The following is a 230,686-nucleotide window of genomic DNA, read 5'->3' on the forward strand; positions in this document are numbered from 1 at the left end:
GCAGCTTTTGCAGAATCAGTCATATTCCATTGATCATGATCGGTTAAGCAATCGATAAAGTGCCCTGCACCGTAAAAGTCCTCCAAACTGAGTTCCCCCGAATTTCCTGAGCATACAACGATGACTGTCTCAGCTTCTCCCTTTACGGATTCTGCAACTGCCCGATTGTTTAATAGCGAGCTGATATAGACTTTTGAGGCACAGGCTGATTTTCTTAAAGCTACCGTTCCATTTGTTGTTGTCAGGATCAGTTTCCTGCCATCTATCACTTCACGGATGCGGCTCGGAATGGGATACACGCATCCTTCAATCGGCTTCCCATGAATCTCGCCGGCAAGGACAAATGTCTCCGGCTTCATGCCTGCTGTAACAGTCATCCCTTCCGTAACATCCAATACAGGGATGACTTCTGCAGCTCCTTCTGAAAGAGCTGCAGTAATCGTCGTGGTCGCGAGAAGAATATCCAAAACGACAGCCACTTTACTGCTTTCTCTTAATTTCTCTTCTGAAATATCCTCTTTCTTTAAAATCACATGAACTTTTTTCATCTCAGTTTTTCTCGTTTGCAGCCTTTACAGCATGTTTCAGGAGCACTTTAACAAATGTATGGAATTGTGAAAAACGAGCATCGCCTGTTTGGCCTTTCTTGTAGCGATAATAGATTTGCTGGCAAATGACGGCGAGCTTGAAGTAAGCAAATGTTAAATAAAAATTCATGCAGCTGAGATCTCGGCCAGTCTTTTTAGCATATGCCTCCATAAATTCTCTGCGCGAGTAAAAGCCGTTTAGAACAGTTACTGGCGGTTTGCCTAAGCCAAACTTCAGCAGATCTGGATCATCCCCCTGAATCCAATAGCTCATCGCTGCACCAAGGTCTGCCAGCGGATCGCCAACAGTTGCCATCTCCCAGTCAAACAGGCCTGCCATTTCTGTCAAATTTTCATTAAACATTGCATTGTTCAGTTTGTAATCATAATGGATGATGGAAGGTTCCGGACTTACTGGGATATGATTGGTCAGCCACTTTTTCAATGTATCCGCCTCAGAAACTTCCTCCGTCTTGGCCCGTTCATACCGGCCAATCCAGCCATGCACCTGCCTTTCCATAAATCCATCAGGATTGCTGATTTCAGCTAAACCTGTCCTTTTATAGTTAATGGAATGAAGTTCGGCAAGTTTATCAACCATAATTTGAGACAGCCCTCTGCAAACTCCCTCGTCTGGTGCAACTCCTTCAGGGAATGAGGTATCTAAAACAATTCCATGCCTTCTTTCCATAATGAAAAAAGCTGCACCGGCAATTTCTTTATTATCTGTGAAAAGAAGCGGCTTCGGAGCTTCCTTGAAAAAGGGGCTGATCTCAGAAATCACTCTGAATTCCCTCTCCATGTCGTGAGCTTTCGGTGCAACAGGTCCAAGCGGAGGCCTGCGGAGCACAGCTTTCCATTCTCCCATTTTCAGCTGATATGTCAGGTTGGAGTGGCCAGTGGAAAACTGCAGAATCTCGAGTGGTTCATTTGGAAGGTTCCCAATCTCGCTCCGCAGGAATTTTTCCAGTGCAGCTGTATTTAATTGTTCCCCTTTTCTCACAGGAATGGTATCCTGGCTCATTTGCTGGGGCATGTAACTCCTCCTTTTTAAACGAAAATTCAGTTTCTTTAAGTTTAAGTTCCGAATTTTGGTTAAGACCTTCGCGAAGAAGATCAGGTATGACAGCACTCTCCTGTTTGCTGAAATCAAAATAGACGATGATGGCGCTCCCTTTGGCAATGAGACCGCCCGTCTGGCTACAGACAATTTCATGGTTCAGCTGAAAGCTTTTCCTGCCGATTCTTGATACCCACGTTTTTACCGTAAGGATTTGGTTAAAATACCCCTGGCTTAGAAAGTCGCACTTAGTGGAGGCCAGGCTAAAGCTCCAATTTTTCACATCCATGCTGTAGCCGAGTGTCTCGAAATACTTTACACGCGCTTCTTCAAGATATATAAAATAACTGGTATTGTTGATATGGCCAAGTGCATCAGTCTCGCAAAACCTCACTGTTACCTGCATTTCGTGCATGGTGCCACCCCTTAACTCTTAATCTTACTCGAATGATATTCGTACCACCCCTTGCCTGTCTTTCTGCCTAATTCTCCCTTTTCCACTTTTTCAGCAACACAGGCAAACGGTTTATCGGCAGGATCTCCCGTCTCCCGATAACGCTGATCCATTACATAATAGGCGACATCGAGTCCGGATAAATCCATAAGCTCAAAAGGGCCAATTGGGTGATTCAATGCTTTCCGGCAGATGACATCAATATCTTTATAGTCTGCAATTCCCTGTTCAAACAGAGCCACTGCCTCTTTTTGGAGCGCACCGAGAATGCGGTTTGCTACGAATCCGGAAATTTCCTTTTTCAAAAGGACGGCTGTCCTATTGATTTTTTTACAGACTTCCATAGCTATTTGGGCGGTTTCTTCAGATGTCTGTTCACTCATTACTACTTCCACACAATCCATAACGAGAGGCGGGAAGAAGAAATGCATATTAACAACTTTTTCTGGCCGCTCCGTTTTACCAGCTATTAGACTATTCACGATTGTTGAACTATTGGTCGCAAAAATGGCATGTGGATCAGCATACTGCTCCAGCTTGCTGAAGACCTCCTTTTTTACATCAAGTTTTTCGGTTACTGCTTCAATAATCAAGCCGGAATTCCTTACACTTTCTTCAAGGCTGGTGGAAAAGCGCAGCCTATTAAATGCAGAAGCTTTAGCATCTTCGGCAAGTTTCCCCTTGGAGACCCATTTAGACATAATCGTTTGAAGCTTTGCCTCAGCATCCTGCAATGCGTTTTCGTTCAAATCCTGAATAATTGTTTCAAATCCTCCAAGCGCACAAAGCATTCCGATCTGGTGGCCCATCTGCCCGGCACCGATAACCGTAATTTGCTTAATATCATTTACATTCATCTTTTCTCCTCCTTATACTGACCAGTTGGTATGTCTTAAAAATTATGTTTTAATAGATTGTTATAGCTTATTTATACTGCCCGTTGATTTCCGCTGCAGTCACTTGCTTTCCGCGGGGAGGAACGGGAGCCTCCTCGGCTTCGCCTGTGGGGTCTCCCGCTCCCTCTCCTCCCGCAGGAGTCAAGTGTCTTCCGCTACAATCAACTCAGTATCTTAAAATATAGTTCCCGTCCTATGTTGTTACCTACTAAAAAATAGAGACAAAGAATTATCTTTATTTTCCCTACTTTAAAAGAATTTCGATTTACATCTCGATCCCCTTTAAGATCATTTCCGTAAATATCTCCGCCACTTCCCGGTCAGATATAGATCCATCCGGATTGAACCACTGATAGCTCCAGTTAGTGACGCCCAGGATGCCAAAGGCAATAATCGGAGAGTTGAGATTCGCACGGAACTCTCCGTTCTGTTTGCCTTCTTCTATTAATTTTTCGATATTCAGCCTGAACTGATCTCTTTTCGGAATGATTTCCGATAAACTTTCGTCACTGAGGTTGCGCATTTCTCTAAAAAAGACTTTCGCGCTGGCTCCCTGTGTTTTGATATTGCTGAGCAGCATTTGAACAATCGCAAAGAGTTTTTCTTTGCTGGATTTTGAATCATCCCCGAGGATTTCGTGCTGATTGTCCAGCATGTCATCAATGTAGCGAAGATGGATGTCCATCAAAAGTTCTTCTTTGCTGGAAAAATAGTAATAAAACGTCCCTTTCGTCACACCAATACTGTCGACAATATCCTGAATTGATGTCTCGCTGAAGCCTTTCTGATCAAATAGCCGGATGCTCTTTTCAGTAATTTTTTCTTTCAATGTTAGTCCCCGCTTCTGTTAGAAAATATCGACAGAATTATATCATAAAAATCAGTGGCTCCGGACCTCATCCCGCAAAGCCCGGCGAAGGATTTTTCCGACATTTGTCTTTGGAAGCTCCTGGCGGAATTCTACGGCCGATGGAATTTTATAGGCAGCCAGGTTCTGCTTGCAATATGAAATGATATCTTTTTCGCTTGACGATTTGCCAGCTTTCAGTACGATGAAAGCTTTTACTGTTTCACCCCGGTACGCATCCGGGACACCAATGACTACTGCCTCCTGAACTGCAGGATGCTCATAGAGCACTTCTTCGATATCGCGAGGATATATATTATATCCGCTTGCAATAATCAGGTCTTTTTTACGGTCGACAATATAAAGGAAACCGTCATCATCCATTCTTGCAATATCACCTGTGTAGAGCCATCCATCCCGTAATGTGACGGCCGTCTCCTCAGGCATATTCCAATATCCTCTCATGATCTGCGGTCCCTTGATGATGACCTCTCCGAGTTCTCCATTCGGAACTTCTTCTGTTCCTGTGGCCAAATCGACTACTTTATAATCAGTTGAAGGAAAACCAATTCCGACACTTCCAGGCTTTCGTTCTGAAAAAGGAGGATTGCAGTGGGTTACTGGGGAAGCTTCGGATAAACCATAGCCTTCGAGTATTTTGGCTCCTGTCTTTTGTTCAAAATCGCGAAGCAGTTCGACAGGCATTGGCGCGCTTCCGCTATTGCAGGTTTCAATGCTGTCAATGCCATATTCCTCTGCACGCGGATGATTGGTGATAGCCACATACATGGTTGGAACACCCGGAAATACAGAAGGCTGCTCATTTTTAATCGTATTAAGCACTTCCTCCAAATCAAAGCGAGGCAATAAAATAGATTCATTGGCGGTATAAATGGCAAAGTTCATGCAGGCAGTCATTCCAAAAACGTGGAACAGCGGAATGACGGTTAAGAATTTTTCCCCGCCTATTTTGGTTCTTTCTTTAAAAAATTCATAGGACTGAACCACATTTGCGAGAACATTGTAATGTGTCAGCATGGCTCCTTTAGATCGGCCGGTTGTACCGCCCGTATATTGAAGGACGGCTATTTCCTGTTCAGGCTCAATGTTTACCGGGGTGAATTGTCCTTTGCCTTCATGTAAAAAACCATCAAAGGTTTTATCAGGAGAAAAATCTGCATTTGATTGCTGGAGACTGACAACAATTATATTACTTAATTTCGTTTTGCTCTGTACTCCTTTTACGCGTGGATATAACGCATCAAAGACGATAAGTGTCTCAGCACCCGAATCATTCATAATATACTCTATCTCGCGCTCAACCAGCATCGGGTTTACTTGAGTAACGATCGCTCCCGCTGCAAGGGTGCCATAATACGCAATTACATATTGCGGGCAATTGGGCAGCATGATGGCAACACGGCCGCCTTTTTGGACACCATTTTTCTGCAGTGATGCAGCAAATCCATAGACGGCTTTTTGAAGTTCCGCATAAATCATTTTTCGGCCATAAAAAGATAAAGCTGTATTCTGCGGATACATCGCTGTCACTTCCTGCAGCATCTCAGGCATCGACTTGCTGGGAATGCTAACATCGGCTGCAATTGATTCAGGATAGTGGGCATGCCAGGTTTTCTTCTTTCTCATTATTAATCCCTCCAAAATTTGCCGTTTTTACATTGCATGTGTTCCGCCATCGACAATTAATACGTCTCCCGTCACATAATTTGAAGCATTGGAAGCCAGGAACAAAGCGGCGCCTTTCAAATCGTCAGCAGAACCAAAGCGTCTGAGAGGTGTCGCCTCCAGAATTGGATTTTTCCCATGCTCAATAATCGCTGCTGACATTTTAGTAGGGAAAAACCCTGGGGCTATGGCATTCACATTGATGCCATACCTGCCCCATTTTACAGCCAGATCCTTTGTCATCGTAATAACAGCGCCTTTGCTTGTGTTATATCCGATCGTATCCATCACCCGGGGATCAGTACCGCCAAGTCCGGCAACAGAGGCAATATTAATGATTTTTCCGGACTTTTGCTCAATCATGATCTTACCTGCAGCCTGGCTCATTAAAAACGTCCCTGTCACATTCACATTGATAACTTTATGCCAGGCTTCAAGCGGCATTTCTTCGGCAGGTGCTCCCCAGGTGGCACCGCTGTTATTGACAAGAATATCAATGCTTCCAAATTCCTTAACCGTTCCTTCGACCACTTTATGGACGTCCTCGGGTTTGCTTATGTCGCAGGATAGAGCTAAAGTTTTCACGCCAAGTTTGGCGAGACGATCAGCTGTTTCCTGACATGCCTCCACCTTTCTTGAACAAAGAACGATATTCGCCCCTGCCTCGGCAAAGCCTTCCGCAATCTGGGCACCGAGCCCTCGGCCTCCTCCAGTAATCAGTGCCGTTTTCCCGGTTAGGTCAAATAAATCCATTACGTTCATATGGCTCCCCGCTTTCCCTATTGGTATTTTTTCAACTCAAGCTTAGCAATCTGTGCCCGATGGACCTCATCTGGCCCGTCTGCCAGCCTCAACGTCCTGGCATTTGCCCACAAGGCCGCAAGCGGAACATCGTCAGAGACTCCTGCTGCGCCAAAAGCCTGAATCGCCCGGTCAATTACCTTAAGTGCCATGGATGGAGCCACGACTTTGATCATAGCAATCTCTGTTTTCGCCGCTTTATTTCCGGCTGTATCCATCATATGGGCCGCTTTAAGCGTTAATAGTCTTGCCTGCTCAATTTCAATTCGGGAATCCGCAATCCATTCCTGGATGACTCCCTGATTAGAGAGCGGTTTTCCAAAGGCGACGCGATTTTGTACACGCTTACATAGTTCTTCAAGAGCACGCTCTGCTGCCCCTATTAGCCTCATGCAATGATGGATGCGTCCTGGGCCAAGCCTTCCCTGCGCAATGGCAAATCCTTTCCCTTCACCCCAAATCATATTTTCAGCGGGAACTCTGACATTGTCGTATGTAATTTCAGCATGACCATGGGGAGCGTGATCATAGCCAAACACCGGAAGCATCCTCTCTATTTTTACTCCTGGCGTATCAAGTGGAACAAGAATCATAGATTGCTGTTCATGTCGGCTGGCTGCTGGATCGGTTTTTCCCATGACGATCGCTATCCTGCATCTCGGATCTCCCGCCCCTGAGGACCACCACTTCCGACCATTAATGACATACTCCGTACCTTGCCTTTCAATCCGTGCTTCAATATTTGTAGCATCAGAAGAGGCAACATCCGGCTCTGTCATTGAAAAACAAGATCGTATTTCCCCTTCTAAAAGAGGCTGCAGCCAATCACTCTTTTGCTGATCGGTGCCATATCTTGCGAGCACTTCCATGTTTCCGGTATCAGGTGCATTGCAATTGAAAATCTCCGGTGCAATCATGGAACGCCCCATAATTTCGCAAAGTGGAGCATAGTCCACGTTCGTGAGACCAGCCCCATACTCGCTTTCCGGTAAAAATAGGTTCCATAGCCCAGCATCTTTCGCCTTGCGTTTCAACTCTTCCATAATGGGCGGAATAGCATTCCAGCGGCTTTTCTGTTCATTCAATTGCTGTTCATACAGAGTTTCGTTCGGATAAACGTTTTCTTCCATAAACACATTTAATTTCCTTATGAGCTCCTGTACTTTTGATGAGTAAGAAAAATCCAAATTCCATCCCTCCTTCACTTACTGACCGGTCGGTATGTTACAAATTTAGTATAAACAATCTCGGAAAAAATTCAACTTATTTTCAGAAAATTTATAATTTTATTGTTTTCCACTCCCAGCCAAAGCACTGTTTTTATCGAGTAAAAGCTAGGGAATTTTCGCTAGTTACCTGCCATTCTATTTCGTTTTCCGAATAATATTAGAACTAAGCACCTACAATTCCTTCTTTTTAAACAATTCATCCATTAAACTCCTCAATTTATACTATTCAAAATTTTTTGACACTTAAAACATTCTTCATCTATTATTGATTTGAAATTAGAAGAGGAGGAAATTAGCCGATGAAAAAACTAGTAAAAAAACGCACTATTCCTGTACTCCTGTCTGCTGCATTATTGGCTGCACCTGCAGTTCAGGCAGAAACTCCCTATTACGGGAAATCATACAGCCAGCCTGAACAAGTAAGACACCTCTTTCCTGAAATTGAGGTGATAGACAACACTCCTGCCTTTTCAAGGGACGGTGATGCTTTTACTTCTCAAGAAGAAATGATGGCCTACATAAAACAGCTCAAAGCTAAAAGTCCTTACCTAACTGTTAAAACAATCGGAACCTCTCAAGAAGGCCGTGAAATACCTGCCCTTTATTTCACAAAGGATAAGCATATTAGGTCGGGCTATTTATCAAAAAAGCCGATTGTATGGGTTCAGAGCCAGATCCATGGCAACGAGCCTGCCAGCGGTGAATCTATCCTGGCCTTGGCCAACAGACTTGCCGGTGAATTGGGCAAGGAGATTTTGGACGATATCAATGTGATCGTTATTCCAAGGGTAAATCCTGATGGCTCTTATGATTTTAAAAGACAGCTGGCCGATGGGCTGGATGGAAACCGTGATCATATAAAACTTGAATCTCCAGAAGTACAGGCCATTCATGAAGAATTCAATAAATATTCACCTGAAGTGGTGATTGATGCTCATGAATATTCTGTTTACAGCAGTGCTTTTAATCAAGTTGGTGAACAGGGCGCTTTGAAGTACCACGATATTCTGATCCAGTCTGGCCGGAACCTCAATATCCCTGAAAAAATCCGTCAAGCATCTGACAGTTTATTTGTCGAGCCTGCCATGGAAGAGCTTGAGAATAATGGTATTTCCGCAGAAATTTACTATACAGCAGGCCTGGATGACCAAGGTGAAATTGAAATTATCGAGGGTTCCACTGAGCCAAGAATTGGCCGGAATTCATTCGGACTTCAGCCAGCATTCTCCTTCCTCGTAGAAAGCAGAGGCATTGGCATCGGCCGTGAAGATTTTGCGCGCAGAGTGAACGCCCAAATTGCCACTCATGAAAGCATTCTTAAGCAAACGGCCAATCATGCAAGACAAATTAAAAATCTAGTAGCATTAGAAAGACTTAATCTTATCAAAAAAGGCTTAATGCCAAATGACAATGATCCAATAATCATTGATAGCGAAAATAAAGAACTGGAGAATGAAACACTGGAAATGGTAGACATAGCAACGGGCACTGTTCAGGATATCCCAGTTAAATACTTAAGTGCTACTGATGCAGAACCAACATTGGTAAGGGATAGACCTACCGCCTATTTAATAAAGCCAGGTCATGAGGAAATCGCTGAAAAATTAATGGATCAAGGTTTAAAGGGCTTTAGACTTCCGAAAAATGTCAGCCTTCCAGCTGAAGCCTTTACAGTAACTTCTAAGGAACCGGCAGGGAATTATGAACACAGGGAGCTTGTTGAGGTTGAGACTGAGGTGACTAAGAAGGACATCACCTTCCCGAAAGGAACTTATGTATTTCTGACCGCACAGCCTCAAACAAATCTGCTTTCCCTGTCGCTTGAGCCTGAATCAGTAGACAGTTATACGACCTTCGGCTACGTCCTTTCTGAAGTTGGGCAGGAATTGCCGATTTACCGCTTCACCATTGATCCGAAGAAATCAAACATGAAACCGTTTATGAAATAAAAGAAAAATGACTGACGCATCATGATAATTAGTTCTGTTTGTGTGAAGAAACTTTGTAAATAGTATATAAATTAGCATATCAATTTGTAATTGATATGCTTTTTTCATTGGTACATCAACTTTTATAAGGAAATATATTTAAATAGCAATGTAAATAATGAAATTATATAAAAAAATGCACTTTTACTAACGAAACCGGATTGTAACTTTATATTTAACGGAAATGCGTTCCGATATATTCCGTATAGAAAATATCGAGTGAATTATGATTTTTATCGTTATTATATATTTGTGAAGGGGGGGGAAATGAATGTTACAAGAATTCAATCATTTGATGGATTATATTGAGACACATTTAACCGAAGAAATTTCCGGAAAGCAAATATCAAAAATTGTAGGGCTATCTGATTATCATTTCAAAAGAATGTTTTCATATATGGCTGGAATGTCATTGAATGAGTACATCAAAAATAGGAGATTATCAGTTGCAAATGTTGAACTGATTAACGGAGCAAAAGTAACAGATATTGCCTGCAAATATGGTTATCAATCCATTGAAGGTTTTTCAAGAGCCTTTCGTGAATGGAGCGGATTCTTGCCTTCAGAAGTAACTAAAAACAAAATTCAAAAATCATTTCCCAAATTCTCATTCTTTATTGATATAAGAGGAGGAATTTCAATGGAATTCAAGATTGAAAAGAAAGAGATGTTTAATATTGTTGGTGTATCGAAAAGGGTGCCTATTCAATTCGAAGGTGAAAATAATGCTATCATAGAACTAGCGAAGACAATTACCGAACAACAAAGAAATCAAATGCATCAATTAGCGGATTTATATCCTCATCAAGTGTTGAATGTATCGTATGATTTTGATGATGGTTTTTTAGAAGAAAAAGGGTATTTAACACATATGATAGGATTTGCAACTACAAAAGAAAATCCATTCGATCATTTAGAGCAAATTCCTATTGAAGAAAGTTTATGGGCCATTTTCCCTAACCAAGGACCATTTCCTTCTACACTTCAAGAAACTACCGCAAAAATTTATTCTGAATGGCTGCCTTCATCAGATTATGAACCAGCAGAACTACCTGGGATTTCATTTACAAAGTACAACGGTACATCGGAAAATGTATATAGCGAGGTTTGGATGGCAGTAAAAAAAAAAGTTAACGATACACCTTGATGATTATTCTATTTACAGAAATGTTTTTCGAATATCTCACATTAAAATAAAAAAGGTTGGGGTTTCCTTTAATGTTGACCCCACCCTTTTTTTATCTCAACTGTTATTTACCCTGTGTTTTCGGATTTGCTACACATTATCTGAACTACTTTGGATTATTTATCAGCCTTTTTCTGTATTAGTGCTTTATGGCCTCAGTTGCTGCTTTATATTCTTCATACCAATTTTTCCATTCGTCTTTCCGGCTGCCATCTATTACTCCATCAAGCAGACGTCCAATCACATTTAGACACACATGCCATCCTGCAAGATCCTTTGGTGTATGATCTGTGATTTCACTGATTTTTTCAATTAAAATCAGCTCTGTCCCGCCCATGAATTCATTAAGCTCAAAGCGGACAATATCATCACCCCATGTGTATTCAAGGATCGCAGGCTTTTCAAACCCGAGGATTTCCATTTCCTCAAAGCTGCCATCACCCATATCAAATTTGAATTTTCCACCATTCTTTAATTCCTCAGCCTGCAGCTCCGGAAACCATTTTTTCAGCTGATTATTGTCAGTAAGCATCGCCCAGATTTCTTCCCTGGGATGTTTCAGGTTTCGTTCAAAGACAGCAGTATAGCCATTTGTTTCTTTTTTTAATAAAGCTTTCATACTCTCGTCTCCTTTTTTGCATGATTTGTCCTCAAAATACTGCATAAAATTAACCTTTAACCAATTGGCGTCCTTTTTCCTTTATTAACCCTGCACCCATCAATCCAATCAATGAAAAGATGACCGGAATAATAAATCCATACTGGTATCCTGCTTCAAATGTATCCAAAACTTTTCCGAAAATAAATGGCAGCAAAACTGCGCTCAGAAAGCCGCCGGTGTTGGCAAAACCTGAAACGACACCTACATCTCTAATGTCAAATGATTTTCTGACAATCGCAAAAGTCAGTGTACTTGCACCATTCCCATAACCCATGATCAGGAAAAGAACAATCAGGAGCAGATATGGAGGTTTGCCCTGGAATACAAGAAAAACTGCCCAACCGAGAACGACGATTATGTGGGCAAAAAGATAAGGGCGTTTGATGCTGCCCATCCGTCCTGATATGAAGCTCATTAACGGAGCACCAATAATTGCCCCAATCAGTCCAATCATGACTAGCTGGCTGGATTCGGAACGGGTCAAATCATACATTTCCATTCCATATGGCACTGCCCATGAACCGATGAAGCCAACATAAGTACCAACCACGCCAAAGTGACACAAAAACGTGGCCCATGCCTGACGGTCAGAAAAAATTCTCTTTAATATGTTTGCTGTTTTCTCTGCTGGCTCCTTTTTACCTTTTGTTTTCTTAGGTTCTATGCCCATCCGGGAAGGCTGCAAAATTAAAATGAAATACAGCAATAAGGAGAGGATGGTCAAAATAATGCCCACTGCCAAAAACGGAATGCGCCAGCCCCATATGGAAATCCAAATGGAAAATGGCACAGTCGCGAGCAAAAATCCAAAGCTACCCGACATGCCCGCAAAACCAAGCAATTTTACAAATTCATTTACCTTAAACCATCTGCCTAAAATGATGACAACGTTAATCCAGATTGTCGCATCACCTATTCCGACTAGCATTCTTGCCGCGAAAAGGATGTATTCATTCGCAGCAAAACTGAATAATAAAGTCCCGATTCCGTTAAGAAGAGTCCCGGAGATTAAAAACACATTAGGACCAAAACGGTCGGATAATATTCCAATGGGAACCTGCAGGCTGGCATAGGCGAAAAATTGGATGCTCGTCAGGAGCCCAATGGCCGCAGCTGTCACGCCGAATTCCTTCATTAATTGATCAGTAATTAAACCGGGAGCTGTCCTTTGGCTCACGATTAAAAAGTATGTAAATAAAACCGCTCCAAAGACAAGCCACCTGTATTTGCTTTTATGTTTCTCCACTGCCCTCTGCTCCTATTTTCTAAAGAATACCCTCCATTATACGCTAAAAAAAGGCAACTGTCCTCCACTGCGTTAAAGCAATGGAACGACAGGTGCCTTTGGCCTAATTATTCTTTTACAAGATTCTTTGTGCTTCTTACTGTATCGATCGGACGGACATAGCTTTCGATTTGGTCCCTTTTCGGCTCCAGGAATGGCGGCAGGGACAATTTTTCCCCAAGTGTTTCATATGGCTCGTCACCCATGAATCCAGGGCCATCCGTCGCGAATTCAAATAAAATCTGCGGAGCAACCCGGGAATATAAAGAACCGAAGAAGAAGCGATCCACAAATCCTGAAGTCTGGAAGCCAAAGCCTCTCAAATGCTGATCCCATTCCTCGAGAACAGACTTATCTTCCACGCGGAATGCTGCGTGATGGACTGTTCCATAGCCCTGGCGCGCCTGGGGAAGAGACGGGTTATATTCCACTACCACCTGTGCCCCATTTCCCCCTTCACCCACTTCGAATAAATGGAAATCTCCTTCTTGAGCAATTTCCTTAAAATGCAGCACCTTTTCCATCATTTCCTTAAAGTAATCAAATTGAGCTACTCTTACAAAAAGCGGTCCCAGACCAGTGATCGCATATTCTAGCGGAACGGGCCCGTTCTGCCAAGGTGTGCCTGATGGTACTCCTTTATTGTCCTCATCCGAGATCAATTGGTATTTCTGATCATCAAAATCCGTGAATGACAGGGTTTTTTTGCCGAACTGCTCTTTGATGCCTGAATGTGGAACCTCTAAGCGGTCAAACCGCTTTACCCAATAATTGAGTGCTTCATCTGTCGGAACCCGGAATGAAGTTTTCGATATTTCATCCGTTCCGTGAGATCCCTGTGGAATACCAGGAAAATCAAAAAATGTCATATCCGTTCCCGGACTTCCTGTATCATCCGCAAAAAATAAATGATACGTTTGAATGTCATCCTGATTTACGGTCTTCTTTACTAAACGCATTCCTAATGTATAAGTGAAAAACTCATAATTTTTTTCCGCACTGCTTGTAATGGCTGTAACATGGTGAATACCTTTTAAATGATTCAAGTGAACTTCCTCCCCGTTGTTATTTATCTTAAAATAAAATATCTTTAATTCGAGATAATTTTACTTTATCACGGCTTACTGATGGTGTCAATATCACCGGGGCTTTAAAAAAAGGATTTTATGATGTCTTCCTCATGATGGCATTCCTTACAGATGTATTCAATTTCCAGTGCATCTTCCCTGGCGATGTGGACAGTTTCTTTTCCGCAGACTTCGCAAAATCTCTTTTCCGTAATTTCTTTCATTTTTACATCTCCTGTTAAATATGTCGTTTATCTTGGTTTAACCAGAATTTTGATTTCTAAACACAAAAAAACCAGCTCCCCTTGGGAACTGATTCAGTTTACGTATGTACAGCCGCCATTGCCGTAAATAATGATAAGAAAGTTTTAAACCACCACTCCTCAAAGTGGGTGTTCGCAGAAACATTCCTGCCTGTCCTCCTTGTCGTATAGACGGAGGCCTGTCATTCCCGTTTCAATGTAAAACTCCCTATTACAGCTTAAAGGTTAAAACTTTATTATGATTACGAACAATGCAGCTTGTATTAATATATTAACGGATTCTGGCGGATTTTTCAATGGGCATGCTCATTCATTTGTTATAAACAATAATTTGAGTTCTTTAACAGGGGTTTAAAGTTGTTTGTTGAATATTTTACACTAATGAAACGATCGGGGGATTCTATATGAAAAAACTCCATAGCCTGGTATCCGCAATTGCCATCTTTCTTCTTATCGGATGTTCAAAGGATGTCCCAAATGAGCTTGACCTGAGCCAGCTGACTAGAGTTGATTTTACAAGTGGAAACAGTGATGAAGAAATCATAATAACAGAAAAAGAAAAGATTAAAACCATAAGAGATATAATTGGGGAAATTGAATGGGAGGAAAACATAAAGCCCCAAATGGATGAAAATGAAGATGCTATAGCCACTTTATTCTTTACATACGATAAAAATATGCCAGAAAGTTTAACTGAGTATTTAATATGGTTCAACAAAGAAGAAGGATCTGCAGTGATTTTTGACAGAGACAAGAATGCTTTAGGAACCTTAGGGAAAGAAAAGTCTCAAACATTAAAAGAGCTCCTGATTAAAAAGTAGAGAGCAGGTCTGCCATGAGACCATCACGGCGACCATTTTCTCTGCTTCCTCTCAATTTTCGGCTTCATGAGCGCTCCATGGCGATCGTTTTCTCCGCTACCTCTCATTTTTGGGCTTCATGAGCGCTCCATGGCGACCGTTTTCCCCACTACTTCTCATTTTTCGGCTTCATGGGCCTTCCATGGCGACCATTTTCTCTTGCTCTCCTTATTAGGAAGTCATAGGCCCTTCTATAACAACTGCTTTTTTTGCTCTGCAACAAGCAGGGGATCTTAAGCCGTCCCCTTGGCAAGTCCAGCCAATTTGCAATCCATCCACCATTATTAGCAATTACCTTTTTAATACATCTCAAGAATAGGCTTCAGAATAGACGCAGATACTTTACCTTTTCCTTTATGAAAGGAAATCGGTGCTACTCCTTCAATTATTTAGTGACAGCTGCCCGCTTGCTCTTTTTTGCATCTTTGCAGTTCTGATTTTCTTGATGTCCCGCTTCATCAGCAGTGAGACGATGAAGCCGATGGCAAGCATGGTGCCAAACACATAGAAAGTAATCGTATAGCTTTGCGTATTTTCATATATGCTGGATACGAGCATTGGGCCGACTACTCCCGCGATGGACCACGAGGTAAGCAGATAACCATGAATCGCGCCAAGCTGTTTGGTTCCAAACAGGTCTCCAATAAAGGCCGGAAGGGATGCAAACCCGCCTCCATAGCATGAAACAATGATATAAAGGAATACAGAGAAGATAAAAGAGTTTGTGATGAATGGAAGAATGAAGAATGCAGCAACCTGTATCAGGAAGAAGGTCATATATGTATTTCCTCTTCCAAGGTAATCCGATGCAGATGCCCAGCCAATTCTTCCCCCTCCATTAAAGAGGCCCATTATGCCGACGATGCCTGCAGCCGTGATCGCGCTTGCCCCAGTGATTTCCTGGGCCATTGGTGCGGCAACTGAGAGAATCATGATGCCTGCAGAAATATTGATGAACATCATAATCCATAGAAGCCAGAAACGCTTCGTCTTAATCGCTTCATTGGCAGTCAGCTGTGCCAGATCTGCCTTTACCGGCCGCTCTTCCCTGTTCTCCTCCATTCCTTCAGGTGCCCATCCTTCAGGCGGTTTTACAATATAAAGCGCTCCCAAAATCATTAGAATAAAATAACTGATTCCCAGGACATAGAAGGTTGTCGGAATCGAAGTTGCAATCATTAATCTGCTTGCAATGGGGCTTGTGATCAGGGCCCCTGCACCAAAGCCCATAACTGCCATTCCTGTGGCAAGTCCCCTTCTGTCAGGAAACCACTTAACCAATGTGGAGACAGGTGCAATATAGCCGAAGCCGAGGCCCAGTCCCCCAATGACACCGAAGAAAATGAGGAATAGGACATAGTTCTCCAATTGTATGGCGAATCCGGACCCAATAATCCCAATTCCAAAGAAGACTGCGGCAATCATGGCTGAAACTCTTGGTCCCCGCTTTTCCACAAACCGGCCAAAAAAAGCTGCCGCAATCCCAAGGATAAAAATCGCAATGGTAAATGCCAGTGAGACGTCGGTTTTTTCCCAGCCAAGCGTTTCTTTCAATGGGTTTTGATAAACACTGTACGCATACACCGAACCAATTGATAAATGAATGGCGACAGCTGAAAGGGCAATCAGCCATCTATTCTTGTTCGCCATAAATAACCCCTTTCCTGAATATTGTTTTATTTATAAGCTCCATGCTATTTTTTACCTTCCCAAAAAAGCCTGCCTCTAATCCTTTTAGAGACAGGCTTTCCGAAAATCATCCTGAGACAAACCCTTTTTTTAATAAATAGATTTCTGTTCTGTAATTATTTACAGCTTCCTCGAATGGCAGTTCTCCCGCAAATTTTTTCACGATATTGTGGAATGTGACAGAGGAAATGATCTGCATCATATGAAAAATTTCATGCTCGTCCTGTATATTCAGCCGCTCCTTATTAATCAGATTGCTGATTTTCTTGAAATCCTCATTCAGGTCATTTTCACCGAAGCTTCTTGCCATAACATTTTCGATTCGATGCGTCATATTAAGAAATAAGTTCCTCAGAAACTGCAGATTTTCTTTTTCCTCTGTAATGATGGTTGTATAAAAGTCGATCATCGCATCAAAAATATCGCCATTATTTTTGCGCAGCATTTCAAGAAAGTGTAGCTTATAAGCAGAAACATGGCTATTCAATAAGTAGAAAAACGCATCTTCTTTGTCATCAAAATACTGATAAAAGCTGCCGCGGGGGATTTTGGCATCTTTTATGATATTGGATATGGATGCCTGATAAAGCGGGACGCGGGCAAATTCCATTTTGGCCGCATGGACTAAGTTTTCTCGTTTGTCTTCAGCCAAATTGAAAAAAGTTATTTTGGGCAATTCCGGTTCCTCCTTACTGCCAGTCTCTTTTTTCCTCCTTTAAGAATTGGATAAAATAAGGGACTGCCTTTCTGGGATTCTCATTGATCAATGCTTGATATCTCGTTTTAATAGGGTCAGAAGCCCATTGGCTCTTAGTAATCCGTTCTTTAATATACTGTGAGCTCAGCTTTTGAATTTCCAGCTGCTGATGTTTCCCTTCTTTAGAAAGCGCGAAACCGAGCGCACCAATGATGGCGTAAATCAGAATGGTTAACGGCGAAGTTTTCTCATCCTGAACGGTGAAAAACAAGGTCATGAGATTGATTAATGACAGAATAATCAAGGGTGTTGACCAAAAAATATATCTGGATGCTTTTTTCATAATGGGAGATATTTTTTCTTCTAGCTGCTCCAGTTCTCTTTTTACGAAATTCGGCATATCTGTCCACACTTGCATCTATTTCGTCTCCTTTAAGTTTTAATCCCTTTATTGGCCAGCAGAAATTGCAGGCTTTCAGGCGGGAAAATCATGGCTTCATCATCTTCAAGCTGTTTCAGGCCAATCACTTCCTCATGGATGTTTTCCATTTTCCGATCGAGGCGTGAAGCCGTGTCAGCTGCCTCTTTCAGTTCATTCACTATTCTTTGCGGAATTTCTTTATTGTACTTGTAGTAAATCTTGTGCTCGAGACTTGCCCAGAAGTCCATGGCAATCGTCCGGATTTGAATCTCTACAGGAACCAGTTCTTCCCTGTCAGACATAAAAATGGGGATCTGGACAATCAGATGAAGGCTCTGGTAGCCATTTGGCTTTGGATGCTGAATATAATCCTTGCATTCGAGCACAGTTATATCTTTCTGGCCTTCAAGCATGGCTTTGATTTTATAAATGTCTGATATAAAGGAACATGTAATGCGGACGCCCGCAATATCCCTAATATTTTGCTTAATGGATTCTAAGGAAATCTCCAATTTTTTTCTTTGCAGCTTTTTAGATATACTATCTGGAGATTTAATTCGTGATTTTACGTGCTCGATCGGATTATAGTCATGCACATACTGAAATTCTTCTTTCAGAATATTTATTTTCGTATTTATTTCTTCCAATGCGAACTTGTGGGACATCATAAAACGCACTAAATCTGTCCTAAGCTCCTTTAATGTAATTTGTTCAGGCGTATTTGTGACCATAGGGACTCCTTTGAATTTTAGCCTTATTTTTTGGTGGCTTAAAACTGGACGGCTTTTTGCAGATTGCCGCATTTACTCCCTGTTTCTGCAATTTTGAAATAAGCAATTGAATTTTGGACAATGCTTTCACCTCAATGTGACACTGTGTCATCCTTACAATTGAATTGTATATGACATCGTGTCACACGTCAACTGAATATGACACGATGTCACAAATTTGCCTTCTTTTGATTATGGATAGCTGTTTTAGAAACAAAGATCTTTCCTATTTACATGTTAACGATTAAAGCTGTATAATAAATAATTAGTTACTCTCGATAACTATTACTCAAAGTAACTAAATTGGGAGGTTTTTCAGATCGAAACATTTCAGAAGTTTTTTCACCAGCTTGTGCTATTGTATCGCCCATTTGAGAATAGGCTGAACCATGCGTTAAGCAAGCATCATTTATACCGGGCTCAATGGTCCATCATGTATTACTTGAATAATGATGCTTCAGTTACATTGGTGGAGCTTTCACATTACCTTGGCGTTGAAAAACCAACAGTGACAAGGACGATTGCAAAATTGGAGGAGATGGGCTATTTAGAACCTGTTCCGACTAAAGACAAACGGGAAAAAAGAATGCAGCTGACTGATACTGGCAGGAAGGTTTATCAGGAAGTCCGCGCAGCTATTGATGAATTTGAACGGGAAATTCTAAGAGGAATTTCAGAGGAGGAACAGCTCGAAGGGATTCGTCTGATGAGCGAAATCCGCAATAATTTAATGCAGGGAGAGTTATAAATTGAATCAGCCTAGACCGAAGCTTTGGACAAAGGATTTTATTATCGTGTCATCTGTTAATTTTTTCTTAACATTGATTTTCTATTTGCTGATGGTGACCATTGCTGTCTTTGCAGTGGATTACTATAGTGCCACAACTAGCCAGGCAGGGCTTGTGACGGGCATCTTTATTATTGGAACGCTCATTGGCAGGCTTTATATCGGGCGAGCCATTGATAACATAGGGCGTAAGAAAACACTTTTTATCGGATTGATCTTTTTTACACTGACGACTCTTTTATATTTCGTGAACATTGGAATTGCTTTCCTGCTGGTTACCAGGTTTATACACGGCATTGCTTTAGGTGTGGCAAGTACGGCGACCGGGACTATCGCTGCACAAATTATTCCGGCAGCACGCAAAGGGGAAGGAATTGGCTACTTCAGCATGAGCACAACGCTGGCGACAGCTGTTGGGCCATTTATTGGCTTATTGATGATGCAAAAAGTTTCTTTCCAAATGATTTTTGTCTTCTGTTTGGCCATTGGCATCATTGCTTTGATTACATCCTTCTTTTTATACGTTCCTTCAATAGAAGCCTCAGGTGTGAAAAAGCAGGGCTTCCAAATTTCCAGTTTTATCGAGCCAAAAGCAGTCCCGATTGCGTTCATCACACTGGCAATCGCATTCGGTTATTCCGGAGTCCTCTCTTTTATCAATTTTTATGCGATAGAAGTCGATTTAGTCAAGGCTGCGAGCTTTTTCTTTCTCATCTACTCGGCCGCTGTCCTGGTTTCACGCCCATTTACCGGGCGTCTGATGGATCTTAAAGGAGCAAATTATGTTATGTACCCAGCTTTTATCTTATTTGCGGCAGGCATGTTTGTGCTTAGCACAGCAAACAGCAGTTTTACCTTGCTTTTGGCTGGAGCGCTAGTTGGGCTTGGCTTTGGCAACATGCAGTCCTGCACCCAGGCAGTGGCCGTCAAGCTGACACCCGCTCATCGGATGGGATTGGCGACGTCAACATTCTTTATCTTTCTAGATGCAGGCTTGGGATTCGGTCCCTATTTGCTGGGATTCATTATTCCAATTACAGGCTATGGCAAGCTCTATGGAATGATGGCAATCTTTGTTTTATTATCAGCCATTTTGTATTATTTCCTTCATGGGAAGAAGGAAGCTGCAGCCTTAAAAAAAATGAATACATCTGTTTCAGCTTGAACCTGAGGCATTGCAAAATTGGAACAGCCATGGACCTCTAAACCGTCCATGGCTTTTGATGTTTTAGTTCTGAACTACTGTAACTGTTTTAGGACTCGTAGTCACTGTAAAGCCCTGCTTACTTGATACATCCGCACTAATGGTATAAGTCCCATTCGGAAGATCTGCATCTGGAGTCCACTTCAAGTGAATTTCATGTTCGTTTTCCACATTGATTGTGTCAACGGTTTTTCCTGCTTCATCTTTAATGTTCACTGTCCAGTTTACGCGGTTGTTTGCAAATGCATTGATGCCGGCAGGCGTGTTTGCATTCACATTTTTATTAGGATAAACACTGAAGTAGCTTACCAGCATTCCTTCATTAATATAGGAAGGATCCCCCCATACAGCATAGCTCTGGTTAAATGCATGGTCGATGCCCAATACGACAACGCTCTTCGGTTCTTCTTTTATAAGGGCTGAAGTTTTTCCAGGTTCAAGCGGCATATACTTCCCGTTATACCAGATGATTGCACCATTATAGCCGCTTCCCCCTTCGTTATCTTCTGACTTAAAGGAAATCTCATATTGGCCGTCCTTTGGCTGTACCTGAATATCCGAGACTAAGGGTGCAACTGAGTCTACGTGAACCGGGAGCCTTACTTCCTGAGGTTTGGCATCCTTGTAATCAAGTGTTGTTTTGATTACATACTGATAGGTTCCATCTTCAACGAATTGCCCATTTTGATTCTTAACATCCCATAAATATCCGTTAATCAAATAATCCCCGAATGCCATAATATTTTTTCGGAACTTCCATGGCTTGCCGGTATATTCACTGAAGTCGCCTAAATAATTGATCATTTCACCTTTATCATTCTCAACGAACATTTCGGTTTTTTGTAAGTTGCGGAGAGCTGTAAAGGATGGGAAAACACCCGGCAAAATAGCATTGGGAGAAATGACAATACGATCCATATTAAATGTTCCGGTATTCGGATCATATCCCATCGGGAACTGTGCCCCTTCATCGTTCCATAAGACTGTATATCCTAAGAAAGCATCTTTCTCCCAAGCAGCAGGGTCCAGGTTTTGCGGCTTATCCCACTCACCATAGTAGCCCATGTATGGTACTGTTAGCGGCACAGCTTCATTACTGTTTTTCCCTGATGGCACAAGACGGACATACCCTTCGACAAATGAGCCCTTCTTTAAGCTTGATGGGAATTGAATCTGTACATCCAAACTCTTATTTTGTCCTGGCTTAATTTTAAGCGTTTTTCCTTCTTTGCCGGTTACTTTTTCACCATTTACGATGGCAGAAGCACCTGAAATCCGCTTGCTGGTCATCGTTAAATATTCTTTGGTATCCAATTTACCGTCATTATCCAAGTCGAACTCTTTTGTTTCAGTTTCGTCTGTTAAAACATCAACGAACACTTTATATTCCAAATCTTTCACATCAGTATTTCGAAGTGCTTCGACATTCAGTTTGAAGTGTGCTTTCTCATTAATCTCCTTTAGAGCAACCGCCCCTGCCTGTTCCAAAGGAGCATTTTTATTTGTGAGAAGTACAGGTGTTTTGATCGCATTTTCTATTTGCATTAATCCGGATCCCTGTACGCGTGGTGAGTAAGGGACCTGGCTGTTTGCCCGCGGATCCTGAATGATTTTTGACGTATTCATTAAGGCGATTTTCGCTTTTAAAGCCGTTTCTTTGGATTGCGGCAATCCTTTTTCATATAAAGCCTGAAGCAGCAGAGCTGATCCGCCTGCGACATGAGGTGCTGCCATGGACGTACCGCTCATTATTTCATATTCATTGCCGGGAACAATGGAATAAATCCCTCCGCCTGGTGCTGATAGCTCAGGTTTGAAGTCAAGTGTGTGCGGCGTTCCAAAAGATGAAAAGTCTGACATGTTATCTTTATCAGCATTATCCACCCAAACACCTTTGCTCATCTGCATCTTCACTGTTTGTCCCTTGGACAGCTGCGAAATTAAGGCATTCCCATCCTCCTTGCTGGTTGTTGCTGCAGGAGTTAAGTAGGGGCTAAAATACAAGAAAGGATAATCAGCTTCGTCATGAGGCGGTACAAGGATAACCGCCTTGGCACCATTTTTTCTGGCTTCAGATTGTACATATGAATATAAACCATATTTTTGATTTGGTTTTGCTACGACTATTTTGCCGGCAACATCTTTCCCGGCAAAATCAGCCGTCTTCCCTTCCCCTACATATACCATTTCATAGCTTTCTCCAGATGATAGTACTTTTGATAGCTTGAAGTTTACATGGGTCTGATCCTGGTATGGAAGCTGCAAACCGTTTTCATCACTAAATGCATTCATATGCAATTTAGTATTTTCATAGGATGCTACTGATAGCGCAAATGGGCTGACAGAAGGTTCTCCTGCTGTTCCGATATCCGGATTTTCTGCATACGGCTTGGCAGAGGCCTCCATAATATTATTTTTTGTGCTGTAAGATGAGTTGCCTCCAGCTGCTACCACGAGGGTGCCCCGTTCAGTTGCTTCCCGGATTGACTTTTGGATCGGATCATTTTCTTCTCCAACAAAGCCGGCATCTGATCCAAGGCTCATGTTAATGACGTCAGCCCCCATTGCCACAGCGTGTTCAATTCCAGCAATAATATCATCTTCATAAGCTCCTCCGCCATTATCAGAAAATACTTTTTCAGCTAATAACTGTACACCAGGAGCAATCCCCTTAACCCCATCATTGTCTTCATCGCCATTAGCACCTACAGTACCTGCAACGTGCATACCATGCGGACTTCCATATTGTCCGCGGGGAATGACATCCGTATCTTCATCGGCCCAGTCATAGCCTGTCGGGACTTTGTCACTATACCAGACATCATTAATAGCCGTTTCAGCGAGTTTTGCGTTGAATTCTCCCTCAGACCATTTCTGCTTGTCTTTCCCTTCATCCGTCAATGTCATATCCTGGTGCGTATAGTCCAATCCGGAGTCAACTACAGCAACAAGCAGCCCTTCTCCTTCATAGCCATGCTGCTCCCAGACTTTTTGCGCCTGCACTAGCTCCTTGCTGGCACTCATGGATGGCTGAAATGTTCTCGCAATATGCACGTTCGTGACACCAGGAAGCTCCTGAATTTCTTTTAAATTACGAAACTCAGTTTCCAGACTAAAACCATTAAACCCTTCAAAAAAGCGATGCTTCACTTTCTTGATAGATTTTTTCTTGGTAAGCTTAGAAATAACCTCGTCTTGTTTTGCCTTCATTTTACTTTTTTTGCTTTGTTTCGTTTTTTCAGTACCTGCTGGCTGTTCGACCTCAACAATTACACGTAAAATTTCATTTGGCTTATATGGCTTCGTTAACCCTTTTTCTTTCAGATCCTTATATCCCAGCTTGTCCACTGCATTTGCTTTAGTCTGATATTGGTGGTCCAAAAATATTTTCTGACCCTGCTTAACAATGTCTTCGACACTTGGAGCCTGGATCTGATCTTCTTGAGCTCCTTGTGCCGAGACTGTTCCCCCGAAAAGCATTGCTGCTGCCAATGCAGAAGCCAGCACTTTATAGGGTACCGCTTTTTTCAATTTCATTTCTCTCCCGCCCTTTCCCCTGGAAAAATTCAATATTTTTTAACTTTTCTTAAAATTTATTGTAGTGCCGGGCCTGAGAGAAGTAAATTGGGGGAATCCTAAAAGAGGGATCCGTTTAATTTTAGATCTTTATATCCAGATCGAAGGATCTCTTTCTATTTAAACAGTATAAAAGGCACATTTCTGTATCTATTTTCTATTAACCTTATCACCTTGTGGTAAAAAAGGCTTTCTGAATTACCCCAAATTGAAATCTTTAAAAACCTCTTAGGAATAATATCCCACTAACCCTTGGGAAAAACAGACATCTGACATTTCCTGGCTATCTGTTTCTAGCTGATAAGGTATGCTACGATAATACTTAGAAACACAGGGGGGATGCTGTTTTGAAGGAAGGTTTAATTATAAAATACTACCGGGAACGGGCTGGATTGACCCAAACGCAGCTGGGCGAAGGGATTTGTTCTGTGACTCATATCAGTAAAATAGAGCGGGGACATACACAATATTCGTCTGAAATTACTAATCTGATCTGTAAACGGCTGAATATAGATCTTATTAAAGAGCTTCAAAAGTTTAATATGCTGGAGACAAAACTTCATGAGTGGCTGGAGGCCATGGTTAAACAGCAAAAAGAAGATATAGAATCGATTAAAGAGGAATTAGCCAAAAATCCTTACCTGCATTTTTCGGAAACAAAATATTTTCATTCAATCCTTTTGGCTCGCTGCCACCTCATGCAAGGAGAGCACGAAAAAGGCAAATCGCTTTTAGACAGCTGCCAAAAAGCCTGGAACACCCTTGACCGTTTTGAACTGAATCTTCTCGAGCATACATGGGGCATTTATTTTCTAAACTTACATAATTGCAAAGAAGCCATTGCCCATTTAAAGAATATTAACCCTAAAGAATATAATAACCATGAATTTTATTTTCACCTCGCAACCTCTTCTCATTTGATGAATGATAGGGTAAAAGCCTATCACTATGGTACTCTTGCACTATCCTATTTTCGGGAAACCAATAATTTTAAAAGAATTCTTGATACAGAAACCGTTTTACTGATACAAATGGGTACATACGACCTTTGCCAATTTGAAGAAACCGTTAAGCAGTATCATACATTAATCAAATCCTGCCGGGCTCATAAAGAAGAAGCCAGGGAAATGAACCTTTGGCATAATCTTGCCGTTGAATACTTTGCAAAAGGCTTTTATTCAGAAGCGAGCGAGGTTTACAAAAAGCTATTGGAACAATCCGAGGTTAATCCAAACCCACCTTTAAAATTAAGCGCTATTAGAGGGTATGTTCATAGCTGCCTTAATCTGGATCATTATAAGAAACAAAATCTCAGATTCTTGCTGGACGATGGCCACAGACTGGCTGAACAATTTCAAAATAAAACCTATCAATATGTTTTTTATATGCTCGATATCCTTTTAGAAGATAAAGACATAAATGATTACTATCTCTTTTTAGAAAATACATTCCTTCCCCACCTTCATGAATTAGGGAATAGCACATTAATCTCTCTCTATGAAAAAGAACTGTTTCATTATTATAGGACGTCGTCACAGCATGAAAAAGCAAGCGCGCTTGCAGCCAAATACTTTGAACCCCACGTTCATTAAATATAATTGAGTGAGGAAAGTCTTCTATAATCCCATAGAAGACTTTTCTGTTTGTACTTTTTTTTCCGCTCTCTCCCAGTCCGCCTTTTGGACTAATCCATGGTTCGTCTCCCCAAAAGGCGCTATGTCTTATGCCCCTAAAAATTCCCCCAAAAAGGAAAATATTAGATAAAAGATAATTAAGTATTTAAGAACAGCTGCCTGGCATAATTCACCTATTATTAATAGATAAGGAGAGGATCACATGCTGGAGGGGGAAATTATTAAATTCTACCGGGAAAAGTCTGGTCTTACACAAGCTATGTTAGGAGAAGGGATTTGTACTCCTACCCATGTAAGCAAAATCGAAAGAGGGAAAACAGCCTATTCACCGGAAATTATTTCACTTTTCTCTGCGGTTCTAAATATTGACATTCAAAAGGAAGTTGAATATTTTCGGGATTTGGATAAGCGCCTGCAGGAATGGCATAAAGCCATCATTATGTATAGATTAGCCAGGGCTGAGGAAATAAAAAATGAACTGGAAAGTACACCTTTTATTCAGTCTTCTAAATATGCAGCCCACTATCTGCTTTTAAAGGCAAGATACCATTTGCTGCATCAGGAGTTAGAGGATGTATCCCGGATTATTAAGCAAATTAGCCATGAGTTTCATCACCTCTCCCTTTTTGAGAGAAATTTATTTTACCATGTTCAAGGGATGTATTATATTAATCAAGCAATAAAACCTGATTGCACGAATCAGCAAAAGGCACTTCAGGTCTTAAAAAATATCGATATAAATGAATATGGCAATGAAGAATACTTTTATCACTTGGCAATTGCCTATCATTATATTGACTCAAAAATCATGGCTTACATGTTTGCAGAAAAATCTTTGCAGCACTTCAAAAACACGAATAACTATACGATGGCGATAAAAGCTGAATCCATTATCCTCCTGCAGATCAGCAGTGATATCTTAACCGACATGGATAAACTGGCAGAACGTTATCATCATTTAATCTGGGACTGTGAACGAATTGGATATCATGACTATAAAGGGCTCCTATACAATAATTTAGGATTTGAGTATTTTAACAGGGAACAATATGCTAAGGCAAAGGATTGCTATAAACAGGCTTTGCGTTTAGCTGACAGGAATACAATCATTTATCTTCAGCGATTATACTCTTACCTTAATTCCTGTGTAGAAGGTAAATTATCCGGCAAAACAGCTCTCCTTAAAAAAGCATGCGAAGGGATTCAGGTTTCAAAGGAGCTTAAAAGCACTTTATACTTGTCGTTATTTAAACTTTCTAAGTATCAGCTTTATCATCAGCGCGAGAAATATTTTAAGTATTTGGAAGAAAAGGCTTTCCCTGAATTTGTTAAAATTAAGCATATAATTCTTATGCGCAGGTATGGCAAAAAGCTTTATGAATATTACATCGAGACAGGTCATCATGAAAAAGCCATTCATCTGAACCGGCTGCTTGAAGGCAATGAATTAATTAATGTGTAAAAAAATCCCTTGAATATTCTTTCAAGGGATTTTCCGTCCATTTCTATTTTACTGTTCCTTCAGCCTGTTCTGCATTGAATTTCCATTCCACCTGCAGCGCATCTCCCTGGAATTCGTTTTGATCCCCTCCGTTATCGACAAATTCGAACAGCACAATAATTTTATCGGTTTCCCCAGGGGCCAGGCCATCCGGCGCTGTTCCCCCGCCTATAAAGTTATCAATGGCTGTTAAATCTGGAGTTTGTGATTGCAGTTCATGCAAAGTCGTCTCTGCAACCTGTACGGTTGCGTTGGCCTGATTATATAGGATGGTCACTTTTATATGCTTCCCGAAATCATCTGCATTTGCAGCTCCATTTAATTTTGCATCTTCTACCTGGTAGTTTGTATGCAGCAATATCTTGGAAATATCAAGAGTGCCGCTATTTGTGATGGTAAATTCACGTGAAACTTCATCACCTGGTTTTAAATCGCCAATATTGACGATTGTTTCAGGGTTTACCGCCAAATCCAGGGTACCTGCTGCAAACGTGTTATTCGTAATCTCCGTATCGCTGAAGTAAGCGTATGTACCCCCACCCATTAATGAAAAACCTAAAGCAGCTGTCAAAAGTCCTTTACTTACCTTTTTTGCAAATCCCATGTTTCTTCCTCCTTTGGATCTTATAAATTTATTTAACTCTTATTACCTGTGGCAAATAAGAGGCATAACCGGAGTATTAAGCGTTTTTAGTTTCGTATTCTTTAAGAGCCAGAAAAATTGTCCTCGCAGCAGATAGCAGCAGGAGCAGTCCCGGGATAAACAGCAGGAGTGCGGAACCTTCTTTGGATGCTGCAAACTCAGCCGCATAGCCTGCATATGGGATGGTAAAACCTACATATTTACCGGCTATATTTTTAGGCTGGACATATTCCATATCCGGAGCGTCATTGTTGTCGCCTTTTGTTTGATATAAAACCCCGGCTTTCGTTTTCTTTACTTCGACAATTCTATGGGTAATTAATTTATCTCCTGATTTAAATGTAATAATATCTTCCTTTTTTAAATTTCTGTCCGGCTGTTTCACTACAATGATGGACCCTGTCATGAAAGTCGGTTCCATGGATCCCGATAAAACAGCTTTTGCCTGATAACCTTTAAGGGACGGTTCTCCTCCGGATGCTTTTGAGGATATCACCCAAACAGCAAGCAGACACAGGAGCATCAATCCTGCTGCACTGATACATTTACTCAGTATTTTCAGGATTTTCTTCATTGGGTATTTCCTCCTCTTCATCCTTCTGTGTTTTGTCCTTGCTGACAGTCTGTTCTTCCGCTGGATTCGCTTGTTCCTCAGCTGGCTCTTTGTGTTCAATCATCTGATTTTCCTGCTCCCTGATAGGCATTTCTAATTTTTCATCCGTTTCCAATTCGTTTGTCTTAATGTCCTCTCCCTGCTGCTTTTTCTTTTGCTCCTGCCATTTTTGATAAAAAAGCTGTTCCAGCTCCTGAAGGTTAAGAGAATCATTTATTCGCAGAAGGAGTTTGTCTACTTTAATGAAACCCTTACTTACAAACTCATATCCTTCCTTTTTTTCTGCTTTTAGAAACAGTTTTTCCAGTTCAGCTCTTATTCTATGAAGTTTCTTCAAGCTGGCTGTTATCTGTTCTTTTTTTCTCAAAAATTCGGAGGACGGATCTGCGGTCTCATTTAACAGCCCGTTCTTCACAAATGTTTCTAAACCGGCGTGTTCTTTTAGTATTTGTTCACTGTTTATCCTGGCTTCCTCTTCAAGCCCGTGAATATATGATGGGAAAACAAAAGCAGTGGAAATTATAATAGGCTTTGCCTCTGCCTGGCTTGTAAAGGCAGCTTCTGTTTTCCCGACAAGCTGAGTGCCTGTATAAAAACTCAGGCAGCAAAGACACGGCAAAATGAGTTTATTCAATCCCTTCTTCATCCCCCGCTCTCCTCCCGAAAAGGTGTCTGTGGAACAAGCATACGAGAGGTCATGTGCAAAGTAAATTGGGTTATTTTGCGGTATTCCAAGGCAAAATACAGGCTATTTTGATTTCCGAATTCATAAAAGACAGGCATATCACTGATCCCTATAACCCAATTGACCATTCGTGGAATTTTCAGAATAATTGACCTTGAAATACCAATCCAAACTAAGAGGTGATCAGTTTGAAAAGAAATAAGCTAAAAAAGAAAGTACTCCCTGCAGTTCTGGCAGCTTCGTTTTCCATCTCGGGACTATCACTGCCCGCAAAAAATGTGCTGGCAAATGAAGAAATCGTTAAGTATCATCAGGAATTAAAGACGCCTTCCTACATAATTGGGACCTGGCAAGCTCCTGAAGGACTGAGCAAGGAAGAAGCTGTATATGCATTCCTTCAATCCAAGGCGAACTTATTCAAAAACGCCGGCTACGAGGCCAAGGATCAATTCAAAATCATTGATCAATTCGATGATAAGCAGACAAACACACACCATTTCAGAACAGTAGAGCAATACAACGGAATACCAGTATACGGAGCACAGCAGACCATTGCTTTGGACGACAAAAACAATGTGACAGCCTTCTTCGGTAAAGTTACACCAAATCTGGCACGTTCCATTATTCCTACAGAGGCGAAACTGGGCGAAGATGAAGCATTGGAAAAGGCAAAGGAAAGCATTGAAGATAAGATCGGAGAAGTGAAGAGTTATGATGGTATAGAAGGAGAACTTGTTATTTATCCGCATAACGGGCAAAAGCATCTGGCTTATTATGTAACAGCTTCCACCTCAGCGCCGGCACCAGGGTATTGGCATTATTTTGTAGATGCTGTAACTGGAAACATCATTCATAGCTATAATGCCATCACGGAACTGACACCATCTTTACCTGAACAACCTGAGGCACAGCAGACTGCTTCTTCCCAGCCTGAACCGAAAGCACTTCCGACTGTTTCAGAACCTGTTCAAGCAAGAGGAATGGATATTTTCGGGACACTTCAATCATTCCAGGCGGTTAAAGACCCGGAAACAGGAACGCACTATTTATTCGATGGGACAAGATCTGAAGGTGTCCATACATTTAAAGCGAACCGCATGCCTGAAAACGCGTTTATAATCCTTTCAGCCCTGCTTGGAATGACCGGATTCGAGGTGGAAAGCAGAAACAACTTCTTCTATGATCCTTCAGCGGTGTCTGCCCATGTGAACGCAGGAAAAGTTTATGATTATTATAAAAAGGTACATGGCCGGGATTCCCTTGATGGCGAAGGAATGAAATTAGTTTCAACTGTCCATATCGGTTCGAAGTGGAATAATGCTGCATGGAATGGCAAGCAAATGCTATACGGAGATGGAGACGGAACCAGGATGATTTCCCTGTCCGGGGGCCTGGATGTAATCGGGCATGAAATGACACATGGAGTGATCACCAATACAGCCGATATAAATTATGAAAATGAATCCGGTGCGATCAATGAATCCATTGCAGATATTTTAGGGGCTTTTGCTGAAAATAAAACAGGTGAAGACCTATGGTTATTGGGCGAGGATATTTGGACGCCAACTACACCAGGTGACGGTCTCCGTTCCATGAGTGATCCAGGTTCGGTCTATATCGGCGGCTATACAGAATCAGGCTACTACCCTGATCATTACAGCAAACGTTATATTGGAGAACTTGATAAAGGCGGTGTCCATATCAACAGCAGCATCAACAACAAAGCAGCCCACCTGATCACAGATGGAGGCACTCATTACGGTGTTTCGGTTACAGGCATCGGAAAAACAAAAGCCGAGAAGATTTTCTACAGAGCACTTACCCATTATCTGACAGCAAGCTCCGACTTCAGCCAAATGCGCCAGGCAGCCATCCAGGCAGCAAGAGACCTGCATCCGGATCGAAACGGACAGCCTTCCGCTGAGGTAAACGCAGTCATGGCAGCATATGATGCTGTTGGCGTCCAATAAAACTGCCTTCTAAAAAATAAAGAGAAACTCGCCACGCTTCGGCGAGTTTTTTAATATATATTTGTCCTTCTTATAGCTGAAAGGATGCCTAAAATGACGGTTACGATATGGGATAAGAAAAAGGTATAAACATTAAAGTAAAGACTATTTGTGTATTGATTGAACCAGCCAAAACGGTAAATTCTTGAATCCGGGTTATCCGGCGTCCCGCCTAGAGCAGTGATCAGCTCACTTGTGTAATCATTCATTTCAATCATCAGCAAAACACAGCCAGCAAGTGAAAAAAGCAGAATTCCTACAGTTATTTTACCATCTTTCACCATCTTTGTTTTTACAAGCTTAAAAGTATTGACCCAGCTGGAAATAAAAACAGGTGTAAAAAGAAAGATTACGAGGATGCCTAAATTTCCATTGCCGGAAGTCACATGCGGATTTACCGTAAAAAGGTGTTCTATCAGGTAAAAACCAAAGAATGAAAACAGGAAGGACAGGATCCAAAAGATCAGTTTTTTACTCAAGAACAGACCCCTTTTCGTGATTTGCTTAATTCTAATTAGCACTATTTTATTAGCCCCGCCTTTCTTTTCATGCCGGCTTCCTACCTCACACTCTCAACCAGCATGTAAATCCCTGTGAAAATCAAGATACTGTATGTAAAAACCTTGAAAAAACGCTGATTGATTTTAATAAATAAAATTTGTCCCAAGTATAGACCCAGCAGCACCAGTGGCAAAGCATACAAACTTGAAAGCCAAATCGTCTTATTGGTCCCTGCAAAGATTATCTGAAATACCAGACTTGCGGAGTAGATAAACAAGTAAAAAGCCAAGGTAGTTCCCCTAAGCCGCTCTTTTTGGGTATCAGTTCCTGAAAAATACAACAGGAGCGGCGGGCCGGGCATGCCAATGCTGGTTGTCATTATTCCTGACAATCCGCCCACTGAATAATCCCTGCGGCTTGTTTCTTTCACACGGAAATTCGCCATCAAAAGGATCGTTAAAAGCAAAATAATGAAACTGACAGCTAACTTCAGCCTGGAAATATCCAAAAATAAAAAAATGGAAATTCCGATAGGCAGCCCGGCTGCACTTCCAATTGCAAACCTTTTCAAAACTCCAAAGTCTGTATCCTTCTTGATTTTTGAAAATAATGCGGCAGAAATCATTAAAGATAAAATCAAATTAATTTGAATGGCTTCTCTAGGTTCAAAAAGAAGCAGCAAAAACGGTGTGGCCAGGATCGAGAAACCAAATCCCGTGCTTGTCTGCAGAATGGATGCAATTAAAATAATAAAGATGAAAAGAAAGATTTCCATGCACAAAACCTGCTTTTTACCCTATTTTAACACAGCCTGGAAACAATCTGGCACACTTTGGTCTTTTCCTATACAATAATGGAAGGAATATGCAAAAGTGTGGTGAGTTGATTGTTTAAAGTGCTATTAATTGAGGATGATGCCTCCCTTTTTTCTGAAATCAAAGACCGCCTCTCCCAGTGGTCTTATGAAGTCCATGGAATTCATGACTTCAGTGGAGTCATGAAGGAGTTTGCCGGCATTCAGCCCGATTTGGTCATTATCGATATCCAGCTTCCGAAGTTCGACGGGTTTCATTGGTGCCGGATGATTCGATCACATTCGAATGTGCCGATTATTTTCCTGTCATCCCGGGATCATCCAACAGATATGGTCATGTCCATGCAGCTTGGCGCTGACGATTTCGTCCAAAAGCCCTTCCACTTTGAAGTCCTGATTGCCAAAATACAGGCAATCCTCAGACGCGTCTATAACTATAGTGCCGTTCAGAATAACCTAAAGACCTGGTGCGATGCGGCGGTTGATTTCGAAAAGAATACCGTTACAAATGAGAGTGGCTGCATAGAATTAACGAAAAATGAAATTTACATATTAAAGCTTTTGATAGAAAGAAAAAATCAAATTGTCAGCAGGGACGATATCATTAATAGCCTATGGGATGACAAACGATTCATTAGTGACAATACTCTTACGGTCAATATTAACAGACTAAGGAAGAAGCTTGATGACATCGGGCTTGGCGGAAAGATCGAAACAAAGGTCGGCCAGGGATATATGGCAATTGAAGAGGATGCCTCGCATGTTTAGGAACTATATCAGAGAAAGGTTAAGCTGGATCCTGCTGTTCGGTTTCCTTCAGGTGCTTGCCGCCTTTGTAGTATATATGGACTCGGCCATATCCTTTAAGCCCTTCCTTTATTACACCTTTTTATCTGCAATCATTTTCACTGGATTCATCTTTCTCCGTTATCAGAAAGAAACACGATTTTACAGAGAAGTAGCCGAGCGGGAAAATAATTTAGATTTATCGAGCATACCGGAGCCTGAAAGCCCATTTGAAAAAATAATGGAGTCGGGCCTGGTTAGCCAAACCGAACGGTTTAAAAAGGAGTTCACCCAGAACTGGACACTTCTCGAGCAGGAAAAAGATGAACTGCTGTCCTGGATTCATGAAGTAAAAACACCCTTGACTGCCATGCATCTCATGATTGACCGGATTGGGGATCAGAATCTGAAATCCGCCCTAACGTATGAATGGCTGCGCATCCACCTTCTTCTTGATCAGCAGCTGCATCAAAAGCGGATTCCTTCAATGGAAAATGACTTATATATTGAAATGATTCATCTCGAAGACATCCTATTCAGCGAAATCAAATCTCTGCAGTCCTGGTGCATGCAAAAAGGCATTGGCTTTGATATGGAAATGGAAGAAACAGAAGCTCTAAGCGACGCAAAATGGTTCAGTTTTATCATACGCCAGCTTTTAACCAACGCTGTGAAGTATAGTGAGGAAACAGACATTTTGATTTCGAGTTTCCTGCAAGACAGTAAAATATCCTTGAGGATTCAGGATTTTGGCAGAGGCATCGATCAGAGGGATTTGCCTCGAATCTTTGAGAAGGGGTTCACCTCCACTGCAAATCATCATGAAAACGCAGCAACAGGCATGGGGTTATATTTAGCCAAAAAAGCCGCAGACCAGCTAAAAATAAAAATCCATGTAGAGTCTTGTTTAGGCAAAGGCACAATCATGACACTAGTCTTCCCTACGCGCAATGATTTCGTCAGCATAACAGGCATGTGACAAAAATGTCACATGCTTTTGCTGTTTGTTCGTTCAATCGAAGGAATTACATATACGTTACCTTCTATAATAAAGCTATCAAAGAAAGGATGGTTACACATGTTTGTACTAGAAGCCAAAAAAATTCATAAAAGCTACGGCAATAAATTTAATAGGCAGGAAGTATTAAAAGGAATTGATATAAAAATTGAAACGGGTGAATTTGTAAGCATTATGGGCGCTTCAGGTTCTGGGAAGACCACTCTTCTCAATGTACTCTCGTCTATTGACAGTGTTAGCGGCGGAGAAATCAAGATTGAAGAAAAGGAAATGACAAGACTGAAGGAAAAGCAGCTCGCACAGTTCCGCAAGAAGCACCTCGGGTTTATTTTTCAGGAATATAATCTCCTGGATACATTGACAGTGAAGGAAAATATCCTTCTCCCCCTTTCCGTCAGCAAAACACCAAAAAAAGAAGCAGATGAAAAGTTTGCAGCGGTTGCGAGTGAGCTCGGAATATTCGAGTTAAAGGATAAATACCCTAATGAAATTTCCGGCGGGCAAAAGCAGCGGACTTCCGCAGCCCGTGCTTTCATTCATGAACCAAGCATCATTTTCGCGGATGAGCCGACAGGTGCGCTGGATTCGAAATCAGCATCAGACTTACTGAATAAGTTAAGTGATTTAAATCAGAAAAGGAAAGCAACGATTATCATGGTCACCCATGATCCTGTGGCTGCAAGCTTCTGCAGCCGGGTTATTTTCATCAAGGATGGCCAGATTTATACTCAGCTGAATAAGGGTGATCAATCAAGACAGGCTTTTTTCAAAGATATCATGAAAACACAGGGCGTTTTGGGCGGTGTACAGCATGAGCATTAATACCATCATCCTCCGCAATTTGAAAAAGAATCTGAAAAATTATTATCTTTATGTATTCGCCCTCATTTTCAGTGTCGCGCTTTATTTCGCCTTTGTCACCCTTCAATATGACCCATCGATGTCCGAAGCAAAAGGCTCGATTAAAGGTGCAGCAGCAATCAAAACAGCCTCTATTCTGCTCGTGGCGATCGTTTCCATCTTTCTTCTGTACGCCAACACTATTTTTATCAAAAGGCGAAGCAAAGAAATCGGGCTTTTTCAGCTGATAGGAATGACAAAAAATGAAATTTTCAGGCTCCTTAGCCTGGAAAATCTCCTGCTGTATTTTGGTTCTTTGATCATTGGAATCTTTATCGGTTTTTCGGTTTCGAAATTAATACTGATGGTCCTTTTTAAATTGACAGGTGTTGAAGGAATTGCATCATTGCACTTTTCAAGTGAGGCGCTTTTGCAGACTGTCATCGTCTTTACGGTTATTTATATTTTCATCATGCTGATGAACTTTGTTTTTATCAAAAGGCAAACCATTCTATCTTTATTCAGGGTGGTTTCGATTGCAGAAGGAAAAGTCAAAAAGCTGTCCATTTTGGAAATGATATTGGGCGTGCTTGGTTTAGCCTTGATCATTGCCGGCTATTATATCTCTTCCCTTTTATTCGGCGGGGATTTCACATCCATGAACGAGCTGTTCCTCGCGATGGTGGTGATTCTTGCTTCCGTTATCATTGGAACCTACCTTTTCTATAAAGGATCGGTAAGCTTTATCGCCAGCCTGATCCGCAAAAGGAAAGATGGATACCTGAATGTAAACGAAGTGCTTTCATTGTCCTCCATCATGTTCCGCATGAAGTCGAGTGCACTGCTTTTAACGATTATTACAACTGTGTCCGCCCTTGCGATCGGGCTGCTGTCATTAAGCTATATTTCTTACTACTCAGCGGAAAAATCAGCCCAGGATAGCCTCCCCTCCCACTTTTCGTTCACTGACAAGGAAGATGCAGGGAAGTTTACCGGGAGCCTTCAAAAAGAGGGATTAGAATATAAGGAAAAAAGTATTGAGTTATTGCATGTAGATGCTAATATGAAGGACATTCTGGATGTCAATCTGGAAGAAATGAATTTTGATTCACCAAACATGATCTTGCCTGTTGTAAGCGAAACATCCATAGATGGCATTAAGCTTTCTCCAAAAGAAACCGTACTGACAGGATATAATGATGCACTGCAGAAATTTATGACGCTCAAGGACTCAGGAGAACTTGAGTTCATGGGAAAAACAAACACGATTAAACAAAAATATTTAGGGTTAAAAAAAGATTTTGTTCTCCCGTTTTATTTTACATCAGGCGGTCTGCCTGTTGCTATTGTGGATGAGAAGGTATATGAAGACCTGAAAGCTGATCTAAATCCTGAACTCCAGGATGAAGATTCGCTTTTCATCGGAGTGGATATGAAGAGTGACAGCGATATTGAAAAAGCCAATACACTCTTCAAAGAAATGGAATTCAGCGGCAGAGCCGATTCCCAGCAAGAGATGAGCACAAGGCAAAAAATGAACATGGGACTGATCATGTTTATTGTCGGGTTTCTCGGTTTAACCTTTTTGGTCACTTCAGGCTGTATTCTATATTTCAAACAAATGGATCAGAGTGAGGATGAAAAACCAAACTATACAATCCTGCGGAAACTTGGCTTTACACAGGGAGACCTGCTGCGCGGAATTCAATCCAAAATGGCTTTCAACTTTGGAATTCCGCTTATCGTCGGCCTTCTGCACAGCTACTTTGCCGTACAATCCGGCTGGTTCTTCTTCGGAAGCGAGCTTTGGATGCCGATGATCCTGGTTATGGTGCTTTACACAGTGCTTTATTCGATTTTCGGAATTTTGTCTGTAATCTATTCGAAAAAAGTGATAAAAGATGCACTATAATAGAAAAACCGCTCAGGTATGCTGGCCTGAGCGGTTTTATTTGCAGTTTTGCAGAGTTTGTTTGCAAGTTCCCGCTGTTTTTTTGCAGGTTTTCTAAGGTTATTTCCTAATTTCCGATTTGTTTGCAATTTCTTCGCATTTATTTGCAAATTGTCTCATTTTATAACTTTTGATTAGCTGTGATTCAACAATTAACTTATCCAGTTCCCGGCTTAATTTCAAGGTCTTTTCATCAGTTAGTCCCCTTGAATAAATGCAATCAATCATAGCTTGTCTGGTCTGTTCGATTGCCTTTATCAATTCCATTTTTTTATCCTTCCAGCAGTGGAATTCGGGATTTATACTTTTTAACCAGCTCGCGGTTATGCTGTTCTGCTCCGTCTACATTGCCGCTTTTAAAGATAGGCGGTTCATAACCGTTTTTAATCATCACTTCCACTGCTTCCGCCATCAGGCTGTTTACAATTGCAAAGCCAATAATAGATGAAGCGGAGCCAAACCGGATCCCCAAAGCTGAATGCTCCATCATTGCGTCCCCTGGTTCTATATGATTGTCAATTGTTAAATCCACAGATGAATACAGGTATTTTCCGTCTTTGTGCCGGGAGGACTGTGTATTCGCATAACGCGGGGATGTGATCCCAATGACGAATGCTCCACTCTCTTTTGAGATTTCAGCTACATCTACTGGGACTGGATTCCGTCCTGATGTTGATGCTACAATGACCACATCACCAGGCCGGATATCAGCATTTTCCATAAAGCTTCCGGCAAGATCATTTTGTTTTTCCATTAAAGAGGAACGGACCGCTCCTTTATGAAGCATTAAATCCTCTACAAAAATAGGCTTAATCGGGGCCAGCCCACCTGCCCGGTAAAACAGCTCTTCCCCGAGCATATGAGAGTGTCCGCATCCAAATACATGAATAATCCCATTGTTTTGAATACACTCAGCCAATGCACGGGCGGCATTTTTCATTTTTTGACCTTCTTCTTTTTCCACAAGGGTCAATAATTCTTTTACTTCATTCAGATATTTCGCAAGCATTGCTACAACCCCATTTATACCGAGACTTTTGATGCGCTTAGAGCCGCTTCATCGGCAATCACTTTCACGTTTGGATGATTTTTTAAGATGGATGCCGGGAAATGTTCATTAACTCCATTTCCAAGAAGCTTTTGAATGGCATCTGCTTTTGCTTCACCTGAAGCGAGAAGAAGGATCTCCCTGCTCTGCATGATCGTTGAGATTCCCATTGTAATGGCTTGGGTCGGCACCTCTTCGATCGTATGAAAAAACCTGGCATTGGCTTTAATTGTAGAATCTGCTAAATCAACAATATGAGTTTTAGATGAAAAAGACGTTCCAGGCTCATTGAAGCCAATATGTCCATTATTGCCGATTCCCAAAATTTGCAGATCAATGCCGCCATGGTTTTTCAGCTTACTTTCATAATTACGGCATTCTTCTCCCAAATCTTCAGCAGTACCATTAGGGACAAAAGTATTTTCCTTCTGGATGTCCAGATGATTAAACAATACTGAATCCATAAAATAACGGTAGCTTTGCGGATTTTCCCCTGAAAGACCGATATACTCATCCAGATTAAAAGTTGTCACTTTTTTATATGTTGTTTTGTTGCCCTGGTGATCTTCAATCAACCTTTTATAAGTTCCCACAGGAGTGCTTCCGGTTGCCAATCCCAGTGTTGCTTCAGGATGCTGGCGTATCTTCCTGATGATATAATCTGCTGCGGTTTTACTCATTTCTTCATAGCTGTTTACTTTAATAATCTCCATCATGAGTTTCCTCCTTGCTTAAAAAGCTGAATAAGAATATATTTGCACTTTTAAATGCAAAATATAGTAATTAAATAAACCCATTTATAATAAATATCGTATCACCCCAAAGTATAGTTGTCTATACCAATTTCATTGTTAGAAAAGTCTTAACATAAGAACGTAAATCCTGATCTTAAGAATTTTTTATTTTAAAATGGTATAGACAACTATATTTATATTTTGGTATGATTACGACAGTTTAGTAAAACGCTTTCTTATTCATTATTTTTTATTAAGGAGAGATCTATATGTTAGGATTCTTACAAAGAATTGGTAAAGCATTAATGCTTCCGATTGCCGTCCTGCCTGCCGCAGGTCTTTTGCTCCGCTTTGGACAAGATGATTTATTGGGCATTCCGTTTATCGCAAATGCCGGCAATGCCATTTTCGCCAACCTCGCACTTATTTTTGCCATCGGGGTTGCCATGGGATTCGCGAAAGACAGTAATGGAGCAGCTGCCCTTTCAGGCGCCATCGGTTTTCTTGTATTAACAGAAGGAGCAATTGCCATCGATGAAAATATAAATATGGGAGTACTGGGCGGTATTATTGCCGGTATTATTGCTGGATTATTATATAACCGCTTCCATGATATCAAACTTCCGGATTGGCTTGGATTCTTCAGCGGCCGACGCTTCGTTCCGATTATTACTTCCGTAACGATGATTCTGCTGGCTGCCATTGCAGGTTTTGCCTGGCCTCCAATCCAGGGCGCAATCGATTCATTGGGCAACTGGATCATTGGTCTCGGTGCTTTAGGGTCAGGTCTATTTGGATTCTTAAACCGCCTGCTAATTCCATTGGGTCTTCACCACGTATTGAACAGTTTATTCTGGTTCCAGTTCGGCGAATTTGAAGGAGTTAATGGAGATATTGCCCGCTTCTTCGCCGGAGACCCGTCAGCAGGCGCTTACATGACTGGATTCTTCCCTGTTATGATGTTCGGTCTTCCAGCTGCAGCATTTGCAATCATTGCAACAGCTAAGCCTGAAAATAGGAAAGCTGTATCAGGAATGTTCATTGGTCTTGCACTAACTTCATTCCTGACTGGTATTACAGAGCCAATCGAGTTCTCATTTATGTTTATTGCACCGCTTCTATATGGAGTTCACGCCATCTTAACCGGGGTTTCCATGTGGGTTACGTCTCTGTTGGGAATCCGCGATGGTTTCACATTCTCAGCAGGCGCACTCGATTATGCGCTGAACTTTAATATCGCTGAAAAGCCGCTGCTGCTTTTAGGAATTGGCGTCATCTACGCCATTGTTTACTTCGTTATCTTCTATGCCTTAATAAAAGCGTTTAACCTGAAAACGCCTGGCCGTGAAGATGAAACAGATGTAGTTGAAGAAGAAGAGGCACCTGCCAGTCAGGGCAATAATAAGTATGAAGTTATGGCCAGCCATTTTATCAAAGATATTGGCGGAGCTGACAACATCACTTCCATTGATAACTGTGCAACACGCCTCCGCTTAAATATTGCTGATATGGAAAAGGTTAAGGAAAGTGCACTGAAAGCACATGGCGCAAAAGGAATCATGAAATTAAGCAAGACAAACCTTCAGATCATTGTTGGTACAGATGTGGAATTTGTAGCAGATGAAATGAAGAAAATTAAGAAGTAATGACTAAAAAACAGTGTCCCTTGCCGGACACTGTTTTTCTTATAGCAGCTTTATATCTGGTGGAAGCTTTGTGGAGCACAGTATTTCCAGCTCTTTTAACCGCATTAAATTATAAGATGACCCCTCCATTAGCAATTGATCTGCGAATGCCGGATGGCACATGACTTCCACTGTTTCCCCGTCTTCCGCCTTTTCTGCCAGCATGCTGAAATAATCTTCCTGAATGCCATCTCCGTAAAAATCGAATAAGCATCTGTTAGAATAACTTTTGACTCCTTCAAGCGGAAAGTCGCCATTGACTCTGAAAGGGAGATCGTATTTATTGGAAAGGCTTTGAATCACTGGGAGAAACTCTTCGCGTGTATGAACGTGATGATGGCTATCCAAATGGGAAGGCACAATACCAGCCTCGATAAAACGGTCAATTTGTGCAGACCATTCAAGCTCGAGCTCAAGTGCGGATATTCCGTCCAAATCTGCCTGTGATCTGAAGTATCCATCTTTAGTCGTTAAAGTTCTTAAATGGGATAATAACGGCTTCCCGCATGTCAGGACTAAATGGACGCCAGTTCGTAAACCCGGGTATTGTCTGGCCATTGCCAGGGCTTGCCCGGTTCCGGGCATGTTCATCATCATGGTGGCGGAATTGACAATTCCAAATAGATGGCTGTGCAAAATTCCATAGTTAACTCCGGGACTATAGCCGAAATCATCAGCATTGACGATGAGCTTAATCATGGTTATTCTCCTCCGGTTACATAGCTGCAAGGCAGCATGAAACGATCTGCTGCCCTGCCAATTTTCACTTTAATTGCGCTGTTCTCTTTTTTTATTGCGCCGATATTTAAGTCGTTTGCGTCTGACCCTTGCTTTTTTGCGCTTTCGGGATCTGATTGCGACTTGATTTGCTTTAATTGCGCTATTCTCTTTTTTTATTGCGCCGATATTTATGTCATTTGCGTCTGACCCTTGCTTTTTTGCGCTCTCGGGGCCTGATTGCGTCTTGATTTGCTTTAATTGCGCTGTTCTGTTTCTTTATTGCGCCGATATTTAAGTCGTTTGCGTCTGACCCTTGCTTTTTTGCGCTCTCGGGGCCTGATTGTGTCTTGATTTGCTTTAATTGCGCTGTTCTGTTTCTTTATTGCGCCGATATTTATGTCATTTGCGTCTGACCCTTGCTTTTTTGCGCTTTCGGGGCCTGATTGCGTCTTGATTTGCTTTAATTGCGCTGTTCAGTTTCTTTATTGCGCCGATATTTATGTCATTTGCGTCTGACCCTTGCATTTTTGCGCTCTCTGGACCTGATTGCGTCTAATTTATTGAAATTGCGGCAAATAGGTACGATGGGCTTCGAGCATTTCATCCAGTATCTTTTTAGCTATCCTGTCGGAACCCACCAGCGGATTGATTGTCAGCGCTAGAAGAGCAGTATTGTAATCACCAGTCAGGGCGGCTTCTATGGTCACCCTTTCAAAGGATTTAATTGATTGAACCAGTCCCCTTACTGAAACTGGGAGTTCTCCGACCGCTAACGGCTTTGGCCCGTCTTTCGTTATCATGCAGCTGACCTCAACAGCTGATTCAGACGGAATGCCTGCAATGGCGCGATTATTTCGGGTGTTAACCGGCTGTATATCCCTTTTATCAGTATAGATGGAATGAATCAGCCTGCATGCTGCATCACTGTAGTAAGCCCCTCCCCTTTTTTCCAGCTGCGGCGGCTTTTCAGCAAGATCTGGATTCTGATATAACAGGAAGAGCTCTTCCTCCAGCTTTTTAACTACTTCAGCCCGAGTTCCGCCTTCTGATGCTGCCTTTACTTCTTCTTCCACCATTTCACGTGTTTTATAGTAATAATTGTGGTAAGGACAAGGAAGCACATTCAATGCCTGCAAAAATTCCGGTTCCCATCCCATCGCATGGATGTTTTTCATCGTGATCGATTGTTCTTTGTCCGTAAGCTTTTTCAGCAGATCTTCCTTGACGCTCACTCCATCGACATAGACGTCAAGACCGTATACAAGGTGGTTGAGACCCGCAAAGTCAATTCTTACTCTGCTGTGATCCACATTCATTAATTGGGCTGCCCCCATCTCCATCCCAATGGGTACATTGCATAAACCAACCACTTTTTTGATTTTGCTGTATCGCAGGACTGCTTCTGTGATCATTCCTGCCGGATTGGTAAAATTGATAAGCCATGCGTTTGGGCACAATTCTTCTATTTCACGGCAGATCTCCATAATGACTGGAATGGTTCTGAGTGCCTTAAAAAATCCTCCCGGGCCATTGGTTTCCTGGCCCAGCACTCCATATTTCAGCGGAATTCTCTCGTCCTTTGCTCTTGCATCCAATAGCCCGACACGGAATTGGGTTGTAACAAAATCGGCATTCATAAGTGCTTTTTTTCTATCTAAAGTAAGCTCAATCTGTATGGGAACCCCTGCTTTTTCAACCATCCGCTTCGCTAATTGCCCGACAATCTCGAGCTTTTTTCTTCCTTCCTCCACATCTACAAGCCAAATTTCCCTGACAGGCAATTCCTGATGTCTTTTGATAAAGCCTTCAATCAATTCAGGTGTATAGCTTGAACCTCCGCCTATTACGGCTATTTTTATACTATCTGGTTGCTGTGCCATTCGTTTACCTCTCTTAGTCAAGTTTCTTGTATAAGTCGATAAATTCCTGTGCCATGTCTTTAATAGTCAGTGCATTCATCAAATGATCCTGTGCATGGACAAGAATTATCGGCAGATCGAATTGAGCTCCGGAAGCCTCCCCCTGAATTAACTCAGTTTGATGTCTGTGTGCCAGCACAAACTCCTCCTCGGCTTCCCGGATTTTTGCTTCCGCTGCTTCGAACTTTCCGGCCTTTGCTTTCTGGATGGATTCCATTGCCAGACTTCTGGCATTCCCGCTGTGCAAAATAAGCTGAAATGATATTTGATAAAGCTTTTCTTTATCCATTCATTAACCCGCCTAACCTTGAATTGTTGGTGTTTGTTCTGGCTGCACCTGCTTCAGTTTCTTTTCATCCATTTTCCCTGTTACATATACGAATGGAAGATAAATGACAATGGAAATCGCTAAATTCACAAGTGCCAGTACTGCACCGGAGATATGTCCTCCTGTAGCAAGATAGCCGCCAATACCTGCAGGCGTCACCCAGGGAATGCTTGCCACAACGACCGGATAAACAAGCCCCCATTTAATCGCCAGATACGCGACTACAGTCATAATGACAGGTGCCGAAATAAACGGTATTAGCCAGATTGGATTTAACACGATCGGAAGGCCAAATAATAATGGCTCATTGATTTGGAAGATTCCAGGCGGTGTTCCCAATGCCAGCATTTGCTTGTGCCTCTTTCTTCCTGCAATAAACATGGCAATGATAAGGCCAAGCGTTGCTCCAGACCCGCCGAGATAAACGAAGGCATCCAGGAATGGACCTGCCAGAATTGCATATTTATCAAGATCTGCCACACCCTGAGCATATAAATCTGTATTTTTGGTCCCGAGAGATGTGAATAAAGGCGTTGTTACACCTCCAAGAATATTAGGCCCATGAAGGCCAACCGCCCAGAAGCCATGAACCAAAAAGACAATAAGTATCGCAAATGGCAGGGAATCAGCTGCATTTGTCAAAGGTGCGACAAGGGTTGCATTTAGCCAGTCATTTAAGAATTCCCCATTTGTCATTTTTCTGAACAGAAGGCCTGCCACTCCAAATATGAAAATCGTCAGCATGCCCGGCACCAATTTGGCAAATGCTCCTGCAACGGCAGGAGGTACTCCATCCGGGAGTCTGATAATAAAGGCTTTTACCCTACTCAGACGTATAAATACTTCTGTTGCAAGAAGGGCCACCACAATCCCTGTAAATAAAGCCGTAGCATTAAAGTATCCATAGCCAATGAACCCCCAGACCCCTTCTGTATCCGGCACCTGGCCTACCTGAGGGACTAAGAGGAAGAAGCAGGCTGCGGCAACCAGCATCGCCTCGAATCCATCATCCCCATAGGATTTGGCAAGCCTGTGGGATATGCCAAAAACGGCGAATATGGTCAAGAAAGCAAACGTGCCCCACCAAATATCTCCGCCCAGTGTTTTCCAGGATTCGCCGAAAATGCTTTCCATGAGTCTTCCATATGGCTTAATGATTTCCCCTAAATTATTAAACAGAACAGCAAATGATCCTACCATCGTGATGGCAATCATCCCGATCAAGGCATCCCGGATAGCAAGCAAATGCCTGTTATTGCCGAATTTCATAGCATAAGGCATGATATATTTCTCAATAAACGTCATCATCACTATTCACCCTTTATTAATGACATAGCTTGCTTCAATACTTCCTCTCCATTGCATAAGCCATAATGCATGGGGTTTATGGGAGCTACAGGGATCCTGCCGCCTGCCTCCTTCTTCAATTGCTCGGTCATAAACCGGATCTGCGGTCCCAGCAGCAGTACATCTGCCGAATCAATATGATTTCTAACCTCCCCGTTGCCGACAGCCCAAATTTTACAGTCGATTCCCTGGCTTTCAGCGCTTGCCTGCATTTTAGTCACTAGAAGACTAGTAGACATTCCTGCCGAACAGCATAACAAAATATTCATCATTGACCCCCTTTTCTGTGTAAGCGATTTCAAAATAATAGAATGATTGCTTATTTTAATAGTACCATCAATAAAACAGATTATTCAGTTAATTCAATCGAAAAATATTCCTTTTTTGAAGTCATTCACCCCCCTTCAATATCCTATGCTTGAAATTAATTGTAATGACAAATGATTAATTTTTCAATACATCTTTAAAATTTGTTATTACAAATTAATTTGGAATTGATATGACAATATGTTTTATGGAATAATAGAAAGAAGAACAGAGTAGGAGGAACGGGGATGAAAGACGGTTTCACCGAGGATAGTGCCCTGCACTTGAAGGTTAAAGAAAGTATTCTTGAACTTATTCGAAATGGAGAATTCAAACCGGATACAAAATTGCCGACAGAAGCGGAGTTTTGTGAAAAATATGGGGTCAGCCGGACGACCATTAGAACAGCACTCCAGCAGCTTAGCACAGAAGGCCATATTTATCGCCAGCAAGGCAGAGGCACATTTGTATCAAGCAATAAAGTTAAACAGCGGCTGACTTCTACAGTCGAAAACTTTTCAAAGCAAATGGCGATGCAGGGAAAAAACCCGCTTATAAAAGTAATAAACCTTGAAGTCATCCCTGCCGATCCCTTCTTAGCAGATGTCTTTGAGCTGTCAGAAGGCGATCCCGTTAATGTACTCGAACGGATCAGATATGCGGATGACGAGCCGCTTCAATATGAAAAAGCCTTTCTGCCATGGAAAAAGACCCCCAGCTTGAACCGGCAGGCCTGTGAAAAATCCTTATACAATTTGCTGCAGACTCAATACAACCTGAAAATCAAAAAGACAATCGAGCATTTAGAAATTACACTTCCGGAAGAGGAAATTAGTAACCTGTTAAAAATCAAACCTGAAACACCGTGTTTCGCTCTTGAAACATATGCCCATATTGAAGACGGAAGCTTAATCGAGTATTCCAAAACGATGTTCCGCGGGGACTATGCTCATTTTATTATTGAACGGAATTATGAATAATAGTTTGGCGGAGGTACTGTAAATACGGGAATACACTTGTTGATGCCGAATGCGCAGCTGATTTAGAAACCGGGATCTGCGATTTGGATTTTGCTGTCTGAATGCGTAGCTGGTTCGGACAGCGTGATCTGGACTTTGGCCTTTGCTGTCCGAATGCCTGCCTGGGTCGGACACCATCACCTGCGATTTGGCCTTTGCTGTCCGAATGCCTGCCTGATTCGGGCACCATCAACTGCGATTTGGCCTTTGCTGTCCGAATGCCTGCCTGGGTCGGACACCATCACCTGCGATTTGGCCTTTGCTGTCCGAATGTGTGCCTGATTCGGACGAGCAAGCAGCCGTTAGTCTTTTTGCTGTCCGATTAGATATAGGTCCTCATTTTTTTAAATTGATAGATGAATAATGGATTCACTTAGCATAATGCCCCATGCCACTTTATTGCCTTCATCTCAATTTTTCGCACCAGTGCTTCCTTCCCCTTTATGTATGCCTCAATGTTAAAGGGGTACTGTTTCGCTAACTCCATTTTTAAAGCTCCATATTGTTTTGCTTCTTCGCCGTTTAATCTTAAATAATCACGAAATGCAAGATGCCGGGTGATATCAGGATTCCCTTTTTCGTAGATATGGACATGATGGGTCCGCTGATTGCCCCCTTTCTCGAAATACCGCCGGCCAGGCAGTCCGTTTTCTCCGCGTGGTTCATACCCAAGAGAAATCATTTCAGTATTAAGGCGATCAACCTTCTCAATATCATTTACGATTGGCATTATATCAATGACCGGCTTTGCTGCCAGACCTGGAATGGACGTGCTGCCTATATGATGAATGTCTAGAATCTCTGTTTTAAAAATCTTCTTGAGGAGTGCTGCCTCGTTTTTAAATAAGGTTGGCCAATCGGGATTATATGGAGTAACTGCCACTATCCTTGTCATGATCTCCTCCTAATTTGAAAAGTTCTATTTTAGCCTCATTAAGCAGGCCCATAAAAAATCTTCTCCAAATAGATTACTAGGCTGCAGAATCTTTTTCATTTTTCTAATCTCCATGAAATGAAAGTCATTGTGAAAGATCGCTTTCAAGCGTTCTTCCGTATACCCGATGCCTCCCTTTAAGCTGCCGCTGCGATATACCTCCCAGTCCGGAGTAGGAAGCGCGCCATCAGTATTAAAGCAAACAAGTCCGAACTTTCCGCCCGGCTTCAGTGCAGCTTTGATTATTTCCAAATATGTCAGCCTTCTATGCGGGGGAAGATGATGAAACATGCCGCTGTCATAAATAAAATCATAGGTGTGAGGTTCAAAATGGAAGTCAAAAAAAGATACACATTTAAAATTTATATCGGCTTGTGCTTCTTTTGCTCTTTCAGCGGCCCATTTGATCGCCTTTTTGGAAAAATCAATGGCATCCACTTGGGCTCCATTCTTCGCCAGAAAAATGGCATTCCTCCCTGGACCGCAGCCAATCTCAAGGATTTTTCCAGGCCTCAATCCATTTTGAACATACTCATACAGGTTTTCATCCGGCCCCTTCGCTATGAAAAATGGAACCTCTTTGTCCCGGTCTTCATAAAATTTTTCCCAGAAGGCTGTTGGTTCTCTTAACAATCCATCCAGCATTTCCAGTAAATCGTCGATATGTAAAATCGCTTTATCCATGGCAATGACCCCCTTTCCTTTATTTTACTAAAACCCTCATATTCAAGGATTACAGCACCGTTAAAAATAGATTATTTATGCAAAAATGAGCTGCTGTCCCTTCATTATTTTTCCAAATAGCGATCCTGTAAGGGGGTATTTTTAAAACAAAAAGTCTAATAAATACTTAAGGCTTATTACATTTGAAAACGCCCGGAAACGCTCACTATGCACATTTGGCGATCTCACCCTTTCCTATTTCGTCATTTTTGTAATATTTATGAAATACTTTCTTCTCAAAACCTGTCCTTCATTTAGAGCAGCTTACATATAATGACTGACAAGAAGGTATAGGAGGTACATGATGTTTATTTTTCTTGATAAGGCGATTCTTGGGATGGCGATTCTGCGGCTTATTTCTGGAAGCATTGAAATTTTTGTTGCACTATTGATTATAAAAATGAATGATATCGAAAAAGCGCTGGTTGTGAATAGTTCACTTGCCCTGATTGGACCGCCTGTGCTTCTCTTGACGACAGTGATCGGATTAACTGGAATGGCAGATAAAGTTTCACTAAGCAAGATATTATGGGTGCTTTGCGGAGTCGGCTGCATTCTTTATGGGGTAAAAGGCAACTAATCCAATAAAAAAAGAGCTGTACGGACAGCTCTACTTCTGATGTTTCAGCAATTCGGAAACCGTAGTCATATGGTAACCCTGCTCTTTTAATGAAGAAATAATTTTCTTAACAGATTTCAAAGACTCTTCCCGGCTCTCATACATGACATGAAGAAGAATGATGGAGCCTGGTTCTATATTCTCAGCCACATGCTCAGTGATTTTATTTGCATCCCCTTCTATTTCCGGATGACTTTCAGGCTCAACGTTCCATAAGATCGTCTTACGCTCATGTTTAGATAAGTAGTAAGGCAGAAAAAATAGTTTTTTTCCGTATGGAGGCCGAAAATGAATTTCTCCTTCATAGCCTGTCTGCCTGATTAAATCATCTGTTTTCGCAATTTCATCTTTAATAAAAGAGGGAGATTTTAGAACCATCCGTGTATGAGAATATGAATGATTGCCAATTTCATGCCCTTCTCCCGCAATCCTTTTGGCATCGTCCATATGTTGCTCAATCTCTTGCCCTGTTAGGTAAAAAGTGGCTTTAATTTCTTCTTCCCGCAGAATATCCAATATTTCCTCCGTGTTGACGCCTGGTCCATCATCAAATGTTAATGCTGCCACTTTTTCCTCTGTTTCTGCTTTATTTACAAGGCCTCCGAAAAACTGAAAGTTCCTTGACTTGGAAATTTCAAACAGCAAAAAGCAAATCCCCAAAATCAGAATGATAGAAATGCTGATTTTTAGCAGTTTTTTCATAATTCCTCCTGACAGCTATAGTATCAGGGTAATTATAATTTCTATATAATAAAAAAACCAGCCCCCGATTGGAAACTGGTTTGATAATATAAGTATGGAGCCGCTCTTGCCGTAACTGTTATAAGAAAGTTTTAAACCACCACTCCTCAAAGTGGGTGTCCGCAGAAACATTCCTGCATGTCCTCCTTGTCATATAGACAGAGGCTTGTCATTCCTGTTCCGATGTTAAACTCCCTATTTCAGCTTAAAGGTTAAAACTTTAGTATGATTACGTACAATGCAGCTTGTTTTATTATAATAAAATAATTAAGTGATGATTTCAATAGAAATGTTTTCCTGCTCTTTAAAACCCCAGCTAACACTGCCCTATACAAAAATAATGGTTTTTTACAATCGAAACCTCTGGAAATATCGTATAATGCAGGTTAAACAACTTAACAATAAAGGAAGACTATAGGTTGTGTAAAAGGGGGATTAACAATTGGGAAGAAAATTCGAAAGAAATCTATTGCGTTTGTTATTTATATTTGGAATTATGTCTTTCTTTAATTTGATTAGAAAGCCCCCAATGAAGGAATGGCTAATCATATTCTTTTTAAAAAGCTATATTGCCACCTTTTTAGATAATCTGTTAGTGCGTAAAGGCTATCTAAAATACCCGGTAAATCTGTTTAAAACTTTTGATGTCAGCGTGCTATTCAGCTATATAATATTCCCGATAACGTGTGTTTATTTTAATCAGCTAACCATGAAGAATGGAGTTAAGGGGATTTTGTTAAAGTCCCTGATCTTCAGTGCTCCTTCCGCAGTTGCTGAACATTTTCTTGAAAAATATACACAGCTGATCAGATATAAGAAATCATGGAATTCCTATTATAGCTTTGTAACCATTATGGCAACTTTTTTAATGACACGCGGATTGATGGGATTAATTCGTAAATCTTCGGAAAACCAATAAACACCAGCTCCAAAAAAGTAATCGGGAACTGTGTTTATATTTTATCTATGAAGACTTCTTTTCTTCCCCAAAGCCGGGTGGTGAAGCCTTCCTGGCAAGAACACCTCCATCATAAAACTTGCCGAACTGTCTTAAGATATCTTTCACTTCAGCAACGGAAGGGATTGTCTCATTTGCAGAGTATGTAAGATAGTAGTTTTTAGTGTTTTTCCGATGGATGATCCATGTGAAAAATTTCATCGCAAAAGCATGTGTATTGCGATTTCGAAATTTAGGCATCAGCTTTCCGTCCCAAACCGTCATTGTCTGCCCGTTTCCCTTCCATTTCTTTAGTTCTCCATTTAGTTCCGCATAAATAAGACCAGGCGCTTTTCTCATCTGATTCATTACCAATAATGTCAGCACCTGATTAATAAACAGTTGAATGAGATTTAGTCCTTTCCCTCTTGTCAGGGAGATAAATGCCTGTTCTGGCAGCACTTCCGGCTTATCGCCCCAGACCAGCGTATTCGATCCGTCCATTTCCTTTAGCGGTGTCCATTTTTTTTGCTCCATTACCTTCCCTCCTGATTTGGTAAAAAATACCCAGATAAATAAGTATTCTCCAAAAGGAAGAATATTCCTTCAAAAAAAACGGAGGCTAAAGGAGGCCTCCAATTGGGTTATCGATAATTGAGATCGGTTATTTCAAGAAACTGAACAGTGGCTTGATCCCTGTCAATCCGGGCTTTGAGTTCCAAATGATCAAGCTGGTAGGTTAACTCTTCACACTTTGCTGATTCGTAACAAGTTACAGTTTTTGTCTTGTCAGAATCACCGTACATTTTTACTACTTCGTCCTTGGTAAAGGGAAGCGCAGGAAACATACGCGGGCTTAAATATTCTGGATATACAGCTAGACTGCCTATTGTACCATCTTTCTTATTTAAGGTTACCCTTAGCCCGGCCCCATCACTCTGATAGTAAAGGCTTTTAATATTGAGCTGGGTTTCAGTCTTTTTTGGCATGCCCATTCTGGATACTATCTCAGCAAAAGCATCTCCTGGTTTTAAGCCAAAAATATGAAGTTCTTCTTTCGAAAGAATAAAGGCATCTTTAATTCCTGCCTTTTTGACTGCCTCCAGTTGCTTCACAGCATTCTTTTTGTCTTTAAATGCACCAGCCTGCACACGGTAATAGGTTTTGCCATCAATGACAGCGGTGCCAATTGCGGCAGGGATCTCTTTTTTCTTTAGTAGTGCTGCCCGCTTTTCCGCATTCTTTTTTTTGCTGAAAGAACCGGCAATAATCTTATGATATCCAGCTTCCTCTCCGGATAGAATGAGACGCTGTCCCGGATAGATTGTTGTACCTTCTAAATCATTCAGATCCGAAATTTGTGCCACACTCATATGATGCTTTTTAGCCAGGGAATATAGTGTGTCCCCTTTTTTCACGACAGCTATTTCTTTATCTCCGCTGTGGTCCGCAAATACTGCTCCCCCTGTAAAAATAACTGCCAGAGAAATGACTCCTGCTGCAATTGCCTGTTTGATTTTCTTCATTATTTTCACCTCACTATATATGACGAAGTGAAATAATGGATGTCGCAGGATGACGAGCCTATTTTGGAAAATGGGCAGCATTAGTGGTTAGAGATTAACTGCATTTTTTCATCGTTATCATTGGGATTAACTACCGTTTTTTCTAAGGCAGCCTCCTTTCGGCTTTATTCATTCGGATTAACTACCATTTTCCCTATGGCCGATCGATTTTAGGCGTTACTCGCTCGGATTAACTACCATTTTTCCTATGGCAGCTCTCTTTTCGTCGTTATTCTCCCGGATTAACTACCATTTTTCCTGATGCCTCTCTTTTTTGGTCGTTATTCATCTGGATTAACTACCATTTTTCCTGATGCCTCTCTTTTTTCGGTGTTATTCACCCGGATTAACTACCATTTTTCCTATGGTAGCTCCCTTTTCGTCGTTATTCATTCGGATTAACTACCGTTTTTTTATGGCAGCTCTCTTTTCGTCGTTATTCACCCGGATTAACTACCATTTTTCCTGATACCTCTCTTTTTTCGGTGTTATTCATTCGGATTAACTACCATTTTTCCTATGGTAGCTCCCTTTTCGTCGTTATTCATTCGGATTAACTACCGTTTTTTTATGGCAGCTCTCTTTTCGTCGTTATTCACCCGGATTAACTACCATTTTTCCTGATACCTCTCTTTTTTCGGTGTTATTCATTCGGATTAACTACCATTTACTCAAGGTAACTCTCTTTTCGTCGTTATTAATTAAGATTAACTACCATTTTTCCTAAGACAGCTCTCTTTTCGGCTTTATTCACTCGGATTAACTACCATTTTTCCTGATGCCTCCCTTTTTTGGTCGTTATTCACCCGGATTAACTACCATTTACTCAAGGTAACTCTCTTTTCGTTGTTATTCATTCAGATTAACTACCATTTTTCCTAAGGCACTTCCCCTTTCGCCTTTATTCACTCGGTTTAACTGCCATTTTCATTAAGATATTCAATTTGGCCCTCAATCCCCATCTCCTCTTAAAATCACCTCTTCACACAAAGAAGAGAGATGGCCCTAAGCCATCTCTCTCCCCTTTATGCTGGTGCATCTATTTCATCTTCAGCAATGTGTTTTTCGTTATATTCCACATCTTTGCGTGCATTGTAGCGGTCTGCTTTTTCAAGGGTAACCGTGATGTTATAGTCAGGGATACCTGCGAATTTTTCGTAGCGGCCTCTTGGCAATAGGAAGTTTCCTTCCGGGAAGTGGACTTCGACGTTGCCGCGGGCGATGTCGACGAATTTGGCTCTTCCCTGGAATACACCGAATCCATTGTATAGGACAATCCCTTCACCCTCTGCAATGCTTAAGTCCTTTCCATCTTCTGCGTTCATTAATACATCATATCGTCCGGCTCCATTCAGCGGGTCCACCTCTTTATAGACCATGGAATTAAACTGCTTCCCGCGGCGTGACGTAACAATGAATTGCCCTTCTTTCTTTCCAAGGTCTGGAATATCCACAGTAATAAGTGTGCCTTTTCCATCCGGTGTAGGGCAGATGCCGTCCTCGCATAACCATGCTCCGCCCCACTGGAAGACATCTCCTGCTTTTTTCAGATGCTGGATGCCATCATAACTAGGGTTAGCCACAGCAATTTCATCACGGATTTGCTGTGCATTTTTAAATTCAACGAGATGAGCAGTTTCAGGCTTTACACGTTTGGCAAGATCAATGTAGATCTTCCACTCCTCGCGTGCCTCTTCAATTTTATTTTTATTCCCTTCAATTTCCGGACTGAAATACACCATGCGTTCCGTTGAAGTGGACGTACCGCCGCCCTCCTGCTCGTACCTGGTTTTAGCAGGAAGCACGATGACCGCTTCTTTCGCATCAACCAGTGTAGACGTATTTAAAATAATATCCTGGTGAACACGGATATCCAGTTCAGATAGAGCTTTTTCAATAAAATCAGGATCTGGCATAGTCTCAAGGAAGTTGCCGCCTGAAAGATAGTAAAGCTTGATTTTCCGTTCATGGTCTTCTGGAAGCAGGATATTCTCCAGTGTCACCCCGACAATATCACCCTGCCATTTCTCAAGCTCGAATCCCCAAAGATTTTGAATGCGGGTAAAATTGTCTCCGTAAAAGTCACCGCCAGGCAATACGAATGGATCTGCCCCCATTTCACCGCTTCCCTGCACAGATGAATGTCCGCGGAATGGCATAAGCCCATTATGCTTTCGGCCCAGATGACCGCGAAGCAGCGCAAGATTGGCAACCTGTGAGATGTTATCAGTCGCAAAGGAATGCATGGTCAGTCCAAGAGCCCAGGCATAGACGGCATTTTTGCTGTTCGCAAGCAGTTCAGCAAGCTCGATGATACGCTCTTTGCTTACACCAGAAGATTTAATAATCTCTTCCCATGACTGCTCTTTTACTTTCTTTTTCAAATCTTCATATCCATTTACATGCTCGTTCACAAACTTATGATTGATGGCAGAACCGCGCTCCGCTTTCTCCATTTCAAACCAGTGTTTCATAATCCCGTGCATAAAGGCAATATCTCCGCCGATATTTACCTGATAAAAATCATCTGCAATTTTTGTGCCGAACAAAGCAGATTCAGGATTTGACGGAATCCAGTATTTGTCCATTGCCGGCTCTCTGTATGGATTGACGACGATAATTTTTGTGCCGTTCTTCTTCGCTTCAAGCATATATTTGGATGATACAGGCGAGCTGTTTGATGCCACACTGCCCCAGAATAACAGGACATCCGTTCCGATCCAGTCAAGATAGTTGGCTGTGGAAGCTCCTACTCCAATGGAACGCTTTAAAGCGGTTTTAGAAGGCGAATGGCAAATGCGGCTCGCATTATCGATGTGATTCGTTCCAAGGAAGCGGGCAACTTTGCCGGCCACATAATAAGATTCATTCGTAATTCCCCGGCTAGTCAGGTAGAACGCATACTGTTTAGGATCGAGCACCTTCATTTTTTCAGCAATCATGTTCATGGCATCATCCCAAGTAATCCGGGAGAATGTGCGCTCTCCTTTTCTGCGGATCATTGGATAAGGAATGCGGCCCAATTTACGAAGCTCGGTGCTGTCATATTTGCGCAGCTCATCGATATCGGCATGCAGAATTTCCGGTTTGATTGCTCCGGCGGTATTCAAACGAAGGACATTTAACCTTGTTGTACATACGTGCGGCCCCTTAAGTGTCTGGTCATAAAGACCGGAAACGCCAAGGGCACATCCGTCACACACACCTTTCGTTAAAATATTTGCGGCATACCCAATATTATCTTTGTTTTCCCATAGGATTTTTGCTGTATCCCTCATATGTTTCGGCTTTATTTTACCAAGACCAAATGGAATTGGGCTCACCCAATGCTTCGGATCCGGCATTGCCTTTTTATTCTGAGGTCCTGGATGTTTTGTTTTTTCCACCTGAAACACTCCCTTGATTTTTTCTATTTAATAGAGATCCTGAATCTCTTAATTTCCAATGTTCAAATAGCATTTATTATTGTATATGGGTAAATGGAATAAATTTGCCCTTTTTTCATAAAAAACCACCGCAAAAAGCCTCTAATTAATAGTTGCTGATTTCTGCGGCGGTTAGTCTTTAGCAGGTTCGCTGCCAAGTGCCATACCAATGGAAAAGCGGAAGCGGGGCTGAATGCTTTTCCCTGCTGTTTTTATTAAATTTAACCTGCCATACGCTCACTTGCTTCATTTTGCTTGCGCAATTTTTTAATATCAAAACGGATCAGGATTGACACAATGAGTGCAATCACAAAAAGTCCTGCAAAGCTAGTTAGACTTGAAGCATAGCTTCCTGTTGAATCCTTCATCCACGCTGCGAACATTGGACCAGCAAGTCCTGCGGCAGCCCATGCTGTAAGAATGTAGCCGTGAATGGCGCCAAGCTGCTTTGTTCCGAAAACGTCACCGATAAATGCCGGGATGGATGAGAATCCGCCGCCATACATGGTGTACACAATGGCCAGCATAATCTGGAAAAGAATGGCTTCTTTTGTTATCGGCAGCAGCAGGAATAGGGCAATCTGTGATACAAAGAAAATCGTATACGTGTTTGGGCGACCGATATAATCAGAAATGGATGCCCATGCCAGACGGCCAAGTCCATTAAAGATGCCGAGTACGCCGACAAGCGTGGCTGCTTCTGCCGTTGTCAGGCCTATGCTTTCCTGTGCCAGCGGCTTTGCAGCTGACAGAATCGCAATACCACAAGTTACATTAATGAATAGCATGATCCATAAATAATAAAACCGGGATGTCTTTACTGCTTCATTCGCCGTTAACTGTGCCAAATCCTGTTTGATTTTGATTTTTCCGGCTGCAGCTTTTTCTTTCATGCCTTCAGGTGCCCAATCGGCAGGCGGTCTTTCTAAATATAAAGATGATAATGTCATGATGATTAAGTAAGCTGCACCTAAAATAAAGAACGTGTTAGCTGTCCCAACAGATTTAATCAGTCCATCCATGACCGGGCTCGCTACCGCTGCAGCGAAGCCAAATCCCATGATGGCAAGGCCGGTTGCGAATCCGCGGCGGTCCGGGAACCATTTTACCAGTGTAGAGACCGGTGCAATATAGCCGACTCCCAAACCAATACCCCCAAGAACACCGTAGGTTATGTACAAAAATGGCAATGATCCCATATTTACTGCCAAACCGGCACCAAGCATGCCGGCTCCAAAGAATCCTGCTGCCAGAAGGCCAGCCTTTTTGGGACCATGCTTTTCAACAAAGTGGCCAAGGAATGCGGCTGACAACCCCAAAAATAGAATCGCCAAACTGAAGGTCAGCTGTACCTCCTTTGATGTCCAGCCAAACTGCTCAATCAATGGATTGGTAAAGTTGCTCCAAGCGTAAACCGAACCGATTGAGATATGAATCCCTACGGCCGAGGCGGCAATCAGCCACCGATTTTTTGTCTTTTTCACTCTTTTTCCCCCTCATAATGCTCGTATCCTGCTTTTTAAAGCGGTTACAGGATTGTTTCTTGAAATAAAAAAACCGTCAATCTCTCCCGCATTCCCGATTTTGGGTATGCGGAAGCAGGATTGACGGTTAGTATCAAGCAGGATTCGCTGCCTAAAGGACCAACTGTTAATCAAAATGGAATCTGATGACATTTTAACCGACGACAGGTTCGCTATCTCAAATCAAAATGTGACAGATTTTTGAACTATTAAAAATCATATCACTTTGAAATAACATGTTCAAGCCCTTTTTAGCAATTTTTCACTATGGCAGTGTTGGTTATTATACAAAATAACTCCGGAAACGATTCCCGGAGTTCTTTCTATTTATCTCCCTTTTTTTACATCATGCAGCAGATCCGGATGGTTTGTGAACATGCCGGTTACTCCCCAATTAATCAGCTGCTTCATTCTTTCCTTGTCGTTGACAGTATACGGGTGCAGTTCAAGGCCGCTGTTCACAACCTTTTGCACATATTCCTCATTTAGATACGTATGATTAGGACCGATGCCCATTGCATACTGCTTGATTTCCTTAATCTCTGCCTCGGTAATTTCTGCGTTTGCTTTATAAGAGATTAATTGAACCAGCTTAATGGAGGGATCCAATTCATTCATCACTTTAAGACTTTGAGAGCTAAAAGATTGGACAAGCAGTTTCTCTTTATTAATCTTATACTTATCAACCAGTCGAAGCAGTTCTTTTTCCATGCCAGGATAAACATCCGGTGATTTTGTTTCAATGTAGTAGCTGTTGTTTTTTCCAAATTTCTTGAAAACCTCTTCAAGTGTCGGCACCTTTAAGCCTTCGTATTCCGCTTTTGATGCATACGGGTACTTTTCGTTGAACCAGCTGCCTGCATCAAGCTGCTTTATTTCGTTTAAAGTGTAATCCTTTACGGACCCTGTACCATTAGTCGTCCGGTCAAGCGTCACATCATGCATCGCAATGAGATGACCATCCTTTGTCATCTGCAAATCAATTTCAATATAATCCCCATGCAATTTCTCGCCCATGTCATATGAAGCGATGGTATGCTCAGGTGCATAAGCAGAAGCCCCGCGATGTGAAACATTTACAATGTCCTTATGTATATCTTTTGCCAATGCCGCACCTCCTCCAAACGCATTTAGCCCAATAACTGCTGCACCAATAACAGAAATCATTCTCTTCTTCAAAGTCTCCGTCCCCTATCTATAATGGTTTACATATTAAGAATAGGGACGAAATATTAACCCTGTGATAATTCGATGTAAAATCTGGAAGAATAATAGATTACAGGAATATTAATACAAGCATTTCGGAATAGGTCTCTTTCACTAGAAAATCCATATTGTAGAAACTTGTAATCTTTTTATAAGTTTTGTCGAATCTGTTTATTTGCGGTTTAATTTGTCGATAATAGAATATAGTATTTCATCCCCTGATTAGGAGCCGAATCAATGACCACACCTTCGACTGCTATAAAAAAACTTCATCATGACATCGATGCCCTGCGTAAAAAGATGATTTCTGTTGGAAAAAGAAAGGGATTGTCACACCCTGAAACGCTCATGTACTCAGAGGAGCTCGATAAGCTCATTTATAAAGTGCAGCGAAGCAAATTCATCCATTAGAACATCCCCGGTTATTACCTCAAAAGTAATAAATATTCCATAAAACGCACACTCTTATAAAAAGGGTGTGTTTGTTTTATGATTGAGCGCTTAATCGTAGAAAAACATCCTTTCACTTAAGCATTTTTATTGAGAAAAGCTAAAAATATAGCCATAATGATAGGATAACAACTATTAGGAATTGGAGATCTTATGAAGAAAAAATTCATGATTTTATTAGGAATCGTCCTTCTTGTTCTGACAGCCTGCGGTAAAGATCAGGCACAGGAAGCGATCACCTTAAAGGACCAGACCGGTAATGAAGTTACCTTCCCGCAGGACAAGCCAAGTGTTTTCTTCTTTATCACTACATACACCTGAGGACTCTGTCAGCAGCAACTGGTCGAGTTGCATCAGAATATGGATAAATTAGAAGGCTTGGACGTCAACGTGTACATCGTAAGCAATGATCAGCCTGAGCAGCAGCTTGAGCTGTATAATGCTCTTGAAGAAAAAATGGGACACAGCCTCCCATTTGTGTCAGACCCTGAAATGCAGCTCATTGAAAGGGCTGATATGAAAAATGGCGAATCAGCCTATAGAGGCTACGCTTTAATGGATACAAAAGGCAATATTGTGTTCAACAAGGTCAATGACCATTGGGGAGAAGAAATCGATAAAACCGCAGAAGATATTAAGAAAGAATATGAGGGGCTTTCCAAATAAAGACGAAAAAAAACACGCTTGAGAGCGTGTTTATGAATCCCTGTCTCTATTTGTGAACTGGAGCATGGCGATAACAAACATACCGAAACTGATCATCAAAGACAACACTTCAAAGGTACCCATTTATACATCGCCTCCTTATCTTCAGCCTTCCCGGAACCAAACTTGTCCTATACTCAGGATAAGTGCCCATTTGAAAATCCGTCCAAAAGGCCTAAAAAGAGCCAGCCGCATTGCAAAATTGCATGTGACTGGCTCTTTTTTTGTGAAAAGCTTGAATTTACATATGCTTTCCAAATTTATGTGCGGTTAAGTGATTTTTACTTGCGGATAGAAAAATTTATTTGCGGATAAGCGATTTTTACTTGCGGATAGAAAAATTTATGTACGTTTAGCTCTTATACCGACCTTTCCTTTCTGGATGTCAACGGAATCCGGACATGTTTTCTTCTAATTGAATCAACACTTAAATATAATTCAATGATCAATAACATTAAAATGATCCAAACGCCTGTATTCAATATTACTGCCTGTACCGGGGTTTCTATGAAAAAGGTAAACGTAAAGAACATCGCAAAAGTGAAGATTCGGCTCCACTGTGTCACATCGTATGTGAAGATGCCTTCCTTCAAGCCATATATTAGACTGCGGCAAATCGCCCTTGCTATTTCAATAATCTCCACCACAATGAAAACCAGGAAAACGGCAAGCCAAAACCAAGCAGCCGCCTGTTGGGTTACAAGGCCGGATTTGAACATGGCGAGCCCGCTGATGGACAGGGCACCGTGAAAAATACAATTGGTATTATTCCAATCTTTCGCAATGTTCCAGCCGCGTATGGCATAACGTTTAAGAATAAACCACGCACTAATGAAATAAAAAAGCAGCCCTAAAAAAATAAGAGCGGCATTCAGAAATCCAGGTACATCTGCAAAGACAGTATTGAAAAGGAGAACAAGAGATTGTGTGCTGACCGCCGTCAGCAGCAAAACTCCATGCGTCTGCTGACCAATAGATGTATCCTTGAGCTCTTTGAAGCCTATTAAACTAATCCCAATATAAATAATCCATAATCCCGCATTCAGAATGGCCAGCGCCTGGACTTCTGCACCTGCTCCAAATTGCTTGCAGAACATGATTCCGCAAATCGACGTGCCGGCCACCCAGGTTCCAATGCCGAAACGGTTAATTGGATTAATGTAATGCAGCTTCTTAAACTCTCCTTTATAAATGGTCATGCCGATCGAAACTAAGATGGCCATCCATAAGGCTATATCTGCTATGCTGATAATCTTGCCGATGCTCCCCAAAAAGAAGGACAAACCGAAGAAATTCAGTAAAACACCCTGTGTCACAATGCCAAACGCCATCACAGCCGCCATTGCAGCAGTATTAATATTTATTTTTTTACGAATGATAACGAAAACAGCCCCTATAAACAAAAGGCCCAGCAAAATGAAATAAAACACTATAATCACCGTTAGAATGGATTTTATTTTAATTATAACATCCTATGCATGCGCTGCGGATAATAAAAAAACAGCACATTTTCATGCACTGTCAGGTCCCGCTCCACCATTTAAATTAAAACGATGTTTCCGTTTTGATCATCTTCTGCATGTATCGAATCCCCTTCATAGGGGAGTTCTATCTCAATCTTGGTGCCTTCCCCAACTTTACTTTCGACTATTAAGCGGCCATTATGGTTTTCGATAATTTTGTAGCAAATCATCAGTCCCAGCCCTGTTCCTTTTTCCTTTGTCGTATAAAAAGGTTCCCCCAGACTTGAAATCCGGTCTTCTGATATGCCAACACCCTGATCGATGAATTGAATGGAAATAGTGTTGCCAGACTTTTTAAACACTTTAATGTTTAACTCTCCTCCGCCTGGCATTGCTTCAATGGCATTCTTAATAATGTTGAGGAATACTTGTTTCAGCTGGTTCTTTTCACAATGAATCATTGGGGCGTGAAGATTATTTTCTGCTGCTATTTCGACATTGTTTAATACGGATTGGGTGCTGCTCAAAAGAATCACTTCGTTGATTAATTTAGTAAGGTCCTGCTTTTCGAAAATGTCTGCAGTCGGCTTTGCAAGCACTAAAAATTCGCCGACGATTCCATTTATGCGGTCCAATTCTGAAAGTACAATGTCAAAGTATTCATCTTTCTGGCTATTTGACTTGAAGAGCTGAACAAACCCTTTGATCGAAGTAAGAGGGTTACGGATTTCATGAGCGATTCCAGCTGCCATTTGGCCAAGAAGTGCCAGCTTTTCTGATTTCTGCAGGAGCTTTTCCTGTTCCTCTTTTTTATCAGAAATATCAGTTCCAATTGAGAGTATGGCCTCTTTCCCTTCAAATTCAACATAAAGTGATGAAACTTCAAAAAATCTAGTGGTTCCATCAAAACGTTTTATTTTATATTCTATATTGTTTAAAAGCTGCTTCTCTGACTTAATGTACTGATAACGCTCCTGCAAACGGCCCATATAGTCCAACTCGATAAAGTCAAGCAGCGACCTGCCAATTAATGCACCTTTATCTGATGACGACAATTCGGCGACTGCAGTCGAGTTTGCATACAAAATTTCAAAGTCCTTATGTATGAGCACGGAAACCGGCAGTGATTCCAGAAGCAATTTGTGGCTCTTCTCGCTGGCCCGCGCTTTTTCTGCGTAGTACCTGCTTTTGTCAAACTGCCAGCCGACAAACCAGGCAATGCAGGTAAATAGAATAAAATCAAAAGTAAAGAACGTTTCCTGCGAGAAAATGGTTTGATATGAGGTAAATAAAACCGAAATAAGCACAAGTGAAATTTGACCTGTCCGTTTACTCATATATTCCTCTTTTTTGTGTTTTTTCTATTATTTTAGCATCAATTGTGAGGTTAACGATATCATTTTCAAAAAAATTTATCTATTAAATTCTATAAAAAAACCCGCCCGGGGGCCCGAGCAGGTTAAAATCCGGCTATTTTTTCTTTGGTGCAAGCTCTACTGCCTGACGCATGGCTTCCATTAAGCTTTTCTCGTCAGCTATGCCTTTTCCGGCAATATCGAAGGCTGTACCATGATCAACGCTTGTACGAATGATGGGAAGGCCGACGGTAATATTAACCCCGGCATCCAGCCCTAATACTTTAACTGGCCCATGACCCTGATCATGATACATGGCTACGACAATGTCAAAATCGCCGCGGACAGCTCTGAAAAATAATGTGTCAGCCGGCAGCGGCCCTACAGCATTAATCCCCTCTGCCTGTGCTTTTTCCACTCCAGGAATGACTTTTTCTTCCTCTTCGCCATACCCGAATAATCCATTTTCGCCTGCATGAGGATTGATTCCGCAAACAGCAATTTTAGGTGATTCAATGCCTGCTTTTTTCAATGTGTCATGGGCTAGCTTCAGCACGTGGTACACTCTTTCAGGATTGATCATTTTAACTGCATCAATAATTCCGACATGTGTTGTCACATGAATAACCCTTAAGTTTGGTGCAGATAGCATCATGGAATAATCTTTTGTATCGGTCAAATCCGCTAAAATTTCTGTATGGCCTGGATACATATGGCCGCCCTTTTGCAAGGCTTCCTTGTTTAAAGGTGCAGTGCAGATCGCATCAATTCGATTTTCTTTTGCCATTTCGATCGCTTTAGCCAAATATTGAAATGCTGCGTCTCCAGCTTCAGGAGATACCTGGCCAATGGGAAGGTCTTCCGGCAACAGGTCCAAATCAAGGCAATGTACTACTCCATGCTTATAAGGGATCTCGCTTATCTGCTCTGCCGTTACTGTTTCAATAATAAGCCCGCTGTCAACAAATGATTTGGCCCGTTCTAAAATTTTTCTATCACCAATGACAAGCGGGTTGCTTATTTCATACATTTCAGCCTCTGCCAGGCTTTTTAAAATAATTTCCGGCCCTACACCCGCTGCATCCCCCATTGTAATGCCTACTACTGGTTTAGTTTGACTCATTGCACTCAACCTTTCTTGTCATATAATGTATTGCGTTAGCCAGGGATTGCTCATTTCCGAATCCCCCTGCTTTTGTAACAGCCCAATAGCTTCTTTCTTTGCTGCGCAATCGGCCAAAAGGGAGACCCGGTTCTATTTCTGTATGGAGCTCCATTTCCTGAATACCCAATTCTGAACAAGCAGCTTTTGCAATGTCTCCGCCTGTTAAAATCAAGCCGTCGAGTTCCGGGAACTTATTTACAAGTCTGTTTGCAATTTGCCCTAGTCCCATGGCAATCCTTTCACCAATCTGCTTTCCTGATAATCCTATTGCTTCTCCCGCTATACGGGCTGCATCCCGGTTCTGATCTGAAGAATCCACATAAACAACAAAATGGCTATTATCCTGGTTTTGTCCAATTTCTTCAATGACTTCTTCAAGATCCACTGTCTGATTAACCAATTGGACAGGATTGATTTCTGCAAAATAAGATTGATCAAGTTCTCTAATCCGGGTAAGCTGTTTTTTTGTAACCTGTGACAGACTCCCTGAAACTGTGAGTGTTTTCCTGATGTTATTCTCCTCATGATCATTTTCATGATGAGATCTAAGCTTTAGAGCATCGGGTAAATATTCAACTAGAGCACCAGAGCCAGTCCAAATCGTTTTTTTCTGAACGCTTGTGAAACTCTCGGCAATTACCTGCAGATCCTCTTCCCTTTCACTGTCGCAAACAATCCAGGTTTTCCCCGCCGCAACAGCTCTTTCAATGAATTCAAGAATATCTGCTTTCTCTCCCCGGATCAATTCCAGATCAAGCAATGCAATATCTTTTCCTGCATTCTTATTTAACATGCGAGGAAGAAAGCTTTCCGTTACAGGTGTCTTTGGATCCCTTCCAAACTCTGTTTCTGTAATCAGTTTACCATTTACATAATGATGTCCAGATACCGTTGTACGATTCATTTTTGGAAAAGCAGGGGCAATAACAATGATTTCCGGGCGATATACCTCTTCAAGCGCTGCCAGTTCAGCTGCTATATTTCCTCTTAAAGTTGAATCTACTTTTTTATAGACATGAGCATAGCCTTTTTCAAAAAGAAGAGAAGCAGCTTTTTCCACTGCTTCATATGCTTCTTCTTGTGTTTTTGCACGGCTATCAGTATCAACAATTAAGACATCAGGGTCAGATTGAATGTTTTTCCCGGTATAATCCATCATAACAGTGGCAGTCAGCCCTTTTTTCGCCAGCTGCACTCCTGAATCATTAGCACCAGTCAAATCATCCGCAATAATGCCAAATTTTTCAAACACAAGAACCACATCCTTTAGCCGTTAACTTTCGTCAGGTTTCCTTCTTTAAACTCATAGCCTTTTCTCTCTAGACGCTTAACCAAAAACGCTATATATAGCGGAAGCAGGATTGCGGTTGTCACTGTAGATGCCGCAACCTGAACTGTAGCCAATTCAGCATACTGTGCAAACCCTGCACTTGCTGCTGCAATGGCAGCTGGTGTTGCTACAGCATTACCGGCAGTTGAGCCTTCAGCAGCACCTACAATTGGATTCCACTTAAACGCTTTAAACACTAAATATCCAGCTGTACCCGTTACGAATACTGTTAACAGGCCAAGGATAATACCTGATAGACCACCGTCTACAATAGCACTGAAGTCAATTCCCATTCCAAGGGCGAAAGCGAAAAATGGAATGAGCATGGAGCTGCCATTATCAAGGAATGCACGCATTTCTTCATCTAAATTCCCTAATACCATACCGACGAGGATTGGAAGCAGTACGGCAATGAATGATTGCAATGAGAACATTCCATCAACAAAGCCCATTGCTCCAAAGATAGATAAGGCAACCATCGTTAAAAACGGACCGTCATTTAGAGCCAGCAATGAATAAGCTGCACGGTCTTCCTTGCTTCCATACTGGCCAACAAGTGCGACGAATAGGCCGCCATTACTGTTTGTCATAGCTGCAATAATCGCAATTGGAGCCAAACCCAGCCAAAGGCCATTTTCACCTGCAAACATGTAAGCGATTAACCCGAATGCCGCACCAACTACCCACTTCGTTGCTAAAAGGGTAGCCCCTTTCCCAATTGAAACACCAAATGATTTTACATTAATTTGAGCACCTGTACATAATAGGAATAAAGCGATTAAAGCTGATGCACCGTCAACAAACAATGCTTCAGTAAAATTCCCGATACGGAGCAAATCAGGTGCAAAAGTGTTAAGCACTGCTGCAATTAGCAACGGAACTACCATCATCCCGCCTGGAATACGCTCAAGAGTTGCTTTGATCTTCATAATTTTAACATCCCCTTTATATCTGTTTCAATTTTAAACAATTAGCGAAAACGATTACAGTTTAATATTAAACGCTTTCAATGCAAAATTCAACACATTTTACAGAAAAATAGTTTGGTATTTTCTAGTTTTTTTATTTTGTGTTGCATTTTTAAACATATAATAAAACAAAAAAAGAAGCTGAATATTACTCCTTCAGCTTCCTCCACAATGTCGACCGATTAATGCCTAACCGTTTTGACACCTTTGTTTGGTTTTGGTTTTCTTCCTTCATAACTGCTTCGATAATTCGTTTTTCAATTTGATCGAGTGTTCCGGTTAACAGACTATCTTCAATTTGGACAGGACGCTGCTTCCGATTCAGCTGTCTTGAAACCGTTTCTTTACTGATGATATAGCCTTTCTCAGCTGCCAAGACATCAAAAAGGAATGCTTTCAGCTCAGCGGTATTGCCAGGCCAATTATAACGCTCCAGCAGCTCCATCGCATCCTCCCTTATTTTTACTGCGGATGTTCCATATTGCTGATGAAAATGTGCAATAAAGTATGCTGTTAAAGCTCTTATATCATCCTTGCGTTCTAACAGAGAGGGGATATAGATGCGAACTGTTTCTTCTTTAAAAAGAAGTGAGTACAACTCTTGATTTTCACTGGATAGAGAGAGGATCACTTCTTTCCCCGATTCTGCCCATTTCTGACACTGGTTGAGCAATCGGGATTTCTCTTCTGCAGAAATGTCCTCAGCGTCATAAATATATATGGATCGGATGTCGTCATCAAAGGGATTTAAGCTTCTTCTTGCTTCCTTTGCATGTATAGAAAGAAACAAACCGGCCCCCTGGTACTTTAAGTAATGGATATAGCGTGCTAATAATCCTTTTCCAGTGCCTGCAGCACCAATTAAAAGCCATAGATTTCGGTTTTTTCCTGCAGATATGGCAGCCAGACAATCTTTCATTGCTTCACTTTCATGGATGATCATCGGCAGCTGAGATACTGATTCCACGTTAAGATTTTCTGAAGAACTCTTTATATCATTAAGCTCTTTAATAATAAATTGAGTATAAGTTTCACCGGCAATTTCAAGGCTTGAAACCTGAACTTTAAGCATATCTCCCTTTATACCTTCAATCATTACAACGGATTCTGCATTTCCCTTCCGGTGTACAAGACTCTGTAAATCACTCAAGAGTATGGGAGGGGAAGAAAAAGTATTCCATTGTTCAAATACACATTCAGCATTACGGTTAAAAAGGATTATATTGTCAGTATTCTCCTTAATAATTGCCCTGAGCAGGTCGTTTTCCTGCTGTTTTCTGCGAAACGAATCATACAGGGATTTCGCTTTTTGAAACGCATCAAAGATGGCTTCACGTCCGGATTGTATCAGGATTCCCTCGAGCCCTGCTTTAGCAGCAGCCTCAACAGTTACAACATCCCCCATGATCAATTCAAAACCCTTGGACCTTAATTCATGAACAAGGGCTTCTACTTCCTCTTCCTTTTGAATCGTAAAAACCTCTATACCAATATCCAATATGTCAGTAATCGTTTTGGCGCCAAGCGTTATGTTGGAAAAGCCGACAATCGCTTTCTTCCCTGGAAAATCATTGGCAAGGGTTAACACCCGAAGCATATCATACCCGGATACCTGAATATCAATAACAGGGATATTTGTTTCCTGTTGGACCAGCTTTGCTGTTCCACCCCTGCTGATGATCATATCAATGCCTTCAGATTCGGCATTTTTCACATGCGGGAGTGCCTGCCCCAAGTTTCCAGTTGCTATTTTAATGTCCAAATCTTTTTCCTCTTTCCTGCATTCCTTAATTAATGGAAGCATAGCAGGATAAGGGGCAATAAATAATGTCTTTATTTTCATCACATTCACCTAAATGTATCTTACCATTCATTTCTAAACGACACCAATAAATAGGAAAATGGCTCATTCGTCTTATTAAAAGGAATGGCAGCTTATTTTTTTATCTGCCCATCCCCTTTCATAATATATTTTGTCGAAGTCAGAGCCGGCAGTCCCATCGGACCGCGGGTATGGAGCTTTTGTGTGCTGATCCCGATTTCAGCGCCGAACCCAAACTCGAATCCATCTGTGAAGCGTGTGGATGCATTATGGTAAACTGCCGCTGCATCGACTTCATTCAGGAATTTTTCCACATTATCTGGGTTTGAAGAAACAATTGCCTCAGAATGTTTAGTGCCGTAGCGGTTAATATGAACGATTGCCTCATCCACGCTTTCCGCCACTTTCAACGCGACTTCCAAGCCTAAATATTCTGTGGCCCAATCTTCTTCCACAGCCGGAATGATCTTTTCTCCGCATACACCTTCATCGCCGTGAATGGTAACCCCTTTTTCCTCCAGAGCAAGCACAAGATCATTCAGGCCCCCCCACTCTCTGTGCACAATGATCGTTTCACATGCATTGCAAACGGAAGGACGCTGTGTTTTCGCATTGATGGCAATGTTTATCGCCATTTCCTTATCAGCACTTTCATCAATATAGACATGACAATTGCCTGCACCTGTCTCAAGTACAGGGACTGTAGAATTTTCAACTACTGTCTTAATAAGCTTTGCCCCTCCCCGCGGAATCAGGACATCCAGGTATTCGTTCAGTTTAAACATCCCCGAAGCGGTTTCCCGGCTCGTATCCTCAATAAGCTGCACAGCATCAGAAGGCAAGTCGCTCTTTTCCAATGCATGATGAATCACTTTCACAATTGCTTTATTCGAATGTATAGCAGTAGAACTTCCGCGCAGCATAACAGCATTCCCAGTCTTCAAACATAAGCTGGATGCATCGACCGTGACATTTGGACGCGCTTCATATATCATGCCGACAACGCCAAGCGGGACCCTTACTTGTGTAATGGCGAGTCCGTTCGGACGTTCCCATGAGGATAAAACCTCCCCAACCGGATCGTCCAGGTGAGTAAGCTGGATTAATGCGTCCGCCATATCCTGAAGGCGGGCTTCATTAAGCCGAAGCCGGTCGAGCAATGATTCATTCATTCTGTTGTTTTTTCCCGCAGCAAGGTCTTTTTCATTTTCGGCTAAAATAAAGTGCTTCTCAGCCATTAGCTGTTTTGCAATTAATGCCAATGCCTGGTTCTTTTGGTCCGTCGACATTTTCGCCATCTTCCCCGCAGCTATCCTTGCTTTTTCCCCTTTTTGAATCAATTCCATTATCTCGTCTCCCTTCTTTTTTGGCTTACCCAATGATCACGATGAATGACCACACTGCGATCACTGTTGGCGATCACCATGGCTTCAGAGCTTGGCAGGCCTTTGATTTCGCTCAATTCTTCAGATGAAAAATTAACCTGGCCTTTGCCGATAATGACTCCTTTTGGCCCTACAACTTCAACCACATCATTTACCAGAAAGTGCCCGGTTATGTTCGTAACCCCAGCAGGCAGAAGGCTTTTTCCTTGCGATAACATCGCGTGTGCCGCACCCTGGTCCACTTCAATTTTCCCATTAGGTACTGAATGCAGAGCCAGCCACTGTTTGGATGTCCTAACGCTCGCCTTTGAACTGTTGCCAACATAGGTGCCGTTCCCTTTTCCATTGAGGATATCGACTAATTTTTCCCGTCCGCAGCCAACTCCAATAAACACCTGCACTCCCAGCGCCAGCGCTGTCCGTGCCGCCTCCAGCTTTGTCACCATACCGCCGGTCCCTACCTTGGAGCCCGAACCAGAAGCAGCTTTCACCATTTCTTTTGTGATTTCTGTGATAAAATGATATTTTTTCGCATTGGGGTTTGTCCTCGGATTTGAATCATAAATGCCGTTGATATCTGTCAGAATGATTAAATGCTGTGCTTGAACAAGTCCGCTTACGAGAGCAGAAAGCATATCATTATCGCCAAATGCCAGCTCCTCCACCGACACCGAATCGTTTTCATTAATGATCGGGAGAATATTTCGCTTTAAAAGCTCCGCTAAAGTTGCATGTGCATTTTGATATTGCTCTTTGTGCAGGAAGTTCTGCCGTGTGAGCAGCAGCTGTGCAGCTACAATCCCATGCTTCTTACACTCTTCGGTATATCCCTGCATCAGCAGCCCTTGCCCGACTGCAGCAGCCGCCTGTTTTCCGGCGATGGTCACAGGCCGGGAAGGATAGCCCAAATCAGCAAAACCTGCTGCTACTGCCCCAGATGAAATCAGGATGACATCATGGCCAAGCTGTTTTAAACGGGAAAGTGCAGCTACATGCTCCTCAAGTTTTTCGATGCAAAGTCCTCCATTTGTATTTGTCAGTGAACTGCTTCCTATTTTGACGACAATTCGTTTCCTTTTCACGCTATCCACCATCCAATCAAATAAAAAAAGCCCTCCCATCCCTTTAAAAAGGACGGAAGAGCTTTGTCTTTCGCGGTACCACCTTCATTGGCACTTCACACAGCAAGTGCCCGCTTTGAAAATCCTTTAACGCAGGAAATTCGGCCAGGTTTGCCTGGCAGCTCAAGGGCTAGGTTCAATAGTTTTGCAGGCTGCAGGATCTTTCAGCCGGTGAATCCTGCTCTCTTTTAGCCTGAGTTCTACTTACTGGTTCCCTGTCATGGCTGTTGAATTCTTCTTATAATTAGAATTATTATGCATCCTTCGGTATTTTATGTCAATAATTAATTCGCTGATTTAAAGGATTAAAATCCCCAGACAAACTTTCTAACTGTGTGCAATACAGTATGATAAAGCAGGCACATTCGGGAATGCTAATAAAAAATGACTAGTGGGAGGATTTACATATGGAGTCAAACGGAAAGCAACTATCCATATTTTCTCTGGGCGGCATCAATGAAATTGGAAAAAACATGTATGTGATCCAATATGATGACGATATTGTCGTGATTGATGCCGGAGGGAAATTCCCTGACGAGACATTATTGGGGATCGATTTGATCATTCCGGACATCACATACCTTGAGGAAAACCGGGATAAAATCCGCGGGCTGATTGTCACTCATGGACATGAGGATCATATTGGCGGAGTTGCCTATCTTCTCAAAAAGATCAATATGCCGGTTTATGCGACCCGATTTACGCTTGGGCTGATTGAATTAAAATTAACGGAGCATCGCCTGCTGGGTGATTCAGAGCTTATAACCATAGATTCTGACTCTAGCCTTGATTTCGGTAAAATAGGCGTTAGCTTTTTCAAGGTGAATCATAGCATCCCTGACTGTCTGGGCATTGTTTTCAAGACGCCAGAGGGCAATGTTGTCCATACCGGCGATTTTAAATTTGACTTAACCCCTGTAAATCAGGAGCATGCTGATATCCATAGGATGGCTGAAATCGGCCGCAGTGGAGTGCTGGCCCTGCTATCAGAAAGCACAAACGCTGAGCGGTCTGGCTTTTCGCCAACTGAACATATTGTCGGGGAAAACATTGAGGAAGCATTTATGAAAGCACCACGCAAGATTATCATCTCAACTTTCGCTTCCAATGTGAGCCGTGTTCAGCAGGTTGTGGCCGCTGTGATTAGAACAAACCGAAAGCTGGTCCTGCTTGGAAGGAGTATGGTAAATGTCGTGGATGTAGCTATTGAACGCGGTTACCTGACAGTTCCTGAGGGTATGATTGTGAATCCAAGAGAAGCGATGAATCTGGCTCCTGAAAAGGTGTGCATATTATGTACCGGCAGCCAGGGTGAACCGATGGCTGCCCTTTCACGGCTCTCTACCGGAAATTACCGTGATGCAGAGATTCATCCTGAGGATACCGTGATTCTTGCAGCATCCCCAATCCCGGGGAACGAACGCGATGTCTCTAAAATTATCGACAACCTGTTCAAGCTGGGAGCCCGGGTGATATACGGTTCAGGAAGCTCAACAGGGATGCATGTGTCCGGCCACGGCTATCAGGAGGATTTAAAGCTTATGCTCACATTGATGAAGCCGAAATATTTTATCCCGATTCACGGTGAATATAGAATGCTTCACCATCATAAATTGCTTGCTGAATCCATCGGTGTTGAAACTGGGCATACATTTATCATTAAAAATGGGGATGTCGTTGATATCGAGAACGGAGAAGCACGCCAGACCAGGCGGGTACCTGCCGGAGATACTTATGTTGATGGAGTGGGAGTTGGTGACATTGGCAGCATCGTGCTCCGGGACAGAAAGCAGCTGTCCGAGGATGGGATGATTGTGATCGTACTGACCATGAGCAAGAGTGAGCGCAAAATGATATCAAGACCTGATACGATATCCCGAGGTTTCGTCTACGCACGGGAATCCGAAGATTTGCTGAGAGAAATAAATCGGATTGCGGAGAAAACCGTCAATGATCTTCCAGAACAGGATAAAAGCCAGTGGAATGTCATCAAGCAGAGCATTAAGAAATCACTTGGGCAGTATTTATTTGAAAAAACAAAGCGCAAACCAATGATCCTGCCGATTATAATTGAAATATAAACGAAAAGAGGCAAGCCTAAAACGGCTTGCCTTTATCGCAGTCTAATGCTCAGTAAGCCCCACCCTTTGATCCAGAGGTTCAGGTCTAACTGAGCATATAGGCCAGATTGGTTCAACTAACAATCAGTTGGGAAACCACCCGCTGATTGAAGCTTCACTCTATCTAAAGGGCTGCTTAACCGCGGCGTCCGCCTCGGCCGCCCCGCTTTCCTTCAGTATTGCGCTTTAATGAAGAAATATTTTCTTCACTCGATTTTAAGAATTTTGCCATTTTGTCTTCAAAGCTTTCCTTCGGCTTAAAGTTTCCTTTAGAACGGAAATCTCTGGAACCGCCGCGGCGATCATCTCTTCCCTGGCGCGGCGGGCGCTGAGAATAAGAAGATTGGCCTTCAGGTCTGTCCACTGCTTTTTTGATGGAAAGGGCAATTTTGCCTTCCTTCTCGCTAAGCACTTTAACAGTTACCTCATCGCCAACTTTTAAATGCTCATTCACATCTTTAACATAGCTGTCCGCTACCTCACTAATGTGAACAAGACCTGTCGTACCGCCTGGCAGTTCGACAAAAGCTCCGAAATTTGTAATACCTGTTACTTTTCCTTGTACCTTACTTCCAATTTCGATTGACAAAAAAACTTCCCCCTCGGTAGTGTTAACAACGTCTTATTATAACTTTTTTTAAAGATAATTTCAATGCCGGCGATATCCCTACGATATTCTACCCGTTAAAATTCGGGATAAATCATATTTTTTGTTCAAATTTAGTAAAATTTATATATTTAATTGCTTGTTGGGCCATTATTTCAGCCAATTTTGTATGCAGATGGCACACTTTTATATTGAAAAATATTTTTATGTGCAGATAAAAATTTTATGTGCGCATAACGCTTTTTTATGTGCGGAAGGATAATTTAATTAAAAATTTATTTTTATGATATATTGGCAAACAAAAAAAGCTCCTGAAACAGGAGCTTACAGACTGTCGACAAACTCGATGAAAATCGTGCTTGTCTGCAGTCTTTTTTATTTTAAAATAGAAGTAATACAATGCTTGAGGTGATTTAAATGCTTTCAAAACATAATCCAATTCAACGGGATCAAATTGAAATGGTTGCTTTAGACGAACTTGTACCGGCGGACCATTTGGTCCGCAAAATTGAAGCGGCGATTAATTTCTCATTCATCTATGACTTGGTAAAAGATAAGTATTCAGAAAAAGGCCGCCCAAGTATTGACCCTGTAATATTAATTAAACTCACATTTATTCAATATACCTTCGGTATTCGCTCCATGCGTCAAACAATTGAAGAATTGAAAACGAATATGGCTTATCGATGGTTTTTAGGATATGGCTTTCACGATAAAGTTCCTCACTTCTCAACTTTCGGTAAAAATTATGAGCGCCGATTTAAAGACACCGATCTCTTTGAACAAATATTTTACCGAATCTTAAAAACCGCAGCTGAAAAGAATTTAATTAGTGCTGAACACGTTTTTGTAGATTCTACTCATGTAAAAGCGAGTGCAAATAAACGCAAATTTGAAAAGAAAGTTGTTCGAAAAGAAACCCGTGCTTATCAAGAACGCCTTCAAGAGGAGATTAACCAAGACCGCGAGGATCATGGAAAAAAGCCGTTTCCACCAGATAAGTTTGATAAAGAAGAATACAAAGAAATCAAGGAAAGTACAACAGATCCAGAGAGTGGCTACTATGTAAAAGATGAGCGTACAAAACAGTTCGCTTATTCTTTCCATGCGGCCGCAGACCGCAACGGCTTCGTGTTAGGCGCAATTGTAACCCCTGGTAACACGCATGATAGTCATATTTTAGAGCCATTGGTAGAACAAGTCATTGAGAAAGTTAGTAAACCAAAAGCTGTTGCGGCAGACGCAGCCTATAAAACACCTGCTATCACGAGCTACTTATTGAAACACGACATCACACCTGCTTTACCTTACACACGACCTCGCACAAAAGAGGGTTTCTTCAGAAAACATGAGTATGTTTATGATGAGCATTTTGACTGTTACATTTGCCCAACTGGTGAGATATTAAAATATACTACAACTACAAAGGAAGGGTATCGTCAATATAAATCAGATCCTCGAATTTGTGCTGGATGCCCTTTCTTGTCTCAATGCACACAGAGTCAAGCACATCAAAAACTGATTCAACGTCATGTGTGGGAGGAATATGTGGAAGAAGCAGATCATCTTCGCCACCATCAAGACGTCAAACCGATCTATGAAAAACGCAAAGAAACAATTGAACGAGTATTCGCAGATGCAAAAGAAAAGCATGGCATGCGTTGGACAACCCTCAGGGGACTTAAAAAAATGTCGATGCAGGCGATGCTTACTTTCGCTGCCATGAATTTGAAGAAAATGGCCAACTGGACTTGGCAAGGTCCAGAAATGGCCTAAATGATAACCTCGGAGAGGTCTGCAATTCTCTGTAATTACTTGAAGTCCTACAAAAAATGACAAAAAGAGTTCGGAATGAGACTATTCCGAACTCTTTTTGTCTACAAACTGAAAGCTCCTGAAACAGGAGCTTAAACCTTACACAGTATGACCTTCCTGAAGAACCTTCCTGCTGAAATGACGCTTCATTATAATCCCATACAGGGACGCCAATACCTGCTGAAAGAGCATACCGATGACCACAGGAACAGCAACAGGAGCAGGAAAATAAGTAACTGCCAGGACGGAGCCAACGCTGATATTCCTCATCCCGCCATTAAACGTAACGGCCACAGTCGTGCCCTGATCGTATTTCAGTAAATTAGCGATGATGAAAGAGATAAGATAGCCCATAAACGCCACACAAAATACAGCAAGCCCGATGAGGACCAATTTAAAATTTACCTCCTTCAGATACGGGGCGACGACAGCTCCATTCAGCATGACCACAATGGCCATTCCTAGCTTAGAAAAAGGAGAGAGCCGGCTGCTCAAGGCTGCAGCGCTTTTTCCTGCGAATTGATTGAAGAGCATGCCAAGAAAAGAAGGCAGAACAATCATGCCGAATAATCCAGCCATCATCGGCACAACATCGATCTGTACAGATTTCTGGAAAAATATCGACAATGTCAGCGGAACAATAAATGGTGACAAAAAGGTATCTACCAGAATGATGGACAATGTCAGCGGAATATTGCCGCGATAAATGGAAACCCAGATGAAGCTCGATATGCCGGTCGGAATGGCCATAGCCAATACCAGCCCGGTAATAGTTAATGAATCATCACCAAACGCAAGTTTACCTGTGCTCCATGCAAAGAGAGGCATCAAAATATGAAGCAGAAACAATATGAGGAAAAGCGGCTTTGGATGATGAAGGATTTCTTTTAAACTGCTAAAACTGGAGTTCAGACTTCCTGAAAACGTCATAAACGCAAAAACCCAAGGGATGATAAAAGCAAAATCCTTAATATAACCAGCGAGCATAACACCTAGAACCACGCTTATTGGAGTAATCAATGGCATCATTTTCTCCAGTTGTTTATTGATTTGAATTAGCACACTGAGTACTCTCCTTTTCCGAATAATTGTTTACCTAACTAATTATTTTATCATAATCTGGCTGGTTATATATCAAAATAGTAAAAAAGAGCCAAAACTCGGCTCTTTTGATTATCTCCGTTTTTCTGGCATATATTTCAGCCATTTTCCCAGCCTCCAGCTGTTTACTCCAAACCCTGCAAGCGCAATGGCTGCGATGCCTGCGGATAATTGCATGATCAGCATTTCTTCTAAATAAATGCCAAAGCCAGACCCAGTTAAACCTAGCATGAATAGCTGAAAAAGCTGTTTTTTTCGATTTTCATAGATCGTAAACTGAAAATCCCTTCTTTGCCCGGCCTCTTTCATTTTTTCCAATTTACGCGGTGTTTCCAGGAATTCCACTGCTGAATGAAAAATTTTAAAGAGCGGCTGGGATTGAATAATGCTCCAAATGAATGACCATTTATTCCCCTGTGAGCTTAACCACTCTGTAAAAACTGGTTTGCCAAGGTCAAGAAGATCATCTTCTGGTGCCAGATGGCGAACAATCCCTTCTATTGTCATAAATGACCTGCCCAGAAAAACAAAGCGGGTTGGCACCTGGATCGGAAGAGCAGCAATCATATCATTTAGTTCAAGCTTAAGAGCCACTAGATCCATATCTTTTACCTGAGAAAGGTCAAATGCCATCCATTCTGACAGCAGCTTCTCCATTGTTCCCGCATTAGCTTCCGGCAGCAAAAATCCCAGCTGTGACAGACATTCGACTGCTTTACTGTAGTTTTTAGCGAGAATGGATTCAATTAAATTCTGAAAAGAGACTGCATCTTTTTTTGAAATTTCCCCGGCCATGCCGAAATCAAGAAGAATGATCCTCCCCTCCCTTGTAAACAGCACATTTCCTGGATGGGGATCGGCATGAAACATCCCAGGTTCCAGCCATTGCGGCAGGAAGATCTTCATCAAACGGCGTGCCAGATCGTGACGGGATATCTCAAGCTTTTCAACCGCTGCTGAATCATTGAGTCTTTTTCCCTCCACCCATTCCATGACAAGCACTTTTGAAGTGCAAAGCTCCTGATGCACGCGGGGAATTTTAACCAACTCATTATCTTTAAATCGCTCCTTAAAATAAAGCAGGGTATCCTTTTCCTTTGTAAAGTCAAGCTCCCGCTCAATAACCTGCTTTAGCTCCTGAAATAGGACCTTTAAATTAAGGAATCCCTTAGGAATAGGGACAAACCGATCAGCAAACCAGACAAGAATACTTAGGGTCCGGAAGTCGGTATGTACGATGGATTGAATATCAGGACGCTGTACTTTAATGGCGACAATTGAGCCGTCCTGGAGAGCGCCTTTATATACCTCCCCAATCGATGCTGATGCAATGGCTTCTTTTTCAATCGCCACCACCTTTTTAGAGAGCTCGCTCCCCCACTCTTCGTTTAAAATCCTCTGGATTTCACTCCATTCCGATGGCGGTACCTTATCGGTCAGGTCTTGCAGCTCCTGGATGAAAGCTTTTGGAAGCAAATCAGAACGAATGCTGATGAACTGACCAATCTTAATCAACAGCCCTTCCAATTCAAAAAGTGTTGTCCGGAATCTTTTCCCGATGCCAGACCATAATTTTTCCCATTCTGCTTCTGATTTGCGGGTCCATTTATACCAGTAAATTTGAAATATAATGTGAAGTGCCATAGAAAGCAATTTGTACATACGGAGCAATTTACTTCTCGCCTTCATTTCCATCATCTTCTTCCCTAGAAAAATATACTGTCTTATTCTGTATTACAGGCTGAATACCCTTTTCTTTTTATACGGTATCATGTTTAAAAGGTTTCATGACATAAAAAACAGCCCGTCCTTACACAAAGGACAAGCTGCCTGCTTGATTCTGCTGAATATACTGATGAGTTATGTTAACAATCTTTTCTTTATCATTGTCCATGGATGCCACATGATAGGAGTTATAGAGCGATATAGCTTTCTTTTTCACGGAGCCAATCTTCTCCAAAATAAAATCTGTACACTCTGCAGGCACCACATGATCTTCTACCGACTTAAAGCCTAATACAGGTGTTTTAATGGAAGGTAATAAGTCTGGTGTTCTTTCCATGATTTTCTGCAATTCGAAGATGGAGGGAACCGGAACTTTCCCGTACGTAATTTCCTCTACATCCTCTTTTTTAATATCTGGTGCACCTTCATCAAGGTATCTGGGATTTGTTTTCCCCTTTAAATATTCATAACATGGAACCCGGAGAGCGGCATTTATTAACACAATACCTGCAATTTCGGGATATTTATTTGCCAGCCAAAGGGTCAATGCACCACCCATTGATTGACCTGCAGCATAAACAGATGTGCATCTGTCTTTTAGAAATTGATACCCCTTTTCTGCTTCAGCAAACCAATCCTCATGAGAGGTTTTTTCCATATCTTTATAATGTGTGCCGTGGCCTTTAAGCCTTGGAGCAAAGACGGTATAGCCAAGCTTGGCAAATGACTCCCCCAAAAACCGTACACTCTGGGGAGTTCCAAGAAAACCATGTGTGATCAGAATCCCGATCTCATTGCCTTCATAGTAGAATGATTCTGCACCGTCCAAAACAGGATAACGTTCATTCATAATCTATTCCTCCCTCAGAATTAATTACTCACATTATATAACCAACTATTCCTACCTGTCAACTTGTATTTAAGAAGAAAAAAGACCGCTCTAAACATATATGGAGCGGTTAGACTAAAGAAAGTATTAACACAAAGATAAGGATGGCGTAACAAGCACCAAAGATAATAGCCCTTACATTCGAGTTACGTGTGTACCCTGTGAAGTTTGCAGGTGATTGAGCAACATCCACCTTCCTGCTGTGAATGACCATACTGATATTGGTCATGATTAGAATCGCAATTGTAAGAAAAAATAAAAACATCGGCTCTATTTTCAGAATTTCCCCGGAATCAGAATGGAAGTAAGCATTGATAAATAGTATGCTGCTAAAAAGCAATGTCCAAATACTCCCCACAATCCGCTGCTTACTCCATTCATTGCCCATCTTTTCTTTTTCATAGATGGCAACTTGTTCGATAACAGGAAGAATAGATTTAGTGGAATTACGTTTTGCCCATCCCCCAATTGATTGAATCAGAGTTACCGTGCCAAGGAAAATAAACATTTGCGAAAAAGTAATATCTATTAATATTTGTAAAATGTAAGTCGCACTTAAGAAGAATAGGAGGGTGCCATTTAAGAGCAGGAGCTGCCTGACTCTCAGTTTCTTAATTTCAGAACTGGTCACGATCCCGCCTCCCTATGTCTCATGAAATAAATAATGGGGCTCACGGTTCCCAGGATGACAATCACAAGGAACATCCAAAATCCGCTTCCTCCTCCCATCCCTAACTCATCGGCAAGAATGGCTTCAAAAAATAGTACCTGACCAGACATAAAGATTGAAATGAGGGCAACCGCCATAACCGTAAATCCGTTCAAGAAACCCTGCAAGGCTTTAGGAAGCCAAACAAGAACGAATAGAACCACAGTAATTAATAGGAAACTAGAAATCACTGGCCTCAATAATGTAAAGGTTCCATCTGTTACAAAAGATTGGTAAGTGTACATAAATCCCCCTAATAATTTCTAGAATAGTATTATTTTACAATTAAACAGGAGGTGATGCCACCCTAAAAAAAACGGCTGCACTTTTATGTGCAGCCGTTTTTTAATATCTCTCAAGTAATTCAATAATCACTTTGAATGTTGAGGTTGTGTCCATATAAGCATATTTGCCTTTCCCATTAAAAAAGTTGCCAGTTTGTATGACAGGATATCCCATTTCTTCCAGCAATCTGATTTTTTCATTCAGGTTATCGACAACGAACGAAATATGATGGACACCTTCCCCGTATTTCTCCAGATGTTCCTGCCAAGTACTTGGTGAATCACCTGGTTCGATTAATTCAATTTGAATGAAAGGTGTATTGATAAACATATATCTTGATTTACCTTCTGTTGGCCGGCCTCTGAAAATGACCTGCGTCATTTCACTTGGACCTGATTGTATAATGGGTGGCTTATCGGCACCGAGAAGCTTACAGTAAGCTTCTGCAGCCAAATCCAGATTTTTTACCACGATTGCCAGCTGCTCGACTTTATTTGTTCCAAGCAAGGGGCATAGTGAATCAGGGGGAGCTGCAGTATTTCTTGCCTCAGAGCTTTCCAGGAGTTCAACCAATATCTTGCAGTCTCTCAAGGTATCAGCATAAACATATCTGCCTTCACTGGATGTAAATTCTCCACTTTGCAGTTGTGAGTACCCGCTCTCTTCAAAAAGCGGCATTCGTTCACTGATGGATTCCACATCAAAGGCAATATGGTGTATGCCCTCTCCAGCCCGATCCAAAAACTCCCGCATCGTGCCTGGTTCTTCATTTGGTTCAATAAGTTCAAATTGAACAGTTGGTGTATTTAGAAATGCTAATTTACTTCTTGATGCAGTAGGGTTTCCACGGTAAATTACCTTTGATACTTCCTGATCACCTGTTAAAAACCACTCGGGCTTCGGAACTCCCAGTAAACTTGAAAAAGCCTCACAAGCCTCATCAATATCCTGAACAACAAAAGCCAGCTGGTTTATTTCCTGATTTCCAGCTAATGGCGCTTTAGTAGTTTTGCTTTCTGCCATAAAAAAAATCCTCCTAAATGACGCTTCTCCTTTAAGATAATCCCCGTACAGCAAGTCCTCCATCACTGGAAATCACTTCGCCTGTAATGGCTCGGGATTGATCAGAAGCAAGCAGCAGATACGCTCCAACATGGTCTTCGCTGGTCATAGCTATGCGGAGGGGATTTCGGGATTTAATGCTTTTTGCTTTCGTATCCGGATCGACTGCTGTCACAAACGGCTTAAGCGGGCCTATGACATTGAGTGCCGTCAATGTGCCGCCTGGTGCCACCGCGTTTACTCTGATGTCCGGGGCTAATTCAAAGGCAAGCTGGCGCATTAAGCCGATTTGCGCGTGCTTGCTTGCTGTATACCAGACTCCGCCCCCGTCTGGGTAAAAGCCGGCTCCGGAAACCGTGAAAATCATATTTCCATTTGTTTTTTTCAATTCTTCCGCAGAAGCTTTTGCACCATTAAAATAGCCTTTAACATTAATAGTAAATAACAGGTCATAGGCATCTGACATGGCCTCTGGTGTTACTTCACTAAATTTGGCAAATCCGTCAAATACGCCGGCATTGGCCACGAACACATCGAGTTTTCCCGCCGCTTCCACAGCAGCTCGAACGGCGTTAATGTGATCCCCGTATTCAGTGACGTCCCCTTCCATGCATAGAACACGATCCCCGTATTCCTGTTTCAATTGCTCAAGGCCAGCTGCTGATTTATCCAGTACAGTTACAAAGGCTCCTTCCTGTATAAAAGTCTCTGTAACAGCCTTGCCAATGCCAGAGGCGCCCCCGGTCAAATAGACTGATTTTCCGCTTAGCTGTGCCATACTGAATGTTCCTCCTTAAACAAAAATAGCGAGATTTCTGGTATTGAGTGTTGTTTGATCGACAATGAAAACCCTCTTTGATAATTTCCAGATGCCATCTTCATATGTAAATTCATCACGGCGCTCTCCTGAGATCAGGTCATGATGAATGTCTGTACTCCGGCTGCGATAGATTAGAAGATAACTATTTACAGATGCTTTTTCATTCGGGACATAGTCTGCCAGTTTTACATTGCTTACAAAGCGGCGGGTGCGGGAAGGAGGAATTTCCGCCCAAGCATAGTCCGTTTTTAACCGTTCGACTCTCAGGCTCAGCAAATCTATATCATCATTAAAAGAAAACATATCTTCCGCATAATCCGGCCTTTCGGTGCCTTCCTTATTGACACGTACAGGCATTTGATAAATCAGGGATGGATGCATAAGGCTGAACCAGCCATCAAAATCAATATGATCAAGCAGCTCAGCTTCTCTGTAGAGCCATTGTTCAAATTCATAGGTTGCGAGCATTTTCTCTAAACTCATTCCGTATTCCCCCATTTCAGGCATCGTTCCAGTTTACTTAAGCGTTTATGAGATCAAGCCAGTAGCGATAGAAATTCCTTTGATTTGCTTCAGAAAACTTATCATCGTAGACAACACCCGGACCGGTGAAATCGCTGACCGGTTCCCGGTCCATGCCCATCGTATAATTGTAAACAAGTTCTTTCATAACAGGCATTGGCCCTGATGCGGCAGCGGTGATGTCAGTAAAAACTTCTGTATCATCCTGCTCAAAAATGCCTGAAGGGCTGAACGTTAAAATGAAAGAATCCCTTGAACGTTTCTTCCAGTCCTCTGCAGCATTTTTCTCTACCAGGAACCAGGCAATCACCTCCATTTTATCTGGCCCAATTGGCCTCCACATCCGAACGGTTGTATTCGAAATCAGCTGTCCTTTTACCTTTGTATGTGAAATGAGGAAGCTCAGGTTTGGAAAGATGTTTCCGATCATATTTTTCAAATTGGCCAGCACATCATATTGTTCATCTGTTAAATTGGATTTATATTCAGATTTTAGCTCTTCAGGGAATGCGAAGTCAGGATTAGGAGTACCCAGATTTAAACCATGCCCGTTCATAGTGTGGATTTGGTATCCCTTTTTGGAATATGTCGCACTGGGCACCATGCCCAATTTTGCAATGGATCCATGAGTGACCATTGTGTGGTAGGAATCGCCGACAAAGTTATCTGCTCCTACCTTCCAGTTTGAATGGATGATAAACCTTTGCGGAGGGCCGACGACTTCCATTTCAGCACGTCCGGCTAAAATATCCAAATACCATTTGAAATCGCCGAGGAAATCTGATAGAGACTCAGCTTCTTCATTCCAGGTTCCAAAAACAAGGCCTTTATATGATTCAATCCTTATTTTGTGAAGTCCCAGTTTGGACTTATCCAGGTCAGCACTATAAATATCCTTCTGCAGAGGTACTCCAATAAGATCACCATTGTTTTTAAAATTAAATCCATGATAAGGACATACAAATGAAGATTTATTTCCTTTGTCAGCACGGCATAATTTCATCCCCCGGTGTGTGCACATATTGTAAAAACCGCGGATTTCATTCTCTGAATCTCTTGTAATAATAATGGAGTAGCCTGCTAAATCTCTTAACATATAATCATTTTTATTCGGGATTTCTGATTCATGGCCAATAAAAAGCCAGGTTTTCATAAACACCTTTTTATGCTCAATATCGTAAATCTTAGGATCTGCGAGGATAAAGGCAGGAATGGATCCAGCCTCAGGCTGGACTGTTTCGTTCAAGTAGCCGATCGTTTCTTTTTGGGTCATTTCTTCTAAATTCTTAGTTGTCGTTTTAATCATATGTAAATTCCCCCTTCGTCTTAAAATAAGCTTCTCCATGGAGCGAGGAAAAGAATGAAATATTCTCTTCCTGCTGTTGCACCAGTTTACATCTATCCAACCCGGATCATCTCATCCCTATTCTTCAATGAAGCCAGGATGCTTAGAGCTGCCAGGTAGCTTGTCTTTGGATTATTAGGCATCGGGTCATTTTCGACTTGAAGCGATAGCTTTCCGAAAGAACCTGCTGCCTCAATCGTATGGCTATTTTTCCTTGCTGCTGGATCGGATATGATTTTAACTCCGGTATTCTCGGCACCTAATCCCGCGAGAGACAAGATAATGGAAACATTGATATTCTTTGGGAATAATCTAATGGCTTCGGCGGCAGATCCCTCAAAAAGCACCTTTTCCCCATCAAGCGGGGCACCAGGAAGTGCCTGAGGAGGCTTCCTGGTGATAATGGAGACAGAATCCAGCTCACCAATCGATTTGGCAGCTTTTAAAACATCCAGTCCGCCGATTGCCCCTGATGGCAAGTGGATTTTCGTATTATTTAAGATGCAGATTTCTTCAAGGCACTTATAAAATTCCCGGTCTGCCAATGCCCCAACACTGCTGACAACCAGATCTTTGCCTGAAAGCAAAATGGAAGCAGCATACTCTTCTACAGCTTCAACAGTTGCTGCTTCAATAACCAGGTCGGCATCGGATTTTAAAAGGGATTCCACGTCTTCAAAGATTTCCGCTTCAAATTCACGTGATAGTTCCTTTGCCTGTTCCTGGCAGCGAGTATGAAGGCCAATAATTTTCGCATTCGGTATTAAGCAGTCTATATTAATGCTTTGAAGCAGGAACCTGCCTATATTCCCGCCTCCTATTAAGGCTAATTTCATATCATTATCCCCCTAATTGGCAAAACCATAGGAATCTGCAAAAAACTCCAGACCGCAATGCCGCGTTTCTCGTGAAAGTCCGCTTTCCTTTAGACCCGGGAAGTCCAGATGGAGATCCTGAAAAACGGTATGATTATTTTGGAAAACGGCGCCGGCCTCTAACCGGTCTGCAAATTCAAGTGCTTTGGATTCATCCTCTGTCCAAACAGAAGCCCTTAAACCAAATTCACTGTCATTTGCCAGGCTGATGACTTCCTCATCCTCTTTAAATGGAAGGATTGGAATGACAGGTCCAAACTGTTCGGCACGAACAATTTCACTTTTCTGATCCACACCGGTGATGATTGCAGGCAGTATGTAATAGCCTTTATCCCAGGACTCTGGATCAAGCTGAATCCCTCCTGTGATGACGGTGGCTCCGGATTTTCTGGCACGTTTGATCAGCCCATTCACATAATCGTACTGGGCCTTATTGTTCAAAGGCCCCATCTCGGCATCAGGCTGAATGCCATTTCCAACCTTAATATGCTGAAATTCTTTTCTAAGCTTTTCTACCAGCTCCCCGTATCGGGATTCATGGACATAGATCCTTTTGATGGCTGAGCACACCTGGCCTGCTGCCCTAAGAACTCCGAAACGCAGTCGCTTAATAGCGCTTTCATCCAGATTGGCATCTTCGAGAATAATAGCCGCATCATTTCCGCCAAGCTCCATGTAGACATTTTTCACCGTGCCTGAAGCAGCTCGCATGATTTCTTTCCCGGTCTCGGTACTGCCGACAAATGCAATGGTTCGGATTCGCGGATCTGAGCAAAGCTTATTGCCGATCAGCCCTCCTGAACCAGTTACAACATTAATGACTCCATCAGGGAAATAAGAAGCCACTGTCTTGAGGAATGACATGATTGTTAGCGGACAGCTTGTCGCCGGCTTTACAACGACTGTGTTTCCGGCAAGAACAGCCGGGATCACCCGCTTAAACGTAAGGATCATTGGTGAGTTCCATGGAGAGATCACTGCCGTTACCCCACGGGGACGCTTTCGGATTTGGACCTTCTGGGAACCGGGAATGGATTCAGGCTTCCACCATTCCAAAAGCTCTTCGGCAGCTTCCTTCATAATATCAACACATCGCAGAAGGTCTTTTTTCGCTTCCACCAGCACTTTTCCATTTTCTCGGATCAGCAAAGTGACGTTCTCTTCGACACTTGCTTTAATCTCGTCGGCAGCGAGCTTCATCCGGTTTGCCCGGTCCTCAATCTCACTTTTCGACCAGGTTTCAAAAGCCTTTGCTGCAGCAGAAATGGCCAATTCAACCTGTTCTTCTGTACACAAGGCAACTTCGCCCACAACTTCCTGATGATCAGCCGGATTAAGAACATGGGCTGTATTTTCTGTCTGAATCCACTCTCCAGCTATTAAATATTTTCCTGAAACAAATGGATACGTCGAAATCATCCCAAATCACTCCCTTACAACTTTTTCGGTTTGAACGCTTCCGCCGCGCCAGGAGGCCCACCAAATGGTTTCGCCATTGGCCCGACTGCTTCCATATCCACTACGATCATGGATGGTTTTCTTCTTTCCATTGCCTTCTCCAGCTCGGATGAGAATTCTTCCGGAGAACCGATTTTTGCAGATGCAAATCCCATGGACTGAGCCAGCAAAACGAAATCGGGGCTAACTAAATCGACCGCAACCTGCCGTCCATAAGCGGCATCCTGAATATTTCGGAGAACACCATATCCTGCATCATCAAACAGGATGACGATTATCGGAAGGCTTTCCTGTATTGCAGTTGCCATTTCACCGACATTGACCATGAAGCCGCCATCTCCAGCTAATAAAACAACTTGTCTATCCTTACATCCCATTTGTGCTCCGATTGCAGTCGGCAAGCCTTGCCCAATTCCTCCGCCTGAAGCATGTATGGATGTACGCGGCTGATATATTTCAAATAATCGGCTGCCCCAGACATTTGCCTGTACCGTAACGTCACGCACCAATACAGTATCCCGCGGGAGCAATTTACGCATAGCATCAGCAATTTTTTCATATGGTCCAAGTGTTGCTCTCAACTGAAGACGCAGTTCTTTCCTTACTGATAGCACTTCTTCCAAATAATCTTTGGAAGGTGATAATGATTCCTTAGCCAATTCTTCATTTACTTTTCTCAATATAAGCTTAGCATCACCTGCCAGCCCAATGGCCGCGGCATAATTTCTGTTCATTGCCTGGAGATCAGCATCAATGCTGATATGATTTTCTGGAATTTCTATTTTCCAGTTGGAGGTTTCATTCCCTCTAAATCTGACTCCAATGCTGATCAGGAGATCCGATTTTTTCACTAAATCTTTTGTTAATTCAAATGATGCAAAGTGGCCAATACATTGAGGATGATCCTCCGGAATGCTGCCCTTTCCTGATTGGCTCGTAATAACGGCTGCCCCGATCCTTTCCGCAAGCTCCTGCAATTCTTTGGAAGCCCCGGAGCTAATGACGCCCCCACCTGCCCAAATGACCGGGCGGCGGGCCTGGCTGACTTTGGTTATCGCCTCTTTTGGAAGATACGATATTGAGCTGTTTTCCTGTACTGAAACATTCACTTCTTCCAATGAATAATCCGGTATAATTGCAGATTGGAAATCGATTGGAATTTCTACTGAAACAGGTCCTGAAGGTACAGCAGCAGCTTCCTTAATGGCTTGCCTGATAACCGCAGCTGCCTGTTCAGGCCTTCTTAGCCGCATAGCTTTTTTGCATGAACCCTCCATAATAGACAGCTGGTCTTTACACTCGTGAATATAGCCTCTTCCAGTTCCCAAATAGGGGGATGCAACCTCACCTGTTAAATGCAGGAGCGGAACCCCCGCTGCCCATGACTCAATCAGTGAACCAGCAGCGTTTCCTGCACCAGTTCCCGTACTCGTGATGACCACTCCCAATTTTCCTGTCGCACGGGCATAACCATCTGCCATATTTGCCGCACCGCTCTCCCCGCGGGAGCATACCAGATGAATTCTTCCATCACGGAGGATGGCATCATAAATCGGCATATTATGAATGCTTACAATCCCAAATGCCACCTCAACACCAGCACGGACGAGTTCCTTCACAACTGCATCTGCTGCAGTAATTTCCATTTGCTCACTTGCTTTTACCGGTGCAATTTCCAATTGTTCCTGTTGGCTCATCCTAATCATTCCTGCCTTTGCTTAATATTAAAGCGCTTTCCCCAGCGCTCCAGCTGTCTCAATGGTTGATCCTGAAACATAACTTGCCTGCTTTGAGGCTAAAAAGAGAATGACACTGGCTACTTCTTCTGCTTCTCCAACCCTGCCCAGCGGAATCTCCCGCTTTACTGCAAGATCTTTGTAATATTCCTCGGCATCCATATCAGGTGCATTTTTCAATCGTCTGCGTTCCCACTGGTCAGTACGGATTAATCCAAGACTTACGGAGTTGACCAGGATATTGTCTGATGCAAGCTCTTGGGAAAGCGTTTTACTTAAGTTTAAAAGACCTGCCCTTGTTGCGGCCGTAGCAACCATATGTCTTTCAGGTTCCTTTGCAAGCGTCGCATTAATATTGATGATCCTTCCGCCTCCGCGCCTCACTAAATATGGATGGACAGCACGTACCGCATGGATAATGGCAAAATATTTTAACTGAATCTGTTCCTGCCATTGCTCATCTGTAATATCAAAGAAATACCCCATAACACTTTGTCCGGCGGCATTAACTAAAATATCAATTCCTTCAAGCCGGGATGCTGCTGAATCGACAAAACGATTAACATCCTCTTTATTTGTTACATCACAAGTGGCGGCAAAGATTGATTCCCGTGGCCCGAAATGCAATAAATGGTCAAATGCTTTATCCTTCCTCTCTGCATTTCTGCCGCATACCGCAACTTTTGCACCTTCCTGAAGGAACATTTCTGCTGTTTTGAGGCCTACTCCCGAAGTCCCGCCCATTATGACTGCTGTTTTTCCTTTTAAACCAAAGTCCATCACGATACCCCTTTCAAATAGCTTTAGGTTAATGCATTCACGTTAACCCAACCTGGATCAGGCTTTCCGCCCATGGCTGCACGTGCTTCAGGTTTTGGAGGTCCGGCTATTCCCCATTGATCCATCAGGTGTGGAACCCTTTTCCATACTCGAGCCACCCATTCTTCCTCATCTTCAATGGTTTCTAAATAACACGTGTATTCCATGACAAATTTGGCAGGATCCTGAAAGTAACAGAAGATGTTATTTCCCGGTCCATGGCGTCCAGGCCCCCAAAGCTCCTGATAACCTGCTTTTCTGACGTTTGAAATCCCCCGCATGACTTCATCCACCGTGTCTACCTCATAGGCAATATGATTGACAGATGCATGCTGGTCCTGATTGAAGGCAAGTGAGTGATGCTTCCTGTTGCAGCGAAGGAAAGACATTTGGTGTTCGCTCCAATCAGTTACCTTAAATCCTAAAATATTAGTATAAAAATCTGTAATCATATCCAGGTCTGCCGTATTCATGACAACATGATTCAGCTTCACCGGATCCACATTCTTCTTATTCCAGATAGTCGTGTGCATTTCCACCCATGCTGAAAGTTCAATGCAGCGGTTTTCCGGATCAGCAAAGCGAAGTCCGTACCCTTTACCTTCTTCATCTAAATAGCCCGGCGGTGAAATAACCGGGATACCCTTGGAAGCCAGAATCTCCGCTGCCCTGTCAACGGCGTTCTTATCAACCATTCCAAATGCAATATGGTGAAGCCCCGCTTTTTCTCCCCGCTTCAAATTTAAAATATGATTCTCTGAACCAGCACCCCTGAAATAGACAGAATCCCCATCCTCGGATACCTTATCAAGTCCCCAAATCTTCTCGTAAAACTCAGCCTGCTCCTCAAGAACTGGAGTAATGAGACTAATGTGCCTCAAGTGAGTAATACCTAACATCCTATGCACCTCCAAAATAATAGATTTACAATCCTCCGATCATTGGCTGCCGAGGAAACATTTTTTGTTAAAGGAACCGGGATGACCCGGCAGAGTTAAATTTAGCGGACCATCCCGGTTATATTCATTAGAGTGCCAGTTTGCCAGAAACTATTATTTTCCGTTGATGATAGCTTCTCTTTCTTTCGCACGCTGAATGCGCAGCTCTTCAAGAGCACTCCCTTTCGGATATGTAGGAAGATTTGGTTTTACTGCTCCAAGCATAACCAGCATTAATGCTTCTTCATCGCCATCATTATGAATGCCGCGGTACACTCCCGGAGGAGAACTGATGCAGTCACGCTCATTCAGACGAATTTCATGTACTTCATCCTTGCCTACTTCCTGGATAAGAGCCTTTACACTCCCTTTAAGAATAAAGAAAACTTCTTCCACATCATCATGAAGATGAAGAGGTCCAACACATCCAGCTGGAAGCACCATCGTGCTGAGTGTGAAATGTTCCGCTGCAATCACATTTGAATCATTATTCGCTGTTGCCCCGCGGCCAATATATCTCATTTGCGCCCTTTTGTACTTTGGATCAATTTCTTCTTGAAATTTAAGAACATTCCAGTCCAGTGATCGATCTTGCAGCCTTGCTACATATTTTTTTTCGAAAGCTTGCACATCAAATTTTTCAGCTGACATATAATATCACTCCTAAATCTTTATTATGTTTTATATACAAAACAATGTTTTACTTACAGATTAATAATAAATCCCAATATTTAATATGTCAATTAAAAATATTGAGAAAAATTAAATTATTAAAACCTTGTTTCAAATATGAAACTATCATACGATTACTTTTCTATTTGGAGGAATCTGCTCAATTCGAAGTTCAGCTGCCTCTTTTTTGATTGTAAATATATAAGCGATGAAGCCTAAGCTTGCTGCAATGATAAGCATAACAATCGATGGGCCAAAGTCCCCGCCTGCAAGGTCTCTCATCCATCCCATGATATAGCTTGAAAAACCGCCAAAATATTAGTGAATCCCATAAGACCGGCAGCGCGCCCTGCTGTTTCCGGGGTTGAAAATTTTACGATAAATAAATTGCTTAAATGGAACACCCCGCCTTGAGTTCCCATTGCGAGTCCCATACAAATACCAGCCAGAACCGGATGTGGTGCAAAAATAGCTGCTGTTAAGAAGACTGCCGTTAAACTGAATAGAATCGTGGCCAGCAAGCTTGGACGTCTTGTTTTGTCAGCCAAAAATCCGCAGGATAAGACAAAGCCCAGAGCAAACAGCCAGGATAATGAGGTAATCCCCGTCATTGCTTCTCTTGAGAAACTTTTCGCCTCAACGAGATAAGTAGGCAGCCAAATGCTGATTCCGAAAAACAAAAACGATGACATTAACATGCCAAACCAAACGATCCAATAGCGGTAGTCCTGTGCAAAGCTTTTCTTTGGTTTTTCAGTGCCATCAGACTTGCGGATATACGCAAGCTCTTCCTTATCAATTGCATAATGTTCTTCAGGAGTATCCCGAGTAAGGAACCAAAACATTGGAATAACAAAAAACAGATTAAAAGCAGCGAGGAAGAAAAACGCAGCTTCCCAATGAAAGGTTGCAAGCACTAAAGTCAATATAACAGCACCACAGGCAGGTCCGAAATAATTGCCCGCGAGCCAGGTAGATTGTGCCCGGCCAAGTTCCCGCTGGTTAAACCAATTTGAAATGAATTTTCCGCAGACCGGAATCATCATCCCTTCACCGAATCCAAGAATTACCCTGCTGATTAAAAACATCTCATAGGAAGTTGCCAAACCGCCTGCAATCATGGTCGCAGTCCAAATGAACAGCCCGAATACTGCCGTTTTCCGCGGACCTGCTTTATCAATAACAAAGCCCCAGAATATATTTGAAACGGCGTAAGAGATAGTAAAGATAAATGTTATTAAGCCAATTTTGGCATTTTTGTCTGCCCCTGTAAGCCCCAGATCACTCAGGAAGCCAGGATCCGTTTGAATAACCGAGATTCCCAGTTTATCAATTTGTCCAAAAAACCAGAAAAAGAATATAGGCACAGCAATATAGAGCCATCTTTTGTTCCCTTTCAGCATTTGTGATCCCCTTTCAAGAAACATATTCATTTTTTGTAATCGCTTTCAATTACTTTTCAAATATTATACTTCATAAGAAAATATTTTTTGGGTGGTATTTTTTTCCCTCCTTTCAGCCATATTATGTTTTACATACAAAACAATGTTTACCACTTATCAATAGTGTAAAGTTTTTCGAAAATTGAGTCAATGAAAAATTTTAATTTGTTTCATTTACTAAAAAATGTTTTATATACAAAACAAAAAAGCTTGCAGCAGCTGCAAGCTTTTAACCACTCTTTCTATTCTTATAAATGATATCCCATATATCCTGATAACTTTTTTGAAATCTCAAGCACTTTAGGCAGCGCTACTTGTTCAATAAACTCATCATGGAATGTTGTCTCTGTTGCTACAACATTAATAGCCGCCATAATGCTGCCGGTTTTATCAAATATGGGCGCCGCTACTGATTGAATCCCATGGTGAAGCTCTCCTTTTGTAATGGAGTATCCATTTCTCCTGATTATTTCAATTTCATTTTGAAAATCAGCCAGGGATGTTTTTGTCCGATCCGTATACGGTTTTAATTCGGATCCATAAAAAAGCTGTTTCAGCTTTTCCTGCGGCTGATAGGCAAGCAGCAATTTACCATTTGCTGTTGCATGAGCTGGAAGCCTCAGTCCGATATTGACATTAATAGCAGATACCCCTCTGACAGGAGCACTGCCAACATACACCACTTCATTCCCATCCAGAATAGATAAATGGCAGGAAGCCCCTGTTTCATCTCTTAATGTTTCCAAATATGGCTGGGCAATTTCCGGAAGTTTTAACGTACTTAAGTAGGAAAAGCCCAATTCTAATACCTGGGGCGTTAAACTATATCTCTTTGAGTTTTCGTCCTGGTCAAGATAACCAAGCGATTGGAGAGTATACAATAATCGATACGGGACTGTTCGGCTAACATTCAATTCTTTTGCAATTTCAACCAGTGACAGAGTTGGACGCTCCTCATTAAAGAGCTTTAAGATTTCCAGCCCCCGTACCAGAGCATTGGCATTATACCGCTCTTTCTCCTCTTTTGCCATGCAAGTCACCCCCTGTTTACATTTTTACTAACATATTAACAAAACCAGGAGAGAAATAGGAAATATTTCTCTATGGTTACCTTTCAGCTAATTCTTCTTTTTTGTATGCTCCCTGCAGGAAATTCAAAATAAGGGCATTAAAATAGTCCGCATTCTCCTGATAGCATAAATGCCCTGTTTTCGGAATGGTTTTCAGAATTGAATTAGGGATATACTGATGGAAAATTTCAGATTCGCTTACAGGAGTCACCTTATCCAATGCCCCGCAAATAACAAGGACAGGAACAGGAATGGAAGGCAAAATATCCATTTGATTTAAATTTGAAAGTGAAAAGGCCACAGAGCGATAGCCCATCGGCCTCACCTGGGACATGATGCGTTCTGCTTCCTTCTTTACTTCAGGATCCGGGTTTGGCGCAAGAAGTTCTTTTACCCTTAATTGAGCCAACTCCTTTGGATCCAATGTGTCAATATTATGTAAGCGGTTCTTCAGCTTTCTTTCGTTTTCTTCTTGACTCTGCCCCGCGGCACCGCGAGTGGCATCGGCTATGATCAGCCTGGTCACCATATCAGGATAACGGCTGCAGAAATCAAGAGCAATGGCTGAACCCATTGAATGGCCTAAAAGATTAACAGTTTTATAATGCAAACCGTCAATAAAGCCCTTTAAAACATCAGCAAATTGGCTGAACTGTGTAAATTCCTCCCTTGGATCAGAGCTCTTGCCATAGCCGGGCGCATCCCAGGCAATAACAGTAAATTCCTTACTTAACCCTTCCAGCTGCTTTTTCCAGGATTGTGAATTGTTTCCCAGCCCATGAAGAATAACAAGCGGCTCACCATTTCCTTCAACTTCATAATGAATCGTTAAATCATTCACTTCAATAAATGGCATTGTATAACCTCCACACATGTTTGTTTTGTAAGTAAAACAATGTTTCGGTTACCCCTATCATAAATCATATTCTGGAATAGTCAACTGAATAGTCAAAAAATATCTTGTCCTTTATATCATAGCCCCAGTCTCTTAAGCAACAATAAAAACCCGATCATTTAAGAACGGGTTTTTATTTCTGTAACTGGGCTTCTAATTATTGACCTTGTGCACCATTTGATGTAACTCTGCGTATGTGGTCCTCTTCGAAGTTGTTTTTTCTCGCATCTTGCACTTTATTGTCCAATAATGCCTTTTGGTCAACTTGTTCAGATGGTGTATTGTTTTTCTTGGACACGTTAAATACCCCCTATAAAATATTTTGATACCCGCTTAGTTTGATTTATTTTAGAAAAAATAAACATGAATATTTAATGGCTGCATCTGCTCAGTACATATATACTAGTAAACTTACAGCATTAAACCAACTTGTATCCTCATGATTGTAAACTTCGTTTTTTTTAGGTTGACAAACATTTGTGTTAACCATAAAATGAAACCAGTTAACCTATTAATTTGAATTGGAGAGGTATTATGAAAGTTAAAGAGATGACTTATGTGGCTTTATTTGCAGCAGTAATGGGAGCACTTGGTCTTGTTCCTCCAATCATGCTATCTTTTACACCCGTTCCGATAACCTTGCAGACACTCGGTGTCCTTTTGGCCGGCGGTATTTTAGGCGCCAGACTTGGCGGAATCAGCATGGCAGTGTTTTTACTCCTGGTTGCTGCAGGTGCACCATTATTATCAGGAGGCCGCGGCGGCATTGGTGTATTCTTCGGGCCTAGTGCAGGGTATTTGATTTCCTATCCACTTACAGCATTTTTTATCGGGTATTTACTCTCACGCTTCAAAACGTTAAAATTAAAGAATATCCTGCTCATAAACCTGACTGTCGGCATATTCCTCATCTATCTTTTGGGAATTCCGGTACAGGCCTTTATGATGAATATTCCTTTGTCTGATGCGATTAAATTAAGCTTGGTTTATATTCCGGGAGATGTGTTAAAAGCGACGCTCGCTTCTTTCCTGGTATTCCGGCTGCTTAAGCATCCGATTATAAATAAGCAATTTTCTAAATCTCTGGAGACACTATAAGGTGTCTCCTTTTCCATAAGGAGAGGACAACCCGTTGACGAATATTACAGCAAATATTAAAAAACTCGCCGAAGAATCTCCAAATAATGCAGCAATCATCTTGAAAAGCCAAACTTTAAGCTATAAAGAGTGGAGCTCTCATCTCTGCAAAACTGCTAACTGGCTTCATTCTTTATCTGTAACCAATAAAACTGCAGCAATCCTGCTGCCAAATGGAATTCCTTTTCTGCAATTATTCACAGGTGCCTCCATGGCTGGATGGACAGCTGTACCTTTCGACTTAAAATGGAAGGCCGAAGAACTTAAGCAGCGGATTGAAATATCCAACCCTTCTATCGTGATCACAGGTAAAGAATACTATGATCAGATTGCCAGCCTGCACCCTTTCGTGCTTATCTGGGAGGATACGATGGAGGAAATCTGCGGTCAAAGCACTTCATTTCACATCGATTCAGAAAGGAACCGCCCATTTTATATGGGATTTACTTCAGGCACGACCGGCATCCCAAAAGCATTTATCCGCTCTCATAGATCCTGGGCAGCAAGCTTCAAGGTGAACCATTACGATTTTAAGATGAATGAGAAGGAACACGTCCTGATTCCCGGGGCACTTATCCACTCTCATTTTTTGTATGGCGCGATAAGTACGCTGTGTACGGGCGGAACGGTTCACCTGCTCGAGAAATTCAGTGCAGCCCAGGTTCTCTCATGTATCGAGGAGCAGCCCATCAGCACACTTTATACAGTTCCGACCATGGTTTCAGCTATTTTAAGAGAAAAAAGAATCATAGAGAAGCCTATAAAAATCTTTTCCTCAGGTGCGAAATGGGATGAAACTTCGAAGCTGGAAATCAGCAAAATATTCCCCCAGCTCTCCATGATCGAATTTTATGGAGCCAGTGAATTGAGCTATGTAACATTTCTTGCCGATGAGGATATAGCAGGATCAGTCGGAAAGCCCTGCCATGGTGTTGAAATCGAAATTAGAGGAACAGACGGCAGGAAACTCGCTCCTTATGAAATTGGCAAAATATTTGTCAGAAGCGAACTTATTTTCGATGGATACCTTTCAAATGAAACAATCCATTCCATACAGGATCAGGATGGATGGGCCACCGTTGATGATATGGGCTATGTTGATGATAAAGGATATTTATACATCAGCGGACGCGAAAAGAACATGATATTATATGGAGCTATTAATATCTTTCCTGAAGAAATTGAGAAAGTGATCAGTCTGCACCCGGATGTCGAGGAGGTTGCTGTGATAGGACTGGAAGATCAATATTGGGGGCAAATTGCAGCTGCGGTCATCAAAGGCAAAACAGATGCCCTTGAGTTAAAGCGCCTATGTAAAAAACATTTAGCCTCATATAAGGTTCCCCGCAGATGGATTTTCACTGAAGAAATGCCCTACACAGCCGGCGGAAAAATTGCCCGTGCCCAGCTGAAGGAATCTTTCGAAAGAAAGGTGATTAGCCATTAAGAAAGCAGTGATTGTACAGGCAAAAAGAACACCTATTGGAAAAGTAAATGGGATGCTTAAGGACTATGAGCCCCATGAACTTGCTGCCCCGCTTCTGAATTATCTTGCTGAAGGAATGGAAGATAAAATTGATGATGTCATTTTGGGCAATGTCGTAGGACCTGGCGGGAATGTAGCCCGCTTGTCAGCATTGGAAGCAGGACTCCCTTTGTCTGTTCCGGGCTTAACCCTGGACAGGCAATGCAGTGCGGGTCTTGAAGCCATTCGATTGGCATGCTATTACATCCAAGGAGGTGCCGGGACTTGTTATATAGCGGGCGGTACCGAAAGTGCCAGCACCTCGCCCTTTTCTAAAAGGGCCCGCTTCTCCCCGGAAAAAATAGGAGACCCCGATATGGGTGCGGCAGCGGAAAATGTAGCCGAGAAATACAACATATCAAGGGAAAGTCAGGATACATATGCACAATTGAGCTATGAACGGAGCTGGGAAGCTTTTGAAAAGGGACTGCTGGCCGAAGAAATGATCCCAATTGGAAGACATCTGAATGATGAAGAGTTTTTTAGAAAAAGAAAAATGGAAACTCTTCTTAAACGTGCAAAGCCTATATTTAAAAAGGATGGCACTGTAACAGCAGCTAACAGCTGCGGAATCCATGATGGGGCAGCTGCTGTGCTGGTGATGGAGGAAGAAACAGCAATAAAAAACGGCTACAGGCCCATTCTGCGTTTTGCCGATAGTGCAGTAGCAGGTGTACATCCCAACTATCCGGGATCTGCGCCTGTCCCAGCCATACAAGCTATCCTTGAAAGAAATTATTTAACAATTGACGATATTGATTTAATCGAAATTAATGAAGCATTTGCATCAAAAATAGCAGCATGCGCCAATGAGCTTTCCATTCCTTATGAAATACTGAATGTTAAAGGAGGTGCTCTAACAATCGGCCACCCTTATGGAGCTTCAGGAGCTGTGATGATTACAAAATTATTTTATGAAGTCCAAAGAAGACCTCCTTCCAAATATGTATTAGCTGCAATTGGAAGCGGAGGCGGCGTCGGTGCTGCCGTATTGTTTGAAGGGGTATAATAAAACTGTAAGCTTGCCTGGAGTAGTGTTATTCCAGGTTTTTTTGTATAATCACCGGAAATTCGACACATTCGCACAAAGATAGCAACTGCTAGCATATTGATATTCAACATATATCAACTGATATCATCATGATAAACGTTTATTTTCTCTATTAATGTAAAATCATGCTGTTTCCTCAGCTGCCTTGATTATTACATAGGCGCCAAGAGAGGCACCAATGAATTCCAGCCATCCTCCTGCAGCCAGAAGCAGTCTTTTTTGGATACTCTCTTCATCTTCTATAAGAATTCCTATAGCGTCGAGGATGGCCGATACGGAAATTAATGAGTAGCCCAGAGTCTCGAGATTGCTGAGTATATTATTTTCCGAGTTTGCAACTCCCGCAGCTTCCAAAGCTGACCCCATCGATTGAATGGTACTGCCCAGTGAATTAAAGCCTGCCACAGAAACTGATGGATATTGTATTTCGATATTGTTTGCGGCAGTGTTGATGGAATTGCCGCCTGCCTGGGTAAAGCTCCCGATAATTCCATATAGATTTGCTTCTTCTTCATTTCCTTCAGCTGCACTTATCCTTCCAAATCCCTGCAGGCTATTGCCAACCGCCTGGACTCCGTTACCGTCCCGGATTAATTTTTTGTTCAAATTGTTTTCATCTGGCTTCATGGTTTCACCAATCGCAGAAATAAATGTGCCCGCAACCAAAAAATAAGCTCCGATTGTTAATAGCTCATCTCCTTCTAGATACATGATTACCCCTTTCTAAAGAAGTTCTTCATTTAGCCACACAGAAGTTTTTGAGTCAGGTTCATTGTTTTCTTCTCTGCTATCAGAAGAAATCTCCTGATTTTCCTCCTGAAGCTGGCCGATTACTGATAAAACAGAGCCGACTGCCTGAATCCAGCTTCCAACGGCAATAATGTTATTTGCGCTTTCTCCCGAATCTCCCCGCTCTTTTTCCCTGAGATTTATCGTGCCTCCATATGCCTGAAGGGAGTTGCCAATTGATTGAAGCAAGTTTCCATAAATATTAAAAAGCTGTCCGGCTGCAGTGGGATCTTCAAATTCATCTCCAAGTGCTGCGGCACCGCCAAGAGCCTGAAGCCAATTCCCTGCGATTACTAATTTATCCTCATTGTCTTCCTTTAAATCCAAAGTTAATCCGGCAATGACTATACTATTTCCGATTGCCTGTATCTCATTGCCGACCTTTTCAAGTGATGGCACGCTTTGCCCATCCGCCTGAAGAGCGTTACCTGTTCCTTGGAGGCTGTTTCCCACGATATCAAGCCCCTCAAAAAGTTTTTCCATTTTTTTCGACTTTACGGGTATGGTTGAGACAGCTGAAATGATCGTTCCGATCGCAGCTAAAGTGGCTCCGACGATCTCTTTTAGTTGATTGTCCATAACATACTCCTTAGCTGACGTATGTTAAATTATATTCAATTCATAAATAAGGGGTACGGAGTTGCGGAAATGAGAGGAAGCAGTGCCGGGGTCCAAGTATGTAAACTGGGGTTTGATATCCAAGGAAACATCGAGCCAAAGTGCTTCGTGCCGGCTCCTCCGTGTTTTATGCTTTAGCTCCTTCATGTTCTTTTCTTTCTTTAGAGGAAATTATTCATCTTAGAGTATTATCATTAATCCTTCCCATTGCGATGGTGCTGTAATAGTTGCCATCAGACAGCTGCTTATCCATCTTTAATATTCCTTCTATTTCAAAGCCATTTTGCTCATACAGCTTTATCGCTTTCTCGTTTGTTTCAAGAACATTTAAAGTAATCTTCTTAATATGATTAGAGTCCGCCCATTGAATAGTCTGTGCTAATAGGTTTTTTCCAATAGCAAAGCCCCAGAATTCCTTGAGAACACATACACCAAATTCAACTTTATGACCGCTTCTTTTCAGTTCGCTGCCTTCACATCTGGAGAAGCCGGCAATTTTTCCATTCACTTCAGCAACCAGGAATATATTCCGGCTACTCATGGAATCTTTATTAATTAACTCTTTAAAACCTGTTTCATCTATAAATGCTTCGCCTGCTTCCCGGTCCATATTCTCCGTTTCGCCATCAATCTGCACCCTTACTTTAGAAAGTTCCTTTGCATCTTCCTCGACAGCAGATCTAATAATGTAGTTCAGATTATTAACTATGTGTTCTTTTGATTTTATTATCATAAAAGTTCCCTCTCTTACTTGATAAATAATTCTATCATGAACTTGAGTATGCTAAAATTAAACAATTCCACAAAAAAGAGCCTATTCCTCCTCCATAAAGGAATGGCTCAAACAGACATTTATTTGTTGATAACAAGCAATGATTTTTCAAATACTTCAATCTTATCGATATCAAATTCATGAAGGTTAATACAGTCCTTGTATTCAGGTTCTTCCGATTCGTCACCAACCCAGCAGGTATACAGTTCACAATAATCCCCTGATGCAAGGTGCTGATCTAAAAAAGCACATAGCAATTTGAAAATTTGCTGCCCTTCTTCATGCCCTTTTGGATAGTCTTTTTTGTAGTATTTATTAAACCAAATGCTGCCGTGTTGACTAGAGGATACCTCGTAGATATATTTTGCTGACAGATGTTTATGTACCTCTGCCCTCATTTCTTCATCTGAGAAGAAATCACCTATTATGATCTCATCATCACTCTCAGAATCACTGACTGGCAGTAGAACATTACAGCCAAGATAATTAACGATGCTCATTTTCTAACTCCTATTATATGGAGTGGCTTCTATTTTTGCCGAATCAATGCTCGCCTTCAGTATAAATTTGAAAATTTACTCCGAATTTGTCGATAACGCTGCCATATGAAGGGCTGAAAAATGTTTCCTGAAGAGGCATCGTCACTTGCCCGCCCTGCTGCAGAGCTTCAAAGAATTTCTTCGATTTTTGAGAATCTGATGTAGAGAGGCAAATGGTCACCTGATTGCCTATTTGATGATTCTGGCCAGGGAATGTATCACTAAACATGATTTCATTCTCCCCAACCTTTACCGTTGCATGCATAATGCGGTTCTTTGCTTCATCAGGAAGTGGATATTCAGGGTTTTCCGGCCCTTCCTCAAATGTTTGCTTATACAGAACTTCCGCTTCCAGCGCTTCTCTGTAAAATTCAATCGCTTCATTCGCATTTCCGTCCATCACTAAATAAGGAATTACTTTAACTGTCATTCTAATCAGCTCCCCTAATTTTTTCATTTTTCTTAACATTAATTACAAATTTAATTTTACTACAAAGAACATACGTTCGCAACTATTATTTAAAAAAGTAAATATAATCGGTCTATTTTTATCACTAAGCCTATATTTTATAGGAAAGGTGCAATAACTTGTACCACATTCCATAGAAAAAAGGTGTGATGAGAATGTTTACGGTGTATTATCTTGATGGGAGAAATGTTTTATTAAATCAGCTTCGCAAAAGTGTCCCAAATCAAGGCGAAGAGGTTAAAATTAAAGGACGCAAAGGCAAAGTGACCAGCGTAACGGCAGTCGCGGAAAGTAAAATCCATGTGCAAGTAGAGCTCGAAAGTGTAAATAAAGCGAAGCTTGCAGCAGAAGATGATAAAAAGAAAAAGAAAAAACGATGAGAAAAACCCGTACCAGCTGCGGGTTTTTCTCATTAGTGCAATGTTCCTCTGATTTCCTGCATTTTTATCCGAACTAGTGGATATAAATTATTCTTAGCGCTTGCAGTCGAATTACCGCCAAAAAATTCAGTGCCGGGACACGTTTTCACTGCATGTCCATGACTGCTATCCAGCACCCGTTCTCCGGAGTTAATATCCCACCAATGATGATAGGTGATGCTGTCAATGGATGGCGCAAGGCCATATTTCAGCATCAGGAGAGCTGTGACTGTCACGATCGTTTCTTTTTGTTCAGCAGTCATATGATTATCATCAAAATTCCCGAGATTTTCAATCGCTATCGCATCCGCTTCGATCTTGTGCATAGCTTCTTTATTCTGCAGTCCGAATGATCCTTCCGGCGCTATATCGAACGGCCTTCCCACAGCCACCTTTCCATCCGGAAAAGTGGTCAGCTGCTGGCTGATCATACTCCACTTCATCCCGGTTACATGATACTCTTCCATACCCTTCATTAAAGCAAAATGATTTGAGCCATTGAACTGTTTGTAAGATGGCTGATAGGTATGATGCTGCTGAACTTTGGCCACTTTTCTCGTAAATTTCTGATTGAATATCCAATCCCGGAATTCCTCTCTCGTCATGAGGATGAACTTTCCATCCATGGCTAATTTCTTAGGAACAATTTTTAATTTTTGCCCTGCATTCAAGCCGTCGGCAGATAGCCCATTAGCTTCTTTAATAATCGGCACGGCGGAATCGAATTTTCCCGCCAGCTTCCAGAGTGTATCCCCGCGTGCCACTTTGTACATGATTGGAACACGGAGCTTTTGTCCTATTAAAAGTCTGTCTGACTGCAAGCCGTTATATTGCTTTAAGTCCCCTGCTGTTGATCCATATTTTTTTGCAATCATTGTCAGGGTATCCCCCTGCTTTACCTCATAAATATTGCGGGGATTGTTTTCGGCGTGTACAGATGTCCAATTGAATTGCCAGATTAATGAAAGAGTGATGACTAGAAAAATGCATTTTTTCATTCTCGGTGTCCTTTCCATTCGTTTTTATTATTTTTATATAACTAAAGGAATTTATCCTTACTTTTTGGCATGACTAAGAATTCTGCAGGGTATTTTCGATAGCAGGGAAAATTAAAAAAAAGAATGCAAGGTGTGGATTGCATGAAAAATCAATACTTCTCAGAGGTTTGTGTACCGATTCAGATTCCATATGGATTCAGGCAAGCAGAAAAAGAGCACTTAGATTTTACTTTCGACCGTGAAGACCGCTTTACTGATTTCCGGATTGAAAAAGATGGACAGGATTATGATGTCAGCCTGGATAACAATGGGCAGTGGTATTTTTTCACTTCATTAGTTTGTGATTCACTCGATGAGCTTAAGCTTTCAAGACAAATATTCAGGCCGCCCTATTTGAGAAATGAGGAATTTCCGCTAGTGGATATCATGGAGAATGTAATATCAAGCCTCTATATGAAGGACATGATAAAGCATATGCCCACGCTTTGGGTATATCAGAAAACCTGTCTTCTGTTCCCGCATTTCGGCAGGCCAGACTGGCCAATTATGATGGCTCGGATGATCCCACGATTATTAAAAAAATCCATTATATTCAAAAGGAATATAACGGTAAGAGTACAAGGTTTATTTCAGGCTTTGAAACCCGTTCTTTTGCGACCATCACGGAAAATGATTACTACGCAAGGGAAATTCACCTGCCCCATAATGCAAGAACTTATTTAAAACTGTTTGTTTACTTTTCCAGATATGGCACTCTTCCTTCACAGCAGATGATGCCGCGATTCCTGGCGAATTTGTGGGCGTCTGCACAGAGTTTGAATACTGCAGCCAATCCTGCCCTCTATAAAGAAGAATATATTGAACCATAAAAGGGCAGCTGCACTAAAATGGCAGCCTCCCTTAATTAGCCGGATGTACCCATTTCTTTTATTGAGACGTTAATGCTGAAATCAACCGGTATTTCGCTAAAGGTTTCATCCCAATTATCTTTAACTTTATTCCATACCTGAGGATAGCTGATTTGAAGGCTTCTTCCAAATCCCAGCACATCCATTTTATACTCCCCCTGCGTTTTCTCCAGTACACTTTTCACCAAACGCTCAATTTCTTTTTCTGTAGCTTTTTCCGCCCTTTTCATGTATTTGCTGTCAAATGCTTTTCCACCGATATCCCAATGCTCCCCTATACGCCCTTCAGTTTCAATTTTAACCGTGAAAGAAATCGAATCTCCTTTTACAGAAGGTTTTATTTTACTTTTCATCGACAAACTCTCATATACAATTGGCTGACTTGCTTCTTCATCAGAGCTCCTTACTAGCCCGCCTTTCCCTTCTCCTTTTATCCAGGTTACTCCTTCAGTTTCCGTATCATTTAAGAATGCGCGGAGGGTTTTCGTATTACCGTCAATCATTGCAGCACCTGTAAGTTTTCTATCGTTATTATCAGTCGCAACTGTCTGTATTAAAAAGCTATTTCCTGAATTCAGCTGCCCTTCTATTTTAGCGATTGGCGTGGGAGTCAGGATTTTCGTAGTCCGTTCCATACCTTGTATCATTTCGACAAGCTGGATTGCAGGAATTACAGTTGGTTCGGCAGATTCCAGAGTTTTACTTGCACTGCCTTTGGCAATAACAATTAGCGTGCTTGGTCGCATCTCCTGTTCTCTGCGAAAAAAATCCAAAACCTGTTTAAGATTGTAGCCGCAGGCAAGTTCCTCCCCTATAACGACTACTTTGGCATGTTCACCAAAAGCACGCTTGTCAATCCGCAGAATCATATTTCTCAGCGCAGGGAGAACCGCATCTCCGGTTTCCGTAATATTTTTATAAGCTCTTACCTGTGATTGCCCGCCATTGGTTGCATTATTGGCTGTCTCTGCCGTAATAAGCTGATTCGTTAGTCTGAAGATATTCCCGTTGGCAATTCCGCTTTCCCAATCATCTGCTTCCCCTTCTGTTTCCAAATCAATTGCCGTTCCTATTATCAGTCCAAGTTCCTCGATTTCTTTGCTGCTCCAGCAGCCGGATAAAGATATAACCGCCAGTATAATAATTAGGACATTCTGAGTCAGTTTCATGCTTTAGCACCCTTTATTTTTGAAATGATTAGCAATGCCAGGGGCAGAACACCAAATAAAAATAATGCTGAAAATCCGATCATGTCCCCCATTGCAAACACTTCATTCATATTTGCAGGAATCATGCCTATCAGATAGATAACAGGCAGCAAGCCAAACTGAAATGGGCCGATCTTCTTTCTAAAAATTTGAGAAAGGCCCAGCGAAGCCGCATAAAAGGTGATGGTAAAGGTAGTAAAGATTTGCATAATCCAAATTGTCAGCAATAAAGACTCAAATCTTTCAAAAATGAGCCCTTGAATTTCAAAGCTCCTGATCAAATCAATTGTGGGCCAGGTTTTCGTTAAAACGCCATCCACAGACAGCCCTCCTATAACCATCACCACCGTGATCAAATAAAAGCACATCGAAGTTCCTGTGCCAATCAAAACTACTTTCACTGCCTGGGCAGGCTTATCCATAACAGCAACAATAATAAGCATAATCTCTATTCCTAAAAAAGCGACAACGGTTGTACTCACCCCTTTTATTATAGGAGTAATTCCCGAGCCCAGTACCGGACGGAGATTATCAAGTTCAAAGATTCCAATACTCATGCTTATGACAATCAGGAAAATGATTACGGTAATTGGAAGAATCAATTCAAATAAACGGGCAATTGGATCAATACCGCCGCCGATCAGATAAAGGCCTATCCACATAAAAGGCATAATGATCGCCCAAATAGGGGTGCCTTCAAGCAAAAATAGACTTGTTACTTCTGAAAGTACCCTTATTTCATAGGCAGCAAGGCTAAAGAAATAAATAATAATAATCAAGCCGATGAAACTGCCTGCCCATTTGCCTGCAATTTCCTGACTGTATTTATAAATAGTCCTGCCGGGATACCTTTGGCTAAGCTTTACGATTATTACCCCTGCCCCCATTGCAAATAGACCACCAAGAATTACTGTTATCCAAACATCAGGCGACTCCAATTTTTCTGCAGAGGATCGCGGTAAAGTAAGTATGCCTGCAGCTAGAATATAATTAACCAGGATGACAGCTGCTTGAGGACTTGAAAGCTTTTCCTTTGAACCAATTTTCAAGCGGATAACCTCCTGTGAAATAGTCTATCCTTTCCGGGTGGGATCTTTCGGGTGCATCATACTCGGTCTTTGTTTCAAGACCTTTAAAGGGAACCGTACTATAAAGTCTTTCCAGTCACTCAGACGGTATGGGACTGCCAGGCTAATATAGGGTACGCCAAAGCTTTTAAGCTTGACTAAATGACTGCTGAGAAAAAGGAAAAATAAAATAACTCCATATAATCCAAAAACAGCAGCAAAAAACATGCAGACAAAACGAAGATAACGCAGAGAAATCCCCAAGCTATATTCCGGAATAGCAAAAGATGAAATGGCTGTAACCGCAACAACTATGACCATAATTGGACTGACTATTCCAGCTGAAACTGCTGCCTCACCAATAATTAAAGCTCCGACAATCCCGATTGCCGGTCCAATTGGCTTAGGCAGCCTCAAACCCGCCTCACGGAGTATTTCAATTGCCACTTCCATAATCAGAGCTTCTATTATAGAAGGAAAAGGTACCCCGTCCCTGGTGCCAATAATGGACATCGCTAATTTCGTCGGGATCAAGCCCTGATGGAACGAAACAAATGAGATGTAAAGCGCTGGACCAAAAAGTGAAATAAAGATTGCAAGAAAACGCAATAATCGAATAAGCGAGCCTGAATACCAACGTTCATAATAATCCTCAGATGCTTGCACCATCATGCTGAATGTTACTGGAACAAGGAGTGCAAAAGGAGTGCCATCCAGGAGAATGGCCACCCGCCCTTCCATTAAAGCAGCATTTACTCTATCTGGACGCTCAGTATTCTGCGCTTGTGGAAAAGGACTCATATAATTATCCTCGATAAGCTGTTCAACATATCCAGATTCCATCACATTATCGATGTCAATTTTCTGAATTCTGGACATAACATCCTCAACTATTGCAGGATTAGCAATATCTTCAATATAAGCTACAATAAGGTCTTTTTTAGAGCGCTTTCCGACTATAAACTTAGAAAATATCAGTTTTTCTGTTCCGCCGTTTCTCCTTAAGAGAGCTGTATTATCGCTGATATTTTCTGTGAAGCCCTCACGTGGTCCTCTGACAGCCTGCTCGGAAACAGGCTCTTCAATATTCCTTGTTTTCCCATTTGCAATACCCAATATAAGCATTTCAGAGGCTCCGTCGAGGAGCAGTACAGCTGATCCCTTTAAAATTTTCGGCACCGTATCTTTTATCATGGAGGCAGTATAGATTTCACCAAGGGACAGAATATGATTTTTTATAAAATCGACTGTAAATTTGTCTTCTGCCTCGTGTCTTCCATAACCCTTTGCACCTGTAAAATCCTGCATTAACGACTTCATGATATGTTTATCAATCAGTTCTTTATCGGAAAGGCCCTCAACATAGATTAGTACTGCCCGTATACTCGTTAGCCCAATATTAAACTCCCTAAAATGAACGTCCGAATTATGTCCGATTTCCTTTTTAAATAGTTGAATATCCCTTTGAATTTCACCGGTTAGTTCATAAGGGCCTTCATCCTCATTCCGATTTACATGTTTCATGGTATTGGTTTTTAAAGGTTTTTTGTTTATTTGGGACATTTTCATTTTTCAGGAACCCTCCTTTGAGGGTCCGATTTTGTGAAAAAACCTAAAAATCCCTAACGGTATAATGATCACTGCAAAACTCTGCAAGAAAATTTCCAAATCAGGCAGATGGGAAACGATGGCTTTCCACATTTTATTCACCCTTTAAATAAGCTAAAATCATGTTTCTGCTGTGATTAGGCTTCCACTTCTTACATACAAACATCCATTCAAATACCATATTTAAAGAAATTTTTATAGAGTTCCCGATGCAGTCTTTTATTTTTTTCAGGTAAGCGTATCAATTCCGCCACAAAGAGTCATTTTCCGACCTTTCAGCGCAAGAAAAGTCTAATCCTGCGCTTTCCCGAGAAATACAAAAAGCGGAATCGCCTTTCGCACTCCCAAAAAGCAAGGATTTACTTGTTACCTTGAGGGGGCAGGCTGCTTCCGCTAGACCGTTATTGACGTTTAAGACTTTAACAAATTTTAAATAAAAAAAAGCGGGGAATAATTTCCCCGCTCATTTGCCGTCTGTAATTTCTTTAAATATTTCATATGAACGTTTTTGTTTTTCTTCATCATAGATATAAGAAACCGCCATGATTTCGTCGACATTGTACATATCCTGGAACTGCTCCAGCTGCCCCCTGACTGTTTCTTTGCTCCCCATAAAGGTCACGCTTGACATTCCCTCTGCCGCTTCCTTCTCCATTGGGTTCCAGATCGAATCCAGATCCTTGACTGGCGGGCTCAATTTCATGGAAGTCCCTCTGACAACATTCAAGAAGAACTGCTTCATTGTGGTTGATAAGAATTCGGCTTCCTCATCGGTTTCCGCTGCAATGACATTTAAGCATACCATCATATATGGTTTTTCGAGGTACTTCGAAGGCTTAAAGTTGGCACGGTAGATCCGGATGGCATCCTCCATCCATCTTGGAGCAAAGTGTGAGGCAAATACATAAGGAAGCCCCAGCTCAGCAGCCAAATAGGCAGAATCTGTCGAAGAGCCAAGAATATAAATCGGAATATTAGTTTCCACTCCCGGATGTGCTTTTACATAGCTTTGCTCCTCTAATGGACCAAAGTATGCCAGCAGCTGCTTAACATCGTCCGGGAATGTATAAACAGAATCATTTTTCGAGCGGCGAAGCGCATTAGCCGTCATCATATCCGTTCCAGGCGCCCTTCCGAGACCAAGGTCGACACGATCCGGATAAATGGTCGCCATCGTTCCGAATTGCTCAGCAACAACTAATGGTGCATGGTTCGGCAGCATAATTCCGCCAGAGCCAACGCGAATGGTTTTTGTATGTTCCAATACATGTTTTATTAAAATTGCAGTGGCAGAACTGACCAGTGTTGGCGTATTATGATGCTCCGCTATCCAATAGCGTTTGTAGCCCATCTCCTCTGTTGCCTGAGCCAGATCGGCAAGATCCTCGATCGCCTGCCTGCTGTCCTTCCCTTCTCGTATCGGGGCAAGGTTCAAAACAGAAACAGGTATTTGTATATTAGTCATTTTATAATCTCCTTCATGAAGAATTGATTTTATTTTAACAACCGAAATAAATTTAGCAAAATATAATGCTTAGTGTGAGCAAAATTATAGAGGAGAATTTATTAAGTTTTGAAATTATAGAGGTTAAGAGCGATTTTCTTTCGATTTTTGTAAGAAAGCCTTATTTTATAAGCGAAATCGTTTTGATGTCCAATCTCAGCTTTTACCCCAACAGAAGGAAGAAAAAACCAGCCTCCTTCTAAAGGGACTGGTTCTCAACTCACTTTTAGCGGTTCTTCGTTTTCAGCACAACCACTGTTCTTTGCTGGTTTCTGTTTATTCAAAGCCAGCAGCAGAATCATGCCAAAGATACAGGCAGTACCCGCCCATTGGAACATGCCGAATGGTTCATTCAGCCACATAACGGTAGTAAATACTGCCGCGAGGGGCTCCAGGCTGCTTAGAAGACTGGTTTCCGTTGGAGAAAGGGTTTGGAGACTTTCAATATAAAACCAGAATGCGAGCATCGTTCCAAATATAATGACAAAAAACAAGTACAGTCCAGCTTCAGCCGTTAACCTGCCGAAATCCATTTGCCATGGAGGATGGATTAAACTCAATGCAGATCCGCCAATGACCATCGCCCATCCAACCACGACAAGGGAATCATATTCCTTCAGCAGCGGGATGGCATACAAAGTATAAAACGCGAGTGCCACACCAGATAGAACACCCCACACAATAGCAGGTGCCGGTACGGACAGCTGAGAAACGGAACTGTTAGTCAATAGAAAGAAGCATCCTGCCAGGGCAAGGGAAACCGTTACAAAATCCTGTCTCGAAAATACCGATTGTTTCCGCAGAACCAGGTAAATAATAATCATAGCCGGTGCCAGATATTGAAGCAATGTGGCAACAGCCGCATTGCCATGATGAATAGAAGCCATATAGGTATACTGCACAGCCAGCATTCCTGCGAGGCCAAAAATTAAGAGCATGATGGCCGCCCTTTTATTCTTCCAGACTCCAAATACCTGTGAGCGGTCTTTCATTAAAAATTGTACGGCTAACAGAAGAATGCCCGCTGTCAGAAGCCGGGCAGTTACTAGCCAATCAACAGAGATTCCAAATTCCTGAAAAAGCTTTTGAGCAACTGTTCCGCCAACACCCCAAAATGAAGCTCCAAAAATAACAAGCAATAAACCCGTGCTCCTTGAACGTCCATTCATGTTAAATTCCACCCTTAAATATAATAATAGTGTTATAATAATCCAAATCCTGTGATAAATATAGCTAAATATAATAAAAAAATATAACGATATTGAGGTGTCTTTTTTGCAGATTAAAGATTTTAAAGTGGATAAAAGCCTGAAAGAACTGACGAGACACAGGACGGTGGTGTTGCCGGTAGCCTGCTACGAAACGAAGATTGGAGATAATATCCAAGGCAAAATCCCTTTACACTGGCATGAGGAGATTCAATTTATCCTTACTGTAAAAGGTGAAGCTATGGTCCATATCAATGAAGAAAAATTGGCGGTAAAAGAAGGAGACGGCATTTTCATCAATAGCGGGTGTCTTCATTCCGCCGAGGATGTTAGCGGAGATTGCGTCTATATTTGTTTAAATGTCTCCCCTCATTTCCTGCTTCCGCAGGAATTATTCAGCAGCTATATTTATCCATACATATCAGCAACAAACCTTTCTTACATATCCCTGAACCCCAGAGAGGAATGGGGGAAAAACATATTAGACAGCATCATGGAAATTAAGAAATTGATTAATGAGATTTCTCCATTTTATGAGATTAACATAACCAGTCTGCTGACATTTATCTGGCAGCAGTTAATCAGGAACGGATTCCAATTGGAATTCAGCCAGGCTGAAGTTGAAAAGCATATGCGGATGAAGGAAATGCTGAATTGGATCCATCAGCATTTCGCAGAAAAAATCACTCTTGGGGATATTGCCAAAGCCGGCAGACTGAGCAATTCTGAATGCTGCAGATACTTTAAAAAAATCTTAAAGACGACACCCATTAACTATTTGATTCATTATCGCATACAAAAAAGTCTCCCCCTGCTTCAAGAGAGAGACTCGAATGTAACAGAAGTTGCCTTTAAAGTAGGATTCAACAGCAGCAGTTACTTTATTGAAAAATTCCGCAAGTCTATGAATATGACTCCTTTAGCGTATAAAAAGAATCGAAATTAATTGCAGCACATCAGGAAATGGCCATTGATTGTCCGAACTGTTCCTGCTCATGGGCTGAAATGTATGTGTTTATTTCTATGGTCCGGCTGTCTTTATTCAGAAAATACTCTTTCAGGTTTCCCTGAAAAACAACCTGGAAATCTTCCATTTCCATAAACTCATGCGGTATAACCAGCGAGGGTGGTTTAGTAAAATGAACAATCTCACACCTCTGTAAGACAGTTGCTACAAATTGGGAGCAGAAAAAAGCATTATTTCTTGAGAGTTGTTTATTAAACATGATTGCAAAAAGCCCAAGCAGATTATAGCTGTAATCGTCTTTCTCAGATTCCATCTTATTTATGAATGCTTTAAGCTTGTTCTGCTGTGCATCTGTAACAGAGCAGCTAATGACTGTACATCTTGAATCACTAAAAAATTCTCCTCGTATATTTTCTTTAACAAAACCGCCTATGAATGGATTTTTCGCTGTTTTTCTGCCAAAGCTGTAAACTTCTTTTAATTCAGGATCGAGTGAGATAGAAGCATGATTATACGGCTTTTTTGTGTAAAGCTTAATAAGCCGGGTAAATAACGTTCCGGTATCCGTAAGGAGTATATAGATTTTTTGATTAGACATAACGTATCTCCTTATCAAAAATATGATTATATTTTTATAATAAGGAAACATGGTCCTTAGATTAAGAAGCCTGCGCTGTATATGCTTATAGGACTTGAGACTTAAGGTTATTAATTTTCATACATAGCTCTTTTAGATAAAAATAAATATAGATGTAGGAAAATGAAGTGAATTCCTAGAACTTTATCCAATGAGCATGAATATGGAGGGTGAGTGTATTGGAACAGACTATTTTTGACCATATGGAAACAGTGCGGGGCATTACTGAAAAATCGTTCAAGCGGATTCCTGAAGAAATGGCAGATATCATTCCAGAAGGGTTTAACAATAGTATCCGCTGGAACTTTGGGCATATTGCATTTGTGCAGGAAAAGCTTGTCTTTGGGATATCAGGTGAAGAAATGAAGGTCCCGATGAACTATGAACGGTTATTTGGCGCTGGAACTAAGCCTGCCGATTGGACCGAACCACCGCCTTCTTTCGACGAAATTGCATCTGTCTTAAATGAACAAAAACAAAGAATAAAGACGTTACTTCGTGGGCGTATGGAGCAAAAACTGCCAAGTCCCTTTACAAACCGCGGCGGCATTACTTTCTACACAACCGGAGAAGCTTTTTTATTCGGCTTTTATCATGAAGCGATGCACATGGAAACGATTAAACAGATTTATCGTTCTATTACAAGGTAGATTCATATATATGGGACTGCCGTTAAGCAATAATCCAGCAAACTGTTAGGACTTGTTTGCTGGATTTCTTTATTTTCGGCCCGAAGACGCATCAACTTCGGACTTCTTCTCTCCCTTTTTCGCTTCTTCTGTCCGAACTCGCACCAACTTCGGACTCTTTCTCTTCCTTTTTCGCTTTTCCTGTCCGAAGACGCACCAACTTCGGACTCCTTCTCTCCCTTTTTCGCTTTTCCTGTCCGAAGTCGCACCAACTTCGGACTCTTTCTCTCCCTTTTTCGCTTCTTCTGTCCGAAGTCGCACCAACTTCGGACTCCTTCTCTCCCTTTTTCGCTTTTCCTGTCCGAACTCGCACCAACTTCGGACTCCTTCTCTCCCTTTTTCGCTTCTTCTGTCCGATGCCGCATCAACTTTCCCCCTCAACGGTTCAATGATTACATTGATTGAATTGAAAAATCTTTCGGTGCTGCCAATAAAAAAAGGCATGCCCAAAAGGACATACCTCCATCTCATTCCGGCATATTCAATCTCGGAAAAAAGTTATAAACCATAAAAACACCAAATAAACCAAAAAATAATGCTCCTAAAATGGATCCCTCTACCAGGGCTGCAATTCCGAATGCGATGGCAATCAAACCAATCCATGCTGCAAATGAAGAAATGGTGTAATGATAAATTCCGCCGATAAATGTCAGCGTCCTGCCCAGAAACTGTCCTTCGCTGCCAGCTCTCTTAACTTCCACAAGTGTTAAAATAAAGCTCCAAAGCAGCAGCAAAGGGATTCCCCACAAGAATATAAACCCGAATACTTCCATGCTTATCCTCCAAGAATTATTCCATAAACCTCATCAAATCCCCATGTACAATGTCATCAGACAGCCTTAGCTCTTTTCTCGAGATATCCATTAACGGTTCACAGCTATTAATATCTGTTTCTTCTTCCGATTTGCTATTGAAGCATTTACCGGCTTTATAAAAATAGTCTTTAGCTATAAAGCTTCCATCCCGAAAAATAACTGGATGATGGGGATCCCTTGTAAAAAGGTTATGCCCGAAGCTGAAGTTATCCTCAGCACTAATGCCGAGCAGATGAAGGATCGTTGCCCTGATATCGATTTCCCCGCCAATATTCGAAAACGTTTTGCCTTCCACACCAGGTACATGGATAATCAGCGGCACACTCTGCAGCTGCATGCGATTAACAATGGTATCTTCCTGTCCCAGCAGCTCCAGAACGCCATGTTCATATTTGTCCGAGATGCCATAATGGTCGCCGTATAATATAAACATCGTATTTTCATAAAGTCCGCTTGCTTTTAAATCCTGGAAAAATGTTTTAATGGCTTCATCCTGATATCTAACGGTTGTCACATAGCGGTTGACGACCATTTCACTCGTGCTGGCCTCAGGAATGAACTGATCTTCCTCCTCCAGCAAAAATGGGAAATGGTTTGTCAATGTGATAAACCTGGCATAGAAAGGCTTTTGCAGTTTCTCCAGATGCTGAATGGACTGCTGGAAGAATGGGATATCTTTTATGCCGTAGTTCACTGAGTTCTCTTCTGTGACCACATAATCGGCTTTTGAAAAATAACGATTATACCCCAGAGAATCATACATGGCCTCCCGATTCCAGAACGAAGCGTCATTCCCATGGAAAACAGCTGAGTAATACTTCTCATCAGATAGAATATGCGGCAGGCTTCGATAAGCGTTTTCCGTTTTTCTGACAAACGCCGATCCGCTGGATAATGGATAAAGGCCTGTATCGATCATGAATTCCGAGTCGGATGTTTTCCCCTGTGCTGTCTGATCATAGACACGGCAGAAATAAAAGCTGTCTTCAATCAGAGAATTAAGGAATGGCGTTATTTCCTGGCCATTCACCTTCTGATTGATAACAAAATTCTGGGTGGACTCCATACTGATCAGAACGACATTCATTCCTTTTGCCGCACCAAAGTAATCTGATGGCTTATCTTCTTGAGATTGGACATACTCCGCTGAGGCTTCTGCGTCAGATGGACTGGCAAAAGCGCGATTGAGCGGGTATGATGCAGCGATGCCAATATCATAGAGATGATACTGATACAAGCCAATATGCTTAACAAGCTGCTGGCGATTATATGATTCCGAAAATAAATGAGGCACTTTCACCATGCCGAGAACGATGGTCATGAATACAAATAACACACTGACAGCCGTGTAAAATCCCTTTGATTTTGCTGTGATTTGCTCATGTACTGACTTCCGTTTTATATATAAAAGCCAAAAAACGGCCAGATCAGCAAATAACAGAAGATCCCAAGGGCTAATCAATTCAAGTGTACTCGGTCCAATCCCTCCGACATTTTTAAACTGAAAAAGAATCGGAACGGTTACAAAATCAGTATAAAAACGATAATAAAGCAGATCCCCAAAAAGAATGCCGGTCAAAATGACCATCGTTGCAAAAATGGCTGCCGGTTTCACCTTTCGCTTAAAATAAATATTAATTCCAAGAATGACCATTATGGCCCCAATCGGGCTTAAAATCATAAATAAAATATCAGTCCAGTTCTCCGGATGCAGATTAAATCCGATAAAGGATACAATGACCGTTTTAATCCAGATTAAAATGACGGCAAACCAAATGGGTGAAAGCCTTTTAAATAACTTCATAATCATACCGCTTTTCATATTGTTTTTCTAAAATACCTGCCAGCATTTCGAGTGATGCCCTGACCTTCTGCTCTTCCTGTGCCCCCATTAGAGCCACCTGAACCCAGTTTCTCTCAAGCAGGTACCCGCTTTCATAGCTTAGAAGAATTCCTTTCTGTTTGCATGTGTCGCCAAATTCCCTGCTGGAAATGCTCAGCGGCAAACTGATAGTCAGGATGCCAGGGGAATAATCATCGTCTCCCAGAACAGAAAATCCGCTGTCTTTCAGCCTCATCCTTGCTTTTCCAGACAAAAGCTTTAATTTCTCATAATCTATCAGCTTTATACTCTCTTTTAATGCGTAGACCAGATTGGACGAATGGGTGTATGGAATGCTTTGGTTTTCTTCGTACATCTTTAAGTCCAAGTATCTTGGAACTGCACTGTTCCCTTTAATTTTGTCACGATGGAATACGATTGCCAAACCCGGATAGGAACCAAATCCCTTTCCGCTGACGGTCGATGCAAAATATATATTCTTAAGATTCAACGGCAAAATTCCGGCCGTGCTGCATGCATCCACGCAAAGCTCGGCACCATGCTCCCCGCAAATCTCCTGAATGCCGCTAATATCGAATACATACCCAGTTGAAGTTTCACAATGCACGGTCCACACCCATTTTATGGAGGGGTTTTCTTTCAGCATGCAGGCTATTTCCTCGTGGGTAATCGGTTCATTCCACTCTCTTTCAATCGTTTGAAAAGATAATTGAAACCTTCTTGCATGATCTATGAGACGAAAGCCAAATTCGCCATTGGCCAGGATCAGCCCATCCCCTTCGATGTTTTTCAGCTGTGCTGCCACAAGATCATTGGAAAGTGTTCCCGTGCCAACAACAACTTCAGCATGTGAGGCATCTGTCATCTTGCATAATTGAGAACGCAAGTCTTTTAAACCGCTGATAAAATCATGATTGCGATGAGATACGGCTTCTTTTGAAAAAGCCCTTTTCACTTTTGCATGAATGGGCACCGGACCCGGCAAAAAGGAATGCTGATCGGCGGGCACTGAATTTCTGGCCATTAAGCGTTCAAATGCTTTCGTTGAACGTTCGAAATTCTCTTTTGTTAAATACATGGGCTGAAACTGGGCTCCTTCCTCTCCTGTCAGAGGACCAAAAGGCAGAAATCCCATCCGCTTATACAATTTCAGCTGTCTGACCGTACCCGATATCAGCGCCATCGTATAATTTTTTTCGAGGCAATGCTCTACAAGCTTTTCACAAAGCTGATAAAAAACACGGGTGCTGCGAAACTCTTTTTTGACTGACAGCAAGCGGATCTCACAAAATTCTCCCTTAACAGGCAAGTATTCTTCGAGATTAGGAAGCTTATAATCAAGCGAAAATGGCCTTTTGGCACGGATCGCGATCATTCCGGCAACTTCCTCGCCAGCCTTGGCAATGACATATGTATTTTCTTCATGAAATTTATCAATTAAATGCTGATCATCATTTTGCTTATGCTGAGGAATTTCTTCCACAAATGTCTGGTAGTTCAGCTGATGAATTTGTTTAAATTCATTAAGTTCGGTTGCGATTTTGCAGATAATATTCACAGTTTACCTCCTATGTTTAGGCATGATGAAATGGGTATGGGAAATGAAAACAATCAAAAGCAGCAGCAGGAGGCCTGCCGAAATGATGAATGAATCACCAATCACCCAGGCTGTAATGGGAATGGAAGCCATGGCGATAAAACCTGATAGTGTATACTTCCGGAGAACTGCATAGGCAATTCCCATCGTGATAGCCATTATCGCTATTGTTAGTGGTTCCAAAAACAAGGCAGAAGCCAAGTAGACAACCACTCCTTTTCCACCATGAAACCCCAGCTGAATTGGAAACAAATGGCCAATAAGAACACAAAAAGCGCTAAGAATTAATAAACCATCACCTTCAAACATAAGTCCAGTTACATATAAAGCTGTCCATGCCTTTCCAGCATCAATTGCAATTGTCAGCAAGAACCCCTTCTTGCCGGTTGCTCTCCCTGCATTAGTAGCCCCTACATTCCCGCTCCCCTTTTTTCTTATATCCTCTTTTGCTATGTATTTAACCACATAATAAGCCCCGGCTACGCTCCCAAATGTGTAGGAAAAGATCATAACCATCAGGGCAGTCCACACATCATCGATCATAAGCACCTATCCCGCCCTTTACTAATTAAACGATCAAAAAGGGTAAAAAGTTTCATATATTTACAAAATTACAATCTATTAACTGATAAAGATAGTATAACACCCCTTATTTTACCATTAAACAAATTGAATGCCAGAGCCTGATTTCATAATTCCCCTATTTTACTGCAAACCTTAAACTTTCTGAAAAAATTATTTTTTGTGTTGACTTTGTTTATCAATCGCATATAATTTGCATTAAGGCAAAACTTTTTAATTTATCCATAAATCTTGTCCGCGTGACGTATAATTGCATATAAACAATTAATTTGAATCAATTTAAATTTGGAAAATAAAGGGGGATAAAATGATGAAGGATCCGGCAATTAGCATAGAGGATTTGCATGTTTCCTATTTCGGAAATGAAGCGGTGACAGGAGTCAGCCTTACTGTTAATACAGGTAATCTGGTTGGAATTATAGGGCCGAACGGCGCAGGTAAATCGACTTTTTTAAAAGCCATGCTAAATCTTATACCAAAGGATAAAGGTGCAGTTAGAGTGATGGGAAAATCCATTGCTGAAGTTCGCAAGAGCATCGCCTATGTGCCGCAGCGGAATGACATTGACTGGGATTTCCCAATCACTGTGCATGATGCGGTTCTTATTGGGACCTACCCCCATTTAAAACTGTTCCGCCGTCCAAAGAAAAAGGATAAAGAGTGGGCCATGGAATGTCTTCAGCGAGTTGGCATGCAGGAGTTCAGCAAAAGGCAGATTGGGGAACTATCAGGCGGCCAGCAGCAGAGAGTTTTTCTTGCGAGAGCACTTGCTCAAAAAGCGGATTTGTTCTTTCTGGATGAGCCATTTGTTGGAGTAGATGTATCCAGTGAGGAAACCATTGTGAACATTTTGAAGGAGCTCTGCAGACAAGGAAAAACAGTGATTGTTGTACACCATGATTTAAGTAAAGCAAATGATTATTTCAATCAGATAATTCTGTTAAATAAGGAATTGATCAGTTTTGGGACCGTTGAAGAAGTGTTTAAACCTGAAGTAATTGCAAAAGCATACAAGGGGCAATTTGCTTTTATGAATGAGATTGGGGTGTCGCTATAATGGCTTTTATTGAAGCGGTCATGCAATATGGTTTTCTGCAAAAAGCGTTATTAACCTCGGTTATGGTAGGAATTATCTGCGGAGTCATTGGGTGCTTTATCATCCTCAGAGGAATGGCTCTCATGGGAGATGCCATATCACATGCTGTCCTTCCGGGCGTCGCTATTTCATATATGCTGGGAGTTAACTTCTTCTTTGGAGCAGTCATAAGCGGAGTGATTACAGCTATCGCCATTGGGTTTGTATCCCAAAACAGCCGGATAAAGCATGATACCTCGATTGGAATTATGTTTACAGCGGCATTTGCTTCAGGAATCATTATTATTACCATGCTTAAAAGCAGTACAGATCTCTACCATATATTATTTGGCAATGTACTGGCAGTAAGATTATCCGACATGTGGATCACACTGGGCATCAGCCTGTTTGTATTGGGGGCTGTATACCTCTTTTACAAAGAATTATTGGTCACCTCGTTTGACGAAACGATGGGAGCAGCTTACGGACTGCCAGTTCGTTTCATTCATTATTTCCTAATGACTCTCTTGACGATGGTAACCGTTGCATCCCTCCAGACAGTAGGTATTGTCCTGGTTGTTGCCATGCTGATCACCCCTGCAGCGGCAGCTTATCTGTTAACCGAGCGGCTGTGGATGATGATTTTCCTTGCGTCTGGCATTGGTGTAATTTCATCCATCGTGGGACTATACTTTAGCTTTACCTACAACTTAGCTTCAGGAGCAACAATAGTCATATCATCCACTGCTATTTTCATTCTCGTTTTTTTATTTTCACCTAAGCATGGGCTAATATGGAAAACGCTGAAAGTAAAGAAAAAGAGAGCTTCATTAGTTTAATTTTAATAAAAACAAATTTTTTTAGGAGGGAAAACCGATGATTAAAAAAGGCTTTCTTTTATTAGCTGCATTCCTTCTGTCTGTGTTATTCCTGTCAGCCTGCAGCAGCGGAACAAGCAGCACCTCGTCCAATGCAGATGGGAAAATCCAAGTTGTGACTACCTATTCGATTGTGTATGACATTGTTAAAAATGTAGGCGGGGATTTGGTTGAGATTCATAGTTTAGCACCCATTGGCTCCAATCCCCACGAATATGACCCCCTTCCTGAGGATGTGAAAAAAACAACGGATGCAGATGCAGTATTTTACAACGGGCTGAACCTGGAAGCCGGCAACTCATGGTTCAATAAGCTGATGGAAACTGCCGGAAAAGACGGTGAAGATGCGCCTGTCTTCCTAATGAGCAGAGGCGTTGATGCCATGCACTTAACCACAAAGGGCAAAGAAAGTGAAGAAGATCCCCATGCCTGGCTGGACATCCGAAATGGGATCAAATACGCGGAAAATGCCAGAGATGGACTTATCAAAACAGATCCAGACAATAAAGAGATTTACGAAAAAAACGCTGAAGAATACATTGCAAAGCTTCAAGAGCTGCATGATGAAGCAGTCGAACAATTTAATGAAATTCCAGAAAACGAACGTGTTCTCGTAACAAGTGAAGGTGCTTTTAAATATTTCAGCGAAGCCTACGGATTCCAGGCAGAATACATCTGGGAAATCAACCAGGAAAACCAGGGAACACCAGACCAAATTACAAGAATTACAGATATTATTAATGAAAAAGGAATTACAGGACTATTCCTGGAAACAAGCATTGACGCAAGAAGCATGGAAGCTGTATCCGATGAAACCAATGTTCCAATCATGGGAAAGGTATTTACAGACTCCTTGGCAAAGCCGGGTGAAGATGGCGATACTTATATTTCGATGATGGAATGGAATATTAAAACCATTAAAAAAGGCTTGACCCGGTAATAAAGGTCACTATTCCAGCAAGCAGGTGAAACATGTGATCCCCATTAGTTCAAAGAGGTATATTCTCGAGATTTATTTATTACAGGAAGCACATGGGCATGCGACCATTTCCGGCATTGCAAAGGTATTGAGGGTCACCGTCTCAGCTGCATCTAAAATGGCCGGAAAGCTTAAAACAGACGGTTACATTCATTTTCAGCCCTATGGAACAGTTACTTTGACAAAAGCCGGATTGGAAATTGCCAAAAAACTCTTCCAAGATCATCAGGTTTTAATGGAGTTTTATCAAATAATCGGGGTTGAAGAGAAACTGATCAAAAAGAAAGTTAGGGAAGTTGAAATGCATATCGGTACGGAAGTTGTTTTTAAAATTAAGAGCTTTATAGAAAATCATAAGAAAAACGCTTGAATATTCAAGCGTTTTTTTGTCCTGATGATTTATTCAGCCCACTGAACCTTCAGAGTTGATGATACTTCTGAATGCAGTTCAAAAAATCTTATTTAAGGAATTGTCACTTTCATTGGATAAGAGTGCAGAAGAGATAGAAGAACTAGTGAAGGAAATGATAAAAACAAGCAGATAACAGAAAAAAGAATGTCCCTTCTGCATGTGATATTCATCGGGACATTCTTTTTTCATGGTTGAATAAGCTAATCAGGCAGTTCTTTTCCAAATACTCTCCATGTTCTCAAGAGTCTTCCCTTTCGTTTCAGGTACAAACTTCCATACAAAAATGGCTGAAAGAACACTCATCAGTCCATAGAAGCCGTAAGTTAAGCCGCCGCTGAATTCCATCATCATCGGATAGGTCGATGAAATAAAATAGTTTGCCGCCCATTGTGCTGCTACAGCTACCGCAACTGCCTGTCCTCGGATTTTGTTTGGGAAAATTTCAGAGATCAATACCCAGCATATCGGTCCCCATGACATCATGAAGGAAGCTGTGTAAACGATGATAAAAATTAATGTGCCCATGCCGATTATATTGGAGAAAGCCATTCCTGCTACTCCAAACATCCCGATGGCCATGCCAATGGAACCTGTGATCAATAATGGCTTGCGTCCCCATTTATCTACAGTTAAAATTGCCACAATTGTAAAGATGACATTTATGACACCCATAACAATCGTCTGCAGCATCGAGGCATCCTTTGCTGCTCCCATGCTTTCAAAAATTCGCGGTGCATAGTACAAAGCAACGTTGATTCCGACAAATTGCTGGAATACAGAGAGCAGAATTCCTATAACAATCACTAATTTTCCGTATGCAAACAGCTTTTCTGCTGGAACATTTGCTGAGGCTGCTACCGATTTTTTGATTTCACCCAAGATCGTTTTAGCCTCTGCTGCACCATTAATTTTCGCAAGGACTGCTAAAGCTTTATCATCATGATTATGAATGGCCAGGTAACGTGGTGTCTCCGGAACCAGGAGCAGCAGAAGACCAAAGGCAAGGGCCGGAATAGCTTCTGAAGCAAACATGTACCTCCAGCCAACATCATTGATCCATTCCAATGGACGGCCGCTGGCAATGCCCCAGTTTACAAAGTACACGACAAGCATCCCGAAGATAATCATAAACTGATTGAATGAAACAAGGCGTCCGCGGATATCGGCAGGTGCAATTTCGCCGATATACATGGGAACAATAGCTGACGCCAGACCAACCCCAATTCCGCCAATAATGCGATAAAGATTAAAAGTCAATAATAGCGAGATGGTCGGTTCCCCTTTAGTGAAAAATAAAAATTCAGGGAAAGCGGATCCTAATGCAGATAAGAAGAATAGTACAGCCGCGGCTATCAGCGATTTTTTCCGCCCAAATTTCGACGCAAAATAACCGGATATTAAACCGCCAATGATACAGCCAATCAATGCACTTGAGGTTGTCGCCCCGTGAGCCAGCGATCCTAATCCCAAACTATTAATCAGATAGATTTCCAGTGACTTTTCAGCTCCTGAAATAACAGCCGTATCATATCCGAAAAGCAAACCGCCTATCGCAGCAACCAATGTAAGTGAACCAATATATAGAGAGTTCCGATTCTGTTTCATAGATTGTAAAAGACAGATTTGAACCAAAATAGAGCGCTTACAATTTTACATTAATAATTCAAATCCATCTTTACTCCTTTCTATTAGAAATGATTAAACAACAAGAAACTTGAAACTGGTTTTTGTTTTGAAGACCTCATTTTTCTCCAGGACAATAGAAGGAAAGTTTTCATGATGAACAGCATCAGGCGGACATTGAGTTTCAAGACACAGCCCCAAATGGCTTCTTGACTGAACACCTCTAATTTGAAAATCATTTCCGAGCATATTCGCTGTATATAAAACAACACTCGGCCTATCCGTTTTCACTGTCAGTTTTCGTCCGCTGGCAGAATCCACTACAGTCATTTCACCTGTATTTAATAGAAATGGATGATCATAACCTCCGCCCGCAAGCATGTTCTGCTGATGGCCGGACTTTACGCCTTCTTTGATTTTCTTCCCTGCTCTGAAATCAAACGGTGTATTTTCAACATGTATGAGTTTCCCAGTAGGAATCAATGTTTCATCAAGCTCCAGAAAGTGATCGCTTTGCATGGTCACCTCGTGCTCCAGAATGTCCCTCTTTAAGTCCCCGCTTAGGTTAAAATAAGTATGGTTTGTCAGATTGATGATCGTTTTTTCATCAGATATCGCTTCATAACTAATGACCAGTTCATTCTCATTGTTCAGTGTATAGTTTACCGTTACCTCAAGTGTCCCAGGATACCCGTGTTCCCCATCCGGGCTTACATAGGAGAACCTGATATTCGCCTCATTCATGCTCTTTTCGGCGGCCGAGTCCCAAATAACATGATGAAAGCCGCCTGAACCTCCATGCAGATGGTGTTCCCCATCATTTTTTTGCAGCTGGTAAGCAGTTCCATCAAGAGTGAAAGCCGAGCCCGCTATCCTTCCGGCCACCCTTCCGATAATAGCGCCGAAGAATGGTGAATAATTAATATACTCTTCAAGAGTGTCAAACCCCAGGATCACATTCTCTATATTTCCTTTACTGTCAGGGACAGATATCCCGGTAATGATTCCCCCGTATTCGATACACGATACTTCCATTCCATGATCATTGCTGATTGTATAGGATTTAATCTTGTGTCCATTCCATTCGCCAAATATACTTTCAGTTATGTTCATGTCGATCTCCCTCAAGTCAGCTTACTTTTTTCTAAACCCGGCCAAACCCTCATTCAGCTTTTTGGTTTGCGCATAAACTTCTTTGTATAACTGGAAAAGCTCCTGATATTTCTTAACGTTTTCAGGGATTGGAGTATATGTCTTTTCGTATGTTATGAAGTTTTCGGCACAGGCTTCCAGAGATTCATACCATTTACATCCGTATGCTGCTAGCATAGCCGCACCTACAGCAGGTCCTTGTTCACTTGAAAGCTTTACAATTGTGCAATTGAAGATATCGGCCTGGATTTGCAGCCAGGCCTCACTTTTAGCTCCTCCGCCGATTGAAATAATGGTATCGACAAGCTTTCCGCTTTCCCTGAATATTTCAATCGATTCATTTAAAGAAAAAGTAATACCTTCAATGACCGATCGTACAAAATCATTTCGATTATGTGAGGAGTCCATGCCGATAAAGCTTCCCCGAATTTGTGAATCTGCATATGGTGTGCGCTCACCCGCTAAATAGGGTGTAAATAAAAGTCCGTTCGACCCAATCGGAACCTCGCTCATTCCAGCCAACAGGGAATCGAATGATTCCATTTCTGCAAACGCATCTTTAAACCAGTTCAAACTATGTCCTGCTGCCAGGGTTACGCCCATTGTGTAATAGGCATTTTCTTCACCATGATTAAAATAATGGACTTTCCCCTGAAAATCCTTGTCATTTTGTTCTTCATAGGATAAAACGACCCCGGATGTCCCAATGCTGCATAATGTTTTGCCTTCCGACAGAATGCCGGAACCGATCGCACCGCAGGCGTTGTCAGCTCCTCCTGCAAATACCTTAGTTAAAGGAGATAATCCCGTCTTCTCAGAAATCTCAGGCTTTAACGTTCCTACACATTCATGGGATTCAACTAAAGGCGGACAGATATTCACATCAATCCCCGTTAGCCCGCAAATCTCTTCACTCCACATTTTCCGGCCGGCATTCAGCAGCAAAGTACCCGCTGCATCACTATATTCACTATGAATCCTGCCAGTCAGTTTAAAGCGCAGGTAATCTTTAGGGAGCATAAATACAGACGCTTTTTCAAAAACTTCCGGCTCGTATTGCTTCACCCAAAGCAGCTTTGGTAAAGTAAAGCCTTCCAATGCCGGATTCTTTGTAATTTCAAGCAGACGCTTCTCACCAGCCATGTCATAGATCTGTTTACATTGCTCTGTCGTGCGGGTATCATTCCAAAGGATTGCATTACGCAGAACCTTATTCTCTTCATCCAGAAGGACCAGACCGTGCATTTGGCCTGAAAAACTGATTCCTTGAATGTCTTCCGCACTTCCATCAAACTGCTCTGTAAGTTCTTTAAGAGCAGCCACTGTTTTATCAACCCATTCACCAGGGTCCTGTTCACTATAACCCGACTTTTCATGAATGAGCGGATAAGACCTGGAAACTTCGCTGCATACTACTCCCTTTTGATTCATTAATAAAACTTTTACCGAGCTCGTGCCAAGGTCAATCCCGATTACATATTTCATGATTGATCATCCTTTAGATAATGAAATGTATGCTAAGTTTTAGTTTTTAAAAATGTACTGGGACACTTTTGTATTCCCAGTACATTTAATCTTTTTATATTAATCTATTACGCTTTTACACTCGCATAAGCTTCGAGAATGTATTTATTTAAGACAGCTTTTAGCTGTTCCTGTCTTCCTGATTTATTTTCAATCTTTTCAAGCTGAAGGGCATGCTTTTCAAGCTTGCGGAAGTCTGCCTTTCCTTCAACGATTTCAAGGCCGATGCCTTCTGTATAGCTGCTATATCTGTCAGCAATAAAATTGTCTAATACTTTATCTTCCATTAGACGCTGTGCAACCTTTGCGCCAACCGCAAATGTGTCCATTCCTGCAATATGAGCATAGAACAGGTCCTCAGGGTCAAATGATCCTCTTCGTACTTTCGCATCAAAGTTAAGGCCGCCTGTTCCAAGGCCGTCATTTTTTAGAATTTCAACCATTGCCAGTGCTGTAGAATAGATGTCTGTCGGGAATTCGTCAGTATCCCATCCCAGCAGGGTATCACCCTGGTTTGCATCCACTGAACCAAGCATTCCATTTATGCGTGCTGTGTGCAGTTCATGCTCAAATGTATGGCCGGCAAGGGTCGCGTGGTTTGCTTCAATATTGAATTTAAAGTAGTCTTTTAAGCCGTAAGATTGCAAGAATGATAAGCTGGTTGCCACATCAAAATCGTATTGATGTTTGGTGGGCTCCTTCGGTTTTGGCTCGATTAGGAATTGTGCGTCAAACCCAATTTCCTTTGCATAATCGATTGCCATATGGAAGAACCGCGCAAGATTATCGAGTTCAAGCTTCATGTTCGTATTCAGCAGTGTTTCGTATCCTTCGCGGCCGCCCCAGAACACATAGTTCTCAGCACCCAGCTCCTTGCCGATCTCAAGTCCCTTTTTCACTTTTGCAGCAGCATAGGCAAATACATCAGCATTAGGTGCTGTCGCCGCACCGTGCAGCCAGCGCGGATGCGAAAACATATTAGCGGTATTCCATAATAACTTCGTTTTGCTGGACTTCATGTATTCCTTTATCATGGCCGTAATCTCATCTAAGTTCTTAAAAGTTTCGCTTAATGAATCGCCTTCAGGCGAAATATCAGCGTCATGGAAACAGAAAAACGGAACATTCAGTTTTTCATAGAATTCAAAGGATGCTTCAACACGCGCCTTGGCCAAATCCATTCCGGAAAATCTGTCATAGGAACGGATCATCGTTCCATTTCCGAAAGGATCTGTGCCTTCCGCAGTAAACGTATGCCAGTAAGACACTGCAAAACGGAGAAGGTCTTCCATTTTTCTGCCGTTGATCATTTCTTCAGGATTATAATATTTAAAAGCCAATGGATTATTAGAATCTGGACCTTCGTATTTTACTCCACTCACATTATTAAAGTAGTTCATTTTCATTCCTCCATCTTCTCTTTTCATTTGTTATCGCTTTCATTTGATTACAAATCGATTTTACCACCATAAACTTAGTTTGTCTATTGAATGAACTAAGTTTTATTTTTATTTTTAATTATGGTATAAATGGAATATGATTGTAATAGACAAAGAAATTGAGGATTTGAGGAGAAAGATAATGACTTGGAATCAGCAGCTGGTAAAAATGAAAAACAAATCACGCGTTCTGCAGACGATCATCGACCAATCCCCTATCTCCCGGGCTGATATCTCACAGCATTTGGGACTGACTAAAGGAACTGTTTCCTCTTTAGTCAACGAGCTGATAGAAGAACAAATCTGTTCCGAAACAGGACCGGGCAAATCGAGCGGAGGACGGCGGCCTGTGATGCTGCTCTTTAATGAACAAGCAGGATATGCCATTGGAATTGATTTAGGGGTTAACTATATTTTAGGTGTCATGACTGATTTATCGGGGAATATTGTGAGCGAACATTTGAAGCATATGAATAGCATGAGGTATGAAGAAACCATTCTTGTCATAAAAGAAGTTATCCAATCCTTATTGGACTCAACCCCTGAGAGCCCCTATGGCGTGATTGGAATCGGTATTGGAGTGCCGGGAATTGTAAATAAGGAAGGCAGCAATATCCTGCTGGCACCTAATCTGGGCTGGACAGATATCCATTTAAAGGCAGAAATTGAGACAGAGTTTCACCTTCCCGTTATTATCGACAACGAAGCGAACGCCGGAGCATACGGGGAAAAGCGTTTCGGAGCCGGGAAAAACTTTGAGAATCTCATCTATGTTAGCGCTGGAATTGGCATTGGAGTCGGCTTTATTTTACAAAACAGCCTTTACCGTGGCGCTGAAGGATTCTCCGGTGAAATGGGCCATATGGTGATCGATATAGATGGAAAAGAATGCAGATGCGGCAGCAAAGGCTGCTGGGAATTGTACGCTTCTGAACAGGCATTGCTAAACCAGGCAAAGAATATTGAATCATACTTAAAACGGGATAATTTGAACCTGGAGTCATTAGTTGAAATGGCCGAAGAAGATGAGGAAGTAAAGGATCTGTTCCATCAAATCGGCCGATGCCTTGGCATTGGCATAAACAATATCATTAATACATTCAACCCCGAGCAAATCATTATCGGAAATCGCTTAGCAATCGCCAAAGAATTATTACTGGATTCAATAATGGAAGTTGTCAAGACTCATTCCTTAAGATTCAATCAGGAAAACGTAAACATTACATTTGCAGATTTATCGATCTACTCAACAGCACTTGGGGCTTCAGCTTATGCCACAGAAAACTTTCTGAACTCGGATCTGCAGGAAAACCTGAATAAATAGACTGCCTGATCGGATAATAAACAAATTTTGAAAGATTAAAAGAATGTCCCAGATGTGTATGGGACATTCTTTTAAGTTTCGTGATTGTGTCAACCCAACCTGAATTAATTCCTCGTCAATTCTGTTTATTACAGTAATAAAATAATAGGAAACCACTATACATCAGGCAACGATGACGCTTTTTACCCACCGGAATATATACTTGCTGAAAACGGCAAAAATAAAAATGAGCTCCAGTGTAATGAAAAAGCCAGTTTACAATTTCTTTATTTTTATCACATTGATTTGTGCCGGGAAGGATTCCAGTATTTCTGTGTACCAGATTTCCACCATATCTCCACTCTTTATTCCACTCAAAACAGCATTATTCAATTTATACACAGATTTATAATTTCCTATTAATTCATTGACGGATTGTGTTTCTGCATCTGCCAACGTAAATCCTTTATCTTCAATAAGCAGTATGATATTTTCTTTCATAACGATTGTTCCTTCCAAAGTTGCCGCTCCCTCATTAACCTGAGCCTGCTGACTTAATATCCCTATCAGCCAAAGCAATAACAATACTATTATTAAGATAAAAATGGCTGCTGCTCTTTTCATTGTTCTATTCTCTCCAACCGTGTTTTCATACATCATTCTTGATTATCCAGAAAAAGAATACTCTAAGGAAAAGACAGAATTACTCTCCTGAAGACATCCATTTGCTTCCATTACTTTTCTCATGGCAGCATTATCGGCCCGGGTTACCCCGAGATATGTTTCAGCTTTAAAATCATGCTGCAATCTATGGAGTCCAATTAAATGCAGGTTCTTACCATACCCTTTACCCTTAAAATCAGGGTGGATGCCGATCCAAAACATCCTTCCTTCCCGATCCCGGCCAGGTTCCAAATGAGGAAAAACGACTCCTGCCGGTTCAGAATGAACCGTATAAACCGTAAACATTTTATCTGCTTGTTCAGGGAGCTCTGTTTTCATGCTCTTTAAAAACTTCTCAGTTTGTTCATAAGTAAAATTCATAACCTCAGATAAGAAAGTAATGGAACTTTTGTTAAGGAGCGGCCAAACTTCATAAGGAGGGACCTTTTTATTCTCACATTCTGCAAACTGCTTTTTAAAAATAAGTCTTTCACCAATCACTTTCATTTTTCCTCGAGTGACAACTAATTTATCCAAAATTCCTTGAGGGCACTCAATCTTTACTTTTTCAATTCTGCTCTTATCCAGGGTAAGAAGCCTATTTATTAAATAATCTACTTTATTAGGACTTCTTAGTTCATCTTGAAAGATTTCCATAATAATTTCGGAATCACTTTTTATACTGTGTACACCTGCTGCTTTCAGGTCTTTTAATAGTTCCTCCATAGTAATCACCTCCACTTAAGAAGTAAAGAAAATGGCCATTGAATAAATTCCAAGGCCATTTGGTGTCTTATCCTTATTCCATTACAGATGCCGAGCAGTAACCGAACGTTCACATTCCAAAATTCCTGCTGGCGGTCCTTCATACAGGACTTCACCGCCTCCAGCACCTCCATCCGGACCCAAGTCAACGATCCAATCACTTTTGCGGATAACATCCAGATTATGTTCAATGACTATAACGGTATTACCCTTTTCCACCAATTTATTAATGATTTCCAGAATATTAGCGACATCGGACATATGCAATCCAGTAGTTGGTTCATCAAGTATATAAATGTTTCCTTTAGTATTCAGTTCCTTTGCAAGCTTAAGCCTTTGACATTCGCCACCTGACAAGGTGGTCAGAGGCTGTCCCAATGTCAAATAGCCAAGACCGACAGTTTCCAGTGCTTTGAGTTTTTTCTGAACATCTTTTGCATCAAAGAACTCTACAGCATCCGCTACAGACATCTCCATGATTTCAACAATATTTTTTCCCTTATATAGGTATTGGAGCACGTCCTGCCTAAAACGGCTTCCATAACATTCGCTGCATTCGACTTCCATTGTATCCATAAAGGATAAATTGATTTCAACCGTCCCAGTGCCTCCGCATGACGGACAGCCCCCGGTCGAATTATAGCTGAATAATCCGCTCTCCACTCCATTGGCATCTGAAAAAGACTTGCGAATCGAATTCATAATGCCAGTGAAAGTTGCCGGATTGGACCGTATGTTCGCGTGGACCGGGCTTTGATCAATACGGATTGCCTCCGGAAAATCTTTCGCAAACACTTCGTTCACAAGTGTGCTTTTCCCGGAACCAGCTACACCTGTAATAACAGTAAAAATCCCTTTTGGAACTGAAAGACTCACATTCTTCAAATTGTGAAGGGTGCTTTTCCTGCTTTCCATAAACTCGGAAACCGGTCTCGGATTGGCGTTGATCTCTGCACTTCGGTTTAAATAATTGGCAGTCAATGTGTCAGAAGATAAGAAATCCTGATAACTGCCGGTATACATAATCTCTCCCCCGTGTGTTCCGGCTTGAGGCCCAACATCAACAATATAATCGGCTATTTGGATGACATCTGGATCATGCTCCACAACTAGTACGGTATTGCCCCTGTCACGCAGCCGAACCAGCAATTCATTTAACCGGTGGACATCCCGCGGATGCAGGCCGGTGCTGGGTTCATCAAATATGTACATAAGACCGGTTAAGTTACTGGATAAATATTTGACCATTTTCACCCTTTGGGATTCACCGCCCGATAGTGTTGGCGTTTCCCTTGTCAAATCCATATAGCCGAGCCCAATGTCACAAAGGTTTTCCAATCGTTCCATGATCCCGTCAGCGATTGGCTTAGCTTCCGGTGATGTAACCTGGGGAAGGGTTTCGATTAGCTGATCCAATTGCATGGACGTCAAGTCAAAAATGGAATAGCCTTTGATTGTGGATGAAAGCACCTTCTCATTGTAGCGTTTTCCTCCGCAGGAAGGGCATTCCGTCATGGTGCTGAAGTTCTTTAGGAGCTTCTCGCCTGATTTTGAAGTCTCTTTGTCCCTCTTTACATGCTGCCGCATAAATTTGACTGCCAGGCCCTCATAGGTTGCATTCATATCATTATTCATATAACTGACTGTTACTTTTTGCGGCTCTGCATAGACAAGCTTATTAAATTCTTCTTCTGTATAATCATTAATTTTCTTATCTATATCGAAGAATCCGGATTCCGCATACGCTTTCCATTGCCATGTTCCAGGTCCAAACCCCGGAAGCAGAATAGCTCCTTCATTTAAGCTTTTTTCCTTATCAAGAGCAGCATCAAGGTTTAGCGTAATAATTCTCCCAATCCCTTCACATTTCGGGCACATGCCGCTGGGATCATTAAATGAATATACGTTGCTGTAACCTAAATGAGGTTCTGCAAACCGGGAGAATAACAGGCGAAGAAGAGGATTAATATCTGTAGCGGTTCCAAGTGTGGATCGGGCATTTCCGCCGAGCCGTTTTTGATCGACTACAACGGCAGTAGAAAGATTGTTGATTTCATCTGCTTCCGGACGGCTATATTTCGGAAGAAAAAGCCGCTGAAAACTGCTGTACGTCTCATTTAACTGGCGGCCTGCCTCCTGGGCAATCGTATCAAACACGATAGATGATTTGCCTGAACCGGAGACACCTGTAAATATTGTGATCTTTCCTTTTGGAATCTTCAGATCAATATTTTTCAGGTTGTTAACTCTGGCATTGAAAATTTCGATGAATTCCTGCTTCACACAATCAGCTCCTTTTGAAATCAATTTTCTTATGTATGAAATATGCGCGGAGAACAATCATACCAATAATGAAAATCAAATTGCAACAATATTCTCTAATTCATTTAAAGTTTTTGGGGAAAACGGTCCTTTCCATAAACTCAGTCCACTGCTGCCGGTAATTGATAGATTATATAGAAGGAATGACAACAGCCCTGCAAGCTTTCTCATAAAACTCAATTGGCCCTGCTCCTCCAATAATTGCATATTCATATCCTATTTCCTTCATATCTCTTAAGCAGTGATGAAGCAATGCATTTCCTACGCCTTTAACCCTGCTGGTTTTTACTACACCCATAGGGCCGAAATATCCCTTTTTGTTCCGGTAGACATCAAATGCTGCGAATCCAATTATTTCATCATTTTGATTAAGCGCAATATAAATGGAAGGCTTCTCTTGCTGGAATCCGCTGCGGATCGTATAAGACCATTCCTTGGAGAAATGCTCTTCAACAAAGTTTCCCAGTATGATTTGATCATCTTTTTTTGCTTTACGAATAGTCTGGAAGTTTAACCTAGGGAAGGTATATCTGCCAAGGTGAGCGATCATGTCCCTGGAGGTTGTTCCAAGGGTTAAAATGGTATGCTTATCTTCTTCAGATAAATGGTGTTTTATGGAGGAGTCTGTTAATAAAGCTTTAAGAAGATGACCTTCGTTAACATAAACCTGATTATACCTTTTCATATACTTAAAGGCAGATTCAAAAATCTGCACTACTTCTTTTGTAACCGTCATGCTAAAAAATTCGCTTTGCGTTTTGCCATTTATATTCCCAGTCAAATCACTTAAAGAAAGTTTATTCAAATTGATTTTCAAAGAAATTTCACCCAGTGCTCCTGTCTTTTCTTCCAGGCATGCGATAAACAGATGAACTGGATGGAGCACTTTTTGTTCTGAAAAGCCGGCTTCCCGTTCGGCATGTTTCATGATTATTTTCATCCTATCCGTAAAGTTTGCTGTACTTCTCAGAACAATCACCCCTTTTAAAACCCTTTTTCAGCTTCCGGACACCACTTCATATTCAACCCAAAATAAAAAATTCCTGCCACTTTATTTATAAAAGATTTAAAAAGCTGAATCCATACACTGCACCCACAGCAAAAATGATAGTCCAGAGTGCCAAACTTATGGTCATCCACCTTATCACTCCCGATTTTGATGCCCCAAATGCCAGAGCAATAATGGCCGCAATATCGGTTCCAACAATGATTGGAGCTAATAATGCTAATCCCGGGATCCCGTATTTTTGCCAAATCTCCTTTGACCGCCTTTCTTTTCTTGTTGGTTCTGTAATGCCCTTTTTTAATTTCCTTGCCTGCCGCAAGCTTTCAACCTGTTTAAAGAAGGCACCGAGCAAAAGGATTAACAGAAGATTTCCCGTAAATGCAGTGAGACTGACTCCGATAGGCGATAGTCCCCAAAGAATCCCAAGAGGGACAATAATTGATACATCCATCCAGGGTGCTGCCGCAAGCAAAAATAATACTGTATATTGCATGTATATAGGTGCATCTTGTGCCCATTCCAGCATATCTCTTCCCTCCCATGAAAAATCCAGCTTACTCTTACATTATGAAAAAAAGCATACAATCACCATCGCAATACCTTACAATCCCCCCCTTGGATGTGACAATTTTGTCACTTTATTCCACCTGCCTTTATCGAAGTATTCCTTTTACTCAAAGGATGCTGTTTGTACTTAAAAGTAACGCCAGTTGTCAAAATTTTGATTTCACAAAAAATAGAAGGAGGTAAAAAGAATTCAGATAACGAAGTAAACAGGTAAGGAGGTGAAAAAACGATGACTCTCCTTTTTTACAAAGCGATGGAGGCGTTTAAGAAGGATGCTGAACGTCTGGAAAAAGAAAAGCTTCAAAAGGAAAAGTCGAATGAGAAAAAATCAAAATAATGAGTTACTCTTTCATTCCCCATGGGGGGATTTTTTTTGAAATATAACACAGATACAGTTTTCCCCAAATGATAAACAACGGACTGCCGACATTAAAATATGCGTCCCTGCATTGCAGAAACGCATAATTCTTTCCTTTTCCAGCCTGAATATTCCTAGTGATTAACTCTTGTTTTTTCTGTCTCCATCAAAATATTTTCATCAACCCTTCGATATATTTCTTCCAATTGATCTTTATCTTTTAGGATATTTTTCATGTTTTCTTCTACTAGTTTATGAAATGTTTTCTTTTTCATTAAGGCCATCCTTTCTAAGCTTGTCGCCATACTCAGCAGGTTTCCTTTAACATCAAAGCTTCAGAGACAAACTTTTTTATTTCCTCTTCGTCTTCCGGTTCCGGATTGAACTCTATCCTCAGGGGACTGCCGACAACTGTTCCCCCTTGTTCTTCTATAAGTTTTTGAAGGTGATCAAGGGCGCCGCAAAATTCAGGGTAGGAGGTATCTCCTGATCCAAAGATGGCAAAGGGATGATTTTCGAGATCCAGCTGTTCGATTTCTTCAATGACATCGAGACATTCATCAGGATAGTCCCCATCTCCCCATGTATACAATCCAATAAAAGTAAGATCATAGTTTAGTAGTTCAGCAGCACTTTGAACACTCATAAAATCTTCTAAATCCACATCATGATTTTGATCCTTCAGCTCCCCTGCGATTATGTCCGCAATGGCTTCTGTGTTCCCCGACATACTTGCATAAAATACGCCAATTTTCATTCCTCTTCACTCCTATCAATGAATTAATGCTGTTGGGTTATATCTGTGGGTGATCCATTTACTTTCTCTATGTGAACAGATAAAAAGCTGGTCTTTAAAGCCCGCACCCCTGAATCCATGTCCAGCTACGGTTTCAATGGGAATCAGGGACATGCTTTTCTTATGGACTTCGTAGATTCTTGAAAAACCGTCTTCATCCTGACTTGTCGTGGCATATACTTTTTCATTCGCCTCAAAAATATCCAGGAAAGCTCTTTCTGAGATAGGCTGCTGGCATACACTCCACCTATTTGTAAATGGATTCAGAATCTCAATCGTTCCCATACCGGACCGAGCGTTTCCCTTTGCAATGATGAGAAGGTCATTTTCATTTCTATAAATGGAGGAAATCATTGAATGCTTTTCTTTTTTTATGAGCTGTAATTCCCCGCTTCCAACATAATATCTCCATACCCCTCCATTCTGGGAGTTGATTTGTGTTCCAATATAAATGCTCCCCTGATGATATAGCAGAGATCGGATAAGGGGCTTTTGGGACATATTTTGAAATGGACTTAAGACAGACCAATCAGAACCAAAATTAGTTGATATGTATAAGCTGCTGCCGCCATGAGTTACGATATATCCCATCTGGTTTCCTGTAATATCCCACAGCCGCCGGGCGGTTGGGAATGAGGTCTGATTCCATTTTTTTCGCTGCAGATCGTATCGGATAATTGTGCCATTGTCACCGATTCCGAATATGAAATGACCTAATTGCACAAGTTTGTATATATTTTGTGTTAACCCATACTGAAGGAACCAGTCTCCATCCTCAAAGGAATAAATGCCCGCCTGCTTTACTGCTACTATGAAAGGAAGATTTGGGGTTGATAGCACTGCTGTGGAGCCCTTATCAAACATGTTCCATCTCCTCATTTTTCACTATCCATTCATAGGCAGATTCGGCAAATTGCTGACACTCAAGAATCTGCTCATCTGTTTCAGGGTTAAGTTCTATTTTTAACCCTTGCTGAAAAACATTGGCTCCTCTTTCACTCAATTTGTCAGCAAGCGTATCCACTGCTGCACAAAATTTTGGATAAGCATGATCACCAGAACCAAAGCATGCAGCATGTATTCCTGTTAAATCGTGATCATTCAATTCTTCAAAAAAATCCTCAGCTTCATAAGGAAGATCGCCATCCCCCCATGTATAAGCACCAATGAAAATACAGTCATAGGCAAGGATACTATGAATATCTGTCAAATCCAGGCTATCCATATACACTTCACATCCTTTAGATTCAAGAACTTTTTTCAGAATGGATGCCATATCTTCTGTATTTCCTGACATACTTAAATATCCAATGAAAGTCTTCATTTCACAGCCTCCTAATTGATAATGATTTTCAATTATTATTAAATTGATCATAAGTGATAATGATTATCAATGTCAATGAATATTTTAATTTTGTGACCTTTTTCCTGATTAATGTGATAAAAAAAGCAAAGGGAAAAAATATGTACTGCATAATGAGTTAACTTAGCAGTTGTAAATAAGCTTGATCTTCGAAGGAGCAGAAAAGCTGTATAAAAAATAGAAGAGATGCACAACTTATGCCTGATTCATTAAAAAGACATGAGGTGTGCATGGATGGAGTGGTTTGGCAAAAGTCATAAGTATTACAATTTTGAAATGTTTTCAGCCAGTCATCTTGTTACATTGGCAATCTTTTTTTTGGTATCATCCGCCATTTTTCTATACCGGAAAAAGCTGAAGGGTGCTGGATGGAGAAGGTTTGAAGTTGGATCAGCCATTTCCTTAATATTGGTCGAGATATCGAATCACGTATGGATGTTAGAGAATGGAGTCTGGAAATTTGGACGATCCATGCCATTGGAATTGTGTAATATTGGACTTATTTTATGTATCCTTTTACTCATGACCAGGAAAAAGATTATTTTTGAACTATTATTTTTTATTGCGATATTGGGTGCTACTCAAGCTATACTTACTCCAGCTTTAACATACGACTTTCCTCACTTTCGCTTTTTTCACTTTTTCTATGCACACATGATGGTTGTATGGGCAGCCTTATATTTTTTTTGGGCTAGAAATTACTATCCATCATTTCAATCGGTCATAAAGCTAATTGTATTTATCAATTTGCTCTTGCCGGTGATCCTCCTGATTAACAACCAAACGAAAGGAAATTATTGGTTTTTGCGTCATAAACCTGAAACCCCAAGTTTCTTTGACGTATTGGGTCCCTATCCATGGTATATCTTCTCTTTGGAGAGCTTACTGCTGATTCTGAGCTTAATCGCATGGTTTATCTTACGAAAACGGGAAAATAGTCATAAAGGACGTTCTCATTTTTAATAAACTGGGCTGATTTTAGCCAATAAGAAAAGCTGCCAGCAGATGGCAGCTTTTCTTTATAAAACCTCGTGCGGAATTATTCTTCTATTCCCTAATCATATCCTTACATCAAAAAGAAAAGGCAATTAACAAACGACCAGTTTTCGTGCGTGGAAATTTTCTATATGCATATTGGGATATAGAAACGGAATAAAGATAAATAAAGCTAACGCTCAGATACGTTAGCTTTATTCCTGTTTTACTCATTTTAGATGGCCTTGGCTATGTAATATTCCAATTCCTCTTTCAGGCTGCAGGTTTCGTTCAGCCTTCTGCTATTCTCCGCAAAAGAGTCCTTGTCCCCCGCTTCAAGATCCTGATCAATTTTATATTGCAGATAATTGATTTTCAGGTCTATATCTAACTGTGATGATATGCATTCACTCATGAAATATCTCTCAATATCCTCTATAGCCATGTAAAACGCCTGCTGTCCATTAATCACCACAAGCGCATACCATCCCAGCATTGTAGATTTACGCTCAGGAGTGACCTCAATTAGATCTCCCTTTTGAAAATGTAGTATATTCACATGATCAGCATCCGGACAAAAGCAATCGATTTGATGATCAAAATGATCTATTGCGATATAAAACTCACTCATTTCTCAACCCTCCTACATGTCATATTCAGCTGCCTCGTTAATATCCAAACCGCAGCAAGGGCATTGGGCTTCGTTATTATTATCAGATTCAGTATCCGCCATATAACCGCACCAGCCGCAAATGTAATGTTTAATCGACTTATATCCCTCCTCAGAGTAGATTCTTATTATGTAAACCCAATTGAGTGATAATGATTATCATTAATAAAATTTATTTTATGTGAAAATGATTATCATTGTCAAGGAAATCGGAGAAGTTATGATAATTTAGTTTTATGGTTTTTTTGGCGACCGTTTTTACTTGTACCTCCGTATTTTCGTCGTCATAGACTTCTTATGACTACCGTTTTTACTTGGACCTTCGAATTTTGGTCGGCATAGACCTCTTATGACTACCGTTTTTACTTGTACCTCCGAGGTTTCGTCTTCATAGATCTCTCTTATGACAACCGTTTTTATCTGCACCTCCGTATTTCGTCGTCAGGAACCTCTTATGGCGACCGTTTTCCCTGATGCCTCCGAATTTTGGTCGGCATAGACCTCTTATGGCGACCGTTTTTACTTGGACCTCCGAGGTTTCGTCGTCATGAACCTCTTATGGCGACTGTTTTTACTTGGACCTCCAATTTTTCGTCGTCATGAACCTCTTATGGCGACCGTTTTTACTTGGACCTCCGAGGTTTTGTAGACATGAATCTCAAATGACGTACATTTTTCTTTGAACCAACGAAGCTGCGTCGTCATAAATCTTATATGGCGACTTTGTTCTATGAAAATTTGTTCTTTCGCCTCCATGCTTTCCACATGAGTTTCAAAAAAACACCCCCGTTCACGATTCCGTCACAATCCCTCAAAAAACCCCCTGTCCTTCCCCACCCCTTCATTTGTATTTAGAAGGTGAAAGGGTGGTGCATTTAAATGAATTTAAAATCAGGCAGAATTGAGCATTTTGAAGGATATTCCCAATTTAGAAATCTTAAGGAGTTTAATGCTCATGTGGAGATGTGGCTTTCGGTCCATAAGAAAAACTTTTCAAAGGGTGAGCTAGTTGGTTTAAAGAGGCTGGTTCGTTTTGCTGCGAAAATTCCTAGAGTCTCCAATGCTAAAATCGGGACCGTTTTAAAAGCCATTCACGACGAATATAACGGCAGTGGCATTTCCCGATCCACTTTTAAAAGGATGATTGCCAAAGCTTTAGAGTTAGGGATTATCACTGTCCTTGAAACTGAGAGAAAAAACGGGTCCCAGTCTAGTAATTTGTATTTTTTTAATCGTTTTCCCAAGAGTGAACCACCTAAAAAAGAAAAATTGAACCACCCTAATAAAACTATTAATCTTTCTAAAGCTAATAAAAATCAAAAGATAAATAAACGTAACGATACCGTCCTCGATCACACCTATACAAATGATCGTGTACCAGAATCATTCACCAGCACTGTAAAATACTTTTTTCCGGAAGCAAAGCAAATTGAGGAGTTTTGGAGAATGGCATCCACTGCAGCATATAAAAACAATTGTGACCAAAATTTGAACGCTGTTTTGGCTACAGCCATCCATTCGTTTAAGCAGCTGATCGGGAAGATGAAAACCCGCGCAATTACTAATCCTGTCGCTTATTTCTATGGAATCTTGACTAAGAAATTTGAAGAAATGTACTTTGAGGATTTGTTTAAAATGGGATTTTCAGCTGAAGAAAATGACTTCTTCATGAATTTTTTTTACAAATAATAAAAAAAACAGGCTAACTCCCGGTTTTTCGTGAGTTAGACCCCCTAACTCCGGACTTAGACCCCTTAACTCCAGAGTTACGGGGGTTAACTGACTGATCCAGCACTTTTTCTTGATTGGCCAAAATAATGTTTACACGCTATGTTTGAGCTACCCGGGAATACTTAGAGAGCGCGCTTTCCTTGAAGGGACCGTATTCATGGAGAGTTTTGAACAGTTAGCAGCCCAATATGAGACGATGATTCATAAAATTATGCATAGCCTGAACATCTATAAAAACAAAGAGGAATTCTACCAGCTGGGATTAATTACACTCTGGGAGGCGTGGAAAAATCATGACCCTGAAAAAGGGACCTTGCTTTCCTATGCTTACAGTATGATAAAAGGAAAAATCATGAACGAATTAACCAATCAAAATAAACAAAGCCAGCAATATTTCTATCCGAAAGATGAATTCTGGGAACTTATTGAAGACCCCTCCCCATTCCCCGCCATAGATCATACACACGAGATGCTTAAAAGATGCAGGCTCCTATCTGCCAATCAACTGAAATGGCTGCAGTATACCTTATGTGATCAAATGTCTGTCAAGGAAATAGCTGAAAAAGAACAAGTCACCCCGTCAGCAGTCAAAAACTGGCGGCATGGTGCCCGTGAGAAGCTAAGAATTATAATGGAAAATAATCGCTTTTTTGAAGATTAATTTATTTTACCCTGTCCTTATCACCCCGCAATACGTATATAGAGGGTGAAAGGAGGTGAACAAAGATGGCACAAGCAATTATCACTGATTCTAAACTTCGTCTAGTGTTTGAAACAGGACTTAACGAGCAGGGCAAGCCAATTCACAAATCTAAAACCTACAGCAGCGTAAAACAATCGGCAACAGCAGACCAGCTTTTCTCAGTGGGACAAGCGATTTCTGGACTATGCAGCTGTCCATTGGCTGAAATGAACAGAAATGACAGCTTCGAAATCCTGGGCTAATTCATTCTATTAAAATACAAAAAAATTAAAGGAGGGAATTATAATGGCTAAAACATTAGAAATGACCTTTTTGTCAGAACTGGGCAAGCCAACGAAATTATCCGTCGATAACCCCATCGAGCCGATTGATCCTGCAGCTGTCAAAGCAGCTATGGAACAAATCATTGCTGCCAACGCTTTTGACGGCAATGGCGGTGACTTGATTACAGCGGATAGTGTCAGGCTGGTTGAGCGTAATGTAACTGATTATGAATTAATTTAAGGTGCAGTGGCCGGATTCTTTGGAACCCGGCCATTTTTAAAATGCTTATTGTAAATTCACACGAAAGGAGCAGCTGCCATGGAACAGATGATTACATTGATCAGCGAACTCGGCTTCCCGATCGTTGTCACGTTTTTTTTGCTGAACCGGATCGAAGCGAAACTTGATGTTGTGGTTTCTTCCATTCAGGGATTGCCGGATCGATTGAAGGAATAGGAAAAAGAGATAAGCTGCCACAAAAACAGTATGGCAGCTTCTGCTTATTAATTTCTCTTTACTCCTGCTTCCAAGCCTTTTCTTAATGGATCATAAGGTGATAGATCTATTTCCATCTCCCTTTTCAAAGCAAGATCTGCAGCCAAGGTGCCCACATAAGGTCCCATTGTAAGCCCTGATGCCCCTAATCCTGTTGCGATAACCAGCCCCTCTGCAGCTGGAACCGTACCCAGCAGCGGCAAAATATCAGGTCCAGCCGGACGGAAGCCAATTCTTACCTCTTTTAGTGTGCTTTCAGCTAATCCTGGTGCCACTGTTAATGCTTCATCCAGAACTTCTTTCACACCTGCCGCTGTAAGTCGATAGTCGAACCCGGATCCCGTTTCCCTGGTAGCTCCAACCACCACTTTGGAATGATCGAAAGCCACTAAGTAGTGTGAGCTTTGCGGAAGGACAACCGGCCAGCTGGAGGTGTCCATACTGCCTATTTCCAGATGGGCAATTTGCCCACGTTGAGGCTCGACTTTAAGATCAATGCCTAACGGGTTAAGTAAGTCTTTAGCCCATGCACCGGCAGTAACGATAACTGCATCGGCAGCAATGACTTCCCCGTTCACTATTACTCCTGTAACCTTATTATTTTGAAATACAAGATCACCTTCACCTTCAATTATTGCTGCACCATGTTTTTTTGCACCATTTAGCATGGCGTCTCTTAACAGCCTCCCATCGAGCCTGGCTGCTCCTGTAACATGGATAGCCTGCAGATCCTCACGGAGCGGCGGATAAAGTTCCCGGGCTTCCTCTGCTGTTAATCTCGTAATCTCTCCAACCTCAGGGGTTTCAGCTTTTTTTTGCCGAACACTTTGCTCGATCGCATCCAGTTCATCAGAACTGCTGCTGACTGCCAGAGCTCCTACCATGCCATATCCAAAATCCTCTTCGCCATCTTGTTTAAGGTTCGCTATTAAAGATGGATAATAAAGAGCGCCTCGTTTTGCAATGGTGTACCAGTCTTTGTGATCTGCTCGGGAAATCCACGGGCAAATGATTCCTGCGCCTGCTGCAGTTGCCTGTCCCTGATGTGCCTTATCAATAATAACTACCTCTGCACCTTCCCTTGTGAGGTGATAGGCTGCACTTGCACCTGTAATTCCTGAGCCTATGACTGCTATTTTCATGGATTAAACATTCCTCTCTAATAAAATTTATTTACTGTAATGGAAAATGACAGGATACAAAATGATCATGTCTTACTTGTTTTAATTTTGGTCTTTCGACTTTACATACTTGCTGCCTGAATGGGCAACGCGAGTAAAATTTACATCCAGTTGCATCCTCCACCTGTTTTGGAAGATCGTCGCCGTGAATATATACTTTGTCCTTTCTGTCCCTTAAAGTTGGATCTGGTACCGGAACAGCAGAAATTAATCCTTTGGTATATGGATGCATGGTCTCATTAAATAAATCTTCTTTTAAAGCCAGTTCCACAACTTCCCCCATATACATGACCGCAATTCGGTCGCTAATATATTTAACAGCAGGAATTCCATGCGCAATAAATACATACGTTAGATTGAATTTCCTCTGTAAATCTATTAGCAAATTTAATATTTGCGCCTGAATTGAAACGTCAAGAGCAGAAACCGGCTCATCGCAAATAATTAATTTTGGTTTTAGAGCAAGTGCTCTAGCAATACCTATACGTTGCCGCTGTCCACCACTAAATTCATGTGGATACCTTTTGGAGAAGGAGCGATCTAGGCCAACAGTTTCCATAAGGTCAAATATTATGTTTTCAAGCTCTTTCCCTTTAGCAGTTTTATGGGTTCTCAGGGGCTCAGCGATAATATCAAAGACTCTCATTCTTGGATTTAATGATGAATATGGATCTTGAAAGACCATTTGTATGTCTTTTCTAATTTTTTGCATTTCATTGTGATTCAGCGATGTTAATTCTGTTCCTTCAAAATAAATTTTTCCTTCAGTGGGCTCCTGCATTCTTAAGATAGTAGTGCCAGTTGTAGATTTGCCGCAGCCTGATTCCCCTACTATGCCTAATGTCTCGCCCTTATTGACATATAGGCTAATATTATCAACAGCTTTTACGTAATTCTTTTTTCTGCCAAAAAAATCAGAAGAAGTTTCATAATACTTTTTCAGCCCTTCAATTTTTAATAAGCACTCCTGATTAACACTATTTTCTTCCAGTATGCTATTCATAGTCCTATCACCTCTTTATCTTCATGAATCCAGCATCTCACTGAAGATTCTGCATTCACTTGAAGTAAAGGTGGATCTTGCTGACTGCACTTTTCCATTGAAAACGGGCATCTTGGATGGAATTTGCAGCCTTTTGGCAAGTTGGATGGAGTGGGAACATTCCCTTCTATTGATTCTAATTGGTCCTTTAACTGATGAATTTTTGGGGTACTGTTCAAAAGACCCTGGGTATATGGGTGTTTTGGATTTTTGAAAAGTTCAAATACATTATTTTGTTCTACAATTTGTCCAGCGTACATAACAATCACACGATCTGCCATTTCTGCCACTACTCCTAAATCATGAGTGATCATTATTATAGAGGTATTATATTCTTCCCTTAAATTTTTCATGAGTTTAAGGATTTGTGCCTGAATCGTAACATCTAAAGCAGTAGTTGGTTCATCGGCAATCAATAATTGAGGTCTGCACGATAAAGCCATTGCAATCATTACCCTCTGTCTCATACCCCCACTCAATTGATGAGGAAAAGAGTTGTATAAATTATCTCCATTTGATATACCCACCTTTGAGAGCATATCAATTGCCAGTTCTTTCGCTTTTCTTCTATCAATCTTTTGATGAAGTCTAATTGATTCTGATATTTGCCTGCCAATCGAAAAGACAGGGTTTAGGGACGTCAGAGGTTCTTGAAAAATCATCGATATTTTATTTCCTCTGATTTTCCTCATCTGTTTATTTGAATTTTTCGTTAAGTCAGTTCCATTTAATAATATTTGTCCTCCTACAATTCTCCCTGGCTTACTTACCAATTGAAGAATTGACAGTGAAGTAACACTTTTTCCACACCCAGATTCACCTACTATGCCAATTGTTTCCCCTTTCTTTACGGTAAAAGAAACTCCATTTACCGAGGGAATTACACTGTCCTCTGTAAAAAAGTGAGTTTTCAAATCCTTCACTTCTAATAACGTATCAGTTTCACCCAAGAGATCATCCCTCCTATTTTTTCACCTGTGTTCGTGGATCAAGTACATCTCGCAGCCAGTCCCCCAAAAAGATAATCCCAAGGACTGTGATTGTTATGGCAATGCCAGGAAAAGTAGCAAGCCACCAATTAGTTGCTAGATAGTTTCTTCCATCTGTTAACATTCCGCCCCAGGAAACATCTGGAGGCTGAATCCCCAATCCAAGAAAACTTAGCGATGCTTCTAAAACTATAGTCGTAGCAACGCTTAAAGTTGATATCACAATAAATGAAGAAAGGATGTTAGGAAGGATATGCTGCAGCATAATGGTTAAACTATTTGTACCTATTGATTTTGAAGCCTTTACAAACTCCCTTTCTTTAATACTTAAGACCTCTCCCCTGACAACTCTGGCATATGTAACCCAATTAGTTAACCCAATTACAATAATCAGAACCAAAATACTAGGATCAAAGACGGCAAGAACGACAAGGATGAAAAGAATGCTGGGAATCGCCAAGAATGAATCTACAATTCTCATTAATAAGTTATCTATAACTCCACCATAATATCCTGATATTAGTCCGATAATTATACCTATGAAGCCGGCTAAAATAACAGAAAAAACCCCAACAAGCAAGGAAACACGCGAGCCATAAATAATACGGCTCAATATATCTCTCCCTAAATTATCTGTTCCTAGAATATAATTTTGTGAACCGCCATCTAGCCACACAGGGGGCTTTAACATATCACCCAAATTATTCGATGCTGGATCATGCGGAGCCAAAACATCAGCGAATATAGCAACAAATATAACTAAAGAAACAATTAAGAACCCCACAGTTCCTGTTTTGCTTTGAAGCAGCAGCTTTATCCATCTTACCCATGGTTTTCTTCTCTGGGCGGTGCTTATGGTAGTTTCGGAACTCATTTTTACTTCTGCTTCCATGAGATACACCTCCTATGAATAATTAATTCTTGGGTCCAAAACACGATAAACGATATCAGTAAGCAGGTTGACAACAATAACCAATATGGCAATCACAAAAACGGAAGCTTGGACGACAGCCATATCTCTTCCATTAACTGCTTGAACCAAAAGCAGACCTAACCCTGGCCATGAAAAGACAGTTTCAGTTATTAGTGCTCCACTGACAAGATGTGACACTTGCAGCCCCATTATGGTTACTACGGGGATTAAGGAATTCCGGAAGGCATGCTTAAAGACTACGCTCATTTCACTTGCACCTTTACTTTTAGCTGTACGAATATAATCTTGATTTAAAATTTCTAACATACTTGATCTAATTAACCTTGTCATTTCTGCAGCGATGCCTGTTCCCAGGGTTATCGCAGGTAAAACCATATGCATAACCGATCCTCTGCCGGAAACGGGGAATAGCTGATAATTTACGGCCAATAATAATATCAGCATGATTCCAAGCCAGAAATTCGGCATGGCTTTTCCCAGCACAGATCCACCTGTAATAAACAAGTCAATGAAGCTATTTCTCTTTTTTGCTGAATATATTCCTAAGGGTATTGCGATAATAATAGCTACCAGCATCGAAGCTGCAGCTAATTCAAATGTTGCTGGAAGCCTCTCTAAAACCAGGGGCAATGCCTCCTGATTATATCTGAAAGATGTCCCAAAATTTCCTGTGATCAAATCTCCAATAAAATGGAAATACTGATATACAAAAGGCTCATTTAAACCTAAGGCTTCTCTCAAAGCCTCTCTATCTGCTTCAGACGCATCTTCAGGCAGCATTAAAGAGACTGGGTCACCTGCCAAATATACCAATACAAATACAACAAATGTGATTATAAATAGGACTGGTATAATTTGCAGAAATCTTCGTAAAAGATACTTTTTCAAGGCCAGACCTCCTATATTATGAAGCGGGACTGGACCTTTCAACTTTCCAGCCCCGCAAATAGTATTATTTTAAAGTGATATCTGAGAAGTTTATGACTTCATCCAACCTCGGTTCAAATTGTACATTATCACTAACCCCATAATTGGCTCCTTGCTGGAAAAGAAAAATGTGAGGTCTTTCTTCAGCTACAATCTCTTGTATTTTTTGATATTGTTTTACCCTCTCATCTTCATTAAGATTACGGCCTGCATCGTGGAAAAGCTTCTCAACTTCTTCGTTATAATAATCTGTTTGCCCGGCTGCACGTTCTTTTGTGTAATGAACTAATGAATAAGATGCATCGAGGAGGCCATCCGCCAATCCTATCATGATTAATTCTTTATTAGATTTGGAGTTATATACATCCAGGAAGGCGCTAGACTCAAGCAGCTGTAAATTCACTTTAATCCCTGCTTCTCCAAGCATGCTCGCAACCAATTGTGCTACTTCACCATCCAGCGGATACCTGCCCTTAGGTGCTGTAAATGTTAGTTCCAGCCCATCTTTATATCCTGCTTCTGCTAACAGTTTTTTCGCTTTTTCTAAATCATAAGCATATGAATCATATAAATCTGGATTTGATCCTAATACACCTTCTGGAACTCGGGATTGAACTGGTACAGCAGTTCCCTTTAAAACAGAATCAACAATAGCCTGCTCATTAATAGCAAGATCAATGGCTTCCCGAACTTTGGGGTCTGCGGTAACAGTACCCTCTGTATGGCGAAGCATTAAAAGCATGACACGTGTTGTATCCCCATTTATAAGTGATATCCCGCTCTCTCCATTCACCCGATCCCACTCATTAGGTGGAATGTCGGTTGCAATATCTACGCCTCCAGTCAGCAATTCTCCTACACGGGTAGAGCTCTCAGGTATGGCTCTGACTACAACTTCTTTCCATTTTGGTTTATCACCAAAATAATCATTATACGCTTCGAGAACGACTCTATCATCCCGTTTCCAATCCACATATTTGTATGGTCCTGAACCAATTGGATTCTTTTGAAATTCCTCAAGTCCCATCTCCTCGAAGTACTTTTTGGGAATTACATCCGCACCACTTTTTGCCAATAATCTTAATAACGTTGGCATAGGTCCATCTGTCACAATTTCAACAGTTAATTCGTCAATGGAATTTACTTCCTTAATTTGAGTGAAATAAGGATACTCCTTTAAAGATTCATCATTCATTACTCTTTCAAGGCTAAACTTAACATCTTCGGCTGTTAATGGGTCTCCATTATGGAAAGTAACACCTTCTTTTAATTTAAATTGCCAAGTAACATCATCGATATTTTCATATTTTTCAACAAGTTCCGGTTGAATCTCCATTTTACTATCACGACTAAACAATCTGCTGAACATATTTCTGAAAACACGATCTCCATTGGTACTTAATGAATTCTGGGGATCTAGAGTAGTAATATCAGCACTTTGCGCAATTACCAGGCTTGTTTTCTCACTGCCTTCTTTTCCATTATCATTACCGCCAGTGGATTCAGTGTTACTGCTGCAGCCAGAAACAACTATTACTGAAATAAGCAAAAAAACAATTAGATAATTTAATGTTTTTTTCATTTACATCTTCCCCCTGTTACTACTTTTATATATTTCAGATAATTGACTATTGACTGAAATTCTTCATCACTGCTGCAGTCACTTTAATGCCTTGAATATAGTCATCGATAAAAATATTTTCATTTGGAGCGTGGTAGTTTGACTGCAAATTGGCTACACCAATTTGCACCGCAGGAATGCCGGTATTTTTCAGCATTTTATACATAGGGCTTGAACCTGCTAAGTTTCGGAGAATAACTGGCGGTTCAACATAAACTTGATCTACACTTTCAAGCACAACTTCAACGAAACGGTTAGATGGATCAGTGTTAAACGGATGAATCCCATGAGATTGCCTTATCTCTATATCATGAAACCCGCTCTTATCTAAATGCTTCCTTAGTAGATCTGCTATTTTTTCAGGTGTCTGGTTTGGTACTAGGCGAAAATCAAGTTTGACCATTGCAGTCGATGGCAGGACTGTTTTGGTGCCTTCACCTGTATATCCCGAATTTATACCGCAAATAGTACAGGTTGGTTCAGCGGTTAGAGTTTCTTTTAATTCATTTCCAGTAACATTTTTTAGAAAGCTTTTTATGCCATATAGTTTTTTTATTTCTTCCTCATTAAAATCCATCGATTGAATAAAGATTCTATCTTTTTCACTAAGTGAAATCACATCGTCATAAAAGCCCTCAATTAAAATGTTTTCCTGTTCATCTTTTAGTGAGTTTAGCGCCCATATTAATCTCCATGCAGGGTTCTCTATTATTGCAGCCTCAGAGGAATGAAGATCAAATTTGGCTCCTTTGCATATTAGCTCAACATAGCAAATTCCCTTAACCCCTAAACCGACGTGTGGTCTCCGATCCTTTACCCCTCGAGTCCCCCCTTCCCAGATAATACCATCAGTTTCCAACTTATCAGGGAATTGGTTTGCAAAGTATTCCAAATGAGGGCTTCCTACTTCTTCCTCTCCCTCAAATATAAACTTGATATTTATCGGCAGTTTGCCATACACCTGCTGGTATGCATGTACTGCGCAAATTCTAGCTATAAGATTACCCTTGTTATCCGCAACACCACGTGCAAAAATTTGGCCATTTCTTATATCTGCCTTGAAGGGATCACTGAGCCACTGTTCAACAGGGACCTCAGGCTGCACATCATAGTGATTGTAGAAAGTTAATGTCTTTTCCTTTTCACTATCAAGATGTGCATAAATAATAGGAAAACCATCAGTTTCAATTTCTTCTACACTTGCATCCACTCTTTGCAAAAAAGTTTTTACAAGTTCTTTCATCTTGAGCATCCCTCTATTTTGAGCCGAAACACTAGGCTGATTGCATGCTTCAATCAGCCATTCGATATACATATCTGAGTTTTCCTCAATAAATTGGTAGACTTTATTCATGAACAAGTTTCCCCTTCCGGTAACACTTCAGGAATCAAAGTTATAAAAATATAACATTATAATTTTTGCTTCATTGCTTACTCTTCCGCAAAACTCTTCCCATTCAAATAATAATCCGCCTCTAAAAAGGCTGAAAATGCAACTTCTACCTCCGGCACTCCAAGCGACCGAACATATTTCGAAATAATCCCGGCAAATTGGTTTTGAATTGCTTTGCCCCTGTCAAACCACTTAACTTCTATAAATGGATATGCTGGAACTTCATTTTTATCAAACACAAAAGTTGAATTCAAAACTTCCAATGTAAAGTTATCTTCTCCACACTCACAAAGCCGAGCCAGGTCTTTCACCAGCTGGGTACTGATTTCCTTCGTCTGATCCACTGAAATTCCTCTTATATACAAATGCGACATCCTATTTCCTCCAATCTTGTTTACATAATGTTTTTCCTGACAACCTTATTAAAAAAGTTATAATATTATAACTTAATACTATTTTCTTTAACCAAATCTGCTTAAAGAATACCTTTCGATCGGAATCGAAGTTTCCCCTTCTGTGATTAACTCTGTTATAAGAGTACCAATTAAAGGAGATAGTGTTACTCCGCTATGGGTGGCGGCTACATAAAGGCTTTCATGGCCTGGTACTTTACCAAGAATCGGAAAGCCGTCTTCAGGCATTGCCCGAATTCCGGAAAAGGCGCGGACAATTTTAGCTTTTCTTAATCCGGGTACATATCGGACTGCCATATTGGCTGTTTCCTGAATCACATCAAGCGTTGTTGCCCGATTAAAGCCTGCTTCTTCCATTGAATAGCCCATCAGAACTTCCCCATTGTTTGCCTGCCTTAATCCGCTGATTGTAAAATTTAAGAAAGGCTTCAATGGTTCAGACACCAGGATCTGCCCCCTTAATTGATTAACAGGAATCTTAACTCCAATCATGTCACCGATTTCTCTCGACCAGGTTCCGCCAGCCAGAATAAGGTTTTTACATTTAAACGCACCCTTATCTGAGACTACTAAATATGTTCCATCCTGCTTTTTAATCTCAGTTACCTTATTATAAGCAGAATAGCGGACGCCATTTCTTTTAGCTGCTCTCATATACATATCAATAAGGCGGAATGGATTGACATTGCCATCAATAGAGCTGTAGGTAGCCCCGGCTACTTCCGGATTCATATAGGGTTCTTTTTCGAGAACTTCTTCCCTGGATAAGACTTTGATTTTGATGCCGATTTTTCGATAAGATTCCGCGAGCTTCTGTGCTTTTTCACGATCACTTTCATTGAAAAAAGGCGAAAGTCCGCCTGTCCGTTTGTATTCTACGTCTCCAATCTTTTTAGACAGATAAGGATAGAGTTCCGCACTGTACATACTAAATTCCGCATACCAGGAAGGAGTTTTATTATGTACCCATACCCAGGCCTGGGTGGATCCGGAGGTGCCTGACATGGGGTATTTTTTATCAAGCACAAGCACGCCTTCTTTGTATCGCTCAGAAAGGTGGTAAGCAATTCCGCTGCCCACTACACCCCCTCCAATAACAATCGTTTCATAATTTGTTTCCAATTACCTCACCTTCCCTTCTTCAATTTCCACCTCATCCAGAACAGACTTGACGGCACTAAAGGATGTACTGTTCGTTCCCAGTGTTTCAAGCTTAATAGGGGAAAGCGGCATTCTCATCCTCGGCAGGGGAATCTCTGAAGGTGACAGCCCAGTCTGCTGGTGAATAATTTCTGCCACCATGCTGGTGCAGATTTTAGCCTGGCAAGGACCCATTCCGCAGCGGGTAATCCTCTTAACATCATCAAAGGTCCTTCCTCCATTGCTGATAACCTCTTCCACTTCCTCACAGCTGATTTCTTCACATCTGCAGATGATCGTCGTTTTATCCAACTAATTCACCTTCTTCTCTCTTTTCCTATCTAGGAGATAAATTGATCTTTCAGTACCGGGCTTGTAAAGTTCTCGAGATGTTTAACTCTTCCGCTGTACACTTCTTTGTACTCCAATAATCCGAGTTCTTTCCAAAGTGCCTCTCTCATCTCATTTGCCTCTGCCGGGCTGATTGTTTGCAGTTCTTCACTTACACTGATGCCGGCAATCATTCCTGTTAAAAGCAACGCACCCTGAGTGCTAATGCCAGCCGCATTCCCAGCTATGAATACATCCTCCCTGTCGGTTTGGAATGTATTACTATATTGCGGGACCCAGCCGCCCAGCTCCTCTTGAAAGCCAAAGGAACACCCCAGCTGGTAAAAAACATCCAGTATGGGCATCCTGCCTCCATCCATGCAAATGAGGTCCACATTCAGGGTAATGACTTCGTCTGGCATCTCAATATCAATCTGTTCCACCTGCCCATTTCCTCTTGCTTCTTTTATAAAACTATTAAAATAAAAAGGAATTCCATTCCGTGACAGTTCACTTACTTTTTCCTGCTCTTTTGCTGAAGCTTCACTTTGTTTTTCTATGATCGCTTTCACCCGAGTGCCGACAGCCATTAGCTGCATTGCCGTTTCCATGGCAAAATCACTTGAGCCCACAATAACAGCTTCTCTCCCAGGCAACACAAAATCACGATTGATCAATGTCTGTGCAGCACCGATTGTCATAATCCCCGGCATTGTCCATTTTGGAAATGCCACAGCCTTTTCAGCCGCTCCGGAAGCCACAATAATCTTTTTTGCTTTTATAGGGAATACATTTTCTTCATCGGTAATTCCGGCACTTCCATCTGCGTAAAATCCAACCGCACGGTGTTTCAGGAGCGGCCTCACATTAAAATCCTTAATCTGCTGGATTAGTTTTTTTGCCAATTCAAAGCCACGCATGGGTTCATATACAGAAGGAAGCGGACGCAGCGCTTGAGTCTGCTGGTTAAGCTGCCCGCCAAGTTTGGAAGCTTCGTCAACAATTGTTACATCCAGTCCCCTTGATGCCGTCTCAATTGCTGCTGATAGACCTGCAGGACCACCTCCAATGATCAGTACATCAGTCTTCATCAATCTCCCTCCTTACCTCGGGGTCATCCATATTCGGGTATATTCGCATGCCATCTTCAACTTCAGTCATGCAGCTCCGTACATGATCCTCACCGTCAATCGTCATATAGCAGCTGCAGCATCTCCCGCGCGAGCAGAATAATCCTCTTGATTGGACCAGCTTTCTGCTGACACCCAATTTTTTAATTCCATTTGCCATTAAGGCGGCAGCGACCGATTGCTGCGTATAGGCCTGATATGGCTGATCATTGAAATAAATGGTTACAGGCTTGAGAAGCTGCCTGCTTAGAACGGGATGTTTCTCAATGTGCATAAAGACCTCTCCTATCTAATTTTTCGAGGAAAACACTTTCCCTACACCAAGCACTCTTTCAATTACAAGCATTAATACAACAGTGAATAGAATCATAATGCTTGATACGGATGTAATAATCGGATCATATTGATATTGCATGTATGTGTAGATCCGCACTGGCAGTGTCACAACGTCGGTGCTGACAATGAATAAAGCAACTGTTAAATCATCAAATGAAGTAATAAAGGCAAAAATGGCGCCTGCTATCACGCCTGATTTAATGATTGGCAGTGTGATTTGAAAGAAGACTTTCATCGGTCCTGCACCAAGGTTCAGGGCCGCTTGTTCGATAGAACGGTCAAAGCCTACAAGGCTTGCAACAACCAGGCGCATCACAAATGGAACCGTTAAGATGATGTGACCCAAAATCAATGCAAGCGGGCTCGCAGCTAAGCCAATCCATGAGTAAAACTGCAAGAGAGCCACACCAAACACAACAGATGGAATCAAGAGAGGCGAACCCACTAATTGAACAATCGCTGTCTTCCCTTTAAATTGGCGCCGGACGACCGCAAGTGAAGCCAAAGTGCCAATGGCGGTGGAAATAATGGCGGTTCCGAACGCCACAATAATGCTCAGTGTAAAGGACTGCATAAATTCCGGATGTTCAATTAATTCTGTGTACCATCTGAGGGTCAGGCCTTCTGGCGGGAATACAATGTATTCGGTAGTTGTTAAGGAAGAAAGCAATACAACCACGATTGGCGCCAGAAGGAAAATATACACCAGTAAACAAGCAAAGTTAAAGAAATACTTGGGCAACTTCCTGCTCATTGTATGGCCACTCCTTTCTCAGACCTGGCAAGGATTTTGCTGTATGCGATGATGGTAATGGTGGCAATCAGGATTAGCAGGAAGCCAATTGCGCCTCCATACGGCCAGTTCAGCATGACAGCTACCTGTTCATACGTTAAATAGGACATAACCTTCACCTGCGGGCCGCCAAGAATAGCCGGTGTAACAAATGAGCTGACACTTAAGCTGAACACCATAACAGAACCGGCGAAAACGCCTGGCAAGGTTAACGGCAGCAAAATGGAAAAGAAAGTTCTGAAGGAGCTGGCCCCAAGATTCTGCGAGGCTCTGATGACAGAAGGGTCTATTTTTTCAAGAGATCCCATGATGCTCAGCACCATGTACGGGAAAAGAACATGCACCATCCCGATGACCACACTCAGTTCGGTATATAAGAGGGTTAAAGGCTGATCAATCCAGCCCAGCTTTAATAGAGTATTATTAACAACACCGTTGTTGGATAAAAGAATCACCCAGCCGTAGCAGCGTATAACCATGCTGATCAGAAGCGGGGAAAGCACAAGAAGGGTTAAATAATTCCTGGTTCTTCCTTTTGCTCTGGAAATCTGAAAAGCTACGGGATAAGAAATGATGATGGTAATCAAAGTCGTTAAAAGAGCAATTTTCACAGTGCGCCAGACCACTCCAAGGTAAAAAGGATCTGACATGAACTTGATGTAGTTCTGAAGTGTCCACTCATTTCCCACTCCGGTACTTGCATCAAAATTTTTAAAGCTTGTAATAAATAAGAAAAACAATGGCAGCAAAAAGAAGAAAATGAAGATCCCCAGCGTCGGAAGTAAAAGCAGCCACGTATCAAGCCGTTTTTTATTCAAATTCTTTTTCTTTTGCTGAAGCAATAAGTCATGTTCCGTTCCGATTCCGGCTTGCATGTGAGTCACCTCGCCATTCTGGAAGGCAGCAGGTCTTCAGGGTTCCAATACGTGTAGACACTGTTTCCTTCTTTAATTTCGGTGGGATTTAAAACGGTATTGGAAATATCTGCAATCAGATGCCGGTCATGTACCTTCAGAATGTACCGTGTCTTGGCTCCGAGGAACATTTTCCTTTCCACCTTGGTTTGAAAAGCCTCATTTCTATCATTTGATTGTGCTAAGGCGATTTGGATTTTTTCCGGCCGTATGAAAAAGTGAACTTCGGAATTCTTTACAGATGGAACTGAAACGATCTGTTCATTCCCAAAAAAGTGCATTTTGCATTTCTTATTTTCATAGGTTTCCAGGACTTTCCCCTGAATGTGGTTGACTTCCCCTATGAACTGAGACACAAAATCAGTCTTTGGATGGTTATATATGGATGCCGGATCATCTACCTGTTCAATCCGGCCCTCGTACATGACCGCGATTCGGTCCGATATGGCCAATGCTTCCTCCTGGTCATGTGTGACAAATATCGTTGTAATCCCCACCTGCTTTTGGATATCCACTATTTCTTCACGCATTTCCTGGCGCAGCTTTGCATCAAGATTGCTGAGTGGTTCATCAAGGAGAAGCACCTTCGGTTTAATGACCAGGGCCCTTGCCAATGAAACACGCTGCTGCTGTCCCCCGGATAATTCCTTTGGATAGCGTTTTTCATAGCCAGCCAGACGTACCATTTCCAATGCTTCCAGAACCCTTTTGTTTATTTCATTTTTTGGCACTTTACGCAGCTTAAGTCCATAGGCGACATTATCAAAAACCGTCATGTGCGGAAACAAAGCATAATTTTGGAACACCATGCCCATTTCTCTTTTATTGGGAGGAAGCAGGTGAACGGGTTTGCCGTCCACCTCAATCTTCCCGCCATCCACCTCCAGAAATCCGGCGATCATATTCAGTGTTGTCGTTTTTCCGCAGCCCGAAGGTCCCAAAAAGGAGACCAGTTCCCCTTTTTGGATACCAAGGCTGAGCTTTTTAACCACTTCTGTTTTATTAAATGTCTTGACCACGTTTTCCAGGCTTAAGTAACTCATTCGTTTCCCCTCTCTTTTAATGGGCTACTTCGATTTCTTTATTGGCCCGTTCTGTCCACTCTGCTCGTTTAGCATTTACAGCTTCCCAGTCGACTTTGATCAATTTGGCAATCTCCTCTTCCCCATAAGCCACTTTATCGACAATGTCACCTTCAAGCTTTACATTCTTATTAACAGGGCCGTCAAACAAGGAGTTCGCAAATAGAAGCTGAGCTTCTTCATCCAGAACAAAATTGACAAATTCCTGTGCAAGATCCCCGTTTGGAGCATCCTTCACCACACTGACGGTTGCCATCAACGCTGGAGCCCCTTCTTCCGGAATGACATACTCAATCGGGAATCCGCTATCCTGAAGGGTAAATACCCGGCTGCTTCCCCATGCACTTGCGACTGTCTGCCCTTGAAGGAAGTAATTTGAAACGTCAGCTGTTTTATCAAAAGTGATCGCGTTTTTGGCAATTTCCTTCATCTTTTCAAAGCCTGGTTCAATGTTTTCTTCATCTCCGCCATTGGCAATCGCCGTCATGAGCAGGAAATGAACCCCATACGTATTGGCAATGGAAGGGAGTACGAGTTTTCCTTTAAACTTCGGGTCGGCCAAATCATTCCAGGAAGTCGGCGGTTCCCAGCCATTCTGTTCGAAGACATCCTTGTTATAAGCCAAGCCGGTTGAGATGATTCCGAATCCAACGCCGACATTATCCTTGTCTTTTGCAATATCATAGACATTTGCCAGATTCGTAACAACACTCTCATCCAATGGCGCCAGCAATCCAAACGCCTTTGCCTGAGCTTGAGGACCATCATCAAGGAAAGCTACATCAATCTGAGGATTATCCTTTTGAGCCTGAAGCTTAGATAAGGTATCAACAGAGCTTCCCGTAATATATTTCACCTTTACGCCATGCTCTTTCTCAAACTTTGGGATCAAGTCCTCCTTCATTTTTTGCTCATAGCTTCCTCCATAAGCCGCTAATACAAGTGTCTTTTCATCACTTTTTCCTGATCCTTCATCTGCAGAGCTTCCAGTTTGGCCGCTGCATCCTGCAGCCGTGACAAGCAATAAACAAAGCAATACAATTAAATAAGCTTTCTTTTTCAACTCATTTCCCCCTCGTTTATTTTTGCTTTTGTGAACTTAAGGAGCTGTTCTAAGATGAAGACTTGATAAAAGCGATACCCCCTTTTAAATTTGGATCAATCTATTTAAAGAGATTGATTTATATATAAAATATAAAGATATAATATTATAACTTTATATCTTTTATATTTATAAAATGTCCTTTTGTATTTCAGCATTTTTTTACAATTGAACCTCTGTATAATAAACCTCTTTATCACTGCGGATATAGAATTTGGAGAACTCAATGATGTCTTCTTGCTTTGTGTATGTAGTACGCTCCCACTCAAATACTGGGGTCCCCGGTTCCACATGAAGCAGCTTTGCCTGATGATCAGGAAGAATATATGGCCGGATAAATACCCTGGCTCGTTTTAGTGCTATATGGAATCTATTTTTTAAGATGTTAAAAATTAAGTCGTTATTGATCATTTCAGGTGTAAGCCCCTGACATTTATCCGCCGGAAGATAGGTATATTCCAATGCAAGAGGATCATTGTTTTCCACTTTTAATCTCTCAATTTTGATCACCTCATCCTCAGGATCAATCCTTAACTTCTGGGCAATTTCAGAACCCGCTGTTTCATATTTAAAGCTGAGCATTTCATGTGGATGTTCCTGTTCCGCACCGGAAAGCGAAATGATGGAATTAAGGTCCTGCTCTTTTGCAGATCCGGATACAAAGGTTCCCTTGCCTCGCTGTCTGAAGAGATAACCTTTATTCACAAGCTCAATCACAGCTCTTTTAACAGTAATGGTGCTGACATCGAATCGATCGGACAGCTCCTGCTCAGTCGGCAGCTGGCTCCCCACCTCCCATTGGCCTGAAATGATCTTCTCTTCCAGAATCTGCTCTACTTGTCTATAAAGAGGTATATGTAGACTCTTATCTATCTGCATTTATGTATCTCCCTTGAAAGAATATAATGTTATAACTTTATATTATTTTATAATTTATCTGTTTTTTAGATAGTTGTCAATATTTTTTGAAAATTAAATATTTAGAACGAGTATTTAATTTAAACAGCATTGTTCAGTTCAATCTTACTGGAATCTGATTAATCCAGTTTTAAAAATTTCCTTGTTTCGACGCTCTTCCTTATGATTAACGCCCCTTCTGATGGCTGGCACCGGGGTTTCGGCTTTATTCCGTTGGATTAGCTCCCATTTTGATGGCTTGCTATGGGAATTCGTCGTTATTCCTTTTGGTTAACTCCCAGTTTGTTGACTGCCTCTGGGATTTCGCCTTTATTCCGTTTGATTAACTCCCATTTTGTGGCTGGCTTCGAGTTTTCGTCGTTATTCCCTGTGATTAACTCCCAGTTTGTTGGCTGGCTCCGGGATTTCGGCTTTATTCCCTTTGATTAACTCCCATTTTGATGGTTGGTTCTGGGATTTCGGCTTTATTCCCTTTGGTTAACTCCCATTTCGACGGCTGGTTCTGGGATTTCGGCTTTATTATAGAAGATGACTTCTCCTTTGCCACCTGATGAATACGGAATTTATGGGCTTTATGAATTTTGGGCTTCATAAGCTCTCTATGGCGACCATTTCCTCGGCACCTCATCCGTTTTGGGCTTCATGAGCACTACATGACGACCATTTTCTTATCACTCCACCTATTTTGGGCTTCATGAGCACTACATGGCTACCATTTCCTCGGCACCTCATCCGTTTTGGGCTTCATAAGCTCGCCATGGCGACCTTTTCCTCCACTCTCCAATCATTTCGGGCTTCATGAGTACTACATGACTACCATTTTCTTATCACTCCACCCATTTTGGGCTTCATAAGCCCTCCATGAAACCTATTTTCCTGACTGTCCACCAACTTTGCCCGTCATGCACAACCAAAACTGGCTACCTTTACCCCAGTAAAATCTTAGTAAAATTTCATTGCCGCACCCCCCCACCGAAGAACTCCAAAAAAATAAGGCTGCCGAATCATTTCAGCAGCCTCTAATCCAATTTATTATTTCAATGCTTCATACTGTTTCAGTACTTCTATAGCAAGCTCGCTTGATTCTTCAAGTCCGCATACTTCTTTCAGCACGTTTGGCACTCCGTTTTCTTGAATCATCTCCTGTAGCTTTACTGCTTCCTCGTCTTCCCTGTTATCAAACATTAGTGCCGCAGCAATGGCTTTAGCCAGGTTTGTGTAAGATAAGCCTGCTTTTTGTGCCTGCAGGGCCGGACGAACCAGTCTGTCTTCAGGGCCAAGCTTCCTTATCGGCGAGCGTCCTACTCGTGTGACACCGTCATTCAAGTGGGCATTTTGGAACCGGCCGATAATTTTATCAATATATTTCTGATGGCCCTCCGGATTCAGATCATATCGATTAATCAAATAGGCACCTGTTTCACGGAGTGTTGCCTGAACCTGCTTATAAATTTCTTCATCTGCAAGTGTCTGGTCGATGGTTTCTTTTCCGCCCAGGTATCCGAAATAAGCAATAACAGCATGTCCTGTGTTAACCGTGAACAGCTTTCTTTCGATAAATGGCGCAAGCTCCGGAACAATTTTCATTCCTTCGATATGCGGAATATCTTCAGTCACCTCCACCACCCATTCATGGTACGGTTCAACAAGAACATCCAGTGATCCCTGGTTGTTTTGGATTGGGACAATTCGGTCTACGGCGGAGTTTAAGAAAGATACACCGGCCAGATTTACATCTCTGTCAAGATGCTCCATAATGTAGCCTTTTAAAAGGTCAGTCGCAGAGATCTGGTTTTCACATGCAATGACATAAAGCTTTTCGTTATTTCCTGCAGCTGCTCTTGCAGCCAGGCCTTTTGCAATTAATGGGGCAATCCGCGGAAGGATGTTAGGGCCAATCGCTGTTGTTAAGAAGTCAGCCTGCTTAATGGCCTCTATCACTTCATTCTCCTGTTTTAGATTATTCAATCCTGAAACATTTTCAATTATCATGGATTCCTGTTCATCTGCAGCCAGCAGCACTTGATAATGCTTTTCTTCGTTCAGCTGATTAATGATTTCGTCGGCAATATCAACAAAAGTTACATGGTAGCCTGACTGTGAAAATAGGGCTCCGATAAAACCTCTTCCTATGTTCCCTGCTCCAAAATGCACTGCTTGTTTCATCAAATCATTCCTTTACTGATTTATTTTAAAATGGGACTGCAGGTATTCTGTAAAAATCGATTCCAGCTTCTTGTAAATCATGTCTTCATTGGCTGAAGAAAAAATTAGAATCGCTTCCTCTGTCTCAATGATATTTGTGCTGATTAAGCTTAATATCTCCTGCTCTCTTCTGCTTAGCTCGAACGGTGCCAGCATGAGCAGAAGGTTTTTTAGAATAACATCTCTCCCGTCCATCCCCTTTACCATGCATGGCTCAGGGAGGTGGGCAACCTGAAAAATAAGTTCACGGACATTTTTACTGCGGGCATGAAAGAGTGCCATATTGGTTTCAGGTATGCCAAGCCCGCCTTTTTGTTCCCGCTCCCTTAATGATTGCAGGACATCTTCAGCATTCGTCAGCAAATTATCTCCTTCGGCATTCCCAAGCATTTTCTTAAGAATCTGCTCCTGGCTTTCTCCTCCATCCATCCGGTAAAAACGAAAGTTATGAACAAGAGACTCGATGCTCTCCTGGATATCTCTTACTTCCTCAAGCATTGCGGATAATGAAAGGTTTCTCTGTTCAGCCTGTTTGAACCCTTCCTCCGGCTGATATTCTTTTCCTTTTGTCAGGCTTTCAATATTGTTTTGCAAGTAGTTTTTTATGGTAAGAATATTTTCATCGCTTAAGAGCGGATTCACCAATATGTACTCAGCATTTATAAAAGGAAGTCTGACTGTAGAAAGGATTAAATCATATTCTTTCAGATCAGCACCCTCTGAAATTTCCTTCATCGACTTGATTTCGATCACATCAATTTCAGCTGCTTCTTTTTTCAGCCTGCTCTTTAGCATCTTGGATGTTCCGATGCCTGTCGGACAAATGACAAGCGCCTTAATGGAAAGATTCTCTTCCTGCATGACCAGGGCTGAGCCAAAATGAAGGACGATGAACGCGATCTCGTCATCGGAAAATTGATCAATATCAGTAAATTCCTCTTCAAGACTTTTTTTTACAGCCATGAACAGAACCGGATATTTACGCATAATTTCTTCTTTAAGCGGGTTATAGGATTCCATATTCTGTTTCATGCGGAATATGGATGGCTCCATGTGGGCCAGCAGTCCCTGAAATAAGGAAAAATCCCTGGTCAAATCCACATGCAGCTGTTCCGAAACAGATTTAATCACGTTCTTGATCATTTGGGCGAGCAGAATGCTGTCATATGGAAAAGCCTCGTCTCCGCTTAATTTGGTCCCTTTAAGTATTCGTGCGAGGTATAGGATATCCCCTTCTGAAAAACTGCAGTCAAATTTTTGTTCCAGCTTGCTTGTTATCTGCTGCATCAAACCGTATTCAACAATAACTTCCTTTTCAGGAAGGGTATCATTCTGATCCACAAAAAGCTGTTTTAGGGTCCTCTGCAGAGAAATGCTTACATGCAGCACAACCTCCAGGTATCCGCTATCAGCAAACCGGGCAGGTGCACCAGAAAAAACAGTCTGAACAATGCTGTTCACTTGGAAAAGATTATCCGGTTCAAAGTAATGAAGAATCCTTTCTTCACCAAGCTTTCCTTTTTCCAGCAAAAATAGTTTCTCAATTAATTCTTCATGAAAATATTGAAGGAAAAAATGCGCAAGCGCTCTTCGTTTGTTGGCTTCTGATCCGTGAAGCTCTACACCGACTCCCCGTTTTCTCGTCAGCTGCACCTGGAATACAGATAGCCATTCAGCAAGTTCATCCAGATAGGCTGATAGGGTTGCCGTGCTGATGCCGAGGTAGCTTGCCAGAATCTGAATCTTGTATAAGTCTTCTTCAAGAATGGCTATAAGAAGGCGCAGCTTCTTTTCCTGAGGAGGCTGGTCGATCGGTTCACTGCTGGTCAAATGCTGGATCAGCCGGAAAATCTGCTCATTTTTCCCTTCAATCGCAAGGCCCTGATTTAAATTGCGGGTTAACTTTAATTCGAACTCACTGACGATTTTCTCCACTGCCTTTAAATCCCTCTGAATCGTCCTCGCACTGACATTTAACGAAGAGGCAATCGACAATGCCGTGTGTTTACCCGATGTTTTTATAATCAATTCAATAATGGCTTTTTCCCTCGATGTAATATACATGAGATCAGCTCATTTCTAAAATTAGTGACAAAAACACTGAATAGAAAAGCGCAGAATGACGCTTTTCTATTCGGAAATAGCTTTAGTTTTATTTTTTGCCGATAATATCCATAATGGTCTGGACAGATTCAGCCGCAGCCAATTTTTCGATATTATCCATGTCAGAACATGTTACCGCGATTCCTGACAGGATTTCAAGATGTGTGCCGTCTTTGCCTGCAATTCCGAAGATCAGACGGACCTTTTGGCCATCGAAATCAACACCATTTGGCACCTGGATAACTGTAAAGCCGGATTTGATCACAGCTTTTTTGGCTTCTTCGGTTCCGTGCGGGATCGCTACATCATTTCCCATGTATGTGGAAGTGATATTATCACGTTCAATCATGGCTTCAATATAGCTTTCTTCCACATAGCCTGCATCGACAAGCACTCTTCCTGCAAAGCGGATCGCTTCTTCCTTATCAGCAAACTCCTTGTTCAGGAAAATATTTTCCGGACGCAATAAATCGTCATTATGAGCCATTTCTTCATCCACGATGTCAGGAACATTTTCTTCAGCATCTTCAACGATTTCGTGCAGTTCCGAGTTAGCCGGGAACTGAAGTGCGCTGATCAGCTTATCATACTCCGGACTTGACAGGAAGTTATCAACCGATACATGAAATGCATTCGGCACTTTCTGGCGTGCCCTTGGTGTCAGTTCTTCCTGTGTAATGACGATTTCAGCATCTGATGGGAGATTGGAAATCGCTGTATTCGTAACAGCAATGTCCATGCCCGCCTCCTTCACCTTTTTGCGGAGAAGTGATGCACCCATGGCACTTGAGCCCATTCCTGCATCACAGGCAAAATAGATTTTGGATACATTATCGGGCATTGCAGCCTGACCGCCTTCAAACACGTTGGATACAGAGCTTTTCTTGCCTTTCATTTCCTGCATCTTTTTCGCAGCTTCTTCAATATCTTCTTCACCCTGCTTGCCTGTTTTCATAATAAATGCAGACACGATGAATGAAACAGCAGCAGCCACAAGAACACCTGCGAAGTTTGCAATATACGCACTTGCATGATGAGGCGTCACAGCCGTGATGGCGATAATGCTGCCCGGTGAAGAAGGAGCGAATAATCCGCCGCCTAAAAGAACCAGTGTGAACACACCGCTCATTCCGCCCAGGATGACAGCAATAATGAGCATAGGACGCATTAAGATGTACGGGAAATAAATTTCATGAATCCCGCCGAAGAAGTGAATGATTCCGGCACCAGGAGCAGATTTCTTTGCATTGCCTTTTCCAAAGAACATATAAGCAAGCAGGACACCAATACCAGGTCCAGGGTTTGCTTCAAGCAGGAACAGGATGGATTGTCCTGTTTCTTTTACCTGTTCAACGCCGATTGGCGAAAGAACACCATGGTTGATGGCATTGTTCAAGAATAATACTTTTGCCGGTTCAATTAAGATGCTTGTCAGCGGCAGAAGTCCTGTGCCAATCAGCCAGTCAACTCCAGCTACAAGCCAGCCGGTAAATACATCAACAGCAGGACCCACTCCCAGGAATGCAAGGATGGCAACAATTGCACCAAGAATTCCTGCAGAGAAGTTGTTCACGAGCATTTCGAAGCCTGCACGCACCCTGCCTTCGATCATCTGGTCGAACTTCTTAATCACATAGCCGCCAAGAGGACCAATAACCATGGCGCCTAGGAACATAGGAATTTCCGCGCCTGCGATGACCCCCATAGTCGCGATGGCACCAACAACGGCACCGCGCTGATCATGTACAAGCTTCCCTCCGGTATAACCAATTAGAAGCGGAAGCAAGTACTTAACCATTGGATCGACCATTTTGGCAAGGCTTTCATTTGGGAAGAAGCCAGTAGGTATAAATAAAGCTGTAATAAGACCCCATGCTATAAAAGCAGAGATATTCGGCATAACCATAGAGCTCAGAAAATTACCGAACTTCTGTACAGCTACTTTTAGATTAGATTGAGCCATGTACACTCATCCTTTCAAAATATAGTACTTTATTATTAATGGTAAAGTACAAATGGGCTATACTCAACAAAGGAGAAACCTAACTTTGTCGCGCCAGGGGTGACAAAACTGCGGTTTCTCTGTTCCTGAATCCAGCCCCTTCGCTTACTGGTCCACCTCTATAGTCTTACTGGCCATAACGGGTTTGCCGCTGATACTTCGACTAGTGCCAAAAAAGTCCAGGATTATTTATCTTTTTTTAGAGTAAAATTTGCTAAAAAAGAAGAGGTATTCAGCGTCTTCCCAGAAGAAATTTTTCATTCATTAAACTTATAGCTGTTGAAATTTAAAATCTGAACATTCACCTGAATGTCAGTAAGAGAGTTTTCATCCAAATAAAAATTACCATGTTTTTTTAATTCCGCAAATTTCTCTGGACGCATACGAAACCATTTCTCACCGGCATTAAGATAGTCAATTTTTCTTTCTACCCCATCCAAATAAAGGGATCGCAGTTTTGTTTTTATTTTCTCTTCCACCAAGCTTCTCAATCGATCAGGAGAAATGTCCTCTACTCTTTCCAGTAAATCAGCACGTATGGATAAAACAATGGAGAATTTCGGGGAAGGGGCATTTTCCTCATACTTAAATTTCAGCTCCGGACTTTCCAGCTTTACGGCTGCAGCCAATTTACCATCTTCTTCGACTCTTTCATCTAAAGCTATATAATTTTCCATTATCCAGTTAAGAAATAAAGAATCCTCAAATGCAAGTTCCTTTATATATTTCTTGTTTTGAAAAACGGTATAACCATCAAAATATAATACCGGGTAATCCTTTTCTGCTTTCCAGCCTGATTTATTAATTTTAACGGAGGGCAGTTTCGCTGCATTCATCGGTTCATAATATTCCCGCAGAAACTTCATTAAAGGTACGGGCCGAATTTCATTTTGGGCAACCTCGTAAAAATCCTTTTTAAATAAAACAGTATATATAGCTGGATAATTAAACAGAGCATTAATATTAAAAACCTCTTCAATGGATTCGTCTGTTGTCACGATATGAAGTGTAGGACGAATAGAACGATTCCTCCCAACCTCCTCCACCACCTCCTTAAATTTGTGCTGAACGATCCGTTTGGAGATGACTAGAGTCTTTACATGGCCAAAGAATAAGGGAGGTTCGGATAATTTGTACAGCTTCCTTACAGCTAAATTTAACGTTTCCCCTTTCGCTGAAGCCACAAATATAGGGACTGGCTCAGCTGTCTTTCCGCCTTCCTGCTTAGCGACATTTAAAAAATTCAGCCCTTGGAGATAGACTGTATATTCATCTTTTTCTTCATCATAATCCATCCCGATTGATACAATATAGGTTAAATCCTGTATATTTTTGATGCCGGCACAACCTGAAAGCAAAATACAGGATGCGGCAATCATCAGTATTACGTTCCTTGCCATTATTTATCCCCCCTCGTTGGATCTTCAGGGCTAGTTGCCGAGGCACGGGATTTATAAAATTGCACAGGCAGCATCAGAAATGCCTTTACACTTTCCCTCCAGCTTATTGGGGCTATGGATGAAAGATAAGGAACGCCAAAAGAAGATAGTGTCGATAAATATAAAACAGTGAGAATATAGCATACGATAACACCGAACAAGCCTAAAAAAGTACTCACGATGATAACGATAAATCTAACAATGGTAATGGCGGAACTAAGGGACTGATTCACTAGGGTAAAAGACGAAATATACGTAATGGCCGAAACAACGAGCATGGTTGGAGAGGTTAATCCGGCCCTTATGGCTGCATCACCGACAATTAAACCGCCCAATACTGCCACTGTCTGTCCAATGGCTCTAGGCAGCCTGATTCCAGCTTCATTAAAAAGCTCAAACAAAAGCAGTATGATAAACATTTCAATCGGCGCACTCAAAGGCAGGCCAAATCGGGACACGGAGATAGTGGCAACCATCAGGTAAGGAATCTGTTCAATATTAAAGGCGGAAAATGCAATCCATACCCCTGGAAGGAAACCGGATACCGTTATCCCAATCATCCTGATGATTCTTTCCAGACTTACAAACGCATAATTGATGTAATGGTCTTCAGGTGATTTAGTCTGCAGCAATAAACTGATTGGGGCAAAGGTAACGGTGGGGTTTCCTTCCACCAGAATGGCAAACCGGCCCTGATTCAGTGCCTGAACGATAAAATCCGGACGGCCTGTATAATCAAGACTGGGGAATATCGAAAAAGGGCGGTCCCTTATTAAGGAGTCGAGTTCATGGATACTGGTCAAGATATCGAGCTCAACCTTCCCCATTCGTTTGTGGATTTCCTGCAGAACACGCTGATCAATAATATCTTCTATATACATGAGTGCCACTTTCGTTTTGCTCCGTTTTCCAATTGTATATTTTTCAACACATAAAGTGCTGGTATTGAGCCTTCTGCGTATTAAAGATATGTTTGTTTGCAGATCTTCAACAAACCCATCCTTTGGGCCTCTAATGGAAGTCTCAAGTGCAGACTCTTCAGGCTGCCGTTTTGGAAGGTTTGCTGCTTTTATACTCAACAAGTGCTGATCAGCCAGGAACAGGAAATTCCCCTCAAAAAGCAATAAAGACAAGTCATCAATTGATTTTTCCGTTACCAGGTCAGCTTGGAATAAAATCCTGAGCTTATCTTTTGCAGTTCCGTCCTTTTCAGCAGCAAGCTTTGGCAAGATATATTGATCCAAATATTTGGTATCGGCCAAAGTATCGAAATAGAAAATTTCCAACTCATCTTTTTCAGCAGCATGGACATTGCTTACAAAATCCCCGCTTTTGGAAAACTGCTGTTTTAACTTCTCTGCTTTTATGCAGCCATTCTCTTTATGTTGAGGATTGGACTTTGGAATTCTTGTTCTTGCCATGGTTTTCATCCCTTTTCTTCAAAACTAATATAATCAAAGCTGACAAAAGGATATACAACAGAAAAAACACCATGCTGACCGGCAGATAATACTTATAGATAACCTGATAAAAGGTATACGTTTCAATCTTTATACTCATTAGCCCAAACAAGATGAGGTATAAAGAAAAGACCAACTTCGGATTTAATCGATAATGTTTCTTTTTAGCTGGAAAAAATGCGCCTGCTAAATACATAAATAAGCCGATTCTGATTAATGCCCCGCTTAGCCACTGATATAAAGCGAGAAAGTCCAGATGAGAGATATACTCTCCAATGCTTAATACCCTCCATTGTTCATGGGCAGGGTAAAGAAATTTAGCCGCTTCTTCAGGTCCAAATTCCATGATCGAGGCTGTGAGCGGCCCTAAAATTAATCCTGCCAGAAGCGTCAAAAGAATAACAAGATGCTTAAACTTAAAGGCTTGTTGTGAATACGGCTGCAGTAATATGATGATATAAACCTCAAACAATCCCGAAAGAGTATAGAGAATACCATACATGAGCGGCTCTGCTCCGTCTGCAAGCAGCGGGAACAATAGGCCGGGGTCCTTCAATCTAGTATTTGTAACGGAAATGAATACGCCGTAAAGCATAACAAGCGGAAGCAGTATGCCGCTTGATATAGCCATATATTTCACACCGGAAAGTGTCATAATCATGCATACCAGTATTAAAATTATATTAATCATAAGGACAGAAGCATCTGCCAGAAAATACGCATTCAGCCAAATCATTAAATCCCTGAATGTTATATAGGAGCCCGTAATTAAAAAAAGAATCACAGGAACCGATAAGAGCACGGAAAATGTCCGTCCGAGACGCTTTCTCACCATGAAAAAGAAGCCTTCATCAGATGAGTTTTTTAGTATGTAGTAAATAAGCCATATGAAAAACAGTGAAATCGGATAGGCTGCAATCACACTCAGCCAGCTATCTCTTCCGGCAGCTGTCAATAAATTAGGAATCAATATTACATGGTTTAGCAAGCCTGTTGACAGGATGATTAATAAATATAGTTGTTTGGGTATTAGAACCTTTACTAAATTCTTCATAAAATTCTCCAGCTTTAGATTTATTAAATATACTTACCAGACAAGAGTAATTTATGTAATGAGATTCTAATCCAAATTAAAGAGGGATGAAACGAAAGCGAATGTGCCCTGACCGCTTTTGTTTTATCCCTTTTCTTTTAATTTCCTTGCTGATGCTCTTCCTCAGCAGCCATGGCATCTGCTTTCGTCTGATGCACCGTCCCAAACGGATGCTGCGGCGGGGAATAGATAGAGTATAGCTTAAGAGGTTTGCTGCCTGTATTGATGACGTTATGGTATTTTCCTGCAGGGATGATGATGGCAAAATCGTCTGCTACTTTACGCTGGAAATCTAATTGATCCTTGCTATCTCCCATCTGGACGATTCCCTCCCCCTCTTCAATTCTTAAGAATTGATCAAGTTCAGGATGAATTTCCAGTCCGATATCCTCTCCTGCATTTATGCTCATCAATGTCAGCTGCAAATGCTCTCCTGTCCAAATCGCCGTCCGGAAAGTGTTATTTTGTTTTGTCGCTTCCTCAATATCAACGACAAATGGCTGAGGGCCATAATCGGTAATCCGGTCATTTAGTGTAACAAGGCGTGCTGCATTTTCCTGTTCCCCTGTCATAGCCCAAATGAACACATTTTGAACCTGAGGAAGCTGAGAAAGTGCGGAACCGCGCTGATTCTCCTGGAAGCCCTCCATTTCCAATTGATAAGCCCTCTGCAGGCCATCCCGATAATGATCAATGGATACTTCGCCAATTTGATACTCCGGCTGTGTTCCTGTTAAATTGTAATAAAGATTGCAAAAATGGGTTAAATGGACTTTCTTTCCTTCAATAGCCTGAATAATATTTTGTTTATGCTCTTCATTAGGGGCTTGTTCTGCAAGCTGCGTGTATAGCTCAAGTACCGAAGCTTCCCTTTTGACCCCTTCAAGGACCGTTTCACAAAGCTGCTGAAAATGATCCTGATTGCTTCTTAACATGTTGTCAGTATGGAATACAGGTGCATTTACTAAAGGGTAATATGGATAGGAATACGCATTAGGATGATACAATACATGTCATTCCCTTCACAGATTTATCAACACATCATATGCCCATAAAAAAAGAAGGTACGTTGATTTTTCAAGTTGGGCGGCTAATTAAAAAGAACCAGCCTTTTCCTTATTGAACTGTGCCCCGATTTACGGACAGTTTAAAAAGCGCCTATGCGGCTAGTAAATGGCCCCGGTATTGCTCCGGGGTCATTTTATTTAAGCCCCATTGATAACGATGCTGGTTATATTCCTCAATCACTCGATCCACTTCTTTTCTAACATCTCCTAAATTATCTAATGATTTATACTCTGCTAAATCCTTAAAGTGCCCAAAGAAACTTTCCATTGGTGCGTTATCCCAACAGTTTCCCTTTCGGGACATCGATTGTATTAAGCCAAGTTCTTTTACTTTGCTTTGGAATTGGGGATGGGTATAGTGGACGCCTAATCTTTTTGTGGTTCATTACCGATGAATAATCATTCTCCATAATCATTTTGATCTGGAGGACACCTACTTTTTCTTTTTTACTTATGAATATTTCTCGAATTAACTCTATATCCAATTGATCCTTCTCGTCACGTTGTGCCCGTAATTGTGCTGCCTTCAGCCAATCATAGTAGCCACTTCGACTTACGCCTGCCAGTTCACACAGGTAGGAAACAGATTTTTTCAACTGATATGTTCTGATGGTTTTCTCAATTAAAGAAAACTTCTCAGCTGCCGTTAGAATCGTTTCTTCATCAACGCCTGCCTTTCTAGTTCTTCCAGCTTTTTTAAGAAGTCATTCTCTGCCTCAAGGAATTTAATCCTTGCCTCAGCCTTCCTTAGTTTCTCCTCAATGGAAAGTTGTTTAGAAGAAGGACGTCCAGTGCTCCCTTTACCTCGACGTTCCGTAAGGAAACCTTCCTCCCCGAACCTTTCGAATGTTTCTCTCCAACGCTTAAGACAACGTTTTGGCTGTTCCTTGCCAATCATCTCGAGATCAAAGCCTTGTTCAATAAAGATTTGCGATGGTGTTTTCCCACTTTTGTACTCCGCCACTGCTTTTATCTTAAATTCAGAACTATAGGAGATTGACCTCTCAGAAGCCCTCAAAACATTAGGATTCTTTTCAAGCTCTTTCATTTGGAATTCATTATAGATATTCTTACTCATAAAAAATCCTCCGCCTTATTCATTAAAACTATTGAAACACAAAAAACCCCAGAAAGGGGCACTTTTTTATCAGTGTCCACTATCTAGGGTATAGTTCATATAAGGAGAGACTGGTTCTTTTTGATCTTATTGTTTTTTAGGAATTTCACAGCCGTCATCATCACAGATCATACCGTCATGATCATTTAAAACGGTAATCTCATCCTCTGCAATAATCTTCTGCAGAGCCTGAACAAACATCTCAGTTGGCTGTGCTCCGTTAAGTGCATACTTTTTATTAATAAGGAAGAATGGAACCCCGGTGATGCGGTATTGCTGTGCCAGCTGCTCATCTGCACGGACTTCTTTTGCAAACTCATTGCCGGCAAGCATTTTTTCAGCTTCCTCTCGGTTCAGGCCAACTTCTTCGGCTAATTCTGCTAAAGCAGCATGATCCCCTATATGAATGGAATCTGTAAAATAAGCCCGGAGCAGCCTGTCAGTCATTTCTTTCATTAGTCCTTTCGCTTTGGCAAACATCGTCAGACGGTGAGCATCAAACGTGTTAGTGAGAATGACGGTATCAATGTTGAATTCAAGCCCGGCATTTCTCGCCATCTGCACCATGTTTTGCGTGTTGGCTTTCGCCTGTTCAATCGTCATCCCATATTTCTTGGATAACTTTTCGTACATATTATCCTTTATATCCCGTTCAGCAGTCGGGTCCAGTTCAAAGCAGCGATAAGTCACTTCAATTGGATGATTAATCTGTTTAATGGCATCCTCCAGATGCCTTTTGCCAATATAGCAAAACGGTCAAGCGAAGTCAGTCCACATTTCAATATGCATATAGTATTCCTCCAATACTGTATATTCCTCTTTAGTATAGTAGGTGCCATTTTATTTTACACGGAAAAAGCTTAAGGGGACGATTTGGGATTGACACCGGTATTAAGTTGTACATTGTCATTTTGCCCGTTATTGATTCTGAATAACTTCCAGAACGCCCTTTTCGTCGTTATTCATTACGATTAACTACCATTTCTTTTGGAGCACAGCTTTTTTCGTCGTTATTCATTACGATTAACTACCCTTCCTTATGCAGCACAGCCTTTTTCGTCGTTATTCATTACGATTAACTACCATTTCTTTTGGAGCACTGCCCTTTTCGTCGTTGTTCATTACGATTAACTACCATTTCTTACGGCGCTCAACTCTTTTCGTCGTTATTCATTACGATTAACTACCATTCCTTATGGGGCACAGCCTTTTTCGTCGTTGTTCATTACGATTTACTACCGTTCCTTATGGGGCATAGCCTTTTTCGTCGTTATTCATTACGATTAACTACCATTCCTTATGGAGCACAGCCTTTTTCGTCGTTATTCATACGATTAACTACCATTTCTTTTGGAGCACTGCCCTTTTCGTCGTTGTTCATTACGATTAACTACCATTTCTTACGGCGCTCAACTCTTTTCGTCGTTGTTCATTACGATTAACTACCATTTCTTACGGCGTTCAACTCTTTTCGTCGTTATTCATTACGATTAACTACCATTCCTTATGGGGCACAGCCTTTTTCGTCGTTGTTCATTACGATTTACTACCGTTCCTTATGGGGCATAGCCTTTTTCGTCGTTATTCATTACGATTAACTACCATTTCTTTTGGAGCACTGCCCTTTTCGTCGTTATTCATTACGATTAACTACCATCCCTTATGGGGCACAGCCTTTTTCGTCGTTATTCATTACGATTAACTACCATTTCTTTTGGAGCACTGCCCTTTTCGTCGTTATTCACCTTCCACTCATGAGATCGCCAGCCCATCCCCAGGCGTAATCAGCAGCGATTTCTCATTTTGGATGATCCGTACGTCTGCGTAGAATTTCTTCATTAATTCCGTATGTCTCTTCGGGTCAGTTTAGGTTCTCAATACCTTTGCGTTCATCACCATAAGCGCAACTAGTTCTGCCAGCGTAATTGTTTTTGTCTCCATCGAAAAAACATTCAAATTGCTAGTTCTCGCTGTTCTCCACCCTTTTCTAATTCTTCATGCAAGTGGAATACAATAAATCAAAAAAGGCTGGAAAAGAATACGCTCCTCCCCCAGCCTTCAGCGATTATCTATTTGCCAGTTCATCATGGTCTGCCGGATGCGGCGGCTCCTCGAACCAGCCGTTTTTTATCAGGATGTTTGCACCATCTTCAGCAAAATTAGCGATTTCACCAGACAAGCGAATGTAATTAATCGAAATATCTTTTCGTGCACTTGCAGCTGCACTTGTGGCATAAATCCCTGCACTAAGAGCAATGAGGGATGTCGTCATAAACATCATTAGCTTATCTGAAAAGGGCGGGACAGTGGAATCCGTTACTTCCATATCCCAAGACATACTAACAGGCAAATAACTTTCTTCGAGCATCCCGGCAAATACTTTTGTATGTTTGGCAGCTATGTCCCTGCCCCTTACCATGAATTGGCCAACTTCCTTCGATTGGGCGACCTGGCTAAATCCCACCATAATCGTTTTTCCCATGGCATTCCTTTTCAAATTCATATAGATATTTGTAATTTCAATAACGTTCGGCGGCCTTTTATCTCCAAACATACCACCCATGAATTTTTTGCTTTCAACAAAGCTGGTTTCTTTCACTGGAATGACAAGAGGGGATCTCATATACAAGCCTCTGTTCAGCAGCATTTTTTTTAGCTTTGTTTCATATTCATTAATTTCCATCAAACAATTGTTAAAGTATTCCTGAATATCAGACCGGACGGATAGTGTTTTGGACAGCGCATAAAAATTAACAGCAAACATGGCAATATTGTAGAAGAAATGCAGGGAAAAATTTTCCGAAAACAGCTGTGGAGCATCTTCTCTTACATCCTCTTCAGCTTTAAATCCATGTGGCACGGATAACCCTTCGTTTTCAAAAAAACCGGTCAGTTTCTGTAAATGTGTTTCAGTCAATTGAATACTATCCTGAAGCATGGACTGTAGTTCCTGATCTTCAATCGCATTTAAAAAGTATGTGAAAATACAATTACACATGCTGCTGTTCAAATAAGCCGACCATAATTGCGCTATTTCAGCTGCAGTTAATTCCGTGTTTTGTTTATCACTCATTGGCTGCACGTCCCTCTTTTTAATTTTATTATTTCCAAAGTGCTGAAATAAAAATGAATTTTTTATAAAATAGGGATCATCATGCTGGATCTTTTCATCATTCATAACGGACCAAATGATGGGGCATCCTATGAATGGGAGGTGTATCTTTTGATCGTTTATCACGGTTCCATAAGGAAATTTGACCACTTTCATAAAGAGCAGACTATGCAAAAAGCAATGAAAGAGATCGATACGCTTGGCATATGGCTTTCATCAGACTTTGAATCTGCGAAGTCCTTTGCCATTGGAACAGAAACGGTTATCGAAAAATCGGACACTGAGTTCTGGGAAGATGGTTTGCCGAAAGTGGTTGAATATGACAAACAGGTGCTGGGATTTGTTTATAAAGTGTATATAGATAAACCAATATTAAAGGACTTCGATTCCTTTGAACATTTTATGGATGAACGGGACCCCTTTTGTGACTATGCAAGCGCAAAAAAAGACACCTTACCTGGAAAGATAAGGCGATCTTACTGAATAAAGATGAAGCCAATTCAGAATTTCGCAAAAGTCTTGCGAAGCAAGGCTACGATGGAATTGCCGTACCAAAAATGGCCATTGAAGCCGGTGATGCGGATATGTATTGCATTTTTTCGGATGATCTTCTGCAGATTGCCGATGTCTTTTCAGTGGAATAATTTAGAATGTTTCTTTCAGCCAGGAAATCACCTGATCAAGTTCCTCCTTTGCCGTATATCTTCCAAGGCTGAATCTGACAGCACCCATTCCAACATATTCAGGAACCTTCATTTCCCTCAAAACAGGGGACAATTCCACTATGCCTGAATGGCAGGCTGACCCTGTAGAGGCAGCGAGCTGTGGAATGGCGGATAAAATGTCCTGTCCAACCCGATTGACAAAACTTACATTCAGGGTATTCGGCAGCCGTTTTTCTTCGTGGCCGTTAAGGACAACCTCATCACCAAATGCCTCCTGCAATTGAACCCAAAAATAATTCGTTAAGTCAGCGAGCTTCCGGTCCCAGGCCTGCTCCTGAACCAGCTCACAGGCTTTTCCTAGCCCGGCTGCAAGCATCGTGTTCTCTGTTCCTGCTCGCAATCCAAACTCGTGTCCGGCTCCATGAATCAGCGGCTCAAGCTCTAAGCCTTTTCTGATATATAAGGCGCCAATTCCTTTAGGAGCATACAATTTATGGCCCGCTATAGTGAGCATATCCACATTCAGGTGATTGACATCAATAGGTACCTTGCCTGCGGATTGAGATGCATCGGTATGAAAAGCGATCCTGTGTCTTCTGGCAATTTCCCCTATTTCATCGATCGGCTGAAGGGTCCCCACTTCATTGTTTGAATGCATGACGGTGATCAGGATTGTATCTTCCCGAATGGCATCTTCAATTGCCTCAGGAGAAACCATCCCATATGCATCTACATCCACCATGGTGATTTCAGCACCCAGGCGCTCCAGAAATTTCAGGGGCTCTACAATGGCAGGATGCTCGATTTTTGACGTAATGATGTGTTTGCCTTTATATTGATGCTTGAAATAATAACCTTTTAATGCCAAATTATTCGCTTCACTTCCGCCGCTTGTAAAAATAACCTCTTCCGGCAAACATGACAACAAGCCAGCTACCTGTTTCCTGGCAATCACCAGCTTCTCTTTTACCGGATGCCCAGCCCAATGATGGGCGGAAGGATTCCCGTAATAGCCCGTCAGAAGCGGATTCATAACATCTAAAACCTCCGGTGCCAAAGGTGTGCTTGCATTGTAATCGAGATAGACTTTGTTCATTCCCTCTCCCCCTCTCCTTAAGAATATCAAAATCATAAAATAGAGGAAATAGAGCTGTTTCAGACATGGGAAAAGGGATGCCGGCGAACCCCTAAATACACTTAACAAAAACTTTACAGGCCAATTATATTCTATTAATAAAGGACACGTAGAATAAAACTATGCTTACCAATCGAAAGGAGCTGGCGGAATGCTTGAGAAACTGTTCAGATTAGTGGTCCTGACGATTTTTTGTACGCTGTTCCCGTAAGTTGTTATCCTAAAAATTCAGCTTCAAGCACTTCTTATTTTACCTCTCCATCAAAATATACTCTATACTCCCTTGCATCAGGTCTTGAACTGACAATCCTCAGAATATCCTGGTCTATGTAGTGAATGGCGGCTCCATCATCTGCTGCGATACCAGCTTTGATTTTGTTTTCAGACATTAATCGATGATAGGAAGGCCTTCTATTTAATTCACCATCATAATGAGGACAATTGCTGCCTTTTAAAAATCCTAAACATTTTAACGGATCCAGCTTTTCATCGCCAAAGGAATCTGTAACGCCTTCTTCAAACCAGCATAAAGAGCCGGCGCTTATGCCAGCCAGAATAATCCCTTGATTCCATGCTTTTTTAAGCAAAGCATCTAATCCCCATTCCTTCCACAAAGCAACGAGATTTTTCGTGCAGCCTCCGCCAACATAAATAATATCTTTTTCCATTATAAATCCTTCTATATCTCTGGCTGGCGGTTTAAATAAAGATAAATGGGATGGCTGACAGGGCATTTTTTCAAAAAAATGATAGAATCAGTTGTATATTGGTCGGAATCACCGCTTGCAGTAGGGACAAAACAGATACTGGGAACTGGTTTGCCAGATTGTTTAAGTATATACGCATCTAATAATGGATTGTCGGGCTCCATAGAAAACCCTCCGCCTCCGAGAGCAATAATTTGTTTCATCTTTCTACACCTCTTAATTTATCAGCGCTTTCAACCCCTTTATCACTTTTTCTCCATCACAGCAAAGTAATTTTCTTCTCCATCCGCAAAGTTAAAAACCCGGCCGGCAGGCATGTCTACCATTTCTCCAACGGTAATATTCTTGTTTGAAAAGTCACTATACAGTTGTTCAATATTTTCCGTGAAGAACATCAGTGAAGGGGTGCCCAGGTTTAACCCCGGAGACATCTTCTCTACCCACTCCTTATTGTGGAGAATGATGCTCGTTTCCGCCTCCTTTGATGGCGCCACTTCAATCCATCTCATTCCCTGGCCATTATCTTCTTCGGCTATTACCTGAAACCCGGCTTTTTCAGTCCAAAAATTCACTGCATCATCCTGATTGTTTACGTATAGCATTATTTGTCCGACTTGTTTAATCATGTTCTCATCCTCCTATCGTTATTTCATATTATACAATTCTGAAAATTAAATCAATTAAAAAAAGAGCCCTGCCCCAGGACAAAGCTCTCCTCCTTTAGTAATAGTAAGGATATGGCGGATACGGGTATGGCGGGTATGGATAGTAAGGATATCCAAATCCTGGTCCAGGTGCCAGCAATGCTCCTGTCGCCAGCCCCCCTAAAAATCCAAGCCCCAGTCCAAATCCTGGTCCTCCAAAGCCGAATCCAGGCCGGCCAAACCCAAAGCCTGGTCTCCCGAATCCAAAACCCGGCCGAATACGGTATTCAGGGAAATACATGCTATTTTGCGGAACATACTCCTGTGTCGCAGGCATGTGCTGATATTGATAATCCAAACAGAACTCCTCCTCTGTATTTGTCTACAGTAAAGGATATGCGTCAGATGCCTATGGGGTATGGGCCCCTGCCCTTAATGCTTAAACAATCTTCATTTAGTAGTTAAGTAACCACACCTCTATGAATGATCTGCCATATCAATAATTAAATTGATATAAAAAGAGGGATACTATTGACTAGAAGAAAACAAATTCCTTGTCTATTTCCCGGCTACAGATGGTGCGGCCCCGGCTGCAGCGGACCAGACGGCCCTATTAATGAAGTGGATGCCTGCTGCAGGGTCCATGATAAATGCTGGGCAAGCGGGAGATCTAAATGCTGCTGTGACCAGGAATTCCTTAAGTGCCTGAAGCCAAAGACAAACTGGCCCGGCGAAGAAGGAACAATTGCAACGATCATTTATATTTATATGAAAATCCAAACCGATTTTACCTGCAGCCGATTTCGGAGAAGAAGACTTTATTAAAAAGCGGCGTTAGCCGCTTTTTTAATGGCAACTTTATTGCTTTATAAAATGGCTTCGATTAAACTCAAGTTGTGTTATCTGAATTATATAAAAACTAAAACCATGGAGGAACTATGAAACTAGGAGCATTTTCAGTAAGTTTAACTGTTAAAGACATTAATAAGTCAAAAGAATTTTACGAAAAACTTGGTTTTGAGGCATTAGGCGGGGATATTGCGCAAAATTGGCTGATCTTAAAGAATGAAAACTGTGTGATAGGTCTATTCCAAGGCATGTTCGAAAAAAACATCCTTACATTTAACCCTGGCTGGAACCAAAACGCAGAAAATTTAGAGGGATTCACTGACATTCGGGAGCTACAAAAGCAGCTGAAGGAACAAGGGATTCAAATTATAAACGAAGCAGATGAGTCAGGCGCCGGCCCTGCAAGTTTCACACTCGAAGATCCGGATGGCAACGCTATTCTTTTCGACCAGCACAGGTAGAATTCTGCTTACATAAAGATAGAAACAGCAGTGTCAATTGACACTGCTGTTTTAGCTCAGAACCATTACAACCGTTCATTTCCCCGTTTAAAGTTCCCCGTTATCTTCGCCATGATTAACTGCCTGCTCTTTTCATCTTCAGCATCATTCATTTTTTTTAGAAACTTCTCTGCATCTTTTCCTTTTAGAATTTTCACTTGTTTTCCATTATAATCAAGAAATACTGTGTTATTCTTATTTTGCCGAAAACGAAATGGTTCATCATTCAAACGATTTCTTTTATCAATTTGATCCATTTTCTGCCTCCTTGCTTAACCAAACTATAATATAGAATACTCAACAGGAAAACAGAATTTTATAAATTTACACTAAAGGGATTAGAGAATATTCTATATGCACTTCAGTAAAATAAAATGTATATAATAAACCCATTGAAGAAATGGAGATCATGTCTATGAGCATCATTTTAGCTCTGCTTGCCGCAGTATTTGCATCTTTCACAGCCATCCTCGCAAAAATTGGCATTGAAAAAGTAGATTCCAACCTGGCTACTGCAGTCCGGACGATTGTAGTGGTCATCATGGCTTATCTTATGGTTGTTATTACGGGAGAAACGGAAAGCATCTTGACTATTTCTGTAAAATCGTACATATTTCTCATTCTTTCAGGCCTGACAACCGGCCTATCATGGATTTGTTTCTTTAAAGCCATTCAGATCGGCGATGTGTCAAAAGTAGTTCCCATTGATAAGTCGAGTGTCGTCTTAACCATCCTGTTATCATTTATTATTCTAAGGGAACCCGCCACAGCATTAGTTGTTTCAGGGGGAGTCATTATCTCCATTGGAACCTTTGTTTTAATCGGAAAAGACAGAAAAAAGACTTCAAAAAAGAAAGTATTCAATACAAAATCGTATATTTTCCTGGCGATAATGTCTGCGGTATTTGCTGCAGCCACCAATATTTTAGCAAAGATAGGAATTGAAGACGTCGACTCCAATGTGGCTACTTTCATCCGGACAGTGGTCATCATTATTTTCGCCTGGGGGATTGTGTTTTTTCAGCGGACCTTTAAGGATCTTAAAAAAATCTCCAAAAAGTCTTATCTATTTCTTTTCCTCTCAGGAGCCGCAACCGGATTATCCTGGCTGTGCTATTTCGGCGCTCTGGCCATCGGCAAGGTTAGTGTGGTTAACCCCATTGATAAGTTCAGTGTTGTGCTTACAATGATATTAAGTTTCATCATTTTAAAAGAAAAACCGACGTTAAATACAATTGCAGGCGCAATTCTGATTACGATCGGGACGGCACTGCTGATTATCTAGGCGATAATTAAAGATAAATACATAAAAAAACGGCTTTAATCCTGAGATTAAGCCGTTTTTTTATGATTTTGCATGGAGATTGGGCTTTCCGCAGCCGTTTTTCAGAGCTATATAAGCATTATTGACGTCCTAGTGAAATTTACGTGCGGATAGACCAAATTTACTTTCGGATAAAATATTTTATTTGCACATAACCCTATTTTACTTGTGGATAAAACGATTTATTTGCGCATAGCCAATTTCATCATTCTCCTATCCAAAAGCCTGCGAAGCAATAGCATATAAGGATTTGTTCCTCTGCGGCATAGCTGCTGAATTTTTTATCATGACTGGTGGAGTATTTGATTTAACAAAACCGCTTCGCTCCAAATAGGACATAAAATCAGTTCTTCCCTCTGGAACATCAATTCGCAGCTTCCCTTTATGATGTAAAGCCAATTTTTCTACGATTAGAGCAGCAGTTTCTGAATCCGGAGCCGCAATAGGTCCGAGTATTAAATTGACTGGCCCCTGTATGGATAGTCCATACCCAATGATTTCTCCATTATTATTCTTAACAACCAGACATTGTTTGGACTGGCTGATTCGATTGCGGAGAAAAACACTTCGCTTATCCCCAAAGGCAGCCCCGTCCAAATCAACAAGTTTGGTTAAATCAGACTGATTGAAGTCTTCTATGAAAACTCCATCATGATCCAGTAAATTTTCAGGGACAAATTTATCACAAAGAAATTTGCTTATATAATCCACTGTTGTAAAGCCCATTTTTTCATAAAGGGGCTGTCCTTCCTTCGTTGCAATCAGCATTACCGTCCTATCCGCAGTAATACTTTCAGCACATTTCCGGACTGCTTCCATTGCCAGCCCTAATCCCCTGAATTCTTCATGGACAATAACCATGCCAATCGACGCCAGTTTAGTATCATAGGGGATTATTGCTGAGCTTGAAACAATTCTCCCTGCAGAATTCTTATGTCCGAAAACTCTCCCAGATTCCAAAAGTGTTCTAACTTCATTTTCATCATAATCCCATCCAACCGATGCCGATAAATCTATTAGACCGGGAATATCATATTGATTTAGTTCTCCTAACTCTGCTATCATTCGCTTCTCCCTCTTAGTCTTTTGTTTTTTCACCCTAATTAGTATTAAATACCCTTTATATAAAATCCTTCTTACTGTACACATCCCTTTAATGTACTTTGTAAAACGGCCGGTCCCAGACGATTGGTCCTGGAATTGGACAGCCTCAAGCTTACGATCGTTTCAGCAGATAATTCTGCTGAGATTTCATCAAATTTCCCCACCCAAGGCGAACCGCCAAACCAGCTTGGCTGATCTTCCTTAATGGGATACATTTTAAATCTCCAGCTTATTACACCAGGAATTTGAGCAAATCCTTCATATTCATCATAATCCCCAAATGCTGAAGGCTGAGGCATCCAATCAGCGTATATACCGACAGCGGTTCGTTCTCTTACAGGACTTCCTGGCTGATCCGTATATGGTTTCTTTACCTTTGCAATTAAAACTGTGCCGCTAATATTGGGGACTTCATTTACCGGCTCAAGTACTATGCTACAGGGATAAGTCAGGGATTGGGCATATGCCGAACTATAAGATACAAAAAGTGCGATGAATAAAATCAGGAAAAATTTATTTTTCATATTATTCCCTCCATTTCAAACTAAGTCTTCCCTCCCCTCTTTTATAAAATTCCGCACGGACCTTTACTTATCTAATAATAGCATTTATAATACAACTGTATTTTATCTTTAAGGAGGATTATTAAAAAATGACACACGCAATGAGACTTCGATTCCCAGCTTTGAACCAGTAATTGAATACGTTCAAAGGCTCTGCTTGTGTATGCAGAGTAAATGGGATCAGTCTGTCCTTTTTTAATAATCTTCAATTTATATGGAATAGCGTCAATTTGTTATTTCATATTCTGCCAAACGAAATTGGCAATTTGAGAAAGGCATGATTTTACTGCCTTTCTCTTTTTTTATCTGTTAAACTCTTCCAAAAAACAGGAAGGTTTATTTGCTGACGGCTCTGATCAGCCCAAACCAAATTAGGATGGGTCTTCTTCCCTTTACTCTGAATCACAGGCAGATGCCTGTGATTTTTTTTGTTGAAAGGAAGAGAAAACATGGTAAATCAAAAAATCGCTGCAAAGTTTAAGACTTTCAGTACTTCTCTAAAATGCCCGCTCTGTCAGGAATCATTAGATCTTGTTCAATATAAAAGCCTCTTATGTCCGAACAGGCATACCTATGATATTTCAAAGCATGGATATGTGAACATGCTGAATCATTCTGCCAAGAGCAGGTACAGCAAAACTTTATATAAAGCAAGAGAGAAAATCATCATGGAAAGTGAACTGTTTGATCCTCTTCATGACAAAATTTCAGCCGTCATTCATGACTATTTCGCACATTCCAGCACTCCATCCTTAATGCTTGATGCAGGGTGCGGTGAAGGTTCACACCTGAAAAAGATATTAGAGAAATCCGGGATTGGAACGATGACAGGTGTTGGTGTGGATATCTCGAAAGCCGGGATTGAACAGGCTGCGAAAAATTACAAAAATGAACTATGGCTTGTAGGGGATCTGGCTAAATCTCCTTTAGCAGATCAGTCCTTCAATATGATTCTGAATCTCTTCTCTCCTTCAAATTACAGGGAATTCAAGAGAATTTTGACCTCAAAAGGGATCATCATAAAGGCGGTCCCGCGGAGTGGGCATTTAAAGGAAATGCGGAATTCCTTTTATGGAAGCAATGAAAATAATTTATATAAAAATGATGAGGTCGTTTCCCTTTTTAGAAAGCATTTTACTCTAACTGACACGATTCATGTGACGGATGTAAGAAAAATGGACGAAAGCAAACTTCCGTATTTAGTCAGGATGTCTCCCCTTTCCTGGGATTCCAATCAGGCTGCCATTCATTCTTTTATTGGCAGGAACAGCGGTCATGTAACGTTAGATGCAGATATCCTGATCGGAATAAACAAATAAGAAATGAGGTTTTATGATGGAAAAAGTATGTTTTGAATTAGAAAATATAGAAGTCTCTTATTTAGATAGATTGGTATTGAATATTCCTCGGCTGGCCATTCATCAATTCGACCGCATTGGCATTGTAGGAAAAAACGGGGCAGGAAAAAGCACTCTCCTAAAGCTGATGTCCGGTCAGATACACCCTGACCAGGGAATTGTGAACCGCTTGGCCGATTTTGCTTATTTCGATCAGCTCGTCGCTCCAGATGCAAGTGATATTGACCCTGGTCTCGCAGGGAAATTATCGATACCTAAGATCGATATGAATCATCTGAGCGGCGGTGAACAAACAAAGCTGAAGCTTGCTGGAATCTTTTCAAACTACTATGAAGGATTATTGATTGATGAACCTACTACCCATCTCGACAGAGAAGGGATCAAGTTTTTCATTGAAGAATTGACCTATTATTATGGAGCACTGGTCATTGTCAGTCATGACCGATATATATTGGATAAGCTTGTCACAAAGATTTGGGAAATTGAACATGGATGCGTGACAGAGTATACCGGAAATTATTCGGACTACAAGGCTCAAAAAGAGCTTAAGCGAACACAGCAGCTGGAACAGCATGAAAAATATCTGAAAGAGAAGTCCCGGCTATTAAAAGCGGCAGAAGAAAAAATGAAAAAGGCAGACAAAATAACGCAAGCCAGCGGACATATCTCAAAAAAAGAAACAAAGGCGAAAGCAAACAAAATGTTTATGACGAAGTCAAAAGAAACAAGCCAAAAAGCCGTCCAGCGGGCAGCCAAAGCTATTGAGCAGCGGGTGCAGAAGCTTGAAGCTGTTGAAGCGCCCAAAGAAGATCCGACCATCCACTTTCATCAGCACCCCGCTCTTGAAATGCATAATAAGTATCCCATTATGGGTGAGAGGATTACGCTGAAAGCAGGAGACCGAACACTTATTAAGGAAGCGAACTTCCAATTTCCGCTTGGAAAAATCATCGCAATTACTGGGAAAAATGGCTCCGGAAAAACAACACTGCTAAAAGCTATCTTCGATCGCGGCGAGGGAACGATTCTTTCTCCGAAAGCAGTTATAGGCGCTTATGAACAAATGGATTACCAATTTGAGAAAAGTAAGCCTGTTTTTGAATTTATGAAAGAAACAAGCGATTACGATGAAAGCAAGATTCGTTCTGTCCTCCATTCTATGAGCTTTACAGGTAATGATCTGAAAAAGGATGTCTGCCGCTTAAGCGGCGGGGAAGCGATCCGTCTCGTGCTTTGCCAGCTGTTCCTCGGCAGATATAATGTCCTGATATTAGATGAACCGACGAATTTTCTGGACGTTTATTGCATTGAAGCCCTTGAACGATTTTTAAAAGCATATGAGGGTACCGTCCTCCTGGTATCTCATGATAAAGTATTTATGGATCGGGTCGCTGACTGTGTATATGCCATTGAAGAACAGCAGCTGGTTTTAAAGCATTACGAATAAAAAAATGGACCCTATCAGCCTATGGCGGATGGGTCCATTGTCCATTTTCACAACCTTCGGGCTCCAATATATAATAATTGTCAAAAAATAAGACAAACTAAGGAAAAAGCGATTAGACGCGGGGGTTTCCACTTCATGCTGCTCAGGCAGGTGCCCTTTGCTATAAAATTTTGGTTAAGCATAGATGGCTTGAACAACAGCCGCAATCCGTGAATAGAAACGCCTAAACGATCTTCAATTCGAAAAACTTTCACCAAAAAAAATTTTTTATTCTTTGGATAAAGCTGCAACCGCTTCTATCTCAACTAATTGGCCGCTATAACCTAAAACGGTTACACCGGACAATGTACTTGGAACATCATGTGAGCCGAATTCTTCTCTGACTGCCTGCCAGGCTGTCACCAAATCTGCCTGGTCTGAGGATGCGACGAGAACTCTTGTATAAGCCACATTCTTTAATTCTGCCCCGCATTCCTTTAATGCTGACTTCAAGTTCTCGACACAAAGCTTGGCCTGTTCTTCATATCCGCTTTGCTCAGGCACTTTTCCAGTGGCATCAAGCGGGCAGGCTCCCGCCATAAAAAATAGGTCCATTCCGGAAGGAACATGAGATGCATATGCATAATCAACTGACGGTAATTTCGATGAACGGATTAAGGAGATATTTTTAGTCATTTCAGTATTCCTTTCTATTGACGGTACCTATTTTAATTCCGCATTTATGCAATTTTTTCCTCTTTCAGTTAAACTGTTTTTAATAGTTTCTCTAAAAAGGCGGGTGGCAATGTGGGTTTAAAACGGTTGTTAAAAATGATTTTAGCCTATTCTCTTTTTATAATAATGATTGGATGCTCAACTAACGCTGGGGAAGAAGCTGAATTCCCTCCATCGATGAATGCAGTTGCCGAAGTGAACGGGACAGATTATCAAATGGAAAAAGGAAATGAACAGTGGGTTAGAAAAAAAGGGCTAGAGACGGAAACTATGACAACAGATCACGCATCACCGAATCAAATGGCAGATCATCTAACACCTATTATGATGAAACCAGACCAAAAAGTTAGGATTAAGATTGAAGATCAACCAGTTATTAAAGTGTACTTATGGAATGAAACAGGAAAAGAAAAAGAAATAAAGCTTGAGAATCATCAAATTACTGTACCTTCAAGTAAAGGCAGCTATATTTATGAAGTCTTAGCAGAATGGCCGAATGGAAAAGTCTCTTATACATTTTCAGCAGAAGTCCAGTGAGGGAAACCATTATTATGGCTTCCTTCACTGATCTGCTGACCTTAGTCTTTCATGATTCTTTTCTCTTTCAGCACCTCCACAGCAATATTCTTAGCCTCCGTACCTGTTCCATCAATATTCACCGAAAACACCCATGTCTCCTTCTCTGTTTCAATAAAACCAACGTACCAGCCCAGTCCCATGTCAGACAGCCTTGACCCTGTTTTACCATGCAGGATGAACTGATCCTGCTCGTCCTGAATCATCATTCGTTTAACTGTCTTTTGGTTCTTTTGTGAAAAAGGCAATTCTTCTTCAACCAATTTTTCGATAAAATCAGCTTGCTCTGCTGCGGAAATTTTCAGGCTGCTGTCCAGCCAAAAGGCATCGATTCCTCCTGATATGTCCTGGTTTCCGTACTGGATGTTTGATACGTATTCCTGCATCTTCTTTTCACCAATCGTTCTCGCCAGGTCCTGATAAAACCAGATAGCTGATTCCCTCATGGCAGAAGCAAGCGAATGATCCCGGTTCCAGCTTTCGAATTCCCTTGTCATTCTTAAGACTTTTGAGAACCATAGTGCCCTCTGTTCCTGCAAAAGCTTCTTCAATGTGCAGATCCTTTGTGTTTTCTTTTCCCCCTAATGCCCCAGCACCTGTACCCGTCAGCAGCAATAACACGGAAAGGGCAGCAATACCTGCTCTTCTCATCCACTTCATCTTTTCTTCCTCCTTCATATAAAATAGGATTTCTGTCATGATGTCAGCTCTTGTATTTGTCCCTTATACTATAAACAGCATGATGGATACAGAAAAGAACAGTTTTGGCCATCTGTACCCATACAAATTCAACGAGCGGAGTGTTTTTATGGGCAATAAATATGATGAACTCATAGAAGAAATTCAATCAAGACTAGATGATGAACGCTTGAAAGCCGGAGGAAAGCTCCCTTCCATTCGCAGGTTTGCCAAAGAATTTAACTGCAGCATTAACACAGTAATGAGAGCTTACAGTGAATTGGAAAAGGCACATCTCATCTACTCTGTGCCAAAAAGCGGCTATTTTGCGGTTGGTACTGATATGCCAAAAAAACAAAAACCTATGATCATTGACTTTGTCTCAGCAGGACCGGATAAAAGCAAGATGCCCTACCGTGATTATCAGCATTGTATGAATCAGGCAATTGAGCTATATAAAGAGGAAATGTTTCAGTATTCCCATCCCCTCGGTTTGCCGAGTCTTCGGCATCAGCTTTCAGCTCAGCTTCAGGATCTGCAGGTTTTCGCCCCGGCTGAAAGAATTGCGGTGGTATCCGGCTCCCAGCAGGCTCTGGATCTCTTGGTCTCACTCCCTTTTCCTAATAATAAAACAGAGATCTGCACAGAACAGCCAACCCACTTCAGTTTCATAGATTCCATCACTTCCCGCGGCTTGAAGCCTATTGGCATAGAGGTAAATCAGAAAGGCATTGACCTCAATTACTTAGAAAAGATATTCAGAGAGAGAAACATCAAGTTTTTCTACACTGTTTCCAGATTTCAAAACCCTACAGGCTGCAGCTACTCCAACCAGGAAAAAAAGGATATGGTCGAGCTCGCTCAGAAATATGATGTCTACATAGTGGAGGATGACTATATGGGTGATCTTGATACAAGAAAAAAGGCAGATCCCATGTTTGCCTATAATCCTTCCGGAAGAGTCATTTACACAAAAAGCTTTTCGAAAGTTTTGCTGCCAGGGCTGCGATTAGGATTGGCAGTTCTTCCAGAAGCCTTAATGAAAAGTTTTACACAGGCCAAATTTGCAGCAGACGTCCATACACCCGTCCTCACACAAGGGGCACTTGAGATTTACTTAAGCAGCGGTATGTTCAAAGCCCATATTGAAAAACTCCGGCGGCAATACAAGAAGAAGGGTACCATTCTCCAAAAGGCATACCTGGAGCATTTGCCTCCCAATACTTCATTTACTGGCGGGGATTCGGGATTCTATTCGACAGTTGTTCTTCCGGGCAGAATGAAGGCGAAGAATCTTGTAAAGCATCTTCAAAAGAAAAATGTATTGGTTCAGGATGCTGCACCAATGTATCTTCCAGAATATCTAAAGGAAAATAGAATTCGATTGAGTGTCTCTCAGGTGGAGGACCGGATAATTGCAGTTGGTGTGAAGAAGATCGGGGATGGGATTCGTGCGTTAGCTCATTCTTATTTCTAAAAGATATGGACTGACCCCCGCCACCCAAGATGACATGACACCCGCTTAACAAACATATCTATAATAATGGGGTTCCTATATCCATAAAAGGAGATGGTTCGATTGAATCCTTATTATTATCCATATTATCGGACAACAAGCTGGGGAGATATTTTAACACTGCTGCAGCAAAGTTTATATGCTGAAGAAATGGTTTGTTCCATGAGTTCTGAGCTTTTTCATATTCCTGAGACCAAAGATTTAAAAGGAAATGCAGAAATGCACAAGCATCTGGTTCCGGCTTCGTATCACCGCGTGACCACTGTCGGCTGTGCCCGCAGACTTGTGAATGGAGAGCAGCGGCAATCGATAATCGCTACATTGGCGGCCTGCATCGTAAATGCGGAAAATGAGGATAAAAAGGTGCGTGAAGGGCTAAATACGATGGAGGAAAATGCAGGTCCTGAATATAAGGCGTTTATTAGCCTGATCATCAGATGGCAGAACCAGGCAGAAAATTATCTATCTCAAGCAAAAGCAGCATTGCGTACGATGGGTGTTACTTTTCCTTCCGCTGGAAGCGGCCCGGAAAATGGAGAATATAATCTTTATTAAGATGGATTCCACCAGTTCAGTGTCAAGAGCCGCAATACCATTATGAGGTAAATTTGAGAAGGTATAGAAAGCTCAGGAGAACTGAGCTTTCTAAAGTATCAGCAAAGTTTCTACTGTTTTAAAGCAACTTCCTTATCCATACTCACAACAGCCTTCCGTTTCCCCCTCAGCCAGGCAAACACAATAGCCGCAATAAGCGTAAACCCTAAATATCCCATCAAAGGATAAACCGTTCCCACCAGCGTAATAAAGCCTGCAAAACTGGCTCCAAACGCTGCCGCACCAAATAATACAGCAAAAAGATTAAATTTAGGATTTTCCCTTTTCACGATCCTGGCCGTGAAGGCATACAGCATACCAACAGCGGTATTGTAAATCATGCCCAGCAATACAACGAACATCAATAATCCAAATACAGGTGAAATTTCATTGGCAAGAGCAAGAATCGGCATGTCAGAGCCATCCACAACATCCATTTTGACAAGCATGGCTGCATTGATTATTAAGATAAGAATTCCCAAACCTGCACCGCCAAGGATGCCCCCCATTCCTGCCTGCTTTTCATCTTTAGTGGTTCCGCCCATGACAGCAAGCATTGCAGCACCGGCCGCAATATTGTATGAAACATATAATAGTCCGCCCATAAACCAGTTGGAAGCGGCTGGGGTTTGGCTTTCTGCCAGTTTCTGTACTTCAGAGAAATTAATCCCCATCGTGCTTAGGGCATAACCGCCAATGACAATCACCATTACTAAGAGAAATGGTGTAACCAGGCTGATAATGGAAATCACTTTTTGGATATTCAGACAAACGGTCAGGATCGTTAATATAGCCATAATGACATTGCCGGCCATGCTCGGGATTCCGAACTGCTCTTCAAAAATGGATCCCGATCCGGCAAGCATGACAGCGGCCACACCGAAAAGGAAGAAGGTAATAATGAAATCGACGGCTATCCCTAAATACCTGCCGCAAATATGGTAAATGACATCTTTATGGGAATCTGTCTGCAGACGGCTTCCAAGCTGTGTTAAGTTCATCCCCAGAAAAGCAAAGAAAATGGTCGCCAGAATGGCACCGCCTATCCCCATCCAGCCAAAGCTGGTAAAAAACTGCAAAATTTCCTGGCCTGAAGCAAAACCCGCTCCGACTATGACCCCGATAAAAGCACCGGCAATCTGAATACTCTTTTTCATTCTGATCCCCCTTTTAGATTTTTGAATTTTTCGACAACTCCTCTTAAAAGAGAAAGAGAGAATTCTCTCTCCCTTAAGAAAAGCTCTTTTCAAAAACAGTAAACTGTTTAATGGTTTCATAACTTGGCTCATATCCAAGGCCAGGTTTTCCTGGAACCTTGATCATTCCATCTTCGACAGTTACTTCAGGGTCAATCAGATCCTTCTCCCAATAGCGGGATGATGCGGCTGTGTCCCCTGGCATGATAAAATTGGAAAGTGTGGTTAAGGCAATATTGTGTGCTCTGCCGATCCCGGATTCCAGCATGCCTCCGCACCATACTGGAATGCCCCGTTCCTGGCAGAGATCATGAATTTTCTTCGATTCTGTCAGCCCGCCGACCCGGCCGATTTTGATATTAATAATTTTGCAGCTTCCCAGCTCAATCGCCTTGCGCGCATCTTCATAGGAATGGATGCTTTCATCGAGGCAGACAGGCGTTATGAGTTCTCTCTGCAGAACGGCATGATCCATAATATCATCTGATGCCAGCGGCTGCTCGATCATCATTAAATCAAATTCATCCAGCTGCTTTAAAAGATTGATATCTTCAAGGGTGTATGCTGAGTTTGCATCAGCCATAAGCGCTACATCCGGGAAATGCTTTCTCACTTCCCTCATGACTTCAACATCCCAGCCTGGCTTGATTTTGACTTTGATGCGCTTATAGCCTTCCTTTACATATTCATCAATGAGGTTCAGCAGTTCATCAATACTATCCTGAATCCCGATGCTAATGCCCACCTCGATCTCATTCGCTGTACCGCCAAGAGCCTTTGCAAGCGGAATTCCCTTTTGCTTGGCATATAACTCCCAAACCGCCCCTTCGAATGCTGATTTCGCCATATTGTTTTTCCGTATGTAGGAGAGAGTTTCCGAAACTTCATCCGGATGCTGCATTTCTTTGTTTAATAGATTCGGAATGATGAAATCTTCAAGCATATGCCAGTTCGTTTTCAGCGTTTCTTCGTTATACCATGGTGAATGAAAGGCAACAGATTCTCCCCAGCCGCTCACACCATTTTCATCCTTGGCTTCCAGCAAGAGAAATTCCTTATCCTGAAACGTGCCGAAGCTTGTTGTAAATGGAGCTTTCATTCTCATTTTCATATGCCGCAATACGACTTCTGTCACTTTCATATTCATTCCCGCCTTTTCCTGTTAGTTGAGTTTAAGCTGATTCCTCTGAACTAATACATAGTAATGCACAGGGCCTTCCAGCCCTTTTTGAAATCCTGCCAAAGCGTACCCCTTAGAAAATAACTCCTGAAAAATCCTTCTTGTTTTAAAGCGCCAATCGATCGCAAGCTCGAAATTCTTATTTTTAATCATCTGGAAGTTTGCCGGAATCGGAACAAGCACTGGACCTTCCGCAGCATCCCATTCAGTATTTAATAAAACAGGAAAGTCGTCCTCTGATACTCCCCAATCGTAGGGATTCTGTGCGTCCGCTGTTTCAATGCCTACTGGCTCCTCCACATGTGAACTGGTAATCCACCATTCTGCCTTTAAACGGTCTGTCGGCAGCCCATGATTCAGGCTATCATCCATATCTCCGTAGCAATTCTCCGCATAAGTGGAGCAAACCGCATTCAGCTTGGAAAGATTCAAGTAAGCATTCCGGCTTTCCAGCGGATCAAAAGTCCAGGTGATCAGGTCATAGCCCATACCTGAAGCCAGTTCTTTTTGCTTCTGCTTCAATAATGCCCCCAGTCCCTTATCCTGGTGGTCAGGGTGAATGCCCAGCATATGGGAGCATAAATAGCCTTTTCCCTTGTGGAAACCTGGAAATCCGTAGCTGAATCCCACAAGGTTATCCTCTATAAATGCCCCGAGCAGCAGCCCTCCGTTCTGGGCAGCTGTGATGGTTTGATGAACCGGAAGGGGATCCATATTCCAGATTGTCTTCTCCAGCCTTTGTATAAGATCCATATCGGATGCTGTCTTTAATACCCGTAAATCCATTGTCACAGCAGCCATCTTCACTCCTCCTTTTCCAAAGTGGCCATTACGGCTTTGGCCAGTATTTCCATTCCCGAGTAAATCGCTTCCCGATTGAACGTCATGTCCGGATGATGCAGCCCCGGCTTTAAATCACAGCCCAATCCAAGCATCGTGGCCTTTATATTCGGCTTCTTGAGAGTATAAAAATGGAAGTCTTCCCCGCCCGAAGTCACGATTGGTTCCCTTAATTGGCCAGCTCCCAGGACATCAACTATTGCCATCTCCAGATACTTCTGAGCTTCTTCATCTACTTCAGCTGCTGCCACATTCGCTTTCATCTCAAGGCTGATCTTGACTCCATACAGCTTGGATAAATACTCAGTGATCGTTTCTATTTTTTCTCCCAGTGCAGTAATGATTTCATTTGTTTGTGCCCTCAGATCCAGGCTGAAGGACGCTTTTCCCGGAATGATATTGCCTGAGTCACTGCCGGCATGGAATTTGGTCATCTTGGCCGTATGCGGAACCATCGGATCCAAATGAATATTTTTAATTTCATGAATGAAAGAAGCACCGATCTCGATGGCATTCTGCCCAAGGTGCGGGCGGGCTCCATGGGCATCTTCCCCGATAATTTCCCCGGTCAGAAACCTTGCAGCGCCATGGTAAATGGCTGCAGACGCTTCTCCATCTCTTATTTCCTGGATTGGCCTCAGATGTACACCGTACAGGTAATCCACATCATCCAGCACGCCATGCTCAATCATTTTCAAGGCACCAGTGCCCTTTTCTTCAGCCGGCTGGAAGATGAATTTCAGTTTGCCTTTTTTGGGGAAGCCAGCCTTTTGAAGCAGCAGCATGGCCCCAACCCCCATTGTCATGTGGGCATCATGTCCGCACGAATGATTGGCCTGAAACTTGCCGTCCACTTCCTGCCAAAGTGCGTCCATATCCGCTCTCAGCGCGACGCATGGACTCCCTTCCCCCACTTCAACAACCAAACCAGGGCAATCCCCAAACAGCTGAACCTGAAAACCCCGGCTTTCCAGGAATTTCCGCAAGTACTCTGTGGTTTTATATTCCCTCCAGCTTACTTCCGGGTTTTCGTGCAAATGATTAAAAACCATATCCAATGCAGGTTTAATCTGTTCAATAATTTCCTTCAATCCAACTTCCCTCCCGGCTGAATAAAAAAATGTTCACTATCCAGCTTTTCATATTGCTCTTTCCTTTTTTGAAATCGGTCACCATCTTGAATCGACACACCCGCAATCACCGCATTCAGAAAGGAAAAGAGTGCTGGCGCAGCATCAATCGTCGATTTTTCCGATGAATGGATATGAAAAAGCAAGTCGGCATGCTCTTTAATCGGTGCGATTGCTGAATCCGTGATGCCAATTACAAATGCTCCCTGCTTTTTCGCCAGTTCCGCCATTTTAATCGTATCTTTCATGTAGCGGTCGAATGAAATCGCAATAAACGTCGCTTCTTTATCCATTTCAGTGATCGTCAGCAGCAGATCATCCGTATCCGGCCGGATCAGCTTCGCATTTCCCCTTACCACCCCAAGGGTAAAAGAAAGCCAGCTTGCTGCCGCAAAGGAAGACCGCAGACCTGTAACATATATTTTTTTTGTTTTGATCAAACGCTCCACTAAAACATCAAAATCGTCCTGACTTATATTCTGAATCGTTTCTCTGATATGGAGACAATCCTTTTCCATCACACTCGCAAGGAACTCCGGCTTTTCTGCCAGTTCCACCTTGCTGGTAAAATACTGACCAAGTGTGCTATTCGCCTTCAATAGCTGTTCCCTTACCATCTTCTGCAGCTCCGAATAGCCGGAAAGCTGAATCGAATAGCAGAATCGGATGACTGTCGTTTCGCTTACCCCGATTCTCTTGCCAATCTCACCCGCTGACTTCACAGCAAAATCCTTAGGGTGATCCAGTAAATACTTAGCGGCCTTCTGCTGCCCTTTGGAGAGGTTATTAAACTCTTTTTCGATCACTTCTTTTAATACCATTTAGACTCACCTTAATATTATGAAGTTTAAGCTGAATTTTTTAAATTTATGAAGTCTGAACTTCGTTTTAACTAAACTATCATATATTTCTTTGTAAAACAATAATAATTCTGAAAATTTTTTAATTAAAAATGACACCCTTATATCGGATGCCAATTTCTCTTTTTATATACATGATTATTCTATAATCCCCGATTGAACAGCATTCACTTTTGCTTCAATCTTTATTTCCATTTGACTATACTGCTCTTTCCATTCCTTACGATTAAAATCAGAGCGCTGCCTTGCCTTTTCCCCGATGCCAAGGGGATCTGTATCCAGTTCCTGAAACCTCTTGATCATTTTCTCTGCTCTCTCAGTTATTTCTTTTTCCACTGCTTTTTCAATTCTCTCAATCGTTTTCTTGTCTGTAAGATCTAAATCAACCCCTTCCATCGCTCTGCCGTTTACTTTCACCTTAAAAGTGGCTATATATTTCCCATTCCTCTTGTCCACCCTTATTTTAGGTTTTGATGACAGGTTTTCGAGACTTACATCTTCTCCCCCGCTAAGTTCTACTTCAAATTGTCCCCTCCGGAATTTTTCATAAAGGATTTTAAAGATATAGGCATCACCAAAGCTGATTGTATCAACTAGCTTATCTTCTTTAAAAATTCCCATTCCGCTTACTTTCAAATGCTTACCCTGTTTCTCAATTAAAGGTAAAAATGGGTCGGCATCTTTGCTGTAATAGTGAACAAGAAAACGGTGTAAATTTATCTCAGGAATAGTCGCCTCAAGATTCTGTTCCACCACATCGATTAAATACTGTGATACAGAATCACTTTGCGAGTAATTTGAATCAATAATGTCTTTCGCCTTCTCTTTCGATACTACAAGCAGCAATTTCCGGCCAATACTGGGGTTTCTCTGCAGACTGTCTATTTGTTTTTCAATCCCATGCTCTGCGAGCTCCTTATTGAAAATGACTAATCCCACCCTGCCAACGACTATGGGCCTTGCAGCTTCCGCCTGAATCTTTTGCCTGATCCGTTTACTTGTCTTCCCTGTTGCAGAAAAAACGTCATTCACCGGTAATGACTGTTCACCTGGAGGTATATTGGAAGAGCCTGCTGTTCCTTCAAATTCCTCACCATTAACATAATCATAGCCAATGGTCTGCACTAATTGGATATCCTCCAATACCTTTGGACTTGGAGTACAGCCTGCAAGGAGGATTGTAATCAAGGAACAGCATAAATAGTTTTTAGCATTCATCCTTTTTTCACCTTCATGATGATATATTGTAAGACCAGCAAGCATGGTAAGTAAAAGTAGATAGTATATAAACCCATTTGGGAAACAGCTTTCTGCAGCACATCAATTTGCTGTCTATCCGTTAGAAGAATGCTGATGAAAAACAGCAATAGGCAAAAAATCCTTAAGGCATTTCTTTGAGTGACAGGAAACAGCCGATTCAACCCCCGGCTGGCACACCAGAGGCCGATGCAGATATTCGGCAGAATGGTAAAAAACCATACGGAAATTCCTATGTATTCGAACCTCTCCACAATGATTAAGTCCACGATTTTCCATAGTGTGAGTGTAGCCCAAATGGTGCCTTTCAACTGTTCCTGGTTGAAGTATACAAACGTAACAAAAGCAGTCAGCAGATAAATAAATATGCTGAATAGCACGCCGAAGTATGCCCACTTTTCAGATTTCGGACCATCTTTTATAAAAGGATAAAACATAAATAAGGTCTCAAACCCGAGAAAATTAAGGGTCATTTCTTTTGAAGCTTTAAATAATTGTGCAGGAGAGGCATTCAGGATTGGCAGAAGATTACCATAATCGGCATACTGTAAAGGATAAAACTTCACCAATAATAATGGCAACCCGTATAAAATCCCTAAATAACTTACCCCTGTTACAACCCGAAAACCTCCTGTGACATAGGAATAGGATAAAAAAATGATAATGAGTACGAATATCCATTCGGAGACTTCGGGAAATACCCATACCTGGAGCACTTCCACATATGATCTAAGTACAACCAATGCAAAAGCAAAGAAGTATAAGGAAAATAGAAAGCTGAAAAAACCGCCGATCCATTTTCCCATAATATCAGCATGTATGGCTACGATGTCGTTGTTTCCCTTGTTTAAGATGCGATAGGAAACCCATATCAATCCAATAATGGAGGCGCCGGATGTTAAGATTGCGATCCAGGAACTATAGCCGGCCGACTGGACAATAACTCTTTCGAAACCTAGGATACCAACGCCTATTTGCATAGCATGTATTAAATAAAATACAAAATAGGGCGATACCATTTTATCCTCTTTAGGCAATGGAAACATCAACTAGCCTCCTTTATCGGAACATATTTACACCAATTAATCTTCTATATCTGTTTTGGATTTCTCGTGCTTTTTGGGCTGAAAACGAGTTCGTACAGGAGATCTGACCTGCAATGGCCGCTTCGTTTGCATGAAAAACGGGAGGCGGAAGAGTGAATCCCTTAAGTCAGCCAGCCGTAATGGATAGACGGGTGCAAGATATGGGCGTCCCAGAGAAGACATTTTAAGTAAATGGCTCAAAATGTATGAGAAACAAAAGGTAACTCCCAGAAGTCCCCATAACTGGGCAGTGATTAAGAAAGGAAAGCGGATTAAGCGGATAGTATTGCCCATTTGATAGACAGGCGTTGTAAAAGAAGCCAGGGCTGCAAGCGCCACGATGATCAGCAGCACATTACTGGTCAGACCAGCCTGTACAGCAGCAGTCCCGATTACAATACCGCCTACGATACCAATCGTCTGACCGATTTTTGTCGGCAGCCTTGCCCCAGCCTCACGCAATAGCTCAATGGTCAATTCCAGAATAATCGCTTCCAATATCGGCGGGAACGGGATGCCGCTTCTTGAAGCTATGAGCGGATTAAGCAGGTTTTCCGGAATCATTTCGTAATGATACGTGAGCACGGCAACATAAAGAGATGTCGACAAAACGGAAAAGAATACCGCAAACAAGCGGACCAGCCGAAAAATGGAGGCAATATGCCAGGATAGATAGTAATCTTCAAATGCAGAAAAAAACTCTACCAGAGTTGTAGGACCTGTTAATGCATGCGGTGAGCCATCAACAAGAATCGTTATTTTCCCTTCAGAGAGCACACTCGCTACCCGGTCCGGCCTTTCCGTATCAATTAATTGAGGAAAGGGAGACTTATGATTATCAGATATGATCTGGTTAATAAAAGAGCTGTCCACAATTTGATCAAATTGAATATCATTCAGGCGCTGCAGGATCGTATTCAAATTTTCTTCGTCAGTAACTCCTTTAATATAAAGAACAGCCACCCTAGTTTTTGTCAGGCTTCCAATCTTTACTTCTTCCACGATGAGATCAGGAATAGGCAGCCTCTTCCTGACCAGATTGATATTGGCATCAATTGATTCGACAAAAGCTTCCTTAGGCCCCACAACACTGTACTCTACTTCAGGCATACTGACGGGTCTCTTCTCAAGCGATACAGCAGAAATAACCAGAGCCTCCTGCAGTGAACCTTTTACTTCAATAACAATACAGCCTGTCAGCAATTTATCCCTTATTTCATGAACATTATCTATAATTTCAGTATTATCAATGGGAATAGCCTGCTGAAGATCAAAAAGGGTATTGCTCTTATTTTCATTGATATAAGGCAAGACATATTGATGCAAAATATTAATTTCTACAATTGTCTGGTAATAATGAATATAAAATGGGCTGGATTCTGAATATCTATAGGAAACAAAATCTGTTGATTCTTTACAGCGATGAAGGAGTTCATCAATCCGCAATTCATGCTCACTATTTTCATTCTTCTTTTGTTTATTGTCCCTATTAAACCTTTTTAATTTTGATTTAAAAAAACCCACCGTGCACTCCTCCAAAACTTAACAAATCGTAGTTTTAGTATGTGCGGGCGGGTTTTTATTATTCTATTTCAATATGTTAGCTCAATTTTTACTTTTAGCGCTTTGAAAATCAATTATCCCATTTAATAAAGATTTACAATTCGTTTTTTAAAGGTGCCTACAAGCCTTAAACCTTTAGACTTTCTGCAGCTATTATGCTGACAAATAGTCCTTAAAGTATTACATTTGACCGTTACTTCGTTTCACGGTGCAATGTATGCTTCTTTAAACGGGGAGAATATTTCATTAATTCGATCCGGCCAGGATGGTTCCGCTTATTTTTTGTTGTAATGTAATTCCTGTCCCCTGACTCTGTACAAGCTAATGTAATCTTTTCTCTCATATTAATTTCCTCCTATTAACTTCTTAAATGCTTTGAACAATTCTTTCAGCCGCCTGACGCGCGCCTGAAATATTTCGGGCAATCGGCCCAATCTCCAGTTCTGCAAGAGGCCCTGTTACATATAGATGCCGGCACCATTCAAGGGATTGACTCACAATCGGGTATCCGCATTTTGCACATGGAAGGCCAAACGTTTCAATGGCTTTCTCAAGCCATCTTCCGCCAGGCCTGGATGGCCTGAACCCGGTTGCAAAAACAATTGACTGCACCTTGACTTCCTGTGTGTCCACTGAAAGAATCAGTTCCTTGTTTTCTCCTTGCTTCACGGAAGTAACCTCTCCGTCTGCCACCTTGATCGTTTGTTCATTTTCAAGCTTCCTAAGCTTGTGAAATAACTCTGAGGGCAGCGATCCCCGGTTTCTTGCCTTTTTAATAACTTCTCTGCGTTCGGAATAATCGGTGATTCGCTGGTAGCTTTTTTGATATTTAGGTCCCAGCCAGCCCGGATCACTGTCAAAATCACAAACCTTAAAGGGATGCCTTTTTATTAAAGTGACTTGACCTGAATAGAGTGCCGAAAGCTTGATGACTGTATGGGCGGCTGTAATGCCTCCTCCAATGACAGCAACAGGCATCCTCAATTTTGAAAAATCTGCAGAATCATCAAAGATGTGAAACATCCCATGCCATTCTTGCTTAATAGAATCTGCCCATTCGGGTACATGCAGCTGATCGTTTATGCTTAATGCGAGTACGACTCTTTTTGCCTTTAGACGTTCTTCTCCGGCTGTATTTACAATCCAATAATTGTCCTCCCTATCGAGACCATTTACATATCCCTGATGCCAGCTGGCCCCTAATCCAAGATCATGGAGAAGAGTCTGACTGTGCTCATTAAACATTTCCAGGGATGGTCTTTTATAGACCCCATAGAACTCACTTTTCTTCCATTGGTGCTTTGCTGCGTAGCTTCTTAAGCTGAATGGATCGACATCAAGGTGATGTACAAAAGGTGAGCGCAGAAACTTCATGCCAATCCGATCCGTACTTGTAGTCCACTTAAATAATGGCCTTACATGTGGATCAATAATGCGCAGCTTATCAGTTGATACCTTATTATTTTTTACTAAGAAGGCTGCAATGGTACTGCCCTGAATGCCGCCTCCTACAACGATCCAATCATAGACCATATGAGCCTCCTGATGCAGGTTTTAATACGAAATCATTACGATTTAAAGAATAAATTTTTTTACGACTTACTTTCGTTTAAGGAGAAATAAAAATATTTAACTTTATTTCTTTTCTTTCTTGCCCGGATACTGTCTGTTAATTCGACTCATGTGACATGTTGCAATTTATTTTCAAGCTGCCTGTTAATTTTGTCTTCAATTTCATGCATGGTCATCATCAGCTGTCCAAATGAAAGGTTAAAATGTGCTGCCGCCTGCCTATGAGCTGAATGCTTCACAAGAAGAGCCATAAATTCTTCAGAAGTCGAAGCCTTTTGAGCCAGCTCTTCTTCCAGACCAACGACAAATTCATAAATCTCTTTTTGCTCAGGAGGTAGTGACTTTACAATCTCTCTTGAGACCATTTCCATAAGATGTGAATTCATATCTTTCACCTCATCTCGCCAAGTGGAGAAACAATTTACTTGCTCTTCATGTTATATCTCTTCATAAATCGTTCAGCACGTCCGCCGCGATCCGTGAACTTCTGAACTCCAGTATAAAACGGATGTGTATCTGAGCTTACTTCAACTTTAATCAATGGGTATGTGTTTTCATCTTCCCACTCGATTGTTTCATTTGCAGTCTTTGTTGATCCTGTCAAAAATTTAAAGCCGCTGTTCATATCCATGAATACTACTTTATGATATTCCGATGAATATTTACCTTCATTTTCATTACCTCCGCATTTTATTTTACCAGCTGGATTTCTTTACTCCCGGAACTTGCCCTTTGTGCGCATATTCCCGGAAAGCAATTCGGGACATTTTAAATTTGCGAAGATATCCCCGCGGTCTGCCCGTAACCTGGCAGCGGTTTTTCAGCCGTGTCGGTGATGAGTCTCTTGGCAGTTTCCTTAGAGCCTCATAATCCCCTTTTTCTTTTAGTTCCTTTCGTAATTCTGCATACTTTAATACAAGCTCCTGCCGTTTGATTTCCTTTGCTATCTTAGATTTTTTTGCCAAGGTATGTCACTCCTTTCTGATGAAAATCGTAATTATTACGATTTGAATATTGTTATTTAATCACAAAAATTTTGATATTGCAACACATGTAACTTCAGATTACCCTTTGGACTGTTATTAGTATGAATAAAAAACGCAATCCCCATATAGATTGCGTTTCTTAATTTTTATTGCTCGATATCCCTCTTATTAAACCCTATAAACCCCGCTAACGCCAGTCCCCCAGCAATTAAACACAATAGAAGCAGCGGAATAATTGAGAATTCCTCAATCGGTGCCTGCGGAACATGGCCAAAAGGAGAAATACTGCCGATCCAGTCAGAGAATTGAAATAAACCTCCTAAATACAGCACAATAAATGAATATAAAACATATAGCCAAATAAAACCCGTGAATTTTGGCAGAAATCCAATCAGAAAGACGGCCAGGCTAATCATGACCAGCATTGCTGGATAATAAGATAATGCTGCCCCAAAGATCATTCCAAAGGATAAACCGCCTTCAACCACAGCAGTCCCGGCAGACCATAATCCGAGTGCTGCCAGCGATATCATGAAAAATCCATTAATGACAGATATAACGAAATAACTCCCTAACAGTTTTGTCCGTGAAACGGCTCTGCTCAAAAGATGAACAATTCGTTCCTTTTTCTCTTCACCTCGAAGTTTATTCATGGCCATCACTGGAGGAATAGTTGCCATCAGTGAGATGACAATCATCAGCATTGGAATGAATTGTTCTACTAATGTTACCCCCTCTGTTGGCTTAAGGAGCTGCTTCATGGCTTCATTATCTGAGAAAAATGATTCCAGATCCCCTAATACTGAACCGTAAGAAGCCCCCAGCACAAACATGCCTATTGCCCATGAAATGATTCCGGTCCGCTGCAACCTTAACGCAAGGCCGATTGGACTCTGCAAAAAAAGGGATGCATATTTTTTTCCCGGCCTGGATGGCAAAAATCCGCGATCAAGATCCCGAATAGCGTTCAAATAATTCGCGATGGCAAAAAGAACCATGGCGGCAGCAATCATTAAGACAATAGGCCACCAATTATTAGAATCATAGACTTCTGCTTTGGTTACCCATGCAAGCGGCGAAAGCCAGGATAATGATTCATTGCTGATATCTGTGATTGCCCTAAAAAGATAAGAAATAAGAAGCACGGCTATCGAATAGCCGATTGTTCCCCGTGAACTATCTGAAGCCTGAGCAAATACAGCTGTTACACCTGCGAAAAATAGACCCGCCGCCCCTAATGCAGCACCATAAAGCAATGACCCTTCCAGATTCATGCTTTCAATTCCCAGGGCATAAAGGCCGAATCCATTAATCAAAGCCAATCCGATGCAAGCTGCCGATACTACAAGCAATGATGCATTTAAATAGGATAGACGCCCTACAGGCAGCGAACGGAGCAATTCCAGCCGCCCATCCTCTTCATCAGCCCTGGTATGCCGGGCAACCAGCAGGATGCTCATTAAACCGGTCACAGCAGCTGTCATTAAAAGCATTTGATGGGCTGTCATGACACCAATCGTATAGTTGCTTAAATCCGCGGGGCCAGTCATGGCAGTCATCGCCGGGTTGGCCATTGTTTGTGCCATAGCATCCCTTTCCTGCTGAGAATTGTATAATCCCTTAAAGGCTGCTGGAACGATTATCGTAAAAAAGGTTAGTGCCAGCACCCATATTGGGATACGCAAACGGTCCAGCCTGAATATAAATTTTGAAAGGAAAGCGGTTTTTGCTAAATGATTGCCTGCCATCAGCGGACACCTCCTGTATCCTTTTCCCCTTCATAATGACGCATAAATAAATCCTCTAATGTTGGCGGGGCACTTTCCAGCCTGATGATGCCAAATTGACTTATATGCCTGATGACTGCATCCATTTGCATCGTATCAACCTGAAACGACATCCCATGTTCACTTTCCTGAATGTCATGAATGCCTGGCATATCAAGTAATCCTGTAATCGGCATGCTTGTGTCAACGAGGACTTGTGTCCGTGTAAGGTGGCGAAGCTCATTTAAGGTTCCCGACTCAATAATCCTGCCTTGACGGATAATGCTTACCCGGTCGCACAGCTTTTCTACCTCTGATAAAATATGGCTGGACAGGAGAACACTCTTTCCTTGTCTCTTAACTTCCATCACACATTCCTGAAAAACCTTTTCCATCAATGGATCCAGGCCTGATGTCGGCTCATCCAGAATGAACAGGTCTGCATCAGAGGAAAAGGCCGCAACCAGAGCAACTTTTTGCCTGTTTCCTTTAGAGTAGGTTCTGCACTTTTTGGATGGATCCAAATCAAATTTCTCTATTAACTCCTCACGTTTCGCCTTATTCGCAGTGCCATTTAATTTTATAAATAAATCAATGACCTCTCCCCCTGTTAAGTTCGGCCAAAGATTCACGTCACCAGGCACATATGCCACCCTCTTATGAATGTCGACAGCATCCTGCCAGGCGTCCTTGTTAAAAAGCTTTACTTCTCCGCCTGTTGCCTTTAGTATCCCCAATAAAACCCGAATGGTGGTGGATTTTCCTGCCCCATTTGGGCCGATGAACCCCAGTATCTCACCTGCATTTAACTCGAGATTTACCCCATTCAGTGCCGTAAACTTGCCGAATTTTTTTGTTAGGTTGGTTACTTTTAAAAGGCTCATGGTCATTCCTCCCCATTTTTATAAAAACAGCGCTTTAGAATTTCCTTATAACTGTCCCATTCGTTAATCAGCTCGATACCGATATCCTCAAATGACTTGATTTTCGTGATTTGCAGCTCCGCGAAACCAGTCATTGTCCAATTAAGGATATTTATCGCCTGTTCAGGTTCTATATCCTCCCGTAGCTTTGACCAGTCGATGTTTTCGTAGATTCTTTTCATGCCATCTTTTTGAATGTTTGCCAGCAGTTGATTTATATCAGATTTTACTTCCTGAGCATCTTCTTCAAGCAGGGATTTTAAGAAATCAAATACTAGGGGATACTTCTTTTGAATGTTTAATTTAATGAACCCTACCTGGCTGATTCTTTCAAAAATGTCCCTTTCATTCATATCTATTTCAACATAGATTTGTTCAATGATGTTTATTGCATTCTGAATCAAAAAGAAATACAAATCCTTTTTATTGCTGAAATAGTTGAACAATGAGCCTTTGCTTATTTGTGCATCCTTTACTATTTCATTTGTAGATGCCTTCTCAAAGCCGCTCTTTACAAATTCCTTCATGGCTGCATTGATGATTCGTTCCTGTTTTTCGCTTTTCAAGCTGTAAAAAGTAGTATTAATTATATTCCACTCCTTTCACCAAAATGACCAAAGTGGTCATTTTTAACATAACAAAAAATGACCATATTGGTCAATGTTTTTTTCATATAATAAATTCTTCATTTAACGTTTTATCTAATGATACAGGGGGGATACATTTTATATGGAGGTGATAGAGGTGACTTTGCTTTTCTATAAAGCAATGGAGGCATTCAAGAAGGACGCAGAAAGGCAGAAACAAGAGAACCAGCAAACTGAAAGCTGCAATTTGAAGAAAAAGAATTAACACATGGCTCAGCAGTCATACTCTGTCATCCTTTATGGATGATTTTTTTTGAAGTTTGAATCCATAAATGAATGCGAGAAATATGACTTGATCCAAATATTCATTGACGCTGCAGGTCAGTAAATCAAATTCTGATATGACTTAAAGAGAATTCAATGGTGCTTTGTCTCAATGCTTCTATTCATTTTGATGTTTCAGACCTTTGTTAACGCTCAGGTATAGTTATAATTTCCACCGATACAGAACGCAGAAAATACCGGAGTATGCAAGGACGAAAGGTAAAACCCCCTTCATTCCGGTTTTTCCTGTGCAATCCTTTAAACACACCATTTTAGTGATGGCATTGTTTTCAGGATGAACCGAAATTACCATCAAATAATAAAAAAAATCGCAGTCCTTTTATTTATGGGATGCTCATATATCAGTTCCTAGGAGACCCTGGCGGATAATAGTAAGGAGGAACCTTAATCCAGCTTCTTTTCCTCATTAAATCCTTTAATGAGGCACCAAATTTCATTTTCTCCAGCATGCAGTGGGTAAACAGCGAACTTACATCATTTCTTATAGACTGAGCGGCTGCTGTCGAACAATGAACAATGGCAGCCACAGTTTTAATGCTTAAGCCGTTCATAATTTCATCATCCGTCAGTTTAGTTCCCAAAGGAACTGAATTAGGCTCTGAATCCGGTCGTTCTTCACTCGTTGGAGGCAAATGGATCCCTTCTTTTTTCATAAAGTCTTTAAATCTCTGTCCTTGAACATCACATTGCTTCAAGCTTTCTTTCAGGATTTTGACCACATCATCATCTGTTGTCGTATTCAAGCCTGTCTGAATATATACACTTGCTTCATCCATGATTGTGAGGTAAAGCCAGCAGCTCATGACTTCCCCTACGTGAAGAGGGCTTTTTGGTTCATTATCTAAATTTACCTGTAAATAATCTTTTATTGTTTCGATTATAGTAGTCATTATGTACCTCCAATTGAGTAATATCAGCTTGAAGATAAGCCTCTTAAAGCCATGGTTTAGGTAGTGTATTATTGTTTGACTCAACCACTTTTTAGTATTTTCACTTATTTAAGATCAGCTAGCCTTTTAACAGCACGGAGAATCCACGCTGTTACATTTACTGAAGGCAACGAAACTCGATGACTGCAGGAAGAGATGTTGATTACGAGGATAATTTGCCCTGGATTATTAGGGTTTATGCTGAAGTCTGGTTTAAATCTTGAATAGTTGCTTATGCATTGTTACCAATCTCCATAAAAGCTCGGGTTTCCAAAAGTTGCATGAAACTATTTTTTTCCGTTTAAACTACAATCAGCTGAGCCTATAAAATAAAAGGGATTGATTTTGATGGAAGAACAGAAAGTTACAAAACCCTTAAATAAGTTACTGCAGGGTCAATATATGGGAATACATTCTTATGAAGAATTTATTAAAAACCTTGATGACGCTTCCCCGCTTCGCTCTAGATTCATTATGATCCAAAAGGATCTAAAGCATCATGCAGAGCTGCTATCAGAACGAATTCAGGAGCTGCACGGAACACCGGCTACCAGCGAAGGAGTTATTGGCAAAATTGAACAATTCATCAGTCAGATATTCGATCACCCACAAGGTGAAAAGGATATCTTAAAGCATGCCATTAAAGGAGAAAATCTTTACGGAATTTAAATGACGGAGAAGTTAGTCCGGGATAAGCTGGATGAAAAAAGCATGAGTCTTGTTCATCAAATATTAGATAAGCAAAGAGAGCATGTGGATTATTTAAAATCTGAATTGCACTGATGCATGATATAGAATAAGCACGATGCAAGTTGTAGATGAAACAATTTTTCGTGTCTTTCTGCAAACCCTTCAACTGTTCGCGTTTTTACCTGTCATCATGTTAAAATCACATCCTTTGCAGTTCTCATATTAGTTAAATTGTTCGATCTATGGATCTCACTGACCAGTGATCCCTTGATATTCCTCATAATTTTGTAATTAAAAATGCCTGCCAAGTGTTAAACCTGGCAGGCATTTCTCTTTGACCTTATCTGCAGCCATTGATGCTTACAGACCAAAACAATTAGACATTGCACACACACTTTGATAAGCTTGACTATCTGAAAAAATTACTGTTATTCTATTTTCGTTGAAGCAGGCAGCTGCATGGCATCATTATGGATTTTCAGCGGGAAAACCGCTCATTTATACTAAAATTTGTCTTTATTTCCTCTGGAGGTTAATTTTGAAAAACATCCCACTCAAAAAATTCTATTTATATATCATATTGGCATTTTGCATTGCTGCCTCCGTTCTATTTGTTCAAAACAATGACTCATTCTATGAACGAACCATCGCTGAAGTTAAAGCGGTTAAAACTCATCAAGCTGAAGAAGTAACGGATATTTACAATAATGAAGACCGCATTTATGAACAGCAGATAGTGGCAGAAATAACGAATGGCGAAGAAAAAGGGCAGCAAATCCACTTATCAAATCAGTTTTCTAAATCCAAAGCATACGATTATGAAATTCAGACAGGACAAAAGTTATTTGTGTCCATAAAGGAAAAAAAAGCAGGTGCTGCAGAACTAAGCGGAGATATCCTAGATCTGAAGCGCGACCATTACATACTCTTGACAGGATGGATCTTTATCCTGATACTGCTCTTTGTCGGAAAAAAACAAGGTCTCTTTTCCATAATCAGCCTGGCAGTTAATGCCGTGCTGCTTTCCTATGCATTGGATGTATATCTGAAAAATCCGGAAATAAGCCTGCTGCTGATCTGCAGTGTGGCAGTCATTTTATTTACCGTTACCTCCCTTCTGCTCGTAAATGGCTTCAACGAAAAAACATATGCTGCGATTATTGCAACGCTAGCGGCTACATTCTTATCATTATTGGTCACTTATCTGGTCATATGGTTAACTGGCGGGAAGGGGCTAAGATACGAAGAGCTCCAGTTTATAACCAGGCCCTATCAGATGGTTTTCTTAGCCGGTTTATTTATCGGCTCGTTGGGGGCGGTTATGGATGTAGCCATTACCATGTCATCTTCACTGTTTAGCTTGTATGAAAAAAATAACAGCATTCCAGTGCAGGCTCTTAAACGCTCTGGAATGGAAGTAGGCAAAGACATTATGGGCACCATGACGAATATCTTGTTTTTCGCCTATATCAGCGGCTCCATTCCGATGCTTATTCTGTATATAAAAAATGACTCCCCGCTCGGATTCAGCCTATCCATGAACCTTTCACTGGAATTAGCCCGGGCACTTGCCGGAGGAATTGGGATTGTAATCACGATTCCGATTGGGTTGTATACGACGATATACTTCATTAATAGAAAGAGGGCCCAAAGATGAACGCCATCCTATTGCTGTCAGCCATATTATTTATTCTGATGACCCTTATCGGCGGAAAAAAAGGAGCAAGATCATTTTTTGCGATCTTCCTCAACTTCGGTGTGATTATTTTCGTCCTCTTCTTTATGAACGATCCAAACATCAATCCAATTATCGTTACATTATTCGCATGTGCACTAATTGGCTGTATCAATCTATTTTTTATAAATGAAGTGAACATTAAAACGATAACCGCATTTCTGTCTTCGATCATTACTACAGTAGTTCTCATTGTGTTCATTGTCATCATTGCAGATAAGGCAAATATTCAGGGATTTGGTGAAGAGGAAATAGAAGAATTGAGCATATTTTCCCTTTATATTGGGGTTGATTTTGTTAAAGTGGCTGCATCTGTCATCATCATGAGTACAATCGGCGCCATAACAGATGCTGCCATGGCCATCTCTTCGCCAATGAGGGAAATTCATTATCATCATCCGGACATTAGCAGAAAAGACTTGTTCCAAGCTGGCATCAGCATCGGTAAGGATATTCTCGGAACAAGCACCAACACATTATTTTTCGCCTTCTTTGGCGGATATTTAGCACTTCTGATATGGTTTAAAGACCTATCCTATTCACCAGGTGAAATTATCAATTCAAAGATTTTCAGCGGTGAGATGATTACGATCTTCTGTGCAGGAATTGGTGTTACGATGGTCATTCCAGTCACTTCGTGGATTACTGCAATGTATTTAGTGAAAAGAGGAAATACATCCGATAACACTGAATAGCTTTGAAAACACTGCTGCAGCCTTTTAAGGCTGCAGTAAAATAAATGATTCATACTTATTTCTATTGCTTATACATTATTGCTTTTTATGTATCAGCATCTTTCTATTAGTTACAAGCGGAGGCTGTTCCAGCCATTTTTCCTTTACCACGATATCAAAGGTATCCTTTGCATAAAGCATGACTTCTGCAATAATTTTACTGTATTGAGATGTTAGATCAGTTCTCATGGACACTGACATGGCATGTGAAATTAAGCTAATGTCTACGGAATTTAAAACATTGATCATTGAAAAAATAAGTTTGTCTGAAAAAGGTGCCACCATGGATTCTGTTACTTCCATTCCGACGGTCACGGTTCCAAGAAGCTCTTCTTCCATTAATAAGTTATTGAAAAAGGATATCTGTTTTTCGCTGAGCGTTTTTCCTTTCAAAATATGTTTTTTCCGTTCTTTGTCTTTTACTACTTGAGCAAACGCAAGCATGATGAGAACTGAAAAATAATTCCGCTCGATGTTAAAAAATATTTCCGATAATTCTATTGCATTCAAGGGACGTTTTGCACCTATAATTCCCGACAGAAATGAATCCTTTTGAACAAATTCAATTTCTTTGGGATAGTTCATTTTTGGCGGGCGATCATAAATACCCTTACCCAGCATTTTCTTGACTGCTTTGCCAAACATTTCTGTAGAGGTATGTATACACTCTGTAAAAAAATCCAGTACATCCAGCCGAACATTATTTGAAGCAGTATAGCTGAAGTTAATCATTCCCAATCGATTCATCATATAAATATAGCTTAAGGTGAACACATCATTGAATAATGGAGGGGCTGACAAATTGACATCCCCTTCGGAAAAGGCAGCCGGTACCGGAAAATTTTCTGAGAGAAAAATTTTTTTGATCTTATCTATTCTTCCTTGCGAAATTTGCAATGACTCTTTTGCTAATGGAATGATTTCCTCATCTTGAAGGTGGTGTAAAAAATACTGGAGAAAACAGGAACCCATGCTTTCTTGTAAATAAACCCCCCAAAGGCCTCCAATTTCTGTGCAAGTCAGTTCAATATTTACCTTCTTATTCCCGTATTCCACAAATGAACCCCCCACCATGTTTTAGTAGGTTTATTATTCCAAAAAGATTAACAAAAAAATCTATCTTTTCATGAAGTAATATATTCCATAGTTAAACAAAACCAATCCCTTTGCATGAAAAAACAAGCTGCTAATTTGCAGCTTGTTCTATAGTTACTAAGATGAAAATCCCTTGAATGATAAACTTCAGATCTTAACTTAATTTACAAAAAGTCTTTTTAGGATAATTTCCTCATTTTACATTTATTGGTATTTAATTTCGGATATCGTCAATACTAATATGAGAAAAATGAGGTGAACTTATGCACTGCATCCTTGTTATCCTGGTCATTATCTTTGCTTATTTTAAAGGTGACTGGCACAATTGGGAACGATATTATCCTTCCATGCTATACATTTCCGTAGCATCCTTCATTTATGAATTTATATCACACAGCCATTTTCACTTATGGGAACTTGAAAAAGGCCTTTTAAATCTGATGGGTGTTCATCTATTGCATAACATCCTAATTAACCCTTTAATTGGATTTATGTTCTTATCTAATATCCCCAGCAGCCTAAAAAAGCAAATTTTCTATTATGCAAAATGGATTGTCTTATTTTGGGCGGCTGAATGGCTGGCAAACCGATTTAGTTTTATATCCTACCATAATGGATGGAATATTTGGTGGTCATTTTTATTTGTAATCATTATGTTTCCAATGATTCATTTACACTTTGTCCATAAACTTCGTGCATTATTTCTTTCGGTTATTATTGCAGCTATTTATTTATATTTATTTGATTATCTATAAATACACATCGGGATGCCAGCCAAATACATACAACCCTAAAAAAACACATTGTCAGAACCGTTTTAAAGTGTGATCAGCAGCTTCCCCTGTGGAATTTTTTCCCTTAACCTGCTTTAACGTCGCCACTATAAGAAAGCTGACGATCACTAATAAAAGCCATGAACTCACCTTCCCCAAATGAACGAGGCTCCATGCATCGGCCTGATTGGGGTATTCCCAGGCCCCAAAGAATGTTGCGATATTTTCCGCTATCCATATGAAGAATCCGATAAGCACAAAAGAAAGTGCAAGCGGCATACGGTATTGGATTCCTCCTACCTCGTAACTGACCCAGGATCTCCAAAAAACAATCAGAACCATTCCAGACAGCCACCATCGGATATCAATCCAATAATGGTGAGTGAAAAAATTCAAATAAATCGCAGCAGCAAGAGGTACTACTGCCAGGAATGGCGGCCACTTAATCAAGTCAACCTTCAGCCTTCTCCACGCCTGGCAGAGATAACTTGCTACACTGGCATACATGAAACCGCTGTATAAAGGAACTCCAAACACTTTGGTATAACCATCCTCCGGATAAGCCCATGAGCCCATATGGACCTTAAATAGTTCAAGTGCAAGGCCAATAATATGGAACAAAGTGATAACCTTCAATTCATCCTTCGTTTCAAGCCCCGACCGCACCATGAACCACTGCATCAGGAGACAAATGATCAGCAGCCAGTCATATCTCGGCAGAATGGGCATCGGCAGGAATTTGGTTAAAGCTAAAGAAGCAAAAATAACAACAGGAAATAAGCAGGACAATGCCTGCTCCCAGCCAAAACGAAAGAGCTGTTTCAGTGACCGAATCGAACGTGGCTCCTCTTTCCGAATAGTCAAATGCATCTTTAATCCCCCACCTGTATCATTAATCTTCCTCATCATTGCGGTATTCCAGGATATCTCCAGGCTGGCAGTCCAAAGCTTTACAAATGGCCTCCAGAGTTGAAAACCTTATCGCCTTCGCCTTTCCATTTTTCAAAATAGAGAGGTTTGCCATTGTGATTCCTACCCTTTCTGAGAGTTCTGTTACACTCATTTTCCTTTTTGCCAGCATCACATCAACATTTATAATAATAGCCATGTTCTCACCTCAGACCGTTAAATCATTTTCTGATTTTATATCAATTGCCTCTTGCAAAAGCTTTTGCAGAACAGCCGCAAAGACTGCTATAACCATTGAAGCAAAAGGAACCAGCAAGCCAACGAAGATGACACCCGGGGCATCGTCTATTTCTGCAAAAATATAGAAAATCGGCAGTACCAGCACATGTAATCCGGCGATGGTGATGGCACAATATTTAATTTTCTTTAAAGCTGTGACAGATAAATCTGAGAAAGCCTTATTTTCGTCAATATAGCGCAAAAGTTTGAAAGCCTGATACAGCGCAAAGTAAAAAGGAATCGTCGAAGCATAAAACACGATGTAAACCCAATATTTAAGGAAAGCAAACTTCGGCAGCATTTCACCTGCAACTTTCCCCAGCTCAGGCACCAAAAAAATACATAGAACTAAAATTGGGACTCCTAATAGAAAAACGGCTATTTTTAAGAACAATGTTGTTACTTTTTCCATAAAAAACACCTCTCTTCTTATTTTCAGTTTGATTTTAATACAATATTTATCGTTTTGCAATAAATAATTAGTGTTTTTTATTATATTTTTATTGAAATGTAACCTACTCATTGAATCAAACAAATTAAAATAGAGCATTTCTTATTTCAAAATGCTCTATTACCAATATTCTCTGATTGCTCAGCAGGTCCTGAGAAAGAGTAGTCTGCAGATGGAATTTATAATTGATTACGGGTTTGGTTAGGTTCATATGATCCAGCGGCCATTTGTTGCATTGCCAACTTGCTAGATAAATGATGGAATGTTGGTCTACCTTTCTTTTTCAGTTCCCATTAGAAAAGAAGTAACTTTCATTCGTAATGAAAATGATAACAGCATGTTCAGGCACTTAAGTTCCCTGGAATGGAAATGGGAAAAGATTTAGCTTTCATCGAATGATAAAGGTCTAAAAGATTTAAAAACGAAATTTACCGCTTTCTCCCATAAAAATATTAGTTCATTTATTAAAACCGATAGTTCCTGATATTAAATCAAATATCATTCTCACTGCACATACATACAGTTAAGGGCAAATATAGATATTGATATATGAGGGAAAGGAGATGGGATATGAAAGGAGAAAACACGCTGGAATATCCAAGAGGAACGATTCATGCAGCGGATTTTTCGGAACTGAATTGGCTATATGTGCTGTTTAATACAATGGAAGAACCAGTCAGGGCAGACCGGGAAGGCGGATTGATTCCTTCACTTGCGAAAGAAATAAAATGGCTTAATGAACATACCATGCAGATCCGTTTGCATGTAACTAATTTTCATTATGGTCAGCAGCTTTCCGCTGCAAATGTCAAATATAGCTTTGATGAGGTGCAAAAATGGGATGCTCCTCCCCCCGGCACTTGGCTGAATCTTCCTGAAGGCACAACCTGCACGATCATTAACAGCAATACCCTTCTGTTTGAATTTCCTCAGGCTGACGGCTATTCATCCATAATGAATCAAATGCAGGTATAACTGTCCATTCAAAATTCTCTTTAAGCTGATTCCCATAAGAAGTCCAGGAAAAACACATAACATGGGAAACCACATAGTCCCAAGAGTGATTTCCAAATCTTTACTTTTGATGGGACCAAGAGCCCTGCTGTTATAAATGCCGCTGATCAGACAAATGGGAGTTACGAGAAGTTTTTTTCTCCTCCTCAGCCTGCCTCTTTAACGCATCCCACATGGCAAAAAAGTATAAACCTGGATAGAGCATCAGCCATTGATAATTAGTCAGAACAATTGCTTCCTGTATTTTTCCGTGAAAGCTTAAACGAATTACTTCATTGAAATTGGAATTGATATGGTCAGTACTACCAAGACAATAAAAAGAGTTCTTTTATAAAGCTTGCCATGCAAAACTTGTGCAAAACGATACTCCATAAAAGACTTTCAATGACTTTATCCTGTTTTATGATCATGTGGCTGGATTCATTTTCTCTTTGCCAATTCTTCATGATCGGTCGCAATGGGCGGCTGCTCCATCCATTCATTTTTGATTAATAAATTGATGCCATCTTCAGCTAATACTCCCATCTCAGCAATCATTCGCGCGTAGCTCGCTGATAAGTCCCTCCTCTGGCACATGGACAATGCCTCACCATAATATCCTATGGCAGATGAAAGCAGTGCTGCTATATGTGTCATTATCAGTTTGTCAGAAAAGGGTGGAACAGTTGAATCGGTTACTTCTGTTTCAAGAGTTTTCGGTATGTTTAAATTATCTTCTTCCAACATTGATGAGAGGATCTCAAAGTGTTTATGGCAGAGATGTCTGCTTCTTTCCATATATTTTCGTACCTCTTTTGATTGAGCCACTTGACTAAAGCCCAGTTCCAGAACAATTTTCGCCATTGTCTTTTGCATATTCATATATGTACCGCTAATTTCAACTGCGCTAATTGGTCTGCGTTTTCCAAGCCACCCTGTTAAATATTTTTTCTCTTCCAAAAAGTCAACAGACTGATGATTATTAAAAACCGGCGGCTTACTCAGAATCCCTTTGTTCAGCAAGACATTAGATGCCCGATCGACCAGTTTAAGAGTTTCCCCTATCACTTGCATCATGTATTGCCTCTGGTCTTCGCGAATGGCGTTTCCCATTGCACCGGCATATCTTGTTAGCCCATGAATGGACATGATATGAATATAAATGATCATAAATGTATCGGTAAACAATGGCGGAGCTTCCAGATTGACATCTTCATCCGTAAATCCAATAGGTATTGGATATTTTTCTTCTGTCAGAAATACCTTTACTTTTTGGAGATGCCGTTCAGATAAATCAAGTGCATAGATAAGGACATCCTTGATGTTTTCATCCTTGACATGATGAACAAAATAACGCAGTATGCAGCGAGATAAGCTGTCATTCATATATTGTGACCAGAGGGTAGCTAATTCAGGTGCCGTAATTTTTGTATGGTGATTAAATGAATCCTTGTCCATTTTGATTGCCTCCCGTTATTTTCTTGGATTAGTGTTACCTTTTGTCAGCTATTTATTTAAAATAATGAAGATCAAGAAAATAAAAGGAGACCATTTCTAATAAAAATGATCTCCTTTTTGTTTAATATGAAATCCTGGCCAGGAGGTTAACATTGTTATCCAAGCTTGCTCAGCCTCTCGATCGTACTTGCCAGTAAAGCCGTTCGCTTCGGGAACGTTTTTAAATCGATATACTCATCTGTTTCACTGTGGGAAAATTCTCCGAGCGGTCCCATGCCGTCCACAGTTGGGACGCCTTCAGTGGATGTATACGCTGCATCCGAACCTCCACCTTTCCTCTCGCCGTTAATTTTCACTACCGGCTTAAAAAACTCCCTAATAAGCACTCATTTCCCAAACTGCTCAGGCAGAATACTATTTAAACACCTCCTCCGAAAAATGAAAAACCCAACTCAAACCCCTTGAGTTGGTTTTTTACCTTTGTGGAGAACCTGGAGTATAGTAATATGGCGGCACTTTAAGCCATCCTCTTTTCCTCATCAATGTTTTTACAGTTGCCCCTATTGCTGTCCATTCTAAAAAGAATTCAGTCCACATGAGGCCTAAATCATTACGGATAGCGTCTGCCTGTCCTTTTGCGCATGCTTGTGAACATGTAACTAATTTAAAGGCGACGCCATTTGCAATTTCATCATCCGTTAACTTAACACCTAAGGGAACATCTTTCGGGTTTGAATTTGGCTTTGAAGAAGTTACATCAGGTAAAGGAATTCCTTCGTTTTTCATAAAATTGCCTACCCTTTTCACCTGTGCTTCACATACCTTTACTATATCTGTCAGCATTTCCCGTACTTCATCATCAGCAGTTGTGTTTAATCCCATTTCTTCGTACCGGATAAATTCTTCAACTAAAGTTACATACTTCCATAGGTCTCCAACTTCAATCACATGTAAGAGAGATTTAGGTTCATTTGTATTATCAAATGAAATTCTGAGCATATTAAAAATTGCTTCTAACGCGTTAGGCATCTTTTTACCTCCTCATTATATATGTTGTGTAGAGGCGGAAAGAAAATACAATGATTTCGATGCACACCCGGTCGTTACATAAATTTGCATTTGGTTAATGAGCGATAGTCTCCCAATTATCATGGTTACAACAAACAGAGGATCTATATCTGGAAATAGTTTCTAAAAAGTGAATGGCATAATAGCTTTATCATATAAAAATAATTAGATATAGATAGGGTGAATTATATGGCGTTTGAAGAGGGACTGGCAAAATCTGAAAAAGCATATGAAAAGTTTACTGAGGTAAGCACTGTATTCGCAGAAATAGTTAAGGACGAATTTATTACAACATGGCAATGGTGGATTGGACTTGCTTTGTTTATCATACCCTGGCTGGTATGGATTAAGTACAGGAAAAAGGACAGCACTGGACGTCTTCTCTTAGCTGGTTTATTAATTATAATTTTATCCCTTACAATCGATCTGGCAGCATTATCCTTGGGGTTATGGTCCTATCCTCTTATCATTATTCCTCTGGCACCATTTCTATTTTTGCCGTATCACTTTTCTTTAGCACCGGTAGGAATAATGTTTGCTCTCCAGATAAAACCGCAAATGAATAGCTTGTTAAAAGGAATCCTTTTCTCTGCCATTGCAGCTTTTGGAGGGATGAATTTCTTTAACGCCATCGATTTTTATAATCCAAAAAGCTGGTCTACTTTATATGATTTTGTCATTTTCCTCACACTTTACTATGCCGGATATTGGATAACGAGAATGGAGAGTTTACGCAGGCTGGATGAGATAAAACCTGAAGGAGAGTAGAATGAAAAAAATAAAAGACTTTCTTAATTATCGGAAAGTCTTTTATGCATTCAAAATGTACCTTTTAGAAAGAAAATCAATTTACAATGGCAGAATCCCTTCCGATTTTGCTGTGATTTTCGCCTCTCTTTTCCCAATTGAAGAAAGGCTGCACGCAATCAGGAATTGGGCAGAGTAGTAAGTTGTCATGATGAAAACATCTGAATAAAAAACGCCTGAAACAAACATATTCCAAGACAGAATGGAGTCCGAGATCACAAACAAAAGGCTCCCGGCAATGGCCCATTTGCTGCCGGTCAGGATGGCTGATAAAGCCATTATTGAAATGACCAGCATGTAGGCAATAACCGGCATCATCAGCATCCCATTTCCCTCAGCAGCTATGGATGCAATCAGCTGGCGGCCAATGAGCCAGGAATATAAACCAATCGGGATTATGGCAGCCAGCCGCAGCTTAGTGATATCCGCCATTTTCAGGAATCCAGTCAAATAGAAAAGATGGCCAACCAGGAAAGCTCCAAGTCCGGCAACAAATGACACGGCAATGAATCCATCCCCGAGCATGCAGAAAAATAAGCCTATAACGACTAAACGCAATGCCGGCGAAGGACTGGCAGGGAGCTTACGGAATGCATAAATAATAATTAGTGCCATAGGAATCAGCTTTAAGACGACCTTCATTGCCAGGGGCTCTTGAGGAATAATGAAAATATACAAGAAAGCCATCAGTCCTATTAAAATAGGAATCAGCAGATTTTTCAATACTATTCATCTCCCTGTGTACGAATGTAATTTGCCCTTTAATTAACAGGTATTAAACCCGATCTAGCTTTTTAAAAGGCTTTGGCGGTAATTCAACACGGATTTCATCACCTGGCTTCACTTCTCCGCCCTCCAAAACAACTCCCATTATTCCAGCTTTTCTTATTAAGTTTCCTCCTCCATCCTGGTCAATAACAGCCTTTAAAAGACCAGGTTGAAAATGATCGATCTGAACACAAGGATTCCGTAATCCAGTTACCTGAATAACGGCAGATGTCCCAATAAATAAAACACTGTCAGCAGGCAGTTCAAGAAGATTGATTCCGGCAGTTGTAATATTTTCACCCATTTGGCCAGGTTCAATATGGAAACGGTCTGCTAACTCCTCAAATAACTCACTGTGGATTAAATGAACCTGTCTTAGATTCGGCTGGTCAGGGTTTTGTGCCACTCTTGACCGGTGTTTAATCGTTGAACCAAAATGGGCATCCCCTTCGATCCCAAAACCCTTCACCAGTTTTATGATATTTTGATTTTTTTTACTGAAAGTGTGCTTTTTGCTTATACTTACCGCTTTGACTGTACCCACAAGTGAATATTTCTTAATTTCATCCTTCATTTATCCCACACAGCCTTCCTTTTCTTTAGACTCCTGTTACTTATTATTCCATAATGAATTTTTTAGTCCTTCCCCCTAGGCCATAATGTTCGACATTGTTTGATTAGCGATAAGTAAAAAATAATGAGTCTTTCCTCAATGTCCTTATAAAATCACACATATTAAAATAAGAAATTAGGAAATATAGAAGTAGATAACACGTATCTAAAAGGGGTTAATTCGCCGTGGAGGAAAACCGGATAAAAGACTTCGATCAGATTGTCAAAATGGGTAAAGAGGGACAAAAAGCTTTAAATGATTACTGGGTGGAATACAGCATTTACAATTCCTTTGAATATTGGTTTATGGTTATGCTTTTTATTGTTCCTTTAATCGTGTTATTTTTCAAAATTGATAAAAGAAAATTATTTTTCATGGGATTTTATGGTTATAGTATTCATATGCTATTTGGCTATATCGACTTGTACAATAAAACCTCCGGGCTGCTGAATTATCCTTTTCCTATGATTCCAATGGTTCCAGGTTTATCCCTTGACTCCAGTTTCGTTCCTGTCACATTTATGCTTGTTTATCAATGGACATTGAATCATAAAAAAAATTACTATGTTTATACTGTGCTGACTTCTGCCGTTTTAGCCTTTGTTTTTAAGCCTCTTCTTATAGGTCTCGGTCTATTCAAGCTATATGGAAATACAAACTATTTTTTTCTTTTTATATGTTACCTAATCGTCATTATATTAGCTAAGGTGATTACGGACGTTTTCTTATGGACAGAGCGCAAATTTAATAACCGTCATCATGGATAATTTAAATCATAGTGTTCTTTTATTTATTAATTCCGGTTGTGTATTAATACCAGATGCGTTTCTGAGACTTTGCATGGAGTAAGATTTACATCAGCAATATACATAAAAAATGCTGCCGTAATGGCAGCATGAATTTTATTATGGGATATAGTAAGGCAGTATGCAAAAAAACATTAACCTTCTAACTTAGTTAAGTTCCGATTATTCTTTAATCGATCCAATATTTTAATAAACCCAACAAAACCTCTAATAGTGAATAAGGTAAAATTCACACTGCCAAAGGTATGGAAAATGGACCATTTCCTCCACTTGAATAGCCTGGTGTTTTTCTCAAAATACCATTGGGCGATGCTCATTGGGACACTGAATATCAAACTTTTGAGAAAGATATTTCTTAATTTGTCATTGTAAGAAATCTTAACCCAAATCACACTTAAAAGCGGGAAAAACAAAATATCATAAATTACGTTGGTTTTAAAAATTTTTGAAAAAGGGCGGACCGGATATTCAACTCTTTTCGTTCCAACAACATAGGCATCAACAAGAGTGGCCAGAACGCCTTTCGAGAAAAAGACAACTAAAGTCTCCCTCATTTTTTTCCCTTTAAACAAAAATGGAACTGAAAAAATGCACAATCCTAGAAGCAGGTTCAATAATTTTTTCTCCATTGAGAATCAGCCTTTCTATTACAGATAGTACTAAATTCACCCATTTTGAATTTATTTATTCTTGAACCTGTTAATTCTAAGCATTTTATAAAAAATAAAGCTGCCATTTGGCAGCCGGATCAATTATCTTATAGGAATTATTCATTTTAATGATGGTGATGATGCTCATAGCCATGTTCTTCTGCATACTTACGGAAATTTTCCAGATCCTTCATTCCTGTCGAAGTGCCGTCAAGGGCCTGATTCATACGCTCTAGCAGCACTGTTCTCAACTTTGGATGGTAGCCGAAGTATTCAGCAATATCTATGGATATATGAGGATAGCTTGCTTTAAACTGTTCGGCCATTTTGTTCATTCTTTCCATTAAAATGCCGGTAAATAAGAAATATGGCAGCATGATGATCTTTTTGGCGCCCAGTTTAATGCAGCGCTCCATCCCATCCTTGACGGTTGGGGTTGTAACCCCCATGAAGGCACATTCAACAGCAGATACATTTAACTTTTCCCACAGCAATCTGCTGATCTTATAAAAATCAGCATTGGCATATGGATCGCTGCCGCCCCGTCCGATTAATAAAATAGCCGTATCTTCATGTGTTTGATTTACATCAAAGCCGGTTTCGGCAAGTCTTGTTTTTAATATTTCAAGGACTTCCTCATGAACCCCTATCGTCTGGCCATAGGTGAACTGAATATCCGGGAAATGCTCTTTGGCATGTTCAATTTCTGCCGGAATGTGCAGCTTGGAGTGTCCGGCATGCAATAGGATGATGGGAATGACATGGATTTCATCTGCCCCTTTTTCAACACAAAGCTGAATTCCGTCTTCAATATTGGGGGTTGCAAATTCCAAGAAGCAGGTTTCTACCAGAAGGGCTGGGTCAATGCAGTCTCTCATTTGCCCGATGAAATGGCGGACTTCGTTATTCCCTGCCTCCATCCTGCTGCCATGCCCGACAAATAAGACAGCTTTTTTCATTGTTCCTTTTCCTTTCTTGTATTTATCAATTCCTTTTATGCGGTTTTCATTGCGTTTGCGTTCGCCGTGTTCCATGGAGTAAATGATTGCCTCTTCTTTCACTGTTTCATGAACAATATCGCGGGCTGTATCTTCCTGCTGGACTGAATACCAGGTTCCTTTTGGGTAATCAATGACGACGCATTTGTCTTTGCAGCGGCCATTGCAGCGTGTACGGGATGTATGAATATGCTCGTCTAAACGGTTTTTTCGGATTTCATCGCGTATTTGCTGTGTGACTTCTTCTGCGCCTGCTCCCATACAGGTTGCGCCGTTGCAGATGAGCAGGTGACGCTGCATTTTGGTTAGGTTCCAGGTTGTCATTAGGTGACCTCCCTCTATTAAATTTTGCTTATGGATAATGTCCGTTGATTTCCACTGCGGGCACTTGCTTTCCGTGGGGCGTGCGGTGAGTCTCCTCGGCGCATGCGCCTGCGGGGTCTCACCTCTCCCGCTGCTCCCACAGGAGTTAAGTGCCCTCCGCTCCAATCAACTCAGCGAATAAATCTATTTTGAAATCTAAACCCCCACTGACAACCTAATTTTTGAAAGCTTCCGGATAAAAACCTTTTGCCAAAACCTCAAGCGCTTCCCCAACACGAACTCCTTCAGATGCTGCTGATAAAGGCAGGATGACAAAGCGTTCGTTTTGGACGGCAGGTGTCTGGCTTAAGGCCGGATCTTTTTTTAGGAATTCTATTTTTTGTTCTGCAGTTGTTGATCCATAATCTATCACTACTATTACATCAGGCTGGCGTTCAACTGCATCTTCTTTTGAGACAGTTGCCCAATTTCCTTTTACATCCCCGAAGACATTGTGGCCGCCTGCCATTGTGACAAGTGTGTTCATGAAGTTTTGTGTGGCGGTGAATACATCTGTTTCGCCGCTGTCGTAAACCAGGACATCCAGCGGCTCTTTTACTTTGGGCAATTGTGATGTTATGGCTTCAATCTCTTGGTTCATTTGGGCAATTAGTTTTTCACCGCGTTCTTCTACCCGAAAAATGTTTGCGATATTGCGGATGTCACCATAGATATCTTCCAGGGTGGGTGCCACTTTAACAGATGAAGATTGTAAGTAGCTATTAATGCCTAATTTCTTTAGTTCTTCACGTGTTGCAATGTTTTTCTCATTGAATGCACTTTCCCAGCCGCCATATAGAAAGTCTGCTTCTTCTGATATGACTTGCTCTTTTGATGGATACTGTTCTGCTAATACTGGAACTTTGTCGTATGCCTCCTGTAGTGGCTCATAAATCTCGTTATCTAAAAATGCTGTACCAGCCATTGAATCTTCTAAACCAAGTGCCAGCATGATTTCAGTCACATGCTGATTTAATGATATAGCACGCTTTGGCGCTTCTTCGTATTCATTCACAAACCCTTCATTTTCAATAACCACTTTCTCCGTCTGCTCCGCTTGTTCACTTTTCACCTTTGCTGTATTTGCCTTTTCGCTTGAGCATGCGGACAATAATAATACGGCCGCTAAGACCAGAAAAGCCCAAATTCTGCTGATTTTCATGTTTATAGGTCCCTCGATTCCATTTAATCGTTTGTGTAAAAAAATAAATGAATCTTTTTGGTAAATGGGTTTTTCGAAACACCAGCCTGCATATGGAAGACTTCTCTTAATGTCTCTTCTGTAAGGACTTGCTCAGGTGTCCCTGACATATAAAGAGCTCCATCGTTCATGACAAGGAGTTCATCGCAATACCCGGCTGCCAGATTTAAATCATGAAGGGCAGCCACAATGGTGATAGGCAGATCCTTCACTAAATCCATTAATTGATATTGATGTTCAATATCCAGATGATTGGTCGGTTCATCCAGAATTAATATGTTTGCCTGCTGTGCCAGGGCGCGAGCGAGCATCACCCTTTTTTTCTCGCCGCCGGATAAATGGCTGAATGTGCGGTTTTCCAGGTGAAGCACATTTGCGAGCATCATGCTTTCTTCCACAATGGCAAAGTCGTCCCGGTTATCAGCGGCAAGCCATTTTTTGTACGGCGTCCGTCCCATCATGACTAAATCTTTTACCGTAAAATCAAAGAGCACCGGTGTTTCCTGACTGACAACAGCTAACTCCTGAGCAAGCTTTTTCTGAGAGATATCGAGAATATCTTTTTCATATATCGTCACGAAACCGCTCGTTTGTTTTAAATGACGATAAATGATTTTTAGCATCGTAGATTTTCCGCTGCCATTCGGCCCAATGATGCCAACGAATTTCCCCAGTTCCACAGAAAAAGAGATATTATTTATAATTTGCTTGTCCGGCACTGAAAAGGACATATTTTTGACCTGGATCATCCTTATTCACCGTCCCCAAAAGAATATTGCTTTCGCCTAAGCATCCAGATAAAGAATGGGCTTCCGCAAATAGCGGTTATAATCCCGATTGGCATTTCTTCAGGCGCCAGCACTATACGTGCACCCATATCGGCCCAAACTAAGAAAATGGCACCCATTAGGGCGCTTATCGGGAGAACCATTTTGTAATTAGACCCTGCCATCATCCGTACGATGTGAGGGATAATCAGCCCGACAAAGCCAATGCTTCCGCTGACCGCGACGACCACACCGGTCAGAAGGGATACAAAGAGAATGATAAATATACGAAACCGGTCCAGATTAACACCAAGTGTCGCGGCCGTTTCCTCTCCAAGCAATAAAGCATTAAGCTGCCGATAATTCATAAGCAGCAGAATAAAAACAAGCAGCATTGAAAAAAATGGGATGCCAAGATTGGACCATTTCGCGCCTGCCAGACTGCCGAGCATCCAATGCATGACCGCTTGAATGCCGCCCTGCTGCTTGGACATCATCAGCATAAAATTGGTAATGGCGGATAACACCATCGAAACTGCAATCCCTGCCAAAAGCAGACGAATGACCGATAGGCGTCCATTGACACGTGCTAGGAAAAACACAATCATGACCGCAAGGATAGCCCCTAAGAATGCGGCCAAGGATATGGCATACTCCCCCAAAATGCTGAATGCACCAAGTAAAATGACAGATGCAGCTCCAACGGATGCTCCGGAAGATACTCCGAGAATATAAGGATCTGCTATCGAGTTTTTCACTAATGCTTGAATGGCTGCGCCGCAAATGGCCAGGGAAGCACCTACGATGGCCGCAAGTACAATACGAGGGAATCGTATATCCCAAATAATAACCGTTTGTGCCTTGGAAGCATCTGTTTCTGTGAATACACCCAGCTTGGAGAATAGCACTTCTCCAATAAGGCGCGGGGTAATATCCACAGATCCTACCATCACGGCAAAAGTCATGGAAGCAAGCAGCCCCGCGGCCAGTGCAGCCATCAGTAATGTAAATCGTGCACTAGTCATATATGCTTTACAGGCTCCCAGCTGATGATTGCTGCATGGAAAGGGTAACGGTACACATACTGGCCATCCTCTTTGGAAATAAACCGTTCCAAGGATGCTTCCACATGTGCTTGCTCAAACCGGGGAGATAAGATTTTCTTGCTCTGGGCATCAATTAACTGCTGCCATGTATCATAACGATGCTCCCGCTCAAGCTTTATCATTTCACAATCTGCATAAATGTCTAGCTGGTACAGCATGTTGACGATCATGATATAATCCCGGCGCGGGTATTTAATGTCATAGCCAAACTGCTCATCCAATAGGACGTAATGAGGCTGAATAGGCCCTGTTGTTAAGCCGATAATGGCACGCTTTTTTGCCAGCATGTTCATTTTCTTCAGCGCTTCATTCATTTCATACATCCGATAAAAGCAGTTCACCCCCACCACGACATCGTGCGGCTCCAATTGTGCTTCTTCCCATTTGCTGTGGACAAACTGGATAGGCCCATCCTCTTCAAAGTACTGCTTTAAGTATGCGAGCACACTCTTTGAACCATCGACCAGCGTTAAGCTTCTGACATCCTGGCTGAGCGGAAATGTATAGTTGCCCCATCCCGGACCTAATTCAATACAGGTAGAGTCTTTCGGGATGTGCGGCCTCATTTTTTCGTAAATCTTTTTGGCATACTCATCTGTCTGCTTGTATCTTTTTTTCTTCATGGACTGCATCCAAAAGGCTTCTTCCAGCTCATCATCAACCATTCGCTCCGGCATCCTGCCATGCCAGTCCAGCATGCCTTCCTTCCAGAGCTTATCAAAATCGTATTGCAAAGGGGATTCTTTAATCATTGAAATTCTCCTCAATTTCTAAAACCTAAATAGATACAGCGTCCTAAATTCTCGGGCTGGCTGCTTAAAACTCCAGCCCCTTCATGGCTTTAACATCCTGTTCGGCATAATAATGCTTGGTGGCATCGATGGTTGACACTAAATCGGCTAATTCGAGAATGGCAGGATGTGCGGAACGCCCTGTGATAACCAGATGCATCTTTTTTGGACGGTTTTGAATGGCGTCTACCACCTCGGATAACGGCAGCACATCGTCAATTGGAAACCGTGTGATGGCCAAGGCATTATTCAGTTCGTCGAGCACTAATACATCTGTTGTTTCATCTTTTAGTTCATGTTTTACCGTCTGCCATGCGATCGCAAGTGCTTGTCGATGCTCCTCCGGAGTTTTTGTCCATGTAAACCCGATTCCTAATTGAACAGTTTCAACACCAAGTTTTCTTAGTGCCAGCTGTTCACCATATGTACGTTCCGGTGATTTAATAAATTGATAGTATTTAACCTTCATGCCGCGGCCAATGGCCCTTAATGCGACACCAAGCGAGGCGGTTGTTTTTCCTTTGCCATCGCCTGTATAAACTAACAGCATCCCTTTTTGTGCCATACAACATTCCTCCTTAAAGCCAGGTTGTCTTTTCAGCAAATGGTGTACGCTTTTTCTCGGAGGCAATTTCTTCTGCCGGATAGCCGATGCATAGCGTCCCCACTAATTGCTCCTCGTCAGATGCACCGATTAAATCATGCAGTGCGGTATCATGCACCAAACCAACGCCTCTTGTACGCCATACCATGCCTAACCCCAGCTGTTCGGCCATCAGCCACATCGACATGATGGCACTGCTTACAGCAAAGACATTATCTTTTGTCGCTCCTTCATCTCCTTCAACAATGGCGGATGTCACGACTATGATCAAGGGCGTGTTCGTGATGGCTTTCATGGAACTCTCCACTAAATTCGGCTTCGCGGGAAAGCGCTTTTGCAAGTAATCAAGTGCCACCTGCTCGTAGCGTTTTAAGCTTTCTCCCTGTAATACATAGAAATGCCATGGTTCACGCATACGGTCATTTGGTGCATATGTGGCTGCTGCTAATAATGTCTCGATTTTGTCTCGTTCTACTTCGCGCGATTCAAAGTTTCGAATCGCACGGCGTTTTTTCAAGGCTTCTAACATAATTCATGCTCCTTTTCTCTAAACCAGGCAATTTGATTCCGTACTCCAACCACATCTCCAACCAATATCATCGATGGATTCGAGATGCCATGAATCTGGATATCCTCTGCAATCGTTTCAAGTGTCCCTGTAATCGTCCGCTGATTGGCAGTTGTGCCCCATTCAATCACAGCGGCAGGGGTTGTTCGGCTTTTGCCATTGGCAATTAAGCTTTTCGTAATGTGAGCAATATTGCCAATGCTCATATAAAAGGCGACCGTATCAATTTGAGCAAGCGCAGACCACTTTAAAAAGTCCTGCTCCTTTTCAGCGCGGCCATGGCCTGTCACAATGGCAAAACTTGCCGCATGATCACGGTGTGTCACAGGAATCCCTGCATATGCAGGCGCAGCAATCCCGGCGGTTATACCAGGAACAATTTCAAAGGGAATACCCGCTTCCCGCAAAATGGCCGCTTCTTCAGCACCGCGTCCAAATACAAAAGGGTCACCGCCCTTTAAGCGCAGCACCTGCCTCCCCAGGTTTGCCTGATCCACCAGCACCCGATGAATTTCTTCCTGAATCAATCCATGCCTTCCCGGCTCTTTCCCGCAGTAAATCAGCTCTGCATCTTCTTTTGCATGTGTTAAAATTTCCGCATTCACCAGACGGTCATATAAAATCACATCAGCCTCCTGAATGCACTCCAATCCGCGAATCGTCAGCAGTTTAGGGTCACCTGGTCCAGCTCCAACAATATAGACAAATCCGCTCATTGCTCTTCTCCTAAACGCTTAAGCAGCCAGGCTTCACATTTTTGCATATCGCCTTGCTCCACCCACTCCAAAACTTGAGGATCCAAAAGCTCTGCCAAAAGCTGCTTTTTTTCATCCCCCGTAAACTTCACTAAGATTCGCTGACGGGCTTCCTTTAAAAAAGATACATACTGCGCATAATGCTCTCCATATTCCTCTGCTAATTCTGACTTCACTTTGCGGGTCAGACCGGGGCTTGCGCCAGATGTTGATACGGTCAAAACGAATTCACCGCGTCGGAAAACTGCGGGATTAATGAAATCAATACGGCCCTTTGCATCTGCACGGCTGAGCAGCTGCCAATGCTGTGCTGCTTCTTCCACTGCATTGTTTACTTCTTCGTCGTTTGTTACGGCAAAGATCAGGGCCGCGTCATCTAAATCAGCCGGTTCGAACGATTTTTCTTTCCATGTCACAAGTCCTTCATGGATATACTGCTCTAATTTTTCAGTAACCACCGGGCTGATCACAGTAACTTGCGCTTTCGTTGGCACGAGTGCTTCTGCCTTCTGGCGTGCCACATGTCCACCACCGACAATGACCACCTTTTTATAGTCAAGATTCATTAATAACGGGAAATAATTCATGTTCTGCCTCCAAACAAGCTGCCAGCCAATTTTTCACAAGCTGGGGATTCGATGCAAAATGAAAGTGTGTATAGCCGGCTACAAGATTATCAGTTAAATAGCCTTCCCGCTGAGAGCGGAAGCGGCCTTTGCTAAAGTAAGCCGGTGATGAAAGCTCTCCTTCATATGATGAGTAATGGAATTCATGCCCTTTTGCCTGCTCTCCTTCATTCATCAGGAAGTTGCCCGGAACACCTGTAATTTCCCGATATCCGAGTGCAGCCAATTTATCCTGCATCCTCACCCGGCCCGGAATCACACCGATCATCGGGAATGCCTGTCCTTTTCGATCCGCAATTTCTTCAGTTAAATACATAAAACCGCCGCATTCTGCCAATGTTGGAAGTCCCCGCTCCAGCGCGGCCTTGATGGAAAGCTTCGCTGCTTCATTTTTTGCCAAAGTTTCAGCAAACTCTTCAGGAAAACCGCCGCCTATATAGAGCCCTTGCGCTTTTTCGGGAACCTCTTCATTTTGCAATGGAGAGAAGAAATCCAATGTGGCACCATGGGCACGCAGCAATTCTAAGTTTTCTTCATAGTAAAAATTAAAGGCCGCATCTCTGGCAACCGCAATATGTACTTCCTGTCTTTCCGGCTGTGCATCAAAAATCGAAGAGGAAACCGCCAGGACTTGGGCTTTCGTTAGTTCCAGAAGCTGATCAATATCGACTGTTTCTTCAATCGCTTCTGCCAGACTGTCAAAATAGGAATCTAAATCACCGCGTTCTATGGCCGGCACCAGCCCCAAATGACGGCTTGGCATCTTGGCTACAGCTCCTTTCGGGAGATAGCCAATGACAGGAATTCCGCATTCTTGTTCAATCGCTGTTTTGACAATGTCAAAATGGCTTCTGCTTCCTAATTGATTGGCAATGACACCGACGATATGGGAGTTTTCATCAAGCATTTGAAAACCTTTTACAATCGCCGCCGCACTTCTTGCCATACTTGCGGCATTGACAATTAAAATGACGGGGCTGCTTGTAATCTCGCTAATATGAGCTGCAGACCCTTCATTTGATAATGGGGATTTGCCATCATAGAATCCCATCACCCCTTCTATAATCGCTGCATCTGCATCATTGCTCGCTCTTGAGACAATGGCGCGGACGGTATCATGGTCCATCATGAAACTATCAATATTCCGGGAAGGGCGTTTCGTGACAGCTGAATGATACGCCGGGTCAATGTAATCAGGACCGCATTTAAAACCCTGTACGTTTAACCCGCGCTTCATCAGCGCACGCATAATACCGATGGTGAACGTTGTTTTTCCGACACCGCTTCCTGTTCCTGCCAGAACAAATCGATTCATCCTCTTCCCTCCTCAAAGTGGACGCGTGCAATGCTGATGGTCACATTGCCGCTTTTCTTTTTCTCCAGCAGCAATTCCTTCGCATTCGCATACCTCATGGACGCCGGTTCACTGACCCCATACGCGCCTGTATATTTGAAGACGGTGTCCGACGGATTCTGCATCGGAGTCTCATTCAGCTCTTCAGGTGTGTATGTAACAAACGGCCAGTTATATTTAGATGTTAATTCAAGCAGGCCAGCCTCGTTTTTCTTTAGATTAATAGACGCAACGGCTTTCACACTTTTCTTGCTCAACTTCATTTCTGCCAATGTTTCATCAATGACTTGTTCAATCTCAGCCATTGATGTTCCGCGATTGCAGCCTATGCCGAGAACAATTGATTTGGGACGGTACAGGACCCCGTTTTCAAGCAGCACCTCTTCATGCGGTTCCATAAGGCGATCTGTAATAAGCAGTGCGGCTTGCGGCTTTGCCTTGATGGCTTCCTCTATTGATGGATAAATCTTTAGATTTTCCGGCAATTCCCGATCATACGTCCACCAGTTCTTCTCCCCGGTTTCCTGCACGATCGCCATATGTTCTTCATTGACAACCGATGCACTGACAGGTGTTAATTTTTCTTCGCTATCCCACACCCACCCAAATTGGGCTCCAAATAAATCGACGGGAATTGTTTTTTGAACATCTGATGCGGTGGTCACAACGGGCGCCGCCCCAATCGCATGGGCAAATTCATGTGTTAATGCATTGGCACCGCCAATATGGCCGGATAAAACGCTGATGACATACTGGCCTTTATCATCAACCACCAGCACGGCAGGGTCTTTCTTTTTATCGATCAGAAGCGGGGCAATCATGCGGACGACAGCACCAAGGGAAATGATGCAGATAATCCCTTTATACTGCTGGAATAATGCGGGCAATAATAGGCGGACCGTGCCATCAAATAACTGAATTTGCCGTACTTCTTCATCGCCCTGTTCGAATTTTTTCATATAATAAAGGTCTGCATACGGGAACTTTTCCGTATAGCTTCTTGCATGCGCAACCCCATGCTTTGTAATGGCAACAAGGGCATAGGGTTTGCGCTTTTCAATTACCGGAATTTCACCTTCGCGCAAACTAATCATTCGCCGTCACACCTTTGCGGAAGCCATGTGTGAATGTTTTGTCATATAGCTTCGAGCGGTATTCTTTTTCATGGATATGCGGGTCCAATGCCCAGCCTGCCAGAATCATCGCATGCTTGCGGATGCCGTTGACACGCATTGCTTCGTCCAGCTCAGACAGTGTGGTGCGGATAATTTTCTGATCCGGCCAGGAAGCACGCTGCACAACCGCAACTGGTGTATTGTCTGCCCATCCGGCTGCCTGCAGTTCCTTTGTGATTTTCTTTGTTAAGGTCGCACTTAGAAACATCGCGATTGTACAGTGATGGCTGGCCAATGCCTGTAATTTTTCACGCTCCGGCACTGGTGTCCGCCCTTCAGCCCTTGTTAATATAAGAGTTTGCGTTAAATCCGGAATGGTCAGCTCTGCCCCTACTGCCGCTGCGGAGGCAAAAACAGAACTGACGCCTGGTACTACTTCACAGCTGATATCGTGCTGTTTCAATAACGCCACTTGCTCCATCGTTGCCCCGTACATGGCCGGGTCGCCTGTATGCAGACGTACAACCGTTTTACCAGCATTGACTCGTTCAGCAATGCAATCCACCATTTCTTCAAGATGCATCCCGGCAGTGCGGATAATCTCTGCCGACTCCTTGGCTTCCGCCACTAATGTCTCGCTGACAAGAGAGTCGGTATACATGACAACATCGGCTTCTTTTAATAGCTTTAAGCCTTTTACCGTAATTAAATCGGGATCTCCAGGTCCCGCTCCGATAATCCAAATTTTCTTCATTTGCGCACCACCATACATGACAAGTAATTTAACTCAGCTCCCCGGAGCTCATGGACATTCCATATGACCTCTTCGTCAGATGTAACCTTTGTTACAACATGTGTTTTGTCCAGTAAATCCATTTCTTCCAATAGATTCAGCATATCGTCCAATACTTTCGCTACTTTAATGAAAACAATCGCATCATGAGTTTCAATCACCCGCCGCATTTCCTCCATATTCCCGGTTGCCGGAATCATCGCGACATGGTCATCACCATCAGCCAGGGCAATTCCCAAGCGATTAACAGAACCATTAAAGGACGAGATGCCAGCTACCGTTTCAATCGGAACTTCAGGATGCATTGTCTGCATCAGCTTCATTAAATGGATAAAGGTGCTGAACAGCATCGGATCCCCTTCCGTCACGAATGCCACATCTTTTCCCTGAGACAGAAAGCCATAAATAGCTTTTGCGGATTTTGTCCACTCAGCCCTTAATGTCTCTTCGTCTTTTGTCATTGGAAAAACCAAACCAAGCATTTCTTTTTCTTCGGGATTTATATACATGTCTACAATGCGATGGGCGTAGGATTTACTGCCTCTTAATTTTTTGGGATAAGCAATGACCGGGCTTTCCTGCAATTTGCGGAATGCTTTTACCGTGATTAATTCCGGATCTCCCGGCCCGACTCCTAATCCATATAAAGTTCCGATTGTCATTTAGTTCTTTCCTTTCTTTGCAGTCACAATAAAAATGGGATTTAACGGTTCGAAGCGTGTTAAATGCAGGATTGGCTTGCTTTTTGAAATCTGTGCCTGCAATACGGATACTTCACAGCCCATATTTTTCAAATGCTTCATCGCTTCTGCGAGATTTTCGATTGTGGCAATATTCATCACGAGCCGGCCATTCGGCTGCAGCCTTGAAAGGCATGATTGCAATAAAAGCTCCATATTCCCGCCATTTCCGCCAATAAAAATCGCATTCGGATCAGGAAATTCATCCAGCCTCTCAGGCGCCTTTCCAAGGACGGCCGTGAAATCTGTCCGATGTTTTAATTGATTTTCCAGGCAATTCTCCAGGTCGCCCTCATTCTTTTCAATCGCATACACGGCCCCTTCCCGGGCTATTTTCGCTGCCTCAATCGCAACGGAGCCTGTACAGGTTCCAATATCCCAGACGATGCTGTTTTCCTTTAGCTTCAGCTCCTGAATACAAAGAGTCCTGATCTCCTTTTTCGTAATCAAGCCTTTATCCGGCTTTCTCTGTACGAACCTATCATCCGGAATTCCCAGTGAGGCACGCTCTACTGCCACACGCTGCTTTAAAATCACCACATTTAATGGATAAAAAGACGATTGCTCCATTTCATCCAAAGTGAAAAAGCGGCAGCGCTCATCTTCCCCCTGCAGGTTTTCAGCAACAAAGGCATCATACTCCGTCATGCCGAACTTCTTTAAATACGTTGAAATGGCCTGCGGAGAATTTTTTTCGTCTGTTAAAATAGCAATCTTTTTCCGCCCGTCGATTCTTTGGGCAAAGCCTTTAATAGAACGGCCATGCAGGCTGACAATATACGCATCCTGCCAGCTTTCCTGCATTTTCGAAAAAGCGAGCTGAACAGAGCTTGTATAAGGATAAATCTCCAATGGAAGCTTTTTCGCCAATACACCGCCAAGCCCGTAAAACAGCGGATCACCTGATACCAAAATAACTGTATTGCGTTTTTCTTGCTGCAGGTCAGCCGTTAATGCCGACAAGCCGCCTTTGATTACTTTTTTCTCTCCAGTAAATTCCGGGAAGAATTGCAAATGACGTTCCCCGCCGACCAGGACATCACATTCATGAATCCAGTCTATGTATGGGGGGAGCAATCCTTCTGCGCCATTATCCCCGATACCAATCATCTTCATCCAATTTGTCAATATTCTCAGCCTTTCCTAGACAGCTTCCATTCATGGCATACAGAGTTGTCGATACTTTGATGCTTGCGTTTATATGATTCAGTGCATAATAGCAGCAGTTTCGGCAAAGGGATTCAAAGAATGCTTCGTTTCCCTGAAGGATTTCACCAACCTGTGATGCCGTATTTGCCTGTAAAATGTCCTGCTGAATTTCCTCACTGACACCCACTTTATTGGCCATACCTGCTAAAAATTCGAAACTGACTGGTGCACTTTTCGAGTGGACCATCATAACTCCCTGTGCAACTTTTGAAAATTTCCCCATCATCCCTACAAGAGAGACTTTGGGAAACTTCTTCCTTGCTATATTCTTTAAAGTAAAACCGACAAAATCGCCCATCTCGATAAAGGCTTCTTCCGGCAAATGCGGATATTGCTTCATGGCAAATTTTTCACTGCGTCCGCCTGTTGTAATGACTAAATGCTCACATCCTGCTTCTTTTGCGACATTGATCGCCTGAGCGATACTTGCCATATAGGCGGAACTGGAAAATGGCACCACCGTTCCCCGTGTACCTAAAATCGAGATTCCTCCAATAATGCCTAATCGGCCATTCAATGTTTTTTCTGCAATTTCTACACCGTCCGGAACCGAAATGACTACTTCAATGCCCCGATTTACTTTATATTTATCCATTGCTTCCTGGACGACACCATGGATCATTTTTCGCGGCACAGGGTTAATCGCTGCCTGCCCGACCGCTACTGGCAACCCTGCTTTCGTGACTCGTCCTACACCGATCCCGCCATCTAAATGGATGCCTTCTTCCTTGGCATAAGTCACTGTACTTTGAATTCGTGCCTGATGTGTGGCGTCCGGGTCGTCCCCTGCGTCTTTGATCGTTTCGCACATGACCCGGCCATCTGACCGATCAAATGCCGTCACTTTAAAAGTGGCATACTGGCCAACTGGCAGATAAATCGTAACTTCATTTGGCACCTCTCCGGTCACTAGTGCCTGCAGTGCTGCCTTTGTCATGGCTGCGGCACAGGCACCTGTCGTGTAGCCGTGCCGCATTTGGGATGGATCTTTTTTATTTCGCTGCTTTTGCCCGTTCATCCGCCATTATCGAAATGGCATTCAGCGCAGCGACCGTCACTGTACTGCCACCCTTTCTCCCTGCATTCGTAATAAATGGGATCCCTTCAAGCACGGCCAGCTCGGCTTTGGACTCTGCCGCTGATACAAAGCCGACTGGCATGCCAATAATCAAGTCTGGTTTCGCGAGCCCTTCTTTCACTAGACGAATCAATTCCAGGAGCGCTGTTGGCGCATTGCCGATGGCATAGATTCCTCCTTCATGCAGACTCACAGCTTTTTGCATGGAAATGATCGCACGTGTTGTTCCCTGGGCCTTCGCTTCCTTTGCAACATCTTCATCCGCAATATAACAATGCAGGTCCCCGCCATGCTTTTGGAATCGCTTGCGTCCTGACCCGCTTTCAATCATTTGTACATCTGCCACGACATGACGGCCCGCTAAAATGGATTGAACACCTGCATCAATAGCATCCCGTGTAAAAATCATGCTTCTGCCCAGCTCGAAATCTGCCGAGGCATGGATGACACGCCGAACCACCAGCCACTGCTCGTCTGTAAATGGATGCTCGCCCATCTCCTCTTTAATAATTGCGAAGCTGTGATCATAAATTTTATCCGGATCTACCGTTACCGGTACAAATGTTGTATTAAAGTTCATGTTTGCCATGTGTAAAGCCCTCCCAATCTTTGAATCACTTCTTCGAAAGAAGTGCAGAAGTTTTCATATACAAGCGGCGGCCGCTTAATCAAAATAACAGGTATCCCCAATTCCAGAGCAGCGGTCATTTTTTCATCCACCGATCCCACTTTGCCGCTTTCTTTTGTAATCATCAGGGTCACTTCATATTGCTCACAAAGAGCTTTGTTTAATGACTCAGAAAATGGCCCCTGAATCGCAATAATATCCTTTTGTTTAACCCCAAGCTTTTGGCATTTTTCCATATTTCCCATGTTTGGAAGCATCCTGCATACAAGCCGGATATCATCACGCATTAAATATTTTGTGAAGATTTCCAGCGTTTTGCTGCCGGTTGTCAGCATAATCGTTCCTTTATGCGATTGAGCCAATTTTGCTGCTTCCTCATAACTTTCGGCTTCAGTTATGAGCGGTGAGGTGAACTGTTCATTTGGCCTTTCGTAACGTATGTAAGGAATGCTGCATGCTTTGGCTGCTGCCATTGCCGTTTTTGACGCTTCGTCCGCATAAGGGTGACTTGCGTCAATCACAGTGGTCATCTCTTGCATCTGAATTAATTCAATCATGTCATTTTCTGACAGCCGTCCCACTTTATAAGCAATGCCTTCAGCCTTCAAACTGTCAGCTGCCGATTCTGTGACAACGGTTGCCAATAAGGGATAACCTTGATTTTTCAATTGAATAGCTAATGCTCTCGCATCACTTGTGCCTGCTAAAAATAAAATCATAAGATCCCCCTAATCCCCGCATGGTGCCGGTTCGACTTCGATCTTGGAGCTCATATCCTGATAGGTAAAATACTGAATTTTTTTCACACGCTTAAAATATTTAAAAAGCCGTTCATTTGGATGCGCATTTTCTTTGTATTCTTCGATAATCTCCTTTAATAACGGCACCAGCTGATCGGGCTCAATTCCCTCTGCCACCGGCTGGGCAGCATGGGCTGTACGGCCAACCGGCTTTGCCCCGATAAATAGATCAAACTTCTTCTTGCGGTAAACTATGCCGATATCATCAAATACGGCCCGATAACAGGCCATACCGCAGCCGTTAAAACCAATATGCAGTTCCTTTGGAAGCTTTAAGCCCCCCAGTTCAGCTGCAATTTTCTCTGCATATGGAATGGATTCTGCTTTCTCCCCGTAGCAAAAATCGCAGGCTTTTACATTTAGAACATCGCCCACTGGCATGACTGTCAGTTGGCTTTGTTCGAGTTTTTCCACAATCGACTGAGGCCGTCCAGTTGGAATCTTGATTAAAAATC

234 protein-coding genes, 2 other RNA genes, 5 pseudogenes and 1 other annotated feature (2 of these 242 only partly in view) are annotated in these 230,686 nt (G+C 41.7%); of the genes and pseudogenes, 57 read left to right on the top strand and 184 right to left on the bottom strand.

The genetic code is table 11. The features are described from left to right. The 8 genes and pseudogenes from AC0VZ9_RS14270 to AC0VZ9_RS14305 all read right to left on the bottom strand — a co-directional run. On the bottom strand, positions 1 to 548 hold the 5' portion of the coding sequence (locus AC0VZ9_RS14270) for a 2-phosphosulfolactate phosphatase (RefSeq protein ID WP_009334367.1). Its footprint begins 199 nt before the window's first position; the window shows 548 of its 747 coding nt (coding positions 1–548); it begins with the start codon at positions 546 to 548; its stop codon lies beyond the left edge, outside the window. 1 nt (position 549) lies between these two features. Beyond that, positions 550 to 1,623 (bottom strand): phosphotransferase family protein, encoded by a 1,074-nt coding sequence (locus tag AC0VZ9_RS14275; RefSeq protein ID WP_475396362.1) that lies wholly within the window; start codon positions 1,621 to 1,623, stop codon positions 550 to 552. A 61-nt stretch (positions 1,624 to 1,684) separates the two neighbouring features. Further along, positions 1,685 to 2,062 (bottom strand): annotated as a pseudogene (locus AC0VZ9_RS14280) (acyl-CoA thioesterase); the annotation flags it as partial. Positions 2,063 to 2,073: 11 nt separating this feature from the next. Then, the gene (locus tag AC0VZ9_RS14285; protein ID WP_251174526.1) at positions 2,074 to 2,958 is read right to left on the bottom strand and encodes a 3-hydroxyacyl-CoA dehydrogenase family protein; all 885 of its coding nucleotides are present in this window, start codon (positions 2,956 to 2,958) and stop codon (positions 2,074 to 2,076) included. 304 nt (positions 2,959 to 3,262) lie between these two features. Next, positions 3,263 to 3,826 carry a TetR/AcrR family transcriptional regulator gene (locus tag AC0VZ9_RS14290; protein WP_251174525.1) on the bottom strand — a complete coding sequence of 188 codons (564 nt, stop codon included), beginning with the start codon at positions 3,824 to 3,826 and terminating at the stop codon, positions 3,263 to 3,265. Between the two features lie 51 nt (positions 3,827 to 3,877). Then, positions 3,878 to 5,491 carry a long-chain-fatty-acid--CoA ligase gene (locus AC0VZ9_RS14295; RefSeq protein WP_256816740.1) on the bottom strand — a complete coding sequence of 538 codons (1,614 nt, stop codon included), beginning with the start codon at positions 5,489 to 5,491 and terminating at the stop codon, positions 3,878 to 3,880. 27 nt (positions 5,492 to 5,518) lie between these two features. Then, positions 5,519 to 6,292 (bottom strand): SDR family oxidoreductase, encoded by a 774-nt coding sequence (locus AC0VZ9_RS14300; protein WP_009334362.1) that lies wholly within the window; start codon positions 6,290 to 6,292, stop codon positions 5,519 to 5,521. A gap of 17 nt (positions 6,293 to 6,309) precedes the next feature. Next, entirely contained in the window at positions 6,310 to 7,518 is a 1,209-nt protein-coding gene (locus tag AC0VZ9_RS14305) for an acyl-CoA dehydrogenase (protein WP_009334361.1), read from the bottom strand. A gap of 341 nt (positions 7,519 to 7,859) precedes the next feature. Between AC0VZ9_RS14305 and AC0VZ9_RS14310 the strand changes: the two genes are divergently transcribed. Both AC0VZ9_RS14310 and AC0VZ9_RS14315 read left to right on the top strand, forming a co-directional pair. Next, entirely contained in the window at positions 7,860 to 9,509 is a 1,650-nt protein-coding gene (locus AC0VZ9_RS14310; protein ID WP_071156103.1) for a M14 family metallopeptidase, read from the top strand. Positions 9,510 to 9,819: 310 nt separating this feature from the next. Continuing rightward, positions 9,820 to 10,695, top strand: coding sequence for an AraC family transcriptional regulator (locus AC0VZ9_RS14315; protein WP_256815528.1), 876 nt, complete (start codon positions 9,820 to 9,822; stop codon positions 10,693 to 10,695). A gap of 178 nt (positions 10,696 to 10,873) precedes the next feature. Here the strand turns inward: AC0VZ9_RS14315 and AC0VZ9_RS14320 are convergent, their stop codons facing one another. From AC0VZ9_RS14320 to ssrS (AC0VZ9_RS14340), 5 genes are all read right to left on the bottom strand, one after another. Continuing rightward, a complete protein-coding gene (locus tag AC0VZ9_RS14320; protein ID WP_019383131.1) occupies positions 10,874 to 11,353 on the bottom strand; it encodes an SRPBCC family protein in 480 nt (159 codons plus the stop codon). A 49-nt stretch (positions 11,354 to 11,402) separates the two neighbouring features. Further along, positions 11,403 to 12,641, bottom strand: coding sequence for an MFS transporter (locus AC0VZ9_RS14325; protein ID WP_009334357.1), 1,239 nt, complete (start codon positions 12,639 to 12,641; stop codon positions 11,403 to 11,405). Between the two features lie 107 nt (positions 12,642 to 12,748). Then, the gene (locus AC0VZ9_RS14330; protein WP_009334356.1) at positions 12,749 to 13,726 is read right to left on the bottom strand and encodes a ring-cleaving dioxygenase; all 978 of its coding nucleotides are present in this window, start codon (positions 13,724 to 13,726) and stop codon (positions 12,749 to 12,751) included. A gap of 104 nt (positions 13,727 to 13,830) precedes the next feature. Beyond that, positions 13,831 to 13,971 carry a hypothetical protein gene (locus AC0VZ9_RS14335; protein WP_019383132.1) on the bottom strand — a complete coding sequence of 47 codons (141 nt, stop codon included), beginning with the start codon at positions 13,969 to 13,971 and terminating at the stop codon, positions 13,831 to 13,833. Between the two features lie 105 nt (positions 13,972 to 14,076). Beyond that, positions 14,077 to 14,273: non-coding RNA, 6S RNA (gene ssrS, locus AC0VZ9_RS14340), on the bottom strand. Between the two features lie 141 nt (positions 14,274 to 14,414). On the opposite strand from ssrS (AC0VZ9_RS14340), the gene AC0VZ9_RS14345 reads away from it, so the two are divergent. Beyond that, positions 14,415 to 14,831, top strand: a complete 417-nt coding sequence (locus AC0VZ9_RS14345; RefSeq protein WP_009334355.1) for a hypothetical protein — start codon at positions 14,415 to 14,417, stop codon at positions 14,829 to 14,831. A gap of 420 nt (positions 14,832 to 15,251) precedes the next feature. On the opposite strand, the gene AC0VZ9_RS14350 is transcribed toward AC0VZ9_RS14345, so the two are convergent. The 4 genes from AC0VZ9_RS14350 to AC0VZ9_RS14365 all read right to left on the bottom strand — a co-directional run bounded on the left by AC0VZ9_RS14350 (position 15,252) and on the right by AC0VZ9_RS14365 (position 18,408). Continuing rightward, entirely contained in the window at positions 15,252 to 16,520 is a 1,269-nt protein-coding gene (locus AC0VZ9_RS14350) for an L-lactate MFS transporter (protein ID WP_009334354.1), read from the bottom strand. Between the two features lie 106 nt (positions 16,521 to 16,626). Beyond that, a complete protein-coding gene (locus AC0VZ9_RS14355) occupies positions 16,627 to 17,235 on the bottom strand; it encodes a TetR/AcrR family transcriptional regulator (protein WP_475396363.1) in 609 nt (202 codons plus the stop codon). A gap of 13 nt (positions 17,236 to 17,248) precedes the next feature. Further along, complete coding sequence (locus AC0VZ9_RS14360; RefSeq protein ID WP_071156109.1) at positions 17,249 to 17,674, bottom strand: DUF5392 family protein; 426 nt, start codon at positions 17,672 to 17,674, stop codon at positions 17,249 to 17,251. A gap of 14 nt (positions 17,675 to 17,688) precedes the next feature. Beyond that, positions 17,689 to 18,408: a GTP pyrophosphokinase gene (locus tag AC0VZ9_RS14365; RefSeq protein WP_071156140.1), complete on the bottom strand. Its 720-nt coding sequence runs from the start codon at positions 18,406 to 18,408 to the stop codon at positions 17,689 to 17,691. Between the two features lie 391 nt (positions 18,409 to 18,799). Between AC0VZ9_RS14365 and AC0VZ9_RS14370 the strand changes: the two genes are divergently transcribed. Next, the gene (locus AC0VZ9_RS14370; RefSeq protein WP_083390446.1) at positions 18,800 to 19,195 is read left to right on the top strand and encodes a MarR family winged helix-turn-helix transcriptional regulator; all 396 of its coding nucleotides are present in this window, start codon (positions 18,800 to 18,802) and stop codon (positions 19,193 to 19,195) included. 1 nt (position 19,196) lies between these two features. Next, a complete protein-coding gene (locus tag AC0VZ9_RS14375; protein ID WP_256815526.1) occupies positions 19,197 to 20,399 on the top strand; it encodes an MFS transporter in 1,203 nt (400 codons plus the stop codon). A gap of 63 nt (positions 20,400 to 20,462) precedes the next feature. On the opposite strand, the gene AC0VZ9_RS14380 is transcribed toward AC0VZ9_RS14375, so the two are convergent. Further along, on the bottom strand, positions 20,463 to 23,975 hold the full coding sequence (locus tag AC0VZ9_RS14380; RefSeq protein WP_475396364.1) for a S8 family serine peptidase: 3,513 nt from the start codon (positions 23,973 to 23,975) through the stop codon (positions 20,463 to 20,465). A gap of 386 nt (positions 23,976 to 24,361) precedes the next feature. Here AC0VZ9_RS14380 and AC0VZ9_RS14385 point away from each other — a divergent pair, with 386 nt between their 5' ends. Next, positions 24,362 to 25,606, top strand: coding sequence for a helix-turn-helix domain-containing protein (locus tag AC0VZ9_RS14385; RefSeq protein ID WP_386849753.1), 1,245 nt, complete (start codon positions 24,362 to 24,364; stop codon positions 25,604 to 25,606). A gap of 244 nt (positions 25,607 to 25,850) precedes the next feature. Then, positions 25,851 to 27,110, top strand: a complete 1,260-nt coding sequence (locus AC0VZ9_RS14390) for a helix-turn-helix domain-containing protein (protein WP_009334344.1) — start codon at positions 25,851 to 25,853, stop codon at positions 27,108 to 27,110. Positions 27,111 to 27,153: 43 nt separating this feature from the next. Here AC0VZ9_RS14390 and AC0VZ9_RS14395 read toward each other — a convergent pair whose 3' ends face one another. The 3 genes from AC0VZ9_RS14395 to AC0VZ9_RS14405 all read right to left on the bottom strand — a co-directional run bounded on the left by AC0VZ9_RS14395 (position 27,154) and on the right by AC0VZ9_RS14405 (position 29,051). After that, positions 27,154 to 27,753, bottom strand: a complete 600-nt coding sequence (locus AC0VZ9_RS14395; RefSeq protein ID WP_475396365.1) for a TasA family protein — start codon at positions 27,751 to 27,753, stop codon at positions 27,154 to 27,156. A gap of 76 nt (positions 27,754 to 27,829) precedes the next feature. After that, entirely contained in the window at positions 27,830 to 28,366 is a 537-nt protein-coding gene (sipW, locus tag AC0VZ9_RS14400; RefSeq protein WP_251157521.1) for a signal peptidase I SipW, read from the bottom strand. Next, positions 28,338 to 29,051, bottom strand: a complete 714-nt coding sequence (locus AC0VZ9_RS14405; RefSeq protein WP_251157522.1) for a DUF4047 domain-containing protein — start codon at positions 29,049 to 29,051, stop codon at positions 28,338 to 28,340. Before AC0VZ9_RS14405 ends, sipW begins: the two co-directional genes overlap by 29 nt. Before the next feature lie 227 nt (positions 29,052 to 29,278). On the opposite strand from AC0VZ9_RS14405, the gene AC0VZ9_RS14410 reads away from it, so the two are divergent. Next, the gene (locus tag AC0VZ9_RS14410; RefSeq protein WP_071156122.1) at positions 29,279 to 31,060 is read left to right on the top strand and encodes a M4 family metallopeptidase; all 1,782 of its coding nucleotides are present in this window, start codon (positions 29,279 to 29,281) and stop codon (positions 31,058 to 31,060) included. Positions 31,061 to 31,110: 50 nt separating this feature from the next. Here AC0VZ9_RS14410 and AC0VZ9_RS14415 read toward each other — a convergent pair whose 3' ends face one another. Both AC0VZ9_RS14415 and AC0VZ9_RS14420 read right to left on the bottom strand, forming a co-directional pair. Next, entirely contained in the window at positions 31,111 to 31,578 is a 468-nt protein-coding gene (locus tag AC0VZ9_RS14415; RefSeq protein ID WP_071156123.1) for a hypothetical protein, read from the bottom strand. 80 nt (positions 31,579 to 31,658) lie between these two features. Further along, the gene (locus AC0VZ9_RS14420) at positions 31,659 to 32,375 is read right to left on the bottom strand and encodes a sulfite exporter TauE/SafE family protein (RefSeq protein WP_071156125.1); all 717 of its coding nucleotides are present in this window, start codon (positions 32,373 to 32,375) and stop codon (positions 31,659 to 31,661) included. A 111-nt stretch (positions 32,376 to 32,486) separates the two neighbouring features. On the opposite strand from AC0VZ9_RS14420, the gene AC0VZ9_RS14425 reads away from it, so the two are divergent. The 4 genes from AC0VZ9_RS14425 to AC0VZ9_RS14440 all read left to right on the top strand — a co-directional run bounded on the left by AC0VZ9_RS14425 (position 32,487) and on the right by AC0VZ9_RS14440 (position 36,970). Beyond that, complete coding sequence (locus tag AC0VZ9_RS14425; protein ID WP_071156127.1) at positions 32,487 to 33,182, top strand: response regulator transcription factor; 696 nt, start codon at positions 32,487 to 32,489, stop codon at positions 33,180 to 33,182. Beyond that, positions 33,175 to 34,179, top strand: coding sequence for a sensor histidine kinase (locus AC0VZ9_RS14430; protein ID WP_009334334.1), 1,005 nt, complete (start codon positions 33,175 to 33,177; stop codon positions 34,177 to 34,179). Before AC0VZ9_RS14425 ends, AC0VZ9_RS14430 begins: the two co-directional genes overlap by 8 nt. 99 nt (positions 34,180 to 34,278) lie before the next feature. Continuing rightward, positions 34,279 to 35,040, top strand: coding sequence for an ABC transporter ATP-binding protein (locus tag AC0VZ9_RS14435; protein ID WP_009334333.1), 762 nt, complete (start codon positions 34,279 to 34,281; stop codon positions 35,038 to 35,040). Next, positions 35,030 to 36,970, top strand: coding sequence for an ABC transporter permease (locus AC0VZ9_RS14440; protein WP_071156129.1), 1,941 nt, complete (start codon positions 35,030 to 35,032; stop codon positions 36,968 to 36,970). The genes AC0VZ9_RS14435 and AC0VZ9_RS14440 overlap by 11 nt, the downstream gene beginning before the upstream one ends. A gap of 99 nt (positions 36,971 to 37,069) precedes the next feature. Here the strand turns inward: AC0VZ9_RS14440 and AC0VZ9_RS14445 are convergent, their stop codons facing one another. The 3 genes from AC0VZ9_RS14445 to nagB are packed head-to-tail and all read right to left on the bottom strand — an operon-like array spanning position 37,070 to position 38,770. After that, positions 37,070 to 37,276, bottom strand: coding sequence for an aspartyl-phosphate phosphatase Spo0E family protein (locus AC0VZ9_RS14445; RefSeq protein ID WP_009334330.1), 207 nt, complete (start codon positions 37,274 to 37,276; stop codon positions 37,070 to 37,072). Between the two features lie 4 nt (positions 37,277 to 37,280). After that, positions 37,281 to 38,018: an SIS domain-containing protein gene (locus AC0VZ9_RS14450; protein ID WP_009334329.1), complete on the bottom strand. Its 738-nt coding sequence runs from the start codon at positions 38,016 to 38,018 to the stop codon at positions 37,281 to 37,283. A gap of 14 nt (positions 38,019 to 38,032) precedes the next feature. Continuing rightward, positions 38,033 to 38,770 (bottom strand): glucosamine-6-phosphate deaminase, encoded by a 738-nt coding sequence (gene nagB, locus AC0VZ9_RS14455; protein ID WP_026041826.1) that lies wholly within the window; start codon positions 38,768 to 38,770, stop codon positions 38,033 to 38,035. Positions 38,771 to 39,060: 290 nt separating this feature from the next. Here nagB and nagE point away from each other — a divergent pair, with 290 nt between their 5' ends. Then, the gene (nagE, locus tag AC0VZ9_RS14460) at positions 39,061 to 40,437 is read left to right on the top strand and encodes an N-acetylglucosamine-specific PTS transporter subunit IIBC (protein WP_009334327.1); all 1,377 of its coding nucleotides are present in this window, start codon (positions 39,061 to 39,063) and stop codon (positions 40,435 to 40,437) included. Positions 40,438 to 40,476: 39 nt separating this feature from the next. Here nagE and chbG read toward each other — a convergent pair whose 3' ends face one another. From chbG to AC0VZ9_RS14485, 5 genes are all read right to left on the bottom strand, one after another. Then, positions 40,477 to 41,175 (bottom strand): chitin disaccharide deacetylase, encoded by a 699-nt coding sequence (gene chbG / locus AC0VZ9_RS14465; protein ID WP_009334326.1) that lies wholly within the window; start codon positions 41,173 to 41,175, stop codon positions 40,477 to 40,479. A gap of 578 nt (positions 41,176 to 41,753) precedes the next feature. Further along, a complete protein-coding gene (locus AC0VZ9_RS14470; RefSeq protein ID WP_071160142.1) occupies positions 41,754 to 43,076 on the bottom strand; it encodes a 6-phospho-beta-glucosidase in 1,323 nt (440 codons plus the stop codon). 13 nt (positions 43,077 to 43,089) lie between these two features. Continuing rightward, positions 43,090 to 43,404, bottom strand: coding sequence for a PTS sugar transporter subunit IIA (locus AC0VZ9_RS14475; RefSeq protein WP_009334324.1), 315 nt, complete (start codon positions 43,402 to 43,404; stop codon positions 43,090 to 43,092). A gap of 12 nt (positions 43,405 to 43,416) precedes the next feature. Continuing rightward, positions 43,417 to 44,751 (bottom strand): PTS sugar transporter subunit IIC, encoded by a 1,335-nt coding sequence (locus AC0VZ9_RS14480; RefSeq protein ID WP_019381346.1) that lies wholly within the window; start codon positions 44,749 to 44,751, stop codon positions 43,417 to 43,419. A gap of 2 nt (positions 44,752 to 44,753) precedes the next feature. Then, positions 44,754 to 45,059, bottom strand: coding sequence for a PTS sugar transporter subunit IIB (locus AC0VZ9_RS14485; RefSeq protein WP_009334322.1), 306 nt, complete (start codon positions 45,057 to 45,059; stop codon positions 44,754 to 44,756). A 285-nt stretch (positions 45,060 to 45,344) separates the two neighbouring features. On the opposite strand from AC0VZ9_RS14485, the gene AC0VZ9_RS14490 reads away from it, so the two are divergent. Then, a complete protein-coding gene (locus AC0VZ9_RS14490) occupies positions 45,345 to 46,076 on the top strand; it encodes a GntR family transcriptional regulator (protein ID WP_009334321.1) in 732 nt (243 codons plus the stop codon). 412 nt (positions 46,077 to 46,488) lie between these two features. Here AC0VZ9_RS14490 and AC0VZ9_RS14495 read toward each other — a convergent pair whose 3' ends face one another. After that, positions 46,489 to 47,010 carry a GrpB family protein gene (locus AC0VZ9_RS14495; RefSeq protein WP_009334320.1) on the bottom strand — a complete coding sequence of 174 codons (522 nt, stop codon included), beginning with the start codon at positions 47,008 to 47,010 and terminating at the stop codon, positions 46,489 to 46,491. 24 nt (positions 47,011 to 47,034) lie between these two features. Next, positions 47,035 to 47,733, bottom strand: a complete 699-nt coding sequence (locus AC0VZ9_RS14500; RefSeq protein ID WP_009334319.1) for a class I SAM-dependent methyltransferase — start codon at positions 47,731 to 47,733, stop codon at positions 47,035 to 47,037. A gap of 343 nt (positions 47,734 to 48,076) precedes the next feature. On the opposite strand from AC0VZ9_RS14500, the gene AC0VZ9_RS14505 reads away from it, so the two are divergent. Next, on the top strand, positions 48,077 to 48,352 hold the full coding sequence (locus AC0VZ9_RS14505; protein ID WP_009334318.1) for a YqhV family protein: 276 nt from the start codon (positions 48,077 to 48,079) through the stop codon (positions 48,350 to 48,352). A gap of 30 nt (positions 48,353 to 48,382) precedes the next feature. On the opposite strand, the gene AC0VZ9_RS14510 is transcribed toward AC0VZ9_RS14505, so the two are convergent. Both AC0VZ9_RS14510 and ssrS (AC0VZ9_RS14515) read right to left on the bottom strand, forming a co-directional pair. Then, on the bottom strand, positions 48,383 to 49,093 hold the full coding sequence (locus AC0VZ9_RS14510) for a polysaccharide deacetylase family protein (RefSeq protein WP_009334317.1): 711 nt from the start codon (positions 49,091 to 49,093) through the stop codon (positions 48,383 to 48,385). 93 nt (positions 49,094 to 49,186) lie between these two features. Continuing rightward, positions 49,187 to 49,382: non-coding RNA, 6S RNA (gene ssrS, locus AC0VZ9_RS14515), on the bottom strand. A 192-nt stretch (positions 49,383 to 49,574) separates the two neighbouring features. Between ssrS (AC0VZ9_RS14515) and AC0VZ9_RS14520 the strand changes: the two genes are divergently transcribed. Then, on the top strand, positions 49,575 to 50,051 hold the full coding sequence (locus tag AC0VZ9_RS14520; protein ID WP_009334316.1) for a CBO0543 family protein: 477 nt from the start codon (positions 49,575 to 49,577) through the stop codon (positions 50,049 to 50,051). Positions 50,052 to 50,096: 45 nt separating this feature from the next. On the opposite strand, the gene AC0VZ9_RS14525 is transcribed toward AC0VZ9_RS14520, so the two are convergent. From AC0VZ9_RS14525 to AC0VZ9_RS14545, 5 genes are all read right to left on the bottom strand, one after another. Beyond that, positions 50,097 to 50,606 (bottom strand): hypothetical protein, encoded by a 510-nt coding sequence (locus AC0VZ9_RS14525; RefSeq protein WP_019381340.1) that lies wholly within the window; start codon positions 50,604 to 50,606, stop codon positions 50,097 to 50,099. Positions 50,607 to 50,713: 107 nt separating this feature from the next. Beyond that, the gene (locus AC0VZ9_RS14530) at positions 50,714 to 51,595 is read right to left on the bottom strand and encodes a LysM peptidoglycan-binding domain-containing protein (protein WP_009334314.1); all 882 of its coding nucleotides are present in this window, start codon (positions 51,593 to 51,595) and stop codon (positions 50,714 to 50,716) included. A gap of 1,064 nt (positions 51,596 to 52,659) precedes the next feature. After that, complete coding sequence (locus AC0VZ9_RS14535; protein WP_475396367.1) at positions 52,660 to 55,020, bottom strand: FdhF/YdeP family oxidoreductase; 2,361 nt, start codon at positions 55,018 to 55,020, stop codon at positions 52,660 to 52,662. Between the two features lie 260 nt (positions 55,021 to 55,280). Continuing rightward, a complete protein-coding gene (locus tag AC0VZ9_RS14540; protein WP_009334312.1) occupies positions 55,281 to 56,543 on the bottom strand; it encodes an L-lactate MFS transporter in 1,263 nt (420 codons plus the stop codon). 366 nt (positions 56,544 to 56,909) lie between these two features. Then, the gene (locus tag AC0VZ9_RS14545; RefSeq protein ID WP_372675461.1) at positions 56,910 to 57,749 is read right to left on the bottom strand and encodes a glycerophosphodiester phosphodiesterase; all 840 of its coding nucleotides are present in this window, start codon (positions 57,747 to 57,749) and stop codon (positions 56,910 to 56,912) included. Between the two features lie 276 nt (positions 57,750 to 58,025). On the opposite strand from AC0VZ9_RS14545, the gene AC0VZ9_RS14550 reads away from it, so the two are divergent. The 3 genes from AC0VZ9_RS14550 (at position 58,026) to AC0VZ9_RS14560 (ending at position 58,904) form a co-directional block, all read left to right on the top strand. Then, the gene (locus tag AC0VZ9_RS14550; RefSeq protein WP_009334310.1) at positions 58,026 to 58,199 is read left to right on the top strand and encodes an aspartyl-phosphate phosphatase Spo0E family protein; all 174 of its coding nucleotides are present in this window, start codon (positions 58,026 to 58,028) and stop codon (positions 58,197 to 58,199) included. 192 nt (positions 58,200 to 58,391) lie between these two features. Beyond that, a complete protein-coding gene (locus AC0VZ9_RS14555) occupies positions 58,392 to 58,559 on the top strand; it encodes a hypothetical protein (protein WP_009334309.1) in 168 nt (55 codons plus the stop codon). Positions 58,560 to 58,577: 18 nt separating this feature from the next. Continuing rightward, positions 58,578 to 58,904 carry a redoxin domain-containing protein gene (locus AC0VZ9_RS14560; protein WP_226280775.1) on the top strand — a complete coding sequence of 109 codons (327 nt, stop codon included), beginning with the start codon at positions 58,578 to 58,580 and terminating at the stop codon, positions 58,902 to 58,904. 30 nt (positions 58,905 to 58,934) lie between these two features. On the opposite strand, the gene AC0VZ9_RS14565 is transcribed toward AC0VZ9_RS14560, so the two are convergent. The 9 genes from AC0VZ9_RS14565 to proB all read right to left on the bottom strand — a co-directional run bounded on the left by AC0VZ9_RS14565 (position 58,935) and on the right by proB (position 69,513). Then, positions 58,935 to 59,027 (bottom strand): putative holin-like toxin, encoded by a 93-nt coding sequence (locus AC0VZ9_RS14565; RefSeq protein ID WP_019381338.1) that lies wholly within the window; start codon positions 59,025 to 59,027, stop codon positions 58,935 to 58,937. A gap of 275 nt (positions 59,028 to 59,302) precedes the next feature. Next, complete coding sequence (locus tag AC0VZ9_RS14570) at positions 59,303 to 60,373, bottom strand: TDT family transporter (protein WP_019381336.1); 1,071 nt, start codon at positions 60,371 to 60,373, stop codon at positions 59,303 to 59,305. Positions 60,374 to 60,483: 110 nt separating this feature from the next. Next, positions 60,484 to 61,743, bottom strand: coding sequence for an ATP-binding protein (locus AC0VZ9_RS14575; protein ID WP_009334306.1), 1,260 nt, complete (start codon positions 61,741 to 61,743; stop codon positions 60,484 to 60,486). Positions 61,744 to 61,876: 133 nt separating this feature from the next. Then, the gene (gene pdxA / locus AC0VZ9_RS14580) at positions 61,877 to 62,884 is read right to left on the bottom strand and encodes a 4-hydroxythreonine-4-phosphate dehydrogenase PdxA (RefSeq protein ID WP_192908663.1); all 1,008 of its coding nucleotides are present in this window, start codon (positions 62,882 to 62,884) and stop codon (positions 61,877 to 61,879) included. Next, positions 62,871 to 64,178, bottom strand: coding sequence for a four-carbon acid sugar kinase family protein (locus AC0VZ9_RS14585; RefSeq protein WP_217024528.1), 1,308 nt, complete (start codon positions 64,176 to 64,178; stop codon positions 62,871 to 62,873). Before AC0VZ9_RS14585 ends, pdxA begins: the two co-directional genes overlap by 14 nt. Positions 64,179 to 64,192: 14 nt before the next feature. Then, positions 64,193 to 65,185 carry a 2-keto-3-deoxygluconate permease gene (locus tag AC0VZ9_RS14590; protein ID WP_009334303.1) on the bottom strand — a complete coding sequence of 331 codons (993 nt, stop codon included), beginning with the start codon at positions 65,183 to 65,185 and terminating at the stop codon, positions 64,193 to 64,195. A gap of 187 nt (positions 65,186 to 65,372) precedes the next feature. Further along, positions 65,373 to 67,067 (bottom strand): sigma-54-dependent Fis family transcriptional regulator, encoded by a 1,695-nt coding sequence (locus AC0VZ9_RS14595; RefSeq protein WP_251156974.1) that lies wholly within the window; start codon positions 67,065 to 67,067, stop codon positions 65,373 to 65,375. Between the two features lie 92 nt (positions 67,068 to 67,159). Next, positions 67,160 to 68,392: a glutamate-5-semialdehyde dehydrogenase gene (locus AC0VZ9_RS14600; RefSeq protein ID WP_284951718.1), complete on the bottom strand. Its 1,233-nt coding sequence runs from the start codon at positions 68,390 to 68,392 to the stop codon at positions 67,160 to 67,162. Next, the gene (gene proB, locus AC0VZ9_RS14605; protein WP_009334300.1) at positions 68,392 to 69,513 is read right to left on the bottom strand and encodes a glutamate 5-kinase; all 1,122 of its coding nucleotides are present in this window, start codon (positions 69,511 to 69,513) and stop codon (positions 68,392 to 68,394) included. Before proB ends, AC0VZ9_RS14600 begins: the two co-directional genes overlap by 1 nt. A gap of 45 nt (positions 69,514 to 69,558) precedes the next feature. Beyond that, positions 69,559 to 69,783: a binding site (T-box leader), on the bottom strand. 176 nt (positions 69,784 to 69,959) lie between these two features. Between proB and AC0VZ9_RS14610 the strand changes: the two genes are divergently transcribed. Further along, positions 69,960 to 71,633, top strand: coding sequence for a ribonuclease J (locus AC0VZ9_RS14610; protein WP_251156976.1), 1,674 nt, complete (start codon positions 69,960 to 69,962; stop codon positions 71,631 to 71,633). A 175-nt stretch (positions 71,634 to 71,808) separates the two neighbouring features. On the opposite strand, the gene AC0VZ9_RS14615 is transcribed toward AC0VZ9_RS14610, so the two are convergent. Further along, a complete protein-coding gene (locus AC0VZ9_RS14615) occupies positions 71,809 to 72,261 on the bottom strand; it encodes a S1 domain-containing RNA-binding protein (RefSeq protein ID WP_009334297.1) in 453 nt (150 codons plus the stop codon). A gap of 435 nt (positions 72,262 to 72,696) precedes the next feature. Here AC0VZ9_RS14615 and AC0VZ9_RS14620 point away from each other — a divergent pair, with 435 nt between their 5' ends. Continuing rightward, on the top strand, positions 72,697 to 74,055 hold the full coding sequence (locus AC0VZ9_RS14620) for an IS1182 family transposase (RefSeq protein WP_475396368.1): 1,359 nt from the start codon (positions 72,697 to 72,699) through the stop codon (positions 74,053 to 74,055). A gap of 138 nt (positions 74,056 to 74,193) precedes the next feature. On the opposite strand, the gene AC0VZ9_RS14625 is transcribed toward AC0VZ9_RS14620, so the two are convergent. From AC0VZ9_RS14625 to AC0VZ9_RS14720, 20 genes are all read right to left on the bottom strand, one after another. After that, complete coding sequence (locus tag AC0VZ9_RS14625) at positions 74,194 to 75,156, bottom strand: bile acid:sodium symporter family protein (RefSeq protein WP_192908667.1); 963 nt, start codon at positions 75,154 to 75,156, stop codon at positions 74,194 to 74,196. 111 nt (positions 75,157 to 75,267) lie between these two features. Beyond that, a complete protein-coding gene (locus tag AC0VZ9_RS14630; RefSeq protein WP_475396369.1) occupies positions 75,268 to 76,893 on the bottom strand; it encodes an ABC1 kinase family protein in 1,626 nt (541 codons plus the stop codon). Positions 76,894 to 77,005: 112 nt separating this feature from the next. After that, entirely contained in the window at positions 77,006 to 77,770 is a 765-nt protein-coding gene (locus AC0VZ9_RS14635) for an alpha/beta hydrolase (RefSeq protein ID WP_192908669.1), read from the bottom strand. A gap of 109 nt (positions 77,771 to 77,879) precedes the next feature. Beyond that, positions 77,880 to 78,440 carry a hypothetical protein gene (locus tag AC0VZ9_RS14640; RefSeq protein ID WP_217024493.1) on the bottom strand — a complete coding sequence of 187 codons (561 nt, stop codon included), beginning with the start codon at positions 78,438 to 78,440 and terminating at the stop codon, positions 77,880 to 77,882. Next, positions 78,437 to 78,763 (bottom strand): hypothetical protein, encoded by a 327-nt coding sequence (locus AC0VZ9_RS14645; protein ID WP_050807826.1) that lies wholly within the window; start codon positions 78,761 to 78,763, stop codon positions 78,437 to 78,439. Before AC0VZ9_RS14645 ends, AC0VZ9_RS14640 begins: the two co-directional genes overlap by 4 nt. Positions 78,764 to 78,863: 100 nt before the next feature. Continuing rightward, the gene (locus tag AC0VZ9_RS14650) at positions 78,864 to 79,826 is read right to left on the bottom strand and encodes a VOC family protein (RefSeq protein ID WP_009334288.1); all 963 of its coding nucleotides are present in this window, start codon (positions 79,824 to 79,826) and stop codon (positions 78,864 to 78,866) included. 31 nt (positions 79,827 to 79,857) lie between these two features. Further along, positions 79,858 to 80,643, bottom strand: coding sequence for a 3-(cis-5,6-dihydroxycyclohexa-1,3-dien-1-yl)propanoate dehydrogenase (locus AC0VZ9_RS14655; RefSeq protein WP_009334287.1), 786 nt, complete (start codon positions 80,641 to 80,643; stop codon positions 79,858 to 79,860). 15 nt (positions 80,644 to 80,658) lie between these two features. Continuing rightward, positions 80,659 to 81,168: an aromatic-ring-hydroxylating dioxygenase subunit beta gene (locus AC0VZ9_RS14660; RefSeq protein ID WP_019381323.1), complete on the bottom strand. Its 510-nt coding sequence runs from the start codon at positions 81,166 to 81,168 to the stop codon at positions 80,659 to 80,661. A gap of 37 nt (positions 81,169 to 81,205) precedes the next feature. Beyond that, positions 81,206 to 82,513 (bottom strand): aromatic ring-hydroxylating dioxygenase subunit alpha, encoded by a 1,308-nt coding sequence (locus AC0VZ9_RS14665; RefSeq protein WP_475396370.1) that lies wholly within the window; start codon positions 82,511 to 82,513, stop codon positions 81,206 to 81,208. A gap of 92 nt (positions 82,514 to 82,605) precedes the next feature. After that, positions 82,606 to 83,388, bottom strand: a complete 783-nt coding sequence (gene nadX / locus AC0VZ9_RS14670) for an aspartate dehydrogenase (RefSeq protein WP_009334284.1) — start codon at positions 83,386 to 83,388, stop codon at positions 82,606 to 82,608. Positions 83,389 to 83,400: 12 nt separating this feature from the next. Beyond that, on the bottom strand, positions 83,401 to 84,846 hold the full coding sequence (locus tag AC0VZ9_RS14675; protein WP_251267177.1) for an aldehyde dehydrogenase family protein: 1,446 nt from the start codon (positions 84,844 to 84,846) through the stop codon (positions 83,401 to 83,403). Positions 84,847 to 84,860: 14 nt separating this feature from the next. Next, the gene (locus tag AC0VZ9_RS14680; RefSeq protein ID WP_475396371.1) at positions 84,861 to 86,582 is read right to left on the bottom strand and encodes a thiamine pyrophosphate-binding protein; all 1,722 of its coding nucleotides are present in this window, start codon (positions 86,580 to 86,582) and stop codon (positions 84,861 to 84,863) included. Positions 86,583 to 86,609: 27 nt separating this feature from the next. Further along, on the bottom strand, positions 86,610 to 87,401 hold the full coding sequence (locus AC0VZ9_RS14685; protein WP_019381317.1) for an SDR family oxidoreductase: 792 nt from the start codon (positions 87,399 to 87,401) through the stop codon (positions 86,610 to 86,612). A 23-nt stretch (positions 87,402 to 87,424) separates the two neighbouring features. Next, positions 87,425 to 88,339 (bottom strand): VOC family protein, encoded by a 915-nt coding sequence (locus AC0VZ9_RS14690; protein ID WP_071157713.1) that lies wholly within the window; start codon positions 88,337 to 88,339, stop codon positions 87,425 to 87,427. Between the two features lie 153 nt (positions 88,340 to 88,492). Further along, the gene (locus AC0VZ9_RS14695; protein WP_019381315.1) at positions 88,493 to 89,029 is read right to left on the bottom strand and encodes a cupin domain-containing protein; all 537 of its coding nucleotides are present in this window, start codon (positions 89,027 to 89,029) and stop codon (positions 88,493 to 88,495) included. 147 nt (positions 89,030 to 89,176) lie between these two features. Continuing rightward, on the bottom strand, positions 89,177 to 89,332 hold the full coding sequence (locus tag AC0VZ9_RS14700) for a hypothetical protein (RefSeq protein ID WP_475396372.1): 156 nt from the start codon (positions 89,330 to 89,332) through the stop codon (positions 89,177 to 89,179). Further along, a complete protein-coding gene (locus AC0VZ9_RS14705; protein ID WP_475396373.1) occupies positions 89,329 to 90,453 on the bottom strand; it encodes an MFS transporter in 1,125 nt (374 codons plus the stop codon). The genes AC0VZ9_RS14700 and AC0VZ9_RS14705 overlap by 4 nt, the downstream gene beginning before the upstream one ends. Positions 90,454 to 90,740: 287 nt before the next feature. After that, positions 90,741 to 91,523: an IclR family transcriptional regulator gene (locus tag AC0VZ9_RS14710; protein ID WP_009334277.1), complete on the bottom strand. Its 783-nt coding sequence runs from the start codon at positions 91,521 to 91,523 to the stop codon at positions 90,741 to 90,743. 76 nt (positions 91,524 to 91,599) lie between these two features. Continuing rightward, positions 91,600 to 92,418, bottom strand: a complete 819-nt coding sequence (locus tag AC0VZ9_RS14715; RefSeq protein ID WP_009334276.1) for an alpha/beta fold hydrolase — start codon at positions 92,416 to 92,418, stop codon at positions 91,600 to 91,602. A gap of 196 nt (positions 92,419 to 92,614) precedes the next feature. Beyond that, the gene (locus AC0VZ9_RS14720) at positions 92,615 to 92,755 is read right to left on the bottom strand and encodes a hypothetical protein (RefSeq protein WP_198286707.1); all 141 of its coding nucleotides are present in this window, start codon (positions 92,753 to 92,755) and stop codon (positions 92,615 to 92,617) included. 236 nt (positions 92,756 to 92,991) lie between these two features. Here AC0VZ9_RS14720 and AC0VZ9_RS14725 point away from each other — a divergent pair, with 236 nt between their 5' ends. The 3 genes from AC0VZ9_RS14725 to AC0VZ9_RS14735 are packed head-to-tail and all read left to right on the top strand — an operon-like array spanning position 92,992 to position 96,128. Then, on the top strand, positions 92,992 to 93,555 hold the full coding sequence (locus AC0VZ9_RS14725; protein WP_019381312.1) for a biotin transporter BioY: 564 nt from the start codon (positions 92,992 to 92,994) through the stop codon (positions 93,553 to 93,555). Between the two features lie 34 nt (positions 93,556 to 93,589). After that, positions 93,590 to 95,041 (top strand): AMP-binding protein, encoded by a 1,452-nt coding sequence (locus tag AC0VZ9_RS14730; protein ID WP_475396374.1) that lies wholly within the window; start codon positions 93,590 to 93,592, stop codon positions 95,039 to 95,041. Next, the gene (locus AC0VZ9_RS14735) at positions 95,037 to 96,128 is read left to right on the top strand and encodes an acetyl-CoA C-acyltransferase (RefSeq protein WP_251157007.1); all 1,092 of its coding nucleotides are present in this window, start codon (positions 95,037 to 95,039) and stop codon (positions 96,126 to 96,128) included. Before AC0VZ9_RS14730 ends, AC0VZ9_RS14735 begins: the two co-directional genes overlap by 5 nt. Positions 96,129 to 96,293: 165 nt before the next feature. On the opposite strand, the gene AC0VZ9_RS14740 is transcribed toward AC0VZ9_RS14735, so the two are convergent. The 5 genes from AC0VZ9_RS14740 to AC0VZ9_RS14760 form a co-directional block, all read right to left on the bottom strand. Next, complete coding sequence (locus AC0VZ9_RS14740; RefSeq protein WP_251156983.1) at positions 96,294 to 96,881, bottom strand: DUF6944 family repetitive protein; 588 nt, start codon at positions 96,879 to 96,881, stop codon at positions 96,294 to 96,296. 12 nt (positions 96,882 to 96,893) lie between these two features. Further along, positions 96,894 to 97,538 (bottom strand): DUF6944 family repetitive protein, encoded by a 645-nt coding sequence (locus AC0VZ9_RS14745; protein ID WP_251156984.1) that lies wholly within the window; start codon positions 97,536 to 97,538, stop codon positions 96,894 to 96,896. Positions 97,539 to 97,752: 214 nt separating this feature from the next. Continuing rightward, the gene (locus AC0VZ9_RS14750; RefSeq protein ID WP_475396375.1) at positions 97,753 to 98,310 is read right to left on the bottom strand and encodes an N-acetyltransferase family protein; all 558 of its coding nucleotides are present in this window, start codon (positions 98,308 to 98,310) and stop codon (positions 97,753 to 97,755) included. A gap of 119 nt (positions 98,311 to 98,429) precedes the next feature. Further along, positions 98,430 to 98,849: a hypothetical protein gene (locus AC0VZ9_RS14755; RefSeq protein ID WP_217028352.1), complete on the bottom strand. Its 420-nt coding sequence runs from the start codon at positions 98,847 to 98,849 to the stop codon at positions 98,430 to 98,432. 43 nt (positions 98,850 to 98,892) lie between these two features. Continuing rightward, positions 98,893 to 99,318 carry a VOC family protein gene (locus AC0VZ9_RS14760; RefSeq protein WP_019381306.1) on the bottom strand — a complete coding sequence of 142 codons (426 nt, stop codon included), beginning with the start codon at positions 99,316 to 99,318 and terminating at the stop codon, positions 98,893 to 98,895. A gap of 194 nt (positions 99,319 to 99,512) precedes the next feature. Here AC0VZ9_RS14760 and AC0VZ9_RS14765 point away from each other — a divergent pair, with 194 nt between their 5' ends. Then, positions 99,513 to 99,737: a hypothetical protein gene (locus AC0VZ9_RS14765; protein ID WP_009334268.1), complete on the top strand. Its 225-nt coding sequence runs from the start codon at positions 99,513 to 99,515 to the stop codon at positions 99,735 to 99,737. Positions 99,738 to 99,769: 32 nt separating this feature from the next. Here AC0VZ9_RS14765 and AC0VZ9_RS14770 read toward each other — a convergent pair whose 3' ends face one another. Then, a complete protein-coding gene (locus tag AC0VZ9_RS14770; protein ID WP_083390495.1) occupies positions 99,770 to 100,774 on the bottom strand; it encodes a LysM peptidoglycan-binding domain-containing protein in 1,005 nt (334 codons plus the stop codon). A gap of 141 nt (positions 100,775 to 100,915) precedes the next feature. Between AC0VZ9_RS14770 and AC0VZ9_RS14775 the strand changes: the two genes are divergently transcribed. Next, positions 100,916 to 101,497, top strand: a complete 582-nt coding sequence (locus AC0VZ9_RS14775; protein ID WP_175502179.1) for a hypothetical protein — start codon at positions 100,916 to 100,918, stop codon at positions 101,495 to 101,497. A gap of 181 nt (positions 101,498 to 101,678) precedes the next feature. Here the strand turns inward: AC0VZ9_RS14775 and AC0VZ9_RS14780 are convergent, their stop codons facing one another. The 5 genes from AC0VZ9_RS14780 to AC0VZ9_RS14800 all read right to left on the bottom strand — a co-directional run bounded on the left by AC0VZ9_RS14780 (position 101,679) and on the right by AC0VZ9_RS14800 (position 108,238). Continuing rightward, positions 101,679 to 102,851, bottom strand: coding sequence for a Ger(x)C family spore germination protein (locus AC0VZ9_RS14780; protein ID WP_475396376.1), 1,173 nt, complete (start codon positions 102,849 to 102,851; stop codon positions 101,679 to 101,681). Continuing rightward, positions 102,848 to 103,939: a spore germination protein gene (locus tag AC0VZ9_RS14785; protein ID WP_009334263.1), complete on the bottom strand. Its 1,092-nt coding sequence runs from the start codon at positions 103,937 to 103,939 to the stop codon at positions 102,848 to 102,850. The genes AC0VZ9_RS14780 and AC0VZ9_RS14785 overlap by 4 nt, the downstream gene beginning before the upstream one ends. A 24-nt stretch (positions 103,940 to 103,963) precedes the next feature. Further along, the gene (locus AC0VZ9_RS14790) at positions 103,964 to 105,526 is read right to left on the bottom strand and encodes a spore germination protein (RefSeq protein WP_475396377.1); all 1,563 of its coding nucleotides are present in this window, start codon (positions 105,524 to 105,526) and stop codon (positions 103,964 to 103,966) included. Positions 105,527 to 106,028: 502 nt separating this feature from the next. Continuing rightward, entirely contained in the window at positions 106,029 to 107,030 is a 1,002-nt protein-coding gene (locus tag AC0VZ9_RS14795) for an LLM class flavin-dependent oxidoreductase (RefSeq protein WP_009334261.1), read from the bottom strand. Between the two features lie 254 nt (positions 107,031 to 107,284). Further along, positions 107,285 to 108,238, bottom strand: a complete 954-nt coding sequence (locus AC0VZ9_RS14800; RefSeq protein ID WP_009334260.1) for an EamA family transporter — start codon at positions 108,236 to 108,238, stop codon at positions 107,285 to 107,287. 106 nt (positions 108,239 to 108,344) lie between these two features. On the opposite strand from AC0VZ9_RS14800, the gene AC0VZ9_RS14805 reads away from it, so the two are divergent. Next, positions 108,345 to 109,223, top strand: a complete 879-nt coding sequence (locus AC0VZ9_RS14805) for an AraC family transcriptional regulator (RefSeq protein WP_009334259.1) — start codon at positions 108,345 to 108,347, stop codon at positions 109,221 to 109,223. A gap of 10 nt (positions 109,224 to 109,233) precedes the next feature. Here the strand turns inward: AC0VZ9_RS14805 and AC0VZ9_RS14810 are convergent, their stop codons facing one another. After that, on the bottom strand, positions 109,234 to 109,842 hold the full coding sequence (locus AC0VZ9_RS14810; RefSeq protein WP_019381299.1) for a hypothetical protein: 609 nt from the start codon (positions 109,840 to 109,842) through the stop codon (positions 109,234 to 109,236). Positions 109,843 to 110,060: 218 nt separating this feature from the next. On the opposite strand from AC0VZ9_RS14810, the gene AC0VZ9_RS14815 reads away from it, so the two are divergent. Further along, positions 110,061 to 110,531 (top strand): DinB family protein, encoded by a 471-nt coding sequence (locus AC0VZ9_RS14815; RefSeq protein ID WP_009334257.1) that lies wholly within the window; start codon positions 110,061 to 110,063, stop codon positions 110,529 to 110,531. Positions 110,532 to 110,533: 2 nt separating this feature from the next. Here the strand turns inward: AC0VZ9_RS14815 and AC0VZ9_RS14820 are convergent, their stop codons facing one another. The 5 genes from AC0VZ9_RS14820 to AC0VZ9_RS14840 all read right to left on the bottom strand — a co-directional run bounded on the left by AC0VZ9_RS14820 (position 110,534) and on the right by AC0VZ9_RS14840 (position 115,368). Continuing rightward, positions 110,534 to 110,935 (bottom strand): hypothetical protein, encoded by a 402-nt coding sequence (locus AC0VZ9_RS14820; protein WP_475396378.1) that lies wholly within the window; start codon positions 110,933 to 110,935, stop codon positions 110,534 to 110,536. Positions 110,936 to 111,037: 102 nt separating this feature from the next. Beyond that, positions 111,038 to 111,343, bottom strand: a complete 306-nt coding sequence (locus tag AC0VZ9_RS14825; protein ID WP_009334256.1) for a hypothetical protein — start codon at positions 111,341 to 111,343, stop codon at positions 111,038 to 111,040. Between the two features lie 16 nt (positions 111,344 to 111,359). Then, positions 111,360 to 113,189 (bottom strand): LTA synthase family protein, encoded by a 1,830-nt coding sequence (locus AC0VZ9_RS14830; RefSeq protein ID WP_475396379.1) that lies wholly within the window; start codon positions 113,187 to 113,189, stop codon positions 111,360 to 111,362. After that, on the bottom strand, positions 113,176 to 114,786 hold the full coding sequence (locus AC0VZ9_RS14835) for an aminotransferase class V-fold PLP-dependent enzyme (protein WP_256815506.1): 1,611 nt from the start codon (positions 114,784 to 114,786) through the stop codon (positions 113,176 to 113,178). Before AC0VZ9_RS14835 ends, AC0VZ9_RS14830 begins: the two co-directional genes overlap by 14 nt. Before the next feature lie 3 nt (positions 114,787 to 114,789). Continuing rightward, positions 114,790 to 115,368, bottom strand: coding sequence for a glycerol-3-phosphate acyltransferase (locus AC0VZ9_RS14840; protein ID WP_019381295.1), 579 nt, complete (start codon positions 115,366 to 115,368; stop codon positions 114,790 to 114,792). 349 nt (positions 115,369 to 115,717) lie between these two features. On the opposite strand from AC0VZ9_RS14840, the gene AC0VZ9_RS14845 reads away from it, so the two are divergent. Genes AC0VZ9_RS14845 through AC0VZ9_RS14860 form a run of 4 tightly spaced genes read left to right on the top strand, consistent with a single transcriptional unit; the run spans position 115,718 to position 118,709 of the window. Then, complete coding sequence (locus tag AC0VZ9_RS14845; protein ID WP_034296985.1) at positions 115,718 to 116,464, top strand: metal ABC transporter ATP-binding protein; 747 nt, start codon at positions 115,718 to 115,720, stop codon at positions 116,462 to 116,464. Next, complete coding sequence (locus AC0VZ9_RS14850; RefSeq protein ID WP_009334251.1) at positions 116,464 to 117,321, top strand: metal ABC transporter permease; 858 nt, start codon at positions 116,464 to 116,466, stop codon at positions 117,319 to 117,321. The genes AC0VZ9_RS14845 and AC0VZ9_RS14850 overlap by 1 nt, the downstream gene beginning before the upstream one ends. A gap of 37 nt (positions 117,322 to 117,358) precedes the next feature. Continuing rightward, a complete protein-coding gene (locus tag AC0VZ9_RS14855; protein ID WP_009334250.1) occupies positions 117,359 to 118,300 on the top strand; it encodes a metal ABC transporter substrate-binding protein in 942 nt (313 codons plus the stop codon). Between the two features lie 34 nt (positions 118,301 to 118,334). After that, positions 118,335 to 118,709 (top strand): metal-dependent transcriptional regulator, encoded by a 375-nt coding sequence (locus AC0VZ9_RS14860; RefSeq protein ID WP_019381293.1) that lies wholly within the window; start codon positions 118,335 to 118,337, stop codon positions 118,707 to 118,709. Between the two features lie 246 nt (positions 118,710 to 118,955). Here the strand turns inward: AC0VZ9_RS14860 and xylE are convergent, their stop codons facing one another. The 4 genes from xylE to xylA form a co-directional block, all read right to left on the bottom strand. Next, positions 118,956 to 120,356: a D-xylose transporter XylE gene (xylE, locus tag AC0VZ9_RS14865; protein ID WP_026041671.1), complete on the bottom strand. Its 1,401-nt coding sequence runs from the start codon at positions 120,354 to 120,356 to the stop codon at positions 118,956 to 118,958. A 93-nt stretch (positions 120,357 to 120,449) separates the two neighbouring features. Continuing rightward, positions 120,450 to 121,487 (bottom strand): aldose epimerase family protein, encoded by a 1,038-nt coding sequence (locus AC0VZ9_RS14870; protein WP_019381291.1) that lies wholly within the window; start codon positions 121,485 to 121,487, stop codon positions 120,450 to 120,452. A 21-nt stretch (positions 121,488 to 121,508) separates the two neighbouring features. Further along, a complete protein-coding gene (gene xylB, locus AC0VZ9_RS14875; RefSeq protein WP_019381290.1) occupies positions 121,509 to 123,011 on the bottom strand; it encodes a xylulokinase in 1,503 nt (500 codons plus the stop codon). A gap of 107 nt (positions 123,012 to 123,118) precedes the next feature. After that, complete coding sequence (gene xylA / locus AC0VZ9_RS14880) at positions 123,119 to 124,450, bottom strand: xylose isomerase (protein ID WP_009334243.1); 1,332 nt, start codon at positions 124,448 to 124,450, stop codon at positions 123,119 to 123,121. A 181-nt stretch (positions 124,451 to 124,631) separates the two neighbouring features. On the opposite strand from xylA, the gene AC0VZ9_RS14885 reads away from it, so the two are divergent. Continuing rightward, entirely contained in the window at positions 124,632 to 125,813 is a 1,182-nt protein-coding gene (locus AC0VZ9_RS14885) for an ROK family protein (RefSeq protein ID WP_475396380.1), read from the top strand. A gap of 255 nt (positions 125,814 to 126,068) precedes the next feature. Here the strand turns inward: AC0VZ9_RS14885 and AC0VZ9_RS14890 are convergent, their stop codons facing one another. The 9 genes from AC0VZ9_RS14890 to AC0VZ9_RS14930 form a co-directional block, all read right to left on the bottom strand. Continuing rightward, positions 126,069 to 126,452: a DUF3221 domain-containing protein gene (locus AC0VZ9_RS14890; RefSeq protein WP_226280731.1), complete on the bottom strand. Its 384-nt coding sequence runs from the start codon at positions 126,450 to 126,452 to the stop codon at positions 126,069 to 126,071. Positions 126,453 to 126,458: 6 nt separating this feature from the next. Beyond that, a complete protein-coding gene (locus AC0VZ9_RS14895) occupies positions 126,459 to 127,181 on the bottom strand; it encodes a GNAT family N-acetyltransferase (protein ID WP_009334240.1) in 723 nt (240 codons plus the stop codon). Positions 127,182 to 127,262: 81 nt separating this feature from the next. Then, on the bottom strand, positions 127,263 to 129,503 hold the full coding sequence (locus AC0VZ9_RS14900) for an ATP-binding cassette domain-containing protein (protein WP_251265017.1): 2,241 nt from the start codon (positions 129,501 to 129,503) through the stop codon (positions 127,263 to 127,265). A gap of 169 nt (positions 129,504 to 129,672) precedes the next feature. Further along, the gene (locus AC0VZ9_RS14905; protein WP_009334238.1) at positions 129,673 to 130,521 is read right to left on the bottom strand and encodes a GNAT family N-acetyltransferase; all 849 of its coding nucleotides are present in this window, start codon (positions 130,519 to 130,521) and stop codon (positions 129,673 to 129,675) included. Between the two features lie 76 nt (positions 130,522 to 130,597). Then, positions 130,598 to 131,074: a small multi-drug export protein gene (locus AC0VZ9_RS14910; RefSeq protein ID WP_009334237.1), complete on the bottom strand. Its 477-nt coding sequence runs from the start codon at positions 131,072 to 131,074 to the stop codon at positions 130,598 to 130,600. 533 nt (positions 131,075 to 131,607) lie between these two features. After that, entirely contained in the window at positions 131,608 to 131,748 is a 141-nt protein-coding gene (locus AC0VZ9_RS14915) for an FbpB family small basic protein (protein ID WP_157380234.1), read from the bottom strand. A gap of 32 nt (positions 131,749 to 131,780) precedes the next feature. Beyond that, the gene (locus AC0VZ9_RS14920; RefSeq protein WP_019381255.1) at positions 131,781 to 132,230 is read right to left on the bottom strand and encodes a flavodoxin; all 450 of its coding nucleotides are present in this window, start codon (positions 132,228 to 132,230) and stop codon (positions 131,781 to 131,783) included. Positions 132,231 to 132,245: 15 nt separating this feature from the next. Then, complete coding sequence (locus tag AC0VZ9_RS14925) at positions 132,246 to 133,133, bottom strand: hypothetical protein (protein WP_071157675.1); 888 nt, start codon at positions 133,131 to 133,133, stop codon at positions 132,246 to 132,248. Then, complete coding sequence (locus AC0VZ9_RS14930) at positions 133,126 to 133,593, bottom strand: flavodoxin (RefSeq protein ID WP_475396381.1); 468 nt, start codon at positions 133,591 to 133,593, stop codon at positions 133,126 to 133,128. Before AC0VZ9_RS14930 ends, AC0VZ9_RS14925 begins: the two co-directional genes overlap by 8 nt. Positions 133,594 to 133,866: 273 nt before the next feature. On the opposite strand from AC0VZ9_RS14930, the gene AC0VZ9_RS14935 reads away from it, so the two are divergent. Next, entirely contained in the window at positions 133,867 to 134,595 is a 729-nt protein-coding gene (locus AC0VZ9_RS14935; RefSeq protein ID WP_009334232.1) for a YwaF family protein, read from the top strand. A gap of 247 nt (positions 134,596 to 134,842) precedes the next feature. Here the strand turns inward: AC0VZ9_RS14935 and AC0VZ9_RS14940 are convergent, their stop codons facing one another. Then, positions 134,843 to 135,238: a hypothetical protein gene (locus AC0VZ9_RS14940; RefSeq protein WP_475396382.1), complete on the bottom strand. Its 396-nt coding sequence runs from the start codon at positions 135,236 to 135,238 to the stop codon at positions 134,843 to 134,845. Positions 135,239 to 136,156: 918 nt separating this feature from the next. On the opposite strand from AC0VZ9_RS14940, the gene AC0VZ9_RS14945 reads away from it, so the two are divergent. The 5 genes from AC0VZ9_RS14945 (at position 136,157) to AC0VZ9_RS14965 (ending at position 138,431) form a co-directional block, all read left to right on the top strand. Then, the gene (locus AC0VZ9_RS14945) at positions 136,157 to 136,966 is read left to right on the top strand and encodes a hypothetical protein (protein WP_475396383.1); all 810 of its coding nucleotides are present in this window, start codon (positions 136,157 to 136,159) and stop codon (positions 136,964 to 136,966) included. Positions 136,967 to 137,165: 199 nt separating this feature from the next. Continuing rightward, positions 137,166 to 137,669: a sigma-70 family RNA polymerase sigma factor gene (locus AC0VZ9_RS14950; RefSeq protein WP_019383448.1), complete on the top strand. Its 504-nt coding sequence runs from the start codon at positions 137,166 to 137,168 to the stop codon at positions 137,667 to 137,669. A gap of 65 nt (positions 137,670 to 137,734) precedes the next feature. Then, positions 137,735 to 137,953, top strand: a complete 219-nt coding sequence (locus AC0VZ9_RS14955) for a DUF1659 domain-containing protein (RefSeq protein WP_192908693.1) — start codon at positions 137,735 to 137,737, stop codon at positions 137,951 to 137,953. Positions 137,954 to 137,996: 43 nt separating this feature from the next. After that, the gene (locus AC0VZ9_RS14960) at positions 137,997 to 138,215 is read left to right on the top strand and encodes a DUF2922 domain-containing protein (RefSeq protein WP_009334227.1); all 219 of its coding nucleotides are present in this window, start codon (positions 137,997 to 137,999) and stop codon (positions 138,213 to 138,215) included. A gap of 78 nt (positions 138,216 to 138,293) precedes the next feature. Then, complete coding sequence (locus tag AC0VZ9_RS14965) at positions 138,294 to 138,431, top strand: YvrJ family protein (protein ID WP_019383447.1); 138 nt, start codon at positions 138,294 to 138,296, stop codon at positions 138,429 to 138,431. Between the two features lie 47 nt (positions 138,432 to 138,478). Here the strand turns inward: AC0VZ9_RS14965 and AC0VZ9_RS14970 are convergent, their stop codons facing one another. The 28 genes and pseudogenes from AC0VZ9_RS14970 to AC0VZ9_RS15105 form a co-directional block, all read right to left on the bottom strand. After that, entirely contained in the window at positions 138,479 to 139,612 is a 1,134-nt protein-coding gene (locus tag AC0VZ9_RS14970) for an NAD(P)/FAD-dependent oxidoreductase (RefSeq protein ID WP_071159271.1), read from the bottom strand. Positions 139,613 to 139,643: 31 nt separating this feature from the next. Then, a complete protein-coding gene (locus AC0VZ9_RS14975; protein ID WP_009334225.1) occupies positions 139,644 to 140,654 on the bottom strand; it encodes an ABC transporter ATP-binding protein in 1,011 nt (336 codons plus the stop codon). Continuing rightward, positions 140,651 to 141,643: an ABC transporter ATP-binding protein gene (locus tag AC0VZ9_RS14980; protein ID WP_009334224.1), complete on the bottom strand. Its 993-nt coding sequence runs from the start codon at positions 141,641 to 141,643 to the stop codon at positions 140,651 to 140,653. The genes AC0VZ9_RS14975 and AC0VZ9_RS14980 overlap by 4 nt, the downstream gene beginning before the upstream one ends. A 13-nt stretch (positions 141,644 to 141,656) precedes the next feature. Beyond that, complete coding sequence (locus AC0VZ9_RS14985) at positions 141,657 to 142,574, bottom strand: ABC transporter permease (RefSeq protein ID WP_372675460.1); 918 nt, start codon at positions 142,572 to 142,574, stop codon at positions 141,657 to 141,659. Between the two features lie 12 nt (positions 142,575 to 142,586). Continuing rightward, the gene (locus AC0VZ9_RS14990) at positions 142,587 to 143,504 is read right to left on the bottom strand and encodes an ABC transporter permease (protein WP_475396384.1); all 918 of its coding nucleotides are present in this window, start codon (positions 143,502 to 143,504) and stop codon (positions 142,587 to 142,589) included. A 64-nt stretch (positions 143,505 to 143,568) separates the two neighbouring features. Further along, a complete protein-coding gene (locus AC0VZ9_RS14995; protein WP_009334221.1) occupies positions 143,569 to 145,125 on the bottom strand; it encodes an ABC transporter substrate-binding protein in 1,557 nt (518 codons plus the stop codon). A 46-nt stretch (positions 145,126 to 145,171) separates the two neighbouring features. Then, positions 145,172 to 146,518 carry a M20 family metallopeptidase gene (locus AC0VZ9_RS15000; RefSeq protein ID WP_009334220.1) on the bottom strand — a complete coding sequence of 449 codons (1,347 nt, stop codon included), beginning with the start codon at positions 146,516 to 146,518 and terminating at the stop codon, positions 145,172 to 145,174. A 77-nt stretch (positions 146,519 to 146,595) separates the two neighbouring features. Continuing rightward, complete coding sequence (locus AC0VZ9_RS15005) at positions 146,596 to 146,931, bottom strand: DUF1904 family protein (protein ID WP_475396385.1); 336 nt, start codon at positions 146,929 to 146,931, stop codon at positions 146,596 to 146,598. 87 nt (positions 146,932 to 147,018) lie between these two features. Then, positions 147,019 to 148,092 carry an NAD(P)/FAD-dependent oxidoreductase gene (locus AC0VZ9_RS15010; RefSeq protein ID WP_192908696.1) on the bottom strand — a complete coding sequence of 358 codons (1,074 nt, stop codon included), beginning with the start codon at positions 148,090 to 148,092 and terminating at the stop codon, positions 147,019 to 147,021. After that, positions 148,093 to 148,422: a (2Fe-2S)-binding protein gene (locus AC0VZ9_RS15015; RefSeq protein ID WP_019383443.1), complete on the bottom strand. Its 330-nt coding sequence runs from the start codon at positions 148,420 to 148,422 to the stop codon at positions 148,093 to 148,095. A 29-nt stretch (positions 148,423 to 148,451) separates the two neighbouring features. Beyond that, positions 148,452 to 149,531: an NAD(P)/FAD-dependent oxidoreductase gene (locus AC0VZ9_RS15020; protein ID WP_475396386.1), complete on the bottom strand. Its 1,080-nt coding sequence runs from the start codon at positions 149,529 to 149,531 to the stop codon at positions 148,452 to 148,454. Next, positions 149,521 to 149,844 carry a (2Fe-2S)-binding protein gene (locus AC0VZ9_RS15025; RefSeq protein ID WP_009334215.1) on the bottom strand — a complete coding sequence of 108 codons (324 nt, stop codon included), beginning with the start codon at positions 149,842 to 149,844 and terminating at the stop codon, positions 149,521 to 149,523. The genes AC0VZ9_RS15020 and AC0VZ9_RS15025 overlap by 11 nt, the downstream gene beginning before the upstream one ends. 15 nt (positions 149,845 to 149,859) lie before the next feature. After that, positions 149,860 to 150,660, bottom strand: a complete 801-nt coding sequence (locus tag AC0VZ9_RS15030; RefSeq protein WP_256815491.1) for an ABC transporter permease — start codon at positions 150,658 to 150,660, stop codon at positions 149,860 to 149,862. Further along, positions 150,657 to 151,574, bottom strand: a complete 918-nt coding sequence (locus tag AC0VZ9_RS15035; RefSeq protein ID WP_009334213.1) for an ABC transporter permease — start codon at positions 151,572 to 151,574, stop codon at positions 150,657 to 150,659. Before AC0VZ9_RS15035 ends, AC0VZ9_RS15030 begins: the two co-directional genes overlap by 4 nt. Positions 151,575 to 151,579: 5 nt before the next feature. Then, positions 151,580 to 152,656, bottom strand: coding sequence for an ABC transporter ATP-binding protein (locus AC0VZ9_RS15040; protein WP_019383438.1), 1,077 nt, complete (start codon positions 152,654 to 152,656; stop codon positions 151,580 to 151,582). Positions 152,657 to 152,672: 16 nt separating this feature from the next. Beyond that, the gene (locus tag AC0VZ9_RS15045; RefSeq protein ID WP_009334211.1) at positions 152,673 to 153,758 is read right to left on the bottom strand and encodes an ABC transporter substrate-binding protein; all 1,086 of its coding nucleotides are present in this window, start codon (positions 153,756 to 153,758) and stop codon (positions 152,673 to 152,675) included. Positions 153,759 to 153,959: 201 nt separating this feature from the next. After that, entirely contained in the window at positions 153,960 to 154,676 is a 717-nt protein-coding gene (locus AC0VZ9_RS15050) for a GntR family transcriptional regulator (protein ID WP_009334210.1), read from the bottom strand. A gap of 1,071 nt (positions 154,677 to 155,747) precedes the next feature. Then, positions 155,748 to 156,881 (bottom strand): mannitol-1-phosphate 5-dehydrogenase, encoded by a 1,134-nt coding sequence (locus AC0VZ9_RS15055; RefSeq protein WP_251267148.1) that lies wholly within the window; start codon positions 156,879 to 156,881, stop codon positions 155,748 to 155,750. A gap of 12 nt (positions 156,882 to 156,893) precedes the next feature. Further along, entirely contained in the window at positions 156,894 to 158,984 is a 2,091-nt protein-coding gene (locus AC0VZ9_RS15060; RefSeq protein WP_475396387.1) for a BglG family transcription antiterminator, read from the bottom strand. Positions 158,985 to 159,072: 88 nt separating this feature from the next. Then, complete coding sequence (locus AC0VZ9_RS15065; protein WP_251267146.1) at positions 159,073 to 160,986, bottom strand: PTS mannitol transporter subunit IICBA; 1,914 nt, start codon at positions 160,984 to 160,986, stop codon at positions 159,073 to 159,075. Between the two features lie 296 nt (positions 160,987 to 161,282). Then, positions 161,283 to 162,425, bottom strand: a complete 1,143-nt coding sequence (locus tag AC0VZ9_RS15070) for a Ger(x)C family spore germination protein (RefSeq protein ID WP_019383434.1) — start codon at positions 162,423 to 162,425, stop codon at positions 161,283 to 161,285. Then, positions 162,425 to 163,885 (bottom strand): spore germination protein, encoded by a 1,461-nt coding sequence (locus tag AC0VZ9_RS15075; RefSeq protein ID WP_475396388.1) that lies wholly within the window; start codon positions 163,883 to 163,885, stop codon positions 162,425 to 162,427. The genes AC0VZ9_RS15070 and AC0VZ9_RS15075 overlap by 1 nt, the downstream gene beginning before the upstream one ends. Continuing rightward, positions 163,845 to 164,978: an endospore germination permease gene (locus tag AC0VZ9_RS15080; RefSeq protein WP_475396389.1), complete on the bottom strand. Its 1,134-nt coding sequence runs from the start codon at positions 164,976 to 164,978 to the stop codon at positions 163,845 to 163,847. Before AC0VZ9_RS15080 ends, AC0VZ9_RS15075 begins: the two co-directional genes overlap by 41 nt. 137 nt (positions 164,979 to 165,115) lie before the next feature. After that, positions 165,116 to 166,024 carry a cupin domain-containing protein gene (locus tag AC0VZ9_RS15085; RefSeq protein ID WP_019383432.1) on the bottom strand — a complete coding sequence of 303 codons (909 nt, stop codon included), beginning with the start codon at positions 166,022 to 166,024 and terminating at the stop codon, positions 165,116 to 165,118. Between the two features lie 151 nt (positions 166,025 to 166,175). After that, positions 166,176 to 166,451 (bottom strand): annotated as a pseudogene (locus AC0VZ9_RS15090) (integrase core domain-containing protein); the annotation flags it as partial. A 279-nt stretch (positions 166,452 to 166,730) separates the two neighbouring features. Further along, complete coding sequence (locus AC0VZ9_RS15095; protein WP_009336810.1) at positions 166,731 to 167,162, bottom strand: HTH domain-containing protein; 432 nt, start codon at positions 167,160 to 167,162, stop codon at positions 166,731 to 166,733. A 126-nt stretch (positions 167,163 to 167,288) separates the two neighbouring features. After that, the gene (locus tag AC0VZ9_RS15100; RefSeq protein WP_475397506.1) at positions 167,289 to 167,945 is read right to left on the bottom strand and encodes a DsbA family oxidoreductase; all 657 of its coding nucleotides are present in this window, start codon (positions 167,943 to 167,945) and stop codon (positions 167,289 to 167,291) included. A 1,321-nt stretch (positions 167,946 to 169,266) separates the two neighbouring features. Beyond that, complete coding sequence (locus tag AC0VZ9_RS15105) at positions 169,267 to 170,274, bottom strand: DUF3231 family protein (RefSeq protein WP_009334199.1); 1,008 nt, start codon at positions 170,272 to 170,274, stop codon at positions 169,267 to 169,269. Positions 170,275 to 170,355: 81 nt separating this feature from the next. On the opposite strand from AC0VZ9_RS15105, the gene AC0VZ9_RS15110 reads away from it, so the two are divergent. Continuing rightward, complete coding sequence (locus AC0VZ9_RS15110) at positions 170,356 to 170,796, top strand: hypothetical protein (RefSeq protein ID WP_475396390.1); 441 nt, start codon at positions 170,356 to 170,358, stop codon at positions 170,794 to 170,796. Between the two features lie 162 nt (positions 170,797 to 170,958). Here the strand turns inward: AC0VZ9_RS15110 and AC0VZ9_RS15115 are convergent, their stop codons facing one another. From AC0VZ9_RS15115 to AC0VZ9_RS15130, 4 genes and pseudogenes are all read right to left on the bottom strand, one after another. Further along, positions 170,959 to 172,074 carry a cysteine desulfurase family protein gene (locus tag AC0VZ9_RS15115; RefSeq protein WP_475396391.1) on the bottom strand — a complete coding sequence of 372 codons (1,116 nt, stop codon included), beginning with the start codon at positions 172,072 to 172,074 and terminating at the stop codon, positions 170,959 to 170,961. Between the two features lie 284 nt (positions 172,075 to 172,358). Next, positions 172,359 to 173,023: pseudogene (locus tag AC0VZ9_RS15120) on the bottom strand (Type 1 glutamine amidotransferase-like domain-containing protein). Between the two features lie 42 nt (positions 173,024 to 173,065). Further along, the gene (locus AC0VZ9_RS15125; protein ID WP_009334195.1) at positions 173,066 to 173,446 is read right to left on the bottom strand and encodes a VOC family protein; all 381 of its coding nucleotides are present in this window, start codon (positions 173,444 to 173,446) and stop codon (positions 173,066 to 173,068) included. A gap of 94 nt (positions 173,447 to 173,540) precedes the next feature. Beyond that, the gene (locus AC0VZ9_RS15130; RefSeq protein ID WP_175502200.1) at positions 173,541 to 173,765 is read right to left on the bottom strand and encodes a hypothetical protein; all 225 of its coding nucleotides are present in this window, start codon (positions 173,763 to 173,765) and stop codon (positions 173,541 to 173,543) included. 230 nt (positions 173,766 to 173,995) lie between these two features. Between AC0VZ9_RS15130 and AC0VZ9_RS15135 the strand changes: the two genes are divergently transcribed. Together AC0VZ9_RS15135 and AC0VZ9_RS15140 are read left to right on the top strand one after the other, a co-directional pair. Then, a complete protein-coding gene (locus tag AC0VZ9_RS15135; RefSeq protein WP_475396392.1) occupies positions 173,996 to 174,289 on the top strand; it encodes a phospholipase in 294 nt (97 codons plus the stop codon). 113 nt (positions 174,290 to 174,402) lie between these two features. Further along, positions 174,403 to 174,774 (top strand): VOC family protein, encoded by a 372-nt coding sequence (locus tag AC0VZ9_RS15140; protein WP_217026706.1) that lies wholly within the window; start codon positions 174,403 to 174,405, stop codon positions 174,772 to 174,774. 65 nt (positions 174,775 to 174,839) lie between these two features. On the opposite strand, the gene AC0VZ9_RS15145 is transcribed toward AC0VZ9_RS15140, so the two are convergent. Continuing rightward, on the bottom strand, positions 174,840 to 175,070 hold the full coding sequence (locus AC0VZ9_RS15145; protein ID WP_019383425.1) for a hypothetical protein: 231 nt from the start codon (positions 175,068 to 175,070) through the stop codon (positions 174,840 to 174,842). 158 nt (positions 175,071 to 175,228) lie between these two features. Between AC0VZ9_RS15145 and AC0VZ9_RS15150 the strand changes: the two genes are divergently transcribed. Continuing rightward, positions 175,229 to 176,098 (top strand): EamA family transporter, encoded by an 870-nt coding sequence (locus AC0VZ9_RS15150; protein WP_019383424.1) that lies wholly within the window; start codon positions 175,229 to 175,231, stop codon positions 176,096 to 176,098. A gap of 252 nt (positions 176,099 to 176,350) precedes the next feature. Here the strand turns inward: AC0VZ9_RS15150 and AC0VZ9_RS15155 are convergent, their stop codons facing one another. Both AC0VZ9_RS15155 and AC0VZ9_RS15160 read right to left on the bottom strand, forming a co-directional pair. After that, positions 176,351 to 177,202, bottom strand: a complete 852-nt coding sequence (locus AC0VZ9_RS15155; RefSeq protein ID WP_251264935.1) for a GNAT family N-acetyltransferase — start codon at positions 177,200 to 177,202, stop codon at positions 176,351 to 176,353. Positions 177,203 to 177,273: 71 nt separating this feature from the next. Continuing rightward, positions 177,274 to 177,765, bottom strand: coding sequence for a YoqH family protein (locus AC0VZ9_RS15160; RefSeq protein ID WP_475396394.1), 492 nt, complete (start codon positions 177,763 to 177,765; stop codon positions 177,274 to 177,276). Between the two features lie 128 nt (positions 177,766 to 177,893). On the opposite strand from AC0VZ9_RS15160, the gene AC0VZ9_RS15165 reads away from it, so the two are divergent. The 3 genes from AC0VZ9_RS15165 (at position 177,894) to AC0VZ9_RS15175 (ending at position 180,609) form a co-directional block, all read left to right on the top strand. Next, positions 177,894 to 177,938, top strand: coding sequence for an erythromycin resistance leader peptide (locus AC0VZ9_RS15165; RefSeq protein ID WP_108721263.1), 45 nt, complete (start codon positions 177,894 to 177,896; stop codon positions 177,936 to 177,938). Between the two features lie 315 nt (positions 177,939 to 178,253). After that, the gene (locus AC0VZ9_RS15170; RefSeq protein ID WP_071158303.1) at positions 178,254 to 179,123 is read left to right on the top strand and encodes a putative RNA methyltransferase; all 870 of its coding nucleotides are present in this window, start codon (positions 178,254 to 178,256) and stop codon (positions 179,121 to 179,123) included. 16 nt (positions 179,124 to 179,139) lie between these two features. Beyond that, positions 179,140 to 180,609 (top strand): Msr family ABC-F type ribosomal protection protein, encoded by a 1,470-nt coding sequence (locus AC0VZ9_RS15175; protein ID WP_475397507.1) that lies wholly within the window; start codon positions 179,140 to 179,142, stop codon positions 180,607 to 180,609. A 267-nt stretch (positions 180,610 to 180,876) separates the two neighbouring features. On the opposite strand, the gene AC0VZ9_RS15180 is transcribed toward AC0VZ9_RS15175, so the two are convergent. Continuing rightward, positions 180,877 to 181,284, bottom strand: a complete 408-nt coding sequence (locus tag AC0VZ9_RS15180) for a RidA family protein (protein ID WP_009334185.1) — start codon at positions 181,282 to 181,284, stop codon at positions 180,877 to 180,879. A 111-nt stretch (positions 181,285 to 181,395) separates the two neighbouring features. On the opposite strand from AC0VZ9_RS15180, the gene AC0VZ9_RS15185 reads away from it, so the two are divergent. Then, positions 181,396 to 181,860, top strand: a complete 465-nt coding sequence (locus tag AC0VZ9_RS15185) for a hypothetical protein (protein WP_009334184.1) — start codon at positions 181,396 to 181,398, stop codon at positions 181,858 to 181,860. A 41-nt stretch (positions 181,861 to 181,901) separates the two neighbouring features. Here AC0VZ9_RS15185 and AC0VZ9_RS15190 read toward each other — a convergent pair. Both AC0VZ9_RS15190 and AC0VZ9_RS15195 read right to left on the bottom strand, forming a co-directional pair. Further along, positions 181,902 to 182,390 (bottom strand): annotated as a pseudogene (locus AC0VZ9_RS15190) (penicillin-binding transpeptidase domain-containing protein); the annotation flags it as partial. After that, positions 182,293 to 182,598, bottom strand: a complete 306-nt coding sequence (locus AC0VZ9_RS15195) for a hypothetical protein (RefSeq protein ID WP_475396395.1) — start codon at positions 182,596 to 182,598, stop codon at positions 182,293 to 182,295. The gene AC0VZ9_RS15195 and the pseudogene AC0VZ9_RS15190, both read right to left, overlap by 98 nt. Between AC0VZ9_RS15195 and AC0VZ9_RS15200 the strand changes: the two genes are divergently transcribed. Together AC0VZ9_RS15200 and AC0VZ9_RS15205 are read left to right on the top strand one after the other, a co-directional pair. Beyond that, entirely contained in the window at positions 182,597 to 184,054 is a 1,458-nt protein-coding gene (locus tag AC0VZ9_RS15200) for an aminotransferase-like domain-containing protein (protein ID WP_251267302.1), read from the top strand. The two genes, AC0VZ9_RS15195 and AC0VZ9_RS15200, sit on opposite strands and share 2 nt — an antisense overlap. A 93-nt stretch (positions 184,055 to 184,147) precedes the next feature. Beyond that, positions 184,148 to 184,648 (top strand): hypothetical protein, encoded by a 501-nt coding sequence (locus tag AC0VZ9_RS15205; protein ID WP_033196634.1) that lies wholly within the window; start codon positions 184,148 to 184,150, stop codon positions 184,646 to 184,648. 110 nt (positions 184,649 to 184,758) lie between these two features. Here AC0VZ9_RS15205 and AC0VZ9_RS15210 read toward each other — a convergent pair whose 3' ends face one another. From AC0VZ9_RS15210 to AC0VZ9_RS15285, 16 genes and pseudogenes are all read right to left on the bottom strand, one after another. Beyond that, entirely contained in the window at positions 184,759 to 185,844 is a 1,086-nt protein-coding gene (locus AC0VZ9_RS15210) for a YkvI family membrane protein (protein ID WP_475396397.1), read from the bottom strand. A gap of 73 nt (positions 185,845 to 185,917) precedes the next feature. Further along, positions 185,918 to 187,024 (bottom strand): o-succinylbenzoate synthase, encoded by a 1,107-nt coding sequence (menC, locus tag AC0VZ9_RS15215; protein WP_475396398.1) that lies wholly within the window; start codon positions 187,022 to 187,024, stop codon positions 185,918 to 185,920. A 21-nt stretch (positions 187,025 to 187,045) separates the two neighbouring features. Then, on the bottom strand, positions 187,046 to 187,864 hold the full coding sequence (locus AC0VZ9_RS15220; protein ID WP_475396399.1) for a GNAT family N-acetyltransferase: 819 nt from the start codon (positions 187,862 to 187,864) through the stop codon (positions 187,046 to 187,048). Positions 187,865 to 187,866: 2 nt separating this feature from the next. Then, complete coding sequence (locus tag AC0VZ9_RS15225) at positions 187,867 to 188,994, bottom strand: M20 peptidase aminoacylase family protein (protein ID WP_071158311.1); 1,128 nt, start codon at positions 188,992 to 188,994, stop codon at positions 187,867 to 187,869. Further along, complete coding sequence (locus AC0VZ9_RS15230; RefSeq protein ID WP_475396400.1) at positions 188,991 to 189,854, bottom strand: MurR/RpiR family transcriptional regulator; 864 nt, start codon at positions 189,852 to 189,854, stop codon at positions 188,991 to 188,993. The genes AC0VZ9_RS15225 and AC0VZ9_RS15230 overlap by 4 nt, the downstream gene beginning before the upstream one ends. A gap of 177 nt (positions 189,855 to 190,031) precedes the next feature. Next, positions 190,032 to 191,111: a Ger(x)C family spore germination protein gene (locus AC0VZ9_RS15235; RefSeq protein WP_192908701.1), complete on the bottom strand. Its 1,080-nt coding sequence runs from the start codon at positions 191,109 to 191,111 to the stop codon at positions 190,032 to 190,034. After that, positions 191,108 to 192,196 carry a GerAB/ArcD/ProY family transporter gene (locus AC0VZ9_RS15240; protein WP_009334173.1) on the bottom strand — a complete coding sequence of 363 codons (1,089 nt, stop codon included), beginning with the start codon at positions 192,194 to 192,196 and terminating at the stop codon, positions 191,108 to 191,110. Before AC0VZ9_RS15240 ends, AC0VZ9_RS15235 begins: the two co-directional genes overlap by 4 nt. A gap of 36 nt (positions 192,197 to 192,232) precedes the next feature. Then, positions 192,233 to 193,759, bottom strand: a complete 1,527-nt coding sequence (locus tag AC0VZ9_RS15245; RefSeq protein ID WP_475396401.1) for a spore germination protein — start codon at positions 193,757 to 193,759, stop codon at positions 192,233 to 192,235. A 232-nt stretch (positions 193,760 to 193,991) separates the two neighbouring features. Continuing rightward, positions 193,992 to 194,141: a 50S ribosomal protein L33 gene (rpmG, locus tag AC0VZ9_RS15250; RefSeq protein ID WP_192908702.1), complete on the bottom strand. Its 150-nt coding sequence runs from the start codon at positions 194,139 to 194,141 to the stop codon at positions 193,992 to 193,994. A gap of 23 nt (positions 194,142 to 194,164) precedes the next feature. After that, positions 194,165 to 195,331: an FAD/NAD(P)-binding protein gene (locus AC0VZ9_RS15255; protein WP_192908703.1), complete on the bottom strand. Its 1,167-nt coding sequence runs from the start codon at positions 195,329 to 195,331 to the stop codon at positions 194,165 to 194,167. Between the two features lie 146 nt (positions 195,332 to 195,477). After that, a complete protein-coding gene (locus AC0VZ9_RS15260; protein WP_475396402.1) occupies positions 195,478 to 195,756 on the bottom strand; it encodes a hypothetical protein in 279 nt (92 codons plus the stop codon). A 35-nt stretch (positions 195,757 to 195,791) separates the two neighbouring features. Then, a pseudogene (locus AC0VZ9_RS15265) lies at positions 195,792 to 196,042 on the bottom strand (type B 50S ribosomal protein L31). A gap of 23 nt (positions 196,043 to 196,065) precedes the next feature. Continuing rightward, positions 196,066 to 196,335 (bottom strand): 30S ribosomal protein S14, encoded by a 270-nt coding sequence (gene rpsN, locus AC0VZ9_RS15270; RefSeq protein ID WP_019383405.1) that lies wholly within the window; start codon positions 196,333 to 196,335, stop codon positions 196,066 to 196,068. 167 nt (positions 196,336 to 196,502) lie between these two features. After that, positions 196,503 to 198,104, bottom strand: coding sequence for an ABC transporter permease (locus AC0VZ9_RS15275; protein WP_009334166.1), 1,602 nt, complete (start codon positions 198,102 to 198,104; stop codon positions 196,503 to 196,505). Beyond that, complete coding sequence (locus AC0VZ9_RS15280) at positions 198,104 to 199,006, bottom strand: ABC transporter ATP-binding protein (RefSeq protein ID WP_009334165.1); 903 nt, start codon at positions 199,004 to 199,006, stop codon at positions 198,104 to 198,106. The genes AC0VZ9_RS15275 and AC0VZ9_RS15280 overlap by 1 nt, the downstream gene beginning before the upstream one ends. 2 nt (positions 199,007 to 199,008) lie before the next feature. Beyond that, entirely contained in the window at positions 199,009 to 199,611 is a 603-nt protein-coding gene (locus AC0VZ9_RS15285; RefSeq protein ID WP_019383404.1) for a TetR/AcrR family transcriptional regulator, read from the bottom strand. Positions 199,612 to 199,774: 163 nt separating this feature from the next. Here AC0VZ9_RS15285 and AC0VZ9_RS15290 point away from each other — a divergent pair, with 163 nt between their 5' ends. After that, positions 199,775 to 199,897: a hypothetical protein gene (locus tag AC0VZ9_RS15290; RefSeq protein WP_284521911.1), complete on the top strand. Its 123-nt coding sequence runs from the start codon at positions 199,775 to 199,777 to the stop codon at positions 199,895 to 199,897. Between the two features lie 421 nt (positions 199,898 to 200,318). On the opposite strand, the gene AC0VZ9_RS15295 is transcribed toward AC0VZ9_RS15290, so the two are convergent. After that, positions 200,319 to 200,867 carry a DUF3231 family protein gene (locus AC0VZ9_RS15295; RefSeq protein ID WP_009334163.1) on the bottom strand — a complete coding sequence of 183 codons (549 nt, stop codon included), beginning with the start codon at positions 200,865 to 200,867 and terminating at the stop codon, positions 200,319 to 200,321. Between the two features lie 387 nt (positions 200,868 to 201,254). Between AC0VZ9_RS15295 and AC0VZ9_RS15300 the strand changes: the two genes are divergently transcribed. From AC0VZ9_RS15300 to AC0VZ9_RS15310, 3 genes are all read left to right on the top strand, one after another. Then, positions 201,255 to 201,575, top strand: coding sequence for a DUF2383 domain-containing protein (locus AC0VZ9_RS15300; RefSeq protein WP_284521910.1), 321 nt, complete (start codon positions 201,255 to 201,257; stop codon positions 201,573 to 201,575). A gap of 559 nt (positions 201,576 to 202,134) precedes the next feature. Then, entirely contained in the window at positions 202,135 to 203,253 is a 1,119-nt protein-coding gene (locus tag AC0VZ9_RS15305) for a YibE/F family protein (protein ID WP_448896990.1), read from the top strand. Next, positions 203,250 to 204,026 (top strand): YibE/F family protein, encoded by a 777-nt coding sequence (locus AC0VZ9_RS15310; protein ID WP_448896991.1) that lies wholly within the window; start codon positions 203,250 to 203,252, stop codon positions 204,024 to 204,026. Before AC0VZ9_RS15305 ends, AC0VZ9_RS15310 begins: the two co-directional genes overlap by 4 nt. A 75-nt stretch (positions 204,027 to 204,101) precedes the next feature. Here AC0VZ9_RS15310 and AC0VZ9_RS15315 read toward each other — a convergent pair whose 3' ends face one another. Continuing rightward, positions 204,102 to 205,121, bottom strand: a complete 1,020-nt coding sequence (locus AC0VZ9_RS15315) for a DUF3231 family protein (protein WP_252244961.1) — start codon at positions 205,119 to 205,121, stop codon at positions 204,102 to 204,104. A 302-nt stretch (positions 205,122 to 205,423) separates the two neighbouring features. Here AC0VZ9_RS15315 and AC0VZ9_RS15320 point away from each other — a divergent pair, with 302 nt between their 5' ends. Next, on the top strand, positions 205,424 to 205,915 hold the full coding sequence (locus AC0VZ9_RS15320) for a CBO0543 family protein (protein WP_252244962.1): 492 nt from the start codon (positions 205,424 to 205,426) through the stop codon (positions 205,913 to 205,915). Positions 205,916 to 205,966: 51 nt separating this feature from the next. On the opposite strand, the gene AC0VZ9_RS15325 is transcribed toward AC0VZ9_RS15320, so the two are convergent. The 3 genes from AC0VZ9_RS15325 to AC0VZ9_RS15335 are packed head-to-tail and all read right to left on the bottom strand — an operon-like array spanning position 205,967 to position 207,533. Then, entirely contained in the window at positions 205,967 to 206,767 is an 801-nt protein-coding gene (locus AC0VZ9_RS15325) for a DUF817 domain-containing protein (RefSeq protein ID WP_251174689.1), read from the bottom strand. 58 nt (positions 206,768 to 206,825) lie between these two features. Next, entirely contained in the window at positions 206,826 to 207,041 is a 216-nt protein-coding gene (locus tag AC0VZ9_RS15330) for a helix-turn-helix domain-containing protein (protein WP_217026730.1), read from the bottom strand. Between the two features lie 9 nt (positions 207,042 to 207,050). Further along, positions 207,051 to 207,533 carry a DUF2975 domain-containing protein gene (locus tag AC0VZ9_RS15335; protein WP_009334154.1) on the bottom strand — a complete coding sequence of 161 codons (483 nt, stop codon included), beginning with the start codon at positions 207,531 to 207,533 and terminating at the stop codon, positions 207,051 to 207,053. A 609-nt stretch (positions 207,534 to 208,142) separates the two neighbouring features. On the opposite strand from AC0VZ9_RS15335, the gene AC0VZ9_RS15340 reads away from it, so the two are divergent. Next, positions 208,143 to 208,547: a hypothetical protein gene (locus AC0VZ9_RS15340; RefSeq protein ID WP_251174659.1), complete on the top strand. Its 405-nt coding sequence runs from the start codon at positions 208,143 to 208,145 to the stop codon at positions 208,545 to 208,547. Positions 208,548 to 209,006: 459 nt separating this feature from the next. Here the strand turns inward: AC0VZ9_RS15340 and AC0VZ9_RS15345 are convergent, their stop codons facing one another. The 3 genes from AC0VZ9_RS15345 to AC0VZ9_RS15355 form a co-directional block, all read right to left on the bottom strand. Then, positions 209,007 to 210,023 carry a DUF3231 family protein gene (locus tag AC0VZ9_RS15345; RefSeq protein WP_251174658.1) on the bottom strand — a complete coding sequence of 339 codons (1,017 nt, stop codon included), beginning with the start codon at positions 210,021 to 210,023 and terminating at the stop codon, positions 209,007 to 209,009. Positions 210,024 to 210,178: 155 nt separating this feature from the next. Continuing rightward, the gene (locus tag AC0VZ9_RS15350) at positions 210,179 to 210,379 is read right to left on the bottom strand and encodes a M20/M25/M40 family metallo-hydrolase (RefSeq protein ID WP_226280733.1); all 201 of its coding nucleotides are present in this window, start codon (positions 210,377 to 210,379) and stop codon (positions 210,179 to 210,181) included. Positions 210,380 to 210,497: 118 nt separating this feature from the next. Further along, a complete protein-coding gene (locus AC0VZ9_RS15355) occupies positions 210,498 to 211,052 on the bottom strand; it encodes a DUF3231 family protein (protein WP_009334146.1) in 555 nt (184 codons plus the stop codon). 228 nt (positions 211,053 to 211,280) lie between these two features. Between AC0VZ9_RS15355 and AC0VZ9_RS15360 the strand changes: the two genes are divergently transcribed. Further along, positions 211,281 to 211,859, top strand: coding sequence for a CBO0543 family protein (locus tag AC0VZ9_RS15360; protein WP_475396404.1), 579 nt, complete (start codon positions 211,281 to 211,283; stop codon positions 211,857 to 211,859). A gap of 81 nt (positions 211,860 to 211,940) precedes the next feature. Here AC0VZ9_RS15360 and AC0VZ9_RS15365 read toward each other — a convergent pair whose 3' ends face one another. Both AC0VZ9_RS15365 and AC0VZ9_RS15370 read right to left on the bottom strand, forming a co-directional pair. Further along, positions 211,941 to 212,621, bottom strand: coding sequence for a lysoplasmalogenase (locus tag AC0VZ9_RS15365; RefSeq protein ID WP_475396405.1), 681 nt, complete (start codon positions 212,619 to 212,621; stop codon positions 211,941 to 211,943). Positions 212,622 to 212,673: 52 nt separating this feature from the next. Next, positions 212,674 to 213,240: an MOSC domain-containing protein gene (locus AC0VZ9_RS15370; RefSeq protein WP_475396406.1), complete on the bottom strand. Its 567-nt coding sequence runs from the start codon at positions 213,238 to 213,240 to the stop codon at positions 212,674 to 212,676. Between the two features lie 224 nt (positions 213,241 to 213,464). Here AC0VZ9_RS15370 and AC0VZ9_RS15375 point away from each other — a divergent pair, with 224 nt between their 5' ends. Then, the gene (locus AC0VZ9_RS15375; RefSeq protein WP_475396407.1) at positions 213,465 to 214,046 is read left to right on the top strand and encodes a hypothetical protein; all 582 of its coding nucleotides are present in this window, start codon (positions 213,465 to 213,467) and stop codon (positions 214,044 to 214,046) included. A gap of 173 nt (positions 214,047 to 214,219) precedes the next feature. Here AC0VZ9_RS15375 and AC0VZ9_RS15380 read toward each other — a convergent pair whose 3' ends face one another. The 19 genes from AC0VZ9_RS15380 to cobJ form a co-directional block, all read right to left on the bottom strand. After that, entirely contained in the window at positions 214,220 to 214,714 is a 495-nt protein-coding gene (locus AC0VZ9_RS15380; protein WP_009334136.1) for a CBO0543 family protein, read from the bottom strand. Positions 214,715 to 214,860: 146 nt separating this feature from the next. Next, entirely contained in the window at positions 214,861 to 216,057 is a 1,197-nt protein-coding gene (locus AC0VZ9_RS15385; protein WP_475396408.1) for a CbiX/SirB N-terminal domain-containing protein, read from the bottom strand. Positions 216,058 to 216,271: 214 nt separating this feature from the next. After that, positions 216,272 to 217,258, bottom strand: a complete 987-nt coding sequence (locus AC0VZ9_RS15390) for an ABC transporter substrate-binding protein (protein WP_192908713.1) — start codon at positions 217,256 to 217,258, stop codon at positions 216,272 to 216,274. A gap of 23 nt (positions 217,259 to 217,281) precedes the next feature. Beyond that, on the bottom strand, positions 217,282 to 218,046 hold the full coding sequence (locus AC0VZ9_RS15395; protein WP_475396409.1) for an ABC transporter ATP-binding protein: 765 nt from the start codon (positions 218,044 to 218,046) through the stop codon (positions 217,282 to 217,284). Positions 218,047 to 218,048: 2 nt separating this feature from the next. Next, on the bottom strand, positions 218,049 to 219,089 hold the full coding sequence (locus AC0VZ9_RS15400) for a FecCD family ABC transporter permease (protein WP_034296895.1): 1,041 nt from the start codon (positions 219,087 to 219,089) through the stop codon (positions 218,049 to 218,051). Continuing rightward, complete coding sequence (locus AC0VZ9_RS15405) at positions 219,086 to 219,922, bottom strand: class I SAM-dependent methyltransferase (RefSeq protein ID WP_427037091.1); 837 nt, start codon at positions 219,920 to 219,922, stop codon at positions 219,086 to 219,088. The genes AC0VZ9_RS15400 and AC0VZ9_RS15405 overlap by 4 nt, the downstream gene beginning before the upstream one ends. Positions 219,923 to 219,986: 64 nt before the next feature. Continuing rightward, positions 219,987 to 220,526 (bottom strand): cob(I)yrinic acid a,c-diamide adenosyltransferase, encoded by a 540-nt coding sequence (locus AC0VZ9_RS15410; protein WP_192908716.1) that lies wholly within the window; start codon positions 220,524 to 220,526, stop codon positions 219,987 to 219,989. A 13-nt stretch (positions 220,527 to 220,539) separates the two neighbouring features. Beyond that, positions 220,540 to 221,094, bottom strand: coding sequence for a nitroreductase family protein (locus AC0VZ9_RS15415; RefSeq protein WP_192908717.1), 555 nt, complete (start codon positions 221,092 to 221,094; stop codon positions 220,540 to 220,542). Further along, positions 221,088 to 221,849 carry a uroporphyrinogen-III C-methyltransferase gene (gene cobA / locus AC0VZ9_RS15420; RefSeq protein WP_009334120.1) on the bottom strand — a complete coding sequence of 254 codons (762 nt, stop codon included), beginning with the start codon at positions 221,847 to 221,849 and terminating at the stop codon, positions 221,088 to 221,090. Before cobA ends, AC0VZ9_RS15415 begins: the two co-directional genes overlap by 7 nt. Then, complete coding sequence (locus AC0VZ9_RS15425; protein ID WP_427037092.1) at positions 221,846 to 222,475, bottom strand: precorrin-2 dehydrogenase/sirohydrochlorin ferrochelatase family protein; 630 nt, start codon at positions 222,473 to 222,475, stop codon at positions 221,846 to 221,848. Before AC0VZ9_RS15425 ends, cobA begins: the two co-directional genes overlap by 4 nt. Further along, positions 222,444 to 223,829, bottom strand: coding sequence for a cobyrinate a,c-diamide synthase (locus tag AC0VZ9_RS15430; RefSeq protein WP_427037093.1), 1,386 nt, complete (start codon positions 223,827 to 223,829; stop codon positions 222,444 to 222,446). The genes AC0VZ9_RS15425 and AC0VZ9_RS15430 overlap by 32 nt, the downstream gene beginning before the upstream one ends. Then, a complete protein-coding gene (locus AC0VZ9_RS15435) occupies positions 223,826 to 224,962 on the bottom strand; it encodes a cobalt-precorrin 5A hydrolase (protein WP_475396410.1) in 1,137 nt (378 codons plus the stop codon). The genes AC0VZ9_RS15430 and AC0VZ9_RS15435 overlap by 4 nt, the downstream gene beginning before the upstream one ends. After that, positions 224,955 to 225,737 (bottom strand): precorrin-4 C(11)-methyltransferase, encoded by a 783-nt coding sequence (gene cobM, locus AC0VZ9_RS15440; RefSeq protein WP_071158350.1) that lies wholly within the window; start codon positions 225,735 to 225,737, stop codon positions 224,955 to 224,957. Before cobM ends, AC0VZ9_RS15435 begins: the two co-directional genes overlap by 8 nt. Continuing rightward, on the bottom strand, positions 225,734 to 226,438 hold the full coding sequence (gene cobI / locus AC0VZ9_RS15445) for a precorrin-2 C(20)-methyltransferase (protein WP_009334115.1): 705 nt from the start codon (positions 226,436 to 226,438) through the stop codon (positions 225,734 to 225,736). The genes cobM and cobI overlap by 4 nt, the downstream gene beginning before the upstream one ends. Then, positions 226,439 to 227,632, bottom strand: a complete 1,194-nt coding sequence (locus tag AC0VZ9_RS15450) for a bifunctional cobalt-precorrin-7 (C(5))-methyltransferase/cobalt-precorrin-6B (C(15))-methyltransferase (RefSeq protein WP_009334113.1) — start codon at positions 227,630 to 227,632, stop codon at positions 226,439 to 226,441. Continuing rightward, positions 227,607 to 228,743 carry a cobalt-precorrin-5B (C(1))-methyltransferase gene (locus tag AC0VZ9_RS15455; protein ID WP_034296892.1) on the bottom strand — a complete coding sequence of 379 codons (1,137 nt, stop codon included), beginning with the start codon at positions 228,741 to 228,743 and terminating at the stop codon, positions 227,607 to 227,609. Before AC0VZ9_RS15455 ends, AC0VZ9_RS15450 begins: the two co-directional genes overlap by 26 nt. Continuing rightward, a complete protein-coding gene (locus AC0VZ9_RS15460) occupies positions 228,718 to 229,383 on the bottom strand; it encodes a precorrin-8X methylmutase (protein ID WP_175502202.1) in 666 nt (221 codons plus the stop codon). Before AC0VZ9_RS15460 ends, AC0VZ9_RS15455 begins: the two co-directional genes overlap by 26 nt. Beyond that, positions 229,380 to 230,150 carry a precorrin-6A reductase gene (gene cobK / locus AC0VZ9_RS15465; protein ID WP_019383378.1) on the bottom strand — a complete coding sequence of 257 codons (771 nt, stop codon included), beginning with the start codon at positions 230,148 to 230,150 and terminating at the stop codon, positions 229,380 to 229,382. Before cobK ends, AC0VZ9_RS15460 begins: the two co-directional genes overlap by 4 nt. A gap of 9 nt (positions 230,151 to 230,159) precedes the next feature. Beyond that, on the bottom strand, positions 230,160 to 230,686 hold the end of the coding sequence (gene cobJ, locus AC0VZ9_RS15470; protein ID WP_251267294.1) for a precorrin-3B C(17)-methyltransferase. Its footprint extends 1,096 nt past the window's final position; only the last 527 of its 1,623 coding nucleotides appear in the window; its start codon lies beyond the right edge, outside the window; the stop codon is at positions 230,160 to 230,162.

The organism is Cytobacillus sp. QJM3NY_8, assembly GCF_056173585.1.

Excerpts from the sequence above, each read along its gene's own strand:
- AC0VZ9_RS14275 (WP_475396362.1), bottom strand. The coding sequence starts at position 1,623 with ATGCCCCAGCAAATGAGCCAGGATACCATTCCTGTGAGAAAAGGGGAA.
- AC0VZ9_RS14285 (WP_251174526.1), bottom strand. The coding sequence starts at position 2,958 with ATGAATGTAAATGATATTAAGCAAATTACGGTTATCGGTGCCGGGCAG.
- AC0VZ9_RS14295 (WP_256816740.1), bottom strand. The coding sequence starts at position 5,491 with ATGAGAAAGAAGAAAACCTGGCATGCCCACTATCCTGAATCAATTGCA.
- AC0VZ9_RS14300 (WP_009334362.1), bottom strand. The coding sequence starts at position 6,292 with ATGAACGTAATGGATTTATTTGACCTAACCGGGAAAACGGCACTGATT.
- AC0VZ9_RS14310 (WP_071156103.1), top strand. The coding sequence starts at position 7,860 with ATGAAAAAACTAGTAAAAAAACGCACTATTCCTGTACTCCTGTCTGCT.
- AC0VZ9_RS14315 (WP_256815528.1), top strand. The coding sequence starts at position 9,820 with ATGTTACAAGAATTCAATCATTTGATGGATTATATTGAGACACATTTA.
- AC0VZ9_RS14320 (WP_019383131.1), bottom strand. The coding sequence starts at position 11,353 with ATGAAAGCTTTATTAAAAAAAGAAACAAATGGCTATACTGCTGTCTTT.
- AC0VZ9_RS14335 (WP_019383132.1), bottom strand. The coding sequence starts at position 13,971 with ATGAAAGAAATTACGGAAAAGAGATTTTGCGAAGTCTGCGGAAAAGAA.
- AC0VZ9_RS14345 (WP_009334355.1), top strand. The coding sequence starts at position 14,415 with ATGAAAAAACTCCATAGCCTGGTATCCGCAATTGCCATCTTTCTTCTT.
- AC0VZ9_RS14350 (WP_009334354.1), bottom strand. The coding sequence starts at position 16,520 with ATGGCGAACAAGAATAGATGGCTGATTGCCCTTTCAGCTGTCGCCATT.
- AC0VZ9_RS14360 (WP_071156109.1), bottom strand. The coding sequence starts at position 17,674 with ATGCAAGTGTGGACAGATATGCCGAATTTCGTAAAAAGAGAACTGGAG.
- AC0VZ9_RS14365 (WP_071156140.1), bottom strand. The coding sequence starts at position 18,408 with ATGGTCACAAATACGCCTGAACAAATTACATTAAAGGAGCTTAGGACA.
- AC0VZ9_RS14380 (WP_475396364.1), bottom strand. The coding sequence starts at position 23,975 with ATGAAATTGAAAAAAGCGGTACCCTATAAAGTGCTGGCTTCTGCATTG.
- AC0VZ9_RS14390 (WP_009334344.1), top strand. The coding sequence starts at position 25,851 with ATGCTGGAGGGGGAAATTATTAAATTCTACCGGGAAAAGTCTGGTCTT.
- AC0VZ9_RS14395 (WP_475396365.1), bottom strand. The coding sequence starts at position 27,753 with ATGGGATTTGCAAAAAAGGTAAGTAAAGGACTTTTGACAGCTGCTTTA.
- sipW (WP_251157521.1), bottom strand. The coding sequence starts at position 28,366 with ATGAAGAAAATCCTGAAAATACTGAGTAAATGTATCAGTGCAGCAGGA.
- AC0VZ9_RS14405 (WP_251157522.1), bottom strand. The coding sequence starts at position 29,051 with ATGAAGAAGGGATTGAATAAACTCATTTTGCCGTGTCTTTGCTGCCTG.
- AC0VZ9_RS14420 (WP_071156125.1), bottom strand. The coding sequence starts at position 32,375 with ATGGAAATCTTTCTTTTCATCTTTATTATTTTAATTGCATCCATTCTG.
- AC0VZ9_RS14430 (WP_009334334.1), top strand. The coding sequence starts at position 33,175 with ATGTTTAGGAACTATATCAGAGAAAGGTTAAGCTGGATCCTGCTGTTC.
- AC0VZ9_RS14435 (WP_009334333.1), top strand. The coding sequence starts at position 34,279 with ATGTTTGTACTAGAAGCCAAAAAAATTCATAAAAGCTACGGCAATAAA.
- AC0VZ9_RS14440 (WP_071156129.1), top strand. The coding sequence starts at position 35,030 with ATGAGCATTAATACCATCATCCTCCGCAATTTGAAAAAGAATCTGAAA.
- AC0VZ9_RS14445 (WP_009334330.1), bottom strand. The coding sequence starts at position 37,276 with ATGGAATTGATAAAGGCAATCGAACAGACCAGACAAGCTATGATTGAT.
- AC0VZ9_RS14450 (WP_009334329.1), bottom strand. The coding sequence starts at position 38,018 with ATGCTTGCGAAATATCTGAATGAAGTAAAAGAATTATTGACCCTTGTG.
- nagB (WP_026041826.1), bottom strand. The coding sequence starts at position 38,770 with ATGGAGATTATTAAAGTAAACAGCTATGAAGAAATGAGTAAAACCGCA.
- nagE (WP_009334327.1), top strand. The coding sequence starts at position 39,061 with ATGTTAGGATTCTTACAAAGAATTGGTAAAGCATTAATGCTTCCGATT.
- chbG (WP_009334326.1), bottom strand. The coding sequence starts at position 41,175 with ATGATTAAGCTCATCGTCAATGCTGATGATTTCGGCTATAGTCCCGGA.
- AC0VZ9_RS14470 (WP_071160142.1), bottom strand. The coding sequence starts at position 43,076 with ATGGCACAGCAACCAGATAGTATAAAAATAGCCGTAATAGGCGGAGGT.
- AC0VZ9_RS14475 (WP_009334324.1), bottom strand. The coding sequence starts at position 43,404 with ATGGATAAAGAAAAGCTTTATCAAATATCATTTCAGCTTATTTTGCAC.
- AC0VZ9_RS14480 (WP_019381346.1), bottom strand. The coding sequence starts at position 44,751 with ATGATGACGTTTATTGAGAAATATATCATGCCTTATGCTATGAAATTC.
- AC0VZ9_RS14485 (WP_009334322.1), bottom strand. The coding sequence starts at position 45,059 with ATGAATATTTTGTTATGCTGTTCGGCAGGAATGTCTACTAGTCTTCTA.
- AC0VZ9_RS14490 (WP_009334321.1), top strand. The coding sequence starts at position 45,345 with ATGAAAGACGGTTTCACCGAGGATAGTGCCCTGCACTTGAAGGTTAAA.
- AC0VZ9_RS14495 (WP_009334320.1), bottom strand. The coding sequence starts at position 47,010 with ATGACAAGGATAGTGGCAGTTACTCCATATAATCCCGATTGGCCAACC.
- AC0VZ9_RS14500 (WP_009334319.1), bottom strand. The coding sequence starts at position 47,733 with ATGGATAAAGCGATTTTACATATCGACGATTTACTGGAAATGCTGGAT.
- AC0VZ9_RS14505 (WP_009334318.1), top strand. The coding sequence starts at position 48,077 with ATGTTTATTTTTCTTGATAAGGCGATTCTTGGGATGGCGATTCTGCGG.
- AC0VZ9_RS14510 (WP_009334317.1), bottom strand. The coding sequence starts at position 49,093 with ATGAAAAAACTGCTAAAAATCAGCATTTCTATCATTCTGATTTTGGGG.
- AC0VZ9_RS14525 (WP_019381340.1), bottom strand. The coding sequence starts at position 50,606 with ATGGAGCAAAAAAAATGGACACCGCTAAAGGAAATGGACGGATCGAAT.
- AC0VZ9_RS14530 (WP_009334314.1), bottom strand. The coding sequence starts at position 51,595 with ATGAAGAAAATCAAACAGGCAATTGCAGCAGGAGTCATTTCTCTGGCA.
- AC0VZ9_RS14545 (WP_372675461.1), bottom strand. The coding sequence starts at position 57,749 with ATGATTTCTGTTATTGGTGCAGCAGTTATTGGGCTAAATGCGTTTGGA.
- AC0VZ9_RS14550 (WP_009334310.1), top strand. The coding sequence starts at position 58,026 with ATGACCACACCTTCGACTGCTATAAAAAAACTTCATCATGACATCGAT.
- AC0VZ9_RS14555 (WP_009334309.1), top strand. The coding sequence starts at position 58,392 with ATGAAGAAAAAATTCATGATTTTATTAGGAATCGTCCTTCTTGTTCTG.
- AC0VZ9_RS14565 (WP_019381338.1), bottom strand. The coding sequence starts at position 59,027 with ATGGGTACCTTTGAAGTGTTGTCTTTGATGATCAGTTTCGGTATGTTT.
- AC0VZ9_RS14575 (WP_009334306.1), bottom strand. The coding sequence starts at position 61,743 with ATGAGTAAACGGACAGGTCAAATTTCACTTGTGCTTATTTCGGTTTTA.
- pdxA (WP_192908663.1), bottom strand. The coding sequence starts at position 62,884 with ATGAGTCAAACTAAACCAGTAGTAGGCATTACAATGGGGGATGCAGCG.
- AC0VZ9_RS14590 (WP_009334303.1), bottom strand. The coding sequence starts at position 65,185 with ATGAAGATCAAAGCAACTCTTGAGCGTATTCCAGGCGGGATGATGGTA.
- AC0VZ9_RS14595 (WP_251156974.1), bottom strand. The coding sequence starts at position 67,067 with ATGAAAATAAAGACATTATTTATTGCCCCTTATCCTGCTATGCTTCCA.
- AC0VZ9_RS14600 (WP_284951718.1), bottom strand. The coding sequence starts at position 68,392 with ATGGAATTGATTCAAAAAGGGGAAAAAGCAAGGATAGCTGCGGGGAAG.
- AC0VZ9_RS14610 (WP_251156976.1), top strand. The coding sequence starts at position 69,960 with ATGGAGTCAAACGGAAAGCAACTATCCATATTTTCTCTGGGCGGCATC.
- AC0VZ9_RS14620 (WP_475396368.1), top strand. The coding sequence starts at position 72,697 with ATGCTTTCAAAACATAATCCAATTCAACGGGATCAAATTGAAATGGTT.
- AC0VZ9_RS14630 (WP_475396369.1), bottom strand. The coding sequence starts at position 76,893 with ATGATGGAAATGAAGGCGAGAAGTAAATTGCTCCGTATGTACAAATTG.
- AC0VZ9_RS14635 (WP_192908669.1), bottom strand. The coding sequence starts at position 77,770 with ATGAATGAACGTTATCCTGTTTTGGACGGTGCAGAATCATTCTACTAT.
- AC0VZ9_RS14645 (WP_050807826.1), bottom strand. The coding sequence starts at position 78,763 with ATGTACACTTACCAATCTTTTGTAACAGATGGAACCTTTACATTATTG.
- AC0VZ9_RS14650 (WP_009334288.1), bottom strand. The coding sequence starts at position 79,826 with ATGGCAGAAAGCAAAACTACTAAAGCGCCATTAGCTGGAAATCAGGAA.
- AC0VZ9_RS14655 (WP_009334287.1), bottom strand. The coding sequence starts at position 80,643 with ATGGCACAGCTAAGCGGAAAATCAGTCTATTTGACCGGGGGCGCCTCT.
- AC0VZ9_RS14660 (WP_019381323.1), bottom strand. The coding sequence starts at position 81,168 with ATGAGTTTAGAGAAAATGCTCGCAACCTATGAATTTGAACAATGGCTC.
- AC0VZ9_RS14665 (WP_475396370.1), bottom strand. The coding sequence starts at position 82,513 with ATGATTAAAACGACAACTAAGAATTTAGAAGAAATGACCCAAAAAGAA.
- nadX (WP_009334284.1), bottom strand. The coding sequence starts at position 83,388 with ATGAAATTAGCCTTAATAGGAGGCGGGAATATAGGCAGGTTCCTGCTT.
- AC0VZ9_RS14675 (WP_251267177.1), bottom strand. The coding sequence starts at position 84,846 with ATGATTTCGACGTATCCATTTGTTTCAGGAAAATATTTAATAGCTGGA.
- AC0VZ9_RS14680 (WP_475396371.1), bottom strand. The coding sequence starts at position 86,582 with ATGAGCCAACAGGAACAATTGGAAATTGCACCGGTAAAAGCAAGTGAG.
- AC0VZ9_RS14685 (WP_019381317.1), bottom strand. The coding sequence starts at position 87,401 with ATGGACTTTGGTTTAAAAGGAAAAACAGCAGTCATAATGGGCGGGACT.
- AC0VZ9_RS14690 (WP_071157713.1), bottom strand. The coding sequence starts at position 88,339 with ATGTTAGGTATTACTCACTTGAGGCACATTAGTCTCATTACTCCAGTT.
- AC0VZ9_RS14695 (WP_019381315.1), bottom strand. The coding sequence starts at position 89,029 with ATGTCAGCTGAAAAATTTGATGTGCAAGCTTTCGAAAAAAAATATGTA.
- AC0VZ9_RS14700 (WP_475396372.1), bottom strand. The coding sequence starts at position 89,332 with ATGAGAGACCTTGCAGGCGGGGACTTTGGCCCATCGATTGTTATGCTT.
- AC0VZ9_RS14705 (WP_475396373.1), bottom strand. The coding sequence starts at position 90,453 with ATGCTGAAAGGGAACAAAAGATGGCTCTATATTGCTGTGCCTATATTC.
- AC0VZ9_RS14710 (WP_009334277.1), bottom strand. The coding sequence starts at position 91,523 with ATGGCAAAAGAGGAGAAAGAGCGGTATAATGCCAATGCTCTGGTACGG.
- AC0VZ9_RS14715 (WP_009334276.1), bottom strand. The coding sequence starts at position 92,418 with ATGCCATTTATTGAAGTGAATGATTTAACGATTCATTATGAAGTTGAA.
- AC0VZ9_RS14725 (WP_019381312.1), top strand. The coding sequence starts at position 92,992 with ATGAAAGTTAAAGAGATGACTTATGTGGCTTTATTTGCAGCAGTAATG.
- AC0VZ9_RS14740 (WP_251156983.1), bottom strand. The coding sequence starts at position 96,881 with ATGTATCTAGAAGGAGATGAGCTATTAACAATCGGAGCTTATTTTTTG.
- AC0VZ9_RS14745 (WP_251156984.1), bottom strand. The coding sequence starts at position 97,538 with ATGGACAATCAACTAAAAGAGATCGTCGGAGCCACTTTAGCTGCGATC.
- AC0VZ9_RS14750 (WP_475396375.1), bottom strand. The coding sequence starts at position 98,310 with ATGATAATAAAATCAAAAGAACACATAGTTAATAATCTGAACTACATT.
- AC0VZ9_RS14755 (WP_217028352.1), bottom strand. The coding sequence starts at position 98,849 with ATGAGCATCGTTAATTATCTTGGCTGTAATGTTCTACTGCCAGTCAGT.
- AC0VZ9_RS14760 (WP_019381306.1), bottom strand. The coding sequence starts at position 99,318 with ATGACAGTTAAAGTAATTCCTTATTTAGTGATGGACGGAAATGCGAAT.
- AC0VZ9_RS14765 (WP_009334268.1), top strand. The coding sequence starts at position 99,513 with ATGTTTACGGTGTATTATCTTGATGGGAGAAATGTTTTATTAAATCAG.
- AC0VZ9_RS14770 (WP_083390495.1), bottom strand. The coding sequence starts at position 100,774 with ATGAAAAAATGCATTTTTCTAGTCATCACTCTTTCATTAATCTGGCAA.
- AC0VZ9_RS14775 (WP_175502179.1), top strand. The coding sequence starts at position 100,916 with ATGAAAAATCAATACTTCTCAGAGGTTTGTGTACCGATTCAGATTCCA.
- AC0VZ9_RS14780 (WP_475396376.1), bottom strand. The coding sequence starts at position 102,851 with ATGAAACTGACTCAGAATGTCCTAATTATTATACTGGCGGTTATATCT.
- AC0VZ9_RS14790 (WP_475396377.1), bottom strand. The coding sequence starts at position 105,526 with ATGAAAATGTCCCAAATAAACAAAAAACCTTTAAAAACCAATACCATG.
- AC0VZ9_RS14795 (WP_009334261.1), bottom strand. The coding sequence starts at position 107,030 with ATGACTAATATACAAATACCTGTTTCTGTTTTGAACCTTGCCCCGATA.
- AC0VZ9_RS14800 (WP_009334260.1), bottom strand. The coding sequence starts at position 108,238 with ATGAATGGACGTTCAAGGAGCACGGGTTTATTGCTTGTTATTTTTGGA.
- AC0VZ9_RS14810 (WP_019381299.1), bottom strand. The coding sequence starts at position 109,842 with ATGTCTAATCAAAAAATCTATATACTCCTTACGGATACCGGAACGTTA.
- AC0VZ9_RS14820 (WP_475396378.1), bottom strand. The coding sequence starts at position 110,935 with ATGCGGCATCGGACAGAAGAAGCGAAAAAGGGAGAGAAGGAGTCCGAA.
- AC0VZ9_RS14825 (WP_009334256.1), bottom strand. The coding sequence starts at position 111,343 with ATGGAAGTATTCGGGTTTATATTCTTGTGGGGAATCCCTTTGCTGCTG.
- AC0VZ9_RS14830 (WP_475396379.1), bottom strand. The coding sequence starts at position 113,189 with ATGAAGTTATTTAAAAGGCTTTCACCCATTTGGTTTGCCGTCATTTTA.
- AC0VZ9_RS14840 (WP_019381295.1), bottom strand. The coding sequence starts at position 115,368 with ATGATCGATGATGTGTGGACTGCCCTGATGGTTATGATCTTTTCCTAC.
- AC0VZ9_RS14845 (WP_034296985.1), top strand. The coding sequence starts at position 115,718 with ATGAAGGATCCGGCAATTAGCATAGAGGATTTGCATGTTTCCTATTTC.
- AC0VZ9_RS14850 (WP_009334251.1), top strand. The coding sequence starts at position 116,464 with ATGGCTTTTATTGAAGCGGTCATGCAATATGGTTTTCTGCAAAAAGCG.
- AC0VZ9_RS14855 (WP_009334250.1), top strand. The coding sequence starts at position 117,359 with ATGATTAAAAAAGGCTTTCTTTTATTAGCTGCATTCCTTCTGTCTGTG.
- xylE (WP_026041671.1), bottom strand. The coding sequence starts at position 120,356 with ATGAAACAGAATCGGAACTCTCTATATATTGGTTCACTTACATTGGTT.
- AC0VZ9_RS14870 (WP_019381291.1), bottom strand. The coding sequence starts at position 121,487 with ATGAACATAACTGAAAGTATATTTGGCGAATGGAATGGACACAAGATT.
- xylB (WP_019381290.1), bottom strand. The coding sequence starts at position 123,011 with ATGAAATATGTAATCGGGATTGACCTTGGCACGAGCTCGGTAAAAGTT.
- xylA (WP_009334243.1), bottom strand. The coding sequence starts at position 124,450 with ATGAACTACTTTAATAATGTGAGTGGAGTAAAATACGAAGGTCCAGAT.
- AC0VZ9_RS14885 (WP_475396380.1), top strand. The coding sequence starts at position 124,632 with ATGACTTGGAATCAGCAGCTGGTAAAAATGAAAAACAAATCACGCGTT.
- AC0VZ9_RS14890 (WP_226280731.1), bottom strand. The coding sequence starts at position 126,452 with ATGATGTATGAAAACACGGTTGGAGAGAATAGAACAATGAAAAGAGCA.
- AC0VZ9_RS14895 (WP_009334240.1), bottom strand. The coding sequence starts at position 127,181 with ATGGAGGAACTATTAAAAGACCTGAAAGCAGCAGGTGTACACAGTATA.
- AC0VZ9_RS14910 (WP_009334237.1), bottom strand. The coding sequence starts at position 131,074 with ATGCTGGAATGGGCACAAGATGCACCTATATACATGCAATATACAGTA.
- AC0VZ9_RS14915 (WP_157380234.1), bottom strand. The coding sequence starts at position 131,748 with ATGAAAAAGAAAACATTTCATAAACTAGTAGAAGAAAACATGAAAAAT.
- AC0VZ9_RS14920 (WP_019381255.1), bottom strand. The coding sequence starts at position 132,230 with ATGAAAATTGGCGTATTTTATGCAAGTATGTCGGGGAACACAGAAGCC.
- AC0VZ9_RS14925 (WP_071157675.1), bottom strand. The coding sequence starts at position 133,133 with ATGTTTGATAAGGGCTCCACAGCAGTGCTATCAACCCCAAATCTTCCT.
- AC0VZ9_RS14930 (WP_475396381.1), bottom strand. The coding sequence starts at position 133,593 with ATGAAGACTTTCATTGGATATTTAAGTATGTCAGGAAATACAGAAGAT.
- AC0VZ9_RS14935 (WP_009334232.1), top strand. The coding sequence starts at position 133,867 with ATGGAGTGGTTTGGCAAAAGTCATAAGTATTACAATTTTGAAATGTTT.
- AC0VZ9_RS14940 (WP_475396382.1), bottom strand. The coding sequence starts at position 135,238 with ATGAGTGAGTTTTATATCGCAATAGATCATTTTGATCATCAAATCGAT.
- AC0VZ9_RS14945 (WP_475396383.1), top strand. The coding sequence starts at position 136,157 with ATGAATTTAAAATCAGGCAGAATTGAGCATTTTGAAGGATATTCCCAA.
- AC0VZ9_RS14950 (WP_019383448.1), top strand. The coding sequence starts at position 137,166 with ATGGAGAGTTTTGAACAGTTAGCAGCCCAATATGAGACGATGATTCAT.
- AC0VZ9_RS14955 (WP_192908693.1), top strand. The coding sequence starts at position 137,735 with ATGGCACAAGCAATTATCACTGATTCTAAACTTCGTCTAGTGTTTGAA.
- AC0VZ9_RS14960 (WP_009334227.1), top strand. The coding sequence starts at position 137,997 with ATGGCTAAAACATTAGAAATGACCTTTTTGTCAGAACTGGGCAAGCCA.
- AC0VZ9_RS14965 (WP_019383447.1), top strand. The coding sequence starts at position 138,294 with ATGGAACAGATGATTACATTGATCAGCGAACTCGGCTTCCCGATCGTT.
- AC0VZ9_RS14970 (WP_071159271.1), bottom strand. The coding sequence starts at position 139,612 with ATGAAAATAGCAGTCATAGGCTCAGGAATTACAGGTGCAAGTGCAGCC.
- AC0VZ9_RS14975 (WP_009334225.1), bottom strand. The coding sequence starts at position 140,654 with ATGAATAGCATACTGGAAGAAAATAGTGTTAATCAGGAGTGCTTATTA.
- AC0VZ9_RS14985 (WP_372675460.1), bottom strand. The coding sequence starts at position 142,574 with ATGGAAGCAGAAGTAAAAATGAGTTCCGAAACTACCATAAGCACCGCC.
- AC0VZ9_RS14995 (WP_009334221.1), bottom strand. The coding sequence starts at position 145,125 with ATGAAAAAAACATTAAATTATCTAATTGTTTTTTTGCTTATTTCAGTA.
- AC0VZ9_RS15000 (WP_009334220.1), bottom strand. The coding sequence starts at position 146,518 with ATGAATAAAGTCTACCAATTTATTGAGGAAAACTCAGATATGTATATC.
- AC0VZ9_RS15005 (WP_475396385.1), bottom strand. The coding sequence starts at position 146,931 with ATGTCGCATTTGTATATAAGAGGAATTTCAGTGGATCAGACGAAGGAA.
- AC0VZ9_RS15020 (WP_475396386.1), bottom strand. The coding sequence starts at position 149,531 with ATGAAGACTGATGTACTGATCATTGGAGGTGGTCCTGCAGGTCTATCA.
- AC0VZ9_RS15025 (WP_009334215.1), bottom strand. The coding sequence starts at position 149,844 with ATGCACATTGAGAAACATCCCGTTCTAAGCAGGCAGCTTCTCAAGCCT.
- AC0VZ9_RS15030 (WP_256815491.1), bottom strand. The coding sequence starts at position 150,660 with ATGAGCAGGAAGTTGCCCAAGTATTTCTTTAACTTTGCTTGTTTACTG.
- AC0VZ9_RS15035 (WP_009334213.1), bottom strand. The coding sequence starts at position 151,574 with ATGCAAGCCGGAATCGGAACGGAACATGACTTATTGCTTCAGCAAAAG.
- AC0VZ9_RS15040 (WP_019383438.1), bottom strand. The coding sequence starts at position 152,656 with ATGAGTTACTTAAGCCTGGAAAACGTGGTCAAGACATTTAATAAAACA.
- AC0VZ9_RS15050 (WP_009334210.1), bottom strand. The coding sequence starts at position 154,676 with ATGCAGATAGATAAGAGTCTACATATACCTCTTTATAGACAAGTAGAG.
- AC0VZ9_RS15055 (WP_251267148.1), bottom strand. The coding sequence starts at position 156,881 with ATGAAACAAGCAGTGCATTTTGGAGCAGGGAACATAGGAAGAGGTTTT.
- AC0VZ9_RS15060 (WP_475396387.1), bottom strand. The coding sequence starts at position 158,984 with ATGTATATTACATCGAGGGAAAAAGCCATTATTGAATTGATTATAAAA.
- AC0VZ9_RS15065 (WP_251267146.1), bottom strand. The coding sequence starts at position 160,986 with ATGGCTCAATCTAATCTAAAAGTAGCTGTACAGAAGTTCGGTAATTTT.
- AC0VZ9_RS15070 (WP_019383434.1), bottom strand. The coding sequence starts at position 162,425 with ATGGCAAGGAACGTAATACTGATGATTGCCGCATCCTGTATTTTGCTT.
- AC0VZ9_RS15075 (WP_475396388.1), bottom strand. The coding sequence starts at position 163,885 with ATGGCAAGAACAAGAATTCCAAAGTCCAATCCTCAACATAAAGAGAAT.
- AC0VZ9_RS15080 (WP_475396389.1), bottom strand. The coding sequence starts at position 164,978 with ATGAAGAATTTAGTAAAGGTTCTAATACCCAAACAACTATATTTATTA.
- AC0VZ9_RS15095 (WP_009336810.1), bottom strand. The coding sequence starts at position 167,162 with ATGAGTAAGAATATCTATAATGAATTCCAAATGAAAGAGCTTGAAAAG.
- AC0VZ9_RS15105 (WP_009334199.1), bottom strand. The coding sequence starts at position 170,274 with ATGAGTGATAAACAAAACACGGAATTAACTGCAGCTGAAATAGCGCAA.
- AC0VZ9_RS15110 (WP_475396390.1), top strand. The coding sequence starts at position 170,356 with ATGCTGGATCTTTTCATCATTCATAACGGACCAAATGATGGGGCATCC.
- AC0VZ9_RS15115 (WP_475396391.1), bottom strand. The coding sequence starts at position 172,074 with ATGAACAAAGTCTATCTCGATTACAATGCAAGCACACCTTTGGCACCG.
- AC0VZ9_RS15125 (WP_009334195.1), bottom strand. The coding sequence starts at position 173,446 with ATGATTAAACAAGTCGGACAAATAATGCTATACGTAAACAATCAGGAT.
- AC0VZ9_RS15130 (WP_175502200.1), bottom strand. The coding sequence starts at position 173,765 with ATGTATTTCCCTGAATACCGTATTCGGCCGGGTTTTGGATTCGGGAGA.
- AC0VZ9_RS15140 (WP_217026706.1), top strand. The coding sequence starts at position 174,403 with ATGAAACTAGGAGCATTTTCAGTAAGTTTAACTGTTAAAGACATTAAT.
- AC0VZ9_RS15145 (WP_019383425.1), bottom strand. The coding sequence starts at position 175,070 with ATGGATCAAATTGATAAAAGAAATCGTTTGAATGATGAACCATTTCGT.
- AC0VZ9_RS15150 (WP_019383424.1), top strand. The coding sequence starts at position 175,229 with ATGAGCATCATTTTAGCTCTGCTTGCCGCAGTATTTGCATCTTTCACA.
- AC0VZ9_RS15155 (WP_251264935.1), bottom strand. The coding sequence starts at position 177,202 with ATGATAGCAGAGTTAGGAGAACTAAATCAATATGATATTCCCGGTCTA.
- AC0VZ9_RS15160 (WP_475396394.1), bottom strand. The coding sequence starts at position 177,765 with ATGAAAAATAAATTTTTCCTGATTTTATTCATCGCACTTTTTGTATCT.
- AC0VZ9_RS15170 (WP_071158303.1), top strand. The coding sequence starts at position 178,254 with ATGGTAAATCAAAAAATCGCTGCAAAGTTTAAGACTTTCAGTACTTCT.
- AC0VZ9_RS15175 (WP_475397507.1), top strand. The coding sequence starts at position 179,140 with ATGGAAAAAGTATGTTTTGAATTAGAAAATATAGAAGTCTCTTATTTA.
- AC0VZ9_RS15180 (WP_009334185.1), bottom strand. The coding sequence starts at position 181,284 with ATGACTAAAAATATCTCCTTAATCCGTTCATCGAAATTACCGTCAGTT.
- AC0VZ9_RS15200 (WP_251267302.1), top strand. The coding sequence starts at position 182,597 with ATGATGTCAGCTCTTGTATTTGTCCCTTATACTATAAACAGCATGATG.
- AC0VZ9_RS15195 (WP_475396395.1), bottom strand. The coding sequence starts at position 182,598 with ATGACAGAAATCCTATTTTATATGAAGGAGGAAGAAAAGATGAAGTGG.
- AC0VZ9_RS15205 (WP_033196634.1), top strand. The coding sequence starts at position 184,148 with ATGGTTCGATTGAATCCTTATTATTATCCATATTATCGGACAACAAGC.
- AC0VZ9_RS15210 (WP_475396397.1), bottom strand. The coding sequence starts at position 185,844 with ATGAAAAAGAGTATTCAGATTGCCGGTGCTTTTATCGGGGTCATAGTC.
- menC (WP_475396398.1), bottom strand. The coding sequence starts at position 187,024 with ATGAAAGTGACAGAAGTCGTATTGCGGCATATGAAAATGAGAATGAAA.
- AC0VZ9_RS15220 (WP_475396399.1), bottom strand. The coding sequence starts at position 187,864 with ATGGCTGCTGTGACAATGGATTTACGGGTATTAAAGACAGCATCCGAT.
- AC0VZ9_RS15230 (WP_475396400.1), bottom strand. The coding sequence starts at position 189,854 with ATGGTATTAAAAGAAGTGATCGAAAAAGAGTTTAATAACCTCTCCAAA.
- AC0VZ9_RS15235 (WP_192908701.1), bottom strand. The coding sequence starts at position 191,111 with ATGAATGCTAAAAACTATTTATGCTGTTCCTTGATTACAATCCTCCTT.
- AC0VZ9_RS15240 (WP_009334173.1), bottom strand. The coding sequence starts at position 192,196 with ATGTTTCCATTGCCTAAAGAGGATAAAATGGTATCGCCCTATTTTGTA.
- rpmG (WP_192908702.1), bottom strand. The coding sequence starts at position 194,141 with ATGAGAGAAAAGATTACATTAGCTTGTACAGAGTCAGGGGACAGGAAT.
- AC0VZ9_RS15255 (WP_192908703.1), bottom strand. The coding sequence starts at position 195,331 with ATGGTCTATGATTGGATCGTTGTAGGAGGCGGCATTCAGGGCAGTACC.
- AC0VZ9_RS15260 (WP_475396402.1), bottom strand. The coding sequence starts at position 195,756 with ATGAATTCACATCTTATGGAAATGGTCTCAAGAGAGATTGTAAAGTCA.
- AC0VZ9_RS15275 (WP_009334166.1), bottom strand. The coding sequence starts at position 198,104 with ATGGCAGGCAATCATTTAGCAAAAACCGCTTTCCTTTCAAAATTTATA.
- AC0VZ9_RS15280 (WP_009334165.1), bottom strand. The coding sequence starts at position 199,006 with ATGAGCCTTTTAAAAGTAACCAACCTAACAAAAAAATTCGGCAAGTTT.
- AC0VZ9_RS15290 (WP_284521911.1), top strand. The coding sequence starts at position 199,775 with ATGGAGGTGATAGAGGTGACTTTGCTTTTCTATAAAGCAATGGAGGCA.
- AC0VZ9_RS15295 (WP_009334163.1), bottom strand. The coding sequence starts at position 200,867 with ATGACTACTATAATCGAAACAATAAAAGATTATTTACAGGTAAATTTA.
- AC0VZ9_RS15300 (WP_284521910.1), top strand. The coding sequence starts at position 201,255 with ATGGAAGAACAGAAAGTTACAAAACCCTTAAATAAGTTACTGCAGGGT.
- AC0VZ9_RS15310 (WP_448896991.1), top strand. The coding sequence starts at position 203,250 with ATGAACGCCATCCTATTGCTGTCAGCCATATTATTTATTCTGATGACC.
- AC0VZ9_RS15320 (WP_252244962.1), top strand. The coding sequence starts at position 205,424 with ATGCACTGCATCCTTGTTATCCTGGTCATTATCTTTGCTTATTTTAAA.
- AC0VZ9_RS15330 (WP_217026730.1), bottom strand. The coding sequence starts at position 207,041 with ATGGCTATTATTATAAATGTTGATGTGATGCTGGCAAAAAGGAAAATG.
- AC0VZ9_RS15335 (WP_009334154.1), bottom strand. The coding sequence starts at position 207,533 with ATGGAAAAAGTAACAACATTGTTCTTAAAAATAGCCGTTTTTCTATTA.
- AC0VZ9_RS15340 (WP_251174659.1), top strand. The coding sequence starts at position 208,143 with ATGAAAGGAGAAAACACGCTGGAATATCCAAGAGGAACGATTCATGCA.
- AC0VZ9_RS15345 (WP_251174658.1), bottom strand. The coding sequence starts at position 210,023 with ATGGACAAGGATTCATTTAATCACCATACAAAAATTACGGCACCTGAA.
- AC0VZ9_RS15355 (WP_009334146.1), bottom strand. The coding sequence starts at position 211,052 with ATGCCTAACGCGTTAGAAGCAATTTTTAATATGCTCAGAATTTCATTT.
- AC0VZ9_RS15360 (WP_475396404.1), top strand. The coding sequence starts at position 211,281 with ATGGCGTTTGAAGAGGGACTGGCAAAATCTGAAAAAGCATATGAAAAG.
- AC0VZ9_RS15370 (WP_475396406.1), bottom strand. The coding sequence starts at position 213,240 with ATGAAGGATGAAATTAAGAAATATTCACTTGTGGGTACAGTCAAAGCG.
- AC0VZ9_RS15380 (WP_009334136.1), bottom strand. The coding sequence starts at position 214,714 with ATGGAGAAAAAATTATTGAACCTGCTTCTAGGATTGTGCATTTTTTCA.
- AC0VZ9_RS15385 (WP_475396408.1), bottom strand. The coding sequence starts at position 216,057 with ATGACAACCTGGAACCTAACCAAAATGCAGCGTCACCTGCTCATCTGC.
- AC0VZ9_RS15390 (WP_192908713.1), bottom strand. The coding sequence starts at position 217,258 with ATGAAAATCAGCAGAATTTGGGCTTTTCTGGTCTTAGCGGCCGTATTA.
- AC0VZ9_RS15395 (WP_475396409.1), bottom strand. The coding sequence starts at position 218,046 with ATGATCCAGGTCAAAAATATGTCCTTTTCAGTGCCGGACAAGCAAATT.
- AC0VZ9_RS15400 (WP_034296895.1), bottom strand. The coding sequence starts at position 219,089 with ATGACTAGTGCACGATTTACATTACTGATGGCTGCACTGGCCGCGGGG.
- AC0VZ9_RS15405 (WP_427037091.1), bottom strand. The coding sequence starts at position 219,922 with ATGATTAAAGAATCCCCTTTGCAATACGATTTTGATAAGCTCTGGAAG.
- AC0VZ9_RS15410 (WP_192908716.1), bottom strand. The coding sequence starts at position 220,526 with ATGGCACAAAAAGGGATGCTGTTAGTTTATACAGGCGATGGCAAAGGA.
- AC0VZ9_RS15415 (WP_192908717.1), bottom strand. The coding sequence starts at position 221,094 with ATGTTAGAAGCCTTGAAAAAACGCCGTGCGATTCGAAACTTTGAATCG.
- cobA (WP_009334120.1), bottom strand. The coding sequence starts at position 221,849 with ATGAGCGGATTTGTCTATATTGTTGGAGCTGGACCAGGTGACCCTAAA.
- AC0VZ9_RS15425 (WP_427037092.1), bottom strand. The coding sequence starts at position 222,475 with ATGAATTATTTCCCGTTATTAATGAATCTTGACTATAAAAAGGTGGTC.
- AC0VZ9_RS15430 (WP_427037093.1), bottom strand. The coding sequence starts at position 223,829 with ATGAATCGATTTGTTCTGGCAGGAACAGGAAGCGGTGTCGGAAAAACA.
- AC0VZ9_RS15435 (WP_475396410.1), bottom strand. The coding sequence starts at position 224,962 with ATGATTAGTTTGCGCGAAGGTGAAATTCCGGTAATTGAAAAGCGCAAA.
- cobM (WP_071158350.1), bottom strand. The coding sequence starts at position 225,737 with ATGAAGAAAATTTGGATTATCGGAGCGGGACCTGGAGATCCCGATTTA.
- cobI (WP_009334115.1), bottom strand. The coding sequence starts at position 226,438 with ATGACAATCGGAACTTTATATGGATTAGGAGTCGGGCCGGGAGATCCG.
- AC0VZ9_RS15450 (WP_009334113.1), bottom strand. The coding sequence starts at position 227,632 with ATGAAGATGATTGGTATCGGGGATAATGGCGCAGAAGGATTGCTCCCC.
- AC0VZ9_RS15455 (WP_034296892.1), bottom strand. The coding sequence starts at position 228,743 with ATGAACGGGCAAAAGCAGCGAAATAAAAAAGATCCATCCCAAATGCGG.
- AC0VZ9_RS15460 (WP_175502202.1), bottom strand. The coding sequence starts at position 229,383 with ATGAACTTTAATACAACATTTGTACCGGTAACGGTAGATCCGGATAAA.
- cobK (WP_019383378.1), bottom strand. The coding sequence starts at position 230,150 with ATGATTTTATTTTTAGCAGGCACAAGTGATGCGAGAGCATTAGCTATT.